The organism is Bacillus sp. AY18-3 (assembly GCF_008042305.1).
Taxonomy (GTDB): Bacteria; Bacillota; Bacilli; order Bacillales; family Bacillaceae_G; genus Bacillus_A; species Bacillus_A wiedmannii.
Map to the genome: position 1 here is coordinate 173,014 of NZ_QKQR01000004.1, position 202,983 is coordinate 375,996.

General features: G+C 34.2%; 201 protein-coding genes, 10 pseudogenes, 3 riboswitches and 1 other annotated feature (1 of these 215 only partly in view). Of the genes and pseudogenes, 144 read left to right on the forward strand and 67 right to left on the reverse strand.

All coding sequences use genetic code 11. The features are described 5' to 3' along the window. A protein-coding gene (locus tag DM800_RS03500; RefSeq protein WP_060487871.1) for a VOC family protein crosses the window boundary here: on the forward strand, positions 1 to 744 show its 3' portion. 165 nt of this gene lie to the left of the window's left edge; only the last 744 of its 909 coding nucleotides appear in the window; its start codon lies beyond the left edge, outside the window; it ends in the stop codon at positions 742 to 744. Between the two features lie 21 nt (positions 745 to 765). On the opposite strand, the pseudogene DM800_RS03505 reads toward DM800_RS03500, so the two are convergent. Both DM800_RS03505 and DM800_RS03510 read right to left on the reverse strand, forming a co-directional pair. Further along, positions 766 to 1,658: pseudogene (locus DM800_RS03505) on the reverse strand (GNAT family acetyltransferase). Beyond that, on the reverse strand, positions 1,655 to 2,173 hold the full coding sequence (locus tag DM800_RS03510; RefSeq protein ID WP_088122784.1) for a GNAT family N-acetyltransferase: 519 nt from the start codon (positions 2,171 to 2,173) through the stop codon (positions 1,655 to 1,657). Before DM800_RS03510 ends, DM800_RS03505 begins: the two are co-directional and overlap by 4 nt. Positions 2,174 to 2,463: 290 nt before the next feature. On the opposite strand from DM800_RS03510, the gene DM800_RS03515 reads away from it, so the two are divergent. Together DM800_RS03515 and colA are read left to right on the forward strand one after the other, a co-directional pair. Further along, positions 2,464 to 3,141 carry an MgtC/SapB family protein gene (locus DM800_RS03515; RefSeq protein WP_147786411.1) on the forward strand — a complete coding sequence of 226 codons (678 nt, stop codon included), beginning with the start codon at positions 2,464 to 2,466 and terminating at the stop codon, positions 3,139 to 3,141. 203 nt (positions 3,142 to 3,344) lie between these two features. Continuing rightward, a complete protein-coding gene (colA, locus tag DM800_RS03520; protein ID WP_147786412.1) occupies positions 3,345 to 6,260 on the forward strand; it encodes a collagenase ColA in 2,916 nt (971 codons plus the stop codon). Between the two features lie 457 nt (positions 6,261 to 6,717). Here colA and DM800_RS03525 read toward each other — a convergent pair whose 3' ends face one another. Further along, complete coding sequence (locus DM800_RS03525) at positions 6,718 to 7,971, reverse strand: sensor histidine kinase (protein ID WP_147786413.1); 1,254 nt, start codon at positions 7,969 to 7,971, stop codon at positions 6,718 to 6,720. A 782-nt stretch (positions 7,972 to 8,753) separates the two neighbouring features. Between DM800_RS03525 and DM800_RS03540 the strand changes: the two genes are divergently transcribed. After that, entirely contained in the window at positions 8,754 to 9,194 is a 441-nt protein-coding gene (locus tag DM800_RS03540; protein WP_087984033.1) for a hypothetical protein, read from the forward strand. 380 nt (positions 9,195 to 9,574) lie between these two features. Here the strand turns inward: DM800_RS03540 and DM800_RS03545 are convergent, their stop codons facing one another. Continuing rightward, entirely contained in the window at positions 9,575 to 9,928 is a 354-nt protein-coding gene (locus DM800_RS03545; RefSeq protein WP_087984034.1) for a hypothetical protein, read from the reverse strand. A 717-nt stretch (positions 9,929 to 10,645) separates the two neighbouring features. Between DM800_RS03545 and DM800_RS03550 the strand changes: the two genes are divergently transcribed. The 4 genes from DM800_RS03550 (at position 10,646) to hlyIIR (ending at position 15,161) form a co-directional block, all read left to right on the forward strand. Next, on the forward strand, positions 10,646 to 10,939 hold the full coding sequence (locus DM800_RS03550) for an ArsR/SmtB family transcription factor (RefSeq protein ID WP_046954619.1): 294 nt from the start codon (positions 10,646 to 10,648) through the stop codon (positions 10,937 to 10,939). Positions 10,940 to 11,380: 441 nt separating this feature from the next. Beyond that, positions 11,381 to 12,616 carry an N-acetylmuramoyl-L-alanine amidase gene (locus tag DM800_RS03555; RefSeq protein WP_147786414.1) on the forward strand — a complete coding sequence of 412 codons (1,236 nt, stop codon included), beginning with the start codon at positions 11,381 to 11,383 and terminating at the stop codon, positions 12,614 to 12,616. A 301-nt stretch (positions 12,617 to 12,917) separates the two neighbouring features. Continuing rightward, positions 12,918 to 14,156 carry a hemolysin II HlyII gene (hlyII, locus tag DM800_RS03560; RefSeq protein WP_147786415.1) on the forward strand — a complete coding sequence of 413 codons (1,239 nt, stop codon included), beginning with the start codon at positions 12,918 to 12,920 and terminating at the stop codon, positions 14,154 to 14,156. 399 nt (positions 14,157 to 14,555) lie between these two features. Beyond that, a complete protein-coding gene (hlyIIR, locus tag DM800_RS03565; RefSeq protein WP_147786416.1) occupies positions 14,556 to 15,161 on the forward strand; it encodes a hemolysin II regulator HlyIIR in 606 nt (201 codons plus the stop codon). A gap of 142 nt (positions 15,162 to 15,303) precedes the next feature. Here the strand turns inward: hlyIIR and DM800_RS03570 are convergent, their stop codons facing one another. Beyond that, positions 15,304 to 16,782, reverse strand: coding sequence for an Lsa family ABC-F type ribosomal protection protein (locus DM800_RS03570; RefSeq protein ID WP_046954623.1), 1,479 nt, complete (start codon positions 16,780 to 16,782; stop codon positions 15,304 to 15,306). Between the two features lie 1,006 nt (positions 16,783 to 17,788). Between DM800_RS03570 and DM800_RS03575 the strand changes: the two genes are divergently transcribed. Then, entirely contained in the window at positions 17,789 to 20,509 is a 2,721-nt protein-coding gene (locus tag DM800_RS03575) for a sensor domain-containing protein (RefSeq protein ID WP_147786417.1), read from the forward strand. Positions 20,510 to 21,107: 598 nt separating this feature from the next. Here DM800_RS03575 and DM800_RS03580 read toward each other — a convergent pair. Continuing rightward, entirely contained in the window at positions 21,108 to 21,611 is a 504-nt protein-coding gene (locus tag DM800_RS03580) for a GNAT family N-acetyltransferase (protein ID WP_087984039.1), read from the reverse strand. 255 nt (positions 21,612 to 21,866) lie between these two features. Here DM800_RS03580 and DM800_RS03585 point away from each other — a divergent pair, with 255 nt between their 5' ends. The 6 genes from DM800_RS03585 to DM800_RS03610 all read left to right on the forward strand — a co-directional run bounded on the left by DM800_RS03585 (position 21,867) and on the right by DM800_RS03610 (position 26,594). Beyond that, a complete protein-coding gene (locus tag DM800_RS03585; protein ID WP_088122780.1) occupies positions 21,867 to 22,265 on the forward strand; it encodes a DUF2871 family protein in 399 nt (132 codons plus the stop codon). A 171-nt stretch (positions 22,266 to 22,436) separates the two neighbouring features. Next, positions 22,437 to 23,828, forward strand: a complete 1,392-nt coding sequence (locus DM800_RS03590) for an FAD-binding oxidoreductase (protein ID WP_147786418.1) — start codon at positions 22,437 to 22,439, stop codon at positions 23,826 to 23,828. A 4-nt stretch (positions 23,829 to 23,832) separates the two neighbouring features. Further along, the gene (locus DM800_RS03595) at positions 23,833 to 24,801 is read left to right on the forward strand and encodes a bile acid:sodium symporter family protein (RefSeq protein WP_147786419.1); all 969 of its coding nucleotides are present in this window, start codon (positions 23,833 to 23,835) and stop codon (positions 24,799 to 24,801) included. Positions 24,802 to 24,813: 12 nt separating this feature from the next. Further along, the gene (locus DM800_RS03600; RefSeq protein ID WP_097908576.1) at positions 24,814 to 25,161 is read left to right on the forward strand and encodes a DUF4260 domain-containing protein; all 348 of its coding nucleotides are present in this window, start codon (positions 24,814 to 24,816) and stop codon (positions 25,159 to 25,161) included. 138 nt (positions 25,162 to 25,299) lie between these two features. Beyond that, positions 25,300 to 26,394, forward strand: a complete 1,095-nt coding sequence (locus DM800_RS03605) for a response regulator aspartate phosphatase (RefSeq protein WP_147786420.1) — start codon at positions 25,300 to 25,302, stop codon at positions 26,392 to 26,394. Beyond that, positions 26,394 to 26,594: a hypothetical protein gene (locus tag DM800_RS03610; RefSeq protein ID WP_001226066.1), complete on the forward strand. Its 201-nt coding sequence runs from the start codon at positions 26,394 to 26,396 to the stop codon at positions 26,592 to 26,594. The genes DM800_RS03605 and DM800_RS03610 overlap by 1 nt, the downstream gene beginning before the upstream one ends. A gap of 159 nt (positions 26,595 to 26,753) precedes the next feature. Here the strand turns inward: DM800_RS03610 and DM800_RS03615 are convergent, their stop codons facing one another. The 3 genes and pseudogenes from DM800_RS03615 to DM800_RS03630 all read right to left on the reverse strand — a co-directional run. After that, on the reverse strand, positions 26,754 to 28,220 hold the full coding sequence (locus DM800_RS03615) for a protein adenylyltransferase SelO (protein ID WP_147786421.1): 1,467 nt from the start codon (positions 28,218 to 28,220) through the stop codon (positions 26,754 to 26,756). A 176-nt stretch (positions 28,221 to 28,396) separates the two neighbouring features. Next, complete coding sequence (locus DM800_RS03620) at positions 28,397 to 29,395, reverse strand: NADP-dependent oxidoreductase (protein WP_147786422.1); 999 nt, start codon at positions 29,393 to 29,395, stop codon at positions 28,397 to 28,399. A 174-nt stretch (positions 29,396 to 29,569) separates the two neighbouring features. Further along, positions 29,570 to 29,911, reverse strand: a pseudogene (locus DM800_RS03630) (ArsR/SmtB family transcription factor); the annotation flags it as partial. A 476-nt stretch (positions 29,912 to 30,387) separates the two neighbouring features. On the opposite strand from DM800_RS03630, the gene DM800_RS03635 reads away from it, so the two are divergent. Both DM800_RS03635 and DM800_RS03640 read left to right on the forward strand, forming a co-directional pair. Next, positions 30,388 to 32,010: an FAD-dependent oxidoreductase gene (locus DM800_RS03635; protein ID WP_147786424.1), complete on the forward strand. Its 1,623-nt coding sequence runs from the start codon at positions 30,388 to 30,390 to the stop codon at positions 32,008 to 32,010. Between the two features lie 377 nt (positions 32,011 to 32,387). Continuing rightward, positions 32,388 to 33,332, forward strand: coding sequence for a glycerophosphodiester phosphodiesterase (locus DM800_RS03640; RefSeq protein WP_147786425.1), 945 nt, complete (start codon positions 32,388 to 32,390; stop codon positions 33,330 to 33,332). A gap of 48 nt (positions 33,333 to 33,380) precedes the next feature. On the opposite strand, the gene DM800_RS03645 is transcribed toward DM800_RS03640, so the two are convergent. From DM800_RS03645 to DM800_RS03655, 3 genes are all read right to left on the reverse strand, one after another. Then, the gene (locus DM800_RS03645; protein WP_088092345.1) at positions 33,381 to 34,058 is read right to left on the reverse strand and encodes a YdcF family protein; all 678 of its coding nucleotides are present in this window, start codon (positions 34,056 to 34,058) and stop codon (positions 33,381 to 33,383) included. A gap of 93 nt (positions 34,059 to 34,151) precedes the next feature. Further along, positions 34,152 to 34,661, reverse strand: coding sequence for a DUF3916 domain-containing protein (locus DM800_RS03650; RefSeq protein WP_147786426.1), 510 nt, complete (start codon positions 34,659 to 34,661; stop codon positions 34,152 to 34,154). Positions 34,662 to 34,663: 2 nt separating this feature from the next. Further along, on the reverse strand, positions 34,664 to 35,506 hold the full coding sequence (locus tag DM800_RS03655; RefSeq protein WP_088122765.1) for a LysR family transcriptional regulator: 843 nt from the start codon (positions 35,504 to 35,506) through the stop codon (positions 34,664 to 34,666). 85 nt (positions 35,507 to 35,591) lie between these two features. On the opposite strand from DM800_RS03655, the gene DM800_RS03660 reads away from it, so the two are divergent. Continuing rightward, complete coding sequence (locus DM800_RS03660) at positions 35,592 to 36,824, forward strand: MFS transporter (protein WP_147786427.1); 1,233 nt, start codon at positions 35,592 to 35,594, stop codon at positions 36,822 to 36,824. 109 nt (positions 36,825 to 36,933) lie between these two features. Here DM800_RS03660 and DM800_RS29525 read toward each other — a convergent pair. Next, positions 36,934 to 37,169, reverse strand: a pseudogene (locus DM800_RS29525) (hypothetical protein). A gap of 262 nt (positions 37,170 to 37,431) precedes the next feature. Here DM800_RS29525 and DM800_RS03670 point away from each other — a divergent pair. The 6 genes from DM800_RS03670 (at position 37,432) to DM800_RS03695 (ending at position 45,137) form a co-directional block, all read left to right on the forward strand. Beyond that, positions 37,432 to 38,559, forward strand: coding sequence for a serine hydrolase domain-containing protein (locus DM800_RS03670; protein WP_088064124.1), 1,128 nt, complete (start codon positions 37,432 to 37,434; stop codon positions 38,557 to 38,559). A 238-nt stretch (positions 38,560 to 38,797) separates the two neighbouring features. Beyond that, the gene (locus DM800_RS03675; protein ID WP_147786428.1) at positions 38,798 to 39,955 is read left to right on the forward strand and encodes an agmatine deiminase family protein; all 1,158 of its coding nucleotides are present in this window, start codon (positions 38,798 to 38,800) and stop codon (positions 39,953 to 39,955) included. Between the two features lie 378 nt (positions 39,956 to 40,333). Beyond that, positions 40,334 to 41,311 carry an agmatine deiminase family protein gene (locus DM800_RS03680; protein WP_147786429.1) on the forward strand — a complete coding sequence of 326 codons (978 nt, stop codon included), beginning with the start codon at positions 40,334 to 40,336 and terminating at the stop codon, positions 41,309 to 41,311. Positions 41,312 to 41,349: 38 nt separating this feature from the next. Continuing rightward, entirely contained in the window at positions 41,350 to 42,171 is an 822-nt protein-coding gene (locus DM800_RS03685; protein WP_147786430.1) for a MerR family transcriptional regulator, read from the forward strand. Positions 42,172 to 42,252: 81 nt separating this feature from the next. Beyond that, positions 42,253 to 43,992, forward strand: a complete 1,740-nt coding sequence (locus tag DM800_RS03690) for an amidohydrolase (protein ID WP_147786431.1) — start codon at positions 42,253 to 42,255, stop codon at positions 43,990 to 43,992. Between the two features lie 107 nt (positions 43,993 to 44,099). Next, positions 44,100 to 45,137, forward strand: a complete 1,038-nt coding sequence (locus tag DM800_RS03695) for an agmatine deiminase family protein (protein WP_147786432.1) — start codon at positions 44,100 to 44,102, stop codon at positions 45,135 to 45,137. A gap of 48 nt (positions 45,138 to 45,185) precedes the next feature. On the opposite strand, the gene pepF is transcribed toward DM800_RS03695, so the two are convergent. Further along, positions 45,186 to 46,973: an oligoendopeptidase F gene (gene pepF, locus DM800_RS03700; protein WP_147786433.1), complete on the reverse strand. Its 1,788-nt coding sequence runs from the start codon at positions 46,971 to 46,973 to the stop codon at positions 45,186 to 45,188. 117 nt (positions 46,974 to 47,090) lie between these two features. Next, complete coding sequence (locus DM800_RS03705; RefSeq protein ID WP_088609600.1) at positions 47,091 to 47,882, reverse strand: arylamine N-acetyltransferase family protein; 792 nt, start codon at positions 47,880 to 47,882, stop codon at positions 47,091 to 47,093. A 216-nt stretch (positions 47,883 to 48,098) separates the two neighbouring features. On the opposite strand from DM800_RS03705, the gene amyS reads away from it, so the two are divergent. Further along, the gene (gene amyS, locus DM800_RS03710) at positions 48,099 to 49,640 is read left to right on the forward strand and encodes an alpha-amylase (protein ID WP_147786434.1); all 1,542 of its coding nucleotides are present in this window, start codon (positions 48,099 to 48,101) and stop codon (positions 49,638 to 49,640) included. Positions 49,641 to 49,734: 94 nt separating this feature from the next. Here the strand turns inward: amyS and betA are convergent, their stop codons facing one another. Beyond that, positions 49,735 to 50,415, reverse strand: a complete 681-nt coding sequence (gene betA, locus DM800_RS03715; RefSeq protein WP_147786435.1) for a collagen-like exosporium glycoprotein BetA — start codon at positions 50,413 to 50,415, stop codon at positions 49,735 to 49,737. Positions 50,416 to 50,794: 379 nt separating this feature from the next. On the opposite strand from betA, the gene DM800_RS03720 reads away from it, so the two are divergent. The 4 genes from DM800_RS03720 to DM800_RS03735 all read left to right on the forward strand — a co-directional run bounded on the left by DM800_RS03720 (position 50,795) and on the right by DM800_RS03735 (position 55,309). Continuing rightward, entirely contained in the window at positions 50,795 to 51,511 is a 717-nt protein-coding gene (locus tag DM800_RS03720; RefSeq protein ID WP_147786436.1) for a hypothetical protein, read from the forward strand. Positions 51,512 to 52,005: 494 nt separating this feature from the next. After that, positions 52,006 to 53,907 carry an endonuclease MutS2 gene (locus DM800_RS03725; protein WP_147786437.1) on the forward strand — a complete coding sequence of 634 codons (1,902 nt, stop codon included), beginning with the start codon at positions 52,006 to 52,008 and terminating at the stop codon, positions 53,905 to 53,907. A 6-nt stretch (positions 53,908 to 53,913) separates the two neighbouring features. Then, positions 53,914 to 54,438, forward strand: a complete 525-nt coding sequence (locus DM800_RS03730; RefSeq protein WP_046954651.1) for a GNAT family N-acetyltransferase — start codon at positions 53,914 to 53,916, stop codon at positions 54,436 to 54,438. Between the two features lie 160 nt (positions 54,439 to 54,598). Further along, on the forward strand, positions 54,599 to 55,309 hold the full coding sequence (locus tag DM800_RS03735) for a histidine phosphatase family protein (RefSeq protein ID WP_088609595.1): 711 nt from the start codon (positions 54,599 to 54,601) through the stop codon (positions 55,307 to 55,309). A 50-nt stretch (positions 55,310 to 55,359) separates the two neighbouring features. Here the strand turns inward: DM800_RS03735 and DM800_RS03740 are convergent, their stop codons facing one another. Then, positions 55,360 to 56,325 carry a quinone oxidoreductase family protein gene (locus tag DM800_RS03740; protein ID WP_147786438.1) on the reverse strand — a complete coding sequence of 322 codons (966 nt, stop codon included), beginning with the start codon at positions 56,323 to 56,325 and terminating at the stop codon, positions 55,360 to 55,362. Positions 56,326 to 56,448: 123 nt separating this feature from the next. On the opposite strand from DM800_RS03740, the gene DM800_RS03745 reads away from it, so the two are divergent. The 3 genes from DM800_RS03745 to DM800_RS03760 all read left to right on the forward strand — a co-directional run bounded on the left by DM800_RS03745 (position 56,449) and on the right by DM800_RS03760 (position 58,649). After that, on the forward strand, positions 56,449 to 57,342 hold the full coding sequence (locus tag DM800_RS03745) for a LysR family transcriptional regulator (RefSeq protein ID WP_147786439.1): 894 nt from the start codon (positions 56,449 to 56,451) through the stop codon (positions 57,340 to 57,342). Positions 57,343 to 57,643: 301 nt separating this feature from the next. Next, positions 57,644 to 58,156, forward strand: coding sequence for a DUF2690 domain-containing protein (locus tag DM800_RS03755; protein ID WP_088064110.1), 513 nt, complete (start codon positions 57,644 to 57,646; stop codon positions 58,154 to 58,156). A gap of 16 nt (positions 58,157 to 58,172) precedes the next feature. Next, the gene (locus DM800_RS03760; protein WP_088609591.1) at positions 58,173 to 58,649 is read left to right on the forward strand and encodes a DUF2690 domain-containing protein; all 477 of its coding nucleotides are present in this window, start codon (positions 58,173 to 58,175) and stop codon (positions 58,647 to 58,649) included. A 98-nt stretch (positions 58,650 to 58,747) separates the two neighbouring features. Here the strand turns inward: DM800_RS03760 and DM800_RS03765 are convergent, their stop codons facing one another. Beyond that, positions 58,748 to 59,239: a DinB family protein gene (locus DM800_RS03765; protein ID WP_088609590.1), complete on the reverse strand. Its 492-nt coding sequence runs from the start codon at positions 59,237 to 59,239 to the stop codon at positions 58,748 to 58,750. A 184-nt stretch (positions 59,240 to 59,423) separates the two neighbouring features. Here DM800_RS03765 and DM800_RS03770 point away from each other — a divergent pair, with 184 nt between their 5' ends. Together DM800_RS03770 and DM800_RS03775 are read left to right on the forward strand one after the other, a co-directional pair. After that, positions 59,424 to 59,900, forward strand: a complete 477-nt coding sequence (locus DM800_RS03770; RefSeq protein WP_141555029.1) for a DinB family protein — start codon at positions 59,424 to 59,426, stop codon at positions 59,898 to 59,900. A 185-nt stretch (positions 59,901 to 60,085) separates the two neighbouring features. Beyond that, positions 60,086 to 61,123: a DUF4003 domain-containing protein gene (locus tag DM800_RS03775; protein ID WP_098134280.1), complete on the forward strand. Its 1,038-nt coding sequence runs from the start codon at positions 60,086 to 60,088 to the stop codon at positions 61,121 to 61,123. A 78-nt stretch (positions 61,124 to 61,201) separates the two neighbouring features. On the opposite strand, the gene DM800_RS03780 is transcribed toward DM800_RS03775, so the two are convergent. Then, complete coding sequence (locus DM800_RS03780) at positions 61,202 to 61,966, reverse strand: DUF817 domain-containing protein (protein ID WP_147786440.1); 765 nt, start codon at positions 61,964 to 61,966, stop codon at positions 61,202 to 61,204. 275 nt (positions 61,967 to 62,241) lie between these two features. Between DM800_RS03780 and DM800_RS03785 the strand changes: the two genes are divergently transcribed. From DM800_RS03785 to DM800_RS03800, 4 genes are all read left to right on the forward strand, one after another. Continuing rightward, positions 62,242 to 63,276, forward strand: a complete 1,035-nt coding sequence (locus tag DM800_RS03785; RefSeq protein ID WP_147786441.1) for a FecCD family ABC transporter permease — start codon at positions 62,242 to 62,244, stop codon at positions 63,274 to 63,276. After that, on the forward strand, positions 63,277 to 64,293 hold the full coding sequence (locus DM800_RS03790) for a FecCD family ABC transporter permease (protein ID WP_147786442.1): 1,017 nt from the start codon (positions 63,277 to 63,279) through the stop codon (positions 64,291 to 64,293). A 21-nt stretch (positions 64,294 to 64,314) separates the two neighbouring features. Continuing rightward, entirely contained in the window at positions 64,315 to 65,223 is a 909-nt protein-coding gene (locus DM800_RS03795) for an iron-hydroxamate ABC transporter substrate-binding protein (RefSeq protein WP_147786443.1), read from the forward strand. Positions 65,224 to 65,439: 216 nt separating this feature from the next. After that, the gene (locus DM800_RS03800) at positions 65,440 to 65,991 is read left to right on the forward strand and encodes a GNAT family N-acetyltransferase (protein ID WP_147786444.1); all 552 of its coding nucleotides are present in this window, start codon (positions 65,440 to 65,442) and stop codon (positions 65,989 to 65,991) included. Between the two features lie 92 nt (positions 65,992 to 66,083). Here DM800_RS03800 and DM800_RS29075 read toward each other — a convergent pair whose 3' ends face one another. The 3 genes from DM800_RS29075 to DM800_RS03810 are packed head-to-tail and all read right to left on the reverse strand — an operon-like array spanning position 66,084 to position 69,365. Continuing rightward, positions 66,084 to 67,382, reverse strand: a complete 1,299-nt coding sequence (locus DM800_RS29075) for an ABC transporter permease subunit (protein ID WP_179955663.1) — start codon at positions 67,380 to 67,382, stop codon at positions 66,084 to 66,086. 1 nt (position 67,383) lies between these two features. After that, positions 67,384 to 68,481 (reverse strand): ABC transporter permease, encoded by a 1,098-nt coding sequence (locus DM800_RS03805; protein ID WP_147786445.1) that lies wholly within the window; start codon positions 68,479 to 68,481, stop codon positions 67,384 to 67,386. Next, a complete protein-coding gene (locus tag DM800_RS03810; protein ID WP_147786446.1) occupies positions 68,478 to 69,365 on the reverse strand; it encodes an ABC transporter ATP-binding protein in 888 nt (295 codons plus the stop codon). Before DM800_RS03810 ends, DM800_RS03805 begins: the two co-directional genes overlap by 4 nt. A 231-nt stretch (positions 69,366 to 69,596) precedes the next feature. On the opposite strand from DM800_RS03810, the gene DM800_RS03815 reads away from it, so the two are divergent. Continuing rightward, on the forward strand, positions 69,597 to 69,824 hold the full coding sequence (locus DM800_RS03815) for a coiled-coil domain-containing protein (RefSeq protein WP_001047302.1): 228 nt from the start codon (positions 69,597 to 69,599) through the stop codon (positions 69,822 to 69,824). Between the two features lie 172 nt (positions 69,825 to 69,996). On the opposite strand, the gene DM800_RS03820 is transcribed toward DM800_RS03815, so the two are convergent. Continuing rightward, positions 69,997 to 71,322 carry an ArsB/NhaD family transporter gene (locus tag DM800_RS03820; protein ID WP_147786447.1) on the reverse strand — a complete coding sequence of 442 codons (1,326 nt, stop codon included), beginning with the start codon at positions 71,320 to 71,322 and terminating at the stop codon, positions 69,997 to 69,999. 262 nt (positions 71,323 to 71,584) lie between these two features. Here DM800_RS03820 and DM800_RS03825 point away from each other — a divergent pair, with 262 nt between their 5' ends. Beyond that, positions 71,585 to 71,935 (forward strand): YojF family protein, encoded by a 351-nt coding sequence (locus DM800_RS03825; protein ID WP_000407039.1) that lies wholly within the window; start codon positions 71,585 to 71,587, stop codon positions 71,933 to 71,935. Between the two features lie 15 nt (positions 71,936 to 71,950). Continuing rightward, complete coding sequence (gene bshB2 / locus DM800_RS03830; protein ID WP_088064103.1) at positions 71,951 to 72,613, forward strand: bacillithiol biosynthesis deacetylase BshB2; 663 nt, start codon at positions 71,951 to 71,953, stop codon at positions 72,611 to 72,613. Positions 72,614 to 72,873: 260 nt separating this feature from the next. On the opposite strand, the gene DM800_RS03835 is transcribed toward bshB2, so the two are convergent. Then, positions 72,874 to 73,302 (reverse strand): cytidine deaminase, encoded by a 429-nt coding sequence (locus tag DM800_RS03835; RefSeq protein ID WP_000021272.1) that lies wholly within the window; start codon positions 73,300 to 73,302, stop codon positions 72,874 to 72,876. Between the two features lie 108 nt (positions 73,303 to 73,410). After that, complete coding sequence (locus DM800_RS03840) at positions 73,411 to 73,962, reverse strand: DUF5823 family protein (RefSeq protein ID WP_075311416.1); 552 nt, start codon at positions 73,960 to 73,962, stop codon at positions 73,411 to 73,413. Positions 73,963 to 74,324: 362 nt separating this feature from the next. On the opposite strand from DM800_RS03840, the gene DM800_RS03845 reads away from it, so the two are divergent. Both DM800_RS03845 and DM800_RS03850 read left to right on the forward strand, forming a co-directional pair. After that, a complete protein-coding gene (locus tag DM800_RS03845; RefSeq protein WP_147786448.1) occupies positions 74,325 to 75,524 on the forward strand; it encodes a multidrug effflux MFS transporter in 1,200 nt (399 codons plus the stop codon). Between the two features lie 578 nt (positions 75,525 to 76,102). Beyond that, positions 76,103 to 77,494, forward strand: coding sequence for an amino acid permease (locus DM800_RS03850; RefSeq protein ID WP_137051622.1), 1,392 nt, complete (start codon positions 76,103 to 76,105; stop codon positions 77,492 to 77,494). A gap of 48 nt (positions 77,495 to 77,542) precedes the next feature. On the opposite strand, the gene DM800_RS03855 is transcribed toward DM800_RS03850, so the two are convergent. Next, positions 77,543 to 78,562, reverse strand: a complete 1,020-nt coding sequence (locus DM800_RS03855) for a zinc-binding alcohol dehydrogenase family protein (protein WP_098048310.1) — start codon at positions 78,560 to 78,562, stop codon at positions 77,543 to 77,545. Between the two features lie 310 nt (positions 78,563 to 78,872). Between DM800_RS03855 and DM800_RS03860 the strand changes: the two genes are divergently transcribed. From DM800_RS03860 to aiiA, 4 genes are all read left to right on the forward strand, one after another. Continuing rightward, a complete protein-coding gene (locus DM800_RS03860; RefSeq protein ID WP_001102638.1) occupies positions 78,873 to 79,202 on the forward strand; it encodes a PadR family transcriptional regulator in 330 nt (109 codons plus the stop codon). Further along, positions 79,189 to 79,752, forward strand: a complete 564-nt coding sequence (locus DM800_RS03865) for an HAAS signaling domain-containing protein (protein WP_048543814.1) — start codon at positions 79,189 to 79,191, stop codon at positions 79,750 to 79,752. The genes DM800_RS03860 and DM800_RS03865 overlap by 14 nt, the downstream gene beginning before the upstream one ends. Then, positions 79,742 to 80,608 carry a DUF4097 family beta strand repeat-containing protein gene (locus tag DM800_RS03870; protein ID WP_147786449.1) on the forward strand — a complete coding sequence of 289 codons (867 nt, stop codon included), beginning with the start codon at positions 79,742 to 79,744 and terminating at the stop codon, positions 80,606 to 80,608. The genes DM800_RS03865 and DM800_RS03870 overlap by 11 nt, the downstream gene beginning before the upstream one ends. A 336-nt stretch (positions 80,609 to 80,944) precedes the next feature. Then, positions 80,945 to 81,697 carry a quorum-quenching N-acyl homoserine lactonase AiiA gene (gene aiiA / locus DM800_RS03875; RefSeq protein ID WP_137051619.1) on the forward strand — a complete coding sequence of 251 codons (753 nt, stop codon included), beginning with the start codon at positions 80,945 to 80,947 and terminating at the stop codon, positions 81,695 to 81,697. 47 nt (positions 81,698 to 81,744) lie between these two features. Here the strand turns inward: aiiA and DM800_RS03880 are convergent, their stop codons facing one another. The 3 genes from DM800_RS03880 to DM800_RS03890 form a co-directional block, all read right to left on the reverse strand. Then, positions 81,745 to 82,239, reverse strand: a complete 495-nt coding sequence (locus DM800_RS03880) for a hypothetical protein (RefSeq protein ID WP_137051618.1) — start codon at positions 82,237 to 82,239, stop codon at positions 81,745 to 81,747. 89 nt (positions 82,240 to 82,328) lie between these two features. Continuing rightward, entirely contained in the window at positions 82,329 to 82,793 is a 465-nt protein-coding gene (locus tag DM800_RS03885) for a DMT family transporter (RefSeq protein ID WP_137051617.1), read from the reverse strand. A 13-nt stretch (positions 82,794 to 82,806) separates the two neighbouring features. After that, positions 82,807 to 83,253, reverse strand: coding sequence for a DMT family transporter (locus DM800_RS03890; RefSeq protein ID WP_002096403.1), 447 nt, complete (start codon positions 83,251 to 83,253; stop codon positions 82,807 to 82,809). A 109-nt stretch (positions 83,254 to 83,362) separates the two neighbouring features. Here DM800_RS03890 and DM800_RS03895 point away from each other — a divergent pair, with 109 nt between their 5' ends. The 4 genes from DM800_RS03895 to DM800_RS03910 all read left to right on the forward strand — a co-directional run bounded on the left by DM800_RS03895 (position 83,363) and on the right by DM800_RS03910 (position 86,182). Further along, positions 83,363 to 84,055 carry a cyclic nucleotide-binding domain-containing protein gene (locus DM800_RS03895; RefSeq protein WP_137051616.1) on the forward strand — a complete coding sequence of 231 codons (693 nt, stop codon included), beginning with the start codon at positions 83,363 to 83,365 and terminating at the stop codon, positions 84,053 to 84,055. Between the two features lie 12 nt (positions 84,056 to 84,067). Beyond that, positions 84,068 to 84,421, forward strand: a complete 354-nt coding sequence (locus DM800_RS03900) for a glyoxalase superfamily protein (RefSeq protein WP_147786450.1) — start codon at positions 84,068 to 84,070, stop codon at positions 84,419 to 84,421. 204 nt (positions 84,422 to 84,625) lie between these two features. Continuing rightward, entirely contained in the window at positions 84,626 to 85,669 is a 1,044-nt protein-coding gene (locus DM800_RS03905; protein WP_147786451.1) for a flavin-containing monooxygenase, read from the forward strand. A 264-nt stretch (positions 85,670 to 85,933) separates the two neighbouring features. Then, positions 85,934 to 86,182, forward strand: a complete 249-nt coding sequence (locus DM800_RS03910; protein ID WP_000666938.1) for a hypothetical protein — start codon at positions 85,934 to 85,936, stop codon at positions 86,180 to 86,182. A 36-nt stretch (positions 86,183 to 86,218) separates the two neighbouring features. Here DM800_RS03910 and DM800_RS03915 read toward each other — a convergent pair. Together DM800_RS03915 and DM800_RS03920 are read right to left on the reverse strand one after the other, a co-directional pair. After that, positions 86,219 to 87,256, reverse strand: a pseudogene (locus DM800_RS03915) (serine hydrolase domain-containing protein). Between the two features lie 111 nt (positions 87,257 to 87,367). Then, a complete protein-coding gene (locus DM800_RS03920; RefSeq protein WP_060487811.1) occupies positions 87,368 to 87,562 on the reverse strand; it encodes a hypothetical protein in 195 nt (64 codons plus the stop codon). Between the two features lie 132 nt (positions 87,563 to 87,694). On the opposite strand from DM800_RS03920, the gene DM800_RS03925 reads away from it, so the two are divergent. Next, positions 87,695 to 87,976, forward strand: a complete 282-nt coding sequence (locus DM800_RS03925; protein ID WP_147786452.1) for a hypothetical protein — start codon at positions 87,695 to 87,697, stop codon at positions 87,974 to 87,976. Positions 87,977 to 88,005: 29 nt separating this feature from the next. Here the strand turns inward: DM800_RS03925 and DM800_RS03930 are convergent, their stop codons facing one another. Next, a complete protein-coding gene (locus DM800_RS03930) occupies positions 88,006 to 88,296 on the reverse strand; it encodes a DUF3784 domain-containing protein (RefSeq protein WP_147786453.1) in 291 nt (96 codons plus the stop codon). 111 nt (positions 88,297 to 88,407) lie between these two features. Between DM800_RS03930 and DM800_RS03935 the strand changes: the two genes are divergently transcribed. The 9 genes from DM800_RS03935 to DM800_RS03975 all read left to right on the forward strand — a co-directional run bounded on the left by DM800_RS03935 (position 88,408) and on the right by DM800_RS03975 (position 95,896). Further along, positions 88,408 to 88,689, forward strand: coding sequence for a MazG nucleotide pyrophosphohydrolase domain-containing protein (locus DM800_RS03935; RefSeq protein WP_048543793.1), 282 nt, complete (start codon positions 88,408 to 88,410; stop codon positions 88,687 to 88,689). A gap of 34 nt (positions 88,690 to 88,723) precedes the next feature. Continuing rightward, complete coding sequence (locus DM800_RS03940) at positions 88,724 to 89,461, forward strand: glycoside hydrolase family 25 protein (protein WP_147786454.1); 738 nt, start codon at positions 88,724 to 88,726, stop codon at positions 89,459 to 89,461. A gap of 136 nt (positions 89,462 to 89,597) precedes the next feature. Then, positions 89,598 to 90,368 (forward strand): BcII family subclass B1 metallo-beta-lactamase, encoded by a 771-nt coding sequence (gene bla2, locus DM800_RS03945; RefSeq protein ID WP_147786455.1) that lies wholly within the window; start codon positions 89,598 to 89,600, stop codon positions 90,366 to 90,368. A gap of 744 nt (positions 90,369 to 91,112) precedes the next feature. Further along, positions 91,113 to 92,399, forward strand: a complete 1,287-nt coding sequence (gene hcp, locus DM800_RS03950; RefSeq protein ID WP_147786456.1) for a hydroxylamine reductase — start codon at positions 91,113 to 91,115, stop codon at positions 92,397 to 92,399. Positions 92,400 to 92,821: 422 nt separating this feature from the next. Continuing rightward, positions 92,822 to 93,142, forward strand: coding sequence for a PadR family transcriptional regulator (locus DM800_RS03955; RefSeq protein ID WP_147786457.1), 321 nt, complete (start codon positions 92,822 to 92,824; stop codon positions 93,140 to 93,142). A gap of 75 nt (positions 93,143 to 93,217) precedes the next feature. Continuing rightward, the gene (locus DM800_RS03960; RefSeq protein WP_000891990.1) at positions 93,218 to 93,559 is read left to right on the forward strand and encodes a DUF1048 domain-containing protein; all 342 of its coding nucleotides are present in this window, start codon (positions 93,218 to 93,220) and stop codon (positions 93,557 to 93,559) included. A gap of 155 nt (positions 93,560 to 93,714) precedes the next feature. After that, positions 93,715 to 94,476, forward strand: a complete 762-nt coding sequence (locus DM800_RS03965; protein ID WP_046954684.1) for an ABC transporter ATP-binding protein — start codon at positions 93,715 to 93,717, stop codon at positions 94,474 to 94,476. After that, a complete protein-coding gene (locus DM800_RS03970; protein WP_000837803.1) occupies positions 94,477 to 95,226 on the forward strand; it encodes an ABC transporter permease in 750 nt (249 codons plus the stop codon). It begins immediately after the preceding gene. A gap of 298 nt (positions 95,227 to 95,524) precedes the next feature. Next, on the forward strand, positions 95,525 to 95,896 hold the full coding sequence (locus DM800_RS03975) for a DUF805 domain-containing protein (RefSeq protein ID WP_147786458.1): 372 nt from the start codon (positions 95,525 to 95,527) through the stop codon (positions 95,894 to 95,896). A 188-nt stretch (positions 95,897 to 96,084) separates the two neighbouring features. Here the strand turns inward: DM800_RS03975 and DM800_RS03980 are convergent, their stop codons facing one another. Next, on the reverse strand, positions 96,085 to 97,047 hold the full coding sequence (locus tag DM800_RS03980; protein WP_147786459.1) for a helix-turn-helix transcriptional regulator: 963 nt from the start codon (positions 97,045 to 97,047) through the stop codon (positions 96,085 to 96,087). Between the two features lie 110 nt (positions 97,048 to 97,157). Here DM800_RS03980 and DM800_RS03985 point away from each other — a divergent pair, with 110 nt between their 5' ends. The 9 genes and pseudogenes from DM800_RS03985 to DM800_RS04025 all read left to right on the forward strand — a co-directional run bounded on the left by DM800_RS03985 (position 97,158) and on the right by DM800_RS04025 (position 106,611). Continuing rightward, entirely contained in the window at positions 97,158 to 97,637 is a 480-nt protein-coding gene (locus DM800_RS03985; protein ID WP_147786460.1) for a GyrI-like domain-containing protein, read from the forward strand. 77 nt (positions 97,638 to 97,714) lie between these two features. Next, a pseudogene (locus DM800_RS03990) lies at positions 97,715 to 97,834 on the forward strand (LysE family translocator); the annotation flags it as partial. 163 nt (positions 97,835 to 97,997) lie between these two features. Next, positions 97,998 to 98,597 carry a TetR/AcrR family transcriptional regulator gene (locus DM800_RS03995; protein ID WP_147786461.1) on the forward strand — a complete coding sequence of 200 codons (600 nt, stop codon included), beginning with the start codon at positions 97,998 to 98,000 and terminating at the stop codon, positions 98,595 to 98,597. Between the two features lie 4 nt (positions 98,598 to 98,601). Continuing rightward, a complete protein-coding gene (locus DM800_RS04000) occupies positions 98,602 to 99,147 on the forward strand; it encodes a hypothetical protein (RefSeq protein ID WP_147786462.1) in 546 nt (181 codons plus the stop codon). A gap of 562 nt (positions 99,148 to 99,709) precedes the next feature. Further along, complete coding sequence (sigI, locus tag DM800_RS04005) at positions 99,710 to 100,432, forward strand: RNA polymerase sigma factor SigI (protein ID WP_046954690.1); 723 nt, start codon at positions 99,710 to 99,712, stop codon at positions 100,430 to 100,432. Further along, on the forward strand, positions 100,422 to 101,849 hold the full coding sequence (locus DM800_RS04010; protein WP_147786463.1) for an anti-sigma factor domain-containing protein: 1,428 nt from the start codon (positions 100,422 to 100,424) through the stop codon (positions 101,847 to 101,849). The genes sigI and DM800_RS04010 overlap by 11 nt, the downstream gene beginning before the upstream one ends. Before the next feature lie 153 nt (positions 101,850 to 102,002). After that, positions 102,003 to 105,350 carry a trifunctional glycoside hydrolase family 18/polysaccharide deacetylase/glycosyltransferase family 2 protein gene (locus DM800_RS04015; RefSeq protein WP_147786509.1) on the forward strand — a complete coding sequence of 1,116 codons (3,348 nt, stop codon included), beginning with the start codon at positions 102,003 to 102,005 and terminating at the stop codon, positions 105,348 to 105,350. Between the two features lie 242 nt (positions 105,351 to 105,592). After that, positions 105,593 to 105,868, forward strand: coding sequence for an ArsR/SmtB family transcription factor (locus tag DM800_RS04020; protein ID WP_000662958.1), 276 nt, complete (start codon positions 105,593 to 105,595; stop codon positions 105,866 to 105,868). Positions 105,869 to 106,230: 362 nt separating this feature from the next. Continuing rightward, positions 106,231 to 106,611: a hypothetical protein gene (locus DM800_RS04025; protein ID WP_147786464.1), complete on the forward strand. Its 381-nt coding sequence runs from the start codon at positions 106,231 to 106,233 to the stop codon at positions 106,609 to 106,611. 230 nt (positions 106,612 to 106,841) lie between these two features. Here DM800_RS04025 and DM800_RS04030 read toward each other — a convergent pair whose 3' ends face one another. From DM800_RS04030 to DM800_RS04045, 3 genes are all read right to left on the reverse strand, one after another. Further along, on the reverse strand, positions 106,842 to 108,293 hold the full coding sequence (locus DM800_RS04030; protein ID WP_147786465.1) for an FAD-dependent oxidoreductase: 1,452 nt from the start codon (positions 108,291 to 108,293) through the stop codon (positions 106,842 to 106,844). Between the two features lie 272 nt (positions 108,294 to 108,565). Further along, positions 108,566 to 108,781 (reverse strand): hypothetical protein, encoded by a 216-nt coding sequence (locus tag DM800_RS29080; RefSeq protein WP_179864967.1) that lies wholly within the window; start codon positions 108,779 to 108,781, stop codon positions 108,566 to 108,568. Positions 108,782 to 109,794: 1,013 nt separating this feature from the next. Continuing rightward, complete coding sequence (locus tag DM800_RS04045) at positions 109,795 to 110,118, reverse strand: winged helix-turn-helix transcriptional regulator (RefSeq protein WP_046957878.1); 324 nt, start codon at positions 110,116 to 110,118, stop codon at positions 109,795 to 109,797. Positions 110,119 to 110,242: 124 nt separating this feature from the next. On the opposite strand from DM800_RS04045, the gene DM800_RS04050 reads away from it, so the two are divergent. The 7 genes from DM800_RS04050 to DM800_RS04080 all read left to right on the forward strand — a co-directional run bounded on the left by DM800_RS04050 (position 110,243) and on the right by DM800_RS04080 (position 116,234). After that, positions 110,243 to 110,776 carry an NAD(P)H-dependent oxidoreductase gene (locus DM800_RS04050; protein WP_033662739.1) on the forward strand — a complete coding sequence of 178 codons (534 nt, stop codon included), beginning with the start codon at positions 110,243 to 110,245 and terminating at the stop codon, positions 110,774 to 110,776. Positions 110,777 to 110,908: 132 nt separating this feature from the next. After that, on the forward strand, positions 110,909 to 112,411 hold the full coding sequence (locus tag DM800_RS04055; RefSeq protein ID WP_147786467.1) for a class I adenylate-forming enzyme family protein: 1,503 nt from the start codon (positions 110,909 to 110,911) through the stop codon (positions 112,409 to 112,411). A gap of 166 nt (positions 112,412 to 112,577) precedes the next feature. Further along, positions 112,578 to 113,126: a GNAT family N-acetyltransferase gene (locus DM800_RS04060; RefSeq protein ID WP_147786468.1), complete on the forward strand. Its 549-nt coding sequence runs from the start codon at positions 112,578 to 112,580 to the stop codon at positions 113,124 to 113,126. A 159-nt stretch (positions 113,127 to 113,285) separates the two neighbouring features. Beyond that, on the forward strand, positions 113,286 to 113,849 hold the full coding sequence (locus tag DM800_RS04065; RefSeq protein ID WP_147786469.1) for a GNAT family N-acetyltransferase: 564 nt from the start codon (positions 113,286 to 113,288) through the stop codon (positions 113,847 to 113,849). Further along, a complete protein-coding gene (locus tag DM800_RS04070) occupies positions 113,846 to 114,550 on the forward strand; it encodes an SDR family NAD(P)-dependent oxidoreductase (RefSeq protein ID WP_147786470.1) in 705 nt (234 codons plus the stop codon). The genes DM800_RS04065 and DM800_RS04070 overlap by 4 nt, the downstream gene beginning before the upstream one ends. Continuing rightward, positions 114,547 to 115,323, forward strand: a complete 777-nt coding sequence (locus DM800_RS04075; RefSeq protein ID WP_147786471.1) for a GNAT family N-acetyltransferase — start codon at positions 114,547 to 114,549, stop codon at positions 115,321 to 115,323. Before DM800_RS04070 ends, DM800_RS04075 begins: the two co-directional genes overlap by 4 nt. Positions 115,324 to 115,334: 11 nt before the next feature. Then, positions 115,335 to 116,234: a PhzF family phenazine biosynthesis protein gene (locus DM800_RS04080; RefSeq protein WP_046957883.1), complete on the forward strand. Its 900-nt coding sequence runs from the start codon at positions 115,335 to 115,337 to the stop codon at positions 116,232 to 116,234. A gap of 32 nt (positions 116,235 to 116,266) precedes the next feature. Here the strand turns inward: DM800_RS04080 and DM800_RS04085 are convergent, their stop codons facing one another. Then, the gene (locus DM800_RS04085; protein ID WP_000801653.1) at positions 116,267 to 116,476 is read right to left on the reverse strand and encodes a hypothetical protein; all 210 of its coding nucleotides are present in this window, start codon (positions 116,474 to 116,476) and stop codon (positions 116,267 to 116,269) included. A gap of 174 nt (positions 116,477 to 116,650) precedes the next feature. Between DM800_RS04085 and DM800_RS04090 the strand changes: the two genes are divergently transcribed. Genes DM800_RS04090 through DM800_RS04100 form a run of 3 tightly spaced genes read left to right on the forward strand, consistent with a single transcriptional unit; the run spans position 116,651 to position 118,928 of the window. Then, entirely contained in the window at positions 116,651 to 117,490 is an 840-nt protein-coding gene (locus DM800_RS04090) for an aminoglycoside phosphotransferase family protein (RefSeq protein ID WP_147786472.1), read from the forward strand. A 27-nt stretch (positions 117,491 to 117,517) separates the two neighbouring features. Further along, the gene (locus tag DM800_RS04095) at positions 117,518 to 118,075 is read left to right on the forward strand and encodes a DUF7010 family protein (protein WP_147786473.1); all 558 of its coding nucleotides are present in this window, start codon (positions 117,518 to 117,520) and stop codon (positions 118,073 to 118,075) included. Positions 118,076 to 118,100: 25 nt separating this feature from the next. Beyond that, on the forward strand, positions 118,101 to 118,928 hold the full coding sequence (locus DM800_RS04100; protein ID WP_147786474.1) for an MBL fold metallo-hydrolase: 828 nt from the start codon (positions 118,101 to 118,103) through the stop codon (positions 118,926 to 118,928). Between the two features lie 174 nt (positions 118,929 to 119,102). Here DM800_RS04100 and DM800_RS04105 read toward each other — a convergent pair whose 3' ends face one another. Together DM800_RS04105 and DM800_RS04110 are read right to left on the reverse strand one after the other, a co-directional pair. After that, complete coding sequence (locus DM800_RS04105) at positions 119,103 to 119,519, reverse strand: SRPBCC family protein (protein WP_147786475.1); 417 nt, start codon at positions 119,517 to 119,519, stop codon at positions 119,103 to 119,105. A 79-nt stretch (positions 119,520 to 119,598) separates the two neighbouring features. Further along, a complete protein-coding gene (locus DM800_RS04110; RefSeq protein WP_147786476.1) occupies positions 119,599 to 120,609 on the reverse strand; it encodes an aldo/keto reductase in 1,011 nt (336 codons plus the stop codon). Positions 120,610 to 120,896: 287 nt separating this feature from the next. Here DM800_RS04110 and DM800_RS04115 point away from each other — a divergent pair. The 3 genes and pseudogenes from DM800_RS04115 to DM800_RS04125 all read left to right on the forward strand — a co-directional run. Beyond that, positions 120,897 to 121,196 (forward strand): annotated as a pseudogene (locus DM800_RS04115) (cyclopropane-fatty-acyl-phospholipid synthase); the annotation flags it as partial. A 201-nt stretch (positions 121,197 to 121,397) separates the two neighbouring features. Further along, a complete protein-coding gene (locus DM800_RS04120; protein ID WP_147786477.1) occupies positions 121,398 to 122,459 on the forward strand; it encodes an oxidoreductase in 1,062 nt (353 codons plus the stop codon). 32 nt (positions 122,460 to 122,491) lie between these two features. Next, entirely contained in the window at positions 122,492 to 123,229 is a 738-nt protein-coding gene (locus DM800_RS04125) for a GntR family transcriptional regulator (RefSeq protein ID WP_147786478.1), read from the forward strand. A 65-nt stretch (positions 123,230 to 123,294) separates the two neighbouring features. Here DM800_RS04125 and DM800_RS04130 read toward each other — a convergent pair whose 3' ends face one another. Beyond that, on the reverse strand, positions 123,295 to 123,639 hold the full coding sequence (locus DM800_RS04130) for a winged helix-turn-helix transcriptional regulator (RefSeq protein WP_000860825.1): 345 nt from the start codon (positions 123,637 to 123,639) through the stop codon (positions 123,295 to 123,297). A gap of 577 nt (positions 123,640 to 124,216) precedes the next feature. On the opposite strand from DM800_RS04130, the gene spxA reads away from it, so the two are divergent. The 13 genes from spxA (at position 124,217) to DM800_RS04195 (ending at position 136,773) form a co-directional block, all read left to right on the forward strand. Further along, on the forward strand, positions 124,217 to 124,612 hold the full coding sequence (spxA, locus tag DM800_RS04135) for a transcriptional regulator SpxA (protein ID WP_000236196.1): 396 nt from the start codon (positions 124,217 to 124,219) through the stop codon (positions 124,610 to 124,612). A gap of 30 nt (positions 124,613 to 124,642) precedes the next feature. Further along, positions 124,643 to 124,777, forward strand: a complete 135-nt coding sequence (locus DM800_RS04140) for a BA3454 family stress response protein (RefSeq protein WP_000573513.1) — start codon at positions 124,643 to 124,645, stop codon at positions 124,775 to 124,777. 194 nt (positions 124,778 to 124,971) lie between these two features. Continuing rightward, positions 124,972 to 125,385, forward strand: coding sequence for an Rrf2-family transcriptional regulator SaiR (gene saiR, locus DM800_RS04145; protein ID WP_001083471.1), 414 nt, complete (start codon positions 124,972 to 124,974; stop codon positions 125,383 to 125,385). A gap of 124 nt (positions 125,386 to 125,509) precedes the next feature. Further along, positions 125,510 to 125,845 (forward strand): IDEAL domain-containing protein, encoded by a 336-nt coding sequence (locus DM800_RS04150; protein ID WP_000987459.1) that lies wholly within the window; start codon positions 125,510 to 125,512, stop codon positions 125,843 to 125,845. A 94-nt stretch (positions 125,846 to 125,939) separates the two neighbouring features. After that, on the forward strand, positions 125,940 to 126,623 hold the full coding sequence (locus tag DM800_RS04155) for a DUF3888 domain-containing protein (protein ID WP_142291786.1): 684 nt from the start codon (positions 125,940 to 125,942) through the stop codon (positions 126,621 to 126,623). A 1,017-nt stretch (positions 126,624 to 127,640) separates the two neighbouring features. Next, positions 127,641 to 128,960 carry an aromatic amino acid transport family protein gene (locus DM800_RS04160; protein ID WP_046954708.1) on the forward strand — a complete coding sequence of 440 codons (1,320 nt, stop codon included), beginning with the start codon at positions 127,641 to 127,643 and terminating at the stop codon, positions 128,958 to 128,960. 107 nt (positions 128,961 to 129,067) lie between these two features. Continuing rightward, entirely contained in the window at positions 129,068 to 129,490 is a 423-nt protein-coding gene (locus DM800_RS04165; protein WP_255446936.1) for an STAS/SEC14 domain-containing protein, read from the forward strand. 195 nt (positions 129,491 to 129,685) lie between these two features. Beyond that, on the forward strand, positions 129,686 to 130,198 hold the full coding sequence (locus DM800_RS04170; protein WP_179955664.1) for a heme-degrading domain-containing protein: 513 nt from the start codon (positions 129,686 to 129,688) through the stop codon (positions 130,196 to 130,198). 346 nt (positions 130,199 to 130,544) lie between these two features. Continuing rightward, positions 130,545 to 132,029: a glucose-6-phosphate dehydrogenase gene (zwf, locus tag DM800_RS04175; RefSeq protein WP_147786481.1), complete on the forward strand. Its 1,485-nt coding sequence runs from the start codon at positions 130,545 to 130,547 to the stop codon at positions 132,027 to 132,029. A 123-nt stretch (positions 132,030 to 132,152) separates the two neighbouring features. Further along, positions 132,153 to 133,046 (forward strand): phosphogluconate dehydrogenase (NAD(+)-dependent, decarboxylating), encoded by an 894-nt coding sequence (gnd, locus tag DM800_RS04180; RefSeq protein ID WP_060487783.1) that lies wholly within the window; start codon positions 132,153 to 132,155, stop codon positions 133,044 to 133,046. 51 nt (positions 133,047 to 133,097) lie between these two features. Continuing rightward, positions 133,098 to 133,766: a fructose-6-phosphate aldolase gene (gene fsa / locus DM800_RS04185; protein WP_147786482.1), complete on the forward strand. Its 669-nt coding sequence runs from the start codon at positions 133,098 to 133,100 to the stop codon at positions 133,764 to 133,766. Between the two features lie 267 nt (positions 133,767 to 134,033). After that, on the forward strand, positions 134,034 to 135,575 hold the full coding sequence (gntK, locus tag DM800_RS04190; protein ID WP_147786483.1) for a gluconokinase: 1,542 nt from the start codon (positions 134,034 to 134,036) through the stop codon (positions 135,573 to 135,575). A 136-nt stretch (positions 135,576 to 135,711) separates the two neighbouring features. Continuing rightward, positions 135,712 to 136,773, forward strand: a complete 1,062-nt coding sequence (locus DM800_RS04195) for a lactonase family protein (RefSeq protein ID WP_147786510.1) — start codon at positions 135,712 to 135,714, stop codon at positions 136,771 to 136,773. Positions 136,774 to 136,841: 68 nt separating this feature from the next. Here the strand turns inward: DM800_RS04195 and DM800_RS04200 are convergent, their stop codons facing one another. Continuing rightward, positions 136,842 to 137,018 carry a DUF1272 domain-containing protein gene (locus DM800_RS04200; RefSeq protein ID WP_002146550.1) on the reverse strand — a complete coding sequence of 59 codons (177 nt, stop codon included), beginning with the start codon at positions 137,016 to 137,018 and terminating at the stop codon, positions 136,842 to 136,844. Positions 137,019 to 137,213: 195 nt separating this feature from the next. On the opposite strand from DM800_RS04200, the gene DM800_RS04205 reads away from it, so the two are divergent. Continuing rightward, positions 137,214 to 138,035: a pentapeptide repeat-containing protein gene (locus DM800_RS04205; protein ID WP_060487779.1), complete on the forward strand. Its 822-nt coding sequence runs from the start codon at positions 137,214 to 137,216 to the stop codon at positions 138,033 to 138,035. Positions 138,036 to 138,078: 43 nt separating this feature from the next. Here the strand turns inward: DM800_RS04205 and DM800_RS04210 are convergent, their stop codons facing one another. Continuing rightward, entirely contained in the window at positions 138,079 to 138,963 is an 885-nt protein-coding gene (locus tag DM800_RS04210) for a DMT family transporter (protein WP_088609545.1), read from the reverse strand. 327 nt (positions 138,964 to 139,290) lie between these two features. Here DM800_RS04210 and DM800_RS04215 point away from each other — a divergent pair, with 327 nt between their 5' ends. Then, positions 139,291 to 140,076 (forward strand): glycosyltransferase family 2 protein, encoded by a 786-nt coding sequence (locus DM800_RS04215; protein ID WP_088064065.1) that lies wholly within the window; start codon positions 139,291 to 139,293, stop codon positions 140,074 to 140,076. Here the strand turns inward: DM800_RS04215 and DM800_RS04220 are convergent. The 5 genes from DM800_RS04220 to DM800_RS04240 all read right to left on the reverse strand — a co-directional run bounded on the left by DM800_RS04220 (position 140,045) and on the right by DM800_RS04240 (position 144,934). After that, entirely contained in the window at positions 140,045 to 140,968 is a 924-nt protein-coding gene (locus tag DM800_RS04220; RefSeq protein WP_142954117.1) for an NAD-dependent epimerase/dehydratase family protein, read from the reverse strand. The genes DM800_RS04215 and DM800_RS04220 overlap by 32 nt on opposite strands. Continuing rightward, on the reverse strand, positions 140,965 to 142,188 hold the full coding sequence (locus tag DM800_RS04225; protein ID WP_088122708.1) for a class I SAM-dependent methyltransferase: 1,224 nt from the start codon (positions 142,186 to 142,188) through the stop codon (positions 140,965 to 140,967). Before DM800_RS04225 ends, DM800_RS04220 begins: the two co-directional genes overlap by 4 nt. 12 nt (positions 142,189 to 142,200) lie before the next feature. Further along, positions 142,201 to 143,256: a CDP-glucose 4,6-dehydratase gene (gene rfbG / locus DM800_RS04230; protein ID WP_048546516.1), complete on the reverse strand. Its 1,056-nt coding sequence runs from the start codon at positions 143,254 to 143,256 to the stop codon at positions 142,201 to 142,203. A gap of 1 nt (position 143,257) precedes the next feature. Next, positions 143,258 to 144,025 (reverse strand): glucose-1-phosphate cytidylyltransferase, encoded by a 768-nt coding sequence (gene rfbF / locus DM800_RS04235; protein WP_147786484.1) that lies wholly within the window; start codon positions 144,023 to 144,025, stop codon positions 143,258 to 143,260. A gap of 114 nt (positions 144,026 to 144,139) precedes the next feature. Then, positions 144,140 to 144,934 carry a glycosyltransferase family 2 protein gene (locus DM800_RS04240; RefSeq protein WP_048546514.1) on the reverse strand — a complete coding sequence of 265 codons (795 nt, stop codon included), beginning with the start codon at positions 144,932 to 144,934 and terminating at the stop codon, positions 144,140 to 144,142. A gap of 276 nt (positions 144,935 to 145,210) precedes the next feature. On the opposite strand from DM800_RS04240, the gene DM800_RS04245 reads away from it, so the two are divergent. The 4 genes from DM800_RS04245 (at position 145,211) to DM800_RS04260 (ending at position 148,284) form a co-directional block, all read left to right on the forward strand. Beyond that, the gene (locus DM800_RS04245) at positions 145,211 to 145,618 is read left to right on the forward strand and encodes a MerR family transcriptional regulator (protein ID WP_000285638.1); all 408 of its coding nucleotides are present in this window, start codon (positions 145,211 to 145,213) and stop codon (positions 145,616 to 145,618) included. Positions 145,619 to 145,739: 121 nt separating this feature from the next. After that, entirely contained in the window at positions 145,740 to 147,068 is a 1,329-nt protein-coding gene (locus tag DM800_RS04250; protein WP_046957914.1) for a hemolysin family protein, read from the forward strand. Between the two features lie 52 nt (positions 147,069 to 147,120). Next, positions 147,121 to 147,534 (forward strand): ATP synthase subunit I, encoded by a 414-nt coding sequence (locus DM800_RS04255; RefSeq protein ID WP_048546511.1) that lies wholly within the window; start codon positions 147,121 to 147,123, stop codon positions 147,532 to 147,534. Between the two features lie 201 nt (positions 147,535 to 147,735). Next, positions 147,736 to 148,284: a DUF2179 domain-containing protein gene (locus DM800_RS04260; RefSeq protein ID WP_075309449.1), complete on the forward strand. Its 549-nt coding sequence runs from the start codon at positions 147,736 to 147,738 to the stop codon at positions 148,282 to 148,284. Positions 148,285 to 148,380: 96 nt separating this feature from the next. Here the strand turns inward: DM800_RS04260 and DM800_RS04265 are convergent, their stop codons facing one another. The 3 genes from DM800_RS04265 to DM800_RS04275 all read right to left on the reverse strand — a co-directional run bounded on the left by DM800_RS04265 (position 148,381) and on the right by DM800_RS04275 (position 150,516). Further along, positions 148,381 to 148,608, reverse strand: coding sequence for a DUF3923 family protein (locus DM800_RS04265; protein WP_063548068.1), 228 nt, complete (start codon positions 148,606 to 148,608; stop codon positions 148,381 to 148,383). Positions 148,609 to 148,684: 76 nt separating this feature from the next. Beyond that, positions 148,685 to 149,065, reverse strand: a complete 381-nt coding sequence (locus tag DM800_RS04270; protein WP_147786485.1) for a hypothetical protein — start codon at positions 149,063 to 149,065, stop codon at positions 148,685 to 148,687. A gap of 254 nt (positions 149,066 to 149,319) precedes the next feature. Continuing rightward, positions 149,320 to 150,516 carry an MDR family MFS transporter gene (locus tag DM800_RS04275; protein WP_147786486.1) on the reverse strand — a complete coding sequence of 399 codons (1,197 nt, stop codon included), beginning with the start codon at positions 150,514 to 150,516 and terminating at the stop codon, positions 149,320 to 149,322. Between the two features lie 112 nt (positions 150,517 to 150,628). Between DM800_RS04275 and DM800_RS04280 the strand changes: the two genes are divergently transcribed. The 3 genes and pseudogenes from DM800_RS04280 to DM800_RS04290 form a co-directional block, all read left to right on the forward strand. Next, positions 150,629 to 151,171, forward strand: coding sequence for a CGNR zinc finger domain-containing protein (locus DM800_RS04280; protein ID WP_063548056.1), 543 nt, complete (start codon positions 150,629 to 150,631; stop codon positions 151,169 to 151,171). Between the two features lie 41 nt (positions 151,172 to 151,212). Next, positions 151,213 to 151,968, forward strand: a complete 756-nt coding sequence (locus DM800_RS04285) for a class I SAM-dependent methyltransferase (protein ID WP_063548054.1) — start codon at positions 151,213 to 151,215, stop codon at positions 151,966 to 151,968. Positions 151,969 to 151,984: 16 nt separating this feature from the next. Beyond that, positions 151,985 to 152,131 (forward strand): annotated as a pseudogene (locus DM800_RS04290) (collagen-like protein); the annotation flags it as partial. A gap of 54 nt (positions 152,132 to 152,185) precedes the next feature. Here the strand turns inward: DM800_RS04290 and DM800_RS29085 are convergent. Continuing rightward, positions 152,186 to 152,329: a hypothetical protein gene (locus tag DM800_RS29085; RefSeq protein ID WP_000945246.1), complete on the reverse strand. Its 144-nt coding sequence runs from the start codon at positions 152,327 to 152,329 to the stop codon at positions 152,186 to 152,188. Between the two features lie 96 nt (positions 152,330 to 152,425). Continuing rightward, a riboswitch (cyclic di-AMP (ydaO/yuaA leader) is annotated at positions 152,426 to 152,568 on the reverse strand. A 38-nt stretch (positions 152,569 to 152,606) separates the two neighbouring features. Next, complete coding sequence (locus DM800_RS04295) at positions 152,607 to 153,068, reverse strand: GNAT family N-acetyltransferase (RefSeq protein ID WP_063548052.1); 462 nt, start codon at positions 153,066 to 153,068, stop codon at positions 152,607 to 152,609. 136 nt (positions 153,069 to 153,204) lie between these two features. On the opposite strand from DM800_RS04295, the gene DM800_RS04300 reads away from it, so the two are divergent. From DM800_RS04300 to DM800_RS30040, 3 genes and pseudogenes are all read left to right on the forward strand, one after another. Further along, complete coding sequence (locus DM800_RS04300; protein WP_000539721.1) at positions 153,205 to 153,453, forward strand: GlsB/YeaQ/YmgE family stress response membrane protein; 249 nt, start codon at positions 153,205 to 153,207, stop codon at positions 153,451 to 153,453. Between the two features lie 63 nt (positions 153,454 to 153,516). Continuing rightward, on the forward strand, positions 153,517 to 154,638 hold the full coding sequence (locus DM800_RS04305; protein WP_063548050.1) for an AI-2E family transporter: 1,122 nt from the start codon (positions 153,517 to 153,519) through the stop codon (positions 154,636 to 154,638). A gap of 342 nt (positions 154,639 to 154,980) precedes the next feature. Continuing rightward, positions 154,981 to 155,070 (forward strand): annotated as a pseudogene (locus tag DM800_RS30040) (tubby C-terminal domain-like protein); the annotation flags it as partial. A 315-nt stretch (positions 155,071 to 155,385) separates the two neighbouring features. Here the strand turns inward: DM800_RS30040 and DM800_RS29530 are convergent. Together DM800_RS29530 and DM800_RS04315 are read right to left on the reverse strand one after the other, a co-directional pair. After that, positions 155,386 to 155,483 (reverse strand): annotated as a pseudogene (locus DM800_RS29530) (helix-turn-helix transcriptional regulator); the annotation flags it as partial. A 44-nt stretch (positions 155,484 to 155,527) separates the two neighbouring features. Next, positions 155,528 to 156,247, reverse strand: a complete 720-nt coding sequence (locus DM800_RS04315) for a type 1 glutamine amidotransferase (RefSeq protein WP_063548046.1) — start codon at positions 156,245 to 156,247, stop codon at positions 155,528 to 155,530. 120 nt (positions 156,248 to 156,367) lie between these two features. On the opposite strand from DM800_RS04315, the gene pdxR reads away from it, so the two are divergent. Then, positions 156,368 to 157,747, forward strand: a complete 1,380-nt coding sequence (pdxR, locus tag DM800_RS04320) for a MocR-like pyridoxine biosynthesis transcription factor PdxR (RefSeq protein WP_063548044.1) — start codon at positions 156,368 to 156,370, stop codon at positions 157,745 to 157,747. Positions 157,748 to 158,265: 518 nt separating this feature from the next. Here pdxR and DM800_RS04325 read toward each other — a convergent pair. Then, complete coding sequence (locus DM800_RS04325) at positions 158,266 to 159,423, reverse strand: 1-deoxy-D-xylulose-5-phosphate reductoisomerase (protein WP_147786487.1); 1,158 nt, start codon at positions 159,421 to 159,423, stop codon at positions 158,266 to 158,268. A 137-nt stretch (positions 159,424 to 159,560) separates the two neighbouring features. Next, positions 159,561 to 159,768, forward strand: a binding site (T-box leader). 43 nt (positions 159,769 to 159,811) lie between these two features. On the opposite strand from DM800_RS04325, the gene DM800_RS04330 reads away from it, so the two are divergent. The 8 genes and pseudogenes from DM800_RS04330 to DM800_RS04365 all read left to right on the forward strand — a co-directional run bounded on the left by DM800_RS04330 (position 159,812) and on the right by DM800_RS04365 (position 168,048). Continuing rightward, on the forward strand, positions 159,812 to 160,810 hold the full coding sequence (locus DM800_RS04330) for a tryptophan--tRNA ligase (RefSeq protein WP_147786488.1): 999 nt from the start codon (positions 159,812 to 159,814) through the stop codon (positions 160,808 to 160,810). A gap of 76 nt (positions 160,811 to 160,886) precedes the next feature. Next, a complete protein-coding gene (locus DM800_RS29090; RefSeq protein ID WP_179955665.1) occupies positions 160,887 to 161,036 on the forward strand; it encodes a hypothetical protein in 150 nt (49 codons plus the stop codon). Then, positions 161,029 to 161,786 (forward strand): annotated as a pseudogene (locus DM800_RS04340) (ABC transporter ATP-binding protein). Before DM800_RS29090 ends, DM800_RS04340 begins: the two are co-directional and overlap by 8 nt. Next, the gene (locus DM800_RS04345) at positions 161,783 to 164,272 is read left to right on the forward strand and encodes an FtsX-like permease family protein (protein ID WP_147786490.1); all 2,490 of its coding nucleotides are present in this window, start codon (positions 161,783 to 161,785) and stop codon (positions 164,270 to 164,272) included. Before DM800_RS04340 ends, DM800_RS04345 begins: the two are co-directional and overlap by 4 nt. A gap of 373 nt (positions 164,273 to 164,645) precedes the next feature. Beyond that, positions 164,646 to 165,209 (forward strand): maltose O-acetyltransferase, encoded by a 564-nt coding sequence (locus DM800_RS04350; protein WP_075309392.1) that lies wholly within the window; start codon positions 164,646 to 164,648, stop codon positions 165,207 to 165,209. Positions 165,210 to 165,265: 56 nt separating this feature from the next. Further along, positions 165,266 to 166,459, forward strand: a complete 1,194-nt coding sequence (locus tag DM800_RS04355; RefSeq protein ID WP_075309390.1) for an MFS transporter — start codon at positions 165,266 to 165,268, stop codon at positions 166,457 to 166,459. Between the two features lie 122 nt (positions 166,460 to 166,581). Then, complete coding sequence (locus tag DM800_RS04360; protein ID WP_147786491.1) at positions 166,582 to 167,622, forward strand: ROK family transcriptional regulator; 1,041 nt, start codon at positions 166,582 to 166,584, stop codon at positions 167,620 to 167,622. Positions 167,623 to 167,667: 45 nt separating this feature from the next. Further along, positions 167,668 to 168,048 (forward strand): VOC family protein, encoded by a 381-nt coding sequence (locus tag DM800_RS04365; protein ID WP_147786492.1) that lies wholly within the window; start codon positions 167,668 to 167,670, stop codon positions 168,046 to 168,048. 75 nt (positions 168,049 to 168,123) lie between these two features. Here the strand turns inward: DM800_RS04365 and DM800_RS04370 are convergent, their stop codons facing one another. Both DM800_RS04370 and DM800_RS04375 read right to left on the reverse strand, forming a co-directional pair. Next, the gene (locus tag DM800_RS04370) at positions 168,124 to 168,573 is read right to left on the reverse strand and encodes an NUDIX hydrolase (RefSeq protein WP_147786493.1); all 450 of its coding nucleotides are present in this window, start codon (positions 168,571 to 168,573) and stop codon (positions 168,124 to 168,126) included. An 18-nt stretch (positions 168,574 to 168,591) separates the two neighbouring features. After that, entirely contained in the window at positions 168,592 to 169,431 is an 840-nt protein-coding gene (locus DM800_RS04375) for a DUF2785 domain-containing protein (RefSeq protein ID WP_147786494.1), read from the reverse strand. Between the two features lie 123 nt (positions 169,432 to 169,554). Here DM800_RS04375 and DM800_RS04380 point away from each other — a divergent pair, with 123 nt between their 5' ends. Further along, complete coding sequence (locus tag DM800_RS04380; protein ID WP_147786495.1) at positions 169,555 to 170,277, forward strand: GNAT family N-acetyltransferase; 723 nt, start codon at positions 169,555 to 169,557, stop codon at positions 170,275 to 170,277. A gap of 174 nt (positions 170,278 to 170,451) precedes the next feature. Then, positions 170,452 to 171,474 (forward strand): tyrosine-protein phosphatase, encoded by a 1,023-nt coding sequence (locus DM800_RS04385; RefSeq protein ID WP_147786496.1) that lies wholly within the window; start codon positions 170,452 to 170,454, stop codon positions 171,472 to 171,474. 38 nt (positions 171,475 to 171,512) lie between these two features. Here the strand turns inward: DM800_RS04385 and DM800_RS04390 are convergent, their stop codons facing one another. Continuing rightward, complete coding sequence (locus DM800_RS04390) at positions 171,513 to 171,986, reverse strand: DUF1648 domain-containing protein (RefSeq protein ID WP_370512860.1); 474 nt, start codon at positions 171,984 to 171,986, stop codon at positions 171,513 to 171,515. Positions 171,987 to 172,257: 271 nt separating this feature from the next. Here DM800_RS04390 and DM800_RS04395 point away from each other — a divergent pair, with 271 nt between their 5' ends. Next, positions 172,258 to 172,968 (forward strand): YjjG family noncanonical pyrimidine nucleotidase, encoded by a 711-nt coding sequence (locus DM800_RS04395; RefSeq protein ID WP_088064048.1) that lies wholly within the window; start codon positions 172,258 to 172,260, stop codon positions 172,966 to 172,968. 72 nt (positions 172,969 to 173,040) lie between these two features. After that, positions 173,041 to 174,003: a tubby C-terminal domain-like protein gene (locus DM800_RS04400; protein WP_147786498.1), complete on the forward strand. Its 963-nt coding sequence runs from the start codon at positions 173,041 to 173,043 to the stop codon at positions 174,001 to 174,003. Positions 174,004 to 174,071: 68 nt separating this feature from the next. Here DM800_RS04400 and DM800_RS04405 read toward each other — a convergent pair whose 3' ends face one another. Together DM800_RS04405 and DM800_RS04410 are read right to left on the reverse strand one after the other, a co-directional pair. Next, positions 174,072 to 174,272, reverse strand: coding sequence for a helix-turn-helix transcriptional regulator (locus DM800_RS04405; RefSeq protein ID WP_087984149.1), 201 nt, complete (start codon positions 174,270 to 174,272; stop codon positions 174,072 to 174,074). After that, the gene (locus DM800_RS04410) at positions 174,260 to 174,619 is read right to left on the reverse strand and encodes a DUF3796 domain-containing protein (RefSeq protein WP_147786499.1); all 360 of its coding nucleotides are present in this window, start codon (positions 174,617 to 174,619) and stop codon (positions 174,260 to 174,262) included. The genes DM800_RS04405 and DM800_RS04410 overlap by 13 nt, the downstream gene beginning before the upstream one ends. Before the next feature lie 179 nt (positions 174,620 to 174,798). On the opposite strand from DM800_RS04410, the gene DM800_RS04415 reads away from it, so the two are divergent. From DM800_RS04415 to DM800_RS04440, 6 genes are all read left to right on the forward strand, one after another. Then, on the forward strand, positions 174,799 to 174,993 hold the full coding sequence (locus DM800_RS04415) for a hypothetical protein (RefSeq protein WP_000958865.1): 195 nt from the start codon (positions 174,799 to 174,801) through the stop codon (positions 174,991 to 174,993). 88 nt (positions 174,994 to 175,081) lie between these two features. Then, the gene (locus tag DM800_RS04420; RefSeq protein WP_088122691.1) at positions 175,082 to 175,807 is read left to right on the forward strand and encodes an ABC transporter ATP-binding protein; all 726 of its coding nucleotides are present in this window, start codon (positions 175,082 to 175,084) and stop codon (positions 175,805 to 175,807) included. Beyond that, complete coding sequence (locus DM800_RS04425) at positions 175,800 to 177,458, forward strand: putative ABC transporter permease subunit (RefSeq protein WP_147786500.1); 1,659 nt, start codon at positions 175,800 to 175,802, stop codon at positions 177,456 to 177,458. Before DM800_RS04420 ends, DM800_RS04425 begins: the two co-directional genes overlap by 8 nt. 56 nt (positions 177,459 to 177,514) lie before the next feature. Next, positions 177,515 to 178,273: an SDR family oxidoreductase gene (locus tag DM800_RS04430; RefSeq protein WP_000716969.1), complete on the forward strand. Its 759-nt coding sequence runs from the start codon at positions 177,515 to 177,517 to the stop codon at positions 178,271 to 178,273. A 339-nt stretch (positions 178,274 to 178,612) separates the two neighbouring features. Continuing rightward, complete coding sequence (locus DM800_RS04435) at positions 178,613 to 179,323, forward strand: hypothetical protein (RefSeq protein ID WP_106382909.1); 711 nt, start codon at positions 178,613 to 178,615, stop codon at positions 179,321 to 179,323. Between the two features lie 79 nt (positions 179,324 to 179,402). Next, positions 179,403 to 180,473 (forward strand): pyruvate kinase, encoded by a 1,071-nt coding sequence (locus DM800_RS04440; RefSeq protein ID WP_142310824.1) that lies wholly within the window; start codon positions 179,403 to 179,405, stop codon positions 180,471 to 180,473. A 50-nt stretch (positions 180,474 to 180,523) separates the two neighbouring features. On the opposite strand, the gene DM800_RS04445 is transcribed toward DM800_RS04440, so the two are convergent. Together DM800_RS04445 and DM800_RS04450 are read right to left on the reverse strand one after the other, a co-directional pair. Continuing rightward, positions 180,524 to 180,805 carry a DUF1292 domain-containing protein gene (locus tag DM800_RS04445; RefSeq protein ID WP_002008111.1) on the reverse strand — a complete coding sequence of 94 codons (282 nt, stop codon included), beginning with the start codon at positions 180,803 to 180,805 and terminating at the stop codon, positions 180,524 to 180,526. Between the two features lie 155 nt (positions 180,806 to 180,960). After that, on the reverse strand, positions 180,961 to 181,644 hold the full coding sequence (locus DM800_RS04450) for an NAD(P)H-dependent oxidoreductase (protein ID WP_060487743.1): 684 nt from the start codon (positions 181,642 to 181,644) through the stop codon (positions 180,961 to 180,963). Between the two features lie 129 nt (positions 181,645 to 181,773). On the opposite strand from DM800_RS04450, the gene DM800_RS04455 reads away from it, so the two are divergent. Continuing rightward, positions 181,774 to 182,154 (forward strand): winged helix-turn-helix transcriptional regulator, encoded by a 381-nt coding sequence (locus tag DM800_RS04455; protein WP_000340656.1) that lies wholly within the window; start codon positions 181,774 to 181,776, stop codon positions 182,152 to 182,154. A 121-nt stretch (positions 182,155 to 182,275) separates the two neighbouring features. Here DM800_RS04455 and DM800_RS04460 read toward each other — a convergent pair whose 3' ends face one another. Both DM800_RS04460 and DM800_RS04465 read right to left on the reverse strand, forming a co-directional pair. Beyond that, a complete protein-coding gene (locus tag DM800_RS04460) occupies positions 182,276 to 182,587 on the reverse strand; it encodes a hypothetical protein (protein ID WP_088064040.1) in 312 nt (103 codons plus the stop codon). A gap of 162 nt (positions 182,588 to 182,749) precedes the next feature. Next, entirely contained in the window at positions 182,750 to 184,027 is a 1,278-nt protein-coding gene (locus DM800_RS04465) for a histidine--tRNA ligase (protein WP_147786501.1), read from the reverse strand. A 338-nt stretch (positions 184,028 to 184,365) separates the two neighbouring features. Between DM800_RS04465 and ybaK the strand changes: the two genes are divergently transcribed. The 4 genes from ybaK (at position 184,366) to DM800_RS04485 (ending at position 188,339) form a co-directional block, all read left to right on the forward strand. Then, positions 184,366 to 184,842, forward strand: coding sequence for a Cys-tRNA(Pro) deacylase (ybaK, locus tag DM800_RS04470; protein ID WP_098375429.1), 477 nt, complete (start codon positions 184,366 to 184,368; stop codon positions 184,840 to 184,842). Between the two features lie 268 nt (positions 184,843 to 185,110). Next, positions 185,111 to 185,620: a DinB family protein gene (locus DM800_RS04475; protein ID WP_147786502.1), complete on the forward strand. Its 510-nt coding sequence runs from the start codon at positions 185,111 to 185,113 to the stop codon at positions 185,618 to 185,620. 272 nt (positions 185,621 to 185,892) lie between these two features. Beyond that, positions 185,893 to 185,996: riboswitch (purine riboswitch) on the forward strand. A gap of 163 nt (positions 185,997 to 186,159) precedes the next feature. Then, positions 186,160 to 187,038 carry a 5'-methylthioadenosine/S-adenosylhomocysteine nucleosidase gene (locus tag DM800_RS04480; protein WP_098077238.1) on the forward strand — a complete coding sequence of 293 codons (879 nt, stop codon included), beginning with the start codon at positions 186,160 to 186,162 and terminating at the stop codon, positions 187,036 to 187,038. A gap of 473 nt (positions 187,039 to 187,511) precedes the next feature. After that, a complete protein-coding gene (locus tag DM800_RS04485; protein WP_088609514.1) occupies positions 187,512 to 188,339 on the forward strand; it encodes an endonuclease I family protein in 828 nt (275 codons plus the stop codon). A gap of 142 nt (positions 188,340 to 188,481) precedes the next feature. Here DM800_RS04485 and DM800_RS04490 read toward each other — a convergent pair whose 3' ends face one another. After that, positions 188,482 to 189,912 carry a YfcC family protein gene (locus DM800_RS04490; RefSeq protein WP_147786503.1) on the reverse strand — a complete coding sequence of 477 codons (1,431 nt, stop codon included), beginning with the start codon at positions 189,910 to 189,912 and terminating at the stop codon, positions 188,482 to 188,484. A 202-nt stretch (positions 189,913 to 190,114) separates the two neighbouring features. On the opposite strand from DM800_RS04490, the gene rraA reads away from it, so the two are divergent. The 7 genes from rraA to DM800_RS04525 all read left to right on the forward strand — a co-directional run bounded on the left by rraA (position 190,115) and on the right by DM800_RS04525 (position 197,786). Next, positions 190,115 to 190,594 carry a ribonuclease E activity regulator RraA gene (rraA, locus tag DM800_RS04495; protein ID WP_087984167.1) on the forward strand — a complete coding sequence of 160 codons (480 nt, stop codon included), beginning with the start codon at positions 190,115 to 190,117 and terminating at the stop codon, positions 190,592 to 190,594. A 338-nt stretch (positions 190,595 to 190,932) separates the two neighbouring features. Further along, positions 190,933 to 192,777 carry a DUF4430 domain-containing protein gene (locus tag DM800_RS04500; protein ID WP_147786504.1) on the forward strand — a complete coding sequence of 615 codons (1,845 nt, stop codon included), beginning with the start codon at positions 190,933 to 190,935 and terminating at the stop codon, positions 192,775 to 192,777. A gap of 57 nt (positions 192,778 to 192,834) precedes the next feature. Beyond that, positions 192,835 to 193,671, forward strand: coding sequence for a DUF4430 domain-containing protein (locus DM800_RS04505; protein WP_147786505.1), 837 nt, complete (start codon positions 192,835 to 192,837; stop codon positions 193,669 to 193,671). Between the two features lie 22 nt (positions 193,672 to 193,693). Beyond that, entirely contained in the window at positions 193,694 to 194,572 is an 879-nt protein-coding gene (locus DM800_RS04510) for an energy-coupling factor transporter transmembrane component T (protein ID WP_147786506.1), read from the forward strand. Then, positions 194,545 to 196,206: an ABC transporter ATP-binding protein gene (locus DM800_RS04515; protein WP_097906982.1), complete on the forward strand. Its 1,662-nt coding sequence runs from the start codon at positions 194,545 to 194,547 to the stop codon at positions 196,204 to 196,206. Before DM800_RS04510 ends, DM800_RS04515 begins: the two co-directional genes overlap by 28 nt. Then, the gene (locus DM800_RS04520) at positions 196,179 to 196,880 is read left to right on the forward strand and encodes an ECF transporter S component (RefSeq protein ID WP_000044898.1); all 702 of its coding nucleotides are present in this window, start codon (positions 196,179 to 196,181) and stop codon (positions 196,878 to 196,880) included. Before DM800_RS04515 ends, DM800_RS04520 begins: the two co-directional genes overlap by 28 nt. Before the next feature lie 183 nt (positions 196,881 to 197,063). Then, positions 197,064 to 197,786, forward strand: coding sequence for a YwiC-like family protein (locus DM800_RS04525; RefSeq protein ID WP_088064025.1), 723 nt, complete (start codon positions 197,064 to 197,066; stop codon positions 197,784 to 197,786). A 32-nt stretch (positions 197,787 to 197,818) separates the two neighbouring features. On the opposite strand, the gene DM800_RS04530 is transcribed toward DM800_RS04525, so the two are convergent. Further along, positions 197,819 to 198,010, reverse strand: a complete 192-nt coding sequence (locus tag DM800_RS04530; protein WP_000545003.1) for a hypothetical protein — start codon at positions 198,008 to 198,010, stop codon at positions 197,819 to 197,821. Between the two features lie 122 nt (positions 198,011 to 198,132). Then, a riboswitch (SAM riboswitch) is annotated at positions 198,133 to 198,231 on the forward strand. Positions 198,232 to 198,271: 40 nt separating this feature from the next. Here DM800_RS04530 and DM800_RS04535 point away from each other — a divergent pair. The 4 genes from DM800_RS04535 (at position 198,272) to DM800_RS04550 (ending at position 200,181) form a co-directional block, all read left to right on the forward strand. Next, complete coding sequence (locus DM800_RS04535) at positions 198,272 to 198,589, forward strand: hypothetical protein (RefSeq protein WP_002096439.1); 318 nt, start codon at positions 198,272 to 198,274, stop codon at positions 198,587 to 198,589. A 253-nt stretch (positions 198,590 to 198,842) separates the two neighbouring features. Beyond that, positions 198,843 to 199,232, forward strand: coding sequence for an SWIM zinc finger family protein (locus DM800_RS04540; protein WP_060487719.1), 390 nt, complete (start codon positions 198,843 to 198,845; stop codon positions 199,230 to 199,232). 23 nt (positions 199,233 to 199,255) lie between these two features. Beyond that, positions 199,256 to 199,831, forward strand: coding sequence for an NAD(P)H-dependent oxidoreductase (locus DM800_RS04545; RefSeq protein ID WP_060487718.1), 576 nt, complete (start codon positions 199,256 to 199,258; stop codon positions 199,829 to 199,831). Continuing rightward, positions 199,828 to 200,181, forward strand: a complete 354-nt coding sequence (locus DM800_RS04550; RefSeq protein WP_060487717.1) for a group-specific protein — start codon at positions 199,828 to 199,830, stop codon at positions 200,179 to 200,181. Before DM800_RS04545 ends, DM800_RS04550 begins: the two co-directional genes overlap by 4 nt. Positions 200,182 to 200,221: 40 nt before the next feature. Here the strand turns inward: DM800_RS04550 and DM800_RS04555 are convergent, their stop codons facing one another. Then, positions 200,222 to 201,568: a short-chain fatty acid transporter gene (locus DM800_RS04555; RefSeq protein ID WP_060487716.1), complete on the reverse strand. Its 1,347-nt coding sequence runs from the start codon at positions 201,566 to 201,568 to the stop codon at positions 200,222 to 200,224. Positions 201,569 to 201,974: 406 nt separating this feature from the next. Between DM800_RS04555 and DM800_RS04560 the strand changes: the two genes are divergently transcribed. Further along, positions 201,975 to 202,983, forward strand: a 1,009-nt coding sequence (locus DM800_RS04560; RefSeq protein WP_147786507.1) for a thiol-activated cytolysin family protein, incomplete at its 3' end; no start/stop codon positions are given.

Sequence of the window (202,983 nt, forward strand, 5' to 3'; positions counted from 1 at the left end):
GTTCTTGAAAAATTAGAGGACGGGGTACTGCAAGAACCGCGTACGACTGGTATATATCATGTAGCCTTTTTAGTTCCGACTCGTGAGGCTTTTGCTTCGGCATTATTTGGTGTGATTCGTAATAAGAATGTAATTGATAGTCCGGCTGAGCAAGAAGGACGTTATACATATTCAAATGAAATTTTACCGATCTCAAGGTTTAATAGTGCAAGTGATCATACGTATAGCGAAGCGTTTTATTTACAAGATTTAGAGGGGAATGGCATAGAAATTTATGCAGACCGCCCGCGTGATCAATGGGGAGAAGGACCAGGAGGAAGTACGCCGCTAGATTTAAAAGAACTGGCAACGCTCGTTGATTATGAGGTTGATGGATTACCTGCTAATACTGTCGTTGGGCACGTACATTTACGAATAGCAGATGTAGAGAAGTCACACGAGTTTTATGTAGAGACAGTAGGATTTGAAGTACAACAGCGTGAAGATGACTGCTTATTCATTTCTGCAGGAGGATATCATCACCATATCGGTGCAAATACGTGGAACGGAGTAAATAATCCACACCCACCCGCACATGCAACTGGACTTAAAGTGTATACAATTGTATTACCACATAAAGAAGCGTTAGATGAAGTGAAAGAAAGATTAATAGAAAAACAACATAAAGTAAACGAAAGTACAAACGGATTTACAGTAGTAGATCCTAGTGGTATTACAGTGCAGTTTGAAATAGAGAAAGCATAAAAGAAGTCGGAAGGTGTATAATCACTTTCCGACTTCTTTTTGATACGTAATCCAAGTAGCACAAGGATTGAAAGGAAAAGATTTTAATATCTCCATTGCGTATATACTCGTTGAATCGAATTCACCTTGAATGAAAGAATAACCGTGTTTACTTGTATACATAGCTTGTTTGAAAACGAGAAGTTTCAGTAAGGATAAATTTTCTGTAGTGTGAGTCCCACACCATCCTAGTTCTACCGTATTATCCTTTTCTGATGTATGGAGGAAAGAGTACGCAATAATTTTATTCTCTTCATCTATCATTACAAAGCTCCCATCTAGTAACACATCATCAGTTAAGATCTGTTCTTTCCAAGTTTCGAGCGGGTATGAGGGAACGGGATTTGCTAAGTGAGTATCCTCATAATTCGTTTTTACTAAGTGAGCTAGCTTTTCAAAGGAGCTATTATTGGATAGGATGATTGATAAGCTTTGTACATCATAATTTGAATGAAGCTTTGTATCGATAGCTATGATTTTGCGTACTTCTAATATCGGCATATATGTTCTTCATAATAGGCTTTTAAATGAGCCGATGTTCCCCATATAGAGGTTTGTAATGGTAGTTTGAAGTTTTCTCGTTTTTGAATCTCGTTTAATAAAAATTGTTCAATGTGTACCTCTGAATAGAACGGATTTGTATACATTCGAAAGTATGTGCAGTATGGATGGAAGTTACTGTTCCACGTGAAAAAGACGCCTACTACATCTTTTTTATAGTAGGCAATATACGCACATTTTGTTTTATTATCTCGTAATAAGTTAAATAGATAAGAGTCTTCATTGTATAAATCAATAAGTTGTTTTACTTTTAGCTCATTACTTCTACTATATTTCTCTATAACAAGATTATTTTCATTGGATGACTTCTTCATAGCTCAATCCAAAATCTTCTTACTACATTTCCATCTTCCTCAATGAAATCATCATCACGAAGCCCGCCGTTATGTAAAATTGTTTTTTCTGAAGCTGTATTCACTTCGTCGCAAACGACAAGTGCTTTCGTAATGTTTAATTCCTTCGTTTTTTCTAGCGATAATTTTAATAACTTCGTAGCATAACCTTTTCTTCTTTCAGAAGGGCGAATGCCATAACCGATATGACCTCCAGCGTTAAATAAATGCTCGGTTAAACTATGACGTATATTAACAGCTCCTACAATTTTATTTTCATCTGTAACGAGCCAATACGTAGAGTCTGGTACCCAAGATTCAGGGAGGTTTATTCCGTTATGCGCATCGAGCAATTCTTGAATCATAGCCGGAAAGTTAGAAGGGTCCTTTGAAATAACCCACGGAATCATCGTTTCACCGCTATCTTTCCATTCGTTATAAAAATCTAAGTATTCTTCTTGTAAATCGATAGTAGGTGTAAGTAAAGAGACGTTCATCGTTAGTAAGCTCCTTTATTTATTTAGTATGTATAAAAAAATACAGTATAAAATGTAAGCGTTTTCTTAACTTTCTCAACCTCATCTCATGTAATCCACCTTTGTTTTTTTAGAAAATTAGTGGAGTTTTAAAATTAGAAGTTATTTATTTTATGTTAATATTTAAAATATTAACATAAAACGGTCGGAGTATTAAGTGTATTTTAGCAAAATTCCTTCATATCGATAAAAGGATGTGTGTGATAATTTTTGTTTTATCTATCTATAATGAATGAAAGGGGGAAGGGCTCGTGAGTGTAAATTTTGATTTGATTATACGAATCGGTGTTTCGGGTTTGTTAGGAGCAATAATCGGTATTGAAAGGGAAATTCGATCAAAAGAAGCGGGATTAAAAACACATTTCCTAGTAGCGGTAGGAAGTGCATTAATAATGGTCGTTTCGAAATATGCTTTTTCAGATATTATGAATGAGGAACATATGGCTCTTGATCCGAGCCGTATTGCAGCACAAGTTGTAAGTGGAGTAGGGTTTTTAGGTGCAGGTACAATTATTATTCAAAAACAGGCAGTGAAAGGATTAACGACAGCGGCTGGTTTATGGGCTACAGCAGGAATTGGATTAGCAATTGGGGCTGGCATGTATGTAGTAGGCATTGGAGCGACGATTCTAGTTTTAATTGGTTTAGAGATTGTGAGTCGTATTTTTAAGGTGCAATTTTTATTTCCGCAAAATATAACAGTGCAAATGTGTATAAATAAACATGAGGTGGTACAACAAATAGTAGAAACGCTACAAGTGAAAGGTATTCCAATACTGTCATATGAAGTGGAAGCTTTGCAGCGAGGTACAGAAATAGTTTATAAGGTAGGGATGCAACTGAAAAATATATCGTCAGAAGAAAAGAATGAATTTATTCAGCATATGCAAGCATTACCGGAAGTTACGTTTATAAAGTTAAAATCATAGCGTTGAAAACGAGGATAGATATAGCAGGAATTTCGCTATTATCTATCTTTTTTTGATATAAAATTCACATAAAGTCAAGTGTTAATTTTGCGCGGTATGGATACATATGTGAACGTTCCCTTATTTTTTCTCAATACAGAATAAAAAGTAAGAATAGTAAAATAATGGTGCGGGACACTAAAAAATGTAAGGTAGGGGAGAGCATGAAAGGCTATTCAAAAAAAGTGTTAGTAGGGGTAAGTTTTGCTAGTTTAATGTTAGGGAGTTTTCAAGGGAGCACATTGGCAGAAAGTAAAAAGGGAGAGCAAGTTTCTTATCGGAATGTGCTCAAAATGGAGCCAGTTGGTGTACAACTGCCAATGCAAGAATTAGCTCATTCATCAAAAGTGCTTGAAAATAAGTCTTTTGAGAAAAGGCTACAATTTGCTGATTTGTCGCAAAGGCCACCTGAAGTAAAAAAAGAAAGTAAGCAATTAGCTGCAGCGAAAACTTATACAATTGCTGAATTAAATCAATTAAACAATCAGCAATTAGTAGATCTACTCGTAACAATTGATTGGGAGCAAATTACGGGTCTATTTCAATTTAATAAGGATAGCCTTGCATTCTATCAAAATGATAGTAGGATGCAGGCAATTATTGATAAATTGAAGCAGCAAGGACAAGCTTATACGAAGGATGATTCTAAAGGGATTGAGACTTTAGTAGAGGTATTACGCTCAGGGTTTTATTTAGGATTTTATCATACAGAATTAAGTAAACTAAATGAGCGGAGCTATCATGATAAATGCTTACCTGCATTAAAAACGATTGCGAATAACCCGAATTTCAAACTCGGTACGTTAGAACAAAATAGAGTAGTATCATCATACGGAAAATTAATAGGAAATGCTTCGAGTGATGTGGAAACGATAACATCAGCTGCAAAGATTTTTAAACAATATAACGATAATTTTTCTACATTGGTAGACAATCTTTCAGCTGGAAATGCGATTTACGATATTATGCAAGGTGTTGATTACGACATTCAATCGTATTTGTACGATACGAGAAAAGCACCGAAAGATACAGTATGGTACCAAAAAATTGATAGCTATATTAATGAATTAAGTCGTTTTGCTTTAATTGGAACGGTGACAGAGAAGAATGGTTGGTTAATTAATAATGGTATTTATTATACAGGTAGACTTGGTACGTTCCATAGTACAGGAACGAAAGGATTGCAAGTTGTAACGGACGCAATGAAAATGTATCCGTATTTAGGAGAGCAATATTTCGTAGCGGCTGAGCAAATTGCGACGAACTATGGCGGGAAAGATGCAAATGGAAATGTTGTGAATTTAGATCAAATACGAGAAGACGGGAAGAAAAAATATTTGCCGAAAACGTATACGTTTGATGATGGGGCAATTGTTTTAAAGGCTGGAGATAAAGTGACAGAAGAAAAAGTAAAACGTCTATATTGGGCGGCAAAAGAAGTAAAGGCACAATTCCATCGTACAGTTGAAAGTGATCAACCTTTAGAAAAAGGAAATCCTGATGATGTATTAACGATGGTTATTTATAATAGTCCAGCTGAATATCAATTTAATCGTCAATTGTACGGATATGAAACGAATAACGGTGGCCTATATATAGAAGGAACAGGTACGTTCTTTACTTATGAACGTACGCCAGAAGAAAGTATTTATAGTTTAGAAGAATTGTTCCGACATGAGTTTACTCATTACTTACAAGGTAGATATGAAGTACCAGGGCTTTGGGGACAAGGTAAGATGTATGAGAATGAGAGATTATCTTGGTTTGAAGAAGGGAATGCGGAGTTTTTTGCGGGGGCAACGAGAACGGATAATGTTGTACCGAGAAAGAGCATTATAGGAGGAATATCTTCAAATCCAGCAGAACGTTATACGGCAGAGCGAACGTTAAATGCAAAGTATGGAACGTGGGATTTCTATAATTATTCATTCGCTTTACAATCGTATATGTACAATAAGAGATATGATATGTTTGACAAAGTTCATGATCTTATTAGAAAAAATGATGTAACAGCATATGATGCATACCGCTCTGCATTAAGTAAAGATGCGAATTTAAATAAAGAGTATCAAGACTATATGCAAATGTTAGTCGATAACCGAGAGAAATATAATGTTCCATTAGTATCAGATGATTATTTAGCAACTCACGCACCAAAACCAGTTTCAGATATTGCGGCAGAAATTACAGCAGAAGCAAAATTAAGTAATGTATCAGTTAAGAAAAATAAATCACAGTTCTTTAATACATTTACACTGCAAGGAACGTATACAGGTACTACTGCAAAAGGGGAATATGAAGACTGGAAAACAATTACACAAAACGTAAATGATACGTTAAAACGTTTAAGTGCAAAAGAATGGACAGGCTATAAAACAGTAACAGCTTACTTTGTAAATTATCGTGTGAATGCATCAGGACAATTTGAATATGATGTTGTATTCCATGGTATGAATACAGAAGAAGGTGCTGTGAATAAAGCACCAGTTGCGGTTATAAATGGTCCATATAACGGAATTTTAAATGAAACAATTTCGTTTAAAAGCGATGGATCAAAAGATGAAGATGGAAAAATTGTTGCTTATAAATGGGAGTTTGGTGATGGTACTGTAAGTAATGAACAAAATCCAACTCACGTGTATACAAAAGAAGGAACGTACACGGCAAAATTGACAGTAACAGACGACAAAGGATTAACGAATACTGTTACAACGAATGTAACGGTCCAAAAGAAAGAAGATAACAGTGTAGAAAAAGAGCCAAATAATTCATTCCAAACAGCAAATAAACTGCAATTAAATCAAGTTTTACGTGCTAGTTTAGGAAATGGTGATACGAGTGATTACTTTGAAATAAATGTGGAAACTGCGAAAAACCTACAAATTAATGTAACGAAGGAAAATAATATCGGAGTAAACTGGGTTCTTTATTCAGAAGCGGATTTAAATAATTATGTTACGTATGCCCAGCAAGAAGGGAATAAGTTAGTAGGAAGTTACTACACATATCCAGGAAAATATTATTTACATGTGTATCAGTATGGCGGGGGAACAGGGAATTATACGGTAGAAGTGAAATAGCAAAAGAGAAATTGTCTTTCAATGAATGGAAATTAATTTAAGTCTATATCAAGTAATACAGGTTACAATATCAGTTATGAAGATAAAAATTGGTATCTTTATGAATGTTAAAAATTTAATATTTAAAATAAAAAAATAACTATAGGTAATGTATCTAATGATATTAAGAAATCAAGTATCAAGAGATCTTATCTTGAAGTTAAGTAGACCTAATCAGTAAATGAGATACAATCGATGAATTATGATTTCATAGAGATGTGAGCAAAGTAATAAAATTTAAGTATATTTGATTTAATTAAAGGACTAGGCTATATCCGTAAAAACAGATATACTCTGGTCCTTATTACGTTTAATTTATTCACGAAATCAAGATGATTAATGAGTTAAGTAGCGGCATTTTTGAAATTTATTTTATAAGTTAAATAGAAAAAATAATTATTTGAATAATTCCGTCATATTAGCAAGGGATACTAATGGAAAATCGTGTACCTTGGCCTAATTTACTCTCTATTTCTATATCACCGTTTAATTCTTTAATAATACTATAAGCAATCATAGTACCAAGCCCAGTTCCTTTTTCTGTTGTTGAATAGAATGGTAAAGCAATCCGCTTTATTTGTTGAGAGGACATTCCAACCCCTGAATCAATAATATCGATTATAATATCACCTTTAATTTTCTGTATATTTATTTGTAATACTCCACCATTTATCATGGCCTCAATTCCGTTTTGTATGATGTTGTTTAGACAAATCCTGAATTTTTCGGGGTCTCCATTTATATAAAAGGAATTTGTACTATTTTGTATTATTTCAACTTTGTATGATAGAGCGAGTGGTGAAATAGTGTCTTTCACTTGATTTAAAATATGATTAATATCTATTTTCTCTTTTAGGGTGTTCTGTGGTTTTGTTAAAGATAAATAGTTATTAATAGTAGATTGTATATGTTGCATTTCAATTAACATGATTTCTAAGTACTGATTCTGAGGTAGCTTAGAGGCATGTTTTTCATTTAACAATTGAGTGAATCCATGTACTGTGGTTAGTGGATTGTGGATTTCGTGTGCAATGGACGCGGCTAGTTCGCTAGCTATATAAAATTTTTCAGCCCGTTGCAGCTTTTCTTTCATTTTATATTTCTCAATCATTCCCTCTATTAAATACACTGATAATAATACTGTAAATATATTAATGATTATATAATTTAATAAAAATTCTATGAGAGTAGAGTCAATTTTACCACCTGTATTTATTTGAGTTACAATACCGCAGATAGAAAGTGAAGTTGTACATACTAAAATAAGAAGCAAGCTTAATAATATCTTTTTTTCTTTAACATACATTGGTAATAAGTAACGAAAGAGCATTGTTATAACAGAAATAATAGTAAAGATAATAAATGATGGAAGAACTCCATTTCCGCCTAAGAAAAATCGATAAGAAAGATATAAAATTCCTATAAAAACAATGTTTTTTGTATTTCCATATAGAAAAACTAATATGATAGGAATAAAACGTAAATCATAAATAAATCCAGCATGTAAATGAAAAGGAAAAGTCATGCAAAAAATAATAGCAATGGAGGAAAGGATAGAAATCAATATATTATTACATGTTTTTTTTTCTTTAAATTCTAGCCAAAATACGTGGTAGCTAAGGATACAAATTATTATTATAAAGGTATTTAATAAAAGCGTAGATATTCCCATAGTTTTGCATCTCCGATAGTTTGTATATTGGATTATGTATGAGTTAAACTTAGATGTTTAGTTATTAATAGACTTTCTATCTAAAAAAGGAAGAGCGCTTGAAAAAGTACTATAATATTACTTTTATCCCGCATTAACGGGCAGTAAGACCCCCACCTCAAAATTCAGCGGAAGCAAAGAAGTTAGGTAGGGGATCAACTGCCCGTAAAAGCCCGATTGGTTCAACTAATAATCAGTGGGGGATGAATAAAACCCCACTGATTAAAGTTTCGCTTTATTAGAATTGATAAGGACGTTAGGAAAAATAATAGATAAAAAAATCTACTTAGATATTTATACATATGAAACTAGAAATTGACTTTTGTATAAGGAAAACTAGGATTGAGTTACTAATAAAATAATAGGATTTTAAGTATGAATATTCTATGAAAAAATATATTTTGTGGATTCTATTTGTAGCCTTCGTTATATTAACATGGAATATACCAAATTATAAAGTATAAATTTCAAAATTTTTCATTAGTATATTTTATCTAAAATGGAAACGCTATTTATTTGAGTGCTTGGTACTTAATTGTATGAATTCTCGTTAAAAAGATTTTGAAATTTACATGTTTTTTATGAATCATAATACTGTAGCTTTATCAATGTGAATTTTTCAGTAACTATTAAGGTGTAAAGTTAAAATATATAGGTTTAAAGATATGAATTATTACATAAAAACGCACCTGAAAAAGAATGTATGATGGTAATAGATTACAAACATCAAGGGGGAACTTAAAATGAAGTTAAATAAACTAGTGCTTAGTTGTGGAGTAATTTCAGCATTAACACTTGGTGTGTTAGGAAATAATACTTATGCTGAAGAAATACACAAAACGAATGATACAATTCATATAGTCGAACATGTTCCTGTAGACTTATTATTAACTCAAACAATGGATTATAGTGGAGAGGCTGTAACTTCTTTTGTATATAATGGGAGTGAAAATTTAAGCTTCTTTATGAAAAATAATGGCCAAAATACAATGGGATATAGTGTGAAAGGTCCAAATATGGAGCTAATTGTTGGTGGTTATATAAAACCTGGAGAACAAAAAATTAATGTTACAAATGTACGGAATGCTTTATCTCCATTACCAATTGGAACATATAAAATTTACGTTTCAAATGATGATGGTTCTAAGGGACAATTCCAAGTTGCAGTAAGATCTATAAATTAAATTTAAAAAGCCTTGTTTATAAGTTAATTTAGTTTTTACTTACTAGAAAGTAACTATATTAAATCGAGAATTACACATAAAAATAAAAACGAGCACCTTATGTAATTACGAGAGGGTGCTCGCTTTTTACTATTAAACAGAAGAGAATTGTTTTCAACAATTTATAAATACATTTTGATATTTTTATAGCTAATTTACTAGTTTGTGTAAAAAAAAGAGGATGTCGGTTGTAAGTAATCTTAAAATAAAGATAACTCAATATTCAGCTAAATTACATAGGAAGCTAGAAAAAACCCCTTATATAAGTGGTTTTTTCTAGCTTTAGGCTATACATTTAAAATTAGGCTAAGTTAAAGTAATAAGCATTTTATTTGTTTAGATTATTTTGGTTCTGGATAATGATTGTAGTACGAAATTCTAATAAATTCTTGGTATACATTTGTTAATTTAGCAGCTCTAAGGGCATCATTGAATTTTTGCATACGGACACTACCTTGAGCATAGCCTCCACCAGGAACATAAGGGTTTCTAGCTTCAAAGTCATCCATAAAGTCTTTTAATTTTTTATAGTCCTGAGATTGATAAAAAGCAGCAGCTTCTTCGGGAGTGACATCAAAGTAAGAAGCTGATGTTGAGTTATAAGAAGCTGCTTGAGCAGTAGGTGTTTCTAGCATAGTTGCAGCCCCACCCAACATAGTAAGCGCCATAGAAGATACAATAATTTTTTTAAACATAATAAAACCTCCACGTAGAGTATTTGGATTAATAGTAATTATGTAACCATTATAGTTACAATGAAAACGATTATCAAATGCAATATTGCATAATTCATTATTTGAACGAGAAGTCTCCTTTATCTCTACATGGAGAAGTCTAGTAGGAGATTAATAGATTAAAAGAAGTTTACATAGCATTGAGGTTAAACAAAAAATGAAATAAAAAGGATATTTTAATTGAGGAAAGTTAAAAGGATCTGTTATTAAAGACAGTGATTTTTTAAAAAGGTATGACAGTTACCAGCTAGAGAGACCATTATAGGGGAGCTAGCTACGTTTATTGGTGTTGAGAAATACATAATATATGCTGTCTGTATAAGATAAAATGAAGAAACATTTCTTTTGGATTTTACAATATGTGTAAGGGGAATCAAGATTTTGATTTGTACTTAAACAAGGGAGAAAAGTATTACTATTTAAGTAACAAAGAATGTTAAGTCTCATTCAAAATCATGTAATAGACTATAAAATAATCCTTTTAAAACAAAATATAGTTTGGCTGAAAATTAGAGGGCATCAATTCATTGGAACAGTAAAAGCTGTTTATTGGATTGGTGTCTTTTTTTGTTTAAGAACGAGAATACATTTTCTCAACAGGACAAATGGTAAATATCTATAAGTACTACTTATAAGGATAATTGGAAAATAGAAATTAATAATAAAGGGGAATGCGAAATGACAACATTAATATCTAATAGAGATCTAGCTAAAATCCGAGAGGAAGATGTAGATGTATTAAAGGTAATGGCACATCCCGTTCGATTAAAAATTGTAAATGAATTAATGCACCATAAACTGTGTAATGTTACACAGTTGACAGAAATATTAGGACTCCCACAATCCACTGTTTCACAGCATCTATCAAAATTAAGGGGAACTGTGCTCCGTGTAGAAAGACGAGGATTAGAGATGCATTATTATATTGATAATGTTAAGGCTCGCCGGATTGTAGGAATTCTAGGTTTGTAGCTTCATAATTCTTAAAAAGAGCACTTTTCAAAAGTGCTCTTTTTAAGATGGACATTAGGAATTGAAAGAGGCATCAATGATAATTTAGAAGGAGTGTGCTTTTTCTTAAAATAAAAGATAATTATTTACATTGTTTAATAATTACTTGATATATTATTAATTTGGTTACCTTACAAAAATGTAAGATTGTTTTAATTGACACTCATATATATAAGTAACTATACTAGTTACACAATGTTGGTGAATATATGTAATAGTCTCAATCTATAAGTGTATGCCGAAGGGTTCTTTTCGGAATGATAATTCTATACTAGATTCTTTATCTTATAATAGTGATGACGCCAACTTAATCTATACTTTATTCGAATTCATATTATTTAAAGATTAACTATATTTTACATAATTTACCGACTTGTAATAATTTTTTAGAGGTGCTAAATTTTGAAGAACAAATTAATTGCTACAGGAATTCTTGCTGGAAGTTTACTATCTTATTCTACTAGTATTTTTGCAGATACTCACAAATTTCCAGATGTTCCTGCATGGGCTGACAAATCCGTTAATTATTTAGTTGATAAACAAGTATTGAGTGGTTATCCAGATGGAACTTTTGGTTCAAGTGATACACTAGATAGAGCTTCTGCAGCAACCATTATGACAAGGGCTCTTGGTATACACATTGATTTAAATGCAAAACCATCTTTTAAAGATTCACAAAACCACTGGGGAACCCCTTATATCGCCGCAGCTGAAAAGGCAGGAATAATTAAAGGTGAAGGAAATGGAATATTTAATCCTTCTGGAAAAGTTACTCGTGCTGCTATGGCTACTATGCTAGTGAATGCATATAAACTACAAAATAAAAACACTAGCAATGGACAAAGTAAATTTGAAGATTTAAAGGGACATTGGGGTGAAAAGTTCGCAAATACTTTAATTGATTTAAAAATTTCAGTTGGTACAGATAATGGTTGGCAACCAAATAGGTTCATAACACGCGCTGAAGCTGCACAACTAACCGCAAAAACAGATATGCTTCAATATAGGCAAAGTAATCCTTTAGAAAATAAGACAATAATTATTGATCCCGGACATGGTGGCGCAGATCCTGGAAAAGACACAAAGGGATTACCTGAAAGTAAGATTGTACTTGACACTTCTTTACGTCTACAACAATTGCTTGAAAAACATACACCATTTACAATTTTACTAACTCGTGAATCTGATACTAGACCTGGACATGATCAAAAAAGCTCTTTACAGGAACGTGTTAAATTTGCTAAACAAAATCAGGGGGATATCTTTATAAGTGTTCATGCAAATGCTTATAATGGTAATGCAAAAGGGACAGAAACATACTACTATAAATCTTCTAAATCTGAAAAAACAAATCCTCATGTGGAAGAAAGTCGTGTTTTAGCTGAAAAAATTCAAACCCGATTAGTAGACGCTCTTCAAACACGTGATAGAGGCGTTAAACATGGAGATCTTCATGTTATAAGAGAAAATGAAATGCCAGCTGTGTTAACGGAACTTGCTTTTATAGATAATGGTATTGATTACAGTAAGTTATCTACAGAAAACGGAAGGCAGGTTGCAGCAGAAGCCATTTATGAGGGGATTTTAGATTATTATGAATGGAAAGGGAATAATGTATCTGAATATAGGTTGCAATAAGTAAATGAAAATATAGTAATTCTCGAAATAAAGAATTCTATAATTTTTTTGCATTTTTTAAACAACAATTTTAAATGTTTATTTAAAATTGTTGTTTAAATCGTTATTATGTGTTTTAATAATATTGATAATAGTTATCAGTAAAAAAAGAGATGGAAATTAGAAAAACAAGTGTTGATAGTTATTGTCATAAAGATTAATAAATTTCTACATTGTAAAGTTATGAACCTATCTCTAGTATTGAGAGCTAAAAGTAATATGTTTATACCTTTTAAATGTTTAAGAAGGAGTGGATGTCTGTATGAAAAAAGCAAAAGGAATAGCTAAAAGTGTTGCGGTAGCGTCCGTTATTATGTCTGGATCACTTGGTGCACAAGCAACATCTGCATTTGCAGATTCTAAAGGAACTGTAGAAAATCTTCAAAATGGTGGAAAAGTCTATAATAGTTTTAAAACTACTTATGACATGAAGCAGAATATCAAAAATTCAATAAAGGTTTCTTTTATTGAGGATCCTTATGCAGATAAAAAAATCGCAATTGTTACAACAGATGGTAGTAATATAGATGCTAAATATACAATTAATGGCGGATTCTATAACGCAGGTTTAAAATGGCCATCGGCTTATCATACTGAAGCAGAAATAACAAGTGTTGATAGCGCTCAATTCCATAAAGCTGCCCCAGTTAATACAATGACTTCAGCAAAGGTTACTTCTGAAGTAGGGTATACACTTGGCGGAAGTGTTAAAGTTGGGGTAAATGATAAAGGCCCAAATGCTGATGCAAGTATTACAGGTAGCTTTGCTTGGAAAGAAAGTGTATCTTATGATCAAGTAGATTATAAAACGGTATTAGAGACTCACACAGATAAAAAATTAAATTGGAAAGTAGGATTCCAATCATTTAATTACCCGGAGTGGGGAATTTATAATCGTGATTCATTTAATACTTTCTACGGTAATCAACTATTTATGAAATCACGTAGTTATAATGAAGGAACGAATAATTTTGTTTCAAAAGATACAGTACCAGCTTTAACAGGATATGGTTTTTCTCCTAATGTAGTAGCAGTTATTACTGCAGATAAAACAGAATCTACATCTGATTTAAAAATAACAAATCGTAGAATATCAGATCAGTACAATATCGAATGGGTAAGTTCGAAATGGTGGGGAACAAATAATAAAGATACATATAATGAGTTCTTTACAAACAACTATAAGTTAGACTGGAAAAACCATCAAGTTACTCTTGATAACCAAAAAGCCCTTGAAGAACAAATGAGTAGTATCAACAATGTGAATAACCAACTTAACAAAGGCAAAGGGAAATTATCTTTTTCAATGAATGGAAATCAGCTCAAAGCGACATCTAGCAATGCTGGTTATGGTATTAGTTACGAGGATAAAAATTGGGGTATCTTTGTGAATGGTGAAAAGATCTATACGTTTAATGAAAAAACAACTGTAGGTAATATTTCGAATGACATTAACAAATTAAACATCAAAGGACCTTATATTGAGATTAAACAAATCTAATCAGTAAATGAATTGCAAATGAAAGGGCCAGAGTTTATCTGTAAAGATAGATAAACTCTGGCCCTTATTATTTTTTTCATTCTTATACGCAATTAGAAAAGAACGTGAGGTATTTGAAAGCTATTCATGCCACGCAGGGAGATATTGTTTTAAGTAGGGTGTTTATTTTTATTTCATTTTTAAATGAATTCTTTGTATGATGACATAGGGTAGGCGATGTTCAGGAGATGTTTCTTTTTGAGGAGTATGTTGTGTGGCGAATAGTTTAAAGTAAGCAAGTCTTCATCGGTTGTTAAGTTATTACTTTAAATATATAATTAAACTTCATTAAAAAGATACTCTATTCAAAGTCCTTAGTGGATTTTTGAAGTGAAATATATATTATTTGAGGTGTGTGAAATGGGGAAATCTCGAGAGCAGACGATGGAAAATATTTTGAAGGCTGCTAAGAAAAAATTTGGAAAGCGTGGTTATGAAGGTACGAGCATACAAGAAATTGCAAAAGAAGCGAAAGTGAATGTTGCTATGGCTTCTTACTATTTTAATGGGAAAGAAAACCTATATTATGAGGTGTTTAAGAAATATGGTCTTGCTAATGAGTTACCTAATTTTCTTGAGAAGAATCAATTTAATCCTATTAATGCTCTAAGAGAATATTTAACAGTCTTTATTACACATATAAAAGAAAATCCTGAAATTGGCACATTGGCATATGAGGAGATTATTAAGGAAAGTGCAAGATTAGAAAAGATTAAACCGTATTTTGTAGGTAGTTTTGAACAGTTAAAAGAAATATTGCAGGAGGGGGAGAAACAAGGAGTATTTCATTTCTTCTCTATAAATCATACGATACATTGGATCACTTCTATTGTTTTATTTCCAAAGTTTAAAAAGTTCATTGATTCTTTAGGACCAAATGAATCGAATGATACAAATTATGAATGGATGCCAGAAGATTTGGTGAGCAGAATTATTTCTGCTTTAACAGATAAGCCTAATATGTAAATTACTCATTGTTTATGAATCCTAATTTTCCTGTTAAAAAGCCTAATTTCTCAATGGATTGTAGAGAAATTAGGCTTTTTTGGACACTTCATTCAAATACTTTATAGACTAATGGCTTGATTTATTAATGATTCGAGTGGAGTTACATAGATATAGTTTTCGTTGCAACGGTTTGTTGAAATGCCTTATCATGCTCAACAATAATCATTGTGGGATTAAATTGTTGAATCAGCTCTTCAATTTGCATACGTGAATAAATATCTATAAAGTTTAATGGTTCATCCCATATATACATATGGGCTTTTTCACATAAACTTTTAGCGATAAGCAGTTTTTTCTTTTGTCCACCAGAATAATGAAATATATCTTTCTCAAATTGAATTCGGTCAAAATCCATCTTTCGTAGGATGGATTTAAATAATGTCTCATCAATCTTGTGCTCTTCAATAAAATTTGATAGCGATCCTTTCAAATGAGAAGTATCTTGTTGGACATAGGAGATGGTGAGTCCTGTACCTAAAGTAACTGAACCTGTATGCTGTATCGGATACCCTAGAATTAGTTTTAGGATACTGCTTTTCCCGCTCCCATTTTTGCCATCAAGCACAATTCGGTCACCTTGTTCAACTACGAAGTTAATTGGCTCATTCACGACTTGTTCATCGTACGTAACAGACACGTCAGCCAAAGTAACTAATTCATTTGACTTGAACTTTAATGCTTCTAATTTTAATGACTCAGTTTTCTCCACATTTTTTAGTAATTTTGACTTTTCTTCAATAGCTTTTTGTTGCCTTGATTCTAGGTTTTTTGCCCTTTTCATCATCTTGGCTGCTTTATGTCCTACAAATCCCTTATCCAACTTAGAACCTGAATTCCTTGTTCCATTTTTTGAAGCTTCTACATCATGAGACCAACTTGCTGAACGCTTGGAAGACTGTTTTAATCTTCCTATGTCTTTTTGTAGACGATCATTTGTAGCCTCTTCGTGCTCTTGCTGTCTATCGAAATTTAATTTCCAAGAAGAATAGTTCCCGCTTTGAACTTCAATATTTGCTCTATTTATAGATAAGATATGGTCAACGCATCCATCTAAAAAGACTCTGTCATGTGAAATTAAAATAAACCCTTTTTTCTTCCTTAGATAATCAGAGACTATTTTTCGTGCATCCGTGTCTAGGTGGTTTGTTGGTTCGTCAATTAATAGGAATTGGCCCTCATTTAAAAACAGTGCAGCAAGCAACACCTTTGTTTGTTCTCCATTTGATAAAGTTTTAAACGGTCTGTACATGACCTCGGCATCAACATTTAAATAGGATATTTCACGTAGAAATTCCCAATCTTCTGCTTGGGGACAAATTTCTTCAAGGATTTCATGAGTGAATTTGTTCTTATCTGCAACAGTGTAGGGGAAGTAATTGAATTCTACCGAAGCAAGGATTTTTCCACTATACTCGTAATTTCCTAATAATAAATTAAAGAATGTCGTTTTACCTCGTCCGTTTCTACCGATAAATCCTAGTTTCCAATCCGTATCTATTTGAAAGTTTACATCTTCAAAAATATTATCAAAGCTACCTGGGTATGAAAAAGTTAAGTCTTGAACTTTTATCATTGACATAATAATTCCTCCTTTATATATCGAAACGTTTCATATAAAGTCGGAACATCCATCCATTTTTTAATTTCTCTATATAAGTTTGATGGATATTAACGACTTATATAGAGCATTACATGTGTAACAATAGTATCTGAATTAGCCATTTTTTTCGCTCCTTTATTTGTTAGGTAAATTTAGCGATTAATAAATTTTAACTTACATAAAAGGGAATAAAAAAATCCCCCGATTTTTAATCGGAAGGATTAGTCTGTCGCTTAAGTAAGTACTTATTAATCATTTGAATCATGACAAATAAAGTATGAAATGAATTATAAAAATGGATAGACTAACCCTATATTTTGTAGTTTGAAGTTATAAAATTCAACTTAAAATATAAATTAGTTAATCATTATTCATCCATCATTCCTTTCATCATTCTATTTTTAGAGTAACATTCTTTTTTGGGAGATGCAATATCATCTTCACTTAATGCTAGATCATTTATATTTCTTTGGTTAGGTCGATATAACATTACATCTTTCTTATAAACATCTTATTTTTGTTCAAAATGTCACGTCTTTTGTCCATTAAAAGGGGAGGTATTTGAAATTGACAGCACCCTTCACTGTAACTATACTAGTTACAATGAGTTTGGTCATTTAATTCGAATTTCTAAATTAATGATAGTATATTACCCTTCTTTCTAAGTGTGACAATAAGCGAATAACTATGTTGCTATGGAAGTTTAGATTCTATCTCATATTCAAAGAACAGCTAAGTTGTATTATTCAAATTTACGATGAGTAAATACCGAAAAATAACATTTTCCATCGTATTCTTTTTGGAATGCTTAGTTAAAAAAGAAGAAATATCTGCAGAAAGTAAATCAGGCTGTGGTATGTAGAAAGAAATTCTATAAAAAGTTCATAATATGGAATAATAAGTAAGTTCGTTTTGATGAATACGAGCAGTGCAGCATCAGGTCATTTTTAATAAAAATCTAGAAAAAATTAAGAAGGTGAGTCCGTTGCGTAAACATTCACATGTGCAATTTTATGTATTGATATTAGCTCTACTAGCTTATTTAAGCTTTTGTTTTATATTTTTATTTGTTTTTCCGAATCATTATTTTGTATCAGATTTTAATATACGACTATCATCCTTAGTTGTTGAAACTACTGTATTTATCTCATTACTTTACTCTATGGTATCAAGAAAAATTAAACTAGGAGTCTTTTGGGTTTGTATTACTATTGCAATAGGGTGTTTCTTGATAGGGAATTTTATATCTGCTTTTCAAGTACTTAATGTAGAATTACCAATAGAAAATTTCAATATCTCTGATGTATTTTTGTTGTTTTTCTTATTCTTCTTTCTCCTTGCGTTCTTTTATAAAATCATTATGGAATGTAACAAGTGGGAAAAAGCGTATTTAATTTGTGATTTATGTATTGTTGTTACTGCTATTTTTACCTTAGAATGGTACCTATTTAATAAACCTTCTGCAAATATCTTATTCTTATCAATTGGAGATGTTTTTCTTTCATTTATTTTCCCAATTATAGATCTATTGCTTCTATTACTAGGAGTTAGCCTTATTTTTCGACCAGCAATTTTTAATGCGAAAAGTAAATTATTTATTTTTATCTTAGTATTAACTGGATTGTCTATTACGGACTATTTATATTTCTATTTACAAGATGATTTATCACATCGTTCACTTATAGTATTAAGGTGTTTGTATAGAGTTTTTCTATTATTTATTGCCATTGCTGCTACTATTCCAAGGAGTACATCTTCTAGAAGAGATTACTTTATTATTAATCCGACATTTGGAAAGAAACTTCTTGTCATATTTCCTTATCTTTCAGTTGCAATTTTAATTGGTTTTACTTTCAAAGAGCAAACTTCTTCCTCTACACTGATTACGGGAAATTGTATTGCCTTTGTATTTGTACTGATTCGTCATACAATTGTACGAATGCAAAACAAAGATTTAACCGAAACATTAAAAGTGTTTAATAATCAATTAGAGCAAAAAGTATCTAAAAGAACAGCAGATTTAATAAAAAAATCTAATGATTTGGTGAAAAATCAAGAGAGGTTTAAGTCTTTATATGAGTACCATCCAGATCCTATATTAACAATTGATTCAAATGGTACCGTATTAAATATAAACCAGTCTGGAAGTATGTTATTAGGAAAAGACAGTGCAGCATTAATAGGAAAAGAGTGCTTTTCTATTTTTTTAGATGAAGATAAACCTGAATTGGAAGCAGCTCTAAAGATGGGGAAACGATGTAGTTCGTCTGCGTTACAGTTACGTGTGAAAAATAATAATGAGAAGGATATACATTTTTGGTACGTTACTATTGTTCCTATCATGATAGAAGGACAAACTTTTGGGAGTTATATAATGGTAAAAGACATAACGAGGATGAAGCAACAACAGGATGAGATAAACTATCTAGCATTTCATGATACAGTGACGGGGATTGGAAATCGAATATTCTTCCAACAAGAATTAGACAGATCTATTGAGCGTGTACAAAAAACACAGGATAAGTTTGGACTTCTGTATATAGATTTAAACCGCTTTAAGACCATTAATGATACACTGGGGCATGCAATTGGTGACAGTGTTTTAAAAGAAGTTGCCAAACGTTTTAGGACATGTCTGTCACCAGCTATTCCTTTAGCAAGAATAGGGGGAGATGAGTTTGCAATCATTGTCCATAACAAAACAGAGCAACAGCTATTAGATTTGTGCGAAATATTATTTCGTATAACTGAAGAACCATTTGTAATAAATCAACACAGCTTTTATTTATCCCTTAGTATAGGAATAGCGTTGTATCCATTTGGAGGAACAAATGCCACAACACTTTTACAACATGCTGATATTGCTATGTATAGCGCAAAGGAAGAAGGTAGCAATGCTGTTTGTATATACGACGAGACATTATCTCTAAAAATAACAAGACGATTACAATTAGAGCAAGATTTACCGAATGCAATTGAAAATAATGAGTTGTTTTTATTGTACCAACCACAAGTTGATAGTAAGGCAGGAAAGGTTATTGGTGCAGAGGCATTAATACGTTGGCAACATCCAGAGCTGGGGCTAATTTCACCTTTTGAGTTTATACCTATCGCGGAAGAAACATCACAGATTATTACAATTGGGAAATGGACGCTACAGCAAGCGTGTTCACAACTGAAAGAATGGCATTCTGCAGGTTATACAAATCTAAAAATGGGGATAAATTTATCAGCTATAGAGTTTGAACAGAAAAATTTTGTTCAAACGATTATATCTACCATAGAAGAAATAAGAGTACCAGCTAATTTGATTGATTTGGAATTAACAGAGCGAATTGCCATGGTAGATGAAAAAGAAACTTTATTGAAGTTAAAAGCATTAAAATCATATGGTGTACATTTATCAATTGATGATTTTGGTACAGGATATTCTTCATTAGCATATCTACCTTTATATCCAATTGATACTTTGAAAATTCCAAGAGAATTTGTGAATAGGATTGGAACTTCGAATGATGGAGATGAAATTATACAAACTATTATTTCGCTAGCTCATACTTTAAATATGAAAGTGATTGCGGAAGGAGTAGAAACGAAGAAACAATTAACAGTGTTACAACAAAATGCATGCTATTTAATTCAAGGCTATTATTACAGTAAACCTGTAAATGAAGATGAGTTTCTCAAGTTTTTAAGCAGGGAATAAGTGAGAACTATGTACTTGTGAAGTAAAGGGAAAAGAAGTTCTACCTATATTAAGTAGAACTTCTTTTTTAGTTAACTAGCAGTTAGGTTTCCAAAATATTTTGCATTAAGATGTATCATTACTCAAGCTGTTATCTTGTTCTTAAGTGATTCCTTTTTCATGACTTGTCTTCTCGTCAAGAAATTTGAAGGGATCGTATTAAAGGTGCAGGTCATACTGTCTAAAGTCATTTTATTATTTATCGTTTATTACATTTGAAATAACTTTTAATGTGTATATAAGCACGTGATAAGTAAATTAAATAAACAAAAGGCCCTGTAAAAAATACAGGGCCGGATACAGGGTTAAGGGAACGCATAGTTTCTTATTAATATATTAGCATAAACTTTTCATGTAGCTACATAAGAGTTTTGACAACTTTAAGAACAAAATAGAGTGTTTGTAAGAATAAATACACTAATTTAAATTAGAATTGTGATTTAAATTAGTGTGGTTATAATGTGAAAAAACAGATGAGTATTTTAATCATAATAACTTTTAGGAATGTATATGTAAGAAATATTTTTTGATTAGATTAAAAGTGAACTCTGACAATTTATTATATGTTATACCCAAATAACTTTAAGTTTTCTCCAGAGTCTGAAATTATCTCTTCGAACTGAAATCCTACTTTTTCTAAAAGATTTCCTGAATTGATGTTATCAATAGTAGTAATTGCTACAATTCGTTTCAGCGCGAGCTTTTGTACACCGTAGTCGATTACAGCAGAAGCTGATTCAAAGCCATACCCCTTCGAACGGAATTTCTCTAAAAAGGCAAAACCGATATCGACATCTTCTAATGAATCTCTTTTAATAAGTCCGCACATACCAAGTGGAGTGAAATCTTCTTTTCGTTCAACTAAGTAAAGACCAAATCCCATTTTATTATACATATCAACTGGTCCGTTTAAGATGTATTTTTTTGCATCTTCTAAGTTTTTAATCCTTTTATCACCAATAAACTGAATCCAGGCAGGATCGTTTACTAATTCAAGAATAAATGGAGCGTCTTTTATATGAAACCAGCGAAGAACGAGTCGTTCAGTTTCAAGAACTATCAAGCTATTGCACCACCTTTAACATTTATAATAATTAGTATGGAGTGTGTAATACGAAATCGCAACATATTTTAAAATAGTCCTGCTTGTTCACATAAAGTTCGTTTGTTTTGTATAAAGGGATATCCTATAATTAAAATTGATTGTAAAGAGTGAGATGCTTATACAATGACTCCTAGGTGACTAGGAGTTTTTACTATATAACTATCATTATTACTAAATATGGCACACTACACATTCTACTCAAGGAGGTACATAATGAAGAAATTATATAATGCATCGTTTACGTATTTGATTATCGGTTTATTATCAGGAATTTTCGCCAGGGAGTATGGAAAGTATAAGGGGATTTTAGGTTCTACTTTGTTAAATTTATTGCATACACATACACTTGTACTTGGCTTTTTCTTCTTTTTAATTGCTTTAGGATTAGCAAAAGTATTCGCGTTTCATGAAGCGAAAAGTTTTAATAAGTGGTTTATTTTACATAACATTGCATTAACTTTAATGTTAGGTTCATTAGCAGCGAGAGGGCTTCTTCAGCTAAATGGAGCGGACTTTAAAGGGTTAACTTATATTGTAGGATTTTCCCATTCGTTAATGGCAGTTACTTTAGTTTGGTTCATGTTGTTAATAAAGAAGTCATTTAAAATATAGTTTTATAGAAAAGAACTTGCAATATTTATTGCAAGTTCTTTTTGTTTATTCGACGGTAGGAAACGAATTTCATATGTATAAAACTTGAATTATTTAATTTTTCGGATTATTATGTATAAAATAGTTAACATATTTTGTAATTCAAATTTATATAAAGTAGGAGAGTGTACGATGGAAATAACGGTAGAGCGTTTAGTAAATGAATTAAAGGGTGTACTTCCCGAAGATCGAGTAGTTGTAAATACGACAGTAAGAGAGTTACATAGTAAAGATGAATCTTATCATACTAGTAGTTTACCTGATGTAGTTGTTTTTCCGAAAACGACTGAAGAGGTTAGTAGAATAATGAAAGTAGCGAGTGAGCATAAAAAACCTGTCGTTCCTTTTGGGGTAGGTTCTAGTTTAGAAGGACATGTTATCCCATATGAAAAAGGAATTACAGTGGACTTTTCGCTTATGAATAAAATACTCGAAGTAAGAGAGAAAGATTTTCTTGTGAGAGTACAGCCAGGAGTGACTCGTTCTCAGCTTAATAAAGAATTGAAGAAATACGGTTTGTTTTTTAGTGTAGATCCAGGTGCAGATGCAACGTTAGGTGGAATGGCAGCCACAAATGCGAGCGGAACGACAGCAGTTAAGTATGGTGTAATGCGTGATCAAGTTCGTGATTTAGAAGTCGTTCTTGCTGATGGGGAAGTAATACATACTGGAAATTTAGCAGCGAAGTCATCATCAGGTTACCATTTAAATGGTGTTTTCGTAGGATCAGAAGGTACGCTTGGATGCTTTACAGAGTTAACATTAAAAGTATACGGCATACCAGAACATGTTATGGCTGCGAGAGCATCGTTTCCAACTATAAATAATGCAGTAGAAGCTGTTATTAATATACTACAAGCGGGTATTCCAATTGCAAGAATTGAACTTGTAGATGAATTGTCTATGAAACAAGTAAATCATTATAATGAAACAAGTTACAGAGAAGAACCTACACTGTTTTTAGAGTTTCACGGTAATGAAGCAGGGCTAAAGCAAGATATTGAATTCACGAAGGAAATTGTTTTTGATCATAAATGTAAAGAAGTTGCTTTTGAAACGGAAACTGCGGCGAGAAATAAATTATGGGATGCGCGGCATAATCTAGCATACTCTTACGTTCATAGCTATCCTGGCAAAAAGCTTATGAGTACAGACGTATGTGTACCCATTTCAGAATTAGCTGGCGCAATCCAACATGCGAAAGAGACGTTAGATAAAGTAGGTCTTGTCGGTGGTATTCTTGGTCATGTAGGAGACGGAAATTTCCACGTGCTCTTAATGGTTGATCCAAACGATAAAGAAGAAGTGGAAAAGGCGGACGAAATAAATGAAAGTATCGTTTTATATGCTCTTAAACGAGGTGGAACGTGTACGGGAGAACATGGCGTTGGAATCGGAAAACGAAAGTATCAAGAAGAAGAACATGGGGCGGCATTACTCGTAATGGAAAAAATAAAGAAAGCTCTTGACCCGCAAAATATTTTGAATCCGAATAAAGTTTTTCAGTTGAAGGATAGGGGATGATGGGGTGAAAGTACTAGAAGCGATAAGTAATATAGCTGGAAAATATTTTGCATTTTGGGTTATTTGTATGGCAGCTATTGCATATTTCATTCCTGGACCATTTCTTGGGTTAACTAGTTACATAACAATTTTACTCGGGGTTGTAATGTTTGGGATGGGATTAACATTAAAGGCTATTGATTTTAAGATCATTGCTACAAAACCATTGCCAGTTATTATCGGTGTATGTGCTCAGTTTCTTATTATGCCACTTGTCGCATACGTACTAGCCTACGTTATGAAGTTACCAGCCGAATTAGCAGCTGGATTAGTGTTGCTCGGTTCAGTACCGGGTGGCACTGCATCAAATGTTATGGTTTATTTAGCAAAAGGGAACTTAGCGTTGTCTATTGCAATGACTTCATTATCAACGTTACTAGCACCAATTGCTACACCTCTTATTTTATTATTACTTGCGGGACAATGGATGCCAGTAAATGCTATGTCTATGTTTCTTTCTATCGTACAAGTCATTATCCTACCTATTATTTTAGGATTAGTAGTGAAGAAGTTTTTCCCTAAAACTGTTACGAAAGGAATGACTGTTATTCCTTTAATATCAGTTGTAGCAATTATCATTATTGTTTCTGCAGTTGTTTCAGCGAATGTAAGTAGCATTACTTCTTCAGGCCTGCTTATCTTTATTGCAGTGATGCTTCATAATGCATTTGGTTTTTTACTCGGATATATAACAGCGTTCGTACTTGGACTAGACGAAGGAACAAGAAGGGCTATTTCAATAGAAGTAGGAATGCAAAATTCAGGCTTAGGTGTTGCGCTGGCAACAGCACATTTTGGACCAGCAGCTGCACTTCCAAGTGTATTAGCAGCAGTATGGCATAATATTGCAGGGCCGATATTAGCAACCATCTGGTCAAAAAATGAAAAGAATACTTTCAGTGATGAAAATTTATCGGTAAATATAGAAAAATAGGAACGATAAAGAATGCAAAAACGTATTGTACATTTTGAAGGGCTGGTTGTTTTCGTAGCCACAATTTATGCGTATTCAATATATGAATTTAGTTGGATTATATTTTTGGTATTCCTTTTAGCCCCGGATGTATCCATGTTAGCGTATGGTATAAATAATCGTGTTGGTGCTAAAGTTTATAATATATGTCACACATATATTATATCTATATTAATAGCTATCATAGGTGTCTATTTTAAGATAGATACCGTTATAATGATTGGGTTAATATGGACAGCACATATTGGGATGGATCGAATGTTTGGATATGGATTGAAATATGAGACGGATTTTAAAGATACTCATATTCAAAGGTTATAAAAGAGGGGTGTAATGTGAACAAATAATTAATTGAGGAATTGAATTTCAAACAATTGTTGAGAAATATATATAAATATGGATATAGATAATTGAATTGTGTTACTTTTAGAATACTTAAATAGATGAGGAGGGGTTTCAATGAATATACAAATCTCGGGCAATAAATTAATTACTAAGATGCTGAATGATTGGTACCAAAACATCAGAGCACAACGAGTAAGTGAAGCCAATAAATTAAAGGAAGAGATTGATAAAAAGCTACATATTATCGAAGGAGATATAAATGTTTTATTTCACTATTATCTTTTAGATTTTCGATATAAAGTGCTAATTGATGGTATAGGCATTTCAAAAAATTCTTTTGATAAACTAGATTCGCTGCCTAAACCGAATGATGAATTTTTAGAATATTATTATTATTTTTTCAAATCTATACATTCTACAATTCTCTCAAATTATAGTGAAGCGAGTAACTATTTTGATAAAGCGGAAAGTTTACTAAAGAATATTCCAGATGAAGTTGAACAAGCAGAGTTTAACTACAGAGTTTCTACATTAAAATATCAAATGTATCAAGCGTATTCAGCTATTGAATATGCTTCGAAAGCAAGGGATATCTTTGCAAAACATGCAGGGCATGAAATGAATGTAGCACTATGTGAAAATGTTTTGGGGTTATCTTTTTCAAAATTAAAACAGCATGAAAGAGCAGAGGAGTATATTGTTTCAGCGTTAAATACTTTGCAAAAAAATGATGCTGAAACACTAGTTTTAAGAATAAGACATAATTTAGGATTATTGTATGCAAGTCAAAACCTTTCGGTCTTGGCTATTAGACACTTATCAGAGGTTTCTAAAAAAATGCCGAATCATTATAAAGCTATTTTTATAGAGGCAGGAGAATATTATAAAATAGGAGAAATAGAAAAGGCAAAAGAATTAATTGAAATTGGATTGGAAGTTTGCAAAGAATTAAAAAATGATGAATATAAGTATCATTTTTTAATTCTAAATGAATTTTGTCAATGTTTGAAAGCAGAAAACGTAGAAAAAATTATGCTCGAAAGTTTTTCTTACTTTGAAAGAGAAAATTTAACCGAATATATCTGCGAATATGCTGAAAAGCTGGCGATAGAGTTTCATAAAGAAGGCAATATAGAACAGGCTGAAAAGTATTTTTATAAGGCTTATGAAACGAGAAAAAGAATATTTGACAAAGGAGCGTTGAAATAATGAGAAAAATTGGATTAACTATTATGGGGTTAACGGCTGCTGGTGTTGTATTTTTGAGTATTGGTGGCATTTTAGCTGAACCAAAACAAGCGACACAAGAAAATTTTTCGGTATTAAATTTTGATACTAAACAATATGCTGCTCATGGAGATACGCCTGCACCTGCAAAACCAGATTTTTTAGTAGTAGAACGTGGATAAATATAGAATGAAGTACTTTTGATTTGAAGTCGGCATTTTTAGTTGATTTTAAAAATGGACATTAAATAAGTTAACTTAAAAGGTGTTTTCAATATTGAAAACACCTTTTAAGTTTGTTGTTAACAGTTAATATAACTAGAAACATTCTTTAAATTGCAATCAAGTCCCACAAAAAGTACGATAAGGACGATTCGTCGGTGCAGGCGGAACGCAGTATTCTTCTTGATCTGTAGAATACGCATAAGGGTTTGATAAGGCTTCAAGAAGTTTCTCCATTACACTATAGTCGTCATTTGTAACAGCTGCTTCTAGTGCTTCTTCTATACGGTGGTTCCTAGGGATGATTGATGGGTTATTATTTTTCATCATTTCGTAGGCGTTTTCTTTCGATTCTTCTTGTTTTTCTAATCGAGATTGCCATAGTTTGTACCATTCGTTAAATTCAGGACTTTCAAATAGAGCTGTATTTTCGAGCGTATTAAGAGTTAATGAACGGAATGTATTTGTATAATCGGCTTTATGTTTCTCCATCATTTTTAAAAGTTGCTCAATAAGTGATTGATCTTGTTCCTCGTTGCTAAATAGTCCTAATTTTTTTTTCATTCCAAGGAACCACTGGTTTTCATATTGTACGCCAAATTTTGAAATTTCGTCTTGAGCAATTTTTAATGCTTCTTCTTCATCTTCATGTAGGATCGGTATTAAAGATTCAGCTAGTCGCGCGAGGTCCCATGCGGCCATATACGGCTGATTCCCATATGCGTAGCGACCTTGTGTATCAATAGAGCTAAATACAGTTCCTTGGTCATAATTGTCCATAAATGCACAAGGGCCGTAATCAATTGTTTCTCCACTGATTGTTATATTGTCAGTGTTCATTACGCCGTGAATAAATCCAACAAGTTGCCATTTAGCGATGAGACTCGCTTGTTTTTTTATGACTTCTTGTAGTAATGCAGTATATCGATTTTCATGTGCTTCAATTTCTGGATAATGCCTTTTTATCGTATAGTCAGCTAGCGATTTAAGGTCATCGATGGAACCTTGAGCAGCAGCATATTGAAATGTGCCGACACGTATATGACTGCTAGCGACTCTAGTTAAAATTGCTCCAGGTAACTTTGTTTCCCGATATGTTGGCTCGCCTGTTGTGACAACTGCTAAACTGCGAGTAGTTGGAATATCAAGTGCATACATTGCTTCACTAATAATATACTCACGTAGCATCGGACCGAGTGCAGCGCGACCATCACCACGGCGTGAATACGGAGTAGGGCCAGAACCTTTCAGTTGAATGTCAAAACGTTTACCTGAAGGAGTAATTTGTTCACCTATTAAAAGCGCACGACCGTCGCCTAACATATTAAAATGTCCGAATTGATGACCGGCATACGCTTGTGCTAAGGGGTGAGATCCTTCTGGGAGTGCATTACCAGCGAAAATAGCAATTTCAACTTCTTTTTTCAATTCTTCAGGATTAAAGCCAAGAGATATTGCGAGTGAATGATTTAGTTTAACTAGCTCCGGTGAACTTACGGGAGTAGGGGGGATTTCTGTATAAAATGATTGTGGTAAAGTTGTATAACTATGATCTAAATTCCAACCAGCTTCATTATTTTTAGTCATTTTATCTCCTCCTTGTTTATTTTTTTATAATGTATTTGTACGTATGTATTCTTTGTAAAATTAGCTAAAAGTATAATATGATATTTCCCCTTGCAATCTATTGTAAGGACTTCACTGCACTATGTCTATTTAACAGTAAATATAAAAACTCCATTTTTTTAATGGAGTTTTTATGATTACTTAATTTTTACAATTATTTTTCCTTTTGCTCTTCCAGCCTCTGAATATTCCATTGCTTTTTGAGCATCTTCAAAAGGGAAAACTCGATCGATTACCGGTTTGATTTCACCAGCTTCAATATATTTTGCGATAGTACGTAATTGATCTCCGCTTGGCTTCATAAATAAAAATGAATATTGCGCATTATGCTTCTTTTCAAGTGCAGTAAGTTTTCTACTTGCTAATGAAAATAAGAGCGTTTTAAAAAATCCGGAACCAAATTCTTTACCGAAACGAGCATTTGGCATTCCTGAAACGGAAACAATGTTGCCGCCGCTTTTTATAATATCAAATGATTTTTCAAGTGTTGTACCGCCGATTGTATCAAATACTGCATCATAATCTTTTAGTATTTCTTCAAATTTTTCTGTTTTGTAATTAATAATCTCATCTGCGCCAAGAGACTTTACTAAATCGGAACCAGCTTCACTAGCAGTTGTTGTAACGGTAGCGCCCATTATTTTTGCTAACTGAATTGCGAAAGTACCAACACCACCAGACCCAGCGTGAATTAATATTTTTTGTCCTTTTTGTAAATGCATAATGTCATGTAGTGCTTGATAGGATGTTAAGCCAACGAGTGGAATCGACGCCGCTTCCTCGAAACTTAAATTTTTTGGTTTTAAAGCTATATCATCTTCATGAATGGCTATATATTCCGCGAAAGTACCGATCTTATTTTTTCTTGGACGTGCATATATTTCATCGCCGACTTTAAAACGAGTCACTTTTGATCCAACCTTTACAATAACACCGGAAAAATCATTACCAAGGATTAGGGGCATTTCATATTTAAGTAACATCTTTACTTTTCCATCGCGTATTTTAAAGTCAATGGGGTTAATACTAGCTGCATGAATTTCTGCGAGCACTTCATACTCGTTTATTTCAGGAGTAGGTACCTCTGCCATACGCATTGGAACTTTCCCGTACTTATCAATTATCATTGCTTTCATTTCTTATACCTCCAAATTTCAATAAAGTGAAACTTTAATCAGTGGGGGGGGTTCTTCATCCCCCACTGATTATTAGTTGAACCAATCGGACTTTTATGGGCAGTTGATCCCCCACCTAACTTCTTTGCTTTCACTGAATTTTGAGGCGGGGGTCTTACTGCCCATTAAAGCGGGATAAAAGTTGTGCAATAGCTTTTCAATATCTAATACAAGATTTTTTAATAAGCCTAATTTTGTACGTATATCAATATAATAAAAGTTTTTTGTACCTTCTTTTCGCATTAAAATAATACCGGCTTCTCGTAAAATCCTTAGGTGATGTGATACCGCTGGACGAGAAAGGTGTGTTTGTTTCGTAATTTCTCCTACACGTAATCCAGTTTGACATTCCGTTTCCATGAGAACTAACAAAATAGCTTGACGTGTTTCATCGCCAATTGCCAATAATACTTTTTGGGAATCAATAAAATCTTTTTTTATAACATTTAATTGTTCTTGTTTATTCATTTCAATCACTTTACCTCCAAAAAATTAGTCGAAAGGTTTAAGATGATGAACCATTACATCAATACGGTAATGCTACATGATTGTTGAATGAGCTGCAATATTGGGAAAGAAAATCGAGACGAATGAAATTTTATGAGTTGAAAATGGTAGGGGATAGAAAAGACTTTAATAATACGTTGTTTACAGATGAGAAAGGATAAGGATTTTAAAAGAATAAGCGGTCGTACCCTGAATAACTTATAGGGTTACGGCCGCTTATCATGTTTTTATTATGTTGGTGTCTACTAAAGTGAGTTGTTTCATTTTACTCTTTCATACATGCATAATTCAAGCAGATTATAGATGTATGTATGAAAGAGTAAAAGTAATTTGGGGCGTAATCTATCTATATGATAATTCAAAATGAGATATAAGTCTATATCTTTGTTGTTTTTTTGATTATATTTATATCACTGAGCTCAGAACAATGATGGGAGGATAAATATATGAAATCGAATTACGTACCAGTTTTAATTATTGGAGGAGGATTATCAGGGTTAGCATCTGCGCTATTCCTTGCAAAACATAACGTTGATTATTTATTGGTTGAAAGGCACCCGTCTACTGCAATTCATCCAAAAGCAGGTGGAATCACTTTTCGTACGATGGAGTTATTTCGAGAATTAGGTTTAGAACAAAGAATTAGATTGGCGGGTAAAGCATTAGAAAATTGCCGAGGAAGAATAGCAGTTCATACGATAGCTGAGGCGAATAAGGAAGAATTGGCAAAAATGCGGGCGACTCAGTATGGAAATGATGAGAAGTTACTTCAAAAAATAGAAGAGATTAGTCCATCAAAACAAACGGCTTGTTATCAAATTATTTTAGAAGAGATGATGTTACAAGAAGCGAGGTCATTAGATGGAGAATTATCTTTTTATCATGAATTGGTTTCTTATGAACAAAATGAGCACGGAGTAATCGCAACGATTCGGAATCGTGAAACGGAAGAAGAAAGTATTATTCATTGTGACTATGTAATTGCAGCAGATGGGGCAAAAAGTAAAATACGTGAGCAACTAGGGATAAGTACTGAGGGACGAGGTACAATCGGTGGCTATTATATGAATATTTATTTTGAAGCGGATTTAAGTGAGTTTATACAAGGAGATGCATTTGGTTTTACTATGGTACTTCATCCCGAAGTACTTGGTGCGCTTATACCAGTTGATAACGAAAGAAGATGGATTTACCATGTATCCTACGATCCATTAAAAGGAGAGCGACCAGAGGATTTCACTATAGAACGTTGTAAACAAATTATTCAAACAGCAATTGGAAGCACAAATGTTGAGCCAGAAATAGTAAGTGTTTTACCGTGGGAAGCGACTGAAAGTACTGCTACAAAATTTCAAGATAATCGCATTTTTTTAGTTGGCGATTCTGCACATATTATGCCGCCAACTGGAGGGTTTGGTTCAAATACAGGGATACAAGATGCGCACAATCTAGCTTGGAAATTAGCGGCTGTTATAAAAGGGAAGGCAAATCCAAAATTGTTAGAAACATATTATGAAGAGAGGTATCCTGTTGCAAAATTAACGACGGAGTATGTGAGTAGTTTATTGTTCCGTGCTGCAAGTAGAGAGGAAGGCAGTTTGAATAATATGGATGGATTAGCTGTAACTGTTGGGTATCACTATTGTTCAGAGGCGATAGTAGATGACTCAGCTACTCCACATAGAATGGATATCGTAGAGTTGAACGGAAGACCTGGAACGCGAGCACCACACTTTTGTGGAACGTATGATGGAAAAGAAATTTCTATACTTGATTTATTAGGAAATGATTTTGTGTTACTTATTGGAGCAGAAAATCACGCTTGGGCCGAGTGTGCACAAGATGTTTCATCTGAATTAGGAATAAATATAAAAGTGTATCGAGTAGGTTTAACTGGAGACTTTATTGCTCAAGAAAATGTTTTTCGTGAATTATATGGGATAGAGAATGAAGGAGTTGTACTAATTAGACCAGATGGATTTATTGGATGGCGTTCGGAAAAAGCGGTGGTAAATCCAGCTGTAATGCTGGAGGAGGTAATGAATAAATTATTATGTGATTTTAAGTAACTGCGGAAGTATTGTCTTATATGCTTCATTTTACTGAAAAAATAATATTCACAAATTTTAATAGGTTTGGTATGATTAATTTCGACAAGTTAATCGAGGCCGGAGATATTTGAGATAAGCCATAAATTTATTTAGGGATACAATAGTGTCCTCTAAATAATTTATGGCTTTTTTTTATTGGTGAACTGTAATCAATAGGAAGTTCCATGTGAATAGGAGGGATATAGAAAATAAATAGTATAGTAATAACATAGGGGAATTGTATTTGTAAGATTGGAATTTTCATATAAGCTTATAAAAATAATGAAAGTATATCTTCTATTTTGTGTAAATCTCATTAACTTGTTGAAATTTGCAACGTAGGAAGGGTTAGAAGGATGAGAAAAATTATTAGCGCGTTCGTTATTTTCTTTATGACGGGAAGTATCTTTGCTGGGGGAGCTGTTCATGCAAAAGCGGAAGGGAAGCATGAATGGAATACGAATAAATTTTTAAACATTGCACATCGTGGAGCAAGTGGACATGCACCTGAGCATACTTTTGCTTCTTATGATCTTGTGAAAAAAATGAAAGCGGATTATTTGGAATTAGATATTCAGTTAACTAAGGACGGCCAGTTGATTGCAATGCATGATACAGCAGTTGACCGCACTACAAATGGTACAGGTGAAGTACGAGATAAAACATTAAGTGAAATAAAGAGCTTAGATGCAGGATCTTGGTTCAATAAAGCTTATCCAGAAAAGGCTAAGCAAGAGTATGTTGGTCAAAAAGTTCCGACTCTTGAAGAAATCTTCCAAAAGTATGGAAGAAGCATGAAGTATTACATTGAAACAAAATCACCAGATGTGTATCCAGGAATGGAAGAGAAGTTATTAGCTTTATTAAAAAAATATAATTTAGTAGGTCAAAACATGTCTTCTAGCCGTGTTATGATTCAATCATTTAGTAAAGATAGTTTAACAAAGATTCATAGTATGAATAAAAATATTCCGTTAGTTCAACTGCTTTGGTATTATCCAAATGAAAACAATGAGATTGTTGAATGGTCTGGCATTACACATGAACCGAAAAGTGTAACAAATGAAGATTTTCAAGAAATCAAAAAGTATGCAGTTGGTATTGGTCCAAACTTACGTAATGATGACGGAGAACTAATTATTGATGAGTCATATATGAAAATGGCTAGGAAAAATGGACTGTTAATTCACCCTTATACAATAAATGAGAAACCAGATATGAGATTGTTAATTAAATGGGGTGCTACAGGAATGTTTACAAATTATCCTGATCGATTACATAGTGTACTAAAAGAAAAATAAGTGAGATAGGATAAAAGGTATACCGACGTTTTGGTATACCTTTTTCTATTATGCTAGATTATAGTAGTAGGATACATATTCTTCTAAACCTTGAACTTCTTTTTCAGGTGGCTCAATGCCACCTTTTCTACCGTAGCAAATATTTCTCAAGTATTCTCCGAAAATCATAGAGCGACTCTTTTCATTTTCCATCCAATTATATCTATTAATGATAAACTCACCATCGAAACTTGTATCAAATGTATATGGTATACAAGTAATAGTATTAGGTAGGTGTTTTTTTAATACTCTATATTGCCGACCAGCACCTAAACTTTTGCATACAAATAGTAGCCGATTAATTTTTGTGAAATCAAAAATCTTTTTCGCTTCAATTATATTAGCGATAGAATGGAGGGAGTTTGTCTCGAATAGGATAGCGTCTTTTGGTACGCCATGTTCAATTAATTTATGTACAATTACTTCTGCTTCAGACAAATCCCCGTAATTCCAGCTCGGATGTTTCATGCCATGCAAACTAGTACCGCCTGTAACGATAATTTTATTTCCTAAACCTTGTCGATAACCTTCTAGAGGAGCTTGCCAATTGCCAGGATGAGAACCGCCGAAAACGAAAATGGCATCACATTTTTGTGGTTTTATTTCTTTTAGAAAAGTGATTTCTGTAATTTGATCGATTTGTTCTTTCGTAAGAGTAGGGACATCAGGATATTTAGGGATTACCATTTGAAAACCTCCTATATAGTAAAATGATAAATTCATTATATAGCGCTTTTGTTAGGTGAAAAAAGGGAAGCTTTTCATTTGAAAGTTCCCCTTTTAAGATAATTCTCCAACAAACCAAATCTCTTTTTCATCGATTGTATCCTCATTATAAATGACTTCTTGAAAGTGCAATGTTTGGACAGTAGGACAAATTGAAATTCCCCATGTCTTCCAAAAATCAGATTCATTTGAAAGAGGAATCCATTTTTGAAATTCACTATTTCTATTAAAGAAATTATGAAAGTACCCCTCATTTTTAAATATAATAATTTGCGAATCCCACAAACTTTCTATAGAAATCAAAACAACAACTCGATATGTACGTGTATCGCTCGGTTTTATTTTTATTAAATGGTTTGCTTGATTTAATAAGGTTTGTATACACGATCGTTTTACTTTTCTAGGTGTTTTATACGAATCGATAAAAGCATGGGAAACTGGTAAAGGCATATAACAATATTCATCGTTATAGAAAGCAGAAGGGAACGTTTTTGTATGTTCTTCAATTCGCTTTATCATCGTGTTTGTTTTACGCTTCATCCCACGTATTTTCTTTTCACGCATTGTTAAATCATCTCCATAAATTTTTGTAATGCAGCTGAGTGATATATATCTTTTCTAGTAATAAAAGTAGTAGGAACCTTTTTGAATCTATTTGGTAAAGGGTTGAATGATAAGTTATGTGCATGACCATTTAAAATAGATTTCATCATAATTGCTACGCCCATATTTGATTTTACACAGGCGAGTATTGCTTCAATTGTTCCGAACTCTAATATTCGTTTAGGCGAGATGCCTTCTTCTTGAAGCCAGTCTTCTAATAAACTTCTATAATAGCAACCTTGACTAAAAGCGAGTAAATTCATATCTTCTATGTCTGTAAGAGAGGGTAAAGGTTTTTTACTAATGAGAACTAATTCTTCTTCACGAAATACACTTGTATGAAGTTCAGCGTGCTGAGTAGAGCCAGCTATAAACGCTCCGTCTAGTTTTCTTTCTAACACTAGCCTGATTAGTTGTTCGGTCGTATTTGTTTCTAAAATCAATTCGACTTTTGGGTGTTTCTCATAGTAGGCCGTTAATATAGAGGGAAGCCTTACCGCAGTTGTAGATTCTGTACATCCGATTTTCAACGTGCCCTTTGGCTCAGTTCCATTACTTTGAACCGCTTTTATAGATTGATCCATTAAGTGGATAATTTGTTTAGCGTATGTTAATAAAATCTCACCGTTAGAAGTTAAAGTTACACCTTTTCCGTTACGGTAAAATAAAGGCACACCTAATTCATTTTCTAGTTGTTTCATACGCATTGTTACGCCTGATTGTACATAGTTCAAATTTTTAGCTGCGTGAGAAATATTATTTTCCTTCGCAACTTCGTAAAATACAGTTAAATCTTTTATGTCCACGTATCATCCCTCCGAAAAGGTATCAATTTTTTTGATGGATTATATGATGAATATTTATTTTATATGATATCAGAACTTTCATACAATGGAAGGGGGTGGAGGGATGATTATGTTAATCGAAGAAAGGATGAAAAGTACTTATAAGTGGATGATGTTAATTGTTGCGACGATTGCTCAAACAACAGCGACGCTTATAACGTATGGTGTTGGAGTTTTGGCGTTATTTTGGAAAGAAGAATATACGCTTACGAATATGGAGAGTGGATTGTTAGTAAGTTTTGTAAATGTTGGACCATTATTTTGTATGCTTTTTGTTGGGCGGCTACTTGATCAATATGATGAAAAGTTGTTAATTTCTATAAGTTCATTTTTGCTAGGAGGTTCGCTTTTACTAACTAATATAGTAAATGGATTTAATGGACTGTTATTTGTACTTTTATTAGTAGGAATGTTTTATAGTGTTTCCCAGCCAGGAGGAAGTAAAGTGATTTTAAAATGGTTTCCAAAAGAAAATCGTGGATTAGCGATGGGAATAAGGCAAGCTGGTATACCGATTGGTGGCGCGTTAGCGGGAGTTTTAATCCCGTTTCTTACAATACAATATAATGTGACTTATGCGATAAATAGTATGGCATGCATTTGTATAATTGGAGGTTTATTATTTTTTATGTTTTATAAAGAGCCATATGTCCAAGAGGATGTAAGGAAAGAATATATTAAAAATTCTTTATGGATGCAGCTAAAAGTAGTGATATGTAAAAAAGAGTTGTATCCAATTTATATAACAGGTATTTGCATGATTTCATTACAAATGGTGTTAGTTGGACACTTTATGAAATTTTTAGTAAGGGAACAATCCATTACATCTATTGTAGCCGGAACAGTATTTTCAGTTATGTTCTTTTCTGGAATGATTGGCCGTGTTGCATTAGCAGCTATTAGTGATGTGTTTTATAAGGGGAATCGGCGCATACCTTTATTTATAACTGTCTGTGCTTCTATCGGTTTGATTCTATTGTTAGTAATGAGCATACATACAGTAACGAGTGGAGTATTGTATGGTGTCAGCGCATTGTTAGGCTTCTTTTCAATTGGTTGGTTTAGTCTTTTTATCGTCGAAGTTGCTGAATTGGCAAGTGAAGAATCTGTTGGAATAACAGTTAGTTTGGCGCTGACATTCAATCAAATTGCTATTATTGTTGCACCTGTTTTATTTGGGTATATTGTCGATGAGAAAGGGTATACGTGTGCGTGGTTGTGTATAGTGGTATTACTAAGTATTTCGGCAGTGAGTTTATATAGTAAAAGCAAAAAATAAAAGAAAGTTAGTAATGTAAATTTTATATGAAGAAATTCTAAAGAAATGCCGAATGTGCGACATTTCTATTTTATATGTTGTATAATCAAAAAATAAATGAGATTCGTTTTCAATGACGTTCATTACCTCTTTTGAAATTACCTGTTACTTTAGCCATAATGAGTTGTTTTTCTGTATCGTTATGTTATGTGCATGATTTATTTTGTTTAAAAATTTTTCAGCATCATTTCCTTTTAATATTTTAATTTATTTTCCGTAATATTCAATTAAAACTATGTTATTTTTTGTTACTCTGTAATGGAACATCATATCATTTAAACGATTGTGTTTATCGGTATTTTTCATCGTAACAACTCCATTTCTTATTATGTGTAACAAATGTTACATAAGCTGTTGAAATTATAGTAGGGTGTATCCGATTGTAAGGTGGAAATTTTGCAAGAAAGAAATACAATAGAGAGTAGCCAAAAACTGAATATGAGAAAAAGGAATCTAGTTTAAATAGGTGAATAATAGATAGATAATATTATGAAATATTTGAAAATTAAAAGATATAGAATAGAATGGATGCATGTTAAGTGAAACTAGATAAAAGAGGGTTCCTATTATGCTAAAGAAATGGTTAATTGTTTTCTTTATTTTTGCTATTTTTTGTGGGAGTGTCGTTACACTAATACATGCAAATAAAGGTAAGAAATATGATATAAAGGCATTTTCTAATGTAAATAGTAAGAAAAAGGGCGATATGCAAGAAGTTGATGCGAATGAGAAAAAGCGCTATGAAGTTGCAGCTGGAAAACTAGATCAATATTTAAAAGATAAAGGATTTAATGGGAGTGTTCTTGTAGCTAGTAAAGATCATGTAATTTTACGCAAAGGTTATGGGTATGCGAATGTGAAAGATAAAGTAGTAACAACGCCAAGAACGAAATATCGCATTGGTTCTATTACGAAAACAGTCGTTGCAATATCTATTATGCAGCTAAAAGAAAAAGGGAAATTAAATATTGAAGACAATGTAAATAAGTATATTCCATCATTTCCGGCAGATAAAAACATTACGTTACGAAATTTGTTAACCCATACGTCTGGGTTGCCAGATCAGGGACAAGGTAGGGTTGATGCGGCGTCACGATTAAAGTTAGTAACGTGGATTGGTGCACAAAAATTGCAATTTCCTGCAGGGACTGGTTGGAAATATACAGATTATAATTATATGGTGCTTGCGTATATTGTAGAAAAGATATCGAATAAACCGCTTGCTGAATATGTGAAAGAAAATATTTTTACGCCTGTTGAAATGCATGAATCTGGAATGGGTGCAACTCTCCCTGAAGATATTTTTTTAGCAGAAGGTTATACGAAAAAAGATAACGAGTTAATAGCTGCGCCTCGGTTAAAAATGAATTGGCTGTATGGGTGTGGTGAAATGTATACGACTATTGAAGATATGAAAAGATTAGATGAGGCTATTATGGATGGAAAGTTGATTTCTAAACAAAGTGTATCAGATATGTTTACTGCATCATCTGTAAGAAAATATGGGTTTAGTTTCTATACTAATCCAGATTATTATCATAATCATGGTGTATTAGCTGGTTGGAATACATTTAATAATTTTAACCGGGATAAACGAACGTTTGTAATATTATTCTCTAACGTACAAAATGGTATGAATGATTCGTTTAATCAGGAGTTTAGGAAAATGGCGAATGATTTAATAGAAGGAAAATAATAATTTTAAAAGTCGGTATTGATATGTAATTATCAATACCGATTTTTTTTATTTAGTCATGTTCTGTTTGCTGACTAAGTAGGTGAGAAAGGTGGTTGATATTTGAATAAATCTATATAGGTAGTTAAATGATATGAATGTAAAGGATAATTGGTAATTTTTACATTGATGAAAAAGCTTGAGCTTCACACTATGTGAAGCTTTACATTATTGGAGGTAAGAACAGGAGGATGAAAAGGTGAAAAAAGTAGTAAAGTTTTGTTTAATAGCTGCATTATCTACAACGATTATTAGTGGTTGTTCTTTTGAAGGTGGTAAAGAAAATGTAAAAGGGAAAGAGAATGGAAAAGTAGAGGTACAGAAAAAAGTTGGGAAATATACGATGCCAGATGAAAAAGATAAGCATGAAGGTACATGGTTGCAATGGCCTCATGAATACACATATGGTCAAGAATATAAGCAGGAAGTTGAACCGATTTGGGTTAAGATGGCAAGCGCTTTAACTGAGGGTGAAAAAGTTCATATTGTTGCATACGATGAGGAAGAGAAAGAGCGCATCAATAATCTTTTAATAGATAAAGGACTGAATATGGATAAAATTGATTTCTTTATCGCTCCTACTGATGATGTATGGGCAAGAGATAGTGGACCGATTTTTGTTTATGACAATAATAAAAATCTCAAAATATTAGATCCAGCATTTAATGGTTGGGGAAAGAAAACACCTTATAAAAATGATGCTCGTATACGTGAAAATGTTAGTAAACAATTAGGGGGTGAAAGGATTGATTGGGGGAACTTTGTCCTTGAAGGCGGCGCAATTGAATTAGACAGTAATGGGACTGCTTTATTAACTCGAAGTGCAGTAACAAATAAAAATAGAAATCCAAATTTATCAGAAAAGGAAATTGAAAAATATATAAGTGACCTAGGAGTATCAAACTTTATTTGGTTAGATGGAGTACCTAATTTAGATATTACTGATTTTCATATCGATGGATTTGCTAAATTCCATGGTAAATCTACCATTGTAACGATGAAAGAAGATGACCTAGCCGAATGGGGGTTGTCAAACAAGGATATGGATACATTGTTAGATGCAAAAAATGCTTCAGGACAGAAGTATAAGTATGAATACTTACCCCTTAGTAAAGATAAAGTTACTTTAGAAAATGGAAAAGCTCTCGATTATAAAGGCTCGTATACCAATTATTATATTGGGAATGCTGTGGTATTGGTTCCTAATTATAATGATCCGAATGATAAAATCGCAAACGATACGATTCAGAAGTTATATCCAGATCGTAAAGTAGTTGGTATTGATGTGAGAGAGCTTTATAAAAATGGCGGCATGATTCATTGTGTTACACAGCAACAACCGATTCAATTGAAATAATCGATTGAAATTCAGCAACCTACCGACAAAATAGGTACATTGTTACCTTTATCTATTTTGTCATGTTTTATTTTTCGCAAAAAGGAGCAAGGGCATTGAAAGGAATAATATTAACTAGTTTCATAATGATAGGGCTTATGATTCTATTATTAAATTTCATACTTTCATATAAATTTTTATTATTGTATTTTAAAACCCTGTCAAGAGTCAATTTTTCGCTCAACCACGGCTATATATTTTTTATATAAATATATAATATTTCTCCGTGCTATAATCCATTCATGAAATGTGCACGTTTCGAACATTGTTATGAAAAGAGAAATAGTTGGCATAGTGAAATTAGTTATTCAACCATTATTAAAAAGCGAGGTAAATAATATGGAACAAAAACATAATGGAATTATTTTTACTGCAATACCAGATAAATCAAATGCATATTATCGTCCATTTTATGAAGACCTGATTTATTTTAATGAATACGTAAATGAAAATAAATCATTTACTGATCAACTAGTTTCTTTATCCATTGAAGAGCAAGACTTTCATACAAGCTTTTTTGAGTATGATGATATTTGGCTAAGAGATGTTGCACCAGTTGTCACAAATCATTTAGTTAAATTTAAATATCAACCAAATTACTTACCGAAAGATCAATGGAGATATTTAGATCAACAATTTAATAAATGGTTAAAAAAGAACGATTTTGAATATGTGAAGTCTCCATTGATATTAGACGGTGGAAATCTTATTTGGAATAAAAAAGATACTGTTATAGTAACGGAACGCATATTTGATGATAATGATGATTGGACGGAAGAAGAAATTATAGAGCAACTGGAATGGGATTTGGATGTGAGCCGAGTTATTATTATTCCTGCTGAAGAAGGGGACGTACTTGCACATGCAGACGGAATGGTTAAATTTATTGATGAACATACGATGTTTATTAGTGATTTTTTAGGGGATCATGAATTTAGATATAATGTTCAAGAAATTATTCAAGAGCAAATGCCAGAAGCTAAATTTATAGTTGTTCCATCGTCATATACAGAAAAGGGACAATATGATGAAGAAATAGCATCGGCAAAAGGGTTGTATATAAATATGTTAGAAACATGTGATACGATTTATGTTCCTAAGTTTGGATTAGCTAAAGATAGGGAATTTTTACAATATATTCAACAGCATACGGAGAAACAAGCTATTCAAATTCATGTAGGAGAAATATCGACAATGGGAGGCGCAATAAATTGTTTAACGTGGTATTGCCCTCGTCATTTATTACCTTCAAAAATGAGGAGATTGAAAAATCAGAATGAAGATTTTTCAGTTAAGAAGATTTTTGATTGGTTTTAAAATAAGCTTATAAGAAAATGTATTCAAGGGGTAAGTATATGTATACAATTACTGAGTTTTCACGGATTTGTAAAATGAGTACACGGATGCTAAGGCATTATGACAAAGAGGATATATTAAAACCAGCATATGTGAACCCGGAAAATGGGTATAGATATTATGAGCAAGGGCAGTTAGAAATAGCGTTGAAAATAAAAAAGTTAAGGGAGTATAAGTTCCCGCTACCGAAAATTAAAATTATTCTTCAGTCGTCAGATCAAGATTCATTTATTAAACACATGCAAGCACAAATTATAGAGTTATCTCATGAGGTAAAACAAAATTTACAGGTTATTTCAGAAATGAATGAAATGGTAAATATGAATCATGCCTTAAATACTGCTTGTCATAGAAATTACGATATATTTATTGGAATGAGAAATGAAATAACAGTAATTGCTCAAAGACTGCAAATAAATATAGATGATATGGATGATTATTTTTATGACTTATATGAAAAAGTACAAAAGCATAACTTATCAATAGTTGGTTCGCCCTCTACGGTCTTTTATGATGAAGAGTATATTCCAAATGAAAGTGATGTTGAATTAAGGATTCCGGTCATGCATGGGAACAATAAAGATGTAGCACAAGAATATGAAATAAAAAAATTAAATCCACATCAAGTCGTTACTACTATGCATTATGGAAGTTATGACTATATAGGCTTCGCTTATATTGCGTTAGAAAAATGGATTGAAAGAAATGGTTATGTAATAGATGGTTCACCATATGAGGTTTACATTAAGGGACCTGAATGTGATTGTTTAGTAGAGGAGTATGTGACACAAATTTGTTTTTTAGTTATGAAAATAGACTGAGGATAAGGATTGACATTAACATTATGTCAATCCTTATTCTATTTATGTAAGTAATTCATCATAATAAAAAGGAGAAAGAAAATGAAAAGAACAATCATGATTATTTGTCTGATTCTAAGTATGACATGGGTTTCAGTGTGTACTCCTGGAGTAGGAGAAGGTGAGAATGGTAGCTTCGTTCTACCTAATCAGTTGCCAAAAAATGTAGTGTTTAAAAATGGTACAATCTATACTTCAAATGACAAGCAAGACATTGTAGAAGCTGTAGCCGTTAAAGAAGGGAAAATTACATTTGTTGGTTCAAACAAAGATGTAGAAGGATTTATAAATGAAGATACGAAAGTGGTGGATTTACAAGGACGTTTTATTCTTCCTGGTTTTGTGGACAATCACAATCATATATTTGAGGCGAAATCACCAGCAGCAGGGAATTGTAGTGTTTCACCGGATGCTTCGTTGCAAGAACAACGCTCGTATTTAAAGGCTTGTAAAAAAGATGTGAAAGATGGCGAATGGATAAGTGGAACAGGATTTAGTTTGGAAGAGCTGTTAAAAGATATGGACGAAAAATCAGAACAACAAACGCCATTACAAGTTCTTGATGAGTTATTTCCTAATAACCCTGTATTAATTATGGAAAGAACTTCTCATTCTGTCTGGGTTAACTCAAAAGCATTGGAAGTAGCGGGAATAAATAAAGAGACGAAAGATCCGCAAGGCGGAAGAATCATCCGGGATCCAGAAACAGGAGAACCTTTCGGGCTTCTTTATGATACAGCAGGAGATATCGTGATGGAAAAAGCATGGAATTCTCAGCCTAATCTCTTTGAAAAAAATTATGAAGGTTTGCTGGACGGTTTAGATGAGGTTGCGAAGAATGGGATTACTACAGTCGGCGATGGACGTCTTTATTGGAAACGAGGCTGGTTAGATGTTTGGAATAAAGTTAACGATGAGAAAAAGTTAACGTCGCGAGTAGTACTTCGTCCGTGGGTATATCCGAACTTAAATGAAGCAGAACAAATAGAGTATTTCAAAAAGATTAAGCGTGATGATGTATCATCTCGAATGCTTATTAATCAAGTGAAGATGTATAGTGATGGAATTAGCATTAACAGTACAGCTAAAATACTAGAAAAATATAAATTTGAGTGGTTTCAGGGAACGCCGTACGGTTTGAACTATATTCCAGAAGAGAAAATGAAATGGTGGTTGAAGGAACTTAATAAACTTGGTTACGGTGCGCTCATTCATACGATTGGAGATGGCGGGGTAAGAGAGAGTTTAAATGCAATTGAGGCAGCGAAAAAAGAAGGGGCGAATCAGCCTTATACGCTTACGCATGTTGAGATGGTAGAAGATAGTGATATAAATCGTTTTGCTAAGTTAGGTATTAGCGCTGATTTCCAAGTAGGTCATGATTTTGCAGAAGATCCTAAACAAAGCTGGGCAAGTACGTATTTTACAAATCAACAGATGAAACGAATTATGCCGTTAGGACGCATTTGGAAAACAGGAGCAAACGTGTCACTTAGTAGTGATTGGGATGTAAATGAACTAAATCCACTTGTGACAATTTCAAATGCACTAAGTATTAATGAAAAGGGCTTAATTGTATATGCAGCTATTGATGCTTATACAATTAAGCCCGCTAAAGCATTAGGCCTTGATAATATTACTGGTTCAATCGAAGTAGGTAAATCAGCCGATATGATATTACTAAATGAAGATATTACTAAAATGAGTGCCGATAAGATTCCAGATGCGAAAGTTTTAGTGACGGTTTTACAAGGAGAAGTAGTGTATCACAAGGAGAAATAAAGAGACACCTTATAAAGTAGTTACAAGTATATGAATATATTTCTGTTGACCTTAACACGATGTCAAAGTTTAGACTGAACTTACATTGATAGAAGGGGTGAACACGTATGACAAAAAGTTTATTTTATATGCCTGCTGAGTGGGAAAAGCATGAGGGGACATGGCTCCAATGGCCTCATGATAAAGCTCATAGAGGTGGAGGTTACAGAGCTAAGCTAGATGATATTTGGGTAACGATGGCAAAGGAGCTTCATTACGGAGAAATTGTGCATATTGTTGTATATGATGAAGAAGAAAAAGTACATGTCCAATCGAAGTTAATGGAAGCGAAAGTGGATATGGATAAAATTGATTTCTTAGTTCAAGAGACGGATGATATTTGGATAAGAGATAATGGACCGATTTTTGTGAAAAATAAGGAAGGCGATCTCTGCTTAACACACTGGATTTTTAATGGGTGGGGTGAGAAATATCCGTATGAAAATGATGCTGTTATTCCGGAAAAAATAAGTGAAACGTATAGCATTCCAAAAGTTAATTCTAGTGTCTGTCTAGAGGGCGGAGGAATAGAGATAAACGGAAATGGCACCTTAATGGCGGCACAAACTTCTATTATAAATGAAAATCGAAATCCTACATTAAGTCAGGAAGAGATTGAAATAGAGTTAACGAAGCATTTAGGGGTAACGAATTTTATATGGATAACGGGCATTCGCGGTGAGGATAATTATGATGAAGATACGGATTACCATATTGATGGAGCAGCACGTTTTGTAAATGAAAATACAATTCTTTATGAATATGATCCTTTCGGAGAAAGTGAATCATACCTTTTGGAGGCGTACGAAAAGCATTATCAAGAATTGCGACAAGCAAGAAATATAGATGGAAAACCATTTCAGCTCATACCAGTACCGGTGACAAGAAAAGTGGTAAAAGAAGCAGACTGTAAGGGCTCATATTTGAATTTCTACATTGGAAATGAAGTTGTATTAGTTCCTATATATGGTGATGAACATGACAAGTTAGGGCTTCAAATCATTGAAGGGCAGTTTCCAGGAAGAAGAATTGTCGGTATTTATGTAAATGAACTGTTTGCGTATGGTGGCATGATTCATTGTGTGACGCAGCAACATTTGGCATAGAGTATCCGAAATGAAAAAAGCATGCAGAGTATATACTCTGCATGCTTTTTATAATGCTGAAAACTCTTCAACAAGTGAGCTAAAACGATTTAGTGCACTTTCAATCGGTTCTGGCGTAGTTAAATCAACTCCAGCTTTTTTCAGTAAGTTTAATGGATAGTCAGAACTTCCGCCTTTAAGGAATTCAATATAATGTTTTTGAGTATTTGGATCGCCGCTCAATAACTTATCAGCAATTTGGATTGCAGAAGCGAAACCAGTTGCGTATTTGTACACGTAAAATGGACGATAGAAATGCGGTATTCTAGCCCAGCCGTATTTTACTTCTTCGTCAAATACGAGGGAGTCGCCATTATACTCTCTAAACAAGTTTTCATAAACTTCGCTAAAGACTTGGGCATTTAATGGTTTACCTTGCTGCGCCATTTCATGTGTGATTTTTTCAAACTCAGCGAACATAATTTGTGTAAAGAAAGTGCCTTTAAATTTGTCGATGAAATGATTTACTAAATGGTTACGTACATTAGCATCTTTTGCTTCTTTTAATAAATGATGAATTAATAGGACTTCATTTACTGTAGAAGCGACTTCTGCAACAAAAATAGTATAGTGTGCAGAAATTCTCGGTTGGTATCCGTGTGAGTAGTGCGTATGCATACCGTGTCCACATTCATGAGTGAGAGTGAAAAGGCTATTTAAATCATCGTGATGATTTAAAAGAATGAAAGGATGAACACCGTATACACCAAAATTATAAGCGCCGGAACGTTTTCCTGGCGTTTCTCTCACGTCAATATAACGCTTATCTTTAAAGCTTTTTAATGTTTCAATATATTCTTCACCTAATGGAGCTAGTGATTCGATCATCATGTCAAACGCTTTGTCATATGGAATGTCTTGTTTTACACCCGCTACTAAATCAACGCTCAAGTCGTACTGGCGTAGTTCATCTACATGTAATTTTTCTTTTCGAAGTTCATTATAAGTATGTAGTGATTGAATATTTTTTTTCGTCGTCTCAATTAAATTTTCATATACTTCTTTCGGAACCATGTCGCCAAATAATGACTTTTCTAAAGCTGATGGATATTTTCTTAGCTTTGAAACAGTAACATTATTTTTAATAGCAGCAGATAAAGTAGAAGCGATAGAATTTTTTAATTGAACGTATGGTTTGTAATAAGCTTTATAGGCTTCTTTACGTTTCTCGCGATTTTCATCTTCTATTAACTTTGCATACATTCCACGCGTTAAAGTAACTTTTTCTCCCTCATCAGTAGTCACTTCACCAAATAGTATATCTGCATTATTTAACATGCCGTATGTATGCTGTGGGGAGGAAAGTGCTTCACCCATTTGTGATAAAATCTCTTCTTGGTCTTTATTCAATACGTGTTTTTTATAACGGTATAATTCAAATAAGTCTTCTTTATAATATTGTAAACCTTCTGCTTCTTCTATGTAAGAATGTAATGTGTTTTCATCTACGCTAAGTAAGAATGGGGAAAAGAAAGATTTAGCCGCACTTACTTTCACGTGTAATTGTGATACTTTATCGACAAGAGATTGAGCGTCAGTATCGCGCGTATCAAGATCAGATTGTAATCGTGCATAAGCGAACATTAAAGATATTATGCTAGAAATTTCTTCGCTCTTTGTTAAATAGGCTAATAAACTATTGCCATCGTGAATATGTCCATTAAACTCATGTAATTCTTTCGTTAATACTTCAATTTTATGAAAATCGCTTTCCCAATCTTCAATTGTATGATAAATATCCGTTAAATCCCATTTCTCTTTATCATCTACTTGTAGTCGATCTTTAAGTTCTGTCATAATCATTTCCTTTCTAAATATGTAGTTATATTCCTATATAACTATGAAATACAACAAATTGCAAAAAATCCCTGCTGAAAATTGAAAAGCCTTGCTAAAATGACAAGGCTTAAAAAATTATAATGTAATTCCGAATTTTGAATGTAAAAGATTTTTATATTGCACATCTGTAACGTTTTCTTTCGTTTTTTTACCGTTTTTCGCTATTGTGAGACTATCCTTTGTTAAAGATGCATGCCCATCTTCAGTTAATTTTACAATAAGAGGTACTTTGTTAAATGGTGAGCCCTCATGTTCAACGATAATTTCTTGTGCTGCATTTGCTTTTTCTTCATCCACTTCTTCTATATAAAATGCATAGCCTAACGTCCAATCATCAGCAGAAGATTGATCCAAAAACTCATTGTTTTTACGCATCTCTAACATGTAATTTCCCTTTTCAGTCATTTCTTTACGAATACGATAATCTCCTGTAATGGAGTGAATGACTTCACCTGAGAAAGGAATAGGTGTAAGAGGTAAGTATGATCCGAATCCTACTTCAATTAAATAAAGTTCATTATGATGTGCTAAAACAGTTGCGATGTGTCCAGAATCAACAGCCCATATAGAATTTGCAGCATTGTACACTGTTCCTGAAACGAGATGAACATCAAATCCAGCGTCTTTAAGGAAGTAGTACATAGTAGGATTGAGTTCATAACAAAGACCGCCACGGTTGTTTACTAAAATTTTTTCTTTTAGATTTTCTTTTGATATTTCTGTAAAGTTGTTTTCGAGTATATTTAAGTTTTCAAAAGGGACAGTTTGTGCCATCGCGTACATAATGTTAGGTAAATCTTCAAATGAAACTTTTTGTTTTTCTTCTATATGTAATCGTGCGAAAAATTGTTTTTGAAAGTCGGTCATAGAAATCCCTCCGTCATGCTTTTATAGATAAATTGTAAACAATCTTGAATAAGATGTGAAATGAAAACTACTTTGAAGTATTTGTTAAATATGTGAAGTTAGATTAAAAAATAATGTGGGAGAGTGAGAGATTGCTACTTTACTAATTGTAGAACGAATATTATAATAATTCCGATAAACTATGCAAACGTTTTCTTGGAAGGGGATGATGTAAATATGTTGAAAAGAATAACAGTAGTCGGCTTGTCGGTTGTTTTGTATTTACCTAGTATATATGGGGGGAGTAAAGTTTATGCAGATACGGTTAACAATGGAACGTTAATGCAGTATTTTGAGTGGTATGCTCCGAATGATGGGAATCATTGGAATCGTTTGCGTTCGGATGCTGGAAATTTAGCTCAGAAAGGAATTACATCTGTCTGGATACCGCCTGCATATAAAGGAACTACGCAAAATGACGTAGGATATGGAGCGTATGATTTATATGATTTGGGAGAATTCAATCAAAAAGGAACGGTGCGGACGAAATATGGGACAAAAGCACAGCTGAAATCTGCAATTGAAGCTTTACATAAGCAAAACATTGATGTATATGGTGATGTAGTTATGAATCACAAAGGTGGAGCAGATTATACTGAAACTGTAACAGTTGTCGAGGTAGACCGTAACAATCGAAATATTGAAGTATCCGGTGATTATGAAATTAATGCATGGACGGGGTTTAACTTTCCAGGGCGTGGCGATGCTTATTCTAATTTCAAATGGAAATGGTATCATTTTGACGGAACGGATTGGGATGAAGGAAGGAAATTAAATCGAATTTATAAATTTAGGGGGATAGGTAAAGCATGGGACTGGGAAGTGTCTAGCGAGAATGGAAATTATGATTATTTGATGTATGCAGATCTTGATTTTGATCATCCAGATGTTGCGAATGAGATGAAAAATTGGGGAAAGTGGTATGCGAATGAATTAAATTTAGATGGCTTTCGTTTAGATGCTGTTAAACATATTGATCATGAATATTTACGCGATTGGGTAAATCATGTCAGACAGCAAACGGGGAAAGAAATGTTTACAGTAGCTGAATATTGGCAAAATGATATTCGAACTTTAAATAATTATTTAGCGAAGGTCAATTATAATCAATCTGTATTTGATGCACCACTGCATTACAATTTTCATTATGCTTCAAAAGGAAATGGGAATTATGATATGAGAAATATTTTAAATGGAACAGTAATGCAAAATCACCCTGCACTTGCAGTTACTCTCGTTGAGAATCATGATTCTCAGCCTGGACAGTCATTAGAATCTGTAGTAAGTCCGTGGTTTAAACCGTTGGCATATGCATTTATTTTAACTCGTGCAGAGGGCTATCCTTCAGTTTTCTATGGTGATTACTATGGGACAAACGGAAATAGTAGTTATGAAATTCCAGCATTAAAAGATAAAATTGATCCGATTTTGACGGCACGAAAAAACTTTGCATATGGTACGCAGCGTGATTATTTAGACCATCCAGATGTGATTGGATGGACAAGAGAAGGTGATAGTGTACATGCTAATTCTGGTTTAGCGACATTAATCTCTGATGGACCGGGAGGATCAAAGTGGATGGATGTTGGAAAGAATAATGCAGGGGAATTATGGCACGATATGACGGGTAATCAAACAAATACTGTAACAATTAATAGGGATGGATGGGGGCAGTTCCATGTAAGTGGAGGATCAGTTTCCATATATGTTCAGCAGTGAATTGTTAATAGAAAAGAAGAGGTAGACTGAAATATAAGTTTTCCTCTTCTTTTTATATTATTATCATTCCTAAATCTTTATTTTAATAAATGAACTAGTCGACTTTTGAGACAACAAGAGATGCGTTGGAATAAATAATGTCACCTGTGGCTTCTCTTATTCGTACTCGAATAACATCTCCTTGGTTTAAAGATAATAGATCAGTTCTGGCGGATGTAGCTCTTACTCCAGAACCACCACCAACTCGTGTTTCAATTGCGAATTGAATCGAATCGTTTATTGTAAGATTTAATATGCTAGATGAAATAGCTTGTATCGCAAATACGATTGAAAAGGATACAGAGTATACACCAGTGGTATTAATTGTAATGGAGTTGTCTACTGAATTTAGAGTAGTTCCACTAACAGGTCCTGGAATGGTAAAGTTAACATTTGTATTAACTACTGCTGAAAAACCGATACCTATTTCAGAAGTTATTGTTCCAAATACAGGGAGTATCCCTAAACCGGTTGCTCCAGTAGGCCCAGTTATTCCAATTCCGGTAGGCCCTGTAACCCCTGTAACCCCTGTAACCCCTGTAACCCCAGTGGGCCCAGTTATTCCAATTCCGGTAGGCCCTGTAACCCCGGTAGGCCCAGTTATTCCAATTCCAGTGGGTCCTGTAACCCCAGTAGGCCCGGTCGGAAATGTAAATGGTGGAATTGGTGGTAGTGTGGGACCAATTAAATTTGGTTCAAGAGCAGGCCCAGGTAAAATGATGTATTGTTCGCTCATCTAGTAACCTCCTATGATTGCTTGTCATAATTATTAAATGTATTAGGGTAAGTAAATGACATTCGCAATAGCGGAGGCGCTTATTTAATTTTTTTTGCAGCGAAATTAAAGTTATTACTTTAAAGTTCAATACAATAAAAAATAGTATTGTGATTGCTATAGAACTAAATATTAGTATGTTTTTAACGTGATTTTCATAGATATTATATGTGCTTTACGATAAAACACTTATAGTGTAAAATTACACTATAAGTGTAAAGTGATAACTAATGGGTGTTTTTACACTTGTGGTTATGAGAAGAAGTTCTTTATATAAATCGTAATTTAAAATCCATAAGGACATTTCTGTATAGGCAGTAGTAGCAAAAGGAGAGGCAATATGAAAAGAACAATAATGAAATATAGCATAATGTTTAGTTTATTCCTATTAACATCATGTGATATATCGGATAAAGAAATTGAACAAAAAGCACAAAGTTATACAAAATTGGAGCATGGTATTTCTGTAAAACTAGATCGAATTGAAATAGCCGACCAAGGTAAGGATTTTTTAGGTCCAAACACACGAACAGCTTATGTACAGCAAGTAGATGAACCGCATTTACAGTTTCAAATATCCTTCGATGGACGAAGTTCTCCAAAGGTAAATAATGATAACTATAAAATAAAAAAAGGAGCAAATGATTTACGAGAAGGATTCAATACATATTATGAGGAAAAAGGAAATAATACTCTATTTACTTTCGAGCAAATGCAGACGGGGGATATTGTTTTCGATAAGGATACAGAGAAAAGAATAGTGAAGAAACATCCGAAGCATTATGTTACGGCAGTTTTCAAAAGTAATATCTTTTTGAACGTAAACAACCGTGCACATATGGAAACGTTAGCGGAGCTTGCGAGAAGTATTCAGGAATTTAATAAGATAATTGAAAATAGTAAGAGTAGTGTGGAAGAGATAACGATCCAGCTACCAAATATTAATAAGGATGTTTTACAATATATTGCGGTAGAGCATTTAGTAACGGCTGAAGATGCGAAGAATACCCTTGAGAAAAGAAATGAGTATATGAAGATTTTGCAATCTATAAAGTAAAAGAGTATTATCAGAAAAAAATGTCCTTAGTAAGGTGTGAAAGGGACACCTTTACTTCTCACAAAACATATAGTATGATGATTTCAGTAAATTAGATTTCAATGACTATAATATAAATTAATGAGAGGTGCTTTTTGTGAGTGCGGTAGGTACTAAATAGGAAAAATTTAATGAAATAAATCGGATAAGAACAGGGGATTTTTATGTATACCATGCCCCTAATTTTGTCATGGATTTATTTCGATACCTATGAAGATACCTACAATACTTTATAAAGCGTGTAATAAGGGGAGTGCCATCCGTTTTTTATGGCTTATTTCCTCATATGTTATTACACATGCCTTGTAAATGTAAAAGCTGCGGTATCCCCGCAGCTTTTTTGTATATTTTTTGAATGTATAAAAATGGTAAATGAATCATGTAGAACTCATTGGAATCTAATGAGTAGGTATCTTCATTTATGATAAAAATCAATCATAGTGAGGAGAAATAAAATGAATACGATGACTTTTGAAAAGTTACAATATAACGAATTAAAGGAAATAGTGAAATCATATTGTGTAAGTGGATTAGGTAAGGAATTATTAAACAAATTAGAGCCGAGTACGAGTATAAAAGTAGTGAGGAATCGCTTGAATGAAACGACGGAAGCACGAGCTATAGTAGATGCAGAAGGGCATGTTCCTTTTTTCGGTATTTCAAATATTGCTAGTACAATTCAAAAATTAGAAAAAGGGATGATTTTAGATCCTGAAGAGTTAGTAAGTGTTTCTGACTTTTTACGCGGCTGTAGAAAGATTAAAAAATTTATGTTAGATAAAGAATTTTTTGCGCCAGTATTAGCTTCTTATGCGAATTCAATGACTGAATATAAAAGTATTGAAGAGGAAATCAACTTTTCCATTAAAGGTAATAGTATTGATGCAGCTGCGAGTAAGGAATTAAAACGAATTCGCAATAACATTGATTCGGTAGACGGAAAAATAAAAGAGCGCTTAACGAAGTTTTTAAATAGTAGTGCAAATAAGAAGTATATTCAAGAGTTCTTTATTAGTAAGAAGGATGATAGGTATACGATTCCAATTAAATCTTCTTATAAAAATCAAGTTGCGGGAAGTATAGTTGAAGCGTCCGCTAAAGGTTCTACTGTATTTGTAGAACCGCATACGGTTACAAAGTTAAACGTGGAACTCGCAAGTTTGAAAGCAGAAGAAGCGATGGAAGAGTATCAAATTTTAGCGACTTTATCAGGGATGGTAGTAGAAAATATTTATCATATAAAAATTAATATGGAATTAATTAGTCAGTATGATATGGTATTTGCAAAAGCGAAGTTTAGTAAATCGATCGATGGAATAGAGCCAAAGTTAAATGATCATGGCTACATTCATTTAGTAAATTGTAAGCATCCGCTTTTAAACGGAAAAGTAGTACCGTTACACTTTGAAATCGGTCAAAGTTATCGTAGTTTAATTATTACAGGACCAAATGCAGGCGGGAAAACAATTGTATTAAAAACAATTGGACTACTAACATTAGCGACAATGTCAGGTCTGCACATCGCTGGAGATAAAGAAACAGAAATTGCTATTTTTGAAAATGTATTTGTAGATATTGGTGATAATCAAAGTATTGAAAATGCACTAAGTACATTTTCATCTCATATGAAAAATCTATCTGAAATTATGAGGATGTCAAATAATAATACGCTACTATTATTTGATGAGATAGGAAGCGGGACTGAACCGAATGAAGGGGCAGCACTTGCAATTTCTATTTTAGAGGAGTTTTATCTTGCGGGATGTATTACAGTTGCGAGTACTCATTATGGTGAAATTAAACGGTTCTCAGAAATGCATGATGATTTTATGAATGCAGCGATGCAATTTAATAGTGAGACACTAGAACCACTTTATAAATTAGTAATCGGAAAATCAGGTGAAAGTAATGCACTTTGGATTGCAAATAAAATGAACGTAAGAGAACATGTACTGAAAAGAGCGAAAGAGTACATGGAAAATAAAGAATATCGTTTTGAAAAACTGAATGAAAGCAAAATTAGAAAACCGAAATTTGTGCAAGAAAAAAGAGAAAATCATTACGAGTACAAAATCGGCGATCGTGTAAATGTATTAGATTATGATGATTTTGGTATCATCTATAAGGAAATAGATAATTTCTATAACGTCGTTGTATATTATAACGGTGAATTCATTGAAGTGAATGTAAAACGTATTACGTTAGAGGTAGCAGCAAAAGAATTATACCCAGAGGGATACGATTTAAATACACTATTTGTCGATTATAAAGAAAGAAAAATGCAACATGATATTGAGCGTGGATCGAAAAAAGCGCTTCGTAAAATCCAAAAAGAAATAAGAAAGAATAGAGAATAAGTTAAAATGGTAACGATTAGACAAGAACAACAAAGTGATTATAAAAAAACAGAAGAAGTTGTACAAAAAGCATTTTTAAAAGAAGAATTCAGTGATAAAACAGAACATGAACTTGTGAGTCGTATTAGAAAATGTGAAGCGTTTATTCCTGAATTATCAATCGTTGCGGTAAATGAAGAAATTGTTGGGCACATTCTGTTATCAAAAATAAAGATAGAACAAGGTGCAACTTCTGTAGAATCATTAGCACTTGCACCGGTTTCAGTTGCTAGGGGCTATCAGAAAAAAGGAATTGGTGGAAAACTTATTGGAGCTGCGTTAGAAAAAGCGAAAGAACTTGGATACGGGTCAGTTGTAGTATTAGGACACCCAGAATACTATCCGAAATTTGGCTTTAAGAAAGCAAGTGAGTGGAATATAAAAGCACCATTTGAAGTGCCAGATGAAGTATTTATGGTGATGGAGTTAAGTGAGAACGCTCTGCAAGGTGTAGAAGGAATTGTACAGTATTCGAGTGCTTTTGCTGAGTAGGAATATCAGTTAAGAAATGTAATCATAAAAGATGCTATCTTTTTGTAGAGATATACAGAAAGATAGCTTTTTTTATTAAGCAAATTCACTTACGTATATTTTGCTCAATGAATAATTAAGATGGTAAAATTGATATAGAAATGTAAAGGGAGAGAAAAGAATGAAGAATCGAGATATAGATAGCAATGAGAATGTAGTTACGTTATATGTTACGAGACACGGTAAAACAATATTAAATACGAATCATCGCGCGCAAGGTTGGGCAGACTCTCCATTAGTAGAGAAAGGGGTGGAAGTTGCCTCTAATTTAGGAACGGGATTAAAAGATGTTCATTTTATGAGTGCATATAGTAGTGATAGTGGCCGAGCGATTGAAACTGCTAATTTAGTATTAAAATATAGTGAGCAATCAAAGTTAAAACTTGAGAAAAGAAAAAATTTACGAGAATTAAATTTTGGTATTTTTGAAGGTGAAAAACTTGAAAATATGTGGGATGTAGTTGGAAAAGCTGCGGGCGTTGCATCGCCAGAAGAACTTATGAAGTTTTCTATTCAAGAAGTGATTAATCTGATTAGAGCAGCAGACCCTACGAAACAGGCGGAAGATTGGGAATTATTTTCTACTCGTATAAAAGCAGAGATTGATAAGATTAGTGAAGAAGCTGCTGCAAATGGTGGCGGTAACGTTTTAGTTGTCGTTCATGGGCTTTTGATTACTGCATTAATTGAAATGCTAGACAGTAGCAAAACAAAACTTGGAGTGGAAAATGCTAGTGTGACGAAGATTGTATATCAAGACGGAACATACACAGTCGAGTCTGTTGGAGATATGAGTTATGTTGCAAAAGGGAAAGCAAGTGTGGAAATATAAAAATAAGAAAAGGAAGGTAGAGAAATTTAGCTTCCTTTTTATGTTGTTAATTATGGGATCAATAAAATCTTCCCAGTACTTTTTCTGCTCTCTAATAATTCATGAGCACGGGCACCATCTTGTAAAGAGAATGTAGTAGAACTTGTGATCTTTAATTTTTCGGTCGCAATCCATTTGAATAATTGAGAGGAGCGTTCTTTTCTCTCTTCATAAGATGTAAGCACGTTCCAAAGGTCTCCGCCAGTTAAAGTTTTCGAAGTATCCATAAGCATACGAGGATTAACGGATGCTGGATTACCACCGGCCATTCCGTAAAATACGACAGTGCCACCAGTTTTAGTAGCGCTAAAACTTTCCTCTAATGTAGAACCTACTGATTCATATACAACATTTACTCCATCACCGTTTGTTATTTCAAGTACTTTCGCAGGCCATGCTTCCGTATATAAAAATACGTGATCAGCACCAGCTAATGTAGCTATTTGTGCTTTTTCTTTTGATGAAGTGAGGCCGATTACTTTTCCGCCTAGTAGTTTAATTATTTGAACGAGAAGTTGCCCAACACCTCCAGCTGCGGCATGTACTAAAGCTATATCACCTTGTTTTATTTCATAGCTATCTTTCGTTAAATAATGTGCTGTTAATCCTTGTAATAAGACAGAAGCTGCTGTTTCAAAAGAAATAGAATCTGGAAGTATAATTGCTTTCGCAGATGGAACGGCAACTAGTTCTGCATTTGCAAATGGTACATCAGCAAATGCGATACGGTCTCCAGGATTAATATTCGTAACATCAGCTCCTACTTGTTCAACAATGCCAGCCCCTTCATAACCTAATACATATGGCGGGTTGCCAGCGAGATGATAATCGCCGCGGCGTCTATAAATATCGGCAAAATTTAAACCGATTGCTTTCGTGCGGACAAGAATTTCATTTGGATTTATGATTGGATCATTTAGTTCTTTATATTGTAGTACATCCGGATTTCCGAACTGTTCGAAACAAAGTGCTTTCATATGGAATACCTCCATTTTTATTGTTTGTCGATGCTCTTTATCATATAATACAAATATCGATAGACAAAGAGGATTATTTCGATAAAATCAATCGGAAATATCGATTGAAAAGAGGGATGATAAATGGAGATAAAGCAATTAATTACATTTAAAGTAGCGGCGGATACTTTGAATTTTACGCAAACTGCGAAGAAATTAAACTTTGCTCAATCGAGCGTAACGGCACAAATTAAAACGTTAGAAGCTGAGCTAGGTACGCCGTTATTTGAAAGATTAGGAAAACGTCTTTTCTTAACGGAAGCAGGTAGGAAGTTTCAACTATATGCCGACAAGATGATTGCACTCAGTAACGAAGCAAAAATGGCTGTGAAAGATGATGAGGAAATAGCAGGTACGTTAATAATCGGTGCGCAGGAAAGTCAATGTACATATAGACTTCCTTCTATATTAAAGAGGTTTAAAGCACAATTTCCTCAAATAAAGCTTATATTTAAACCGGCGCATTCCAATAAAGATGCGAAGGAACAATTGATGGAGGGAAAAGTCGATCTTGCCTTTATTTTGGACGAATGTAAAACAGAAGATGCTTTACATGTGGAGCCGCTTATGAAAGAAGAATTAAAAGTAGTAGCTGCTTCAGGGTATCGTTTACTTGAACAACCTTCCATTACTACAAAAGATTTAGAAAGTGAGACACTTTTACTAACGGAGCTTGGTTGCTCGTATCGAACTTTATTTGAAGAGCTATTTCGTACAGAAGATGTGTATCCAGCAAATAAAATTGAGTTCGTTAGTGTTGAGGCAATTAAGCAATGTGTTATTGCAGATTTAGGTATAGCGGTTTTACCAGCGATAGTAGTAGAAAAAGATATAAGAGAAGGGACGATAAAAGAGTTACATGTAGAAAATGCAATCTCACCGATTTATACACAAATTGCTTGGCATAAAGATAAATGGATGACAGCGCCGCTACAACAATTTATTGATGTAACGAGGGAGTTTTTTACAACGGATTAAGTGGAGAAATATTTATTTTATATAAAAGAAAAAATGGCACTTTTGTATAAAGAACCGATGCTTGCATGTAACAAGTATCGGTTCTTTTATGTTTTAAATAAAGGATGCTATAAAATGTGTATTTCTCAACTTTTTTTCTTAGACGGATACGTAAATTTCTTCGTATATTCCAATACTCATAAGGAAATTTACAACGTTTATTCGTTTCTGTAAGATGCCTCTAGGAAGTATGAAAGGAGGGGCGTACATAGGGGGAGATTGTCTTTATTATACGTACTTATTTTGAGGGAGGAGATTGAAAATGTTTAAAAAGTTAATGAAAGTATGTGTATTAAGTGTGGCAAGTATAGGTGTATTATTTAGTTTTCAAGGAAGTACATTTGCAGCTACTGATTTAAGTAGTTACTATGACGGAAAAAATCCGGCTACAACAAAAGTATACGGAGGCAGTACAACGTGTGATGCAGATGGATTTAATGCAAAGTCTACAGCGGTGTATGAGGGTAGTAAAAAAGTAGGGACAGTGTATTTACGTTACAGTAATAAATGTCACGCAGCATGGTCTAAGCTTGTTTTAGATCAACCAGCACCTTCCGTTTCTGGAGGGATATATGCTTACGCTGTTATTAATAAATATAAAAACGGTGTATTCCAAAAATCAGTAGATTCTAATAATGGTAATGGAGCAATTAAAACAGGTCAAACGAGTACGTATACAGGAATGGTATTTGATTTAACTGCGGATTTTGGTTATACAGCTGATGCTGAAGCCGTTACAATTAATAACGGTTACGGGAAAACTGGACGCTATTAAAAAGGAGCGGAGTGCTATGAAACTTTTAAAAAAGCTGAGCGCATGTTTTTGCCTATCTTTTCTCGTTTTAACTAGTGTGTTTAGTACGACGAATAATGATAAAGCATATGCAGAAGATCATTCGTATGATGGGAAAAGTCCGTATTACAATAGTTGTGATCAATCAGCAGTAACGAAAGAAAAGAAGTGGATCGATTCCAATTCTTATGTGGAATTAAAATTTAGCACAACGTGTAAGACAGCATGGGCAAAAGTTACAGTAACTCGTGCAGCAGTATATAATAACGAAGCTGATGCAAGGATTGTTAGAAAAACAGATGGAAAGGCATACACTTGCGGGAGTACTGGAGGAAATGGTGTTGTAAATAAAGGGCAAACATCATGCTATACGCCAATGGTATATGATTTAGATCCAAGAAAGGCACAGGCGCAAGGGAAACATGCTATTCCGAATAGTGACGCATATAATTATGCGGAGACTATTTGGTATTGATTATATTATAAAAAATTTAAGATAGCATATTTAAAGAGCATGTTTTGATTGGGTTTCAAAGCATGCTCGATCTGTATTCATTCTAAGTTTTTAGGTAATCAACTAATAAGGTCTGTATCAGGAGGATTGTATCCAAGGTGACGAGCCATTGATACAATTTGTCCTTTATGATGAAACTCATGTGTCTCTGTATGAGTTAAAAGCCATAGCGGAGTTGTACTCCAAGGTTCTTTTTGCCATTTTACTTCATTTGCTATATTTTCGAGCCAGCGGTCATTGTATTCATCTAAAAAATGTTGTACAGTCTTATCTACTAACTTAAATCTAGCACGGACTTTCGTGATATCTGCATGCTCAATTTCATAATCACTAGCAAATGAAAAATCTGCCCGTTTTTGCTTGAATGCGAATGATCCAAGCCAGTACCGATAGCAATCGGCTACATGAATATGTGTCTTTATAATGCTACCGCTACCGAAATTCGGAACAGTACTATGTAATTTTTCTAGTGGGATTTCTTCCAAAAATGAAAATAGAGTTTCTCTTGTAGAGCTAATAAGATTATATTGTTGTTTTAAAACATGTAACATGTAATTAACACTCCTCTATTATTTACTAAACTAACTTTGTAGTAAGTAATTCTATATTTATTAGGGGTGAACCTTTTAAATATTTTGACTAAGCATATTAGATGTTTTTCTTAATCGTTTCTGATAGATTAAACAAGGTAAAACTTTAATGTGTTGAACATTCTTAGTTCATAATAAATGGTACATGAAGAAGGGGAACGATCAAATGAATAGACTAGTTGGTTTAAAACAATTTGAAATAACGCGTGGGGAATTGCTTAAATTTATGGAGACGCTAGACGATAAAACTGTGGATACGCAGCCAGAAGGTTTTAACAATACAATTCGCTGGCATATCGGTCATGTGTTAACGGCAGCAGAAGTTTTCATGTTTGGAAAAGAATTCAAACAATTACCAACTGAATATCCAGGTATGTTTGGGTATGGATCAAGACCATCTAAATGGAAAACAGAGGGGCCGTCATTGGAAGTGTTAGTGGCTCAATTAAAAGAACAAGCGAAACGTATTAACGAAATTCCAACAGAAGCATTTGAAAATAAACTGCCAGAGCCATTCCTAGGATTGGAAACAGTAGGGGAGCTTTACGGTATGATGCTTTATCATGAAGCTGATCATATTGGACAAATGAAGGCGATGGAACGTATTATTAAAGCTCTTTAGTTGTAATTGCATGTAAAAAACGAAATTACACCTGTATTGTGAAATAATATAACGACAAAAAGGATAGATAATTTATTATCTATCCTTTTTGTCGTTGAGCTTAAAGAGTAGGTATAGTTATTATATTTGTTTTACATAATAGAAAAATATTGAAGAAAATACAGAAATAAGGTTGCGGAATCTATATGGTATATAAGTATAATAGTAGAGAAGAACTAGAAATAGGGGTGAATACTATGATTACATTAGAACAAAAGTTGGAGCAATACACACATACATATGGACAATTAAAGGGAGAGCTAAAATGGAAAACGAGTGATTCTCGAACAGGAATGATGATTGCTGCTATGTATACAGGTAGTGATAAATTGTTTGACCTTGGACGTTTTTTAGAAATTAGTAGTTATATTAAGAATCAGGTAGGGATGTTTTCATACTTGAAGTCTTATCATCGCTTTGTGGTGGCCGCAACTTTAGATATTCACTTTACAGATTATAAGAAAGCTTTTCGGAAGTTTTTAGATTTATACGAACAATTGGTTGCTGGTGGTTTTAGCCGAAGTATATTTACTTATCTCGCAGCAGCTGTGCTTTTAACAGAAGAAAATGAACAACATGGCACGCACATTCAGCGTTCGATGCAAGTATATAAACGTATGAAAGAGGATCATCTTTTTCTTACAGGTACGAATGATTATCCGCTTGCAGTTTTGTTAGCAGGACAATCAGAGAATGTAGAAACACTTATGGACCGTGTAGAACGTCTTTATCAGAAACTAGCGAAAGCTGGTTTGCGTAAAGGGAATGATCTTCAATTTTTAAGTCATATTCTTTCGCTAAAGAAGGATGTCCGTGAAGAAATGTTAGTTGCAACATGTACCAACATTTGGAGTTTGTTAAAACAAGAAAAGGTAAAAGTGAAACAGATGCATTATCCAGCAATCGGGCTACTAGCGTTACTTGAAGATGGAGAAAAAGAGGTTCATGCTATTAAAGCATTGATTGAAAAATTGCAGGGAGAGAAATTATTCCGTTGGCATACAGATGCGAATATTCTTATTGCTATTCAACTGTTCGTAAGTCAAAAAGGTGAGGAAAGTAAAGCTACCAACACAGGTTTACAAACTATGATAGAAGTCCTCATACAAGCACAACAGGCAGCTATGATGGCAACGATTGCCGCTTCATCTGCAGCAACCTCTTCTGCTAGTAGTAGCTCATAATGTGTAACTCCTTTAATAAGGAAGATAAAAAAGCCCATCACTCTCTAATGAGTGATGGGCTTTTTTACATAATCAGCATTATTTTTTCGACTCCTTCAAATGTTTGAGTTGTGTAACAATTATAATGCTAATAACAACGAGTAAAAACCACGAGCTAATTTTACTTAAGTGAACGAGATTCCACGCTTCCCGCTGATTTGGATATTGCCATGCTCCGAAAAATGTTGCGATGTTTTCCGCAATCCAAATGAAGAACCCGATAAGGAAAAATGAAAGAACGAGTGGCATTTTATATGTAACGCCTCGTAATGAAAATTCTACAAATGTCCGAAAGAAAACGATGAATAATAGTAAAGTTAATACCCATCTAAAGTCATATAGAAAATGATGTGTGAAAAAATTAAAGTAAATCATTGCTCCTAGAGGTATTGCAAAAATAGCCCTTGGCCAATGATGCATTTGTAAATGCAATCTTCTCCACGCTTGGCATATGTAACTGGCGACACTTGCATACATAAAACCACTGTAAAGTGGAACTCCAAAAATTTTTGAATACGCCTCTTCCGGATAACTCCACGAACCGAAATGTACTTTATATATTTCTAGTAAAAGCCCGATAAGGTGAAAAACAGTAATTACTTTTAGTTCGTCTTTTGTTTCAAGTCCAGTTTTGTACATAATCCACTGCATAAGAAGACATACGATGAGTATGAAATCGTAGCGGTATAACCCTGGGCTAGAAATGATTTTTGATAGGGCTAGTGTTAAGAAAATAACGACTGGGAATAAACAAGATAATGCTTGCTCGTAAGTGAAGTGTAGTAGTTGTTTTATATAGAACATTGTGTCACCTTCGATGTTTTTGTTGGAAAACTCAAAATAATGACTAAGTATACTACAATTTAAAAAATAAGCCAGTAGTTTATTTTTCATGTATTTGTAAGTTTTAGAAAGGAATTGTAATAAGTATTTTAATATTTAACGAAGTAAAAAAATAGTTTGCTATTTAAAAAAAGTGAGGATATAATATCTAAATGAAAATGATAATTATTATCAGTAATAATTATAAATTAAAAATAATTATAAAAAACAACTGCATATAAAGGATGAAATGAAACATGTTACATAAGTTTGCTGTACATGCTGGCAATAATCGCTGGATACATATTAAGTTCATATGTTTCATGAGCTTAACAATTTTATGTTTAATCGGATCTATATTTTTAGCTATTGCATTCGGTGCAAAGGATATCCATTTGCAAACCGTATGGGCAGCGGTTTTTGATTATAATCCGAAATTAACGCAGCACCAAATTATTTATGAATTAAGGCTCCCAAGGGTAATTGGCGCAGCAGTTGTAGGAGCAGCTTTTGCAGTCGCTGGTGCTGTAATGCAAGGGGTAACACGAAACCCTTTAGCTGATGCAGGTGTGCTTGGTATAAATGCAGGTGCGATGTTTGTAGTAGCACTTAGTTTTGCCTTTTTCCCGCATATGCCGTATTCCTATTTAATGATTGTTTCCTTTATTGGAGCGGTTTTAAGTACAGTACTCATTTTTATTATCGGATCAGCAACATCAGGCGGATTAACGCCAATGAGGTTAACGATTGCAGGGGCAGTTATGGCCGCACTTTTGCATTCGTTAAGTTCAGGTGTCGCGATTTATTATGACTTAAGTCAAGATTTAGCTTTTTGGTACGCTGGTGGTGTTGCAGGCGTTAAGTGGGAACACTTGAAATTTCTAGTTCCTATTATTCTCATAACAATTCTTTTTGCTACAGTGATAGGGCGGTCTATTTCACTCATATCAATGGGGGATGACGTCGCTACGAATCTAGGAGTAAAAACGAACCGAACGAGAATACTAGGGATGATTATAGTAGTCATTCTTGCCGGTGTATCTGTTTCAGCTGTTGGTTCCATTGGATTTGTAGGACTTGTTATTCCGCACATCGCTAGAAAATTAGTAGGTGTTAATTATCGGCTTATTATTCCTATGTCAGCATTATTAGGAGCTATGTTATTAGTTTTAGCTGATTTAGGAGCAAGAACAGTAAATCCTCCTAAAGAACTTGCGATAGGGATTATGGTAGCTCTTGTTGGAGTTCCGATCTTCCTCTATATAGCACGTAAAGTTGGGAGGGAGCTATAAGTGAAGGATCTTTTGAACACAGATAAAAAGAGAGCTATTACTGTAACTACAATTTTTGGTTGTATTAGTATCGCTGTCATTTTAATTAGTTTAAATACAGGGACACTGAGCATAGCGCCACTTAAAGTAATTCAAACACTTTTCGGTTATGGTGATTTTGAGAGCGCAACAGTGCTATACGATTATCGTATGCCAAGAATTATAATCACCATGTTAGCTGGTATTGGCCTTGGGATTTCCGGTGCGATTTTACAAGGATTATCACGTAATGCACTTGCAGACCCTGGTATTTTAGGATTACATTCAGGTGCATCTTTCGGGCTAATTATATTCGTTACTTTCTTTCATTCTATTAATGAGAATGCATCGATTTTAATACCGTTATTTACATTTGGTGGGGGAATACTAGCTGCATTTTTAATTATTATACTTGCGAGTGATCGATCAAAAGGTTTACTTCCTATTAGACTTATTCTCGTTGGTATTGCTGTTTCAGCTGGCTTTAGTGCGATTTCGTTATTTTTCTCCCTCAAGTTAAATGATGAGACGTATACATTCGCTTCTAGATGGTTAGTTGGTAACGTGTGGGGAAGGGATTGGATTCATGTCCTAGCATTATTACCTTGGATTTGCATACTAACCCCGTATGCATGGCTAAAATCTAAAACGTTAAATGCATTGTCACTAGGTGATAGTGTGGCAGCGGGACTTGGTGTTTCTGTTCAAAAAGAACGGTTACTCCTTTTAGCTACAGCGGTTGGATTATCTTGCGCGAGTGTATCGATGGCAGGAGGGATTGGTTTTATCGGTTTAGTTGCTCCGCATATTGCAAGAAAGTTAGTAGGTACTACGTATCAACATTTCCTTCCACTAGCTGGCATTATCGGAATGATTGTTTTAGTACTAGCAGATACGATAGGTCGTTCTATATTCGAGCCAAATTCTATTCCAGCTGGTGTAGTAGTGGCAGCTTTAGGAGCACCGTATTTTCTTTATTTACTTACAAAAACAAAATAAATACTTCAAAGAGGAGAACATATGAAAAAGAAACTTACTATTTTATTTAGCATGATGTGTATTTTAGTATTAGCAGCATGTGGTCAAACGAAATCTAATGAAGAGGCAACGAAAAAAACTGAAAAAAGTAATGAGCCGAAAATCGCTTCTATGTCCATTCATTTAACGAATAATTTACTGGCATTAGGAATTACACCTGTAGGCTCCGTTATTGGTGGAGATTTAAAAGATTTCTTACCGCATGCAAAAGAGCAGTTGAAAGATACGAAGAAACTTGGTGTTGTAACGGATCCGAATATGGAAGCATTACTTCAATTGAAGCCAACTGACATTTATGTGGATGAAAAATACGCGGGCAAAGATTTAGCGAAATACGAAAAAATTGCAAAAACACATTCTTTCAATTTAGATGAAGGTACGTGGAGAGATCAGTTAAAACAAGTTGGTAAACTTGTAAACCGTGAGAAAGAAGCGGATACATATATTCAAGATTACGAAGAGCAATCAAAACGAGTAAAAAGTTTAATAGATAAAGAATTAGGTAATAACGAAAAAGTAATGGCAATTCGTGTTACTGCAAAAGAATTACGTGTATTTAGTACGAAAAGACCGATGGGACCAATTTTATTCCAAGACTTAGGATTACAACCTGCAAATGGTGTAGAGAAAATTGATGGAAATCGTCCTTTCGAAGTCATTTCACAAGAAGTATTACCTGACTTTGATGCAGATGCTATTTTCGTTGTTGTAAATAGAGACGATAAGGCAAAAGCTGCATTTAAACAACTTCAAGAAACACCAATTTGGAAAGACTTAAAAGCTGTTAAAGGAAAGCACGTATACATTATTAATGACCAACCATGGGTTGACTACTCTGCTTTAGGTAACAAAATGGCAATGGATGAAGCAGAGAAAATGTTTACGAAATAATATCGATTCGTCGTTAGGAAGATCCTCTAAATTTTGAGGGTCTTTTTTATTGTTAGAATAAATAAAAAATTATACAATGAATGTAATTTAATGCAGAGGAGATGTGCCAATGTTAGCGCTTATTGTAAGTATCCCATTTAAAAAACAGTTTATGGAACAAGGGGATAAATAGGCTGAAATAAGTATCCCCGTTATTTAATAAAGGGGGAGTTTGAAATGACAATGAATCTTTTTCGAAATAAAACGATTAAATTATCAGCTATGAGAGAAGCAGACGCTGAATTAATGGCTAAATGGCAAGAAGATAGTGAGTATTTAAGAAACGTCGATACAGATATAGCATTTCCGCAATCGTTACATGAAATAGCGAGTGATGGGCTATTAAAGGGACGAAGATCGAATAGTGTTTCTTTTATGGTAAGGACAGTTCAAGATGATCACTTAATTGGTTTTGTTGCAATTCATGGCATAGAGTGGAATAACAGAATGGGTTTATTAGCCATTGGTATAGGAGATGCAAATGATAGAGGGAAGGGATATGGAAGAGAAGCAATCCATCTTATCTTAAAATATGCTTTCTATGAATTGAATTTGCACCGCGTCGGTCTGGATGTTATTTCTTATAATAAAGCTGCTATTGAGTTGTATAAAAAAATGGGTTTTCAGATAGAAGGCTGTATGAGAGAAGCGGTGCAAAGAGATGGGAAGTGTTTTGATCGTATCATTATGGGGATATTAAGGGATGAATGGATAGGGCTGCAAAAATAAAAGTAATGGTAACAAGTTAATTATTCATACTATGAATAATTGAATAGAAAGGAAAACTAGGTAGGTACTAGTTTTCCTTTTTATTTTTAGTTCTAATTATATGTTCTTTTGAATAGTTTGTATCCTGCGAATAAAAGAGTACAGCCTAAGAAAAATGTTAACATAATCCCATTTGAAAGATTAATAGAAGGATTAAAAACTAAAGTCGCTGTTTCGCCAGTTAGAACACTGTGAATATTCACGTAAGTAAATGGATCGTAAGGAGAAGAGAAACTTTTCATTCCGATAAAAGTTATAATACCTACAAGAGACGTTGTAATACTTAGGCTTTTTAGTAAAAGCGATGAAATATAGTAAAAGGAATATAGAAAAAATGTGAGTACAACAGTTAGTATTAATACTTGTCCGAAGTAATTTTTCAAAGTGATAAAGTGAAATTGATCTTTAATGGGATTTAAACTATTATACTCACTGCCAAATGGATTAGGCTCTGATCCTTCGTATACAAGGACTGGATAATCAAAATTTCCTATTCCTTTCGTGAAATAGCTACATAACAAGGGAATGAGTAGCATTAGTAAAACGAAAACAAGTGTAGAAAGGAATCCACTAAAATACTTTGTTATAAATAATGATTTTCGTTCAATAGGCAAAGTATAGTAAAAGTGCAAACCACGCTTCTTATTATTCATTTCAGAAGAGATATTGTTTCCAAAAATAAAGCATCCCAATAAAATGAGTATCGGTATATAGTAGTACTGGATTATTTGGTATAAAAATAAAGAGCCAGTTGTGCCATAACGCATAGTGCTCTTTTTCCAATATTCTAAGGCACTACCTGTAAATTGATCGTAAATTGTAAATAGATAGGGTGTATAAATGGTATGTTGAATGAATGGTTCAGCTTTATTTTTTTTCAGTAATAATAATTCTTCCAACGTTGCCCGTGCTGTAAATAAGGAAATATATTGTTTCTCAATTGCGTGAGGGAAAGAGTTAGAGCCTTTTGAGCTCTTAAACATAAATTGTAAATGATTTATATTTTCTTCATATATGTCTTGCCAATGACCTTGAGAATAGTTCGTAATCCATTTGTTCTTCTTTGAAAGAGATTGCTGAGATTCTTGAATAGCTAATTTATTTTCTGTGATTTTTTCAATATCGCCATTCTGTTCAGCTTCAATCTTTTGTAATTCTAGCTCTTTTAAAACCTGTTGCGAAATGTTAACACCATTTTGTGCAAATGATAAATGCCCGCGCTGGATATCTTCCGCGACAGAATAATTCAAGAAATATAAACTGCTAATGAAAAAAATAGAGGTTAGTACTGCAATCCATGTTGTTTTTTTCTTGAAATATTTTTTGAATTCAAATTGGAAGAGTTGTTTCATATTACACACCCCGCTTTCGATTCATGCATATGGCACATAGTAAGAGCAAAAATGTACTTCCAATTAACACCACTGCACCTAATGGATAATATCCATTATTATCTAAAATGACGTGATCTATTTGTTGATAGGAAAGGGGAGATAGAAACGGATTAAAGCCGATTTTTGATAAAATGAAACCACTGCTCAAAATAAAAGTGAGAATTAAATATGTAACAAGAGTATTTCTTATCCAAAATCCAATGAGCACTAATAAGGAAATGGCTACAGTGGAATAACATAGACTGTAAGTGAGAGCTGTTTTTAAGTATGTACCTGAACTAATAATAGTTTCTGTTTTTGTGAAAAGCGGGTAATTAAAAATATTACCGGTAGATTTTCCGAATATTATTGGTAGTATATAAGACAGTGAAAATACTAGTAAAATCCATAGGAGACTAACAACAAGTAAACTGAAAAATTTTATTAAGATATAGTGAGTACGAGAAATAGGTAAAGTATAGGCTAGCTTAATCGTATGGTCTTCAAATTCTTTTGTAATGACTGTACCTAGTAAGAGTAGTAAAATAAGAAATCCTGGGGCATTGAGTAGTAGTGAAATTACTTTTTTCATAAATGGAGATGGTTGAATGGAAAGGTCAAGGTCTTCTTTTGGCAAACCTTGTTGTAATAAGTTTTCATTCAGTTGAATTGCTTTTTTCATATCTTTTTCGCTGGCTGAGAAACCTCCTTCTACTTGTTCAAAGCGCATAGCTAATTCATACACTTTCATTTCAGTCTGTAATTCATTTTTCCACTTGTTTTCTTTTACTTCTTGTATAAGTTGATTTAAATTTTTTAATAGCGGAAGTCCAATCTCTAATCGAGATTCAATTTTTGCATTAGGTCCTTTTTTTAATGTCTCTTTATCTCCTGTAACTTGATTAGAAACTTCTGTTTCATATTTAGAAAATAATTCAATTTTGTTTATTTTGACTACTTCTTGTTTAAACGTATTATGAAGAAATAACCCGCAGATGATTAGCATAGTAGCAATGATTAAAGTAAAGAGAATATTAGAGTAGAGCATTTTTTTTAGTTGGAATAGAAATATTTTCATGTCGTATCACCACATACATTAAATACTTCTTCATATCTTTTTTCAGAACCGATAACTTCTTTTTGAATATCAATAATATTAATGTTATGAGAATAAAATAGATTAATAAGGTCTTGGATGGTGTGGTGCTCTAATTGGATTCGAAGGCCTTTCTTAGTTAACGCTGCTTGTACGTTTTCTTGTAATAAAACGTGTTGTGCATGTTTTAAATTTGAAAATAAGAAGTGATAATAAATTTTTTCGTACTTTCTCATATCCTCTTCTATTAATTTACCGTCTTTTAAAAAAAGAATCTTCTTTGTAACACGGTCAATTTCTGATAAATTATGAGAAGAAAGAATGATTGTTGTACCTTCTTCTACTAAGCGTAATAAAATATTCCTCATTAGTATCGCACTAGTTGGATCCAAACCATTCAGAGGTTCATCAAGGAACATAAGCTTTGGTTTGTTTAAGATTGCCATAGCTAAGAGAAGGTGTTGTTTCATACCTAAGGAGTAATCTTTAACTTTCCTCTTCGCATAACTTTCCATTCCTACATATTTTACAACTTCATTCATGCGTTCTTTTGAAAGTTTTTGCACATCACAAATGAATGTAAGATGGTCGTAGCCATTTAAATAGTCATATAGTACAGAATTGTCCTGTAAAAAAGAAACGTCTGTAAACACAGAAACATCTTTGTTAGATTTCCCGATCAATTCAATATTTCCAGATGTAGCTGGCAAAAGGTTGGTAACTACATTTAAAAAAGTAGTTTTACCAACACCGTTAGGACCAACTAAAGCCCAAATTCCTGGGGAGTTGATGGTGAGGTTAATGCCATCTAATATTTTTTTATGTTTGTAACTTTTGGATAAATTATTGATAGATAGAATAGTCAACTAGAATTCCTCCCTTTTAATGAATTGGTATAAAATGTAATTGTGTAATTAATTATAACTGAAAATTCAGATTTATAAAGAGGTATAGTTATAAATTTAAGCTTTTTTCTAAATCGCATTCTTAAATCAATTATATGAATAATTTAGAAATGAGACTGTGAAGAAAGGAAAAAGAGTACTTGTTGGAGAATTTTTACAATGTGTCGATTAGAGAAAAAGGAGTCATGCAAAATGAATTTAGAAAAAGCAAAACCAGTAAATGAAGAAGTCGCTGAATTAAAGGAACTAATTAAAGAATTACACGGAAGTGTACATCAACTGCAAAGTGAAGTGCAGCAACTAAGGCACGAAAGACCGGTTGTTGAAGTAAGAAAAGGTGTTCAATTATCGCCAGCAATCGTTGGACAAATTGGTGGTATGATATTAGGTGGGTTAGCAATTATCGGTATATTTTGGTGAACGAAAAAAAGGTATGCAATTTAGAGTTGCATACCTTTTTCGTTGTCGTTATTTGTCGGTAAATCGATATTCTCTGTCGAATCGTCGATATACTTAGAAAATCGTTGATATATTCGAAGAAACGATCGATATATTTTAAAAATCGTCGATATAATTTCACGCACTACAACTTTTACATTAAATAACGTAAATATATGTAAGCATGTGATAACAATAGCGCAATAATTGTTAACGGTAAACCAATTTTTAAGAAGTCCATATACGAGAAAGCATGTCCTTCACGTTTTGCAATACCAGCAACGACTACGTTTGCGGATGCTCCGATTAATGTTCCGTTTCCTCCTAAGCAAGCTCCAAGTGATAACGCCCACCATAGTACTTCGATTTGCGGAGAGTCGACAGATAATCCGATTCCTGTAGCTAAATCTTGAATAAGCGGGATCATCGTTGCGACAAAGGGGATATTGTCAATTGTCGCAGATGCGATGCCTGATACCCACAAGATAAGTATCGCAGCGAAACCGATATCGCCATTTGTTACGTCGAGTACTTCTTTTGCGAGTGAAGAAATAAGTCCGATATCAATTAACCCGCCAACGAGAACGAATAGCCCGGCGAAGAAGAAAATGGTTACCCATTCAACGTGGGCAAATACATCTTCAATATCATGTTCTTTTACGCCAATTAGCATAAGAAGTGTAGCGCCTGTCATCGCGATAACGGCAGCGTCTACATGAATTATAGAATGAAGTACAAAGCCTAAAATAGTTAGTCCTAAAATTGAAATGGATTTTAAAAGGAGGCTTTGATCTTTAATATAATCTTTTTCGTTCAATGCCATTAATATTTTAATTTGCTCAGGTGTTGTTTTTAGTTTGTTACGATACATAAAGTAAATAATACCAAGTGTAACGATAGAGATAATGATTACGATTGGAGCTAAGTTCAGTAAAAAGGCATTAAAGTCTAAATGTTTGTTTGCTGATCCAATCATAATGTTAGGGGGGTCACCGATTAATGTTGCTGTTCCGCCTATATTTGAAAATAGCACTTCTGAAATCAAATAAGGGACAGGGTTTACTTTTAAAATACGTGTAATGGACAGTGTAACAGGTACGATTAATAAAACGGTCGTTACGTTGTCCAAAAATGCTGATCCTACAGCAGTTAATAGGGATAGTAATAATAAAATGCGGATTGGTTTTCCGCCAGCTGCTTTTGCCGCTTTAATGGCCACAAATTCAAATACGCCTGATTGACTCGTAATATGTACGAGAATCATCATCCCAATTAAAAGGGTGATTGTTTCCCATTGAATATGTGATGTGAAAGCAGTATGTAAATCTACAACTCCAAAAATAATCATAATAGCAGCACCGAATAGTGCGATTACAGCACGATTCAATTTCTCAGAAATAATAAATCCGTACGTGATTAAAAATACGGCAATTGCAAAATAATATTGCCAATTTGCTACTTCATGTGCTGATTGTTCCAATCATGTCACCTTCTTTAAAGTATGTATTCAATTGTCGAAATGTATCTCGCTGCATTAATACGGGATAAAATATATTGTAGCAAATTCAAAAAAGAAAGAAAACTATTTAACAAAGTGAAGGAAAAAATATGATTTTTACATATCATATAAAAAATATAAAAAACACAGTGCAAATTATTAGGAAAAGTGGGCGTTGTCCTCTAATATAGAGATAGCAATTTACATTATTTTTGCGTAAAATGGTTTAAAGAGGTGAATTCCGATGGAAATAGTAAAAGATAGTTCTCTTATTCAAAATGAAATTGAACGTTTTGTAAATAAAGATGTATATATTCATTTAGAAACAACGAACGGAGCGTATGCGTCACACTTTAATGAAAAGATGATGACGGTTGGTGCATTCATTCGAAATGCAATTATTCGCTTTGAGCGCGGGAAGATTACTGGAACGAATCCATACCGAGTTGGTTTGAAAATGGATCATGGCTGGGTATATGCAGAAGGTATTACGCACTGGGAAGTAGACGATAAAGAGCGTTTATTACTTGCAGGGCATGATAATCAAGGTCGCTTAGCAGTTGCACTTGAGTTAAGCTTAACGCCATTTAAGTAAGAAGGAGGGAAACTTATGGAGAGACATGTACTTGTTGTATTTCCGCATCCAGATGACGAAGCATTTGCGGCGGGAGGAACAATTCGCTTATTAACAGATCAAGGAGTACCTGTAACGTATGCATGTGGTACTTTAGGACAAATGGGACGTAACATGGGGAAAAACGTATTCGCTAACCGTGAAACGATTCCAAATATCCGTGAAAAAGAATTAAAAGATGCATGTGAAGCGATGGGAATTCAAGATTTAAGAATGCTTGGTTTCCATGATAAAACGTTAGAATTTGAAGATGTTGATTTCGTTGCAGATAAAATTGAAGCAATCATTCAAGAAGTAAATCCATCTCGAATTATTACATTTTATCCAGAGCACGGCGTACATCCAGATCATGATGCATTTGGCCGCGCAGTTGTTCGCGCTGTATCACGTATGCAAAAAGAAGAGCGTCCAGTCATTCATGCCGTTGCGATTACGAGAAATCGCGAAGCTGTATTAGGTGAGCCGGATGTTGTAAATAATATTAGTGAAGTATTCGAGCATAAATTAGCTGCACTAGGTGCGCATCGTTCACAAACAGAAGCGATGTTAGAAGAAACACACGTGAAAATCAAAAACAAAGATGCAGCAACATTAAAATGGCTGCAACTGGAACAATTTTGGACTTATAAATGGGAGTAGGCTAGAAGGGGACCTTCTAGTAGCTCTTACATAGAAAAAGCACCGTCATTTGGACGGTGCTTTTTTAGTGAATAACTTTTAATTTCCGCTATTTGCGAGCAGATTTCACTTTATCCCGCATTAACGGGCAGTAAGCCTACCACCTGGAAATTCAGAAAAAGCAAAGAAGGTAGGTGGAGGCGGACTGCCCGTAAAAGCCCGATTGGTTCAACTAATAATCAGTGGGGATGAACAAAACCCACACTGATTAAAGTTTCACTTTATCTTGTGCTCCATTCTTTTGTAAATTCATCATGGTATGCTTCGCTCCAATGGTATGGCTGCAACTCTTTTAACGGTTTGAAAATGATATCTTGTTTAGAATTTGTAATGGCGCATAGTACTTCTGGTCCCCAATAAAATAAACGTTCTTGGCATACACCACAAGGTGATAATACTTTTAATTCAGAATGCTCATTTTCCCTTGCAAGACAAATAGAATGTGTAACTTTCTTATGAAATTTATGTGCTTCTAAAATTGCACCTGTTTCCATACAAAGTTCTGTTGAAGCGTTTATTACGTCAGGGGCCACACTTGTATAAATGGATCCATCTTCTACACGGATTGCTGCAGCTCCGCCCCAATTATGTGGATATCTTTGGTCAATTAAATTTTTCACTGCATCATATAATTGTTGTTCAATGCTCAATTGTAGTTCCTCATTTCTACGTAATTTTTCATTCAATGACTATGTTATTTTTTTAGTAATACCGTTAAAAAAGAATAGACATCTAATTTCACACTATGGATGTAAGAATTACTCTTCATCTGCATACTTATCTTCTAAAGAAATTAATAGAGTAATTAACCCGAGTACTACAATAATTAAAGTGGTTATAAAAGATTTAGAAAGAGAAAAAGAACCTGCAATGAAAGGTGATAAAAACTTGAATGAAAGTATACTAGCTAGTAAGGACACTACTAAAATGGTAAAAAGAGCTACATTTTTATTACTAATAGATGATTGTAAAAAGTCTTTAATAAAGCCAATAGAGACAAATATAGTTAGTATGATAAGGGAAATAAAATAATGTGTTACATTTGTCATACTAATAGTAGGATCGTCTATTATGTAGGCAAGTAACTTAGATATTAACATACCACCAAATAATAGAATGATAAAAGCGAGTAACTCTGTTGACATATAAGTGCTAAAATTGACTTTCTTTTTAAAGAGCTTATAGCTTAGTGTAGCCTGGATTATTTGCATGATAAAAAGAGCGATAATCCACACATAATAGACAATTGGTAATTCTCCTGAGAATAGAGAAATTAGGAAATTTATTACTGTCCTTAAAATTTCAATCATTACGAAAGGCCTCCTGTTTGCAAGCTTTACGACATTAAAAATGCTGGTCTATCGCTTGATAATTAGAACTATTAATTCAAACTATTTCTAATTATTCCATAAAAAGGTGGTAGCTTCAAGTTATCTTTTTAACAAAGCTTCCAAGGCTCAACACTAGAAAAAGAAACGCAATATGTAATATAATTGAAAAAGTATATATTAAAATCAATGTTAATATTACCCTCCTATAAGTATTAACATACGTAATTGAGGTGTTTTCTTTGTTGTTTTATGATCGAATTTCTATAATGGCCCCTCCTGTTCCGTAGCTTAGGAAAGTCTTTTATTTCTGAGATTTTCAAAGTTATAGGAGGGTATGAAAAATGAAAAAAGTCTCAGTACCATCAATTTTGTTAATGATTATTCTTGTCGCATTTCCGCAAATTAGTGAAACGATTTACACACCGTCTTTACCTGACATTTCAAAGGCGTTACACGTAAGTAATAATGAGGTACAGTTAACACTTAGTGTGTATTTTGCTGGATTTGCTTTAGGTGTATTTTTTATTGGATGGTTATCAGATATAATTGGCCGTCGCCCGGCAATGTTATTTGGAATTGTCGTATATGGCGTTGGGAGTTTCTTATGCTTTATTGCAAATTCCATTGAAGTTTTATTGCTAAGTCGTTTTATTCAAGCGTTTGGAGCAAGTGCTGGCTCTGTTGTTACACAAACGATTCTTCGTGAAAGTGTAGAAGGGCATAAGAGGCATGTTATGTTTGCTCAAATCTCGGCAGTCATTGCTTTTACACCAGCGATAGGGCCGTTAATTGGTGGTTTTCTTGATCAAATGTTTGGATTTAAAACCGTATTTTTAAGTTTAGTAGTTATGAGTATCGGGATTTTTCTGTATACGTTTGTTTCCCTTCCCGAAACAAAAACGGACTCAGTAACGAATAAAATAAATGTATTTTCTGTTTTAAAACGGTTAATTACAAATCCGAAAGTAGTAACATATGGGTTATTAATTGGAGGAGCGAATGGTGTTTTATTTAGCTATTATGCAGAAGCGCCGTTTATCTTTATTGAATACTTTCAGTTATCGCCTAGTATGTATGGACTTCTAGGAATTGTTGTTGCTTCCGCTTCTATTATTGGAGCGAAAGTTTCAAAACGATTGCTTGCCACGTATAAACCAGAGAAGATCATATATATCGGTTGTCTTGTAATGACAGGAGGAGCTATCCTTTTATCTGTTATTACGTTTGTTGGATCAAATCCGAATGTAATATATATGATTGTATTTTTAGTAGCGATGTTTATATTGCTATTAGGAATTGGGATAGCGTTACCTAACTGTTTAAGTTTAGCATTAGTAGATTTTCAAGATGTCATTGGTACAGCCGGAGCTTTGTTTAGCTTAGGGTACTATGTCATTGTAACGATAACAATTTGGGGAATGAGTCAGCTGCATACGGGCTCGTTACTCGTGATGCCACTTTATTTTCTGGCTATTGTAGTTATCATGATGGTGTTTACTAAAGTGTTTATTTTAGGGAAACAAACTTCAAAAATGATTTAAATATGAAATGGTAAAAGGGTCTCATTAAAAATGAGACCCTTTTATATTTTATCCTGCTGTTTTGAGGCAGTAAGATTCCTACCTCAAAATTGGGCTGGACTAAAGAACTTAGTAGTTTATTAATATATTAAATTTCTGGTTGGTATATGAATCGGACGTGTGGGGAATTACGTTAACTATTATAAAGATTGAAGTACATGAGATGTGAAACTGAGGAAGGAATACTCTCCTCGGTTATTTATATTGTAATAATATTCATGCCGGAATCATATTGAATAGATGTATTTTATTGTTAATTTAGTTAAAAATTAATTAGACTTATGTATAATAATTTATTGAAAAAATAATTGAACTTTTCAGATAAATGAATTAATATAAGGTAAGTAATTTTAAGATTTATAGAATATTGGAAGGTGAAAGGTTTTGAGAATTTTGTAAGAGGCAAAAAACGATTTTAGGATAGCTTTAAAGCTAGTGTAAAATGACGTTTGCTTCATCATTTTCAGGGCCGAAAGGAATTAGGGGAAAGCATCTTGTTTTAAAATGCGGCTATGAATCATCTAAGAGGGGGAAGTGAAGTGGCAAACAAAGAATTGAAAAGGGGTTTAGAAGCACGTCATATTCAAATGATTGCTTTAGGCGGAACGATTGGTGTTGGCTTGTTTATGGGATCAGCCAGCACAATTAAATGGACAGGTCCATCAGTAATGCTTGCGTATGCAATTGCAGGTATTTTTATCTTCTTCATTATGCGTGCGATGGGTGAAATGTTGTATATGGAGCCGAGTACAGGCTCATTTGCGACGTTCGGTCATAAGTATATTCATCCGTTAGCTGGTTATATGACAGCGTGGAGTAACTGGTTCCAGTGGGTTATCGTTGGGATGTCAGAAATTATTGCGGTTGGGGCATATATGCAATATTGGTTCCCGGACTTACCAGCTTGGATACCAGGTGTAATCGCGATGGTTATTCTTGGCGCAGCTAACTTAATTTCTGTTAAGTCATTTGGTGAATTTGAATTTTGGTTTGCGATGATAAAAATCGTTACGATTCTATTAATGATTATTGCGGGATTTGGACTTATTTTCTTTGGAATTGGTAACGGTGGAGAAGCGATTGGCATATCTAATCTTTGGTCAAATGGCGGTTTCTTTACAGGTGGTTTTTCAGGATTCTTCTTTGCATTATCACTTGTAGTTGGTGCATACCAAGGTGTGGAATTAATTGGTATTACTGCTGGTGAAGCGAAAAACCCGAAGAAGACACTTACAAGAGCGATTCAAAGTACAATTTGGCGTATTTTAATTTTCTATATTGGTGCTATTTTCGTTATTGTAACTGTATATCCGTGGGATCAATTAAGTACAATTGGTAGTCCGTTCGTAGCAACTTTTGCGAAGGTTGGTATTACGGCAGCAGCTGGACTTATTAACTTCGTTGTTATTACAGCGGCAATGTCGGGTTGTAATAGTGGTATTTATAGTGCGGGCCGTATGCTTTATACGTTAGGTGTAAATGGACAAGCGCCGAAATATTTCACGAAACTTTCTGGAAATGGTGTACCTTTATTCGGTACAGTTGGCGTAATTATCGGTTTAGCGGTTGGTGTTGTTTTAAGTTATATCGCACCGAAAAACTTATTCGTATATGTATATAGTGCGAGCGTACTTCCTGGTATGGTACCATGGTTCGTCATTTTAATTAGTCAAATTAATTTTAGAAAAGAAAAGGGAGCAGAGATGAAAGATCATCCGTTCAAAATGCCATTTGCTCCTGTTACAAACTATTTGACAATTGCCTTTTTAATTATGGTATTAATCGGAATGTGGTTTAACGATGATACACGTATTTCATTAGTTGTAGGTATTGTTTTCTTAGCTATCGTCACAATTAGTTTCTATGCTTTCGGAATAGGGAAACGACCTCCGTTAGATGTTCAAAATGATCAAGAGATTTCAAGTAAATAAAGAAAGTAAAAAATCCGATTTCTCATATGGAAATCGGATTTTTTACTATTAAAATTTCTCTAAAACGATTTTCCCAATGGTACTTCCGCTTTCAAGCAGAGCATGTGCTTTCTTTACGTTTTCAGCGTTAATTGGTGAAAGTGTTTCATTTAATGTAGTCTTTAAAATACCTTCATCTAATAGTTCGCTTACTTTATTTAATAGTTCGTGCTGCGTGATCATATCGCCAGTTTCGTACATCGCTTTTGTAAACATAAACTCCCAAACGAATGTAGCACTTTTACTTTTTAAAATACCCATCTCAAGAGGGTGTTCATTTTCTACGATAGAGCAAATTTTTCCTTGTGGTTTAATGAGGTCACATATTGCTTGCCAATGTTGATCTGTATTGTTTAAGCAGAAAATATAATCTACGTCTTTTAGCCCAAACTCTAATATTTGATCTTGTAAAGGCTGGTGATGGTTAATAATATAATCGGCACCAAATTTTTCAACCCAGTTTATCGTTTCATTACGGGATGCAGTTGTGATTACATTCAGTCCAGCCCATTTTGCAAGTTGGATGGCAATCGAGCCAACACCACCAGCGCCACCAATAATTAAAATGTTTTTGAATGTATTCTCATCTTTCTTATTATAATCAATACTTAAACGTTCAAATAAACCTTCCCAAGCCGTGATAGCTGTTAAAGGAAGTGCTGCAGATTCAGCATCACTTAACGTTTTTGGTTTCTTTCCAACGATTCTTTCGTCAACTAGGTGGTATTCACTATATGTACCTTGTCTCGTAATGCTTCCAGCGTAAAACACTTCGTCGCCTTCTTTAAATAACGTACAACCTTCGCCAGTTTGCACGACAACACCACTAGCATCCCAGCCAAGTATTTTCGCTACATCTTCTTTTTTATCTTTCGGAGAGCGAACTTTTGTATCAACTGGATTAACGGAAATAGCGTTAATTTTAACAAGTATATCTCTTCCTGTAGCAACAGGTCTTTCAACTTCAATATCAATTAAACTGTTTTCTTCTTCAATAGGTAAGTATTCATGTAAACCAATTGCTTTCATTTGTATTCCCTCCATTAAAGTAAGAGTCATTTACTCTTTTATTATAGTAGGTAAAGCGTCATTATGTAAAAAAGTTGAGTTCTTTCCATTTTGTAAAAGAGCTGTTTCAACTTCATTTAGAACTTTGTAACTGGCGAGCAACACTCATCACTCTGATTTTATAAGCGTCGGATGAGAGGTATACTTATTTTTCCAGTGTACCTTGCAATGAACAATACCAAGTGTTATATTATACTTGTAGTTATTCGTTATAAAACAGTACTAAATAATAAACAGTAGTGGATATCAATTAGAATAGGGTGAATGAATATTGAATGTACAATTTAAAAAAGGAGTTTTAGAACTTTGTGTTCTTGTCTTACTGGATAAGCAAGACCGTTATGGATATGAATTAGTTCGAAATATTTCCAATCGAATTGAAATATCAGAAGGGTCTGTTTATCCTCTTCTTCGAAGACTAACTAAGGAAGAATATTTTACAACGTATTTACAGGAGTCTTCAGAAGGCCCTTCAAGAAAGTATTATACACTGACGGATAAAGGTAGAACGTATTTGTATCAACTTTTGGAGGAATGGAATGAGTTTTCACAAGGTGTCAATCAATTAATTAAAGAAGGTGTAGGTAATGACGAAAGATAAATTTTTACAACAATTAAATGTATCTCTAAAAAGGTTATCTGATAAAGAGCGTGCAGATATTTTAAAAGATTATGAAGAACATTTTACTTTCGGATTAGAGGAAGGGAAAAGTGAAGAAGAAATTGCAACTTCATTAGGCTCTCCAGCTCAAATCGCCAAAGAGTTATTAGCAGATTATCATATTGAGAAAGTAACAGCAAGTGCAACAACAGGAAATGTTTTTCGGGCAATTTGGGCAGTAATTGGATTAGGTTTTTTTAATTTGTTAATCGTGCTTGGACCTGCAATTACATTAGCGGCATTAATTTTTTCAGGATGGATTCTAGGTATCTCATTTTTAGGCGCACCATTACTTGTTTTAGTTGATACTATTATACATCCAAATACATTCTTGCTATTTAATCTTTTTGTTTCTTTAGCACTTTGTGGACTTGGATATTTCATTGTTATTGCTATGTTATTTTTAACGAAGCTAGCAAAGAATGGATTTGTTCGTTATTTAAAGTTCAATATAGCATTAGTAAAAGGTGGTTTGAAGCATGATAAATAAAAAGAGTCTTTCAATCATTGCAGGTATTATTTTCATTATTGGTATGATCGGAAGTTTATTCACTTATCGTTCAATTGCTGCAGTACCAATTTCAGAAGAAAAGGTCGTTAATAATAATAATGTGTCAAGCGTCATTATTGATACAAATAACGTTCGTGTTAATATCAATCCTACAAAAGATAGTAACGTGAAAGTAAAATTAGATGGCGAGGTTAATCCAAACGTAAAAAGAACATTAGCTACGGATGAGGAAGATTCAACGCTTCTCATTTCTTATAAAGAAAAACAACAGAGCTGGTTCAACTTTAATATTTCTGAAGTATTGGCTCCATTAACATTAAATGTGTATCTACCCGAAAAACAATATGATTCATTAAAAGTTTCCAATAATAATGGCTACGTTTCTGCTAAAAAACTAAACGCAACACATTTTAATATCAATACAAGCAATGGACATGTTGAATTAAGAGGAATCAATTCGCCAAAAATTATCGCAGAAGCAAACAATGGAATTATGGATTTCAAAGATGTATTGGCACAAAATATTCATGTAAAATCGAACAACGGACGAATAATGCTAGACCATGTTGAAGGTGAAATAGAGGGGCAAACTAAAAATGGAAGTCTTACTCTTAAAACGAATGAACTGGATCGAAATCTCAATTTTATGACTCATAATGGGAAAATTAATATTGAAACCGAAAAAGAACCAACTAATGTTCAATTTAATGTTTCTGTCGACAACGGCAGCGCGAATATCCTGAATAAATATAACGGGAATACGGTTATTGGAAAGGGAGAAAATATAATTAAATTAAACACACATAACGGAAATATTACAGTGAAAAACCAATAGCATATTACCTTTTATAATCTCAGCTCGTCGCACATAAAGAGCAATAATAAATAAAAAAGAACCGACTCCTTTTTTCAACATATAGGTAGTCGGTTCTTTTTTATGTAACCTTCGTTTAAGTGTGTATCCTTTTCGTATTTCAAAATACAAACAGTTGATTTATTACCCTGGATTCTTAGAAAAATAACGAATAATAATTAATAGTGTAAGGAGAATTTGTGAATGACTCAATAATAATAGGTGAAACAATGAAAAGTGAGAAGGAGTTTATTTCTAGCAAGAGGAATTCTTTACTGTATTGTTTTATTCAAAACTAAATTTAAAGGTGGATACATAATGACAGTAAAGAAGCTTTATTTCGTCCCAGCAGGTCGTTGTATGTTGGATCATTCGTCTGTTAATAGTACATTAACACCAGGAGAATTATTAGACTTACCGGTTTGGTGTTATCTTTTGGAGACTGCAGAAGGACCTATTTTAGTAGATACAGGTATGCCAGAAAGTGCAGTTAATAATGAAGGTCTTTTTAACGGTACATTTGTCGAAGGGCAGGTTTTACCGAAAATGACTGAAGAAGATAGAATCGTGAATATTTTAAAACGGGTTGGTTATGAGCCGGAAGACCTTCTTTATATTATTAGTTCTCACTTGCATTTTGATCATGCAGGAGGAAATGGCGCTTTTATAAATACACCAATCATTGTACAGCGTGCTGAATATGAGGCGGCGCAGCATAGCGAAGAATATTTGAAAGAATGTATATTGCCGAATTTAAACTACAAAATCATTGAAGGTGATTATGAAGTCGTACCAGGAGTTCAATTATTGCATACACCAGGCCATACACCAGGGCATCAATCGCTATTAATTGAGACAGAAAAATCCGGTCCTGTATTATTAACGATTGATGCATCTTATACGAAAGAAAACTTTGAAGATGAAGTGCCGTTTGCGGGGTTTGATTCGGAATTAGCCTTATCTTCAATTAAACGTTTAAAAGAAGTTGTGATGAACAAGAAGCCGATTGTTTTCTTTGGACATGATATAGAACAGGAAAAGGGATGTAAAGTGTTCCCTGAATATATATAGTGCAAAAAGTCATGAGCTCACTTCACATGTGCTCATGACTTTTTCGTTTAAATAATTTTTTTGAATAAGTTATAAACTTTTTTAGAACTGTCTTCATTTAATTGATAGTACGTAAGGTTTACATCATCAGGAGTATCTTGCTGAGCAATCATCACTTCGTTACTGTGATGGTCAACTACCCATATAAAATATTTTTTATAAGTTCCATCCTCGAAAGTAATCCACATATCACAGTCTATTAAATCTGATCCTTCTTCATCTAATGTTAATTTTCCTTTTTTGGCGGTATCCATACTATTAATGAATGTTTTTAATTCATCTGTTTTCGTGAGAAACATATCCTTTTTTGTTTTAATTGACTCGACATGTATATCTTTTATTTCCTGTTTTCCTAAAAAGACAGGGGGCTCATTTGGATCTCTTTGAGTTGAAATGATAGTAGCTTTCTTCTTTGGCTTATTTGCTGTATAGAAGTCTTGAATAGATTTTCCAGAGTTAAAAAACCATACGATACCCAAAATAATCAATGCGCTACCGAGCAGTAAAATAATTTTCTTAATAGAATATTCTCCTCTCTATCACTTCGTATGAAGAGCTTTTCTATTAATATATGATAGGGAAGCATAAAGTATTATAGTTGAACTTGGTTATTCTGCACTGTTTTAACAGGGCGATCTACGAGTAAATTGTAAGTGAGTCCGATTAGTACGAAAATGCCACCGACAACCTTTCCTATAGAGAGTTCGTGTGACAAGATGAAATCAATGATAGTCCCCGCAAATAATTGTCCGATAAAGATGAGTAACGTTAAATAAAATGCTGATATTTTAGGCGTAATATAGTTCGATAATGAGATGACGATAACGCCTACAAATCCGCCTAAGTAAACAGCGATAGGAATAGATTGCAACGTATGACTAGGAATGTACATTGAATCTGAACTGAAAATTAAAAATAACATAGAGAAAAATAATCCAGTAATATAATTAAAAAACGTACCTTCCCAATTACCGATTTTCGCTGCTAAATTTGCGTTAATAATTCTAGCAACAACGATAGAAACACCAGCTAAAATAGCGATAGTAATATATAACATTTTCTTGCCCCCATTAATAAATTGTCATGATTATAATTCCGGAAGAGATGAAACATAATCCAATTAGTTTTTTCTTTTCAAACTTTGCAACTTTCATTCCTAATAAACCGAAATGGTCAATAACGATGGAAGCAATAGATTGACCGAGTAAACTTAATGCGATCGTAATAGAGGCACCAAGGACGGAGAAACTAATATTATTAAAAAGAACAGTGAACACTCCAATCGCTCCAGCGCTATATAAAAAAAGTGGAATACTTTTATCAAAATAAATTTTATTTTTGTTAATGATTAAAATGAAGATAACTGCAATTAAACCGACAAGGTGGATGACAACGCTCGCTGTATACTTGCCAATTAACTCAGATAAAATCCCATTCAATGGAAGCATAACGGCGATGAGCACACCAATAAAGACAGAAAGAAAGTTATACAATGTAATATCCCCTTTGTATTTCATATTTGTAATGACTGTATCATGCTGAAATTGTGAATTACTATGACATATGTCATAGTGGAAGGAGAAAATTTTGATTACAATGGGGAGTAGTTGTAAAGGCGGGGGAACTATGAAGAAAATATGTAATTCTATTAAACTAACAAATTATATGAAAGAAAATAATATTGACTCCTTTTTTAGTAATGATATGAAACCATATATGGAACTAATATTTTTTAAAAAGAATGAGTTTATTTGTAGAGAGAATGAAGAGATAGATTATTTATTTTTCTTCGTTGAAGGAAAAGCGAAAGCGTTTAATACATTAAGTAACGGGAAATCTGTATTGTTATGCTTTTATGATAGCTTGCAGCTGTTAGGAGATGTGGAGTTAATTCATTCTCAAAAGACAGCTTCAAACGTACAAGTGATGGCAGATTCATATTGTGTTGGTTTGCCTTTAGGGAAAGTGAGAAATCAACTATTTCATGATGCAAAATTTTTACGGTGTATTTGCGGATCATTAGCACATAAGTTAAATCGGCTTTCAAAAAACAGTACAATTAATTTACTATATCCACTTGAAAATAGACTTGCGAGTTACATGTTAGCAGCAGGGGAACGAGCGGTGCAGCATGGAAATAGAATTGTATTTAGTGGGAATTTAACGGAAACAGCGGAATTGTTAGGAACGAGTTATCGTCATCTATTACGTACAGTAAATATTTTTTGTGATAAAGAGATAATAAAAAAGAACAATGGTTGCTTCGAAGTAGTAAATGTGGATGTTCTGAGGGAATTGGCAGCAGATGTTTATAAATAGGAGGAGATTAGAATGATTACACCTATATTTAGAATTTTTGATGTTGAAAAAGCAAAGCTATTTTACATAGATTTTTTAGGGTTTAAAATGGATTGGGAACATCGGTATGAGGAACATATGCCATTATATATGCAAATTTCGTTACATGATGCTGTAATACATTTATCAGAACATCATGGGGATGCTTCGCCAGGCGGTGCGATTCGGGTGAAAATAGAGGGGTTAAAAAGTTATTATGCTATTTTATCAAGTAAGGATTATGCTTATTCAAAACCTGATATAGAGAGCACACCGTGGGATACGATGGAATTAACTGTGATTGATCCGTTTTCAAATAGAATTATATTTTATGAGGAAAAATTGTAGAAATGGAAGGGGTTCATATACAAGTTTTCCTAAATTGAGTAGTGTAATTACGTGTTAAATGAATGGAATGAAGAGTAGTTCATAAAGTAGCGAACTACTCTTTTTCCTTTTGTTAAACAAATTGAATTATTGATAAATAAATCGTATCATAAAACATATGAACGAATGAGTATATGTTCATACGTTTTGGGAAGGAGGAAAAAAATGTTAGATGCAATTATCGTTGGAGCTGGTCAAGCTGGATTAACAATGGGATATTACTTGAAGCAAGAAGGTTATAATTTTTTATTACTTGAGGCAGGAAACCGAATTGGGGATTCATGGAGAAACAGATATGATTCTTTGCAACTCTTTACACCGAGGGAATATAGTAGTTTACCAGGTATGATAGTAAAAGGAGAAGGTAATGGATTTCCATGTAAAGATGAAATGGCAACATATTTAGAAGAATATGCAAGGCACTTTACATTACAGGTCCAATTGCAAACTGAAGTTTTTAAAATAAAGAAAGAAAAAGATATATTCGAATTACATACTCCTACAGAAATTTTACAATCAAAAAAGGTTGTTATCGCAACAGGTGGTTTTCAGCAACCGTACATCCCTTCATTTTCACAACATCTTTCATCGCATGTTTTTCAAATACATTCATCACAATATAAATCACCATCACAAATTCCTGAGGGGAAAGTATTAGTAGTAGGTGGCGGGAATTCAGGAATGCAAATTGCAGTAGAACTTGCAAAAACTCATGAAGTTACAATGTCTATCAGTCATCCTTTAACATTTTTACCGTTACGTCTTTTTAGAAAAAGCATTTTTTATTGGTTAGAAAAATTGGGTTTATTGTACGCCGAAGTAAATACTAAGAGGGGAAAATGGTTTCAGAAGAGAAAGGATCCTATTTTTGGTTTTGAAGGCAAAGAACTTATTCGTAATGGAGCAATTAAACTAGAGGAAAAAGTGGTTAGTGCATCAGAAAATAATATTATGTTTCAAAATGGTGGCACGTATAGTGCAGAAAGCATTATATGGTCAACTGGTTTTATTCAGAACTATAAATGGATTGAACTAGAAAAGGCAGTGAATGAGAATGGATTTCCTAATCATGTAAAGGGAATAAGTCCCGTGAGAGGATTATATTATATCGGTTTGCCGTGGCAATCTCAAAGAGGATCTGCACTTATTTGTGGTGTAGGAAAGGATGCATCATATTTACTTTCTGAAATCAAAAAAATAGATCAGTAGCAGCGACTACTGATCATCCATATGTACATGAATTAGGAGAGGTCAAACATTTATTAACTTTATTATAATAGATTTTCATAAGAATAAAAACTGAAAATTCTAATTTTATGTTGAGAAAGTTTTTTGTATCGAAATATATAAAAGAATAGGGGTTTTTAGTAAAAGGAAATATGATATTTATATTTTAATAAATTATGATATAGTTTATAAAGAATAGATTACATAAAATGTTATTTTGTTACATATTTAGGAAGGGGGGTTGTTATGAAGTTTGATGATCAACGCCTACTAGGAGTACGATTAGGTTCTATACTTGTAACAGAGGAAAATCAATATTTAGTAATTAAGAAAAAAGATCATTATGCACTTTTAAATATACATAATTTAGAATGCACACATGTTGAAGTGCAGCTAGAACATATTGAAGAAATGTTGCAGGAAGATTTTCAAGAAAGTATAACGGAGATTATCGCACCAGAACATATAAAAATTGTTGCCAAAAATGTAATATAAAGAAAGAAGCTGGAAGGAACAGCTTCTTTCTTTTCGTTAAAAGGATAACGTTTTTAACACGTCACCAATAATCCCTTCCATTTGATGAACGCCTAAGTCAGCGTTCGTCATTATAACAGCACCATTACCTCGGTATGGATAGCATATCATCATACATTGAAATCCAACGCCCCATCCAAGTGAATACATTTGTAAGTCTTTATTCGAATCATCTAGAAACACACCTAATCCAGTCCATTTTGAGCAACCTTGAGGAGAAATCATATCTTGTACTAATTTTTGAGAAAGTTTTAGTTTGCCCTTTCCTTGTAAGGAATGAATGATTTCAATTACTAAAGTTGATAAGTCTGTTGGTGTTGTCCAAATACCTGAAGTGGCTGCGAATGGATAAAATGGATACTTCTCATTTGTAACGGTGCCATCTTTATTATGCCCACAAGCAAAGGCCTCCATTTTATTTATATCTTTAGTAGAGAATAGCATACTATTTTTCAGTTGTAGTGGATGAAAGATATATTCTTCAAGTAAAAGATTGAATGGTTTTCCAGTTATATCTTCAAGTAGTAGTTCAATAATACAAAAGTTTGCATCAGAGTAGTGAAATTCGCTTTCTGGTTTATAAGTTATTTCTATCGGTACTGGACAATATGATGTTTTACCGGCAAGGATTTCAGACATGTTTGGTCGCCCTTGTGCAAGTGTATAATGCTCAAAACTATTAGGAGGATCAATGATTCCAGATTGGTGGCTTAATAAATTTCACAGGGTGACTTTTTTCTGTGAGGTAAATAGACTGGTAGGTATGTTCCAAGATGTGAGTCTATCATTTACGTCTTCATCTAAATGCACGATCTTTTGATCTGATAACGTTAGTACGAGCATTGTAGTGAAGAATTTACTAATAGAACAAGAATTGAATATGGAATTCGTAGTGACAGTTTTAGTTGTTCCAGATTCAAGTGTTCCGCAGGCAGTTGCTTCATCTAGTTTACCATCACGTATAACAGCAAGGCTTAAACCTGCAACGGAATATTGGTTCATTTTCTCGTATATAGTGTTACTTTTTAAGTTCATAGTGACTCCTTTCTTATGAAAGACAGAATATTAGTTCTATTATACAGTAGTTAATAGAGAGAATGAGAGAAAAAGAAAAAACTTCATCTTTTATCGATGAAGTTCTTTTAGTTAATTTGAAGTGAATGCTTTAAAAAATTTATCTCGGTACATGTACATTAGCCATGAGGTTGTTAGTAAGGAAATAATGATTTGTTTGTTTTGAATTGGCGCATTGAAAACAAGCCAGCCAACGATATCAAATAATAAATGTAGTGCAATTGAAAGAACTACAAATTGTAGTAACGTATTTAAAAATCTTTTCATAAAGTGTCCCCCTAAAATAAAAGGTTTTATCAGAAATGTTGTATATTGCTATTATACATTAAATGTGTTTCGTGGTAAAATTTACATAAGATAGTGAAATAAAACAAATGAAAGCTAATAGGGGGGATAGTCATGGGATTTTGGATGATCATACCGATAGCGGTCTTTGGGTTTATTTATATTGCTGAAAAATTAAATAGAATCGAAAAGAAAACGGATGCACGTTTAAAGAGGATGGAAGATAGATTACAGCTAATTACGAAAGAAATGGGAATTATAGATGGAGAACCTGAAATTAATAAAGAGTTACGCCAGCTTATGGAAGAAGGAAAAACAGTTACAGCAGTTAAGAGAGTGAGAGAGGCTTTTGGGTTTTCTTTACTAGAAGCGAAGCAATATGTTGATAAATTATAAAAAAGATCATCCATTTGGGTGATCTTTTTTCAATGCACCATGCGTGTATTTACATAAGCAGCGATTATAACGTGGCCAATTATAATGATAGGAAATAAGATTTTGACATTAGGAGTAGTGAAGACACTACCAATTGTGGCGATAACACCGGCAATTAAATTATAAAGACCAACTATTTTTGATAACTTATCTTTATTTGGCACACGGAGTTCATTGAATCCTGATAAGAGCCAAGTGTATTGTTTAACTCCGATGAAATAAGCTAGTGCAAATGAAATAATTGCTAGTATGAATAATGATGGGGAAGCGAAGAGAGTCATTGAAAACACCTCCGTTAAAGGGTTATAAATAAATTATAGTATGAATGTTATAATTTAACAAAATATAAGTGTAATAGGAAACAGAGTATTTATCATGAAGGGAGATTAAGTATGAATATTGTGGAATTCCAGAGATATGTATCAAATTTCAGTAAAGAAAAAGGATTTCAAGATACAACAATTGAAGAGCGTACGATGTATGCGATGGCGGAATTAGGTGAATTAGCGGAAGTGATATTAAAGCGTGATAAAATACAAGATTCGAAAAGAGAGATTGGTTTAGAAATGTTTGATGTCATTTGGAATGTATGTGACTTAGCAAATAAGTTAGAAATTGATTTAGAGAAGGCATTTGAAGAAAAAATGAGGATTAATAAAAAACGTGAATGGTAAGTGGAATATTAATGTGTAAAGATGGGGGATACGAATGAAAAAGAAGTTTATTATAGGAGGAGTCTTTACCTTAATTAGTGTAATGAGTGTTTTCGCTTATTTAGTCTTTCAAGGCATATTTATTCCGAATCAAATAAGTGCGGATAAGTATGAAATAAAAGGTGTAGATGTTGCGTCATACCAAGGAGATATAGATTGGAGAGAGTTGGAAAAGCAAAATATGAAGTTTGCGTTTATAAAGGCTACTGAAGGAAGCTCTTTTGTAGATAAGTACTTTTCGGAAAATTGGACGAATGCGAATAAGACAGGTATGCGCGTCGGAGCGTATCATTTTTTTAGTTTTGATAGTAAGGGTGAAACACAAGCAGAGCAATATATACGAACTGTTCCAAAGTATAAACAAGCATTGCCACCCGTAATTGATGTTGAGTTTTATGCTAACAAAAAAGATAATCCCCCTAAGCGTGAAGATGTTGTGAAAGAGTTGTCGGTCATGATAAAAATGCTAGAAAAACATTACGGTAAGAAAGTAATATTGTATGCAACTCAAGAGGCATATGATTTGTATATAAAGAATGCGTATCCTCAATGTGATATATGGATTCGTAGTGTCTTTACAAAACCGAGTTTATCTGAGGAGAGAAAATGGACGTTTTGGCAATACACGAATCGCGGGAGATTAAATGGTTATAATGGAAAAGAGAAGTATATTGATTTGAATGTATTTTATGGGAACGAGGAAGAGTTTGAGAATTATGGAATAAAAGGTTAAGTTTTAAAGCGTACAAAATTTTGTACGCTTTTTTGTTAATTACATAAAAATATACAAGTAAAGATGGAACAAACTGTTAAGGTGAATTGTCTAATATAGGTAATAACTATTTCGTTTGAAAGAAAGGGTGGAGAAAATGAAAAATACATTATTAAAAGTAGGGGTATGTGTTAGTTTACTAGGAACAACTCAATTTGTTAGTACAATTTCTTCTGTGAAAGCAGAACGAACGGTAGAGCAAAAAGTAATAAAAAATGAGGCAGGAACTATTTCAATTTCTCAGTTAAATAAAAATGTATGGGTTCATACGGAGTTAGGTTATTTTAACGGAGAAGCAGTTCCTTCGAACGGGCTAGTTCTTACTACTTCAAAAGGATTAGTACTTGTCGATTCTTCTTGGGATGATCAGTTAACGAAGGAATTAATAGAGATGGTAGAAAAGAAATTTAAGAAGCGCGTAACGGATGTCATTATTACACATGCGCACGCTGATCGGATTGGCGGAATAAAAACGTTGAAAGAAAGGGGCATTAAAGCGCATAGTACGGCATTAACTGCAGAACTAGCAAAGAAAAATGGATATGAGGAACCACTTGGAGACTTACAAACCATTACGAAATTAAAGTTTGGAAATATGAAAGTAGAAACGTTCTATCCAGGGAAAGGACATACAGAAGATAATATTGTCGTATGGTTACCGCAATATAAAATTTTAGCTGGAGGCTGTTTAGTGAAATCTGTGTCCGCGAAAGATTTAGGAAACGTTGCTGATGCTTATGTAAATGAATGGTCTACATCGATTGAGAATGTGCTGACGCGATATAGAAATATAAATGCAGTAGTGCCTGGTCATGGGGAAGTAGGGGACAGAGGATTACTTTTACATACATTGGATTTGTTGAAATAAGAAACTGTTGGAATATAAAAGCGAGGAGAAACAATTTTCTCCTCGCTTTCTTCTAACTATATTTAAATGCGAAGCTATCAATTATGCCTGCATACGTTACTGAGATTTTAATTCCAAGTATACAAATACCAGTACCGTCATAATTGCTATAACAACGTAAGTAGCATCAAGCATTATAAGTGTTTTTAAAGTTTCAGTCATCCTAATTCACCCCTGGTATGAAAATATAACATAATCTCTTATCAATTAGATCAGAGATTATAAAGATAACAATGTACATGAAATTTCTTAAGTAGATTCTATATAAATATATCATATAAATAATGTAAGTAATGTTAAGGCAGTGTAAATGTATTGTAAATAAAGTGATTTTTCATAAAATATTTAATCAAAAAATTGATAGTTCTTCAAAATGAAAAGAAGCTATTCTTTCTGTTGCATAATAAAAAGAAAGAATAGCGTTTTTGTATGTCTATTTCTGTTTACTTAAGAGATTTATAGTACGAAATTGTTCTTTCGTACTATGAACTAGAAAGTTAAATATGTGATTCAGCAATAGTCTAGCTATTTGAAAACTTGAACAACAGGGGTATGTAATGTTTTTTTGTGTCAATAAAAATATTATGTAAACAATATAAGTTGTCACAAATTTATACATATTATTGTGATTGATATCACATCTCTTTTCCTCAATGGGTATTATGCTTAGGTTGTAAGGAATGATTGGGAGAGGGTGGGATGATCATGTTTTGTTATCAATGTGAACAAACGCCAACAGGCGGATGTAAAGTAATAGGTGTTTGCGGTAAAAATGAAACAATAGCAAGTTTACAAGATACGATTGTGTTTGGGTTAAAAGGAATTGCTGCTTATCGTACGCATGCTGCTCAGCTAGGGTATACTGATGCATTTGTAGATGCTACGACGCAAGAAGCACTGTATATGACATTAACAAATTCCAACTTTAATGAACAAGAACATATTGATATGGCTATGAAAGTAGGGAAATCGGCTCTACGAGTAATGGAGTTGTTAGATGAGGCACATACGAATCATTTTGGTGTTCCAGAGCCTGTTCAAATTACGCAAAACCATGTAGAAGGTAAGGCAATTGTAGTTACTGGTCATAATTTATTTGCGTTAGAAAAATTATTAAAACAAACAGAAGGAAAAGAAATTAATATTTATACGCATTCTGAAATGTTACCAGCACACGGTTATCCGCAGCTGAAAAAATATAAACATTTAAAAGGAAACATCGGTAAGGCATGGTATGATCAACGACGTCTTTTTGAAAAATTTACAGGTGCCATATTAGCGACAACGAACTGTGTTATGCCAATTAAAGGATCATACTCTGATCGATTCTTTTCATATGATATTGCAGGTTTAGAGGGTGTACAAAAAATTGAAAATGATGATTTTGCACCGTTGATTCAAAAAGCGCTAGAACTTCCAGAAGTACATATGGAGTCGGATGAACAGTTAGTAACAGGGTTCCATCATAATACAGTATTATCATTAGCTCCGGAAATTATTAATGCAGTAAAGGCAGGAAAGATTAAGCGTTTCTTTGTCATCGCAGGTTGTGATGCACCAGGAAAGGGCGGAGAATATTATCGTGAATTAGCAACGTCACTTCCGCCAGAAACGGTTATTTTAACGACTTCTTGCGGGAAATTCCGTTTTAATGATGTGAGTTATGGTGTTGTACCTGGTACAGAGATTCCGCGCTACATTGACTTAGGGCAATGCAATAATTCAATTTCTACAGTAAAAATAGCAGCCGCTTTAGCAGATGCTTTCCAATGTGAAGTGAATGAATTGCCAGTAAGTATTGTCTTATCATGGTTTGAACAAAAAGCGGTTGCGATTTTACTTGGGCTATTTAGTCTTGGAATTCAAGATATTCGTATCGGTCCAAAGGCGCCTGAATTTATTTCACCTGGCGTGCTTGATGTATTACATGAAACATTCGGTTTAAAACTAATTACAACTGCAGCGGAAGATATGGATATGATGTTATCGTAACAAAAGGATGATCTGTCTTATTAAGAAGAAGAGCTAACCTATAGCGCCCCAAAACAAAAATGTAGAATATTTGTTTTGGGGTATTTTCTTTTCTTAGCGGGATAGGTAATAGTTGATTTTAGAAAAATATAAAAATCGAGTTGACATTTAAAACTACTCAGTCATACAATGTAAAAGTAATAGGTGATACTTAGTAGTGTTGTTTCTCAAAATGTTTTCAGTGAACAATAGGTAAGAGCAGATTTTAGAAAAAATTTGAAAATCAGTTGACATCTACAGCTACTTAGTCATACAATGTAGTTGTAATAAGTAATACTGAATAGTGTAGTTGTACTCAAAAGCTATTCGGTAAAAATTCGCCTTAGTACTCTGTGATACTGAATATAAGTCAGACAGAATAGGGGGTAAAGGAGGATCAGGACATGGAAAATTTAACTGAAATGCTAAAAGGTTCACTGGAAGGGTGTGTGTTGGAAATCATTAGCCGCCGAGAAACGTATGGTTATGAGATTACCCGCCACCTGAATGATCTTGGGTTTACCGAAGTTGTGGAAGGGACGGTTTATACTATCCTCGTACGATTAGAAAAGAAAAGGCTTGTGAATATTGAAAAGAAGCCATCAGATATGGGGCCGCCTCGTAAGTTTTATTCATTAAATGAGGATGGCCGTCAGGAGCTTGAACTGTTTTGGAAAAAATGGGATTTTGTATCTTCAAAAATTAACGTCTTGAAGTCAAACTAGCCTCATAATATAAAATGTTCCGGCTCATATTTGGAGAGTTTCTTGTTCTGCTTTATAAAAAAGGAGGAAAATAAGATGTTGGAAATGTTTAAAAAATTAATCGGTGATAAAAAAGAGTACAAAATGATGATGGCACGTGTTGGAGCACTGCCAGAGGACTATCAGTTTGTGTTTAAGAAAATTCAGAACTACATGTGGAATTTCTCAGCGGGTAATGGAATGGATATGCTGCACATACAGTATGAATTAATCGATTTGTTTGAAGCAGGTGCAGCGGAAGGCAGACAAGTGCTTGATATTACTGGGGAGGACGTGGCATCCTTTGCTGACGAACTAGTGGCAAACGCTAAAACGTATGTCTCCAAGTATCGTGAAGATTTGAATGAAAGTATTATGAAGAAATTGAGAAAAAAATAAATGCAATTAGTAATACCGACTGATTAGCTGGTTACAAATGTGAATTGCCGCCATCGCTATTCAGTTATATTTTTAAACCAGTACTAAGTAATACAAAATATCAGTGGTACTAAATAGAGGGTGTATGTAATCTAATTTTATAAGGGGGAAAAAGTATGAGCAATGCAGCGATTTCTATAAAAGGGTTAAAAAAATCTTTTAAAGATAAAGAAGTCTTAAAGGGAGTGGATTTTGAGGTGCAGCGTGGTGAAATTTTCGCGCTGCTAGGCTCAAATGGAGCTGGAAAGACGACAACGGTCAATATCCTTTCGACGTTAATGAAACAAGATGATGGTGAAGTGAGTATTTGCGGTTTTGACGTCCAGCGACAACCAGATCATGTTCGTCAAAGCATCAGTTTGACAGGACAGTTCGCAGCTTTAGACGGCATGCTTACTGGAAGGGAAAACTTGATAATGATCGCTAAGTTACGTGGTGTTTCCAATCCGGCACAAGTTGCTGATAATCTACTTGCAAGATTTAGCCTGACTGATGCGGCCAACCAGAGGGCAGACCAGTATTCAGGCGGGATGAAGCGCCGACTTGATATCGCGATGAGTTTGATTGGGGCGCCAGCAGTTATTTTTCTAGACGAACCAACGACTGGACTTGATCCGGAAGCGCGGATCGAAGTGTGGGATACAGTCAAGGAACTTGCCGGCAGCGGCACAACGATCTTACTTACGACTCAGTACTTGGAGGAAGCAGAACAACTGGCGGACCGTATCGCTATTTTGCATGGCGGAAAAATTATTACGACAGGTACTCTTACTGAACTGAAAGAGATGTTCCCGCCAGCAAAAGTAGAGTATATCGAGAAGCAGCCGACGTTGGAAGAAATTTTCCTTGCGATTATCGGTAAAAAGGAGGAGATGTAAATGAAAAGCAAAACAGGGGTATTACTAGGGCGCTTAATGCGTAATATTATGCGTAGTCCGGATACAATTATTACAGTAGCGATTACACCGATTATGATGATGCTATTATTTGTTTACGTATTTGGCGGGGCTATAAAGACAGGAACGGATAACTACGTTAATTATTTATTGCCGGGAATTTTGTTAATGGCTATCGCATCCGGTGTAGCTTATACTTCTGTACGATTATTTACGGATGTAAAGAGTGGGCTGATGGCACGTTTCATTACGATGCCTATTAAGCGCTCATCAATATTGTGGGCTCACGTTTTAACTTCTCTTGTTGCTAATGTACTTACTATCGTGGTGGTTATTCTTGTTGCGCTCTTAATGGGCTTTCGTTCTAGTGCAAATATGCTAGATTGGCTTGCGGTAGCGGGAATACTGGGGATGTTTACGTTAGCGCTCACATGGCTAGCTATCATTCCAGGGCTGAAAGCGAAGTCTATGGAAGGGGCGACAGCTTACTCGTACCCGCTAATTTTTCTTCCATTTATTAGTTCGGCCTTCGTACCTACTGAAACGATGCCTAAAATTGTTCGTGCGTTCGCTGAGAATCAGCCTGTAACTTCAATCGTGAATGCGATTCGCGCCCTATTATATGAAGGGACTGTTGGCAACGATATTTGGACTGCACTCGCTTGGTGCGTGGGTATCATGATCATCTCTTACTTTTTCGCTAGCAAAGCATTTAAACGTCAGTTAGGATAAGTGAATTAAGTCATCCGAAATTATATATATTTTTGAAAAAGCACGGGAGGTTTTCCGTGCTTTAATAATACATTCATACTTCGCTTAATTGTATTAGTTTTAAAGTAAATAGGAGAATAATGAATCGAATACACATGCCTTGAAATATGGTATGTAACCCTTAACTAAAATAACTTACAAATAAACAGAATATTCTATGCGAATATAGAGGTTATAGTTGTGATGTGTTATATTTATACTTATAAGGTATATAATGTATAAAATAATTGTTTAGGGGATGGAAAAGGGAGAGATTCAAATGAAATGGTATTTATATGCTCTCAAAAACTATGCGAAATTTAGTGGGAGAGCAACGAGAAAAGAGTACTGGATTTTTACTTTATTTAATAAGGTTACGTTTTGGTCATTAATATATTTGGCCTCTTATTCTTCGTCTGCATTCTATTTAAGAGCCAATATTACTTTGCTATATATAGCAATTTTTATCGTTCCTACTCTGGCAGTGGAAGCTCGTCGATTACATGATAGTGGAAAAACAGGATGGTGGCAGCTATTAAATTTGGTGCCATTTGGAGGAGCGGTTCTACTTGTGTTTTGTATCATTGAAAGTGATGAAGGTGAGAATAAGTATGGACCAAATCCACATTCAAATCTTAAACAAGCAATTTAATGTATTTATAGTAAACTCTAATATAAAAAGGTGTGAACTAAAAGCTAGTTCACACCTTTTTTGTTGTATTATTCCTAGAAGCTTCGTTCAGCATTGATAGCAAATACATGGTTTTCCCTAGGAATTTAAAAATATGGACAACTGGTAACGAATAAACCTCAATATTTTGAGGTTTAGCCGATCACTGCTTATGGAGAATATAAACATAACCGCTCTTGTAAATCGTTTAATATTTCTTCAGGCATTTCCCTGATTGTAATATCTTTCCCTAGGAAAAGTAGCCAATTTGTTATCTCTGTCACTTCATCGGAATTGTTAACATCGATAAATGTTTTTAAAATGGCTGTAGATTGGTAAGGGTTTGTATAAGAAATTGAAATTTTTAAAGGATGGTATTTTTTGTACTGGGCAATCGCTTTTGGACCAAGTTCAAGTACAAGGTTAATTTCTTCGTCCTTCTTATTGAGTTTTTCTAAAATCTGTTTCTTATTTAACCTCTTTTTCGTCGTGTACGGTTCGATATTGATGAGGTCATCGACAGGAAACAGCAGTTTCTTTTCTTCTTTTAAGTCAAACCCTTCAATGATCCAACGGCTTTTTTCTTGATAAAGGTGTAATAGATAAATTGGGTAAGACTTGATTTCCTCTTCTTCTTTGACGGTAATCAATAAATGTCTATCCAAAAGAAGGATTTGGATGAGTTTTTCTAACATAGGGTGGGGGAGGTCAGAAAGCTCAAGTAGATCGGGATTATAAGGGTTAGTCCCTTCAAAAAGCAAGAGTTGATTTAAAAGAACGAGGTCATCTTGCTGGGTTTCTGAGATGAGTCCCAGTAGTTTTTCGGCTAAAGACTGGCGACTCTTTAGATAGGGAAGTTGTTGATTTCTTGTAGCCATAAAGGCAATAAAAAGAGCTTTGACTTCATTATCAGTAAAGCGGACAACGGGCAGGATAGAATTATGCATGACAAAATATCCACCAGTTCTCCCAACTTCAGCGACAAGTGGCATTCCCATAGCTTCAATTTCTCTAATGTCTCTAATAGCTGTCGATCGTGATATGTTAAATTCTCGTATGATTTCAGTAATCGTAAAGTGAGAGCGGTTGTTGATATACCGCATAATTGTATTAATCCGTTCAACTTTTTTCATTGGAGTCTCCTAAACAGTATCATTTTTTGACATGTTTTAAAGATATTATAAACTCATCAGATGAAAAGATAAATCATTTGATTCATTTTAAAAAAAGGAAGGTTTTGAATATGAAAAATTATACGATTGAAGAAAAAGATAGCTTTATTGTGTTAGGAATTGGAACTGAAATTAAGAGCGAATATACAAACTTTGTTGGAATAAATAAAGAAAAAGAAGACTTTTGGTCGGCTGTTAAAGAAGATGGAAGGTTGGACACTTTAAAAGCTCTAGCTACAAACGAATACATTTTTTCTGTGAGCGAAGCGGTGAATAACAAGATGATGTATTATGCTGGTGTCATGACAGAAGCACAAATAGAAGAAGAATCTAGAGTAATTCAGTTTCCGAAGGGAGAATACTTAGTAGTGAAAGGGGAAGACAAAACGGCTGAAGAGCTAAGTAATAAGCTGACTGGCATCGCCTTCGGTCAAGCTTTACGAGAAGCAAAAGATTTTGCTTATGTTGGTGGGCCGAATACAACGGTTGAGATGGGACAGAGAGACGGTTTAGTATTTGGTGAAATGTGGATTCCAGTTGTTAGGAAGTAAAGTGATAAAAGGTACGAATATGGAAAGTAGAGGCTAACGATCTTGAATTGTTAGCTTTTGCAATTGTTTCACTTAGCATGGTTTGTTCACCGGGGCCTAATATGATTTATCTCATTTCTCGTTCCATTATGCAAGGGCGTATGGCAGGATTTATTTCTCTCTTGGGTATTATGCTTGGAATTGAAGATTTTTTAATGATACGGTAGGAATACCGTCTTTTTTTATTTTAAGGGAATTTTGACTTGTTATCTTGATAGTCATGTGGCAAAAGCCCTATTACATCTAAACTAAAATATGGTCATATTGTTTTCGGTACTTTTTTTATAATATAACCATATTATAAAAAGGAGGGGGAGATGAATGCCTAAAATAGTTGATCAAATACAAAGGAAGAATGAGATAGCCACCGCTACTTGGCGTGTAATATTAGAAAAAGGTATCGATAAAGCTTCCATACAGCAAATCGCTGATGAAGCAAACATGTCGGTTGGCCTTGTTCAGCATCATTTTCCGTCTAAAAATGCATTGATTTACTATGCGATGAATTTAGTATTGAATCGAATGGAAGGACGGGCGAAAACTCGTACAAGTGATTTTAAGGGAACGAAAGAAGAAGCGCTTAGAAGATTAATGAAATTTATTATTCCTATTAATAAGGAAGAAATGTTGGAAGGGAAGGTTTGGATTACATTCTTAGGAATCTCTTTTAGTTCCCCAGAGCTTATTGAACTTCGGAAGAAAATGGATGACCATACGAGGTACCTAATGGGAATGATCCTAGATTTAATGGAGGAGTTAGGATACGTTACATCAGGATACAATAGAGAGTGTGAATTGGAGATACTGTACGGATTTATCGATGGGCTAGTAATTCATGTCCTTCAAACACCAGAATCATATTCAGAAGAAAAAGTAAATCAGCTTATTGAGTATTACTTAAAAGGAAAAAAGAGGGATTGATCGCATGAATAAAGTTTTCATTATTATTCTTGTAGTCGTTATTGTATTGATCATTAGGCAGCTTATCCCTAAAAAGGTAGATAGTTTTGATCTTCTTGGTATACCGATCATGGCTATCATTAGAACTTATATGGGTCTTCCAAATAGATTGGACTTTATTATTACAATTGAATTAATTAGTTTGCTTATATTAGGAGCGATAGTTGGTTATTGGCAAGCTAAGAGAGTGAAAGTCTTTCATCATAACAATCAATTATGTAGTGTTGGAGGCTATTCGTATATTATCGGATGGATTATTATGCTTTTAGGGAGAATTGTAATTTTATTATTATTCAACCTTAATGCTCTCGTATCGACATTTCATGACGGACAGGAACAATTTACGAGTGCAATAATTAAAGTTCTTTCTCATGCTGGAGATTGGTTAATATGGTCTACTATTCTTGCATCTTCCATCATGTATACCTTTACCTTATATAAAAATCACCTGGATATCAAAAAGTTTATACATGCTCGTTTTCAAGAAGTAAAACAACGGATAAAATATTAATGTAACGAATGGGAATTATGAAAGCATGTATTTGTTGCTATAGATTTGAAAACAATATCCATCAGCTTAATAAGAACGTTATTCTTTCTAATGATTTAGCTTGTTTAGAAAGAATAGCGTTTTTATTTTATAAAAATATTTTTTGACCCCCATAAAACTTTGTATTCCTCCGAATATGTATAGTGAAGAAAATAAATAGAAGAAAACTGATTATGAAAGAATATTGAAGTGTTAATAAAATTACTAGATTAAGTGGGGCATCCGAAATAAAAGGGTGAAATTACCAATGATATAGAGAAGAGTTATTCAAGGATTGCAGATAAAATAGAAACAGAGCAAGCAAAATAAGCGGAAGAAAATAAGAAAGTACATTAAAATATAAGCTTAACTATAGTGCCGAGAGAAAAGGAAAATCGTACAGAAAACGGTGAGAAAAGTCATTCTCGAAAAATATGAGCAACAGCAAGAAGACAAGCTCAAAGAAAAGTACTAACAAAATGTGGTTAAATGGTCACTTTTTTAGTGACCATTTTGCTATGTGAAGGAGGCTGGGAGATTACAAGTGTTGAGTTTAGTAATGAAGATCTTAAGAAAACCAAAAATAGAAGATATCGTATGTAACATACAAAATAAAGAAGAAGATAAAGAAGCTTTTATCGTACAGTATCAGCCGTTTATTAGAAAATCAATCTCGTCTGTCTGCCGTAGATATATTACAGAACAGGATGATGAATATAGTATTGGATTGTTTGCGTTTAACGAAGCAATTGAACAGTATTCATATAAAAAAGGAAAATCTTTTCTAGCGTTTGCTGATCTTCTTATAAAAAGAGATGTAATTGACTATATACGCAAGGAGTCTAAGCATAACCGTGTCTTTTTAAAAGAAGATGAGCAAGAGGAAATGTTAGAAATGCAAGTATCGCTTACGGAGTATATGAAAGAAATAGAAAATAGTAATCGTAAGGAAGAAATTCTTCATTTTCAAAGTGTGTTAGCTGAGTTTAAAATCACATTTTCAGAGCTTGCTAAAGAATCTCCTAAGCATCGTGACACGCGTGAGCACTTAATAGAAATTGTAAAGATGATTATAAAAGAAGAGGAAATGATGGAGGAGCTGTTCCGAAAGAAAAAGTTGCCGCTTAAACATATTGAACCGCGTGTTAGGGTAAGTCGTAAAACGTTAGAGCGGCATAGAAAATATATCATTGCAATGTGTATTATCTTCGCAAACAACTATACATACATTCTTGATTATATAAGGGGAGGGAAGCATGATGAATAAAGGAATTGTGATGGATATAAAAAAACATAGCGTAGTTGTTTTAACACCAAATGGAGAGTTTATTACGTGTAAAAGAAAAGGGGATTCTTGCATGATTGGAGAGGAAATCTCGTTTGAAGAACAAGAACAAAAAGCATCACGTTTTTCAATCCCTTATTTCTTAAAGCCAGCATCATTACTTGTTGCTTGTTTTCTATGTGCATTGTTATTTTTCTACAACCAACCGGAAGAAAAAGTATTTGCTTACGTCTCAGTTGATATAAATCCAAGTTTAGAGGTGAGCGTAACAAAAGATCTCCGTGTTATAGATTTGGAAGCTTGTAATGATGATGGAAGGCGTATTTTAAAAGAATTGAAGCAATGGGAAAATAAACAATTGCAAGACGTAATACGTACGATTATTAAGCAAAGTCAAGAGGATAAGTATTTAACGAATGATAAGCAAGTTATGCTAACGGCTGTTGCAAAGGATAAGTTGCTAGAACCACAGTTGGAAAAGGCAATGAAAGAATTAAAGAAAGAATATGAGCTAAAACATATTACAGTCGAATATCAAAATAGTACGATGCAAGTACGAGAGAATGCTAGAAAAGCTGGAATTGGGACAGGGGTTTATATAAAGCAAGAGAATGAGAAGAACAAATCGCTTACTCCACCTGCCACGCCGTCTAATCCGGTGGAAAACGAAGAAGAGGTGCAATCGCATCAGGAGTCAGCTCCTGATGCATCACCAGATTTGTCTCCTGAAAAAGAAAAAAAATATGAGAAGCCAGAGCATAAAGAACAAAAGAAAACAGAGGAACAGCCATCGAAGCAAATAATAGAAAACAATGGAAGAGGATCTCAGCAAGAAAATAGGGGAAATCAACAAGAGAATAACGGTAGAGGATCTCAACAAGGGAATAATGGAAATCAGCAAGGAAACAACGGAAGGGGATCCCAACAAGGGAATAATGGAAACGAGCAAGGGAACAATGGAAGAGGATCTCAACAAGGAAATAATGGGAATCAGCAAGGGAACAACGGTAGAGGGCCACAACAAGGAAATAATGGGAATCAGCAAGGGAATAACGGTAGAGGTCCGCAACAAGGAAATAATGGGAATCAGCAAGGGGGTAGAGGTCCGCAACAAGGAAATAATGGGAATCAGCAAGGGAATAACGGTAGAGGTCCGCAACAAGGAAATAATGGGAATCAGCAAGGAGACAATGGTAGAAATCCGCAACAAGGAAATAATGGAAACGAGCAAGGGAACAACGGTAGAGGTCCGCAACAAGGGAATAATGGAAACCAGCAAGGGGACAATGGTAGAGGATCCCAGAAAGAAAATGATGAAAATCAACAAGGGAACAATGGTAGGGGGTCTCAACAAGAAAATAGAGGTCACCAGCAAGGGAATGAAAAGAAGAATCAATAGAATATTGAGAGATTCATTTCAAAGCTAAAAGGACTTATCTCGCTATTGCGGGCAGTAAAACTCCCATCTCAAAATTTGGCTGGGAGTTGGGCTGCTTAAAGTTGCACTTTATTATTCTATAGTTCTATTAAGAAGGAGTATGTGAAAAATATAATGGAGAAAAACATTCAACAAGAGAAAGATAAAGCAAAACCTGTTTTTTATGATCCGAAAGGAAGGAGAAACATAGCTTTTATTTGGTTTCTATGTATCTCAATAGTTAGCGTAAGTATTGTATTTTATTTTTTCTTTCAAAGTATTTTTTCAACACCAGAAATTCCAAATATGAATACCGCTGTACAACAAGATAATAAACTTGTACCAATTAATCAAAAACTTAGTGATCAGCAGTTAAAGAAGGAAGAATTTAAACCAAATACCGAAACGAAGGATAATAAAAATTTGGTGAATTTGTCGAAGGATAGTAAACAACATAAAGAAGTGTATGGCTTTTATGTAAACTGGGATGAAAATAGTACCGCTTCTTTAAAAGAAAATATCGATTCATTAACCACGCTAGTACCAGAGTGGTATCATTTAAAAGCAGATTTAACGATTAGAAGTGAGATAAAACCTGAGATAGTAAAGTTAGCAGAAAAAAATCAAGTAAAAATTATGCCTTTACTTACTAACTATACTGAGGAAGCTTCTGGTCCTGATAGTGGGCTAATTCATAAGTTACTGAATTCCTCAAATGATGTAAAGACAAAGTTTATAAATGATTTAGTAAAGCAAGTTGAAAAGAATCGATTTGCGGGTATTAATATTGACTTTGAGGCAGTACCTGAAAGTGATAGGGAAAACTTAACAAATTTGATGAAAGAACTTACTACGGTCTTTCATCAACATGATTTGCTCGTTACACAAGATGTTCCAGCTAATGATAAGGCTTTTGATTATAGTGCGTTAGCGAAAATAATAGATCGAATGATTGTAATGATGTACGATGAACACTATGGAGCGGGAGAACCAGGACCAATTGCTTCAAATAAATGGTTCCAAAACACATTGAAAGAACTGAATATTCCATCTAATAAACTTATAGTTGCTTTCGGTAACTATGGATATGATTGGACAGTAAATAGTAAGGAACCGGCAAAATCTTTAACTTTTTCAGAAGTTATGGCAATGGCTCATAATTCAAATATGGATATTCAATGGGATAAGATTAGTGGAAATCCTTATTTTAGATATAAAACAGGAGAGAAAGAACATACTGCTTGGTTCTTAGACGGTGTTACTCTCTATAATCAAGTGAAAATCGCAATGGACAACAATGCAAAGGGGTTTGCGTTATGGAGATTAGGAGCAGAAGATCTTACAATATGGAAAGTTTTAAAAAATCCGATTGAGGCACAAAAAAATCCTGATGTATTACATAAAATCACTAGTTTAGATGAAGTGAATTATGCTGGACAAGGTGAAATTTTACAGATTGAGAATGAAAGACAAAATGGATTGAGAGATTTTAAAGTAGGCAAAGATGGTTATCTTACAGATGAAGTATATCAATCCCTACCATCTGCATATGAAGTGCAACGATCTGGAAAACCAAACGGGAAACAAGTAGTATTAACATTTGATGATGGACCAGACCCGAAATATACGCCAGAGATTTTAGACATACTAAAAGAGAATAAAATAAAAGCTGCTTTTTTTGTACTTGGTGAAAACGCGCAACTAAGTCCTAGTATTGTGAAAAGAATATACGATGAAGGGCATGAAATTGGCAATCATACTTTCAAGCATCCTAATGTCGCTGATACGTCTTTACTACGAACAAAATTAGAACTTAATACGACGCAACGTTTAATTCAAGAAATAACTGGACATTCTACGGTTTTATTTAGACCACCATATGAAGCAGATGCTAACCCGGATTCATCAAATGAAATATTGCCTATTTTGCGCGCACAAAATATGAACTATACAATGGTAGCAGAAAAAGTTGATCCTGAGGACTGGGCAACACCATCAACAAATGAATTAGTAAAGCGTGCTCTTAATCCCGTTTATAAGGGAGAGGGAAATATTATTCTTCTCCATGATGCGGGGGGAAATCGTACCCATACAGTAGAGGCGCTGCCAATCATTATTAAAGAACTTAAAAAGCATGGATATAGTTTTGTAACAATTTCAGATTTAATGAATAAAGAACGAGATGAGATTATGCCCCCCGTTTCTTCTGAGGGGAAGCAATATTTATTTTACAATAAAGCTGTCTTTTCAGGGGCGGGATACTTTAAACATATATTAACAACTATTTTTTATATTGCTATTGGATTAGGTATTTTCCGATTCTTATTCTTAATTTATTTTGCATGGAAGCAGAAAAGAAAAACGCTATCTCGATATATTAATTCGTCCTATCAACCTTTTGTTAGTGTTGTCATAGCAGCATATAATGAAGAAAAGGTGATAGCTAAGACGATTCGCTCAATTTTGGATAGTAATTATAGAGAATTTGAAGTTATAGTTGTGGATGACGGATCGAAAGATGATACGTCAAAAGTAATGCAAGAAACATTTAATAAACACCCTAAAGTACGTTTAATCCAGAAAGAAAACGGTGGGAAATCATCGGCAATGAATTTAGGGTTTCAACACTCACGAGGAGAAATCATTGTTACGTTAGACGCGGATACAATTATTGCACAAGATGCTATTTCTTTAATGGTTAGACACTTTGAAGATTATAATGTTGCAGCAGTTTCAGGTAATGTCAAAGTAGGTAATAGACGTAACTTGTTAACTACTTGGCAACATGTTGAGTATATTACCGGGTTTAATTTAGAACGTAGAGCTTTTGATGAGTTAAATTGTATTACAGTAGTTCCAGGAGCTATTGGGGCATGGCGTAAAAAGAATGTAGTTGAATCTGGATATTTAAGTGAGGATACGTTAGCAGAAGATACGGATCTTACTATTACATTTTTACGTCAAGGGTATAGAATTGTATATGAAGAAAACGCGTATGCTTATACGGAGTCACCTGAAGATGTGAAAAGTCTCATTAAACAGCGATATCGTTGGTCATATGGTACACTCCAATGTCTTTGGAAACATCGAAAAGCATTGTTTCATTCAAAGCATAAAACGTTAGGATTTATTGCATTGCCTAACATGTGGTTATTCCAATATGTTTTGCAATTCATTGCTCCTTTAGCAGATATATTAATGATTATGGGGCTATTTAGTAGCAATCCACTAAAAGTTTTAGGGTTTTATTTTGTATTCTTTTTAATGGATCTATTCGCATCTTTATTTGCATTTAAATTAGAGGAAGAGAATCCGAAACCATTAGTATGGTTAATTTTACAACGCTTTATTTATCGTCAATTTATGACTTATGTTGTCATTAAATCTATATTCTCATCGATTCGAGGAGTAGCGGTAGGGTGGAATAAGCTAAAGAGAATGGGAAGTGTTAAACATTCCACAGAACATAAGGAGGCATCTTAAGAGAACAGATTATCTGTTCTCTTTTTCATTGATTTTAGTTAGCTGAGTGTAGAGTAGATACGTCAGTATCTATAAGGGGATTTTTATTGATTACTGATAGTGAGACATTATGTTAAGATACTCCTTTAGTTTCGGGAAAAAGTTTTTTTATATTTTTTTAAAATGACGGACATAAAATCGTATATGCCTTCGAATTATATATATGGATAACATAAATATGTATATAAAAGGGGAGAAATAAGATGAAAGAACAAAAAGAAATGTTTGAAGAAATCTCTGAAGTACTAAAGGTATTGGCGCATCCTGTTCGTTTATCCTTAGTAAAAATAATGCTTGCAAAAGGTCCTACTAATGTAACGACAATGTATGGGGATTTACAAATGCCTCAAAGTACAATTAGTCAACATTTATCTAAACTAAAAGCTGCTAAAATGGTTACAGGTACTCGGAAAGGATTAGAAATTTATTATGAGGTAACTGACAATCGCACAAAATCAATATTAGCATGTTTAGTTTAAATACTGATTGTCTAGACATTAAGAAGAGGATGCTAAAGTAATTCTGTGACTACAATTTTTAAGATTTTATACAAAAGTAATATGTATAAGTGTATGTGATTTTCTTACTAACATAAGTTGTATGTAGACTGGTTATTAATTTGTTATACGTCTTAGTTAGATTATTTTATTTATTTAATAATATTGTATGATCTTCACCTTGTTAAATTTAACAAGGTGAAGGATTATTTATGTACACATGAAATATTTTATAAAGAGTACGACTTTACTCCAAAGTTACATTTTTAGTTTTTTATCTATAGATCTAATACTAAAGGGAAAATAACTGAAATATAAATGTAATTGAAAGGAGTGAAGTAACAATGGAGGTAAGCCTTTTTTTAGGATTTTTTTGGGGGTGGATAACGGTTATCATCTCAGGAATACTTTTTGTGCGACCATCTATACTACGTGAACTGAAAAAAATAGTGGTAGAAGACAGAGGATTTGGAATTATGTATGGCTTTCTATCAATGTTCCTCGGGTTAGGTACTGTTATTTTACATAATGTTTGGACACTTAATTGGCAGGGACTCATTACACTTATTGCATGGCTCGCACTATTAAAAGGGATTTATGTAATTGCATATCCTGAACCATCCAAGAAAACCGATTTCGAAGTAAGGATACTATCTACTCGTATAGTGCTTGCTATCCTTGGTGCTTTATCTTTATGGATGCTTATCATACTTTATATGAAATAGAGACAAATATTTTTGATCATGGGAGTATGTAGGTGGGGAGTTTGGGGTAGTCCTTTGGAACGGGATTTTATAGTTAACTGTAAATGTAGTGTTTCTTCCGTTGTAGATATGTTTTTATCAATAGTGAGATGTGCAAAACGAAGAGAGTCCTAAATAAATAGGATTCTTTTCGTTTTATAAAAGTGAATTTATCTTGTATCACTAATACAATTGATAATCATTTTTCTGGTCTATTCGCAGTTATCTACCTTGTTATACTCAATGTCGGCTATGTGACCATCCGGTCGAATCAAAACGGTATCTATATTTTTTAACTTGGAATCTTGTATTTCTCCTATTATTACCTTTATGTGTGAATCAATATTTATTTTATTTATCTTATCTATATAAGAAGGGTGTATTAATAAGATAAATTTACCATCCTGCATTAATTCAAAGAGTTTATAACTTTTCTTATTTAGAGAAGAAATAGTGAGATTTGTACATCTTTTTCCTATCAATGGATGCCTTTCTGTATCGTGCATCGACGAATACATTATCCCTAAGCCACTTACTCTTTCAGATAAATCGTGATTTATCTCGGGGTATGTAAGTAGGTGCGAAAATAAATCCCTTAATCCCATTCCTGCGTTTGAAAAGTTTATCATTAATTGTTCTTGCGCTTGTACTTCCTTGAAAAATTGTTTTCCCACAGCATGTCTTTCAATATGATAACTTTCTAATAGGCTTTCATATTTTTTTTGTTTTATTGCGAGTCCTAATTTCCAGCCTATATTAAAAGCATCTTGTAGACCTACATTCAAACCTTGTCCTCCAGCAGGGAAATGAATATGTGCTGCATCCCCTGCTAAGAATACACGCTTATGTTGATAAGTATTTGCTAGTTTGGTTGCATTGCCAAAACGAGAAAGCCATATTGTGCTCTTAATTTGAAGATGTTCACCTGTAATACTATAAATACTATCTATAAACTCTTTTTCTGTAACAGCAACATGAACAGGTATTGTCTGATTCTTAGGATCAACAATTGCAAAACGAAATACATCAGTTGTAATAGGTACCATCATTAATATCCCATTTATATTAGAAGTAGATAAAAATGGAGTATCTGGTATATCTTCTAAAATAACATCACCTAATATAGCAGTAGTTGTTGTGTTTGTTCCATTAAACGGTATATTTGATAATTGACGAACTATACTTCTTGCTCCATCAGCTCCTATTACATATGGAACTTCTATTTTATATATTGTTTCTCTTTGTTCTATTTCTAGTTGTACGAATGTTTCATATTGTTTTAAGTCTTTCAGAGTATGCCCGCGTTTAATGACTACGCCTAATTCTAATGCACGTTCTTCTAATATTTCTTCTGTAATAGATTGGGGAATAAAAAGTGTATACGGAAAATCAGTATTTAAATTTTTAAAGTTTAATCTTGTATCTAAGGCAGCAAAATGACTTGTATTTAATTTCTTTCCTCTAGCTAAAAATCGATCTGCAATACCTCTCATAGCCATCAATTCTAAGGAGCGGGGGTGTAGTGTGAGTGCTCTAGAATTTCGTACCCGGTCTAATCTTCTCTCTAAAACAACAACTTTTACGCCTTGGATAGCTAATTCACATGCTGCCATAAGTCCAACTGGACCACCACCAACTACCGCTACATCATAATAATTGTCCATATCATGCCCTCCATTTATTTAATTGTTTAAGAGATAATGTGAAAAATTGTAAATAGATTTATTAATGCTATCTATTGTACATATATAATTATACTTCATTTTAGTTTCCTCGGAAACTAAAATGAAGTTCCTAGGAGAAGTCTACATAGTAAGTGTGTAGTTAAAGCTATATAGCATGTCTGCAGCTTCTTCTGCTTGTGCTATTTTTGCTAAAAATGCTACTGCTGTAGTTCCATGTGGGAGTTGTAAAGGTCTTTCCGCTATTCGTAGTTTTAATGAAGTAGTAGTGGTTTTAACTCGACTTCAAATAATTCGCTTTCAATTTCATTAAGTGCATACATTGATACAGGATGTGGAGAGGTATTAGATAAGACTTGTGATGAAAGAAGTTCTCCTGATGATGAGTAAAATGTAACAAACACTTGTGAAAATGGAGGGACCATAATGATTACACGGTCAGTTTTTTGTAACGTATTAACCAACTCCAAAATAATATAGTTTTATAAAAATCAAAAAACAATAGATAAATATAAAGATGTTATTATGGGTGCTTTTCCGATAGTGAATTAATAAAATTAATAAACTCTTTATTTTATTGTAAATAATTTAAGAGCACACAAATATGCGTGCTCTTAGAATAGAAAGGTAGTTTTCTATGAGTAGGGAGTCCCCATATAATAAAATATGCTTGTCCAATTTAAATGTGAGAATTTTTTTATAAAAACGCTATTTGGTAAGTCTATGTGAAAAATTACCTTGTACAGGAACTCTTTGCAAAGTATTTTGTCTGCAGTCATGATTTTTAAAGTTGATGAGAGCTGTTATTCGACTAATAAAACTAGCCATTAAGCTCCCAAAAAAGAAACCCCATCGACCAGTTACTAGAGTAACAGTTAAGAAAAGAGTGGTATTAAAATAATTATTATTAAAGATGTTCCTTTCTATGAAGTGAATTCCGAAAACAGGACACAATTGTAGTCCATCTATCACTTATGATTGCTGTTAATTATATGGAGCATGTAGAACTAGGGTTGAAGAAAGTCCCGATGTTTGTGCATATTCCACTTCAGATTATTATAGCGGTAATTTTTATTTGTTATTGTTATAATTCGCAAAAGGATACATTCATAGGGGGATATTTTAAAAGATTAGCGGTGATCAATATATAGTGTCAAATGCAGTGATGATGTTTTACTATGATTATGAGATAGCCTGTATTTTTCTAGGCATAATAAAACCACATCTCAAATTGTTGACTATATGTCTAACAACTAGGATGCGGTTCAATTAATAAAAAGTGTCCGAATAAAATATAAGGTAAAAAGTATAGGATACTTTTGTTATAAAGAGTATTTATAGATGAATGTTATTGTTTTTTACTTCTGAAAGATTTGGGGTTCTAAATTACGAGTTGTTGGAGCACCTCTAATATAAATTTTCAGTAGAAATATTGAACTACTAATATGAATGTAGAAGATTTAATAAAGACGGTAATGTTCTTTTAGTCATGTAATCTTTTGATCTGATGACCTTTTCCCCATTCAAATAGTTCATTCATAATTTTCATTAAAGATTTTCCGTGCTCACTTAGTGTGTACTCAACCTTTGGTGGTACTTCTTGATATACGGTACGATGGATAATCCCATCAGCTTCAAGTTGCCTAAGTTGTTGTGTAAGAACTTTTTGTGTAAGGTTTGGAATTTCTCGTTTAATTTCATTTGTTCGCATTTTTCCATCCATCAAAACACATAAAATATAAACTTTCCATTTTCCGCCGATTACATCGAGTGTCGTTGCAATTGGGCAGTCATCATTTTGATTCATATAACACCTCCAAAGGTACCTCAAGGTTCCTATAGTACCTGAAAGTACGTACTTTTCAATTATATGTAACTCATTCATACTAATACGTAAAGGTTTGAATAATTTATAAAGGGGATGGGAAATGATGAGAACACTTGTAATTGTAGCACACCCTCATATTGAAAAATCAAAAATTAATAAAAGATGGATCGAAGAACTTGAGAAACATTCGGATGAAATAACGGTGCATGAATTATATAAAGCGGCACCGAATTGGGAGTTTAATATTGAAGAAGAGCAAAAGCTATTAGTAGAACATGACAGATATATATTTCAATTTCCGCTTTATTGGTACAGTTCACCACCATTATTAAAAAAATGGTTTGACGATGTATTAACATATGGATTTGCGTACGGATCAAAAGGAGATAAAGTGAAGGGGAAAGAGTTTGGTGTGGCAATTTCTATAGGTGGTTTAGAAAAAGATTATACAAATAGTGGAATTACTATGGATGAGTTAACGAAACCATTTCAAGCTACGTGCTTATATACAGACATGAAATTTATACCTTCATTTTATTTATATGGTGCCGAATATAAACTAAGTGATGAAGAGATTAATAAAAGTGCACCGGAGTATGTGAGCTATGTGATGAATAAGGAGTATTCTAATATATAAGAGGAAATAGCCATTTACTTGTTAAGTAGATGGCTATTTTTATTGAATTTATATTCACTAAGTGTAATCTTTAGTAAATTAATAGTTAATCTGGTAAAATAAAAACCTAACATATATAAAGGGGAGTTTTACTTGAGAACGATGCAAAAATTATTACAAAAAAGAGCAATGCAATCACCAAATTTGGAAGCGCTTGTAGGGGGAGAGAAAAGGTATTCGTTTCAGCAGTATAATGAACGAGTAAATCAGCTTGCACACTATTTGCTACATAACGGTGTACAAAGAGGGGATCGTATTGGAATACTATGCAAAAATAATCATCCGTTTCCAAGCGTTATGATGGCAAGTTTAAAAATTGGAGCTGTATGTATTCCGCTCAATCATCAGCTTACTGCTTTTGAATTAGAAAAGATTGTAAAAGAAGCAAAATTAAAAGTGTTAGTTATTGATGAAGAATTTAAAGGGATTTTATTAAAGATTGATGCTGTTAAAGAAATTCCTTATGTAATTAAAACGACAGAAGAAGGCTTTGGTTCATTTGAATTAACATTACAAGAACAGCCAATGACAGAACCGAACGTAGAAGTTCATGAAGATGATGATGCGATTTACTTATTTACTTCAGGAACGACTGGACAGGCAAAAGCATGTGTAATTGGACATGAAAACTTACATCATTATTTTTCTGAGATTGCGGGCCAAAGAGAATTTCCAGCAGGTGAACGCTTTTTATCCGTGCATCCATTATTTCATATGAGTGGAGTGCTTTCTATTTTAAATTGTATTTATCATGGTGTTACGATGATCTTTTTAGCTGATTCGAATCCTGCTCTTATTTGGGATAAGATTGAAGAAGAGAAAATTACTACGATGCTTGCATTCCCAGCTGTTTATAGCTACATGCTTGATGAGCTAAATAAAAAAGAACGTAACATTTCAACTTTTAAAGTAGCACAAAGTGGTGGTACAAAAGTGCCAGAAACACTCATTCAAAAATATATGGAAAAAGGAATATATATGGTGCAAGGATATGGGAGTACAGAAGGTTGGGTTGTAACTTCATGGCATCCAATGATGGGAAAAGAAAAGATGTCTTCTGTAGGGAAAACTTTGAAACATGTAGAGTTAAAAATTGTTCATCCAGAAACAGGTGATGAACTAACAACAAATGAAGTTGGCGAGATTCATGTAAGAAGTCCATACATGTTTAAAGGGTATTGGAATAATGAAAAGGCGACAAAAAAGGTAGTACAAGATAATTGGTTTAACATGGGCGATGCTGGCATGATAGATGATGACGGATTCCTGCATATTATGGGAAGATATAAAGACGTTATCATACGCGGTGGTGACAACGTATATCCAGATCAAGTAGAAGATGTTATTCATGAAATACATGGTGTTTTAGAAGTTGCAGTAGTTGGAGTTCCGGATGACTTTTGGGGAGAGATTCCGACAGCGTATATTGTAAAAGACATGCAAACGTCTTTAACAGAAGAAGAAATTATGCAGCACTGTAAAGAGAAACTGGCAAGTTATAAAATACCAGAAGTTGTATTTATGGACAAATTACCGAAAAATGCTTTAGGGAAAGTGTTGAAGAGGGAATTAAGAGAAGGTGTACTTGTAAAATAAAAAGTAATTAGATGATGAGGAATCCAGTTATGCAGTGAGCATGACTGGATTTTTTGTTTATGGTTTTGTTAGTGGGTATTGTTAATATTTGAAACTTTTTGTTTATTTTTAGTGTAATATTGAAAATAAAGGAAGTTAATTAATTTCAGTACAAGGGGGAGAAAATATGGCTATAAAATTAGAAACTGAGCATTTATGTATAGAACCTTTTACCAATGATGATGTATGTAGAATAAAAGAATTGGCCAATGACAAGGAATTAGCCAATATTCTTGGCCTCCCACACCCATATAAATTGAAGTTCGCGCAAGATTGGGTTGATATGCAACCAGAACTTATAAGGAAAGGAATCGAATACCCTTTAGGAATCATTTCTAAAGAATCAAGAGAAATTGTAGGTACAATTACACTAAGAATTGATAAAGGTAACAATAGAGGTGAGCTTGGTTATTGGATTGGTAAGAATTATTGGGGGAAGGGTTTTGCAACCGAGGCTGTAAACAGGATGATTTATTTTGGCTTTATCGAATTAGGTCTAAACAAAATTTGGGCATCTGCTATTTCGAGGAACAGATCATCGATTAAGGTGTTAGAAAAGTCGGGTTTACGTAAAGAAGGCTCATTGAGACAGAATAGACTTTTATTAAATACATATGAAGATGTTGATGTTTATGGAATATTAAAGACAGAATATACCGTTTTAAATCATAGATAACATTGGTAGTGTGATGACAAAAGGAAACCCTTCAGAACAGGGTTTCCTTTTGTATTTTAATAGAACCTTGTTTATTAAAAACATAATAATTTACTAGATTTTGTATTTTTTGTAAGATAATAAAGAATATTCGAATATTAATTAAGGGAAGAGATGTAAATGAAGCTGCCGCTATTACAGGTAGAGACAGAGAGACTTATGATCCGTCCATTCCAAAATGATGATTATGAAAGTTGGTTAGATGGATTTAATAAGAGGTTACCATCACAGTATAAATATGACGATGGTTATCAAGTTATGGCATCATCAACTAAAGAATGGTTCACGGAATGGATAAGAGGCTTTGATGAAGCAGCATATCGAGATGAGATGTATGTATTAGGTATTTTTCGTAAAGAAGACGGAGCTAATATTGGTAAGCTAGAGCTGATTAAAATTTTACGTATGGACTATCAATGGGCAATGATGGGGTATGCTATACATAATCAATATTGGAAAAATGGATATGGCATGGAAAGTGTGAAAGCCGTGATCTCGTTATTTTTTAATAGTCTTCATTTTCATAGAATCGAATTACATATACGTGTTGATAATGAACCATCCGTTCGTCTTGCGGAAAGAACAGGTTTTTCTTTTGAATGCAAGAGAGAGGCGTTTTCATTAGAGAATGGTAAGTGGATGGATTTTCTTATTTATTTCAAAAATAAGGAGATGGATATATGAGAGTTCTAATTACAGGTGGAAATCGCGGATTAGGGTTACAGTTAGTAAAAGTATTTTATGAAAATGGGCATATTGTTTATCCATTAGTTAGAACTGAGGTTGCGGTAACGCAATTGAAGCAAATGTTTAGTTGTAGATGTTTTCCTATATTGGCAGACTTATCGATTGATGAGAGTACGGAGCAAATGAAAAATCAGCTTGAGGAATATACAGAGTATATTGATCTAGTTATAAATAACGCAGGAATTACTGGGAAGGAGACTGAGGTTTTACATACGAATTCAGAAGAGTTAACGGATTTATTTAATATTCATTGCTTAGGTGTAATTCGAGCTGTAAAAGGTACATATGTGGCTTTAGCTAAATCGGATTATCCGAGAATCATAAATGTGTCTTCTCGATTAGGGTCATTGCATAAAATGGCGAACAAAGAGTTTCCACAAGGTCAGTTCTCATATTCATATCGAATTGCTAAAGCTGCACAAAATATGTTAACGCTCTGCTTACAACAAGAGTTTGAGCATAAAGGAATTCGTGTAACTGCTATTCACCCTGGAAAATTAAAGACTGACATTGGTGCTTTTGATGCGAATATGACTCCGGCTGAAGGAGCAAAAAATATATATGATTGGGTAATAGATTCAAACGAGGATGTTTCAGGGAAGTTTATTGAGCCAGGTGTAGGTGAATTAAAGTGGTGATATACGATCTTGCAATCATTCAGAATCTGTTTGGTCCCTCTAAAAAAGTATTAAATGGCTTACCGAATGCAGTAACAATTGAAGAAATAGAAGAAGATGTTTTTTATAACGTACAAACATATAAAGAAAAGATAAGTAGATTTGAAGAGGTTTGTTTTAATTGGGAGTTAAAAAGAGCGAGTATTGTATTAAACAAAAGGTTTAGTAGTTATAACTCAAGTGTGAGAGTGTTACTTGATGCCGGTTTTTCTTTGTATGCCGCAAAGATAGAAGTATGTAGAGAATTGAACAATGTAGAAGAGCTTGAAAGACAATATACATATCGATCAATAGCAGAAGGAACGTTATCGGAAAAAGAATTTAAATATATTTGGGAACAATGTATGTTGGATTCAGGGAATCAAACTTCAATTTTAACTATCGATGAGCATTTTTATTCAGTGCAAACAGAGTTAGGTAAAGGTTGGGAAAAGTCATGCAGTGTATTTTATGATAAAAATGAGCCGATTGGTATGTCCATACCGCATATAGAACCTGGAACAGAAAGTGAAGGACGGTTATTTTATTTTGGAGTAATGCCTTATTATCGCGGGAAAGGAATTGCTTCCCAGCTGCATCTTCAATCGTTGCATATGTTAAAGGAAATGGGGGCTACTTATTACATCGGAAGCACACATACTTCAAATGAAAAGATGCAGAGGATATTTTGGAGAAATAATTGTTCGGTGAAAACGAAGATAGAGCTTTATTATAAGATTTTTAAAGAAGGTTAGGGGAAAAGAAAATGAAGACTATAAACGTATTACATTACGATGCATTTACAAATAAACCAAATATGGGGAATCCAGCAGGTATTATATTAGAGGCGGATGGATTAACGGAAGGGGAAATGCAGCGTATTGCTGAAAAAGTTGGATTTAACGAAACCTCTTTCGTTCTTTCTTCAGAAGTAGCAGATATAAGAATGCGCTTTTTTACACCTGGTTTTGAAATGGATTTATGTGGTCATGGGACAGTTGGAACAATATTTGCTTTGCGTGAAAGAGGGTTATTAGAAGAAAAAAATAACCTTACGATTGAAACGAAGGCCGGGATTTTACCGATAAAAATAGATGTAAATGAAAATGGAGAAACCTTTATTAAAATGAGGCAGGCAGCACCTCAGTTTAAAGATTTTGCAGGTTCAACAGAAGCATTAACTCATAGTATTGGTTTAGAAGAAAATGATTTAGATGTAAGTTTACCAATTGTATATGGAAGTACGGGGAACTGGACTGTAATTGTACCGATTAAAAATCTAGATGCATGTGAGAGAATGAGACCTCATAATGATGCATTCCCATCCGTATTAAAAGAAATACCTAATGCTTCTATTCATCCAGTTTGTTTAGAAACTTATGATGAACAGGTGCAAATGCATGGGCGTCATTTCTCATCAGCTTATGCTGGAACGATTGAAGATCCAGTGACAGGAACAGCTTCAGGTGTAATGGGAGCGTATTATGCGACGTATTTGGAGAAAGATTTTAATCATGAAATGGAGTTAATCGTTGAACAAGGACAGGAAATGAATAAAGATGGTCGTGTAACGGTATATGTAACGAAAGATGTAAAAAATGAGAAGTTACAAATTGATATTGCGGGAACAGCGGTGTATGTGAAAGAGTTTGAAGTTTTACTATAAAAAAGAAAGCCCGGAGTACATCCGGACTTTCATTATCTGTTCAATACTTCAATATACGAAGCATCTCCAGTTGTTCTTAAAGCAGAGCGAAAATTGTTATTTTCTAGCGTTTTAGCAACTTGTTGTAACTGCTGTGCATCATCATGATGAATAAGTAAGCTGTCAGCACCGCTTTCTTCTATATGAATGTGTTCGACATTTCCGATGGCATCATGTACAGCTTTTAAAAATTCAGGTTTCATATTGTCCTCCTATATGTATGTAACGTTGTTGTTAGTATTTCCTTATTTTTGAAATGTAAAAGTGAATGAATTTTTGTTATATTATGATTTTGGAAGGGGTTTCCTATTTGTTTGTCAAATAATAGTAAAGTTGTCTTTTGAATTGAGGAATCTTCGGAATTAAAGGGTGAGGGAATGGACATTTCAGTAATCGCTACACAATTAGTTAAGGAGGAAGTTATTTCACGTTATCCAAATAACGTAAAAGCGTTGAACGGAGGAACGACAAGTACTGTATATTTGTTGGATGGAAAATACGTTGTAAAGCTGAATAAAGCGGAAGTGATATGTGAGGAAGCTTATTTTCTTTCTTTTTATGAGGGAAACGCTATATTTTCAAATCTTTTGTATAAGGAACCTTTACATACATATATTGTGTATTCTTTCCTTAAAGGTAGTACTTCGTGCAAACAGGGACATAAACGAATTACGCTTAGTACCCTTGTAAAAGAAGTTATTAATAAGTATGAAATAGTTTCAGATATAGATGGTTGGGGATGGAAAGAAAGTCCGGTTCAATCTTGGAATGAATTTTTAACGAAAAATGTGATGGAAGCTTATGAAAATGTAAGACGTTACATAAGTAAAGAAGAGTATAGAATTGTTCTTAAATTAGCAAAGAGGGACGCTGAAATAAATCAGCCATTTTTATTGCATGGTGATCTTGGATTCCATAATTGTATATTTCAAGGAAATAAGCTGCACGGTGTAATTGATCCTTTACCAGTGTTAGGAGATCCTATATACGATTTAATTTATGCGTTCTGTTCAACTCCGGAAGATTTAACGAAAGAAGTAATTAATTATGCGATGAAACAATGTGTATTTCATAAAAAAGACAGTGAGTTATATGAAGAAATAGTTATTTGCTTATATTTGCGTATAGATACGTGTTTAAGGCACCACCCGAAAGATTTAGAAGATTATTTAGTAGCTTGGCGTTATTGGATGGGCGAGGTTGAGGTGACTTTATAATACAAATATTTTGGGGGAAATCGTGAAATGAATGTTTCAGAAGCAAAAAAGGATTTAGCAATAAAAACGAAGAGAGGATTACCGATTATATTAGCTGGTGTTTTATTTTGGATAGTTATGAGTATAACGGGCTTTGTTCTTTCGGAAAAACAAGTGGTATGGGTATATTTAATCGGTATGGGATGTGTGTTTCCTTTCGGCTTAATGATAGCTGCTATATTGAAAATTGATATGTTTGCGAAAGGAAATCCGTTAGGGATTTTAGCAGGATTAATTGGTGGGATAAATGTATTAAATATTCCGCTTGTATTACTTGCCTATTTTCAATTTCCAGAATGGTTGCCTTTTGTAGTAGCAATGTTAATAGGTGTTCATTTTGTACCGTACATATGGATTTATGAAAGTAAAAGTTATGGTTTATTGTCAGTAGGGACTGTATTTGTAACGTCAGTTTGCGGGATTCTTTTTGCTGAAAAAGGATTTACTGTAATTCCATTATCAGTTACAGTTGTCTATTTCCTAACTTTTATAAGTTTGTTAATTGAAAATAAAAAAGCAGATCAGTATCAACAAAAATCAGCTTAATAAAAATTTAGAGATAGGGGGAATTATGATGAAAAATTTCGTTTGTACAACGTGTGGTGTGCAGTATGCAGCGGGTGTAGAAGAACCGGTGAGTTGTCATATTTGTGATGAAGAAAGGCAATATGTTAATCCGAAAGGGCAGTCTTGGACGACTTTAGAAAACTTGCAAACAGATGATACATACAAAAATGAAATAATTGAAGAAGAAAATGGGCTTTATAGTATTACGACAAAACCAGGGTTTGCGATCGGTCAAACAGCATTTGTAGTGAAAACAGAATCATATCGATTATTATGGGACTGCATTACTTATTTAGATGAAATGACAATTGCGAAAATAAAAGAGCTTGGCGGATTAGATGCAATTGCATTGTCTCATCCTCATTATTATTCAACGCAAGTAGAATGGGCAGAGACATTTGATGTACCAATTTATATACACGAAGATGATAAAGAGTGGGTGATGCGCCCGAGTAGTCGTATTATTTATTGGTCTGGTGAGTCTTTACAATTAGCTGATGGATTGGTCATTCATCGTTTAGGAGGTCATTTTAAAGGTGGATCTGTCTTACATTGGGAAGAAGGTAATGATGGAAAAGGAATTTTGTTAACAGGTGATATTATTCAAGTTGTAGCGGATGAGCGATGGGTAAGCTTCATGTACAGCTATCCAAACTTAATTCCATTACCAGCGAGAAAAGTGGAAGAAATGGTGAATCGAGTGAAGCCGTTACAGTTTAATCGTTTATACAACGCTTTTCATCGAGTAGTAAAAGAAAATGCAAATGAGGCAGTTGAACGTTCTGCTGAAAGATATATTAAGGCGGTAGAAGGAAAGTTGTTTCATACGTAAAAAGTAATTTGATAAGCGGCAAAGCACTGGATGCTTTGCTGTTTTTATAGTGCTGAAACGTCGTTATTTGTCGGTAAGTCGATATCCTTTGTCGAAACGTCGATATAATTTCATATACCTGAAAACAATGAAAAGCAAAGCGATATCGCTCTGCTTTTCATTGTTTTTAGTAGATCAATCTAGAAATGCATGCTGCAATGCTTTGAGCCCATCGCTATAGATGCCATGAAACAGATTAATTGCCTCTTCATCACTAACCTCAACAGGAGTGAACGTACCTGACCACTCTACTAACGATGTGTTACTTTCGGTACCTTCTTTAACTTGGATTGTAGATAGATAATTAGTGACTGGAAATGGTGCATTCATAATTGAATACGTGTAGTAGCGTTCCTTATCATTGAATACTTCTAAGCGTTCTATAATTGTTTCACCATCTGGATTAGCTAGATGACGTACACGACCGCCTTCAGTTAATTTACTGCTAGGTATATAAGGTAACCAGTCTGGAAGGGAGTTGAAACCTCCGATTAATTGCCATACTTGTTCAGGTGAACCGAAAATTTCCATAGATGTAGTAGTATGTGCCATATTCATTACGCTCCTTTTTATCCCGATATTTGCGAGCAAATAATCAGTGGGGGATTGCCCCACTGATTAAGGTTTCAATTTATTTTACGTTGATTGGTAGTGGTGCATTAGGTGCTACTAGTTTTTGTTCGCGCATTTCTTCCCAGAATGCTGCTGGAATTACTGTGTTTAAGGCGTTTTGGTCTTCTACAATTCGTTCCGGTTTACTTGCACCAGGAACAACGGCAGCAACTGCTGGATTCGCTAGTGAAAATTGTAATGCTGCAGCCTTGATGCTAATTTCGTGACGATCTGCAAGAGCTTTGATTTTCTCAACTTTTGCAATAATTTCTAGTGATGCTTTTTGATATTCGAAGTGAGCACCTCCAGCAAGAATACCTGAGCTATATGGGCCACCAACAACAATATCCATATTATGCTTTACAGCTGCTGGCATTACTCGTTGTAAGGCACGCTCGTGGTCTAGTAATGAATAACGACCAGCTAGTAAGGATATATTTGGCTTAGCTTCTTCTAAATCAAGCATAAGTTCAATTGATTCAACTTTGTTTACTCCAAGTCCCCAGCCCTTAATGACTCCTTCTTCACGTAAACGTGTTAGCGCACGGAATGCTCCTGTTCGAGCCGTTTCAAATTGTGAAATCCACTCATCACCATAAAAGTCTTGTGCTAAATCATGAATGAAAACAAAGTCTAGACGATCTGTTTTTAAACGTTTCAAACTTTGCTCGATAGAACGGAGTGTTGCATCTGCGCTATAGTCATTGATCATTTTATTTTTACGGCCAAATTCGAAAAGTCCGCCTTTTTCACCTAAATCACGTGCAGATGGATCTTCTAGTTCATCTGAAATCGTTCGACCGACTTTTGTGCTTAAAAAGTAATCATCACGATTTCTTTTTGATAGTGCTTCACCAAGACGAATTTCTGCTAAGCCAGATCCATAAAGTGGAGCTGTATCAAAGTAACGAACACCATTCTCCCAAGCAGCATCCACTGTAGCGATTGCTTCTTCTTCTGGGATATTACGGTACATATTTCCTAGTGGTGCTGTACCAAAACCGATTTTCTCTTTTAGTAATTTACTCATTATAGATATCCTCCTAAAATGTATTTAAAAATTAATTCATCATTGTGAATGGATGGGAAAATTAAAACATGTCATTTTATCGTCTGACAAAATGCATGATAAAAGTATTGAAACAGCTAAAAAATACTCACTTTAAAGTACGGGTACTAAAAGGTGATTTCTAATACTGCATGACTTACTCAACTCTTACAAATGCTATTATGAAATGTATTTTACATAATGAAAAGTACGTACTTTAAAGTGATATAGATACTAAAAAGTAATACAGGTACTTTTTAGTGCCGTACTACTCATCTGCTGTTAACGAATTAATCACGAACATGACAAATGAACAATTTTTCATTGTTGATGTGGAAAGCTTACGTAGACATTACGGGAAAACATTACAACATTGGGCTCGAAATTTTGAAAACGTACTAGAGGAAGTTCGCAAAACGAAAGATGAGCGATTTATTCGTATGTGGCGCTTATATTTAAATGCATGTGCAGCTTCATTTTTTACAGGTAATATTGATTTACATCAATTTGTATTTACAAAAGGTATTAATGATACAATTCCGATGACACGTTCTTATATGTATGAATAAGAGAATGTAAGCTAATAGCTCTTTACTTATCAAGTTTAAATAAAATGATGGTAGGACATAAGTCTATAACTTAAAGTCGGGATGGAAATCAAACAATGATTTCTATCTCGACTTTTTTAATATATAATTGCAAAATCAAAACTATATACTTTTGATAATAAAAATAGAATCGAAAATTTATGAGCAAGGAAGTTGAAGAATATGACATTAACAATGGGCTTTATTGGATTTGGAAAATCAGCTAACCGCTATCACTTACCGTATGTAAATACACGTAAAAATATAAAAGTAAAAACGATTTTTGCAAGGAAAATTAATGAAGAATTAGCGGCTCCATATAAGAGTAAAGGTGTTTGTTTCACTACTGATTTGGACGAATTGTTGAATGACAAAGAAATCCAAGTAGTGACAATCTGTACACCAGCACATACGCACTATGAATTGGCGAAACAAGTTATACTTGCTGGGAAATCAGTTATCGTTGAAAAACCATTTTGCGATACAGTAGAACATGCGAAAGAATTATTAGCTTTAGGACGAGAGAAAGGTGTAGTAGTTATGCCTTATCAAAACCGTCGTTTTGATGGTGATTTCTTAGCAGTTAAGCAAGTTATGAAACAAGGATTCCTTGGTGATATTGTTGAGGTTGAATCACATATTGATTATTTCCGTCCTGGTTCAATCACTCACGAAGGTCCAAAAGAAGAAGGTTCATTTTATAGTTTAGGTATTCATACGATGGACCGTATGATTTCATTATTTGGCCGCCCAGATACGGTAACATACGATATTCGTAATAATGAAGTCGAAGGTGCGGTTGATAACTATTTCGATGTTGGTCTACATTACGGAAAGCAGCTGAAAATTAAACTAAAAACGAATCATGTTGTAGCGAAAGATTATCCACGCTTTATCGTTCATGGAACAAATGGATCGTTTATTAAATACGGTGAAGATCAGCAGGAAAATGATCTGAAAGCGGGTATTATGCCTGAGAGTGCAGGATTTGGTGAAGATTCGCCGATGTACTATGGAATTGCTAAATATCGCAATGCAAACGGTGATTGGATTGAAAAACAAATTAAAACGCCGCTTGGTGATTACGGTCGTTTCTATGATGCAGCGTATGAAACAATCGTAAATGGTGCGCCAAAACTTGTGAAAGACGAAGAAGCGGTAACGAATATTGAAATCTTGGAAAACGGATTTGCCGCTCCATCACCTTCAGTTTACAAACTTGAGGCTTTAAACTTGGATGAATAGAAGAGGGAATACAGCATAAAGGAGGTATGGAAATGGCAAGCGGATCAACACAAGTAAAATACCTCGGCATTTACCAAAAAATTAAACAGCAAATTTTAGACGGCGAATATAAAATTAATGAAAAAATTCCAAGTAGTCCCGTCCTTGCTGAAGAATTTGGCGTTTCAGCCCTTACTATTAAAAAAGCGCTGGATTTGTTAGTTAGAGATGGCTACATCATTCGCCGGCGCGGAAGTGGAACGGTGGTTCAAGATTGGCGTCAACAGGAAAAAGCACGAATGATTCAAACTTTAACAGGTACGAAAGCTGTTTACGGCAGTGAGGTAGAAAGTAAAATTATCAAGTTTACGATTGTAGGTGCTGATGAAATAGTTGCTGAAAAATTGGGTGTTTCAGTCGGTGATTTTGTTTATAAAATCATTCGCCTCCGCATCATTCACAGTATTCCAACGATTATGGAGCATACATGGATGCCTATTTCGGTCATCCCAGGTGTTGAAGCTTCGGTTTTAGAGGAATCAATCTACTCGCACATTCAAAATAAACTTGGACTTGAAGTGGGAACATCCGTTGTTAGGGTCAAAGGGGTTCGCCCAGATGATCAAGAAAAGCAGTTTATGAACTTAACAAATCAAGATTTCCTAATGAGAGTTGAACAAGTGGCCTACTTAACGGATGGACGAACTTTTGAATATTCTTATGCGGATCATCTACTGGAAACCTTTGAATTTGAAACAGTCATTACCGCAAAAAAATATAAAGAGGCATAAAAAATAGGTTGGGGCACGTATTACCTCAACCTATTTTTTTGTCTTCAATATAGTAGGAACAGCTACTATTCATCGGCTGTAATAAGCATGGACGTATTCCCGTTTTTTTCAAGGTGAACTTCTCCCCAAGTGCAGAGGGAATCGAGTATGGCTCCTAAAGAGGAACCGTAATCTGTTAAAGAATACTCTACTTTTGGTGGTACTTGGTCATACACTTTTCTTTGGATTACATCGTCTTCTTCTAGTTCCCGTAATTGTTGTGTTAGCATTTTTTGTGTAATACCAGGCATTAAACGTTTTAATTCGCTCGTTCTTTTTGTTCCTTTCTTTAAATGGCAAAGGATAACAACTTTCCACTTTCCACCAATAACTTCTAAAGTCGCTTCTACAGGAATATTATATGTTTTCATAAAAAAACTCCTTTGATGAATTTAGATTACAGTTTTGGATCTAAATACGTTGTAATACTAAAATTATTTCTTTTTAGTGCCTATAACACTTTAAAGTGCGTACTATTTATTGTGATAAATATCGTTCATAATAACCGATGATGTAAGAGGGAAGTAAGCAGAACTGCACTAGAAAGTTTATACGTTACTTTTTAGTATCTATAACACTTTAAAGTACGTACTTTTTATTAGGCTAAATATAATCCATAATAGCACTTGTAAGCAAGAAATGAATAAAATGTATTTTGAAGTGCATTGGAAATTGGTTAGCATAACACTAGGGACATTCATACAAAAGAAAATGATTTTTTACAGTAATAGAATTAATCCAAGACTTAACAGTTGATTAATAGAACTGTAAAGTTTAAAATTACAGTATAGTTTTTAGAAGTGAGTTGCTATTGTTTGTAAAAAACAGATAAATTAAATATTGTCGAATAAAAAATATAACGTGTATTTCATTCTAAACTGTAATTTTTTTTAATACATTTCAATAATCTATATAATAATTTAAAAAGTAAAGGAGTGTGTGTAAAATATGGTGATTTTATATACGACAGCAAGCTGTAGTTCGTGCCGAAAAGCAAAAGCATGGCTTGAAGAACATCAAATTGATTATACCGAAAAAAATATCGTATCAAATTCGCTTACAGTTGATGAACTTAAATCTATTCTTCGTTTAACTGAAGATGGTGCTACCGAAATTATTTCAACTAGATCTAAAACTTTTCAGGAATTAAATATAAATATTGAGGCGCTTTCGCTTAATGAGTTTTATAAATTAATAATTGAGTATCCTCAAATGTTACGTCGTCCAATTATGCTGGACGAAAAAAGATTACAGGTTGGTTTTAACGAGGAAGAAATTCGCAAATTTTTACCGCGTAGCGTTCGAACATTTTTGAATATTGAATTGCAAAAAATGGCTAATTAATAAGTAATATTTTGAAAGGAGGAAACAGAAGTGATTGAAGTATGTGTTACAGTTAATTATAAAGATAGAAACTATCACACAAATGTTATTGTGAGTAAAGATACGATTTGGACAAAAATTAAACAATTGGCAGAAGAACAAGTTAAGAAACAGTGGACTGTTTAAATTTATTTGCAACTTAAAAAGCTACATGAAGTTAGGAGATATAGGGGAGTTCTGATAGAATATAAAGGGATTTATTTTTTCATGCTAAGCATGATTCTTATATGTTTTAACGTTTGACTAACCTATCTGTAATATTTATGGCTACAGTATGTTACTAAGCGAGAAATCATATTTTTTATCGTAGGAGGACAACGATGAACAGCGACTTTACCTTGGCCATTCACAGTTTAACTTATTTAGCTTTACAGCCAGATCGGATGTCAACAAGTAATGCTATTTCAGAAAGTGCAGGTGTTCATCCAGTACGCATTCGCAAAGTGCTAAGTTTGTTAAAAAAACATAAGTTTATACAATCAAAAGAGGGAACTGGTGGAGGTTTTATTTTTGCCCGTGATTTAAGTGAAATTAATCTTTGGAATATGTATCAAATAACCTCTGAAGGTGCATTGCAGCCGAAGTGTCCAGAATCAAATGATCAGTGTATTGTAGGTTCGAACATGCGGAAAGTTCTTTTTGCTATTTTCTTAGGTGCGGAAGAACATCTAGGTGAATATTTAAAGAATTATACAATGAAAGAAGTTGTTGACCTTATTAATCAAGAACGTTAAGCGGCTTAATTATTATGTAGCCGTGAGTTCTTAAAAAACAACTGTAATAAAAAGAATTACAGTTAAAGTTAGTTTTTATATCTTTTTTATCGTTACAAAAAATATTTATAAGAAGGTGAAAAGTATGATGTCAAATAATAATCATGTTTTAAAAGTGGGAGATTGGGTTCGTGGAATATCAAATGAGGGTGAATTCATAGTTGGTTACATTGTGTCACTTGATGAAGTGGAAGATGTAGTTACAGTTAGCATTGTGAAACGTGACGACAAGTACACAATGAACGAAGCGATTTTACTCTTTAGTAAACACGTTAACAAACTCCCTGAATCAAAAGTAATAAATAAGGAGCAAATCCTTTATCTTATAGACCTTGCATTATTAACAGGGGATGAAGAATGGTTTATTGAGCTCTCTGCAAAATTAAACTTGATAAAAGAGCTAGTTAATGAGGGGTTTTAAAGATTACATTATTCGTATTTAATAGGTTTAATGGTGTAATAATCAATAATATCATCTCTTTTGTTGCATTTTAATAAAAGAGGTGATTGATGGTATGAAAATAAAAATAATTAGCATCATATATCTTCTGAGTTTTTTATTACCCTGTATTTCTGCTCAAGCAATTGGAAAAAGTGAAAATGAAATCAACGAATATTTTGACATAGATTTAACTGGTTATGAACTTTATTCGTTTGGTGACTTTAATCAAATAGGTTATAAGATAACGCCGCTTACTCAACTGTTTTTAGGTATAGTTCAAACAGAAGGTGAATGGATTGATGAACCACGATTATATATTAAGGGGACTAAAGGTTATTTTCATCTTTGGAAAGAGGATGGTACGAATGTTCTTTATACCGTTGAACAGAAAAGTGGTTTTTGGAAAATTATAAATGTAAATAGAAAAAGGATTAACAGAATACCTGTACCAAAAAAAAATTTAAAAGAAGTAGTAATTAATCTTTTATTAGAACCAATAAGTAAAGAAGTTGAAAAATATTATAAGGAACCGAAGCTTTGGTACCGAGGTTCTGAAAAAATTGTTGAAATAACAAAAGACGAAGCAAATTATATTTTCTATGTAACTGTGCAAATTCAAACTTTTGAAGGGGCACACAATCCGCCTTATGGAGAGGACACAATTACTTTTCGTATAAAAGGAAATGAAATAAAACCCATTCAATACAAACATAGAAATATCCCTGAAGAAGATTTGAAAAAACTAAAATTAAGATGACATTGAAGTGATTCGTTTGCCTACACCTAACAATGATAATGATGTAAATAAGCTGTCCATATATGGGCAGCTTATTTTATTTTTTCGTTTAGCGAAGATTTTTGCGAAATGTTAGCGGTTCTCTTATTGTCATCAAGTTAAAATATGTATTTTCCTAAAAATGTATATGAATGCAATGTTGATAATATATAACCTAAAAATTGGTTTATGCATTTAAAAAGAAATTTCTTTTTAACCACGTTAATTATTTATTAGAATATCTTTTTAAAATCAAAATAAAATTTTTAGATAAAGAAGAATATAAAAATTTTTAAAATGAGTATCTTGAATAAACAATATTTTACTGTGTTTTTTGCTGATTAATTCCGTTATAAGCGATAGGAACAAGGGTTGCATGCTAACTGTAAATTATTATCCATGTAAAATTATATCCATTGAATATTTCTGAAAATATAAAAATATTAATTTTATAAATATACACGTTATAATGAGGGCGTCGAGAGAAATTTTATGATCTCTGGAGAAAATATAAAAAATGCGATTAATAGAAAGAAAGGCGTGTGATTAGAGGCGAAATGTATGTAAAGTGCTTCAGTGGCTTGTGTAATCAATACCATAAATGCTGCCGAAGTTATGAAAGTGATGTATAGAATTGAGAAAGAAATGCCTCATAAATGAAGAGAGGCCGGTTTATCTAAAATTACTGTTACAAGTAAGTAAGAGAAACCATTAAAGTAACACACTGTTATTAGAAATGTTGCAACGTATTTATGAAGTCTATTCAATATTGTTCTCTTAAGCGGTCTTTATATAAAGAGCGGATAGTACGAGTAAACTTTTTTGTGAACGCTAACATTTATGTTAGGACGCTAACTAGCGAATGTTTCAATTTGGATTCATTATGATGAAGGACATACAATGTGGGGCAACTTGTAAGGAATTTATTTTCCGAAAAAAGGGAATGTTCGTTAGCTATAAAGAGATACGCAAGAATAGGATACAAGGGGGAGTTATTATATGAACGGGAATACTGCAAAGAAAATAGAAGTTCAAGCTGAAAATATCGCACTAGAAAATGAGCAATATGCAGATCCGAAAAAGTGGCATAAGCAGGATACTACATGGGCATTGAGCCTATTTGGAACTGCAATTGGAGCAGGGGTGCTCTTTTTACCGATTAATGCAGGTTCAGGTGGTTTATTATCATTACTACTAATTACATTGCTTGCATATCCAGTTATGTATTACTCACATAGGGCACTTGCTAAAATGATATACGCTTCTAATTCTGCTGATGAGGGGATCACAGGTACAATTAGAGAGTATTTCGGAAATAAAGCAAGTATCATTTTTAACATCGTATATTTCGGTTCAATTTATACAATCGTGCTAATGTATTCGGTTGCGCTTACAAATACTGCAAGTAGTTTTATCGTGCATCAATTGCACATGCCAGAGCCTCCAAGGGCTATTTTATCACTTGTATTAGTTCTTGGTCTTATCGCTATACTGAATTTTGGTCAAGATATTACTGTAAAGATCATGAGTATGCTAGTGTATCCTTTCATAGCTTCTCTACTGTTTATCGCAATATCTTTAATTCCACAGTGGAATACGTCAATGCTTAGCTTTTCAGCTGTTTCTACTGCTTCAACAGGAACAGGATATTTTGGAACGATACTGTTGATTCTACCAATCATCGTATTCTCATTTAATCATTCACCTATGATTTCATCATTTGTTGTGAAACAGAGAGCTACGTATGGAATAGAAGCTACTGATGCTAAATGTGCGCAAATACAAAAAGTTTGTTATATCATGACATTCGCTGTAGTTATGTTCTTCGTTTGGAGTAGTACATTAAGCTTGACTCCAGAAGATTTGAAAATGGCAAAAGAGCAAAACTTATCAATCCTTTCATATCTTGCTAATGAGCTTAATTCACCTGTAATTACGATTGCAGCTCCAATCATTGCTTTTGTGGCTATTACAAAATCTTTCCTTGGCCATTATATCGGAGCATTTGAAGTAATGCGTGACATGATTATTAAGTTCGGTAAATCACGTGGAAAAGTTATTGAAGAAAAAACAATTAAAACAATCGTCCTTACTTTTGTTGTATTATCATGCTGGTTTGTTGCTTATACAAATCCAAGTATTCTTGGACTTATTGATTCTCTAAGCGGTCCATTAGTTGCTGCTATCTTATGTCTATTACCGATGTATGCGATTCAAAAAGTACCAGTACTAGCTAAATACAAAGGGAAAATGAGTAACGTATTTGTTATTATTGTAGGTGTACTTACTGTTTTAGCAAGTATTAAATCATTATTCTAATTCACGATTGTTAGTTCTAATGCAAAATAGAACGATTTTGGGACAGGTTTCTCCGTTTGGAGAGTCTGTCCCTTTTTAATGCGTTACAGTTTGATCTTATTGATTTTATGAGGGATTCACGCATAATTGTAACTAAGGGAGATGATTTCAGATTGAGTAAACTGAATATTAGTACAACGGTTTCCGGAGATATAATTGTTACTCGTCTTATAGGCAAGATTAAAACAGATGATGTTTATGAATGGTTTAATCGCTTCGAGCAAGTTTGTCAGCAATTCATTTCCGAGGGACGGAAATACAAATTGCTGGTAGATAGAAAAGGGTACACGCCAGATCATTTTTCTGTTCAAAAAGTATGGAAAGATAAGTTTTTCAATGAAACGATTTTGAATCACAGTAAGGCAATTGCTTTTCTCCTTGAAGAAGGGGAGATACTGAATTATTTACAACAATCTAATACAAAAAAATATGTAAAATTTTTCGATGATTATGAACAAGCATTCCTTTGGTTGAATGAATATCCTAGATAAAACTTTTAGTGAACCAGTTGCTTGTAAGTAGTAGCTGGAAGAAAACTTCTATACGAAATGTTTAGCGCTAGAGGACATACATTTTTAGTGCGTTAAATATAATTCATAATAGCACCAAGAAGAAAAGAATAAGCTTTACGTTATTAGTTATATGGAAAGTCCGTACGGTAGGGTCGCATAATTTTAAAAATAGCAATGTGGCATAAAGTGAGTAAGGGGGATAAACATATGAGTACTTCAAATTTGAATGAAATAAGTAAACAAATTTTAATAGAGGAGGAAACACTTCAATTTTCCTCTTTTACAAATGAAGATGCACTGCAAATAGGTTTATTTATCGTTGAAACAGCGAAAAAGGAAGGGAAATTGATTGCTGTTGATATAGCGAAAAATGGTGTGCAATTATTTCATTTCAAGATGACGGGGACAACTGAGGAAAATACGAAATGGATTGAGCGTAAAAAACGAGTTGTTTCTTTGCACAATCATAGCTCGTATTATATGCAAATACAAAGTGAAATAACGGGTGTTCCATATAATGAAAAGTATCTTTTAGATAGGTCGGATTATGCTGCGTTTGGTGGTTGCGTTCCTGTGCAAATAAAAGATGTAGGAGTTATTGGAATGATAACAGTTTCAGGGTTACCACCAGAAGAAGATCATGAATTAGTTATAAGGGCAGTTAAAAATCATTTAAGGCATTCATAAAAATAATTCAGTACATGAACATATTTTTAATAAGATGTTACGAAATGAAAAATCTTTAATTCAAGACACTTTCCTTGACGATAATAATCTATGTAGTTAATATGATAGACATAAAATAACCTAATTACTTTTTGTAATTGAGTTATTTTATGTAAGTGTAACTGAGTAAGTAGGATGTGGGGAAAATGCTTTGAATTGCCACTATTAATATTGGGGACAATTAGAAAGCGACAAATATAAAAAATTAGAAGTTAAGAAGTAAGATTGGATCAACAATAATAGTAGCTTCTGTACAATGCATTCTTACTATATTGGCAATGACTATACATCACGAGGAGGACTGAAATTGGAATCGATGACCTTTGTTTTATTTGGAGCGACAGGGGATTTAGCGAAAAGGAAAATTTACCCCGCGCTATATAACTTATATAGAGATCAAAAGCTTCCAAAGCCAATATCTGTTATCGGGCTTGGAAGACGTGAAGTATCTCATTTAGATTTTCAAAAAAGAGTAAAAGAATCCATAGAAACTTTTTCTCGTCGCAGAGAAGAAGGTACTCCGAAAATAGAAGATTTTTTAGAGTATTTTCGTTATTGTCCGTTAGATGTGAATAAGCCAGAAGATTATAAAAGGTTATTACAAGTAGTACATGAAAGGGAAGAAGAACAAAATATACAAGGGAATAGAATGTTCTACCTTTCAGTTACTCCTGACTTCTTTGAGACCATTGCTTTAAATATTAAAGAAAGTGGACTTGATAAAACAGATGGATGGAAGCGTCTAATGATTGAGAAACCGTTTGGTCATGATCTTACATCTGCCCGAGAGCTGAATGATAAGCTTAGTCGAACGTTTGAAGAAGACGAAATATACCGTATTGATCATTATTTAGGTAAACCGATGGTTCAAAATATTGAAGCACTTGAATTTGCAAATCCTGTTCTTCAATCGATTTGGAATAAAGAACATATAGCGAATGTACAAATAACAGCTAGTGAAACGGTTGGGGTAGAAGAAAGGGCAGCATATTATGATCATGCAGGAGCCATTCGCGATATGGTTCAAAATCATATGCTGCAAATATTAATGATGACTGCTATGAATCTGCCGGAAAAGATTAATGCATGTGAAATTCGTGAGGAAAAACGAAAAGTGATGGAGACTCTTCGTAAAGTGAAAAAAGAAGACGTTCAAAACCATATCATTCGCGGACAATATGCTTCAGGGGAGATAAAAGGACAACAAGTTGTGGCGTATAGAGAGGAGCCAGGAGTAAATCCTTCTTCTCAAACAGATACATTTGTTGCGGCTCGCTTATGGATTGATAACCCATTTTGGACTGATGTTCCTTTTTATATACGAACAGGAAAAAGAATGAAAGAAAAGTCTACTCGTATTGTAATTGAGTTTAAAAATACATTAAAACAGCAGTATCAAGATAGTAATCCAAATGCAGCGCCTAATTTGTTAATCATTGAAATTAGCCCAAATGAAAATGTTTCACTCCAATTAAATAGTAAAAATCCATTGAACAATGGAGAGCTTGAACCGATCCGTATTCATTTTACTTGTGAGCAAACAGGTGTGGGAATACCTGAAGCTTACGAAAGGCTTATCTATGATGCTGTATGTGGAGATTCTACATTCTTTGCACACTGGAGAGAAGTTGAATTGTCATGGGAATGGGTGCAGCCAATACTTGAAGCATTCGAAGAAAACTTGTTACCACTTCATGAATATAAGTCGGGTTCGTATGGTCCAGATGCTGCAAATGCTCTATTACAAGAAAGTGAGTTTAAATGGTGGTTAGATGAGGAAGTGAAAAAATAAGTACATTCTTACATGAAGGTATTTCATACGTTTCTTTATATGTAAAACAATATGACAAAAAGATATTCATCATTTTATTAACATGTATTTATGATGAAAGGTAATTCAAGGAGGAATTATATTATGAGAGTAGGATTAATTGGTTTAGGTAAAATGGGATTAAATTTAGGGAAGAATTTAATGGATCATAAACATGAAGTAGCAGCATTTGATTTAAATACGAGTGCAGTGGAAGAAATGAAAGAGTATGGTGCTACAGGTGTATCTAGCTTAAGTGAACTCGTTCAATCATTACAATCACCAAGAATTCTTTGGGTTATGGTACCACACGCTGTCGTTGATTCTGTTATTGATGAAGTTACACCATTGCTATCAAAAGGAGATATTTTAATTGAAGCTGGTAATTCACATTATAAAGAGTCAATTCGCCGATATGAGCAACTAAAGAAAGATGGCATTCACTTTATGGATGCAGGAACTTCTGGCGGAATGGAAGGCGCGCGTAATGGAGCTTGTTACATGATCGGAGGAGATCAAGAAGCTTGGGACATCGTTGAACCTATCTTCCGTGATACAGCTGTAGAAAATGGATTCTTATATGCAGGAAAAGCTGGTAGCGGTCACTTCTTAAAAATGATTCATAACGGAATTGAATACGGAATGATGGCTGCTATTGGTGAAGGATTTGAGGTTTTAGAGAAGAGTGAATTTGATTACGATTATGAAAAAGTATCAAGAGTATGGAACAACGGTTCAGTCATTCGTTCATGGTTAATGGAATTGACTGAAAACGCATTTTCTAAAGATGCAAAACTGGATGAAATTAAGGGCGTTATGCATTCTTCTGGTGAAGGAAAATGGACAGTAGAAACAGCATTAGACCTTCAAACAGCAACTCCTGTTATCGCAATGTCTCTATTAATGCGCTACCGCTCATTAGACAATGATACATTTACAGGAAAAGTTGTAGCAGCACTGCGTAATGAGTTTGGCGGACATGCAGTAGAAAAGAAATAAACATTTTAAAAGTATAACTCGTTAATGTTTAAAAAATGGAGGGAATGAATTATGAAGTTTTTTATTGATACTGCAAATCTTGAGGACATAAAAAAAGCATATAAACTTGGAGTTTTAGCCGGCGTTACAACGAATCCTTCTTTAGTAGCGAAAGAGGGCATTAAGTTTGAAGACCGTATTGCAGAAATTTGTCAGGCAGTGTCTAAAGTTGAATCTGTTTCGGCAGAAGTAACTCCAGATGTTGTAGAAGCTGAAGAAATGATCTCTCAAGCAGAAGAACTGATTAAAATTAACGGTGGTGATAAAAACATCACGATAAAACTTCCGATGACGCTAGCAGGATTAGAAGCTTGTCGCTACCTTACTGAAAAAGGTGTGAAAACGAACGTTACACTTATTTTCACTGTGAACCAAGCCCTTTTAGCTGCTAGAGCAGGTGCAACGTATGTTTCACCATTTTTAGGTCGCCTAGATGATATTTCTGAAGATGGCGTACTATTAGTTGCTAAAATAGCTGAATTGTTCGATATTCATCAATTAGATACACAAATTATTGCGGCTTCTGTTAGACATCCAGACCATGTCACTCGTGTAGCAATGGCAGGTGCTCACATTGCAACAATTCCTTATAAAGTAATTGAACAACTTGCTATGCATCCATTAACAGACCAAGGTATTGAGAAGTTTGCTGCGGATTGGGCGAAGGCGCCTAAGTTATAAGGAAGTAAAGTTTACACAAATTGCTTTTTCACGAGAGGACCAATCTCTATGTAACTTCATCCTTTAAAATAAATCTCGAGTTTGGTACCTTATTACGTAAAAGCAGCGATATGAAAAGACACCATGCATTTTCAAAACAGCACAATGGTTATAAAAAGGATCCCCTTATGAGAGTGAAGTTTATGAAAACGTAGCTCTCATAAGGGAGCGTCTTTTTGTAGACACCATGGTGCTCTTTTGTTATAGGAATGATTTGAAAGGGGTTACATAGTGAGTTCGAAATATATGATTGGTGTAGATATTGGGACAACTAGTACAAAAGCAGTTTTGTTTTCGATCGATGGATCTGTAATTGCAAGCTATGGGATTGAATATCCTTTATATTCGCCCGCACCAGAAATAGCAGAACAAGATCCAGAAGAGATTTTTCAAGCAGTCATACATACGATTAAAGAGACTATACAATCAAGTAATGTACAGCCAGTTGATATTCTTTGTGTTTCTTTTAGTTCGGCAATGCATAGTGTCATTGTTGTAGACGAAGCAGGGAAGCCGTTAACGAGATGCATTACTTGGGCAGATAATAGAAGTGCAAGTTGGGCAGAAAAAATAAAGAATGATATGAATGGTCATGAAATTTACCTTCGTACTGGAACACCACCCCATCCTATGTCACCACTTTCGAAATTAGTTTGGCTTAAAAATGAACATGCTGATTTATTTGCAAATAGCTATAAATTCATTTCTATTAAAGAATATGTTTTCTATAAGTTATTTAAGGAATATGTAATTGATTATTCTATAGCATCAGCAACAGGAATGTTCAATTTGAAATCTTTAAAATGGGATGAAGAAGCTCTTCGTGTTGCAGGAATTTCGGAGGGAAAGCTTTCTAAACTCGTTCCAACTACGCACACCTTAATAGGATTAGATGAAGAATTTGCAAGAGAGATGAATGTACTTGTTACTACTCCTTTTATAATAGGAGCGAGTGATGGAGTACTATCGAATTTAGGTGTGAATGCAATAAAACCTGGAGTAGTTGCTATTACAATTGGTACGAGCGGTGCAGTGCGAGTTGTCACAAATCATCCTGTAACGGATCCGAAGGGTAGGACTTTTTGTTATGCGTTAACTGAGGACCTTTGGGTAATTGGTGGACCGGTGAATAATGGTGGTATGATTTTTAGGTGGGTTCGTGACCAATTATGTGCGTTAGAAGTTGAGCATGGGAAGCGCTTAGGAAAAGATCCTTATGAATTGCTTACTGAAATAGCAGCAAAAGTTAATCCTGGATCTGATGGTTTATTATTTCATCCGTATTTAGCAGGAGAAAGAGCTCCTTTATGGAATGCGAATGCGCGGGGGTCTTTCTTTGGGCTTGGACTACATCATAAGAAAGAGCATCTTATCCGTGCTGTTTTAGAGGGAATCATTTATAACTTGTATACAGTTCTTCTTGCTTTAAAAGAGCTAATTGGCGAACCGAAAAAAATTCAAGCGACAGGTGGCTTTGCAAGATCGGAACTTTGGAGACAGATGATGGCAGATATTTTTCATCAAGACGTATATGTTCCTGAAAGTTTCGAAAGCTCTTGTCTAGGAGCAGCTATCCTTGGTTTATATAGTTTAGGTGAAATAAATACATTACATGTAGTTTCTAATATGGTAGGTGCCAATTTTTATCATGAGCCAAACATGGAAAGTGTGGAGAAATATAAAGAATTAATACCGATCTATATTCGTTTGGCCCGTCACTTGGAAGAAGAATATGAAAGTATAGCAGCTTTTCAGAAAAAATGGGTTTAGAGGTTATTTGGCAGAAAAATATGGTAACTTATAAAGAGGTACTCCGATTTTTTAGGATATTCTTTCAATCAAAAATAGTTTTATGAACTTGGTAAGAAGTATGATGAACAAAAACTATAGGGAGAGGGTTATGAAAATGACGGATAACAAAGAGTTTATTGGATATGTTGGAACGTACACGAAAGAAAATAGTGAAGGGATATATACTTTTACTTTAAATACAGAAGCACAAAAAGTTAGTAATGTAACGCTTGCGGCTAAGCTGGATAACCCTACATATGTAACGATTAGCAAAAATAATCAATATCTCTATTCTGTTGTTAAGGAAGGCGAAGCTGGTGGTGTAGCTGCTTATTCGATTAACAGTTATACAGGAGAGCTAACGGAACAAAACAGACAAGTAGTAGAAGGGGCTTCTCCTTGTCATATTAGTGTGGATAGTGAAAACGGTACGGTAGTTACAGCAAATTACCATAAAGGAACAATTGAGTCTTTCGTAGTTAATGAAGAAGATGGAACTGTAAATCCTGTTACATCGATTATGGCAAATGAAGGTTCTGGTCCAAATAAAGAAAGACAAGAAAAACCACATGCGCATTACGCGGGATATACTCCTGATGAAAAATATGTGGTAGGCGTTGATTTAGGAATTGATAAAATCATTACGTATGAAATAAAAGATAGTAAGTTAAAGGAAGTGAATAGCTTGTCTGTGAACCCAGGAAGTGGTCCTAGACATATTACTTTTCACCCGAACGGAAAGTATGCGTATGTAATGACTGAACTTAGTTCGGAAGTTATTGCATTATCATATAATCCGGAAGAAGGGTTCTTTACAGAGTTGCAGTATATTTCTACCGTTCCAAAAGAATTTGATGACAATAGTCAAGGAAGTGCGATTCATATTTCTTCTGACGGCCGTTTTGTGTATGCGGCGAATCGCGGTCATAATAGTATTGCTGTTTTCAGTGTGGATCAAAATTCAGGCCAGCTTACATTTGTTGCACATACATTTACAGAAGGAAATTGGCCGAGGGACTTTGTATTAGATCCGACTGAAAAGTTTCTTCTTGCTACAAATGAAAAGTCACATAACCTTGTGCTATTTTCAAGAAATGAAACGACAGGTGAGTTAACATTGTTACAATCTGATGTTATTGTACCAGAGCCTGTTTGTGTGAAGTTTTTGAACGTTTAATTTGTGATTGGTAGAATTTCTATATATCCCAAAAACAGTAAAAAAGCAAAGCGATATCGCTTTGCTTTTTATTGTTTCTTTTTCGGTCTACGTACTAATTCGCCGCCGCAGTTTGGGCAAACGTTTTGTCTTTCTTCTGTACACGGTGCACAAAATGTACATTCATACACGCAAATGTAGGCTTCGGAATTTGATTCGAGAGATTGATCGCAAATTTGACAGTTTGTTTTCATTTCGAGTGCCATAGTAAGTCTCCTTTTAGTTTGAATATTTATAATTTAATTATAATTCATTAGATAGAAGCTGTCTTTTTCAATTGAAAGGAAATCGAATGATAAAGTTATGATTTGAAATGAAAGAAGCTCATTTATTTTTAAATTGATTATTTAATAAGGTTGGAATATTATGAAATAGTCAAAAGACAACAGGGGGTATATATTTTGACTAATCATAACGATCATTTAAAAGCAAACTGCGAAAAATGCTTCGGTTTATGTTGCGTGGCGTTACCGTTCGCAGCATCGGTAGATTTTGCGGTGAATAAAGATGGCGGGACACCATGTTCTAACTTACAAACAGATTTTAAATGTAGCATACATAAAAATCTTAGAGGAAAAGGTTATAAAGGTTGTACAGTGTTTGAGTGTTTCGGGGCTGGGCAGAAGATTTCGCAAGTTACGTTTAACGGGATTGATTGGCGGAAAGATGCTAAGCATGCGAGAAAAATGTACGATGCTTTTCCAGTTATGCATCAGCTTCATGAAATACTGTGGTATTTGAATGAGGCTATTCTTTTGAAGGCGACACAATCGATTCATAAAGAACTAAGTAAAGCAATTGGAGAGACAGAGCGCTTATCAAATTTAAATGCGGACGAGTTAATGAAAGTAAATATTCCATTACACCGTGCGGAAGTAAATGTGTTACTTTTAGAAACGAGTGAGCTAGTTTGGAAGGAAATGAATGCTGCGCGTAAGAAACGAATTAGTCACCGCGGAGCAGATCTTATGGGGGCAAATTTGAAAAAGAAAGATTTGCAAGGAGCGAATTTAAGAGGGGCATACTTAATTGCGGCTAACTTAAATGGAGCAAACTTAAGAGGAGCAGATCTTATCGGGGCAGATTTGCGAGATGCAGATATTCGCGGGGCGGATTTCACAAATAGTATTTTTCTGACGCAAGTTCAAATTAATGCAGCGAAAGGGGATAAACATACGAAATTACCGAAAGTGTTGTCCCGTCCATCGCATTGGAGTGCGTAAAGAATGTGGAACAGGCAGAGATTAAGAATCTCTGCCTATTTTTTCATTTCTTTTCAAAAGTAGTAATGAAAACACTACATATAATAAGAATACCACCAATAAAAAAGTTAATATTTAATGTCTCATTTAAGAGTAACCAACCAAGCAATGATCCGACGATAGGTTGGAAGAAGAAAAATAACGAGCCGATGCTTGCGTCCATTAATTCTAACCCTTTATTCCAAAGGAAAAAGGCACCTGCCGTTGAGACGACTCCTAAATATACTACGCCTAATATTACGTACGTATTTATTGTTTCGATAGAGGTTGATTGTAGTTCCCATATCATAAAAGGTGTAATGAAAAAGAGTGAAAAGAATATGGCGTACGTTGTAATAACTAAGGATGAAAATCGAGCTGAAGCAATCTTCACATAAATGGATAGTAAAGCCCACGTAATAGCGGCCCCGACTAATATGATTGTACCGATAAAATAGGAGCCAATTTCAATATCCCATCCGATTACGATAATTACACCGATTGTCGCTATGATAGTAGATAGCAGTCTACGAGCGGTTAGTTTTTCTTTTAAAATGATCGCTGCAAATATAACCATAAATGCAGGTGTAGCTGATGTTACTAAAGAGCCTGTATGAGCGTCAGATAATTTTGTTCCGATAAATTGACAAGTAATCGAAATGAAATATCCGATAAATCCAATCCAGGCGAAGAGTAGCCAATCTTTTTTGTGAATGGTTACTTTTTTCTTTTGCTTTTTCTCAGCTATTTTCAAAATGAAATATAAAACAACGAAAGCGATAATAAAGCGTAGCCAAACGAGTGTCAGTGGTGGGATAAAGTCGAGTACATATTTGCTAACAACATACATACCGCCCCATATACTAGCTGCTAGTGATAAACATATAGCTCCTAAAATTGTTTGTTTCATGTAAAGTACTTCCGTCTATTTTTAGGGTTTTATGAGTTCCCTAAGACGAGGCATAGTGTTAAGTGTTATATGAATGCCCGCCTTAGTTTATAGACGGCTTACAGGTTGATCGTTTTCGAATGAAGTGTTGTAGTACATGAGTGCATTCCTCCTTCATAATTTAATAAAGATATTATAACTTAATTTTCAGTTTATTGGGATGTTTCTTTAGAAAATGGTGGTTGTCTAAGAAAGCATAGTATATGGTAGAAAAACATATTTTAAAAATAAAAGAAACCAATTACATAACTGCTAAGTATAGTAAGAGTAGGATGAAAAAGTAGATTAATAGAGAACGAGGAGGAGATTGTTATAACTACAACCGTTATTTCTCATTTTTACAATGAAGAGTATTTATTACCGTGGTGGCTTGCTCATCATACGAAACTGTTTGATCATGGCATTTTAATTAATAAAGGTTCAACAGATCGTTCGGTTGAAATTTGTAAAAAATTCGCACCACACTGGGAAGTACGAGATTCTGCAAATCCAGAATTTGATGCATTAGCGACAGATCATGAAGTGATGAGGATAGAACAAGAAGTAAAAGGATGGAAAATAATTTTAAATACGACCGAGTTTCTTTGTGTGCAAGATAAAAATCAGTTTTGGAAATCCCTGAATGAATTGGGAGGGAGGATGTATTGGCTGGAAGGGCTTATTATGGTCGATGATCTTAACTATAATTATCCGGACCTTAACTTTGGAATACCTTTAATGAAACAGCGATTTCATGGTTATTTACCAGAAGATTGGGCGTTATGGAGAAGAGGTAGATTTATTCATAATCATGAACACGGAAGTTATACGGTTGGGAGACATTTATCTGCACATGAATCTATGATTTATCCGCCACTTGCGTGTATTGCATGGTTTGGTTTCAGCCCTTGGAACGATGCGATGAGAAAGAGGAAATTACAAATTGGCCCGACTCTTTCTGAAGCTAGTAAGCATGGGGGAATGGGAACACATCATATTATTACACCTGAAAAATTAGAAGAATGGTATAAGGATTTAGCGAGAGGGACGAAGGATTTGCGTTTTAGTGGTGCGTATCGTTATGTTTTTTTATAAATGATTCCCACCATAAAATTGTTTCTTCGATCCCAGTATTTAGATCGTATGTTGGTTTCCAATTTACTTCAGTTTTTAAACGCTCTACATTAACGCCGACGAATAAAGGTTCGTCTTTAGAGAAAGGGATCGCACCTAGTTTAATTAAATGTTCTTTTCCTAACTTTTTAGCAATGATAGAAGCTAATTCTTTAATTTGTACAGATTGACCAGAAGCGATATTGATTGTGCCTGTAACGCCATGTTCTAATACTGTTACGAGAGCATCAGCGACGTCGCTCACATGGAGGAAATCTCTTGATTGTTTTCCATGTGTACATAGTGCTTCCTCATTTTTTAATAAGGAAGTGATAATGTTAGAAACGAGCCGATTCCCTTGTTCGTGAGGGCCATACATATGAAAAATGCGGCCCCAACACATGCTGAGGCCGGTTTGCTCAGCGTACGTTTGTAGCCAAGAGTGTAGTGCGTTTTTACATAATGCATACGGTGTTTTATAGGAAAGAAGCGGTGAATCTTCAAATAGTACGCCGTTAAACCATTCGTACTCTGCGCCGGTGCCGGCAACAACGACTCGCTTTCCGCCGCATGTTGTGAAGTGCTGAATCAATGAGATGCTGGATGTAAGCCAATAGTAATTATTAATAGATACATAACAAGCTGGCGGCACTGCTTCCCAAGCTAAATGAATGAGATGACTAGGCTTCATGTCGTAAATGAGTTTTTTTACTTCTTCATCACAAAGTAAGTTTACTTTATGCCAGTGGCAAGGGATGTGAGAAGGCTTCTTTGTATGATAAGTGGCGTGCACCTCATAGCCCCTTTGTATAAGAGAATTTACAACATATTTACCAATCCATCCACTACCGCCTGTTACAAGAATTTTTTTCATGGCTCAATTACCTCAACTTCTGGAATGGTTACTAAAAATTTGCCGCCCCATTCACGAATGAAAGAGCATTCTTTCATAATTTCATCTTTCAAATTCCAAGGGAGTATGAGAATGTAATCAGGTTTTGTACGCTTAATTTCTTCTGGAGATTTTATTGGAATGCGTGTTCCTGGTAGTAGGAGATTTTGTTTGTGAGGGTTTTTATCTACTGTATAAGCTAAAAATTCTTTTCCTATTCCGCAATAATTTAAAAGGGTGTTTCCTTTAGCTGGTGCACCGTAACCAATAATTTGTTTGTTTAAAGCTTTTGCTTCGATAAAAAACTTTAAAATATTTATTTTCAATTGCTCGATGCGTTTAGAAAAAAGGAGATAACAATCTAATGTATTTAGCCCGTGATCTACTTCTTTTTCGATTAATTTTGTAACACTGGAATGGATAGTGGATTTGTCACTATGATGTTTTACAAAAATACGTAAGGAACCACCGTGCGTTGCAAGCTCTTCTACATCGACAATTTGTAAATGATGATGAGCTAAAACTTTTTGAAGACTTATAAGTGAGAAATAGGAGAAGTGCTCATGGTAGATCGTATCAAACTGTTTAAAGGATATGAGATTTAATAAGTGCGGGAATTCAATTGTTATTGTTCCGTCTTGTTTTAATAACGTTTTTAAACCAGCGACAAAATCATGTAAGTTCGGGACGTGTGCCAATACGTTATTTGCGATGATTAAATCAGCTTTTGGTAATTTTTTTGCAAAGTCATTGCTGAAAAAATTCACTTCAGTAGGAATTCCTTTTTGGATAGCGATTTCTGCTACATTTTTTGCTGGTTCAATTCCTAACGTTTCGATATTTTCTTTTTGAAAGTATTGTAATAAGTACCCGTCGTTACTCGCGATTTCAATCACTTTCGAATGATTGGTTAAGTTGAAACGCTTAATCGCCATTTCTACATATTGCTTAGCGTGTAGTAGCCAGCTTGATGAGTAAGAACTGAAGTATAAATAGTCATGAAAAATATTGTGAGGAGATTCAAATTCATCTAATTGTACGAGTAAACAAGAGGGACAGACAAACGTGTGCAGTGGATAGAATGGTTCCATTTTATATGAGTGTTCTGGATCTACAAATGAGTTAGCGAGAGGGGAAACACCTAAATCTAGAAAAGTATTTGTTAGTAATGAGTGGCAAAAACGGCATTTTTTCAGTTCCATTTTATAGCCCCCTTATAAATTTTTGAATGCATCGATTTGTTGGCGCGTGAAAGATTCCATATTTTCACCAGATGCATATTTCTTGTACCAATCAACAGTCCAAGCGATAGAGTGATCTGTTGATAACTTAGGAGTCCAACCGAGTTTATTTACTGCTTTTGTACTATCGAGTGTTAAAATAGGTGATTCATAAGGAGTGTTTGTATGAGGAGAAAGGATTGTTAGTGGTTTATTCCATAATTTCATTATAGATTGAATGACATTATGAACGGTTCTGTTAGGTTCATTTATCGGGCCGAAATTCCACGCCGCTGCAAATTCGGCGTCTTTCCAAAGTTTTTCAGCTAAAAGGATATAGCCATGTAAAGGATCTAATACGTGTTGCCACGGGCGGATAGCGTGTTTGTTTCTAATATTTAACGTAGCATCTTGTAAATATGCACGAATGACATCTGGGAATAATCGGTCTTTTGCCCAATCACCGCCGCCGATAACGTTACCTGCTCTTACTGAGGCAAGATTCTGAGTGTTAGTGCGGAAGAATGAGGTTTGATAGGAAGTTGCCACTAGTTCAGCACAAGCTTTACTAGCACTATAAGGATCGAAACCTCCTAATCGGTCACTTTCCACGAATGCACGGTTACCGCTCCCATCATTTTCATAGCATTTATCACTTGTAACATTAATGATGCCGCGTATACTTTCTATATGTTTTGCCGCTTCTAATACGTGAACAGTACCTAAAACATTCGTCTTAAATGTTTCGATAGGATTTTTGTATGAAGTGGTGACGATTGGCTGGGCAGCTAAATGAAATAGTATGTCAGGGTTATGATGTTTTAGGGCATGTAATAAAGAATCGTAATCTGTAATGTCGCCTTTAATTGTTATGCACTCTTTTGCTACGTTACATTGTTCAAAAAGGTTTGGAATGGATGGTGGATGAGAAGAATAGCCAATTACTTCTGCGCCTAAAGAAGTTAAAAAAAGGGTGAGCCATGAGCCTTTAAAGCCAGTATGTCCTGTAATAAATACTTTTTTCTTATTCCAAAAAGATGAAGAAGCCATATTACCAAACCTTCCACGGAGCGTTATTACTTTCCCATAGCTCGACTAATTTATTTTTATCGCGCAATGTATCCATCGGATGCCAAAAACCAGAATGTTGATATGCGGCTAGTTCATTTTTGTTTACTAACTGAACTAAAGTGTCTGTTTCAAAAACAGATTTATCTCCGCTAATGTAATTGAAAACATCAGGATTTAAAACGAAAAATCCACCGTTAACCCATCCGCCATCCCCGAGTGGCTTCTCTTGAAAGGATGTGACAGACTGTTTATCTAATACGAGAGAACCGAATCTACCAGGAGGTTGTACGGCTGTAACAGTCGCCATTTTACCGTGTTTTTTATGAAATGCAATGAGTTCTTTTATATTTACATTACTTAATCCATCGCCATAAGTGAGGCAGAAAGGTTCATCCCCGATGTAATTTTGTATTTTTTTAACTCGTTCACCTGTTTCGGTATTTAGACCAGTATCAATTAATGTAACTTTCCATGGTTCAATGCGATGAGAGTGGTTCGTAATTGTATTGTCACTTAAATGTATCGTAAAATCGGACATGTGTAAGTTGTAATTTAGAAAGAATTCTTTAATTGCATATCCTTTATAGCCTAAGCAAATAATAAACTCAGTAATCCCGTAATGACTATACAAACTCATAATGTGCCATAAAATAGGCTTTGTTCCAATTTCAATCATAGGTTTTGGTTTTAAATGAGTTTCTTCCCCAATCCTTGTTCCATATCCACCTGCAAGAATAACAGCTTTCATTTTTTCCTCCTAAAATAAAAATTTATAATATATACAGTATTCATATGAAATACAAATGGTATGGTTTTTAGCTAAGTGCGTAAAAATGTGTGGAACATGATAGGGTGAGAAATGTTAAGGTTTGAATTTAGGGAATAATTGTTGATACTCAGGGTGATTACGTAGATCTTGTGTTATGTTACTAAGCTCTAAAAATCGAGTTTCGAGTTCCTCAGAGGACTGACCATAATGAGTTTGAAGGCCCATTTGAACACCTGTTTTTGAAAGAGTAGGTGTAATTTGTAATTTTCTTGCCTTTGTATGTTCGTTCCAAGGGCTAAAATAAAATTTTAAAATGAATGAAGGGGAGTTATAAACGATAGGTTGGTGCTGCGTAAAATGTCTGCCTGGTAAATATGCGCCGTTAAGATGGTTGTGTATAAATCTCCAGGCACAGCCGATTTCTGGTTTATAAGGAAAGAGCCCGTGATATCGTTGCTCTACTAATGGAATAGAATATCTTAGTTTTGAATAATTGTAATTATGCTTATCAATCATGACAATCATTCTAATTGCATACATATTTTGGCCTAACGTATGAAGTGATGAGAAAAATTCTTCTACATTGTTACAACAAAGAAATTCCGTAGTATTTAATACCATTTTCCAACCTGAAACCTCTCTTTCAATTTCCATCACCTCAATATCAGTATTAGTGGGATCGAAATCAAGGAATCTTGAATTTCGTACTTCCCAGTTGGGAGCAAATAATTTACAAATTTCAACAGAACGATCTGTAGAACCTCTATTAATTAATATGCCGTGATCAAATATTTTTGTATGATGCATAAGCCACCATGGTAATAAATACTCCTCGTTATAAAAGTGAGAGATAATTGTCCTAGTGATTTTAATCTCCTCCAGTTGCATAAATAATGATTTTATTTCAATATTATTATCATATGTTTTAAATTAAGGAAGGTTGAAAGGAATGTGTCATTCCATTTTTACATTTTGGTATCGGTATATCGAAAAAACAGTAATCTAACTATATGGATAGAGTTATAGAGTGTGAATACACTACATACTTAGATGGCATGTGAAATTTTGTATAAATTATGAATAATAAACCGTCACGTTTGACTGTACAGTTTATGTATTGTATGATGTTAGTAATATAAACAAGGGGGGAAGATCGTTGGGAAGGTGTATCGAATCGGACAGTTGGCTCTCATGGCTCACGTGTCGAAACGCACGATTGATTATTATACGAATCTAGGAATCTTAAAAGCGGAGCGATCTCAATCTAATTATCGCTATTACGATGAAACAGCATTTGAGACATTACAATTTATTGAGAAGTGCAAAGAAATGCATATGCCGCTTTGTGAGATTAAAGAGAAAATCGAGGAGAAGAAGAAGCTGCTCGGTATCAATGAACACGTTTCGAAACAAGTGAATGAAGTGACAGACCATATTCATCGATTAGAAGCAGAGTTAACGGAGTTAAAGCCGCTTTTAGATGGATTGACTGATTCACAACGTGAAAAAATATCGAAATCTTTATCTGGTCAAACGACAGCTTTAATACAGACACTTGTTCTATTATTATAGAAAAAAGTGAAATCCGACCTCTTTAATTTTTGTATCGGGCTATGTTTTCTAAGAAACAAATAAGAAAACATTATAGTATACAGGAGGTGGACACCTTAGTTTTTTAAACTAAGGGGATTCATTGGAAATATTTAATTTAGTCATGGTTGCGATTTTAATCGCATTTACTGGATTTTTCGTAGCAGCAGAGTTTGCGATTGTAAAGGTACGTTCAAGTCGTATTGATCAGCTTGTTGCGGAAGGGAAACGCGGTGCTTTAGCAGCGAAAAAGGTAACAACAAATTTAGATGAATATTTATCTGCTTGTCAATTAGGTATTACAGTTACAGCTATGGGATTAGGTTGGTTAGGTGAACCGACAATTGAAAAGTTATTACACCCGTTATTTGAGAAATGGAACATAAATCCTTCTATCTCATCAGTATTAACATTTGGTCTTGCTTTTATGCTAATGACGTATCTACACGTTGTAGTAGGGGAATTAGCTCCGAAAACGATGGCAATTCAAAAGGCTGAACAAGTAACATTGTTATTGGCAGGTCCGTTAATGATGTTCTATAAAGTCATGTATCCATTTATTTGGGTATTAAACGGTTCAGCTCGTGTTGTAACTGGCTTATTCGGTTTAAAACCAGCTTCAGAACATGAAGTAGCTCATACAGAGGAAGAATTACGCCTTATCCTTTCAGATAGCTATGAAAGTGGCGAAATTAATCAGGCTGAATACAAGTATGTAAATAACATTTTTGAATTTGATAATCGTATTGCAAAAGAGATTATGGTACCGCGAACAGAAATCATTGGTTTCTACCTGGAAGATTCAGTAGAAGAACACATGAAAGTAATCCAAAATGAACGATACACACGTTATCCGATTTTTGGAGAAGATAAAGATGATATTATCGGTATGGTCAATGTAAAAGATTTCTTTATTCGATATATGAACAACGATAAAGAAGATTTATCATCGATTCGCACGTATATGCGTCCGATTATTGAAGTGATGGAAACAACTCCAATTCACGATTTATTACTTCAAATGCAGAAGAAGCGAATTCCGATGGCTGTTTTATATGATGAGTACGGAGGAACAGCAGGAATTGTAACGCTTGAGGATATTTTGGAGGAAATCGTCGGCGAAATTCGTGACGAATATGATGAAGATGAAGCACCACCAATTCAGCATGTAAATGAGCACCATAAAATCGTTGATGGAAAAGTGCTTATCTCCGAAGTGAAAGATTTATTTGGATTACACATTGAAGAAGATGATGTGGATACAATTGGTGGCTGGATTATGATGCAAAATCATGAAATTGAAGAAGGACAACACGTTGAGGCGGAAGGTTATGAATTTAAAGTGTTAGAAAAAGATGCTTACCAAATTAAACGTGTTGAAATTCGTAAGATGGAACAAGAGCAAGAAGAAGAGAAAGCAGCAACTGTGTAGGTTGCTGCTTTTCTTCTAAAGTATAAAAAATGTGAAATTAGGAGCGGATATTTTGATTCAAGCAGCCTTACGTGTATATCGATTACAATTGTATGCGATCTTTAGTGGTTTACTACTTATGTGGACGATTACTCCGTTTGGAAAACAAGTAACAGGGTTTGGTATCGGATTAGCTGTAAGTGCATATTGCCTTTGGTTATTGGCTCGCAGAGTGGAGAAACTCGGGAAAAGTATCGTAATGAAAGAAAAGGCTCCTGGATTAGGAGTTTTAAACCGATTTGCAGCAGCCATTTTAGGAGCTATTATTATGTATGAAATTGAGCATGAAATGGAAATGTGGGCATTCGGTACAGGCATTTTAGGTGGTCACTTTTTAATGATTGCGAATTTAGCTTATGCAAATGTGCAGTTAGTGAAAGAAGAAGAGAAGCAAAGAGAACAGGCTTCGAAAAACATAGAGCTATGATGAAAGGGGCCTAATCGAGGTTCCTTTTTGTGTTTAAAGCGAGCTAATGAAAGGAATCAAATTTACGACAAATATAATACGCTTCTTTTTTACGTTTTTCAATAGTATGAAAAATAATGTAAAAAAATTTAAAAACCCATCGATTTCTAAAGGTTATGTATGTTATCATGACAAAAGACTTTTTGAAAGAGGTGGATACCAATGTTACAAGCGTTACTTATTTTTGTGCTTCAAATTATTTACGTTCCCATTTTAACAATCCGTACGATTTTGCTTGTAAAGAATCAAACAAGATCCGCTGCTGGTGTTGGATTGTTAGAAGGAGCTATTTACATTGTCAGTTTAGGTATTGTGTTTCAAGATTTATCAAATTGGATGAACATTATTGCCTATGTCATTGGCTTTAGTACGGGACTATTATTAGGCGGTTATATAGAGAATAAATTAGCAATTGGTTATATTACGTATCAAGTTAGTTTGCTAGACCGTTGTAATGAATTAGTAGATGAACTACGTCACTCTGGATTTGGTGTTACAGTATTTGAAGGCGAAGGAATTAATTCAATACGTTATCGCTTAGATATCGTTGCAAAGCGTTCTAGAGAAAAAGAACTGTTAGAAATTATTAATCAAATTGCACCGAAAGCGTTTATGTCTTCTTATGAAATCCGTTCATTTAAAGGCGGATATTTAACGAAGGCGATGAAGAAAAGAGCGTTAATGAAGAAGAAAGATGAACATGTATCGTAAAGAAAAGGGAGTTGTGCAGCTTTAAAAGCACGGCATAATCCCCATATAAAAAAGAGAGGAATCTATATTGAAAAAGATTCCTCTCTTTTTTCTGCGTTATTTTTTTCTGCTTTTTCTCAGATTAACAAGTGACCATACAACTTGAATAATTAGTGGTAATATAAATGCAATTAATAAAACGATAAAGGCTATTAATTTCAGCTCAGGTGTTTGAGTAACACCAGTCCCATCAACCTCTCTTAGCCAAATGATAGCTGCCAATATCCCGAAAGTTATAATCCAAAATATGTTACCAATCCACCAATAAATCCATCTTCTTTTCATGCTAGCACCCCTTACATGTACCCTCTGTTAAAAGTGAATTTTCGTTCGTTACATTTATAATGAAATACCTATAAAATTAATTTTTTTTAACTGTATATCTAACTTGTTTAAACGTTACCATCTCTCCATCTTTATGATCATCTTGCGTTTGCAAAAGTTGAACTTTTGGTTTGTAATCTGTCCTATGAGCGTGCTCGATATCTTTAATGTTAACTTTGTAGGGTTCGCCATTATTAATTTTTTGTTCCAATACTTTTTTATTGGGGACATAAATAAACGTCACTTTATTTTCATCAATGCCTTCAGTCTTAAATTCTAATTCGTTATCTTTTGTTGTAATCGTCGGTGTTAATAATTCAATACTGCCTTTTCCAGTTTCTAAAGAATTTTCTGCTATAGTTGAACATCCGGATAATATGATTACGATGAATAGAAGAGCACTTAATTTCTTTCTCATAACATCCCCCAATTTCAAGTGATTTTTGATTTTGGCATTGCTAGACTGCTAGTGTGGAACGTAACTGTCTAGCTAGCACTCTTTTTAATTGTACCATAATATGTAAATTTAAACAGGCTGTATATCCAATTTAAGGGGTTTGAAAAGTTTACTTATTAAATATGAAAAATAAAAAGATTCGACTGTCAAATATGATGGTCGAATCTTTTTATTATAGGTTGCTTGTCTCAAGGGAACATCTTAATTGTAATGTGTTAAAGATGTTTCGTATCATTACATAAATATATATCCTCTTTAGAGCTCTCTTTTTTAATATTTAAAATATGGAGTGAAATAAAGCCAATAAGTCCTATTCCGCCGAAAATAAGCCATGGTGTATACATTCCGCTTAAGTTGGCTGTAAAAGATGTACCGGTATAATTACCGATGATAAAACCAAATGCGAGTGATAGTTGATAAAATCCGAAGTAAGTAGCTGTATATGATTCGTTACTGTAATTTGCAATAGCGATATCAGCGTTAGGTAATACGAGTGTTTCGCCAATTGTAAATAAAATTACACAAATAAATAGCCAATACGGGTGTTGAAATAAAGGAATGAGTAAAAAGGAAATACTCATTAATAAAACACCGTATTTAATAATCGAAAGTGTATTGTATTTATGAAATAGTTTTCGAAATAATATCATAAATATGACGCCTGTTATTGCATTTATCGTAATAACTAGTGTAGCAAGCTGGTTGCTATTACTAATGTTTTTCATATGAAGTGGAAGTGCGACAGTAAGCTGAGTAAACATAATATAGAAGAAAATCATAATAAATGAAAACAAAAGGAAAGATTTGTTTTGTAAGATAGCCTGTAGCCCTAATGTAATAGACGTATTTTCAGTAGTGACTTGGAAGTGATTTTTAAGTAAGTAAAAGATAAAAGCAAATAACAGCATAAGAGATCCTGTTAGAGAAAAAGCATAGATTGGATCGAGTAAGAGTAAGAACCCTCCTGCAATTGGTCCAATTATTGCACCGCAATTAAAACTAAGGTTTAAATATGTAAATAAATTTTTTCTCATATGAGCTGGTTGTGAGCCGAATATGGCGCGCGCAGCAGGTTCGTAAAATGCGGTTCCGAAGCCAATAAGTGCAGAAGAAATAGAAGTTGTATAGAAATCAGAGCATATTCCTAAAGCGATAAATCCGATTCCTCTTAAAAATAATCCGGCTATCATCATAATGATATAGCCTATTTTGTCAGCAATTAATCCTGAGAATAATGGGACAACTCGTGATGTGATTGTCATAACCGTCAACACTGTTCCTACTTGAACAGCAGAAAAATGAAGAAAGCTTAATAGATAAATAGCTAAAAATGCGTATACTGCAAAATACCCAAAAGACATAAAAAATGAAGAAATAAGCATGAAACGTATCGGTATTGAGAAACTTTTCATAGAACTCCTCCTAATATTGTAACCAGTAAAATTATTTAATGGTTAACTATTTTATATTATAATTATACATAAAGTCAGAAAAAAGTAAATTTTAAGAAGAAGGTGGATGGAATTGAATCAAAATGCACCAAATGAATTAGAATATATTCGGGAATTTTTAAATACATGGAAAATACCAAACGATACGAGAGAGCCAATTGATTTCCTGCAAACAGAAGAGGATATAAAGCTCTTTATGAAAAAATATTTTCATGAAGAGGTTCCATTTCATACGATAGAGGAATTAAAAAGTTTTCGAGAAGATATTCGGTTAACCGTTGAAGGCGAAGGATCATTGCAAAAGTGGTTAGAGAAATACCCATTTCATGTACATGTAAAAGAAGATATGAAAGGTATTACATATGAGCCTGTGCACGAAGAGAATGTATATACAAAAGTATTAAGCGTTGTTTTAATGGCGATTCAAGAAAATTTGTGGGGAAGGTTAAAAGCATGCCCAGATTGTCGTTGGGTATTTTATGATCATTCGCGTAATGGAAGTAAAAGATGGTGCGGTATGTATGCTGGAGAAGAAGGAGGAAGAGCGTGCGGAACGATCGCGAAAGTGAAAAACTACCGAGCGAAGAGAAAAGGAAGAACAGGTTATAATGTGTAATTTATATTAGGGGAAGAAAATGGAATGGGGGAATGTAGAATATGAAAGGGACACAAATGTTAGCTTTAAATAAAAAGTGTTGGGATACAGTAGCGCCATATTTCTTTCAAGTGGATTGTTTACCGAAATATGGTCCGTATACAGCGTCTGAAGAAGAGATTCATTTGTTTGATTCAATTAGAAATAAAAAGGTTCTTGATATTGGATGTGGAAGTGGGCATTCGTTGCAATATATGGCAGAACATGGGGCAGAGGAAGTATGGGGTCTTGATCTTTCAAGTGAACAAATTAAAACAGCAAATGAAACTTTAAAGTGTTGGAATCCAAAGTTAATATGCGGAGCAATGGAAGAAGAAGGAGATATTCCAAAAGGGTATTTTGATATTGTATATTCCATTTATGCATTAGGTTGGACTTCGAATTTAAGAAAAACGTTGGAACTAATTTATTCGTATGTAAAGCCAGGAGGAAGTTTTATTTTTAGCTGGGAGCACCCAGTATATTCAAACTTACAGTATGGTACAGAAGTAATTGTTTTAAAGTCTTCATACCATGAGGAAACACCTATTACGTTTGAAACATTTAAAGGAGAAAATGTACAAGCGACATTATATAAGAGAAAAATAAGTACATACATAAATGAGTTAAATAGAGCGGGGTTTACAATTGAGAGAATAGAGGAGCCTGAACCATCTAGCTCATTTGATGAAGAACGAGCTGAGCCATCTACGAAATATTATTCTTTATATAAAGCTAGAATGGTGCCAACGACTTTTATTATTAAGGCGAGAAAGTAAAGTGCTTTATAAAAAGAAGCCTATCATTTCAAATACGCTTCTTGTGAATGTAACGAGTGCTAATTCAACATTAATATTACAAAATGGCCCGTTAGGTGTAGGGCATGTGACGACTATAGCAGGTGCGATTACGGCAAGTTTAAATGTAGTGAGAATACTATAAGGAATATAAAAAACACAAGGAATGTCTGTATAGACACACCTTGTGTTTTTTTCTTTATCTTTTCGGTTGAAAAATATGTTGAAAGAAGTATTTGTGATGTAAGTTATCTACAACTTTATTAGCTTGATATGTGCGATGTTGTTCGAGTCGAAGTCTTTGCTCCATCATTTTTATTGCGTGATCAGATAAACGTAACATTATACATGTCTCCTTTTCTATAAATATAGGTGTCTATTGGTATCGATCCCATATTTATAATTAAGGAGGTACACTGTGTAACATAGGCAAAAAGCACCTTCCTCTCCCATTACGCTTACGAGGTTAGCTGTCGGACTCGGGAAGTGAGAGTTTCCCTACTTAAATAAGATTCGCCCCAAGTAGCATGGCTACAAAAATGGTTCCCCCGCTCCAAAATTTGGACTCAGCAAAAGGATTTATAAAGTAAAGGATAACATAAATAAATTGATGAGTCAAACTATTTTATGTTTTCTGATTTTTTGAGTGAGGTTAAAACCACTCCATCGGGTAATATAATATCATTTATTTTAATAAATCCATGTTTTTTATATAAAGACAGAGCAGGTGTATTTTCTTTCCCTGTTTGTACAATATATGTTTGTGAAGGGGAGAACATGTCAAATACATAAAGTAGTAGTTTTGTGGCGATTCCTTTATGAAAATGATCGGGGGATACTACTAAACGATGAATATCAACTTCCTCTTCATCCATTTTAAAAGAAATAAACCCAGCAAGTGTATCTTCATAAAAATAGCCGTAAAAAATTTCATCACATAATTGAATATCGGCTACAGTATCATAAAGACGAGGAATAGCCGTACTATTTATATATTTTGCTTCAATTTCATAAGCGGGTATTTGAATGTTTAAAATAGAAGTAGCGATGTTGTGAGAAGTTGTTACTAATTTTTGAATCATAGGGTAAAACCTCCTTATAGACTTTATTTTCATAGATTTGACAAGATTTTTCTTTATTGGATATAATAATTATAATAGTTACATAACAATTTAGTATCAAAAAGAAATACACTATAATAGAAATGGAGGACTAAAGATGGGATGGATTATCACATTAATAGTTGGTGCTATTATAGGTGCAATTGCAGGTTCTATAACGGGTAAAAATTTTCCGGGTGGTATGTTTGGAAATATTATCGCAGGTTTGTTAGGTGCTTCGTTAGGTGGTAGATTATTTGGATCTTTTGGGCCATCATTTGGTGGGATTCATGTCGTGCCAGCATTATTAGGTGCAATCGTATTAATTCTTATTGTATCATTTGTAGTGAAAGCTGCAAGAAAATAAAGATATAGATCATGATGAAAAGCCCTGAATAAGGGCTTTTCATCATTCGAAGAGGTGGTTTCATTGGAGAAATTAAATATTAGAAAAAGAGATAAGTTGAAAAAGTTTTTTAGAGAACAAAATTATTTAGCGGTGTTACTCGGCTTTGCGTTATTGTTTATTAACATATTACTGCTAACGAAAATTTCTTTTGTTTTTACTCCGTTTATCGTCTTTTTAAAAACAATTTTCTTCCCCGTATTATTAGCGGGAGTGCTATTTTATATTTTGCATCCATTCGTTTCGCTTTTAGAAAAGAAAGGTGTTTCCAGAATCGTATCAATCGCTTCTATATATATAATAGTACTAGGATTATTTGTATTTTTAGTTGTAACAGTAATCCCGATTATTAAAGATCAAATTGATGCATTAATAGATAACTTACCGTATTTCGGTCATGAAATTGAACGAGCAGCACGTAGATTCGGGGAAAGTAATTTACTAGGCAAAATTCAAGAGAATTTAAATATTGATGTAGCGAGTATGGTAAAAGACTACACAGTTGATTTTACGAAGTCGCTATCATCAGTAACTGGAAATGTAACTGGATTTTTAAGTACTGTTACAGAGGTCGTTTTAACGTTTGTAATGGTTCCGTTTATATTGTTCTATCTTTTAAAAGATGGTGAACAATTACCGAACCACTTTTTAAAGTTTATTTCAGAGCAAAGACAACCAGCAGCGATGAGAATACTAGATGATATGCATTATGCGATTAGCTCGTATATTAGAGGGCAAATTATCGTTAGCTTATTTATCGGTATTATGCTATTAATTGGTTACCTTATTATCGGTATTAAATATGCGGTACTACTTGCTATTTTAGCGATGATTGTAAATATCGTTCCGTACGTTGGGCCAATCATCGCAATTACACCAGCATTAATTATTGCATTTATTGACTCGCCAGCAATGGTTCTAAAAGTAATTATCGTTATGATGGTCGTACAATTAGCAGAAGGGAAATTTATTTCTCCGCAAGTTATGGGGAAAAAATTAGACATTCACCCGATTACTATCATTTTTATTATTTTAACTGCCGGAAATTTATTTGGGATTATGGGGATTATTTTAGCAATTCCAGGGTATGCGATATTAAAAGTGTTAGTGACGCACGGGTATAGATTTGTTAAGTTGAATACGTGAAAAAATAGCTAAAACAGTATTATTTAAATAGACTAAACTAGTAAGAGGATATTATGTTCAATATATGAGCATATATCCTCTTTTCTTATACATATTAGGTTAGTTATACAGTTATTAAAAATATAGTTTAATATATATGAATTATTCATAAAATAAGCGCAATCTAGTTGGCGGACGTAGGTCATAGTGGGAGGTGTAGAGCTGTCTTTAGACCAAGCCGTTAATATTTTTTAGGAATGAAGTGCTATGAGGGTAAAAGAGGTTCTTATAGAGAATAACAACAAAAGATATATATTACTGAATCAAGAGGGATTTCCAGTGATGCCAGCAATGAAGGAAATCATGGATTGGATAAAGGTTAACTATCAAGGAAAAGAAGTAGTAAGATGGAAAATGAAAACAACTGAATTATTTAAGACATATTTAGAAATTTAAGAAGACTGCCCAATCCAAGAACTAGAGTTTTTTGTCTGTTTATTCCAAAAAAATCTTTGTCGGAGATTAAAAAATTATGGTTTAAACAGTAACAATGATCGGTATTAAAGAACTGTTGAGATGAAATAAGGTTTGATTAGAAATGATTTGAAAATCCTTTTTGAATGAGCACTAAAAAGAACCCATTTTGAAAACAATTAATCAAAATGGATTCCCATGTTAAAAGTTTGAATGTTGATTTTATAAAACAGATTGATTAAAACTCATGAACATATCAATTACAAAATTTCACATACTTGTACTAGAATTAATCTACTCTTCAAACCAAAACAGAGTCTCGATAGGCGCTTTTAAAACCTTTGCAATATCATAAGTAAGTTGAAAGAAGTGTTATATTTTCCATAGAGTAAGTGATTAATATAACTGTTTTTTAGTTAGTGAAATAATTAATATTTTATTTTAGCTGATAAAGGCTAGTAAGTTTATCTAAAAAAGTATATAGCTGATTATTCATTGGTGTATAATTATTATTTTTTAATTGCTCTGGAGACTGAACGAAACGATTTTCCTTATACTTTTCTAGTTCTTGTTCAGAATGTTGAATTAATAATTCTATTAATTCAGGAGTAAACTCCATATGGCATTGGAAACCATAAACGAGTTCACTATATTCCACAATTTGCTGTGGACACCCCTCACTAAACGCTAATATTTTACTGTTTTTAGTTAAACCAGGCATATCGTTGTGCCAGTGGCCAACCGTACTTGTAGTAGCGAAATGAGAGAAAAGTTCATTCGTTTTTCCTTCTTCAGTTAAAGTAATAGGGAAGGCTCCTACCTCTTTTTCCGGACTATGTTCATGAGATGCACCTAAGGCTTCACCAATTAACTGGGCACCCAAACAAACTCCTATAACAGCTTTATTAGCCTCTATACATTTTTTGATGACTGATATTTCTGCGACTGCATCAAAATGCGGGCACATTTCTTTCGTTGTACTAGGACTTTGTGGTCCACCTAATACTATGAGTAAATCTATGTCTTCGATATTATAAGGAAGTGGTTCTTGTTCGTAAACTCTTGAATAACTGACCACATGTCCATTCATCTCTGCCCATGCTAGAAAAGCCCCTGGTCCTTCAAATATTTCATGAATAATAAAATGTAAGTGCATTTGTTTCTCCTTTTTAAAAGAATTAATTAATTTGTGAATTGATTAATAATATTATAAGATGTTGACTGACATATATAAAGGTACAGTTTTATAAAAAATCACATGTCAGATGAGGGCTATATGAAAAACTTCTTGTTTACTTTTGAAAAAAGTATCCCTAAATATAAACAAATTTATACAAATGTCAAATTACTCATTGAAAAGGGGGTATTAAAAAAAGATGAATCGTTACCTTCGATACGTCAGCTTGCAGATTCACTCAATGTCAGTAGAAATACGACACTATTAGCATATGATCAGCTTGCAGCTGAAGGATATATCCGTGGCGAAAATCGAAGGGGGTTTTTTGTTAATGAATTAGAACCAAATTTATATCAAAGAAGAAAAAAAGTTAAACAAAAAGATGAGAAACAAATCAGTAAAGAAATTACCATTAACTTCAAAGTAGATACAGTGGAAAAAGAAATGTTTCCAAAAAATACATGGAAAAGGTTTGTGAATCATTCCATGGAAGAAAACCTTTTATATACATATGGTGACCCATTTGGAGAAGCAATTCTTAGAGATCAAGTCGCAAAATATTTATTAGAGTCTAGAGGATTGAGTACGGATCAAGGATCTATCATTATAGGTAGTAGTACACAACAAATGTTAACTTATATTGGTCATGTATTAAAAAGTGATTTCTCGAGCATTATTTTAGAAGACCCAGGTTTTTGGGGCGCTAGAGAAGTTTTTAAACTACATCATTTTTCTTTTGAATTTCTCCCAGTATATGAAAATGGAGTTGAATTATCTGAGTTAAGTAATTTAAAAGCTAGACTAATTTATGTAACCCCATCTCATCACAGCCCTTATGGAGTAAGCATGTCTATTCAACAACGACAACAACTTATTCAATGGGCTAAAAAAAAGAAGGGGTATATAATAGAGGACGATTATGATAGTGAATTTCGATATACACAACGCCCATTTCCTTCATTAGCATCTATTGATCAAAATAGGGTAATTTATATCGGTAATTTTTCAAAAGCATTTTTGCCAGGTCTACGATTAAGCTATATGGTCTTGCCAAAAGAACTATTAATAAAGTATAAAGAACACTTTAAAGGTTTTGAGAATACAGCATCAACGATACATCAAATTGCCATGGCAAAATTTATGAAGGAGAATGAATGGTATAGACATATAAAACGAATGCGTAATATTTATAGAAAAAAAATGGAACATTTAATTTCTACCTTAAACGAACATTTCGGTAACGATATAACTATTATCGGTCACAATTCAGGATTGTATCTACTCATAAAGGTGCATTTGCAAAAATCAGAGGATTGGTTAATAAAACAGGCGTATAAAAATGGTGTAGAGATAGGCCCGACATCCAGATATTTTGTTAATAATTATATTGATAGACCAATTATTAAATTAGCTTTTGGAGGTTTATCTCACAAAGAAATTACTTTAGGAGTAAAATTACTTAAAAAGGCATGGTTTTAAATAATAAAAGGAGTAAGCTTTAGTACTATAACTAGATCCCACTCCTTTTATGTAATTTAAAACGTTATTTTAATTCTAGTAAAAGGTAACAGCATGATTTAAATACAGATTAGAAATACAAGTAAAGATATAACCTGTTTTCACATATCTCTACTGCACCCATTATTGGATTCTAATAAACGGAACTCAAAACCCGTACTTTACGGTAAATAAGGGTTTTGAGTTCCGTTTTGAAAGAAAGATTAATAAAAATGGATTATTTTCTATTCAAATAAAAATTCTTTTTTTATAAAAATGTTTGATTAAAATTCACTTAGAATTCTTTAATTAACAAAGGCCAAACATCGTAACTTTTAAATAAAGTCGCGCTTTATTCAAAACAACGCGACTTTATTTAAAAGCAACAATCATAGTTGTTCCGTTAAAGGGTGATACATATTAGTCATATATATATAATATGTATCACCCTTTATTATTTAAGACTTTTACAATTTAGGTCTTGATAATAACGCTCTGTTTTAGGTCTTTTTTATTAACAATTGATGTGCATATTGGCGTGCCCATTGATCTACTTCTAAAATAGCATCTAATGAAGGATCTTTTACGTTATGATGAGCTTCAATTGTTTTGTAAATTGTTTTTTCAATATCGAAAAAGGCAATTTCGTTTTTAAGGAACAGTGCATTTGCAATTTCATTTGCTGCATTTAATACAGCGGGAGTAGTACCACCGATTTTGCCACATTCATATGCGTATTGTAGGCAAGGAAACGTCGCTAAATCTGGTTTTTCAAAATGTAAACTACCGATTTCTAATAAATTTAATTTTTCATAGGAAGAAGGTAGCCGAGTAGGGTAATGAAACGCATATTGAATGGGCATTCTCATATCAGGGGCACCGAGCTGCGCCATAACTGATCCATCAATAAACTCCACTAAAGAGTGAATGATACTTTCTTTATGAATCATAACATCAATTTTTTCATAAGGAATATCGAATAGCCATCTAGCTTCCATTACTTCAAAACCTTTATTCATTAACGTAGCAGAATCAATCGTTAGTTTTGCACCCATTAGCCAGTTTGGGTGTTTTAAAGCATCCTTCGCTTGTAATGTTTTCATTTCTTCACGTGTTTTATCACGAAAAGCACCGCCAGAAGCTGTAACAATTAATTTTTCAATTTCCTTATTATTTTCTCCGTTTAAACATTGGAAAATAGCTGAATGTTCGCTATCAACTGGAATTAAACGACATCCGTTTTGTTTCGCAAGTTCAGTTACGATATGTCCAGCTGCAACCAAAGTTTCTTTATTAGCAATGGCGATATCTTTCTTCACTTTTAATGCTTCAATTGTTGGGAGTAATCCCGAAACACCAACGACGGAACTTAATACAAGATTTGAATCAGGGTGAGTAGCTACCGCAATTAAACCGTCAGTTCCATATGTAATTTTTGTGTTGGTTGAAATTCGTGTACGAAGCGTGTCCGCTAATTCTTTTGTCGCAACGCTTACAATGCGAGGTTGAAACGTTTCGATTTGTTGTTCAAGAAGATCAATATTATAATTTGCGGTTAAACCGACGATTTTAAAATGTTCAGGATGGGCTGAAACGACAGCTAATGCAGATGTGCCAATGGATCCTGTTGAACCTAAAATAGATATATACTTTACCATGAAAAAACCTCCAAAGTTGTTTCGAGTATTTCTGCAAACCTATATAGTATTGGACAATTAAAGTGGAAATTCCTGCTATATAAAACGAGAAATTTAGGTTTATTTGAAAGTCAAATGTGATAAACTGTAAAAAATAACGAAAAGCAATGAAAGAGAAGAGTACATATTCGAAACTTTTCAGAGAGCTGATGTGTGGTGGAAATCAGTAAGGGATGAATGTGGAATGGGCTCTGGAGCTTCTTGCTGAAATGAGTAAGCAAAGACGGTTACTTCACGTTAAGAAGTTAAAGTGAGCTATGATGATAGCTAATGAAGGTGGTACCGCGGGAGTCTCTCGTCCTTTTTATAGGATGAGGGCTCTTTTTATTTTTGGAGAGGAGGAGTTAGGTTGAGCGAAAAAATAATGTTAACAGGAATTAAGCCGACAGGTTATCCGCATTTAGGGAATTATATTGGGGCGATTAAACCTGCATTGCAAATGTCAGAGAAGAATGAAGGAAAAGCATTGTACTTTATCGCAGACTATCATGCGTTAAATGCTGTACATGATCCAAGTAAGTTTAGTAGTTATACGAAAGAGGTAGCTGCTACTTGGTTATCACTCGGACTTGGTGAAGATGTTATTTTTTACAGGCAAACAGAAGTGCCGGAAATTCTAGAATTAGCTTGGATATTAGCTTGCCTAACTCCGAAAGGGCTTATGAATCGTGCCCATGCGTATAAAGCGAAGGTGGAGCAAAATAAAGAAGCAGGTTTAGAGTTAGATGCAGGAGTGAATATGGGATTATATACGTATCCGATTTTAATGGCGGCAGACATATTACTATTTCAAGCTACGCATGTACCAGTCGGGAAAGATCAAATTCAACATATTGAAATTGCGCGTGATATTGCGACGCATTTTAATCATACATTCGGCACGACATTTACGCTTCCGGAGTATGTCATACAAGAAGAAGGTGCCATTTTACCTGGTCTTGATGGAAGAAAGATGAGTAAAAGTTACGGAAATGTAATCCCGTTATTTGCAGAACAAGAAAAACTACGAAAGTTAATATTTAAAATAAAAACAGATTCTTCACTTCCAAATGAACCGAAAGAACTAGAAACGTTATTTATGATATATAAAGAATTTGCGAAGGAAGATGAAATACAGTCGATGCGCGAAAAGTATGAAACTGGAATCGGATGGGGCGATGTGAAAAAAGAGTTGTTTCGCGTTGTAGACCGTGAATTAGCTGGACCTCGTGAGAAGTACGCTCTGTATATGAATGAGCCAAGTTTATTATATGAAGCGTTAGAAAAAGGTGCTGAGCGGGCGCGTACTATCGCGAAGGTAAATTTAGCAGAAATAAAAAAACGGATTGGATTTGAGAGGGGACGCTGAGCGTCCCCTTATTTTTTTATAAAAAATCGAACGAAATTTAAATTTGTTACCAATATAGAGTGAGGGAGGGATAGAAATGGTTACAATTCTCGAATTAAAAATGTTGCTAGTTCAAATAGGAACAGAAATTGTACCACCTAGTAATTTAAAAGAAAAAATTTTAATTCAAGTTAATCTGATGGGGGAAATAACATTTAATCATGTTGAGGTGAATAAAGATGAGTGAAATTGTGTTAGCAGTTCAAGGTTTAAGTAAGACTTATGAGAGTGTAGATACAAATGTTAGAGCTTTACAAAATGTATCTTTGGAGTTAAATAAAGGAGAACTCCTTGCTGTAATGGGAACGAGTGGGTCTGGGAAGAGTACATTGCTTAACATACTTGGTGCTTTAGACAAACCTGATGAGGGAGTGGTATATGTAAATGGTGAAGTCCCTAAAAATATGTTTGTTGAACCATACGCAACGGAGTACAGGGGGATAACATAGGATTTATATTTCAGTCATTTCATTTATTAAAGGATTTATCTGTAGAAGAAAATATTGCGTTACCCCTCATATTATCAACTGATTCAGAAGAGGAGATACGAGAAAAAACAAATAAAATATTAGATGTTCTTGGTTTAGTAAATTGGAGAAATCATCGACCAGTTCAGCTTTCTGGGGGACAACAACAACGTGTTGCAATTGGTAGGGCATTAATAACATCTCCTCCAATTGTTCTTGCAGATGAACCTACTGGAAATTTAGATTTCAATACGTCTAATGATATTTTACGAGTACTAGTCGATATGAAACAAAAATTTAATCAAAGTATGATTCTTGTTACTCATGATCCTCACATTGCTACGTATGCAGATCGGGTTCTCTTCTTTCACAATGGAGAAGTTGTTGATGATTATACGTGTTCTCATGGAGTAAATGATATGAATATTATTTTAGATAAATTTAAAAAGTTAATGGAGAAATCAAAATGATAAAATCAGTACGAGGATTAAGTTTACGCTTTTTTAAGACGAATAAATTTACTGCTATTTCCTCTATAGTTAGCGTTATGTTGGCTGTTTCTCTAATTGTTACGATGATTGTATTTTCGAGTCATGCGAAACAGTCTGTTATAAATGAAGTTAAAAATTTATATGGAGATATGGATGTATCTGTTGGATATAATCCTGATCAAAATAAATTGATGGATAAATCTTTACTACAAAATATTAAGGAACAAGAAAATGTTGAATACATGTCAAAAGTATTAGTAAATCATTTTCAAGTGAATAAATTGAATACAACTATTTATACAGTAGGTGTTCAAAATGATTCGTTATCTAAAAGTCGATATCACTTCTCTAAAAATCTATCAAATGAAGAAGTAACATTAAATGATGGATTAGCGGAAACTTTACAAGTAAAAGTTGGGGAAAAGGTTGAAATAGAAAATAAATTCTATGTAGTAAAAGAAGTTTTACCTGATATAGAAGCTGGAGGTTCAGCTCCAGACATACTCGTTTTATCGGAAGGTGCGGTGAAACAGCACGTATATGAAAAAACGGGTAAACATAATGAAGCTACTTATGTGTTGATAAAAGCAAAAGAGAATGCAGATGTACTAGCATTGTCTAGTCAAATTCATAAAATAGACAAAGAATTAAGAATTGATATTGCGGAGGAAGACGAGTTTTTAAAAAGTAACTTAGCTTCATTACATATTTTTATAGTTATTGTATCTGTATTAATACTTATTATTACATCGTTATTATTAATGTGTAATTTTGAAGTGTTTTTATATAAATATAAAAGTCAATTTGCTATTATGCGATCAATGGGAGCAACAACGAAACAAATGTTTAAAGTTATATTTATTCAATGTAGTGTAATTAATTTCTTTGGTGGAATATTTGGTTTGTTACTAGCTGTAATAAGTAACCGTTTTTTACAAAGTTGGCTAGAGCATGTATTTGCTTTTCAAATGAATTCAATGAGTTTCGACTATGAAATAGCAATTGTAACAATGATTTGTAGTATCTTTTTTATTGAATTGTTTATGTTATATCCTTCATACAGAAGTTCGAAAATATTGCCAGTAAAGCTTATGCGCGAAAATGAAGAATCCGACTTTTCTAATAAAAAAACACGCAGTATGATGGGGAAATTCCTTTTAATTAGTAGCATATTTTTAACTGTTTTAGGTGGATTTGTAGCAAATACGGGAGATACGCAGGCGATAGTGATATTAATAGGGTCTATATTTCTTGTTTTAGGGGCGTATATATTATTTCCTATTTATCTTTCTTCGATATTAATAGCATGTCTACCTATAATGAAAAAAATATTTGGAAGGAATACATTTGTTGCTATTAAAAATGTAATTCCACAAGTAAGGAAAAATACATTTGTTATCTTAATGATAAGTACAATGATGGTGATAGTTGTCTTCGGCTCCACCATATTTAAAACGATGCAAAAAAATAATGAAAGATATTTAAAACGAGAATTTCCAACACATATTGTTGTGGAAAATCGTTTGACTAATGATTCAACCATTACCTTACCTCATATACAAAATATATTTAAAGAAATAAGTAGTGTAAAAGGAGCTAGTACAATTAGTACAAACTCACTGGCAGAATTAAAACAAGCTGAAAATTATAGTACTTTTGACTATAATTTAGGTGATTTAAAGGAAATGGAAAAGCAAGGATTACTGCCAGAAGTACCTGCAAATTTGGAGAATAGTATAATTGTTACAAAAGAGTTAGCGGAGCGGTATAAACTTCATGTAGGGGATATCGTTCAATTAGGTCTATTTTCAGAACAGGAACAAAAAGTTAGACCGACTAGTAAGGTGGAAATTGGATTAATTGTTAATGAGCTACCGAATTCGCCTGCGGTACTCATGGATTGGAGTAATGTAACATATAAACAAGATTATACAGTTTTTGAGCGTGCATTTATTAGTTCAAATAATGAGGGAGAGACGTTGGAGCAATTAAAGAAATTGAAAGGCCAATATCCACAATTAAAAATAAGTAGTTATACTCAATCGTTAAAGCAATCTAATTTAATGTTTCAGCAAAGGTGGTCCATCTTCATCGTTGTTATTGTAGTAATTTTGTTTAGTGTAACATTAGGAGTATGTAATACACTTATAAATAATATTCAATCTAAAAGAAAAGAGTTTGCTATTTTACGAGCAATAACAGTTAAGAAAAAGGGGATTGTACAAGTTATTTTGACGCAAGTTAATTTATATGTACTTATTGGAATCGTACTAGGGGCTGTTATAGGAATATTATTAACCTATATGGTAAGTATAATAGATCGTACACCTGTATTTTTTGATTTCAAACTTATTGTAACGGTAATAGCGAGGATGTTCGGAATAGTCCTTATTATTTTTATACCTTTTGCTAATAGAATAGGAAAAAGGGATATTGTACAAGAGTTAAATAAGGATAATAAATGAAAGAGGTTAACCCAAGTAGTTATTCAGCTACTTTTGGGTCAATCTCTTTTTTATTAACAATTGATTTGCGTATTGTTGTGCTTATTAATAAACATATAGTATAGCACCTAAAGGAGAGGATTTCATGTGACGATGAGTCTCAACAGTTTTAATGAAAAACAATGGATTGACCATTATATTAGTTAAATGTTACCAAGTAATATCATTAGGTGAAGTAAGGAATTCACATTTTCGTTCAAAACTTATTAGTTGCATATGTTAAAAAGTATGCTAATATAGGGTTACTTATTAAACGTGTTTAATAAGTATAATTTAAGTCACTTATTAAATATGTTTAATAAGTGAGCTCATTCTATAAAAAGGAGATGATTCTATGAAAACGGAAAAAGAAAAGATGTTGGCGGGAGAAATGTATATTGCGGATGACGAAGAATTAGTAGCTGATAGGGTGGAGGCAAAACGTTTAACACGCCTTTATAACGAGGCGATGGAGATAGGAGATGAAAAACGTTTTACGTTATTAAATCAGCTTTTAGGTTCTTCAGCTGACGGGAAAGCCCACATTAATCCTGACTTTCGTTGTGATTACGGCTACAATATCCACGTTGGAAAGAGTTTTTTCGCAAATTTTAATTGTGTTATTTTGGATGTTTGTGAAGTGCAAATCGGTGATAATTGTATGTTTGCACCTGGAGTTCACATTTATACTGCTACGCATCCGCTACATCCGGTAGAGCGGAATTCTGGCAAAGAATATGGGAAGCCTGTAAAGATTGGTAACAATGTTTGGGTTGGCGGGGGCGCTATTATTAACCCTGGTATTTCAATTGGGGATAATGTCGTAATTGCTTCAGGGGCAGTTGTGACAAAAGATGTACCTCATAATGTAGTAGTTGGTGGTAATCCAGCTAAAGTGATTAAAACGATAGAAGAATAAAGGGCGTTTTTAACAGTTCGTAAATTATCGTATAGACAATGTGAAAGGTGTTTCATATGGAGAAATATAGTACGGACAATTATACAAAGACATTACTTGCTTCTCGAAATGCTCTTTTTCTCTTATTTGCTTTGCCAGGTGTCGCGTTTGCTACATGGATTTCAAGAACAGCAGCTACTCGAGATATTTTAGCAGTGTCAAATGCAGAAATGGGTTGGATTTTGTTCGGACTATCTGTCGGTTCAATAATTGGTTTACTGAGTGCAAGCCGCTTTATTGACTGTAAGGGAGCTAGAGACGTTATTATAGGCAGTATGTTTTTTATGATTGTTGGATTGATTTGTTTAGGTATAAATATTTATTTTATTTCTAGCATTGGTGCTTTTAGTAGCTTACTAGTATTTGGAGTAGGGTACGGATTGGCGGAAGTCGCATTGAATGTAGAAGGTTCTTCTATTGAGCAGAAATTAGGAACGACTCTTCTTCCGAAATTCCATGGATTTTTTAGTGTAGGAACTTTAGTAGGTGCGCTCAGTGGTTCTGTTGCAGTGTCGCTTCATATCCCGATTTTGTATCAGTTTCTTGCGATTTCGGTTGTGTTTGTATTACTGGTATGTATGTTGTATCGCTTTCTTCCGCATGGAACAGGAAAGAAGGAGAAATCGCGGATCAAAAAGAAAGCGAAGCGTACGTACTTACGAATGGAAAACAAGGTGCTTTTAATCGGTCTTTTTGTACTCGGGATGGCATTTGCAGAAGGAAGTGCAAATGATTGGCTACCTATCGTAATGGTAGATGGACATCAGCAAAGTGTAGTGACAGGTTCTATTATGTACACAGTTTTTGTAATGGCAATGACGTTAGCTCGTATGTGTAGTAGTTATTTCCTTGATCGATTCGGCCGTGTCGCTGTCGTACGTGCTACTATTATGATGGCGATTATAGGAATTTCAATTGTAATATTTGGGAGTAATTCGTATTTTCTAGCAGTTGGTGTAGTACTATGGGGGATTGGTGCAGCGCTAGGTTTCCCAATTGGTTTGTCAGCTGCTGGAGATGACCTTGAGAATGCGACTTCTAATGTTGCGGCAGTTTCTATCATTGGTTATACAGCCTTCTTAGTCGGACCACCTTTTTTAGGGATACTTGGAGAAGCATTCGGAATACGTAATGCCTTGCTAGCTGTTTTACTATTTGTTCTTTTGTCTGGAATTGTATCATCTGTTACGAGAGAGAATACATCGAGCTAAATAAGGATTACATGCAGCGGAAATATATCATCTCTATTGCTTTAGAAAATGATGTATGATATATTGTCAACGCAACTTATTAAAAGTGTTTAATAAGTATGTTGATTAAGGTGGTGAGCGATTTGAGTGAACAATTTGTTACTCAAAAATCGATTAAAGAAACGATCCTTCGCGGCATTCGTACAGCTCTTTTAGAGCAAGGTAGTGCGACGAAAGTTGAACTTAGTAATACATTAGAAATTAGTTTTCCAACGATAAGTAAATTTATAGAAAATATGAAACAAGACGGTGAAGTCACTTTAGTCGGTTTAGATGATTCAAGTGGCGGAAGAAGAGCGAAACGATATGCGTATAATCCGGAATATATGTTAGGATTAGCGATATTTTTAGAGAAAAATGAAACAAACTATACCATTTTTAACTGTTTAGGGGAAGTAAAAGAACAAGGAAGTACTTCAAGTGTATTAATGGATACGGGTTTACATGTATTAACAGAACATATAGAAGGTCTTATAGCTACATTTCCGAAAATAAGCTCTATATCAATTGGTGTCCCTGGTGCGGTCGATAATGGGCGTATTTTCTATATTCCTGGTTATGAAAAGTTCCAAAATTTCCATTTGAAAAGTCACTTAGAGGAACTGTTTTCAATACCTGTAGTAATAGAAAACGATATGAATGCCGCCGTGCTTGGCTATTATAAAAGCACTGGAAATAACGACAATTCATCTCTTGTGTATTTGTATTCAGGTCAAAATGGCCCGGGGGCAGGGATTATGATAAATGGAGAGGTAGTGCGAGGAAGCACCTTTTTCTCAGGAGAGATATCTTTCGTTCCGCAGTACGATAATAAAAATTTCTTACAAGCTTTAAGAAATGGAGACGAAGTTAACGATGCAAATAATCCAGAGAAATATAATATAGATGCTATTACCCGTTTAATAGCTACATGTATAGCTATTATTAACCCTCATGCCTTTATCTTCTGTGACGATGAAGTGAATCAATTTGTAATAGAGCAAATTGTAAAAACTTGTCCGCAGTACATTCCGGCGGAACATATTCCGAACATAACAGTGAGCGATTGGAAAGAAGATTACTTATATGGATTAAAAAGTCTTGGACTTGATCTTATGATTACAAGAACAAGCAAAGAAAATTAAATATCAAATTGTTGGTTGAATACTGTAAAAGAAAAGGTGTCGATTATGAAAATTGAACATGTAGCAATTTGGGTAAATGATTTAGAAGGTATGCGTGATTTTTATAAACAGTACTTCGGTGGTGAAGAAAATAGCTTATATCACAATCCGAAAAAGCAGTTTGAATCTTATTTTATAACTTTTGAAGGTGGAGCGCGTCTTGAACTTATGAGACAGATAGGGATAGACGATAATACGCAAACACAAACAATAGGATACGCGCATATTGCTTTTTCTATAGGTAGCAAAGAAAAGGTGAATGAATTAACTAATACATTAAGTGAAGCAGGATACCCTGTATTAAACGGCCCACGTACTACAGGGGATGGTTACTATGAAAGTGTAGTAAGCGACCCTGAAGGAAATCAGATTGAGATAACAATTTAACATAAACAAGCTCATTTCACGTTATCATGACGGGAAATGAGCTTGTTTTATTTCTATAGAAATATGTAATGTTTTTTAATTGGAGTGTTGAAACTCCTTAATAATTCTCTCAATAACAGAAGGAAGATTACTGGGTAACTCATCAAGCGGAAAGAAGCGTAGCTCTTTCGATTCTGTTTGGTTGCATACAAGCTCACCATGGAATTCACGGCAAATATAAACAACGAGTACACCGTGTACTTGATCGCCGTTTGGATAGATTTGAAAGAAATCAGGTCCTGAGTATGTGCGGAATAGTACTGGATTTTTGATAATAAGTCCAGTTTCTTCATATACTTCTCGCTTTAAAGCGTCTTCTAACGTTTCGTTATATTCTAAGGCGCCTCCAATAATGCCCCAGCGGTTAAAATCTGTACGGAGTTGCAGTAATATTTCATTTTTCTCATTTAATATAATGGCGTGTGAACCTATTAAAATAAGTGGATGATTTCCTACTAAATTTCTCATGTCTTCAATATAACCCATATTTGTTCTCCTTATATGTTAATAATAGTTAGGAAGTTCTTTTAACATTCTTTCTGTTTTACGTGCAGTAAAGGCTAAGTTATGATCATCTTTCGTTCTGAAAAATAATGTGCGTAAAAAGGTTTTAATGTTGGCACATAATATACAATACTCATTAAGCGAAAGGCGTTTTCTAATTTGAGGAAGCCTTTTTATTTTTTTATAAATAATTGAAATTAACTCATCTTGCGGAAAATCATGATATAGCATCGATAGTAACGGTGTAACAATTCGTTCATCTTCATTATTATGAAAAAGGTCAGATGGAATGAAGATTTTATTCAATAAACAATGAATTAATTCTTCATACCACTCAAAAGTCGTATAGGAATTGTGAACAATTTCAGTAAAGGCATCAGATACGTGGGCAAGACAATGAGCCCATCCTTTATTTTCAATATAGCCTCGGAAATCTGTTTCTAAGTTTGTGTATGTAATGAGTTTGTTTTTTATTTCTTCGATATCCTCTTCTGTAAAAAAGTAGTGCGAGTTAGCGAATTGGAGTATTAACGCAAGTAACGAAACAGTGTAAGAACGTGTGAAAACCCCATCTGTATGCGGGGAGTAAATGTCACAATATAAATACTCATCACTTAAACAAGTTTGTAAAAGTAATTTCAGCTGATCATCCATAAGGAATTCATGATGAATGAAATGTGCAAAACATTTATATATAAGTTGGTAACGAACGTAACTATCAGTCGTTCCGATATACTGAAGCATGTTGAGTGTTAACTCATTTATATCTATATGTTGCAGTTGCGTATAGTCATTTTGTTGTATAAGCTCTAACTGTTGTTGTAACGTTGTAATATCCAATGGAGAACCTCCTCCGCACTTTAAAGATGCGATGTTTTCTAGTATTCTATATATTCAAGGACAATCCTGCTCATGCAAGGAGAACAAGTAGAAATTCGAGTATGACATAGATGAGGGAAGTATATGATGACTATAGAACAGTTAGAAAAACATTTTAAAATAAGAAGAAATGCTTCTTCTATTATGATAAAAGAAAATAATGCAGAGCTTTTTACAGAAGAGCAATTAGAAGAAATAGTGCAGTATTGCGTTGCTGAGGCTGAAAAAGAGGGAATAGAAAACTTACATTTTGAAATTTCTTCAAAAAGCCCAAATTATGATGTATATAAGAAATCTTTCGAAACGTATTCATTTGAATATGCTACTGAAAACATGATTGTATTTAAGGATATATATGAAGTAGAAGGTGTCGAAAGTGAAATTGATTTTAAGCTTATTGAAGAGATAGGCGAAGACGCTTTTTATTCATTGTGGAATGAAGTGACGGGAGAACAAATCGATTATGATCACTTTGTACATATGATGCTACAAGAAATTGGTGAGCAATGGAAAGAGCATTGTTTAACAGCGAGTGTCGATGAAGAGCCGGTAGGAATTGTAATCCCGCATATTGAGAGTGGTACGTTAGAAGAAGGAAAACTAATGTATTTCGCAGTTGCTCCAAATATGCGAAATAAAGGGTATGAAGCAGCGTTCTTTACAGGGGCAATGTTTGTCTTAAAAGAAATAGGCGCATCTTATTATATTGGCGAGACAAATGTACAAAATGAGTGGATGAAGGATGTTTTTGAAAAGAATGGATGTCAGTTGTTAAGTTGTACTGAGCGATATGTGAGAAGGTTTTAGGAGGGGGAAAAGGTTCTTGAACTTGTTTAACGGGAATCCGTGTACAAATTTTGAACAAGTAAAAGAACTTCTAGCCTGTTTGTAAGATAAAAAGAAAAATGAGAACGACAAAATAGATATTCCTATAATACAATAGAGAAAGATTCGATTATACGAGAAAGTGTTGGTGAAAGAATGGAGCAGCAAAGAAATTGGTTACAAGCAACTGTAGAAAGAAATGAAGACAATACGTTATATATAAAGTGGGAAAATAATATAGAAGAAGTTCGCATTTACTGGAGTACTTCACCAGAGCATATTGAAGAAACGGGAGAATTACTTGCAACGGTAAATGGAGAATCATCATGTACAGTTCAAAACCCGAGTGAAAATGAGCGTCCATATTTTAGACTAGTTGGAAGTAATGGACAAGCAGTGACAGTAGCTGAGCGTAGATTGCCATTACAAGGCGCGTTTAACTTCCGTGATATGGGAGGATATGAAACGACTGAAGGCCGTAAAGTAAAATGGGGCAAGTTGTACCGTTCTGAAGAATTAGCAGGACTAACAGAGTGGGATATCGACTATTTACAAAAGTCTGGCTTAAAATTAATTTGTGACTACCGTACAGATTTTGAAGTGAAGCATAAGCCGAATCCAAAGATTACGGGTGCTCGTCAAGTGTGCTTACCAGTTATGCAAGACTTGGCAAAAGACTTGAACATAAATGAATTTTTCCAAGTTGGTGACCTTTCTATGTTAGGGAAACCAGGCGAGTATCTTGTGAAAATGAATCAAGATTTCGTAAGTGGTAATGAAGCATTCGTGAGCTTCTTAAACTTAGCACAAAACCCAGAAAACTTACCGTTAGTAAACCACTGTACAGCTGGAAAAGACCGTACTGGATTCGGATCAGCACTATTATTACTTTTACTAGGTGTACCGGAAAAAACAGTAATGGAAGACTATTTACTAAGTAACGGCTTCCGTGAAAAATTAAATGAAAAAATGATGGCTTTTTTAGGTGCAAAACTACAAAACGATGAAAGTAGAGCAATATTAGGCGCAATGTTTGAAGCGCGCGCTGAATATTTACAAGCTGCGATTGATGAAGTGAAAAAGCAATACGCTTCAGTTGAAGCGTATGCTGAAAAAGCACTTGGCTTTACGAAAGAGTCGTTAGAAGAAATGAAAATGTTATTGCTAGAGGATAAATAATGAGGAGGGAGGCTAATTGGATTAGCCTCCTGTTCTTATTATGAAATTTTTCGTTGTCTTATTATTCCTATGACAATTGGAATAACTGTCCCAATTAACAATATCGGTAAAAATAATTTTCCGAAACCGCCGCTCCAATCTAAAGCTATTGAAATTGTTTCAAATTGGATGAAAGCAAAAATAAGTAAACAGACATTTTTTAATTGATTAAGCATTTTTCTGCTATTTAAATAAAACAGCGGAGTATTCGATTCATTAAGTCTTTGTGGGTAGTTATGAACTTCTGGAAACTTTTCTAAAGTTTGCATTAAAAGGAGTATGAATGCCCCAATTCCTGGTAGAAGCAAAAGTTGCCACTTTGATCCCCAGCGATCTACAGCCCCATATGCGTTATAATGTGTGGGTACTTCCTCGGGTAATCTTCCCCAAGTCATAATCAAAAAAATGATTGATCCAAAGAATAATGAATATCCAATGATATCTCCAACCCATTCACTTTTTGTTTTTGGGATTTGTATTTTAGGTCTTCCCCATGAATTTACTATGTCTTTCCGCCCCTTTCTATTCCTGTATTCCCTTTTTTAAAATTGGATTCATTATCCAAATTATCTCAAATTTATAGTATTTTCACAATTAATTATTTTTGAATAACATGATTCGTGTGTCTGAAACAACTTTAAGATTGCTGTACGGCTATTATTCGTAAAGGGAAAAAGTTCGACTTAAGAGACGATTAATGAGAAAATACAAGTTGTAAATAACGTACTAGTTGAGGAGAGCATAATGAAATACAAAGTTATATTATTCGACGTAGATGATACATTATTAGATTTTCCTGAGACGGAAAGAAACGCATTACATAACGCGTTTGTACAGTTTGGCATGCCTACAGGGTATGATGATTATCTTGCAAGTTATAAAGAGATTAGTAATGGATTATGGAGAGATTTAGAAAATAAAATGATTACACTAAGTGAATTAGCGGTAGATCGATTTAGACAATTATTTGCACTGCATAATATAGAAGTAGATGCGCAGCAATTTAGTGATGTATACCTTGAAAACTTAGGGAAAGAAGTACATCTTATAGAAGGTGCAGTACAATTATGTGAGAAACTACAAGATTGCAAGTTAGGTATTATTACGAATGGATATACGAAGGTGCAACAATCGAGAATTGGAAATTCGCCTTTATGTAACTTCTTTGATCATATTATTATTTCAGAAGAGGTTGGTCATCAAAAACCAGCGCGTGAGATTTTTGATTATGCATTTGAGAAGTTTGGGATTACTGATAAATCAAGTGTACTAATGGTCGGAGATTCGCTAACTTCTGATATGAAAGGCGGAGAAGATTACGGCATTGATACGTGTTGGTATAATCCAAGTTTGAAAGAAAATAAGACAGATGTTAAGCCGACTTATGAAGTGGAGAGCCTGCTACAAATTTTAGAAATTGTGGAAGTGGCGGAAGAAAAGGTAGTTTCATTTTAATCGTGTCGATATAATTTGAGTTGCGTTCAATTTATAGGTACGATCGGTGTAATAACTAGAGGTGAGTGAAAGATGTTAACGTTTTTATTTGAGTTAGACAAAAGTATTCCGCAGAAAGATGAGCCACGGTATGCTGCTTATGCAAATGGCTTTATTGAAGGGGATTTAACGATTCATGTGGGTGACAGAGTACTTTTTCAAAAGTCATGTATGAAGGTCGCAGAGCTCGGCATTTATTTAGGACAGTGGATGGAACAAGTGCAACATGGGAAGAACGAACAGTTGAATTATGAAACGAGTAACCGTGAGGAAGTAATTCTCGGATTCTTATATGAAGAGGAAGATCAGTGGAGAGTTGCTTCCAGTTGGCAGCAATTTGAACTTCAAGAGCGTATATCCACTACAGTATTAGTAGAAAGCGTTGGGCGTTATTTGAATGAGCTCAATAAGGAGCTGCGCGCGATAGAATATCCTGTGACGTTTGATCAGTACTTAAGAGGAGAGCGAATGATGCAGCTTTCTTATAAACGACTGTGTGATAGTAAAGCGGATACGACTTCAATAGAGGTTTACAATGGAAGCGAAGGAGTAGGCGCAGTACGGGGCTATTATAAAAATGCGTTGATGAAAGTGCTAGACTTCATTCCGAAAGTCGGTAGTAATATCATTTATGAAATAAAGGATAGTAAAGACAATATTCGTGTCATTGCAAAGGATGTAAGTAGGCAGCGTCAAAGAAGGATTTTAGTAACGTACATCGATAATAATGATGCAGAGCATGAAATACTTGTATGTGACGGAAAGTTATTAGATGCAAATTTCTTATTTACTTTTACATATAAGGGAGAAGAATATGTTGTTCACAAAACTTCAATTGGGCTTGGAAAGTTATTACGAAACGGCTATGTAATCGCAGATTGGAATATTCGTCTTGAGGAAGATATGTATTATATCGAGATGGATGTATATGATGAAGATTATATAGAAGATCAATACTTACTGTTAGGCGTATTTCATGCTGTTTTGTATGGTTGATAAATGAGAAATACCGGCATTCTTCATGGGAAGGATGCCGGTATTTTTATGTGATTTTGTGTCCTTAATTAATCCTCAAAAATAAAAATCTCATCAATCGTACTATGAAGTGCCTTCGCTATATCGTGAGCGAGTTGTAAGGAAGGGTTGTATTTTCCTTTTTCGAGATGGCTTATCGTTTCACGACGTACACCAACAGTTTTCGCTAAATCTTCTTGTGTCATGTTCGATTTGGCGCGGTATTCTTTTATTCTCGTTACGAACGCCATGGCGCATCTTCCATTTCATCAACAGGTTTATCATAAAAGAACATAGAGAAGCCGAACGTAAGAATGAGTGTGCTGAAAATAAGAGCGATATCAATCTCTTGTAGCGCCTGGTTTGGAAATAACATTTCAATAAACATAATGATAGCGTTCGTTAGTAATGTAACGATAAATGCATTGCGGCACGATTTATTGACGATTTGTTCAAATAGTTCATCGTGTTGAACCGTTCTATACGTTGTGAAAAAGGAGAAGAAACAAAACATAGTAAACAATCCTTTTTCATAAAAAAAGCCGAGGAAACCGAAGAAACCGAGAAATCCTAAATATTTTATCCAAGTTGTTTTCACGATAGATTCTCCTTTCAGTGTTAGAAATAAATCACGTTATGTTATAAATATATCACATATAGAAATGTATAGTAATAATAGTTTTCCAATTCTTTTCATAATAATAGTAAAAAGAGGAAATATACTGCGAAATAAAGAGGATAATATTGTAAAATGGTTGTAAGGAGGGGGAGGAAGGAATGTTAACTTGGATCATGATCGTTGTATTACTTGTAGTCATTACTGTAGTGGCGACGGTGTTAATTGGGCGAAATGGTGATGCGAATTATAGTAAAGCGACAAAAGGGAATATTAAACGGCTGACGATGATTTATATTATATTAGCTGTCGTTTTAATCGTTGGATTAGGCGTGTATATTTATTTTAAAGGTTAAAAAACTGAAAAAATATAAAAATCTAAAAATAGAAGTATGCTATAATATTAATATAGTTATTTGGTAATTAAGGAAAGGATTGGATGGAATGATTGAAATTACGAATGTGTCAAAAAGTTATAATGGGTCTACCTATGCAGTAAAAGATTTAAGTTTATCTGTGCCTAGCGGAGAAATCTTTGGATTTTTAGGGCCGAATGGTGCGGGTAAATCAACGACAATTAAGATGATTACTGGTATTCATGGGGTGGACAAAGGGACGATTACGATTAACGGTATAGATATTATGAAAAATCCGATGGAAGCGAAAAAGACGTTTGGTTATGTTCCAGATAGTCCAGATATGTTTTTACGTTTAAAGGGAATTGAATATTTAAACTTTATGGCAGATATGTATGAAGTGCCGAAAGAAGTACGCCAAGAACGAATCGAGTCTTTAGCAAAGAAATTTGATCTTTACAATGCGTTATCGGATCAAATTCAAAGTTACTCGCACGGTATGAGACAAAAAATCGTTATTATTGGTGTGCTCGTGCATGAGCCAGATGTATGGATTTTAGATGAACCGTTAACGGGGCTTGATCCGAAATCTGCATATATTTTAAAAGAAATGATGAGAGAACATGCGGATAAAGGAAAGATTGTATTTTTCTCTACACACGTATTAGAAGTAGCGGAAAAAATATGTGACCGCGTTGCGATTATTAATAAGGGAAATCTTCAGTTTAAAGGGAATTTAGATGAAATGAGAGATCATTTTAAATCCAATGAATCACTTGAAAAAATGTTCTTGGAGATGACGGGCAATGAGTAAAATTTGGACGTTAACGAAAGTATTATTGAAATTAAATTATGCAGATTTCATAACAGATAAGAAGAAGCGATGGGCGTATGTATTTTCATTTGCAGCCATTTTATTTGTTGGCTTTTTAATATTTGGTTCGATGACGCACGGAATGTATGAGGGTATGAAACATTTAGGGCAAGACCCAGGAATGATTATCGCAATGGGACTTGCGATTGCGAGTATATGGGTATTTTTAATGAGTATAACGAACATTTTAACTGTATTTTACTACAGTAATGACATTGAAATGTTATTGCCATTACCATTAAAACCAGCACAAATTATTTCGGCAAAATTTTTAACGGTATTAATTACACAATACGTAATGAGTTCATTTATTTTATTACCAATCTTTATTACGTACGGGTTAAAAAGTAGCGCATTTATTACATATTATATATACATGATTTTTATTTACTTACTCTTCCCGATTGTGCCGTTAGTATTAGCTTCATTACTGATGACAGTTATTATGAGGTATACAAATATAGCGAAAAACAAAGATCGAGGCAATATATTTATTGGAATCGTAAGTATACTATTTATTGTAGGAATTAATGTATTTTTACAGTGGAAAAATAAAAGCTCGTTTTCTGAAGATGCGCTTACGAATTATCTTGCGAACAACCAATCTTCTCTTTTAGTACAAATGACAAATTATTTTCCAACTACATATTTTGGAGCAGTGGCGTTAGTAGAAAATGCAAATTGGAAGGGACCTTTATACGTAATAATCTTTGCACTTATTTCATTTGTATTTTTTGTGTTGTTTTATTACATTGCAGAGCGTACATATTTAAAAGGGGTTATTGGACTTTCAACGAGTACAGCAAAAAAAGAGGTCATTTCAGCAGAAGGTTTACAAAAATCAACGGTACAAAGTTCACATTTAAAAGCGTATGTGAAAAAAGAATTTAAAACGTTATTCCGTACACCGCAATTTTTCTTAAATTGTATCGTACAAACTTTCGTTATGCCGATTATGTTATTCTTTGTTTTATTCGTGCAAGATGGGAATTTAAAATGGATTACAGGGTATATTGATAATCCCGAATCAGCAGGATTGGCTATTGGTGTAGGGCTTTGTGCATCGTTATTTTTAATGGGAAGTAACGTCATCGCAACAACATCATTTTCACGAGATGGAAGTTCATGGTTTGTGAATCGATATTTACCAGTAAAAGCTTCGGATATCTTTTTTGCGAAAGCAATCACTGCTTGGTTAATTAATGTAATTATTTTAGCAGTATTCGGTATTACGATGGCAGTTATAGCCGGGATTTCTCCTGTTTTCATGTTACTGTGGTTTTTACTAAGTGCGAACGGGTTATTGTTAATTAATTTAATCGGTACACGCTGGGATGCACAAACTGCAGATATACATTGGGATACAGAGCAGAAATTATTTAAGAGCCGATATACAACTTTGTGGAACTTTTTAGCTAATATTTTTATAGCTTTAGTTATTGTAGCGGGAGTAAGTCTATTATACTTCTTCCTTCAAGTAGGACTGTGGGTTATGTTTATCGTTTTATTTGTAATGTTTACGATTGTAAATTATATCTTCATTAAAATTTTAAAATTAGGTGCAGAACGCATATTGTCAAATATTGAATAAAAAGATAGATCCTCTGTATTCGTGCAGGGGATTTATCCATAGATGGAGGAGAAAAGGTGAAGAAAATAGCAATTGTAACAGGGGCAACTCGTCTGAATGGAATTGGTGCAGCTGTATGCAAGGTGCTTGCTCAAAAAGGGATAGACATTTTTTTCACGTACTGGTCTCAGTATGATAAAGCGATGCCGTGGGGAATGCATGATAAAGAGCCCTTTTTGTTGAAAGAGGAGATTGAAAGTTTAGGTGTTCGATGTGAAATGGCAGAAATCAATTTATCGCAGTCGTATTCGCCAAATCGTTTGTTTTATATGGTCTCAGAACGTTTAGGTGATCCATCTATTTTAATTAATAATGCAGCGTATTCTACTCATACGAGAATTGAAGAATTAAATGTAGAACAGTTAGATAAACATTATACAGTGAATGTTCGCGCTACTATGTTATTAAGTTCATTATTTATAAAACATTATGCACTGAAAACGAGTGGCAGTATTATTAATCTTACTTCAGGACAGTCATTAGGGCCAATGCCTGATGAACTAGCATACGTAGCGACGAAAGGAGCAATTGAAGCATTTACAAAATCAGTAGCACCAGTTGCGATGGAGAAGGGAATTACAGTGAATGCTGTTGATCCAGGACCGACGAATACAGGATGGATTACAGAGGAGCTGAAGCATCATTTAGTATGGAAGTTCCCACAAGGTAAAGTAGGAGAACCGTCAGATGCAGCACGCTTAATTTCTTTTTTAGTAAGTGAAGAAGCAAAATGGATTACGGGGCAAGTCATTCATTCGAACGGTGGTTACTCATAAATATATTATGTTAACAAATGTTGAGAAACAAAAAAATAAAAGAAAATATTATTTTTTTTGTATAAATAAAATGTCAAGAAAGATAAAAATTTGATAGGAGAGTATATCGTCAAATGAAGATAGTAATTCCTTATGTGACAATATACTCTTTTTCTTTTACTACAGAGAAGAAAAATGAAGTAGAAGAAACTCGAATATTCAAATGGGTTTATCAGTTTTTGTACGTATTATTATGAAGATTACTGTCGGAAAGATGGTGATTCATGTGAAAAGGGATTTTTTAAGGGGAAATCGAATCGTAAAGGGGAGGATAAATAAAGTAAACATAGGGGGATTTATATGAAAATGAAAAAGGTCGCTATCGCATCGATAACAATTGGTACAATGCTTACTATGGCAGCTTGTAGCCCTTCAGCAGATAAAGAGACAGAAAAGAAAGAGCAAGTAACAGCGCAAAATGAAGGAGAATCAAAAACGACAAGTGCAGATGAGACGTCAAAAATAACGAAAGATACTGAAAAAGATACAAATACTTCTTCAAATGAAAAAACAGATAAGGATGCAAAAAATACGAAAGAATCATCAGGAACAGAGAGTAACGGTAAAACGTCATCTCAAAATGAGAATGTGAAAACAAAAGAAAAAGAGACGACAGGAAAAACGAATGACGAAACGACTAGCGGAAAAACAACAGATCAAAGTACAAGTACAAACTCAAACGGAAAAACAACGAAAGATCCGAAGAAAAGCGTAGCTGTGAAAACAAATGTAAAAGAAGTTGCTGCATTAGTTGATAGTTTAGACAAGCAATTAGCTGCAAATCCGAAATTAGAAACAGTAAATAAACTTGGAAAACAAATTAATGAAAAGTGGGATGTAATCGAGAAAGAGTTAGAAGCATCTCACCCAGCTGAATATAAAACAATCGGACAAAGTATGTATCCGTTAATTGTAGGAGCGGAGAAAGAAAAGATAGATATTAATAAAATGAAATCATTAACGACGAAAACGAAAAAAGATTTAACTCAGTTATTAACGAAACTTTTGTAGTTTGAAAAGCCTACTGTGGAAGTAGGCTTTTTTGTGTTGAGAGTGTAAGTAAAGTTTATGGGAATCCTAACGAAAAAGGATGGTGATAAAAATGACAATAGATCGAGTTTGTACAATTGGGCCAGCAAGTAATAATAAAGAAACGTTAGCGCAGTTAATAAACAATGGTATGAAAATAGTGCGCTTGAATTTATCACATGGCACGCATGAAAGTCATAAAGACATCATTCGTTTAGTCAAATCGTTAGACGATTCTATTAAAATTTTAGGCGATGTACAAGGTCCTAAAATAAGGTTAGGTGAAGTAAAAGGAGAACAAATTACACTTCAGGCGGGAGATTCTTTTATTTTACATACGCAAGCAGTTACAGGGAGCAATAGAGAAGCAAGTGTTGATTATGAAGGAATCACGAATGATGTGAAAGTTGGAAGTAGAATTTTAATTAATGATGGAGAAGTTGAGTTAATCGTTGAAACGGTAAGTGCGGATAAAATAGAAACAAAGGTCAAAATAGGTGGTAATATCTCATCTCATAAAGGGGTGAACTTACCAGGGGCAATCGTTAGTTTACCAGCTATTACGGAGAAAGATAAAAAAGACATTCAGTTTCTTCTAGAAGAGGATGTTGATTTTATCGCATGTTCTTTCGTACGGAAACCTAGTCATATAAAAGAAGTACGAGATTATATACAACAGTACAAAGAAACGTCACCTAATGTAATTGCTAAAATAGAAACAATGGAAGCGATCGAGAATTTTCAAGATATATGTAAAGAAGCAGACGGAATTATGATTGCAAGGGGTGATTTAGGAGTAGAGTTACCGTATCAATTTATTCCGCTCTTGCAGAAAATGATGATTCAGGAATGTAATCGAACGAATACATATGTTATTACAGCAACACAAATGCTTCAATCTATGGTAGATCATTCTATTCCAACAAGAGCTGAAGTGACTGATGTGTTTCAAGCTGTACTCGACGGAACGAACGCTGTTATGCTTTCTGCCGAAAGTGCGTCAGGCGAGCATCCGATTGAAAGTGTAAGAACATTACGTCTCGTTTCGGAATTCGCTGAGCATGTGAAAAAAGACGGTCCTTTTGTGATGAAAGATGTACTGGAATTGTTGCATAAGTCTTTGGATGAGTGATAAATAAAAAGAGGGCGGATATGCATCCACCCTCGTGTTTTTCATTCTTATTATTCTTGCTCTTGCTCGTCCAAAATTTTATCAAAAGCAGCAGATACTTTATCAAACTCTTCATCATTTTCAATGTATGAAAACTCATTATCTTCTTCTACTTTTAAAAAGAAAATATCAATGTCTTCCTCAGATTCTGTTTGAATGTCTTCTACGAAGGCAACTGCAATATATTCTGCGCCTTCGACATCCATCGCTCCGAGTACTTCTACTTCCTGATCCTCATTATTCTCATCACTGAGAGTAAACACTTCGCCAACTTCAATATCAGACATATCCATTCTCCTCCTGTTCGACTCTAAAAAATAGAGCGCTCAAACTGTATACATACTAACATATCTTTCCATGAAAAATCAATTTCATACATTAGAAAAACAACTGATTCTTCAATAGAATAAGTATTTAGCTAGAAGGAGTTTTATTTGTGAGTGCTATATTACTTAATCCATTCAACAATTGTATCCATAGTTTGTCTTGTTTTATCACGCTTTGGCTCTTCTTTACGGTAACCAAAGGCAACCATAACAGATACTTCAAGATTATCGTCTTTTATAATGCCTTCTTGACGAAGTAAAGAATCTATTTTCTCTTTATCAAATCCTTCTATTGGACAAGAATCAATGCCGATTTGAGCTGCACTCGTCATCATATTACCTAAAGCAATATAAGTTTGCTTAGATGCCCAATCAAATACAGCACGATCGGATTGTAATAAGTTAAAATCTGTTTCCTGGAACTTTTTGAAGAATTCATATCTAATTTTTTGAGTGTCTTCAGGTAATCCAATAATATCGTTCATCATATGTTTAATATACTCTGCATCATAATGCATATCTTTAATATTTCTTGAAAGAACAATGACAAAGTGACTAGCTGTTGCAAGTTGCCCACCAGCGCCCCATGAATACGGTTGTAGTTTTTCTCTTAATTCTTTATTTTGTACGACAATAAATTTCCAAGGTTCATAACCAAAAGAAGAAGGAGATAATCTGCCTGTTTCTAAAATGAAATGAAAATCCTCTTCTGAAATTTTGTGCATAGGATCGAACTCTTTACATGCATGTCTGAAATGGAAAGCCTCCATAATTTTCTCTTTTGTAATTTGTTTTGTATTTGTCATAAAAGTTCCTCTTTTCATTAATTTATTTTTGTAAGTAAATTATATTTTTAAAGTAACATAGATACAAGTACGCACATTTATGTGTTATAGTATCAAAAAAGATACTATTGGTAAGGGAAGGGACTTATGATGGATTGTTCAAACGAAAATAATATAAATTACCCATTTTTAAATAAATATTCTTGTCCAGTGGAAGCTATGGTTGAGGTTATTGGCGGAAAATGGAAAGGGGTTATTTTGTATCATTTATTAGATGGTACAAAGAGATTTAATGAATTAAAAAGATTAAAACCTAATATCACACAAAGAATGTTAACACTGCAGCTGAGAGAACTTGAAGCAGATGGCATTATACATCGTGAAGTATACCGTGAAGTGCCGCCAAAAGTAGAATATTCGTTAACGGAGCTTGGTGAATCACTACGTCCAATGATCCTATTAATGATGGAGTGGGCAACTCATAATATGGAGAAAGTTTTGGAGAGTAGAAATACGAAAAATAATAGTTAAGAGTTGTAGAAATAAAAGGTGTTTTCCATATGTGAAGAAACCTTTTATTTTTTACTTTCTTAAATTTTGGTTGTAATTAAAATGCATGTGAATCTATTCTGGGGATGTGCTGTTGATTTTGCTATGAATTAAAAACTTCCTTTTTAGTAGTAGAAGCTGCATCTAATAAAAGGAAAACAGCTGCTATAATATGTAGAACGACGTCTATATAAGGAAAGAAGGCAACTAGAGTAACGATAATACCTATATAATGAGCGTACGTATTCATGCCTGCTTTGTTAGCTAATAAAATAGTAGTAATATGTAAAGCAATCAATAGTAGTAAAGGTATCCCGTCTAGGTTAATAAAACTTGGAGATAAATAATAACAAGGAAGTAATAATAGGTGAGAGATCCCTGTAGTCCACTTTAGTGCTTGTATGTAAGTTTTCAAAGTAAATCCTCCTAAAATAATTAATATCTATATATTACCAAAAATAATAGGTAATTGGATATTAAATACTTGTGATTTTTAGTAGAATATAATTGTTTTATGTTAACTAATGGTTTCGTTATCTATAAAATAGAAAAACCACCCAAACGAGGGTGGTTCGTATTATAAATAACTATTTAAAGAAGAAAGGGGAACCTTCACCTCACTACCTTCCTTCATATTCCGCAGCATAACGGTTTCTGTACTAAGTTCTTCTTCCCCAATAATAAGCACATAAGGGATGTTTTCCTTATTGGCATAATTAAGGGCCCGTTTTAATTTGCGTCCTGCTAGTTCGAGTTCGACTTTTAGGGAAGTGGTAGAACGTAATTGCTGGGCAATTTGTAAACATTGTAATTCTGTCCCGAGTGGGATGATAAATACATCCGCTGTAGATAATATTGTTTCTTTCTGTGATAGTGCTGTGTAAATAACGTCTAAACCGAATGAAATGCCGACTGTTGGATAGCTCATATTATCACCACGGAATGCCCCGATAATATTATCGTATCGACCGCCGCTACCGATGCTGGATGTAATTGAGTCGTCTTTTAGAAAGATTTCATATACGGTGCCTGTGTACATTGTAAGTCCTCGTGCTAAAAATGGATTGAATATAGCATTTTCATTTATTCCAAGGGCGATTAAATATTGCTGTAATTGCTGTAATTCGTTTACTCCATCGGCAACGAGTGGAGTATTGAAAGCTTCTTTAAAGTCAGCAATTGAAAGCTTTAGACAAGATAAAACGGTATTACATATCGTATCAGCCATTTCTTCAGAAATTCCGCGTTCTAATACATCTTTTCGTACACCATCAATCCCAATCTTTTCGATTTTGTCTAATGATAAAATGACGTCACTCGTTCGTTCAGTAGGGATGTTAATGGACTCGAGAATACCATTTAACAATTTTCGGTTATTATATTGGATTGTTACTTCTAAGTTTAACGTTCGGAACAGTTCAAACGCCATACTCATAAGTTCCGCCTCTGCCATGACTGATTCTACACTGACTATATCAACGTCACATTGAATGAACTCACGAAATCTACCTTGTTTAATTGGCCCATCTCGAAATACTTTTCCAATTTCATACCGCTTAAAAGGGAGGCGGATGTTCGGATTCATTGCCACGACTTTTGCGAATGGAATGGTTAAATCGTAGCGTAAGGCAAGGTCGCGCTTTCCTTGATCTTGAAGCGTATATATTTCTTTTAAAATTTCATCGCCACCGCCGTACTTGTAAGACATAAGCTCATACATATTTAACGTTGGTGTTTCTAACGGTTTACATCCGTATCGTTCAAACGTATCTTCACAAGCTCTTTTAATTTTATTTCTTAGCACTTGTTCCTCTGGTAAATAGTCTTTCGTTCCTTTTACATTTTTCATTTCCATAGTAATCACTCCTTTTTAAATAAAAAAAGCTATGCAGGTATAAAAATACCCACATAGCTTTATAAGCGCTTCATGGGTCAACAGGAAAAGCCCTGTACCCACGAAGAAAAATTTTTCTTCGGATACACGGCATTACGTATGATGATGAAGTTGGAAAGAAGTATTAACATTTCGCATGACAAATCTCTCCTTAACATAAGTTTTTCCAAATTATATCAGATGATTTTTGAATTATCAATATTTTTAGTTTTGAAATATAAGTGAAGTTATGTAGGAGAAATGGAAAAGGGTGTATAATAAAACTTAATAATATGAATTAACCTTTTAAGGAGACCGTTATGAAAAAAGATAAAACAAATGCGATGCGAATATTAGATAAAGAAAAGATTGAATATTCGATGATGTCATATGATCCGGAAGATGGAAAAATTGATGGTGTATCAGTAGCTGAGAAAATTGGACGAGAAGTGAGAGAAGTATATAAAACGTTAATCGCTCAAGGGAATAGTAAAAATTATCATGTGTTTATCATCCCGGTAGATGAAGAACTAAATTTAAAAGCTGCTGCAAAAGCGGTAAGTGAAAAGAAGATTGAAATGATTCCTGTTAAAGATATTACGAAAGTATCAGGATATATTCGCGGTGGTTGTTCACCAGTAGGAATGAAAAAGTTATTTTCTACATGCATTGATGAGAGTGCTCAATCGCTTGAAACAATCATAGTGAGCGGCGGGAAAATTGGTATACAAATTGAGCTGAAAGTGGATGACTTAGCGAAAGTGACGAGAGCGCAGTTTGGTGAAATAACGAAATAATGATACATAGGAAAAGAAGTTCTAGTTTTATAGGATAGTTAGCCCATTATGGAGCTGATTATCCTTTTTTATACATTTTTTTGGCTAATCCAGTAACAAACAAGAACACTAAAACCACGTTAGGATAGGAATGTATAAAAAAAGGAAAGTTTTATTCTTTCGCGAATTCATTATACATGCCGAAATTACGAAATTCGCAAAAAAATCGCAGTAGAGCATTGGAAAGAACATTTTAATTTTCTATAACTCCATAGAGAGGTGATTACGCATGAATCAAAGACCGTCTGAAGAGGAATATGCCGTCAACTTCGGAGCGTATATTAGGTTGGTACCGGAAGGCAACATCATCGACATTTTGCTCGCTCAGGAAAAGCAAATGACCGAGCTGCTGGCATCGTTGACCGAAAGCAATGGCGCGTATCGGTATGCGGAAGGAAAATGGACGCTGAAAGAAGTCGTGGGCCACATTGCAGACGGAGAACGCGTTATGACCTACCGCCTGCTTCGGTTCGCAAGAGGGGACCAGACGCCTCTGTCCGGTTTCGACCAGGAATTGTTCATGCCTCCTTTCGGAAACTGGACAACCGCGCAATTGGCCGAAGACTACCGGGCCGTACGGCAATCGACGATCACACTGCTGCGCGGGTTACCGGAGGAGGCGTGGTCTCGCAAAGGCTCAGCCAACAACGCAAGTATTACGGCGCGCGCCCTCGCGTACGGCATCGCAGGACACGAGATTCATCACATGGGGGTCATCCGAAATCGGTATTTGAGTTAGTTGTCCGTCCATTCTTTATGGCACCCTTCCCGCCCCGTTCATAGACTGATATGAAGAGGGGACAAGATGGGTTGAAAAAAGCAGCAGCGATCGGTTGTTGTAGGTAAATCTAGTTTAGTATTTGGATTGTAAGTTTTTTGTAGTTATTATCCATTGAAAGATGAAAATACTGTCCGTTCAACTTATAAAAAACGAACATTTAAAATTGTTTTAATGAAAATGTTCATATTTAGATTGTGTGCACACTAAAAGTTTGATATATTACCAATATAATAATTTTACACATCATCACTCGTATATACTCGGTAATATGGTCCGAGCGTTTCTACCTAGTTCCCAATGAAAGAACTGGACTACGGGTTAAAGTATTCGGCCGTGCTATGTAATGTACGCTACCGATTTATAATTTTGCATGTGCTTAATTAACTTTGACTACCGTAGTTCTAGAAAGTAGAGATTCTTCTACAATTTCTAGAACTTTTTTGTTTGGACCAAAAGCATCGAGTATAGAAAACAACAAGAGAAAGAGGAGATTATTTATGAAGAAGAATACGTTGAAAAAATGTGCTGCCCTAGTAACTACTGTTGCATTGTCATTATCAATACTTGCGGGATGTAATGTGACTCCAAAACAAGTTGAGGCAAAAAGTAATCAACAACCTATTTTAATTCAAGGGCCAATGCCGATAGAGGCTGAGAAGTTTGCAAAAAGGTTAAAAAATGTGAAGGAAGAAAAGTCTGGAACTTTCGTATTTTATAAAGGCACTGTCGACAATTATCCTGTAATCGTAGCGAAAACAGGTAAAGGAATGGAAAATACAGCAGCTGCTACAGCAGTGGCTATTGAAAAATATAAGCCTAAGGCGATTATTAACCAAGGAACATCAGGTGGACACGATCCAAATTTAAACGTATTTGATATTGTTTTAGGAAAACAAGTAGCAAACATAGGTTCATTAAAAACAACAAATATGGATGAGAATCAAGGGATTGAACCGACAAAGTGGATTTCAATGGACTTAATGGCTTCTGAAGGAAGTGCAGGAGAAGATCCAAATGCTGAGAAAATCCGATACTACGAGGGAGATAAGGATTTACTTGCAGCAGCTAATGCGGTAAAAGATAAATATACAAAAGGTAAAGTGGTTGAAGGGACTATAGGTTCAGCAGATCTTTGGAATAATGAAGTTGATAGAATTAAATGGTTCCATACAAAATACGGTACATCTGTTGAAGAAATGGAAGGTGCTGCCGCAGCGCAAATCGCAAAAGCTTATGACGTACCATTTTTAGGGATTCGAGTATTATCTAACAATAAAACAAACGGCGGAAAATACAATCCAAATACAGCGGCGGCAAATCAAGAATATGTATATGAAGTAGTTAAAAAGTATATAGATTCGATACCAAATAAATAGTAGTAGTTCTGTCTCAATATAAAAATGTTATCATTACTGCGCAATGTGTTGTGAACTCAGAATTACCAAAGTTTCTTTAATTAAAATAGATTGGTGCCTTACATGGTATCCAATCTATTTTTGTACTTATTTTTCAGAGGAAGAAGGGTTTTACACCAAAAAATAAAGACAATTATAGAAAAAGGAAAAGTCGAACGATTTATCAAATATGCATAATTGCATGAAAAAATTGAAATTTATAAGTTAACATTAAACTACTTTTTAATTGTAAAGAATATTTTAATAATCTTTACTAGAGAAGGATATTCCTTGAGAAGTAGATAAACCAAAAGTGTGGAAATAATACAGACTCAATAGAGTTTTGTATTAAATAAAAAGAAAAGGATGGGTATGGCTTTCTAAAAGTTTTTGGGGGTTAGAAAGCATTTTTTAGTTAATGGCTTCAAATTATATGTTAAAGGGGAAATGGGTATATGAAGTTTCGAAATACAAAGCTTGCTATGGTTACACTATCTTCATTTTTTATTTTAAGTACTGCATCTCTATCATTCACAGATACCATACACGGTGAAGTAGCTTCTGCATCACCACAAGAGATTACTGTAAAAAGCTATGATGATACATATTATAATAATGCAATAGGAAAAACGGGTTTAGAGTTAAAGAAGGAACTTCATAATATTATTGATGATCATACAAAGTTATCATACAGTGCGGTTTGGGAAGCACTAAGAGATACTGATGAAGATCCAAATAATAAAAACAATGTGATACTCTTATATACTGGGCGTTCGCAAGGGAAACTTACGAATGGTTCAGGAGTTGATAATTGGAACCGAGAGCATGTTTGGGCAAAATCTCACGGTGATTTTGGAACGACTGCAGGAGCTGGAACAGATTTGCATCATTTAAGAGCGACGGATGTATCTGTAAATAGTTCACGTGGAAATCTGGATTTTGATAATGGTGGTGTGAATCATTCGGAAGCGACAGAATGTAAATATGATAGTGATTCTTGGGAACCTCGTGATAGTGTAAAAGGAGATATCGCTAGAATGCTATTTTACATGGCTGTTCGTTATGAAGGAGACAACGGCGAAATAGACTTAGAATTAAATGAAAAGGTGAATAACAATAAAGATCCATACATGGGCAAACTATCCGTTTTACTAAAATGGAATGAACAAGACCCTGTAGATGATTTAGAGCGAAAGCGTAATGAAGTGATTTTTACGAAATATCAACATAATCGTAATCCTTTTATTGATCATCCGGAATGGGTAAATAAAATTTGGAACTAACATACTTAAAGGTATTTTACTTTGAGAGAAGGGATTGATCACTATGATCAATCCCTGTTTATATCTATACTAGAATAAGTGATTTTTATAGGATTGGAGAATAGAATCGATATTTTATTAAGTAAAGTATAATATGAGTCTTTTAATACGGTCCCCACTCAATATTCACGCCAATAATAAGAAAAATAAGTCCGATGATAAACCAAATGAATGCAAGTGGAGCCATGAAGCGAATCCATTTGCCGTAAGAAATGCCGCTCGCTGCGAGTACGCCCATTAAAACACCGGAAGTTGGATTGAGGCAGTTTACTACACCTTCTCCAAGCATAACAGCTTGTACTGTAACTTGGCGTGTAATGTGCATGAAATCAGCTAATGGAGCTAATATCGGAATGAAAATAACAGATTCTCCTGTCCCGGATGAAATGAGGAAATGTAATGCGGCACTACTTACATACATGCCGATAACGCCAAATACAGGGCTTTGTCCTTCGAGAGACTGTGCGAGTTGGTTAACGATTGTATCAAGTAATTTGCCTTGTTCTAAAATGACTGAAATACAACGAGCCATTCCGACGATCAAAGCACCGTATATGAGATTTTGGCAGCCTGCTAGAAAAGTAGAAGCGATATCGTTCGCTTTCATACCACCTATTATTCCAGCTGTAATTGCTATGAAAATAAAAGTAGCGGTCATTTCTGCGTCTGTCCAATGTAGACGGAAAGCGCCTATTAAAAATGCAATTAACGATAAAGCCGAAACGAGTAAAATTAATTTTTGACGTATTGTCCAAGGAACTTCAGTTTTCTCTAGTTCTTTCTCACTTGAAAGAGCATTACTTGGAAACCAGTTATCTCCGAGTATGCTTCCTTTATTCGATTTTTTTAAGCGTTTTACATACCAATTAATATATAAAATGGTGGCAATTAAAAAAGAGATATAGATTGCTGTGCGTAAACCAATTCCTGAAAACATCGGAAGTTCGGCGATTTTTTGTGAAATGCCTAAAGGTGAGGGAGATAATATAGTAGCATTAAAACCAGCATAAGTGCCTAAATAAATAATTGCTACACCGACGATAGCATCCCATTTCAATGTGCGTGCAACGATGATGCCGATGGGGATAAAGCCTATAACCGAGTTAACGATAATGCCAGTTGTTCCGAGAATAGAAAAGAGTGCGGCGACAATACAAATGAAAAGTAATTGCTGATTACGAAATTTGTTAATAACATGATAGATTAAACCGTCAAGAGCGCCTGTTTTTTCAAGAATGGCAATGGCTCCACCTGTAAATAAAATTAAGAAGATGATAGGAGCAGCAAGTGTCATTCCTTTTTCAATAGCGGTAAAAAAAGAAACAAATCCTACCGGAGATTGTGGAACAGAATGATAACTTCCTGGTATTGTCGTTGTAACAGTACCGTTTGTAACTCTTTTAAACTCTCCAGCAGGAACGAAATATGTAGCAATGGCACAAAGTAAGGCAATAAAAAATAATAGTACGTACGCGTCAGGCATTTTAAACTTTCGTTTACTCGGCTGCTTTTTTACCTCGGTATGTAATTGCATAAAACCCCTCCTTTTTCACTTGGTTAATTTTTAATATTCTGAAACTTATCTGTGAAATAGATTATAATAAAGGTGGCTTCTTAAGGCAATAGTTTTTCTATCCTTTTTCTGCACATACAAATTCTTGCAACATTAGACAGGGAAACGAAAATAATCCAAGAATATGTTATATAGAAAGAATAAGGAAAAGAGGGGAAAAAAGATGTGGAAAACTACGGATCTATGTGATGAGTTTGAAAAGGAATTACAAATATGTCGCCAGTCATTTCGGTCTTTTGGGAAGAAAGAACAATTTCACGGGAAAATTGCAACGGTAAAAGTGAAGGATGATAACGTACTAGTGAAGGAAGGATTGCAAACATTACCAGAAGGAACGGTATTAGTCGTTGATGGCGGAGCGTCTACGAATTGTGCGTTACTTGGTGATAATTTGGCAGCTATTGCGGAGGAAAGAAAGCTGGCAGGAATTATTGTAAATGGATATGTTCGTGATTCTAGTGAACTAAAGAATATTAATATTGGTATTTTAGCGTTAGGGACGATGCCAAATAGAAGTATAAAAGAAGGAAAAGGAGAGCGTGGTATTTCATTGCAATTTGGACAAGTAGAATGGAAGCCGAATGAATATGTTTATGCGGATGAAGATGGCGTCATTATTAGTGAAAAGAGTTTGCATCGTTAAAGGATAGTAAACTACTATTCTTAGAAAATAAATCCGATAAAGCATGGACAAAATTCTTTGTCAATAGTAAAATAATACAGAAATTTATAATTAACAGAATGTATAGGTTTATCGTTTTACGATAACTTGAATGGAAGTCAGTTTTGCCTAGAAAAGTGAATGTTATCACAATGATACGTTCATAAACAAAATTATTTTTCCTATACAAATATAGCCGCGAATGATGTGGGTAGGAGGTGTTGCACAGTTTGTTCGACACTTACAAAAAAAGAGTGTCAATTGCACGCCCTTGAAGGGTCTTTTTTTGTGTAAATAGTAGTAAGGGAGGAAATTTTGGGATGGAAATGTTGAAAAAATGGCTGCTTACGTCGTTAATGGCAGTTACACTCGTATTTGTTTCTTTTGCGAATACAGTACATATTACGTTTGCTGAAGGAAATACAGCAAAACTTGCAATTATTGGTGAATCAAAAAAGGGCATTATGTTATGCCCGAAAGAAGAGCAAATTACAGATGGGGAAACAGCTTTAAGTTTGCTGCAAAAAGTCATGGGGGACAAAGTAACAGCAGAGACGATGTCGTTTGGAACGTATGTTAAAGGCATTGACGGCTTAATGGCTGGGGACACAAGCGGCTGGTTGTATGATGTAAATGATAAATCTGCAGAAGTTGGAGCAGATAGTTATAAATTAAAGTCTGGAGATGTTGTTGTCTTTCGTTTTGTTGCAGACTGGAGCAATATGAGCCAGGAAACATTACAGCAAACATTAGATAAATTTGGTACTTGTAAAACTGTAGAAGAACCAAAGACAGATGACCCAAAACAAGAAAAACCAGAAGAACCAAAAACAGATGATCCAAAACAAGAAAAACAAGAAAAACCAAAAGAACCAAAAACGGATGATCCAAAACAAGAAAAACCAGAAGAACCAAAAACGGATGATCCAAAACAAGAAAAACCAGAAGAACCAAAGACAGATGATTCCAAACAAGAAAAACCAGAAGAACCAAAAACAAATGATGAAAAGGTAGAACAACCAAAGCAAGAGAACATTCAAGTTCCAGTAGCGCAAGTAAATGAAGCGATCTTTAAGACATCTGAAAAGATGTTACAAGATGGAATTGAAAGTGATTGGGTAGCTTTAGGCCTTTCTCGTTCTGGAAAGAATGTTCCAATTGAGGCGAAAGTAAATTATGTTAAGTCAGTAACTGAAAAAGTAGAAAAGCGCATTAACCGTTTTTCAGCGACAGATTTAGCTAGAACGATTATTATGATGAATGCAATGCAAGCAGACCCTACAAAGGTTGGCGAACATAATTTAGTTCAAAAATTGTACGAATCAGATAAAGTGAATTCTGTTACAGGTTATACATTTGCTTTACTTGCATTTGATACGAAGAAATATGAAGTGCCAGTGAATTCAAAATGGAATCGAGTTGCTTTAGTAGATGCGCTTTTAAACTCACAGCATACAGATGGTGGCTGGACTTACGATAGCGCAAGCAGTAAAGACAGTGCTAGTAGCGTTGATGTAACAGGTATGGTTTTATCAGCATTAGCTCCTTATCAAGAACGAGAAGATGTGAAACCCGCTGTGCAAAAGGCTGTTGCCTATTTATATAACGAACAGCTAGAAAACGGTGGTTTTTCTGCTGATGGACAAGAAAATTCTAATAGTGTTGCACAAGCAATTATTGGATTATCTCTTGTACAAGATGTAGATCAAAATCGTCTACATAAGGCAATGCAAAATCTACTGTCATACCAACTTCCAAATGGTGAATTCAAATGGTTACCAAGTGATCAAAACGGTAGCGGAATGGCTACAGAGCAAGCATTCTTAGCTTTACTTCAGTTTAAAGATCTTGGGAAATCGATTTATGACTGGTCAACTGTATCTGTTCCTGAAATTGATACGAAACCAAATGTGGATGCAGAAAATATTGTAGTAGAAAAAGAAGTTACTGAGCAACCAGAAGAACAAAAACAAGTACAACAAGAAACGAAAGATGACACGCTAAAAGTTGTTGTCGATAACGAACCGGTTAAAAGCAAAAAGTCAGGAAACGGTAGCACGTTACCAAAAACAGGAGCATCTTCTCATAGTGCAGCTACAGAAGTAGGTATGGGTGTATTATGTATTGCTTCTGCATATGTATTATGGAGACGTAAAGCAGCTTAACAAAAATTAGGAGCAATCATTTGCTCCTAATTTTTAATATGAAAGGTGAGAGACAACATGAGTAAGATGAAATGGTTTATTTCTTTAATGCTTTCACTTGGGCTACTTGCCGGGTGTGAAGAGGCAGCTGTAAAGCCTGAGAAGAAAGTAGAACCAAAGCAAGAAGAGGTAGCAAAACAAGAAGAGAAAAAAGATGAAGCGAAACCGGAAGAAAAACCGGAGGAAAAACAAGCTGAACAAGAGCAAAAGCATCAAGAAGAGCAGAAAGAGAAACAAGAGCAAAAAGTAGAAGAGAAGCCGAAAGAAGAAAAGGCACAGGCACAACCGGAAGTAAAGAAAGAAGAGAAACCTCAGGAACAGCCTGCTACTAAGCAACCAGAACAGCAAAAAGCACAAGAAGAGAAACAACCGAAAGCGCAAGAAATAAAAGAAGAAGCGAAGGTTGTGAATCAGCCGAAAGAAACACCGAAGCAGGAGCAGAAGGTTGATCCGAATAAAGAGCAACAAGCAACTGTACCAACGCCACCAACACCACCAACACCGGTACCAGATCCAGTACCGCCAGTGCCAGTGCCAGATCCAGTAATACCAAAACCAAAACAAGTCACTATCTCAGTAAAAGGTGATAAAGGGTACTTATTAGGTGCGAAAAAAATGGATGTACAAGAAGGCGATACTGTTTATAAAGTATTGCAGCGTACAGGTTTAGATGTGGATGCAATGGGCTCTAAAGGTGATATTTATGTAAAAGGTATTAATGATTTATATGAAAAAGATATTACAGATACTAGTGGATGGAAATATCGTGTGAACGGTGCGTTTCCAAACCATAGTGCAGGTGTAGTAACAGTTAAACCAGGAGATACAATTGAGTGGGTGTATGTATTAAAATAAGAAAGGCATTCGGTAAAGGACTATGAAAATAAGTTTTTCTTCTTTACATCCTTTTGTGAATTTTTTCTATTATATCGGGGTGATGATACTATGTATGATGTGTCTTCATCCTCTTTTTTTAATTGGAGCAATACTATTAATCGTCATAATCAATATAATGCAAGGGAATAGTGAAAAGATAAGAAAGATGTTACCGAGCACAATCGTTTTCTTTTTTATGGTCATTTTATTTAATTCGTTATTAACACATAGAGGGCGAACTACGTTATTTTGGTTAGGTGATAGCCGTATTAAGCTTGAGGCGATTATGTTTGGAGTAGTAATGGGATTATTATTAGTTGCGATTATGTTTACGTTTGCTTCGTATAATGATATTATTTCGAGTCATAAATTTTTATATTTGTTTTCTAGAATCTCACCGAAAGTAGCATTGTTAACGATGATTACGGTGAGGTTTGTTCCTTTGTTTATGAGGCGATTACAGAAAATAACACTCGTTCAAAAAACGAAAGGTGTACAAGTAGACGCAGGTTCCATTGTAGAACGGGTGAAAAATGGTATGCAATTGCTGCAAGTATTATTAATTTGTTCATTAGAAGATGCGCTGCAAACAGCAGATTCTATGCAAGCCCGTGGATTTGGTGTAACGAAGCGTACGACATATATTCGGTATAGAATGGAAAGACGAGATTGGTATACGCTCAGTTATTTAAGTATTCTACTTATCATTGCTATTATATGTAATACGTATGGCGGGGGAAAGCTAACCATTTATCCGAAAGTCGAATCTATTCTATTTCAGCAATACGATGGAGTGATGTTCGGAGTATTTATGATGTTTATTAGTCTACCAATTATAATGGAAGGAAAGGAATGGATATGGTGGCGCATGCAGAAATAAACAATTTATCATTTGTATATGCTGATGAAAACGAATATGCGTTACAGCATATTTCTCTTTCTATTCAAAAAGGAGAGTTTATTGCACTTGCTGGAGGGTCAGGCTCTGGAAAGACGACTTTATTGAAACATTTTAAAAAGGAATTACTTCCAATCGGTACACGTTCAGGAGAAATTTTTTATGATGACGTTTTATTAGAGGAAGTACCTGATTTATTATCTGCACAAGAAATTGGTATGGTATTTCAAAATCCAGAAAATCAGCTCGTAATGGATACGGTCATTCAAGAATTAGCATTTTCTTTAGAAAATATCGGGTTACCATCACAGATTATTCAAAAACGAATAGCAGAGCTTATTAGCTTCTTAGGATTTCAAGATTTATTGCATCAATCTGTTCATACGTTATCTGGTGGACAAAAACAACTTGTCAATTTGGCTGCGGTACTAGTTATGCAGCCAAAACTATTATTATTAGATGAACCGACGGCGCAGTTAGATCCCATTGCTGCGAAAGAGTTTTTAGGATTGTTAAAACGTATTAACGAAGAACTTGGTATTACGATTGTGTTAAGTGAACATCGTTTAGATGAAGTGATCCCACTTGCTACGCGCGTTATTTGTATGAATAATGGTCAAATCGTGTATGATGGAAATCCTAAAACGGTTATCGCGAACATGTGGGAAGTAGAAAAATTCCGTCCATTTATTCCGCAAATTCCAAGATTGTTTTTAGAATGGAATGCGGAAGATATTCCGTTTACAGTGCGAGAAGCGCAAATGAAACTGAATCATTTTTCAGCGATATCATATGTGAATGAGCCAATAGCACAAAGTGAAAAGCGAGAAGTCATTTTAAGTGCAGAGCATATTTCGTTCCAATATGAAAAAAATAGTCCACTTATTTTACGAGACTTAACCGTATCGATTGAAAAAGGAAAATGGGTAGCTCTCGTTGGAAAAAATGGTACAGGTAAGTCTACACTGTTAACGATTTTAGCTGGATTACAAAAAGCGAGAAGAGGGAAAGTAAAGTGGAATGGGAAAGTGATACATAAAATTGATTCGAAAGAACGATTTAAAAGGATCGGGTATGTATCGCAGCATCCGTATTATCATTTTACATTTGATACAGTGTGGGAAGAAGTGTATGAACGTGCACGAGAGTTATACGGAAAACAAGGAAAAGAAATAGCAGAAGATATGTTGAAGAAGTTTTGGTTGTATTCGCTTAAAGAACGCCATCCGCATGATTGTAGCGGGGGAGAGCAACAACTACTTGCGTTATGTACAACGTTATTATCAAAGCCGACTTTATTGTTACTTGATGAACCGACAAAGGGATTAGATCCGTGGAAAAAAGAAAGAGTAGGAGAGCTATTTAGAAAGCTGCAAAAAGAAGGTACAACAATTGTAATGGCAACGCATGATATTGAGTTTGCAGCGAAATACGTTGATCAATGTATGATGTTATTTGACGGAGCAGTCATTATGAATGACACACCGAAAGAATTTTTTAGTGGCAACTTCTTTTATACAACCTCTATTAATCGATTTATTCGAAAAGAGTTACCATATGCATTAACGTGGGAGGATGTGTACGAAGCGTGTCCAAACGATATGTTGCATTCATAATATGTATTTTTGCAGTAATAATAGGCACACTACTCTTTACTACACTTATCATGGATGGTTATTACATGTTAAGTAGTTTGTTTTTATTAGTTGTTATTATGTTGCCGTTTTATATCCGTTTTGAAAGGAAGGCGTTTGTTTCACGTGAAATTGTTCTCGTTGCTGTGTTAGCGGCAATTGCAGCAGTTAGCCGTGTACCATTTTCTATTTTACCAAGTGTACAACCGACTTCTTTTGTCATTATCGTTTCTGCAATCGTGTTTGGAAGCGAAACTGGTTTTATGATCGGTGCAACAGCAGCTATCGTATCTAACATCTTTTTAGGGCAAGGTCCGTGGACGCCGTGGCAAATGTTTTCATGGGGCATGATCGGGTTTATAGCTGGATTACTTCGTAATACATTTTTAATGAAAAAGCTATGGGGAAGGCTTCTATACGGATTGTTTGTTGGATTTTTATTTGGCTGGATTATGAACTTATGGGGGCTTCTCGGTTTCATACGTGAGGCAACGTGGGAAGCAGTCGTTTCGTATTATATTGCAAGTTTTTATTTCGATTTGAGCCATGCCATTTCGAATGTCATTTTCTTACTACTATTTAGTACGTCTTGGATTACGATTCTTACGAGATTTAAAAAGAAATACGGCATATTAGATAAGCATAACATGGCATAGAAAAGCATACTCATATAAGGTAGGGTCGCGACTTACATATTCGTTTGCCTCTTTCATGCTTCTTACACATTGTAAGGAGCATTTTTTATTGTCAAAAAATAGTCCAATATATATACGTTACTATATAAAATTATTTGTATAATAGTAGGTGAGAACTGCTTTCAAAAGGGAGGTGTATAGTTAATGAAGTTAGTTATTCCGAAGCAACACGGTGCATGGGCCATGCTCGTTATACCATTTCTATTAAGTGTCATGCTTGGGAAACCTACTATGTATCATATTCCATTGTTTTTAGCTTGGTTCTTTATCTATTTAGCTACGTATCCATTTCTTACGTACATAAAGCAAAAACGAAAAAAAGAGTACTTACATGCTGCAATTGTATATTTTATCATCGCGTTCGTATTTGGAATGATTTCTCTATTATATGAATGGCGCATTCTTTTATTCGTAGTATTCATGATTCCATTATTTATTGTAAATATGTATTACGCTCGTCAAAAAAATGAAAGAGCGTTACTAAATGACATTAGTGCGATTATTGTTTTCTGTATTGGTGGTTTAGTTAGTTATTATTTTTCAATGAAACTTATAGATAAAACAGCATTATTTATTGCGCTTATTTCATTTTTATATTTTTTAGGAAGTACATTTTATGTAAAAACGATGATTCGCGAGAAAAATAACCCGAAGTATCGTCTTATATCATGGGGGTATCATATTGTATTAACAGTCATTGTCTTTGCTATCAATCCGTGGTGTTCTCTTATTTTTATACCGAGTGTCATTCGAGCAATTATGTTATATGGCAAAAAAATTTCTATTATAAAAGTAGGGGTTTTAGAAATTGCTAATTCTGTATATTTTTTAATTATAACGGTAATAATTATGAAGTATGCCATTTGAAAAAACTTCCCACCTTATGATGGGAAGTTTTTTCAATCTTGTTCTAAAATATGAACCGTGTAATCACAGCGTTGAATAGCTTGTTCGATCGCATAAAGTGATTGTTCAATACGAGCGCGATTAAAATCTTTTTCAACAGTCTGTAGCGCTTCTTCTAAACAATGTTTTGCTTCTTGTAATGATTGAAAAGAATTTTGGACATATCCGCGAGCATTTTCGTGCATTTCATAATCCTCCTTGCATATTCATATATGTATAGTATGAACAGTAAGGAACAAAATATAATTTGTTATATTTGTTTGACAATTAGAATGAAATTACGTATAGTAAGAATTAAGTGAATATTTTCTTATCCAGAGAGGTGGAGGGACTGGCCCGATGAAACCCAGCAACCGCGATGCAGGTGCTAATTCCAGCAGAACATATTTGTTCTGGGAGATAAGACGAAGATATATACGTAACTTCTTCTTATCGGAGAGGTTTTTTTGTTGCAAAAAAACCGATTACGAAAATTTATATTAAGAAGAAAGGGGTTGCGAAGTACTGTGACACTCGAAAAATACGTAAAACTGCGTAGTACAGTTTATGAATATATGATAGAGCAAGATAAGCCAATATCATTGTTAGATATTCAAGAACATATCGTTTCGCATCATGAAGGAAAATTCACGAAAAAGATGTTACATCAATTTTATTTATCAAGACTATTAGATGAACTGAAACTGGATGGGAAAATTACATTAGCTGATGAATATCTCTATACTGAAAAAGGGGTATTTTATAAGGCGGGAAAAGGGAGCTAAGCTCTCTTTTTTTTGGAGTATGTAGCGTAAAAGACTGCTTAAGCAGCCTGATACAAGGGAATGGTGTTGAGTGTGTAGTGTCAAAGATTGAATGTGCCTGAAAGAGGCACTTCGTATCGGCTGCAAATGAAAAGAGACACCTCCGCCGAATAGGTGTCAGTCGTTTTGTCATATAGACTTGCTATTTGACAGTTATTAGAATAACATGCAGGGTTTTGGAAGTCAAAAGGGAATTAAAGGAAGAGGTGTTGTTATGTACGCTTACTTACTAAATGATATAACGAAATGGATTCCTAAGTACATTATGGATAAAGGTTATGAATATTATGAAGAAGGACATGTAGAAGATGTTGAAATACAAGAAAAGAAAATATTTGCTTTTGTTACTGGAAATGCAGGAAACTATGAAGTAATGATTGATCTTGAAAATTTTACAGAAAGTAGCTGCGAGTGTCCATATGAGAATTATTGTAAGCATATGGCGGCAGTTGTTTATGATATTCAAAGTGCTGGTGAGAGTACGGTGAAAGAGAAACTGAAAGATTTAGAAAAGGAAGAGTTACTTACATTATTAAATCGTTTATTACAAAGTTCGAAAAACGTGCAAATTGTAGAGAAGATGTTAAAGAAGGGGAAACTTTAACTTATAGAGGGAGTTGTTATGTAGTGAATGTACTAATTGTATACGCTCATCCTAGTCCTTCCAGTTTTAATGCGGGGATATTAAAGCATGTGCAAAAAGGATTACAAGAAACAAATCATTCGGTTACGGTACTTGATTTATATAAGGAACAATTTGATCCCGTCCTTGTATTTAATGAGGAGAAGAAAAGACGTGATTTAGTAAATGAAGAAGAGACAGCTCGGTACAGAACGTTAGTGGAAGAAGCGGATACTCTTCTCTTCATTTATCCAATATGGTGGTGGGGGATGCCAGCTATTTTAAAAGGGTTTATTGATCGCATTTTCGTAGCTGGTTTTGCTTATAAATATGAAGGTGCCCTGCCGAAAGGCTTATTGAAAGGTAAGAAGGCATGGGTAATTAATACGTTAGACTCACCGTTATGGTACGTCGCACTACTATATCGATCAGCAGATTGGATTATGATGAAGAGAGGTGTTTTACGTTTTTGCGGCATTCGCGATGTAAAACGATCTTTTTTTCAATCTGTGAAAACGAGTAAACGAGAGAAGCGGGAAAAGTGGTTATTACAAATAGAAGAAAAGGCTCGTACGTTATGAATGAAATGGAACGTATTATAAAGTGTTGTCAGTATGATAATGAACTTTTTCGTACATATATTAATTGCTTAATCCACTTGAAGAAATGTAGTGAAACGTTTCAACAAATACAGATTCAATTAAGAAATGATTATTTAATAAGAGGAATTTGTGAAAGAGAAGTGGATGAGGTAGTAAGAGGAAGTAAAGAGTATGAAACGTATTTTCTTCCTAAAGCGTTACAGTGGAATTTCTTGAGGGAAAATCCACATCTGATTGAAAAAGTATGTGAAGATTTTTTTGCATTTGAGGCATTACAGCTTACGGATATAGAGTGGAAGACCGTGATAAATTGCGTGGGAAATAAGTGATTTATTATATAAAAAAGCTAGTATAAAACTAGCTTTTCGTTTAAATAAATAAGAAGCATAGACTTATGATAAAACCTGCATATAGTAAGTTCACAACGCAAAATCCCATAATATCACGAGCGCCTAAACCGGCTATCGCTAATGCCGGTAATGCCCAGAAAGGTTGAATTAAATTCGTCCAAGCATCGCCCCACGCAATGGCCATTGCAGTTTTTGCAGCAGGTACACCAAGTTCAGCGCCAGCTGGAATCATAATTGGTGCTTGCACAGCCCATTGACCACCACCAGATGGAACGAAAATATTAACGATGCCAGCACTTAAAAAAGTAAAGAGTGGGAAAGTCGTTTCGTTTGAAATGCTAATAAAGTAATTCGAAATAGCCCCTCCAAGTGAAAGTCCTTCACTATTCGCTCCAATCATCATCCCCATAATTCCTGCGTAAAACGGAAATTGAAGTAAAATGCCAGAAGCACTTTTCGTAGAGTCTGAAAAAGCGCGAATATATTGAATCGGAGTACGGTGGAAAATAAGTCCAGCAATTAATAACATAAAAATAACGATGTCTAGCGTAAGGTTAAAGCCTTTCGTATAAAAATAATTGAAAATATAAATGAGACCTAACAATCCAACGCAAAGTGTAATAATGATGCTATTTTCCATTTTTTCGGCGAATGTATTGTTTCCTACTTCTTGCGCGGCAGCTTCTTCATGGAATACGCTAGGATCTACCGTTATCGTATGTTTTTCATCTGGATGCATCGCTTTATTAATGAGAGGCATCGTAACGAGAAAAATAATAACTGGTACAAGTGCGTATGGTGAGAATAACGTTTCTGTTATTGGAATCGCTTCTTTAATACTTCCAGCTGTCGTTTTAATTAACGTTTCGCCGCCTGTTGCTAACGTAAGAGGAATAGAAGCAGAAAGCCCCGCATGCCAAATGAGAAATCCAGAGTAAGAAGAGGCAATGGCTAGTCTATAGTCTAATCCTTCAAGCTGCCGTGCTACTTCTTTTGCATATAAAACAGATACAACAATACCAAATCCCCAGTTTATGTATGCCCCTAGTAAACTTACGATTGAAATGGCAATAATACCTTGTCCATTCGTTTTCGGTAGTTTTGCCGCTTTCGTTAATCCTTTTTTAATGAGAGGCGCGTTTGCTAAAGCAGATCCTGTCACGAGTACAAGTGCCATTTGCATAGAAAAGGCGAGTAGTCCCCAAATGCCATTACCCCAGTGATTAATCATTTCCACAGGTGTTTGGTGAGTCGCAAACATGCCGAAGAAAATAACAAAAACAGTTAATAAACATGATAAAATAAACGGCTCTGGCAAGAAACGTTGCACTAAGGCGACGCAACCATTTGTAAAAGAACGAAACAAAATAGATCAACCTCCTTATGTATATGTATTACAATTATTCGAGGTTGATTCGTTCATAACCTTTTAGAATTAGAAAATTCTGATATTTTTAGAGGGATTGAAATATTGTCAAGAAGAGTAGTACCACCATCACCCTGACAGAAAAAATTGCTTTTCCTCAATATGAAATATTGCATATAAAAATGAATTGATGCAAATGCAAAAGCTTATTATAATGAAAGCATAAATATACAACACATCTTAATACAGCAAAGAGGAGGAAGTAATATGGAAATCGCAATGGCAGTTTTAAAATTTTTAGGTGGAGTAATTCCTTTAGTTCAAGAACTTTTAAAAGCGTTTATGTAAGGTTATTAGTTAGCTATCATATATCAATCATTATTATATCTTACTAAAAAAGAACGGGGTGATTTTTCTGAATAATAAGAAAAATACCAAAAGAAGAAAGTTCCTTGCATGTTTATTAGTTAGTCTATGCACGATTCATTATTCGTCTATTTCTTTTGCAGAAACACAAGCCGGTAATGCAACTGACATAACTAAAAATGTTAATGGCATTAATACTGGTATAGCAAACCTTAAATATAATAATCAAGAGGTTTTAGCTGTAAATGGCGATAAAGTAGAGAGTTTTGTTCCGAAAGAAAGTATCAATTCAAATGGTAAATTTGTAGTGGTGGAACGTGAGAAAAAATCACTTACAACGTCACCAGTCGATATTTCGATTATCGATTCTGTAGCGAATCGCACGTATCCAGGAGCTGTACAACTTGCCAATAAAGCTTTTGCAGACAATCAACCGAGTTTATTAGTTGCTAAGAGAAAGCCTTTGAATATTAGTATAGATTTACCTGGCATGAGAAAAGAAAATACAATCACTGTCCAAAATCCGACATATGGTAATGTGGCTGGAGCAGTAGATGATTTAGTATCTACTTGGAATGAAAAGTATTCTAAAACACATACGTTACCCGCAAGAATGCAGTATACAGAATCTATGGTTTATAGTAAATCACAAATCGCAAGTGCCCTTAACGTTAACGCCAAATATCTTGATAACAGTCTAAACATTGATTTTAATGCGGTTGCAAATGGAGAGAAAAAAGTGATGGTAGCGGCATATAAGCAAATATTTTATACCGTAAGTGCTGAACTACCTAACAATCCATCCGATCTTTTTGATAATAGTGTTACTTTTGGTGAGTTAACTCGTAAAGGTGTAAGTAATTCGGCCCCACCTGTTATGGTCTCGAATGTAGCTTATGGTAGAACTGTTTATGTAAAATTAGAAACAACATCTAAGAGCAAAGATGTACAAGCTGCTTTTAAAGCCTTACTTAAGAATAACAGCGTCGAAACGAATGGACAGTACAAAGATATTTTTGAAGAAAGTAACTTTACTGCTGTAGTATTAG

What these genes read in the sequence shown, in the direction of transcription:
- DM800_RS03510 (WP_088122784.1), bottom strand. Translation starts at nt 2,173, where the DNA reads ATGAACGTCTCTTTACTTACACCTACTATCGATTTACAAGAAGAATAC.
- colA (WP_147786412.1), top strand. Translation starts at nt 3,345, where the DNA reads ATGAAAGGCTATTCAAAAAAAGTGTTAGTAGGGGTAAGTTTTGCTAGT.
- DM800_RS03525 (WP_147786413.1), bottom strand. Translation starts at nt 7,971, where the DNA reads ATGGGAATATCTACGCTTTTATTAAATACCTTTATAATAATAATTTGT.
- DM800_RS03540 (WP_087984033.1), top strand. Translation starts at nt 8,754, where the DNA reads ATGAAGTTAAATAAACTAGTGCTTAGTTGTGGAGTAATTTCAGCATTA.
- DM800_RS03545 (WP_087984034.1), bottom strand. Translation starts at nt 9,928, where the DNA reads ATGTTTAAAAAAATTATTGTATCTTCTATGGCGCTTACTATGTTGGGT.
- DM800_RS03550 (WP_046954619.1), top strand. Translation starts at nt 10,646, where the DNA reads ATGACAACATTAATATCTAATAGAGATCTAGCTAAAATCCGAGAGGAA.
- hlyII (WP_147786415.1), top strand. Translation starts at nt 12,918, where the DNA reads ATGAAAAAAGCAAAAGGAATAGCTAAAAGTGTTGCGGTAGCGTCCGTT.
- hlyIIR (WP_147786416.1), top strand. Translation starts at nt 14,556, where the DNA reads ATGGGGAAATCTCGAGAGCAGACGATGGAAAATATTTTGAAGGCTGCT.
- DM800_RS03570 (WP_046954623.1), bottom strand. Translation starts at nt 16,782, where the DNA reads ATGTCAATGATAAAAGTTCAAGACTTAACTTTTTCATACCCAGGTAGC.
- DM800_RS03585 (WP_088122780.1), top strand. Translation starts at nt 21,867, where the DNA reads ATGAAGAAATTATATAATGCATCGTTTACGTATTTGATTATCGGTTTA.
- DM800_RS03590 (WP_147786418.1), top strand. Translation starts at nt 22,437, where the DNA reads ATGGAAATAACGGTAGAGCGTTTAGTAAATGAATTAAAGGGTGTACTT.
- DM800_RS03600 (WP_097908576.1), top strand. Translation starts at nt 24,814, where the DNA reads ATGCAAAAACGTATTGTACATTTTGAAGGGCTGGTTGTTTTCGTAGCC.
- DM800_RS03605 (WP_147786420.1), top strand. Translation starts at nt 25,300, where the DNA reads ATGAATATACAAATCTCGGGCAATAAATTAATTACTAAGATGCTGAAT.
- DM800_RS03610 (WP_001226066.1), top strand. Translation starts at nt 26,394, where the DNA reads ATGAGAAAAATTGGATTAACTATTATGGGGTTAACGGCTGCTGGTGTT.
- DM800_RS03615 (WP_147786421.1), bottom strand. Translation starts at nt 28,220, where the DNA reads ATGACTAAAAATAATGAAGCTGGTTGGAATTTAGATCATAGTTATACA.
- DM800_RS03620 (WP_147786422.1), bottom strand. Translation starts at nt 29,395, where the DNA reads ATGAAAGCAATGATAATTGATAAGTACGGGAAAGTTCCAATGCGTATG.
- DM800_RS03635 (WP_147786424.1), top strand. Translation starts at nt 30,388, where the DNA reads ATGAAATCGAATTACGTACCAGTTTTAATTATTGGAGGAGGATTATCA.
- DM800_RS03640 (WP_147786425.1), top strand. Translation starts at nt 32,388, where the DNA reads ATGAGAAAAATTATTAGCGCGTTCGTTATTTTCTTTATGACGGGAAGT.
- DM800_RS03645 (WP_088092345.1), bottom strand. Translation starts at nt 34,058, where the DNA reads ATGGTAATCCCTAAATATCCTGATGTCCCTACTCTTACGAAAGAACAA.
- DM800_RS03650 (WP_147786426.1), bottom strand. Translation starts at nt 34,661, where the DNA reads ATGCGTGAAAAGAAAATACGTGGGATGAAGCGTAAAACAAACACGATG.
- DM800_RS03660 (WP_147786427.1), top strand. Translation starts at nt 35,592, where the DNA reads ATGGAAGGGGGTGGAGGGATGATTATGTTAATCGAAGAAAGGATGAAA.
- DM800_RS03670 (WP_088064124.1), top strand. Translation starts at nt 37,432, where the DNA reads ATGCTAAAGAAATGGTTAATTGTTTTCTTTATTTTTGCTATTTTTTGT.
- DM800_RS03680 (WP_147786429.1), top strand. Translation starts at nt 40,334, where the DNA reads ATGGAACAAAAACATAATGGAATTATTTTTACTGCAATACCAGATAAA.
- DM800_RS03685 (WP_147786430.1), top strand. Translation starts at nt 41,350, where the DNA reads ATGTATACAATTACTGAGTTTTCACGGATTTGTAAAATGAGTACACGG.
- DM800_RS03690 (WP_147786431.1), top strand. Translation starts at nt 42,253, where the DNA reads ATGAAAAGAACAATCATGATTATTTGTCTGATTCTAAGTATGACATGG.
- DM800_RS03695 (WP_147786432.1), top strand. Translation starts at nt 44,100, where the DNA reads ATGACAAAAAGTTTATTTTATATGCCTGCTGAGTGGGAAAAGCATGAG.
- pepF (WP_147786433.1), bottom strand. Translation starts at nt 46,973, where the DNA reads ATGACAGAACTTAAAGATCGACTACAAGTAGATGATAAAGAGAAATGG.
- DM800_RS03705 (WP_088609600.1), bottom strand. Translation starts at nt 47,882, where the DNA reads ATGACCGACTTTCAAAAACAATTTTTCGCACGATTACATATAGAAGAA.
- amyS (WP_147786434.1), top strand. Translation starts at nt 48,099, where the DNA reads ATGTTGAAAAGAATAACAGTAGTCGGCTTGTCGGTTGTTTTGTATTTA.
- betA (WP_147786435.1), bottom strand. Translation starts at nt 50,415, where the DNA reads ATGAGCGAACAATACATCATTTTACCTGGGCCTGCTCTTGAACCAAAT.
- DM800_RS03720 (WP_147786436.1), top strand. Translation starts at nt 50,795, where the DNA reads ATGAAAAGAACAATAATGAAATATAGCATAATGTTTAGTTTATTCCTA.
- DM800_RS03725 (WP_147786437.1), top strand. Translation starts at nt 52,006, where the DNA reads ATGAATACGATGACTTTTGAAAAGTTACAATATAACGAATTAAAGGAA.
- DM800_RS03730 (WP_046954651.1), top strand. Translation starts at nt 53,914, where the DNA reads ATGGTAACGATTAGACAAGAACAACAAAGTGATTATAAAAAAACAGAA.
- DM800_RS03735 (WP_088609595.1), top strand. Translation starts at nt 54,599, where the DNA reads ATGAAGAATCGAGATATAGATAGCAATGAGAATGTAGTTACGTTATAT.
- DM800_RS03740 (WP_147786438.1), bottom strand. Translation starts at nt 56,325, where the DNA reads ATGAAAGCACTTTGTTTCGAACAGTTCGGAAATCCGGATGTACTACAA.
- DM800_RS03745 (WP_147786439.1), top strand. Translation starts at nt 56,449, where the DNA reads ATGGAGATAAAGCAATTAATTACATTTAAAGTAGCGGCGGATACTTTG.
- DM800_RS03755 (WP_088064110.1), top strand. Translation starts at nt 57,644, where the DNA reads ATGTTTAAAAAGTTAATGAAAGTATGTGTATTAAGTGTGGCAAGTATA.
- DM800_RS03760 (WP_088609591.1), top strand. Translation starts at nt 58,173, where the DNA reads ATGAAACTTTTAAAAAAGCTGAGCGCATGTTTTTGCCTATCTTTTCTC.
- DM800_RS03765 (WP_088609590.1), bottom strand. Translation starts at nt 59,239, where the DNA reads ATGTTACATGTTTTAAAACAACAATATAATCTTATTAGCTCTACAAGA.
- DM800_RS03770 (WP_141555029.1), top strand. Translation starts at nt 59,424, where the DNA reads ATGAAGAAGGGGAACGATCAAATGAATAGACTAGTTGGTTTAAAACAA.
- DM800_RS03775 (WP_098134280.1), top strand. Translation starts at nt 60,086, where the DNA reads ATGGTATATAAGTATAATAGTAGAGAAGAACTAGAAATAGGGGTGAAT.
- DM800_RS03780 (WP_147786440.1), bottom strand. Translation starts at nt 61,966, where the DNA reads ATGTTCTATATAAAACAACTACTACACTTCACTTACGAGCAAGCATTA.
- DM800_RS03785 (WP_147786441.1), top strand. Translation starts at nt 62,242, where the DNA reads ATGTTACATAAGTTTGCTGTACATGCTGGCAATAATCGCTGGATACAT.
- DM800_RS03795 (WP_147786443.1), top strand. Translation starts at nt 64,315, where the DNA reads ATGAAAAAGAAACTTACTATTTTATTTAGCATGATGTGTATTTTAGTA.
- DM800_RS03800 (WP_147786444.1), top strand. Translation starts at nt 65,440, where the DNA reads ATGACAATGAATCTTTTTCGAAATAAAACGATTAAATTATCAGCTATG.
- DM800_RS29075 (WP_179955663.1), bottom strand. Translation starts at nt 67,382, where the DNA reads ATGAAACAACTCTTCCAATTTGAATTCAAAAAATATTTCAAGAAAAAA.
- DM800_RS03805 (WP_147786445.1), bottom strand. Translation starts at nt 68,481, where the DNA reads ATGAAAATATTTCTATTCCAACTAAAAAAAATGCTCTACTCTAATATT.
- DM800_RS03815 (WP_001047302.1), top strand. Translation starts at nt 69,597, where the DNA reads ATGAATTTAGAAAAAGCAAAACCAGTAAATGAAGAAGTCGCTGAATTA.
- DM800_RS03825 (WP_000407039.1), top strand. Translation starts at nt 71,585, where the DNA reads ATGGAAATAGTAAAAGATAGTTCTCTTATTCAAAATGAAATTGAACGT.
- bshB2 (WP_088064103.1), top strand. Translation starts at nt 71,951, where the DNA reads ATGGAGAGACATGTACTTGTTGTATTTCCGCATCCAGATGACGAAGCA.
- DM800_RS03840 (WP_075311416.1), bottom strand. Translation starts at nt 73,962, where the DNA reads ATGATTGAAATTTTAAGGACAGTAATAAATTTCCTAATTTCTCTATTC.
- DM800_RS03845 (WP_147786448.1), top strand. Translation starts at nt 74,325, where the DNA reads ATGAAAAAAGTCTCAGTACCATCAATTTTGTTAATGATTATTCTTGTC.
- DM800_RS03855 (WP_098048310.1), bottom strand. Translation starts at nt 78,562, where the DNA reads ATGAAAGCAATTGGTTTACATGAATACTTACCTATTGAAGAAGAAAAC.
- DM800_RS03865 (WP_048543814.1), top strand. Translation starts at nt 79,189, where the DNA reads ATGACGAAAGATAAATTTTTACAACAATTAAATGTATCTCTAAAAAGG.
- DM800_RS03870 (WP_147786449.1), top strand. Translation starts at nt 79,742, where the DNA reads ATGATAAATAAAAAGAGTCTTTCAATCATTGCAGGTATTATTTTCATT.
- aiiA (WP_137051619.1), top strand. Translation starts at nt 80,945, where the DNA reads ATGACAGTAAAGAAGCTTTATTTCGTCCCAGCAGGTCGTTGTATGTTG.
- DM800_RS03885 (WP_137051617.1), bottom strand. Translation starts at nt 82,793, where the DNA reads ATGTTATATATTACTATCGCTATTTTAGCTGGTGTTTCTATCGTTGTT.
- DM800_RS03890 (WP_002096403.1), bottom strand. Translation starts at nt 83,253, where the DNA reads ATGAAATACAAAGGGGATATTACATTGTATAACTTTCTTTCTGTCTTT.
- DM800_RS03895 (WP_137051616.1), top strand. Translation starts at nt 83,363, where the DNA reads ATGAAGAAAATATGTAATTCTATTAAACTAACAAATTATATGAAAGAA.
- DM800_RS03900 (WP_147786450.1), top strand. Translation starts at nt 84,068, where the DNA reads ATGATTACACCTATATTTAGAATTTTTGATGTTGAAAAAGCAAAGCTA.
- DM800_RS03905 (WP_147786451.1), top strand. Translation starts at nt 84,626, where the DNA reads ATGTTAGATGCAATTATCGTTGGAGCTGGTCAAGCTGGATTAACAATG.
- DM800_RS03910 (WP_000666938.1), top strand. Translation starts at nt 85,934, where the DNA reads ATGAAGTTTGATGATCAACGCCTACTAGGAGTACGATTAGGTTCTATA.
- DM800_RS03920 (WP_060487811.1), bottom strand. Translation starts at nt 87,562, where the DNA reads ATGAAAAGATTTTTAAATACGTTACTACAATTTGTAGTTCTTTCAATT.
- DM800_RS03925 (WP_147786452.1), top strand. Translation starts at nt 87,695, where the DNA reads ATGGGATTTTGGATGATCATACCGATAGCGGTCTTTGGGTTTATTTAT.
- DM800_RS03930 (WP_147786453.1), bottom strand. Translation starts at nt 88,296, where the DNA reads ATGACTCTCTTCGCTTCCCCATCATTATTCATACTAGCAATTATTTCA.
- DM800_RS03935 (WP_048543793.1), top strand. Translation starts at nt 88,408, where the DNA reads ATGAATATTGTGGAATTCCAGAGATATGTATCAAATTTCAGTAAAGAA.
- DM800_RS03940 (WP_147786454.1), top strand. Translation starts at nt 88,724, where the DNA reads ATGAAAAAGAAGTTTATTATAGGAGGAGTCTTTACCTTAATTAGTGTA.
- bla2 (WP_147786455.1), top strand. Translation starts at nt 89,598, where the DNA reads ATGAAAAATACATTATTAAAAGTAGGGGTATGTGTTAGTTTACTAGGA.
- hcp (WP_147786456.1), top strand. Translation starts at nt 91,113, where the DNA reads ATGTTTTGTTATCAATGTGAACAAACGCCAACAGGCGGATGTAAAGTA.
- DM800_RS03955 (WP_147786457.1), top strand. Translation starts at nt 92,822, where the DNA reads ATGGAAAATTTAACTGAAATGCTAAAAGGTTCACTGGAAGGGTGTGTG.
- DM800_RS03960 (WP_000891990.1), top strand. Translation starts at nt 93,218, where the DNA reads ATGTTGGAAATGTTTAAAAAATTAATCGGTGATAAAAAAGAGTACAAA.
- DM800_RS03965 (WP_046954684.1), top strand. Translation starts at nt 93,715, where the DNA reads ATGAGCAATGCAGCGATTTCTATAAAAGGGTTAAAAAAATCTTTTAAA.
- DM800_RS03970 (WP_000837803.1), top strand. Translation starts at nt 94,477, where the DNA reads ATGAAAAGCAAAACAGGGGTATTACTAGGGCGCTTAATGCGTAATATT.
- DM800_RS03975 (WP_147786458.1), top strand. Translation starts at nt 95,525, where the DNA reads ATGAAATGGTATTTATATGCTCTCAAAAACTATGCGAAATTTAGTGGG.
- DM800_RS03980 (WP_147786459.1), bottom strand. Translation starts at nt 97,047, where the DNA reads ATGAAAAAAGTTGAACGGATTAATACAATTATGCGGTATATCAACAAC.
- DM800_RS03985 (WP_147786460.1), top strand. Translation starts at nt 97,158, where the DNA reads ATGAAAAATTATACGATTGAAGAAAAAGATAGCTTTATTGTGTTAGGA.
- DM800_RS03995 (WP_147786461.1), top strand. Translation starts at nt 97,998, where the DNA reads ATGCCTAAAATAGTTGATCAAATACAAAGGAAGAATGAGATAGCCACC.
- DM800_RS04000 (WP_147786462.1), top strand. Translation starts at nt 98,602, where the DNA reads ATGAATAAAGTTTTCATTATTATTCTTGTAGTCGTTATTGTATTGATC.
- DM800_RS04010 (WP_147786463.1), top strand. Translation starts at nt 100,422, where the DNA reads ATGATGAATAAAGGAATTGTGATGGATATAAAAAAACATAGCGTAGTT.
- DM800_RS04015 (WP_147786509.1), top strand. Translation starts at nt 102,003, where the DNA reads ATGGAGAAAAACATTCAACAAGAGAAAGATAAAGCAAAACCTGTTTTT.
- DM800_RS04020 (WP_000662958.1), top strand. Translation starts at nt 105,593, where the DNA reads ATGAAAGAACAAAAAGAAATGTTTGAAGAAATCTCTGAAGTACTAAAG.
- DM800_RS04025 (WP_147786464.1), top strand. Translation starts at nt 106,231, where the DNA reads ATGGAGGTAAGCCTTTTTTTAGGATTTTTTTGGGGGTGGATAACGGTT.
- DM800_RS04030 (WP_147786465.1), bottom strand. Translation starts at nt 108,293, where the DNA reads ATGGACAATTATTATGATGTAGCGGTAGTTGGTGGTGGTCCAGTTGGA.
- DM800_RS04045 (WP_046957878.1), bottom strand. Translation starts at nt 110,118, where the DNA reads ATGAATCAAAATGATGACTGCCCAATTGCAACGACACTCGATGTAATC.
- DM800_RS04050 (WP_033662739.1), top strand. Translation starts at nt 110,243, where the DNA reads ATGAGAACACTTGTAATTGTAGCACACCCTCATATTGAAAAATCAAAA.
- DM800_RS04060 (WP_147786468.1), top strand. Translation starts at nt 112,578, where the DNA reads ATGGCTATAAAATTAGAAACTGAGCATTTATGTATAGAACCTTTTACC.
- DM800_RS04065 (WP_147786469.1), top strand. Translation starts at nt 113,286, where the DNA reads ATGAAGCTGCCGCTATTACAGGTAGAGACAGAGAGACTTATGATCCGT.
- DM800_RS04070 (WP_147786470.1), top strand. Translation starts at nt 113,846, where the DNA reads ATGAGAGTTCTAATTACAGGTGGAAATCGCGGATTAGGGTTACAGTTA.
- DM800_RS04080 (WP_046957883.1), top strand. Translation starts at nt 115,335, where the DNA reads ATGAAGACTATAAACGTATTACATTACGATGCATTTACAAATAAACCA.
- DM800_RS04085 (WP_000801653.1), bottom strand. Translation starts at nt 116,476, where the DNA reads ATGAAACCTGAATTTTTAAAAGCTGTACATGATGCCATCGGAAATGTC.
- DM800_RS04090 (WP_147786472.1), top strand. Translation starts at nt 116,651, where the DNA reads ATGGACATTTCAGTAATCGCTACACAATTAGTTAAGGAGGAAGTTATT.
- DM800_RS04095 (WP_147786473.1), top strand. Translation starts at nt 117,518, where the DNA reads ATGAATGTTTCAGAAGCAAAAAAGGATTTAGCAATAAAAACGAAGAGA.
- DM800_RS04100 (WP_147786474.1), top strand. Translation starts at nt 118,101, where the DNA reads ATGATGAAAAATTTCGTTTGTACAACGTGTGGTGTGCAGTATGCAGCG.
- DM800_RS04105 (WP_147786475.1), bottom strand. Translation starts at nt 119,519, where the DNA reads ATGGCACATACTACTACATCTATGGAAATTTTCGGTTCACCTGAACAA.
- DM800_RS04110 (WP_147786476.1), bottom strand. Translation starts at nt 120,609, where the DNA reads ATGAGTAAATTACTAAAAGAGAAAATCGGTTTTGGTACAGCACCACTA.
- DM800_RS04120 (WP_147786477.1), top strand. Translation starts at nt 121,398, where the DNA reads ATGACATTAACAATGGGCTTTATTGGATTTGGAAAATCAGCTAACCGC.
- DM800_RS04125 (WP_147786478.1), top strand. Translation starts at nt 122,492, where the DNA reads ATGGCAAGCGGATCAACACAAGTAAAATACCTCGGCATTTACCAAAAA.
- DM800_RS04130 (WP_000860825.1), bottom strand. Translation starts at nt 123,639, where the DNA reads ATGAAAACATATAATATTCCTGTAGAAGCGACTTTAGAAGTTATTGGT.
- spxA (WP_000236196.1), top strand. Translation starts at nt 124,217, where the DNA reads ATGGTGATTTTATATACGACAGCAAGCTGTAGTTCGTGCCGAAAAGCA.
- saiR (WP_001083471.1), top strand. Translation starts at nt 124,972, where the DNA reads ATGAACAGCGACTTTACCTTGGCCATTCACAGTTTAACTTATTTAGCT.
- DM800_RS04150 (WP_000987459.1), top strand. Translation starts at nt 125,510, where the DNA reads ATGATGTCAAATAATAATCATGTTTTAAAAGTGGGAGATTGGGTTCGT.
- DM800_RS04155 (WP_142291786.1), top strand. Translation starts at nt 125,940, where the DNA reads ATGAAAATAAAAATAATTAGCATCATATATCTTCTGAGTTTTTTATTA.
- DM800_RS04160 (WP_046954708.1), top strand. Translation starts at nt 127,641, where the DNA reads ATGAACGGGAATACTGCAAAGAAAATAGAAGTTCAAGCTGAAAATATC.
- DM800_RS04165 (WP_255446936.1), top strand. Translation starts at nt 129,068, where the DNA reads ATGAGGGATTCACGCATAATTGTAACTAAGGGAGATGATTTCAGATTG.
- DM800_RS04170 (WP_179955664.1), top strand. Translation starts at nt 129,686, where the DNA reads ATGTGGCATAAAGTGAGTAAGGGGGATAAACATATGAGTACTTCAAAT.
- gnd (WP_060487783.1), top strand. Translation starts at nt 132,153, where the DNA reads ATGAGAGTAGGATTAATTGGTTTAGGTAAAATGGGATTAAATTTAGGG.
- fsa (WP_147786482.1), top strand. Translation starts at nt 133,098, where the DNA reads ATGAAGTTTTTTATTGATACTGCAAATCTTGAGGACATAAAAAAAGCA.
- DM800_RS04195 (WP_147786510.1), top strand. Translation starts at nt 135,712, where the DNA reads ATGACGGATAACAAAGAGTTTATTGGATATGTTGGAACGTACACGAAA.
- DM800_RS04200 (WP_002146550.1), bottom strand. Translation starts at nt 137,018, where the DNA reads ATGGCACTCGAAATGAAAACAAACTGTCAAATTTGCGATCAATCTCTC.
- DM800_RS04210 (WP_088609545.1), bottom strand. Translation starts at nt 138,963, where the DNA reads ATGAAACAAACAATTTTAGGAGCTATATGTTTATCACTAGCAGCTAGT.
- DM800_RS04220 (WP_142954117.1), bottom strand. Translation starts at nt 140,968, where the DNA reads ATGAAAAAAATTCTTGTAACAGGCGGTAGTGGATGGATTGGTAAATAT.
- DM800_RS04225 (WP_088122708.1), bottom strand. Translation starts at nt 142,188, where the DNA reads ATGGAACTGAAAAAATGCCGTTTTTGCCACTCATTACTAACAAATACT.
- rfbG (WP_048546516.1), bottom strand. Translation starts at nt 143,256, where the DNA reads ATGGCTTCTTCATCTTTTTGGAATAAGAAAAAAGTATTTATTACAGGA.
- rfbF (WP_147786484.1), bottom strand. Translation starts at nt 144,025, where the DNA reads ATGAAAGCTGTTATTCTTGCAGGTGGATATGGAACAAGGATTGGGGAA.
- DM800_RS04240 (WP_048546514.1), bottom strand. Translation starts at nt 144,934, where the DNA reads ATGCAACTGGAGGAGATTAAAATCACTAGGACAATTATCTCTCACTTT.
- DM800_RS04260 (WP_075309449.1), top strand. Translation starts at nt 147,736, where the DNA reads ATGTTACAAGCGTTACTTATTTTTGTGCTTCAAATTATTTACGTTCCC.
- DM800_RS04265 (WP_063548068.1), bottom strand. Translation starts at nt 148,608, where the DNA reads ATGAAAAGAAGATGGATTTATTGGTGGATTGGTAACATATTTTGGATT.
- DM800_RS04270 (WP_147786485.1), bottom strand. Translation starts at nt 149,065, where the DNA reads ATGAGAAAGAAATTAAGTGCTCTTCTATTCATCGTAATCATATTATCC.
- DM800_RS04275 (WP_147786486.1), bottom strand. Translation starts at nt 150,516, where the DNA reads ATGAAAAGTTTCTCAATACCGATACGTTTCATGCTTATTTCTTCATTT.
- DM800_RS04285 (WP_063548054.1), top strand. Translation starts at nt 151,213, where the DNA reads ATGAAAGGGACACAAATGTTAGCTTTAAATAAAAAGTGTTGGGATACA.
- DM800_RS29085 (WP_000945246.1), bottom strand. Translation starts at nt 152,329, where the DNA reads ATGTTACGTTTATCTGATCACGCAATAAAAATGATGGAGCAAAGACTT.
- DM800_RS04295 (WP_063548052.1), bottom strand. Translation starts at nt 153,068, where the DNA reads ATGATTCAAAAATTAGTAACAACTTCTCACAACATCGCTACTTCTATT.
- DM800_RS04300 (WP_000539721.1), top strand. Translation starts at nt 153,205, where the DNA reads ATGGGATGGATTATCACATTAATAGTTGGTGCTATTATAGGTGCAATT.
- DM800_RS04315 (WP_063548046.1), bottom strand. Translation starts at nt 156,247, where the DNA reads ATGCACTTACATTTTATTATTCATGAAATATTTGAAGGACCAGGGGCT.
- pdxR (WP_063548044.1), top strand. Translation starts at nt 156,368, where the DNA reads ATGAAAAACTTCTTGTTTACTTTTGAAAAAAGTATCCCTAAATATAAA.
- DM800_RS04325 (WP_147786487.1), bottom strand. Translation starts at nt 159,423, where the DNA reads ATGGTAAAGTATATATCTATTTTAGGTTCAACAGGATCCATTGGCACA.
- DM800_RS29090 (WP_179955665.1), top strand. Translation starts at nt 160,887, where the DNA reads ATGGTTACAATTCTCGAATTAAAAATGTTGCTAGTTCAAATAGGAACA.
- DM800_RS04345 (WP_147786490.1), top strand. Translation starts at nt 161,783, where the DNA reads ATGATAAAATCAGTACGAGGATTAAGTTTACGCTTTTTTAAGACGAAT.
- DM800_RS04350 (WP_075309392.1), top strand. Translation starts at nt 164,646, where the DNA reads ATGAAAACGGAAAAAGAAAAGATGTTGGCGGGAGAAATGTATATTGCG.
- DM800_RS04355 (WP_075309390.1), top strand. Translation starts at nt 165,266, where the DNA reads ATGGAGAAATATAGTACGGACAATTATACAAAGACATTACTTGCTTCT.
- DM800_RS04365 (WP_147786492.1), top strand. Translation starts at nt 167,668, where the DNA reads ATGAAAATTGAACATGTAGCAATTTGGGTAAATGATTTAGAAGGTATG.
- DM800_RS04370 (WP_147786493.1), bottom strand. Translation starts at nt 168,573, where the DNA reads ATGGGTTATATTGAAGACATGAGAAATTTAGTAGGAAATCATCCACTT.
- DM800_RS04380 (WP_147786495.1), top strand. Translation starts at nt 169,555, where the DNA reads ATGATGACTATAGAACAGTTAGAAAAACATTTTAAAATAAGAAGAAAT.
- DM800_RS04385 (WP_147786496.1), top strand. Translation starts at nt 170,452, where the DNA reads ATGGAGCAGCAAAGAAATTGGTTACAAGCAACTGTAGAAAGAAATGAA.
- DM800_RS04395 (WP_088064048.1), top strand. Translation starts at nt 172,258, where the DNA reads ATGAAATACAAAGTTATATTATTCGACGTAGATGATACATTATTAGAT.
- DM800_RS04400 (WP_147786498.1), top strand. Translation starts at nt 173,041, where the DNA reads ATGTTAACGTTTTTATTTGAGTTAGACAAAAGTATTCCGCAGAAAGAT.
- DM800_RS04405 (WP_087984149.1), bottom strand. Translation starts at nt 174,272, where the DNA reads ATGGCGTTCGTAACGAGAATAAAAGAATACCGCGCCAAATCGAACATG.
- DM800_RS04415 (WP_000958865.1), top strand. Translation starts at nt 174,799, where the DNA reads ATGTTAACTTGGATCATGATCGTTGTATTACTTGTAGTCATTACTGTA.
- DM800_RS04420 (WP_088122691.1), top strand. Translation starts at nt 175,082, where the DNA reads ATGATTGAAATTACGAATGTGTCAAAAAGTTATAATGGGTCTACCTAT.
- DM800_RS04425 (WP_147786500.1), top strand. Translation starts at nt 175,800, where the DNA reads ATGAGTAAAATTTGGACGTTAACGAAAGTATTATTGAAATTAAATTAT.
- DM800_RS04435 (WP_106382909.1), top strand. Translation starts at nt 178,613, where the DNA reads ATGAAAATGAAAAAGGTCGCTATCGCATCGATAACAATTGGTACAATG.
- DM800_RS04440 (WP_142310824.1), top strand. Translation starts at nt 179,403, where the DNA reads ATGGTGATAAAAATGACAATAGATCGAGTTTGTACAATTGGGCCAGCA.
- DM800_RS04445 (WP_002008111.1), bottom strand. Translation starts at nt 180,805, where the DNA reads ATGGATATGTCTGATATTGAAGTTGGCGAAGTGTTTACTCTCAGTGAT.
- DM800_RS04450 (WP_060487743.1), bottom strand. Translation starts at nt 181,644, where the DNA reads ATGACAAATACAAAACAAATTACAAAAGAGAAAATTATGGAGGCTTTC.
- DM800_RS04455 (WP_000340656.1), top strand. Translation starts at nt 181,774, where the DNA reads ATGGATTGTTCAAACGAAAATAATATAAATTACCCATTTTTAAATAAA.
- DM800_RS04465 (WP_147786501.1), bottom strand. Translation starts at nt 184,027, where the DNA reads ATGGAAATGAAAAATGTAAAAGGAACGAAAGACTATTTACCAGAGGAA.
- ybaK (WP_098375429.1), top strand. Translation starts at nt 184,366, where the DNA reads ATGAAAAAAGATAAAACAAATGCGATGCGAATATTAGATAAAGAAAAG.
- DM800_RS04475 (WP_147786502.1), top strand. Translation starts at nt 185,111, where the DNA reads ATGAATCAAAGACCGTCTGAAGAGGAATATGCCGTCAACTTCGGAGCG.
- DM800_RS04480 (WP_098077238.1), top strand. Translation starts at nt 186,160, where the DNA reads ATGAAGAAGAATACGTTGAAAAAATGTGCTGCCCTAGTAACTACTGTT.
- DM800_RS04485 (WP_088609514.1), top strand. Translation starts at nt 187,512, where the DNA reads ATGAAGTTTCGAAATACAAAGCTTGCTATGGTTACACTATCTTCATTT.
- DM800_RS04490 (WP_147786503.1), bottom strand. Translation starts at nt 189,912, where the DNA reads ATGCAATTACATACCGAGGTAAAAAAGCAGCCGAGTAAACGAAAGTTT.
- rraA (WP_087984167.1), top strand. Translation starts at nt 190,115, where the DNA reads ATGTGGAAAACTACGGATCTATGTGATGAGTTTGAAAAGGAATTACAA.
- DM800_RS04500 (WP_147786504.1), top strand. Translation starts at nt 190,933, where the DNA reads ATGGAAATGTTGAAAAAATGGCTGCTTACGTCGTTAATGGCAGTTACA.
- DM800_RS04505 (WP_147786505.1), top strand. Translation starts at nt 192,835, where the DNA reads ATGAGTAAGATGAAATGGTTTATTTCTTTAATGCTTTCACTTGGGCTA.
- DM800_RS04510 (WP_147786506.1), top strand. Translation starts at nt 193,694, where the DNA reads ATGAAAATAAGTTTTTCTTCTTTACATCCTTTTGTGAATTTTTTCTAT.
- DM800_RS04515 (WP_097906982.1), top strand. Translation starts at nt 194,545, where the DNA reads ATGGATATGGTGGCGCATGCAGAAATAAACAATTTATCATTTGTATAT.
- DM800_RS04525 (WP_088064025.1), top strand. Translation starts at nt 197,064, where the DNA reads ATGAAGTTAGTTATTCCGAAGCAACACGGTGCATGGGCCATGCTCGTT.
- DM800_RS04530 (WP_000545003.1), bottom strand. Translation starts at nt 198,010, where the DNA reads ATGCACGAAAATGCTCGCGGATATGTCCAAAATTCTTTTCAATCATTA.
- DM800_RS04540 (WP_060487719.1), top strand. Translation starts at nt 198,843, where the DNA reads ATGTACGCTTACTTACTAAATGATATAACGAAATGGATTCCTAAGTAC.
- DM800_RS04550 (WP_060487717.1), top strand. Translation starts at nt 199,828, where the DNA reads ATGAATGAAATGGAACGTATTATAAAGTGTTGTCAGTATGATAATGAA.